The sequence below is a fragment of the Terrimonas alba genome (assembly GCF_042434975.1).
GTDB classification, from domain to species: Bacteria; Bacteroidota; Bacteroidia; order Chitinophagales; family Chitinophagaceae; genus Terrimonas_B; species Terrimonas_B alba.
In genome coordinates this window covers 57,672-288,357 of the sequence record NZ_JBHMQM010000002.1, presented here as the reverse complement: position 1 = coordinate 288,357, position 230,686 = coordinate 57,672, and the positions used below count along the sequence as shown (strand labels likewise).

The window sequence follows — 230,686 nt, the reverse complement described above, 5'->3', positions numbered from 1 at the left end:
CGCAGGTGTAGCGGCACCTGAAGCAAACCGTGCCATTGCATATTGTGGCATCGCATTGTATGAAGCAGTGCAACCAGGCATGCCTGCTTACCAAACATTATCAGGTCAATTGAATGCATTGCCATCCATTCCTGCAACAGATCTTGGTTTTACCTATCATTGGGCGGCTAGTGCCAATGCTGCATTAGCATATATGAATCGTCATTTGTTTCCACTTGCTTCTGCAGAAAATAAAACTGCAATGGACAACCTGGAAAATGAATTGCAAAATTCTTTTGCTTCGGAAACTGATGCAGCTACACTACAACGTTCAATTGATTTTGGTCGTGCCGTTGCTGAAATAGTTTTTAACTGGTCGCAAACTGATGGCACATCCACATTACCATCACCTGCCACCTATGTATTACCAGTAGGACCAGGTCTTTGGGAAAAAACGCCACCAAATTTTGCCGGGCCGGTAAATCCCTTTGCAAGTCAAAGAAGATTATTAGTAAACGGAAGCACAGATGGAACTGACCTTGCTGCACCACCATCCTATTCCACCGATCCTTCATCTGATTTTTATGCAATGGTAAAAGACGTTTATGACAGATCGCTTGTACTTACTCCTGAGCAAACAGCTATGGCACTTTATCATAGAGATGCGCCAGGTTATCCGGGAGGAGGTTCACTTGTTGCTATGCTTGCGCAAGCTCTCCAACAATCCAATTGCAAACTTGATGTAGCAGCATTGGCTTATGCAAAAGTTGGTCTTGGTACTTATGATGCCATTATGATAGGATTTGTAAAAAAATACCAGGTCAATCTTGTAAGACCGATAACCTACATAAGAAATGTACTTGGACATACAACATGGAATGCACTTTTCGCCACACCTGGTCATCCTGAATTTCCAGCGGCACATGCAGTCAATGGCGGTGTTGTCTCAGTAATGCTTACCGATGCACTAGGAGAAAATTTTGATCTGACACTTGATCATTATAGTTATCTGAGCCCATCCCTCCCTGCACGACATTATAATTCTTTTGATGAACTGAGCCAGGAAATGGGTAATTCAAGAGTGTTTGGCGGAATACATTACCAGGCATCTGTTGATAAAGGTTTTTGGTTGGGCAAGAAGGTTTCGAATAATATCTTAAGTAAGGTTAAATTTTTGAAAGAGTAACTGAAATTATAAAATGTCAGCCTTCTCACTATTTAAAAAAAACACACTTATTCTTCAGGGTAAATCCTGTTAAAAAAAGCCAAAACAGGTTTCCTTTTTACTCCCTTATTTCGACCAATTACCACCGGCAACCGTTAACTACTCTCTCTCCCTATCCTTCAGTTTGCCGGCAACCTATTTTTGGTTCATGATTAAACAAACCAATTTTTAAAACGTTAAACCTTCAACAATGAAACACCAATTCTTTAACCTAATCGGCAGTGGTCTGTTCACCATAGTTTCAATATGTAGTTCATTTTCCCAGGAAGGAACTATTAAAGAATTACCAGCCATTACCATCACTGCCAGTTCTTCAAGCGCAGTTGTCAGTGCTAAAATCAACAAGGCATTTAGCCAGTTTTTTGCCGGGGCTACCAACCTCAGATGGTATGAAATTGACAAGAAATTCCTCGTAAAATTTATCATGAACGACCAGGAAAACCGGGCACTCTTTACAAAAAACGGCCAGCTTGTTTATCACATTACTTATGGAACCGAAGGTTTTCTGCCTAAGGATGTAAGGCATCTTGTAAAGACCAAATACTATGATCAAAAAATCACAAGGGTGCTTAAAGTGAACCAGGACGACAGGAATATTTGGGTGATCCGTATGGAAGACGCAAAAGACATAATCATGGCAAGAGTAGAAGATATGGAATTAGAAGAAACGCAACGCATGACAAAAACGAAATAAGAGTCTCGAGCAGAACATAAGTATTCGTTCTCCGGCCTCCCTTTCCAGGGAGGCCTTTATTTGACATGTCGCCTGATTGTTATACCATTTGGACATTAATCTCGTCGGTATTAGTTTCAAACTGCATCTTCCCGCTTGAAAATGTTCCCGGCGATTATTGTTACACCCCGTTATGAAAGGAAGTTAACCGGTAATATGAGAAAATATACCGCAGGTAAATTAGTTCTGTTTATCGTCGCTAATCTTGTAGCTTTACATAACGGATTTCCTACTTGGGTACTACATTACGAAAGGAGCAATTTTTCAGCTAACTAAATATCCGCAAATTTGAAAATTACATGATGATCAAACCAACTGTCCGACAATAACCCTTTATCCTTTCCCCACTTTCCTGGAATAAAACACATCACCCTGCTCCGTCACTTTGATTAAATGCCGGCACACCGCACTGATGAAGATGCCATTGACCTTACGGGTTAAGGTCATATTAGTTCTGACAATCAACAGCATTTTTTCCATCAAAAGTTACAGTTATGAAAAATTATCTCCTCCCCTGTCTTGCAGGTATCATGCTCTCCTGTATAAACAGTACCAGCCATACACAAAGCACTACCGGTTTCGTAAAACTTAATGCGCAAACTTCGCTTGAAAAACTTATCCCTCCATCTAAGCAATTCAATTCATCCGGCAGTGCGGGTTTCATTTTTCGCAATGATATCTGTGTTAAAGCGGTGCGAAATTTCGTTAGAAGATTTAGAGATATATCTGATGTTACCTGGCGCCAGTCGCAGAGCGGAGCTGCCGCTTATTTCACTATGAATGATATCAGGATAAGTGTCTACTTTCATAAAAACGGGGATTATAGATGCATGATTCGATATTATAGGGAAGACAAGCTACCTCAATCTATTCGCCACCTGGTCCGAAGCCGTTATTACGACTACAACATTTTTTCGGTAACAGAGCTGAATGAAAATGGCAAGACGGTTTATGATGTGAAAATAGAAGATAAACTCTCTTATAAAACAATCAGGATAATCGACGGTGAAATGGAAGTAAGGGAGGAGTTCTTTAAGGCCTGATTAATTCAACATCAAAACACAAGACTTCATTTCCGTACACCACCTGCTATAGCACTTTAACGCATTTCAGCAAAATGCTTATTCATCGTATATTTGCCAGCTAATTTTGAAAGTATGAGCCGTAAAGGAAAAGTGCTGGTGGCAATGAGCGGGGGTATTGACAGTACCGTTACCGCCCTGATGCTCAATGATGAAGGCTATGAAGTGGTAGGTATTACCATGAAAACCTGGGACTATGCCGCCAGCGGTGGTAGCAAGAAAGAAACAGGCTGCTGCAATGTGGACAGCTTTAATGATGCAAGACAGGCCGCCGTGGAGCATGGTTTCGCCCATTATATACTCGACATCCGTGAAGAATTTGGCGGCTTTGTGATTGAAAATTTTGTAGACGAATATCTCGCCGGCCGCACCCCCAATCCCTGCGTACTTTGCAACACACATATAAAATGGCGGGCTCTGTTGAAAAGAGCGGATGCTCTGGGTTGTGATTATATCGCAACTGGTCATTATGCGAAGATTCGCCAACATGAAAACGGAAGATATGTTGTCAGTAAGGCGATCGACGATACCAAGGATCAGAGTTATGTGTTATGGGGATTGCAACAAGACCTGCTCAGCAGAACCTTATTACCCTTAGCACCCTATAAGAAAACAGAGATCAGGCAAATGGCCCTTGATTATGGCTACCCTGAGCTGGCCAAAAAAAGTGAGAGCTATGAAATTTGTTTTGTTCCCGACAATGATTATCGTGGCTTTTTAAAACGCCGTGTTGATGGCCTTGAAGAACGGGTAACCGGGGGGAATTTTGTAGACAAGAATGGAAAGATTTTAGGCCAGCATAAAGGCTATCCCTTTTATACGATTGGCCAGCGAAAAGGTCTTGATATTGCTTTTGGAAAACCAGTGTTTGTTACCCGCATAGATCCTGACACCAACACTGTAGTTTTAGGCGATGAAAGTGACCTGGAACAAAATGAGATGACAGTTGCCAAATTAAACCTGATTAAATATGACACAATAACACCGGGTATGGAAGCCGTCACCAAAATAAGATATAAGGACAAAGGCGCCTTGTCTAATATATATCCTCTTGAAACGGGTAATGCTGTTTCGGTACGATTTTATGAAAATGTAAAAGGTATTGCCCCGGGCCAAAGTGCTGTTTTTTATGAGGGTGATGATGTGATCGGCGGTGGCATCATTCAGCGGGGAAATCTCACTCATTTTCCTGATTTATAAGGCAATAATACAATTTCAAATACGTTTAAAAGCAGTGCAAAAAGCGCTGCTTTTAGTTTCTAAGAACAAATATTTCCATTTAAGTTTTTGAAAATTATTGCATTAGCTCATTGCCGTGTTCCCTATTTAACAGCAACCCACTTATGAGACATCGATTAGGCCTTGTAGTTTTTGTTTTAGTCTGCCTTTTCTCCTGTTCCGAAAAAGAAGAGCTTCCTCTTGAGCCATTGTCAGACTACCTTCCGTTGGCACCGGGGAAATATATCACCTACCGGATCGATTCTTTGGTATTTACCGACTTCCAGCGCAATATTGAAATCCATAGTTACCAGGTAAGGCACCAGGTTGATACGCTGATTGCAGATAATTTGGGCAGACCGACCTACCGTGTATATCGCTTTTTAAGAAATGCAGATGGCACCGGCGAATGGACCAATAACGGGTCTTATTTTGTAACACCATTGCAAGATCGCATCGAAGTAATAGAAGATAATCTTCGTTTTATCAAATTGCATGCTCCGTTAAGAGAGGGATACAACTGGAAAGGAAATAGTTATCTGCATTTAGACCCTTACGAGTCGTTCAGTTTTACCTTGTTTGGATACATGAAAAACTGGGACTATAATTATGACTCCTTCGAATCTTCTTTCACCTATGATGGTCAAGAGTACACTGATGTGTGGACGGTAGAAGAAGAAAATTCAGGGGAAAATTTTCCTGTTACAGCTCCTGCACGTCCTGGCGGTAGAATAAGAGCTGTTGAAAAATATGCAAAAAACATTGGACTCGTCTACCGTGAGTACATGATTGCCGAATATGAACCGAATACATCCGGTCCTGATCCTTATTATCGCGGCTTTGGTATAACCATGTGGATGATCGATCACAATTAATTTTTTGATGGCTTACATTTGAAAAGACAAAGCCATTTACATGAAGGGATTTCTCTTTTTTTTATTAATTCTTTTCCTGGCTAAGTCGGAAGCACAACCTACCCGCTATCTTGTACGGTTAAAGGATAAAGCAACTACAAACTTTTCATTAAGCAATCCTTCCGCTTATTTATCGCAAAGAGCTATTGATCGAAGAGCCCGTTATAATATTCCCATTGATAGTTCAGACCTGCCAGTCCCTTCTTCCTATATTACACAAATAAAGAATATCGCCAGAGTTGAAATAATCAATATTTCAAAATGGTTAAACGCTGTCGTAATCAGAACGACAGATGCAAATGCCACTGCGGCAATTAACTCGTTAAGCTTTGTCGAAAACGTATCTTCCGTCGCCGCCCGGCCAATTAATAACATAGAAAATAAATTCAGGGAAACTATTTCGTTATTAGCTCCCACGGCTCCCCGCTCAAGACAAACCGCATCGGATTACTATGATTATGGCGCTAATTCTTATAACGAAATACATTTACATAAAGGTGAATTCCTCCACAATATCGGTTTGCATGGCGAAGGCTTGCAAATAGCTATACTGGACGGAGGGTTTTTCCAATATACCTCGCTAAAGGCCTTTGACAGTGTCAATGCCAATGCCCAAATATTGAGCACCTGGGACTTTGTGACAGGCAATGCCAATGTTGTTGAAGACAATGCGCATGGCATGCAATGTTTTTCCACTATTGCTGCCAACATTCCGGGACAGTTTATTGGCAAAGCCCCTAAGGCTAATTTTCATTTATTCAGAACAGAAGATGTAAGTTCAGAGTACCCACTTGAAGAATTCAATTGGGCATGCGGCGCGGAGAGAGCCGATAGCATCGGCGCTGACATTATTTCTTCCTCTTTAGGTTATGGTTATGGTTTTAATGATCCGTTTCCAGATTATCCCTATACTGATTTGAATGGTGATAAAACTCTATCAGCAAGGGCTGCGGATTGGGCTGCAAAAAAGGGATTGATGGTGTTTACTGCTGCCGGTAACTCAGGTAATGATTACTGGCGAATGATCACGACTCCAGCAGATGGTGACAGCATTGTGGCCGTTGGATCGGTTAATGCCTCGGGTGTTGTTGCAGCAAGTTCAAGCTATGGTCCTTCCGCCGATGGAAGAATAAAGCCAGATCTGGCATCAGTGGGTTTGGGTGCGATGATACAATTGGCAAATAATACTATCGGCACCGGTAGTGGAACTTCCTTTGCATGCCCAAATATGGCAGGCTTGGCGACATGCATGTGGCAAGCGTTCCCTGAATTTAATAATATGCGGATCATTCGTGCTTTAAAAGAAGCTGGCAGTATTTACACCAACCCTGATAACAGAATTGGATACGGTATTCCGGACATGAAAAAAGCTTTTTCTTCATTGCTCTCTGAATATGCTACCTCTTCAGTCACGATTAATAGCAACTGCTCTGCCATCATCAGTTGGAACAGTAAAGATGTAGCAGGCATGAAGTATATTATCGAAAGAAAACTGCCCGCTAATACCGATTTTTCGAAACTCGCTGAAATAAATGCCGGAGGCAGTAATAGCCTGTTGTCAAATCAGTATCAGTATAGCACACCGGTAAATATTTTTGCTGGCACTATCTATTTTCGGATCCGCCAGGTGATCGATACAAGTGCAGCAGGCTTTGCAGATGTTATTATTGACACTACATCACTGGTAGTTAATTCGTCCTGCGAAACAAACAACTCCGGTCCGTTAATCATAGCCCCTAATCCGGCCATAGGAAATACTACCCTGGTGATTGAAACAAACGACGCTATTCAAAACATACGGATTTCAATCCATGACATGAAAGGAAGCCTTGTTACGCAACTTTTCACATCCAAAGGAAGTGGGAGAAAATCTATTGATTTGCCGGTACAAAGACTACCGGCAGGAAAATACCTTGTAAAAGTCAGCAGGAACAATGAAGAAATAGGTATCGTGAGCCTGTTAAAATTATAACGACTTCTTTAATAGGGCCGCAAACATCGAATCCGCTTTAATGTTGTATCCCCCTAAGACTTTTGATTCGACTAACTCAAGCGAAAAATTGTTTTTTATGAACTCAACCACCTCTTCGTTTTCTTGTTTAAATACGGAACAGGTGATATAAAGAAAATAGCCGCCGGGCATTAATTGCCTTATTGCATTTGATACAATCCTTTTCTGCAATCCTGAATAGTAGCTGATCTTTTCTTTTTCGAAATAATATAGCTGCTCTGGTGTCCTGCTCCAGGTACCGCTGCCACTGCAAGGAGCATCGCAGATGATTAAATCAAAACCCTCCCCGCTTCCTAAAGGGAGGGCTTTAGCGTCCTTATTGGCAAGATCTGCCTTGAAACTTTTGTACTGATGAATGCCTGCTTCAATAAATCTCTTTTTCAGATTATGAATGATCGACTCCCTGATATCAGAAACAGTAAGATCAACATTGCCCAATATATCTTTTGCCATGATGGATTTACCACCACTGGCCGCACAGCAATCCCATACACTTGCCGGTCCTGTCCTGTTTAGATTTTTGAACTGAGTCAACAAGTCTCCTACCCTTTGCGAATTATAATCCTGCACCACGGCCTCTTTGTTTAATTCTATTACATCATCAAGCTTTGATGAGTTGGATAAAACGAGGGAGATGTCATTTACTTGCTTAAAACTAATCCCTGCTCTCTCCAGTTTTTCCATTACCCTTTTTTCCCGGCCGGGCCTCAGTCGTAAGAACAGATCTGGTTGTTTGAAAAATGACTCACAAAATTCTTCATAGACAATGCCCGTACTTAACTCTTCACTCCACGGGAAAACGTCAGTTATTGAAAACTGTTCGTCAGGTTCATAGGCGTTTAGCCATGCAATCTTCTCTTTTATATCTAAACTAACTTGTTCATTCCAGCCGGGTTTTAGTTGTTGCAAAAGTTCATTGGGGACATCCGAACAAAGAAAAAAGGCCGTCAATATTCTTTCCTCCATTGAAAGCCCTGTTCCTGCTTTTCCCAATCGAAAATAGCAATAGCAAAGATGGCCGATTTGCTTGCGGTCCTTTGATCCATACTTCTTATTCAATGAAAAATATTTTTTGAGAAAAGAAGAAAACGGTTCATCACCCTGGTAATGGCTTATAATTTTTACAACGCTATTCAGATAAGAGAAATACCGGTTCATAAAGGATCAAATTTCGGCTTAATAGTTTTTAAAACATAAACTTTCGACACGAGCCATCCCAGGCAACCACAAAAAATCACATGGAAATTGAATTTCATATATGCTTTATTTTGTAATTTAAAGTATGACTGTAGATAGCACTGCCAAACTCCGGTTGTTCATTTCCTATTCTCACGAAGATGAAAAAATGAAGAATGATCTGGACAAGCACCTGGTAATGTTAAAACGATCAGGGAAAATTGAGGTTTGGAATGACCGCAAACTTATAGCCGGAGAAGAATGGGACAGTGGAATAAAAAAAGAAATGCAAAGCGCTGATATAATTTTATTACTCATCAGCGCTGACTTTAATAACTCAGAATATATCTGGAAAGAAGAATTGGCGCATGCGATGCAAAGGCATGAACAGGGTACTGCAAGAGTAGTGCCTGTGATTCTGAGAAAATGCGAATGGAAAGACATGCCTTATGCAAAACTCCAGGCACTTCCAAGGGGAGCCCGGCCCGTCACCGATTTTACTGATAAGGACGATGCATTTACTGATATCGCTTCGGGTATCCGGGTGTTGATCGATTCATTGATACTTAAGAAATAATTGAAACAAGCTCCTGATTGTAGTATATCAATGGCCCTATTTTTTAAAACTTAAAAAGGGTTTATCATGTCTACCATTCTTGAACTGCTCAATCAAAAGTATACTGTATTTGTAGGCAGCGATGCTGAAAACGATGTAGTATTCACTGATCCGGGTGTATCCCCGCGACACTGCCAGGTATCGAAAGTGGGAGATAACAATTTCTTAGTCGCCGATCTTGGATCTGCAACCGGCACCTTTGTCAATAATAAAAAAATTGACAAAGAATTTATCAGCGAATCGGATTTTATTACAGTCGGCGAAAATATCTTTCAACTTACCAAAAAAATCTCTCCGCCAACAGCAGCCGCTTCAGCAAGCCAGCAACAGCCGAAACCCCACCCTGCAGAACCTGCAAAGGAACCTTTGACCCCTCAACCAGAGCCACAACCCATAAAAGAGGAAAGGTCAACATCTCAACGTAAAAGCCATATTGACGTATATTTTTTATCTGCGCCTGAAGACGAGAATATCTGCCGGGCTATTGATAAGCATCTTTCGACCATTCGTTTCAATACCGCTATCCCAATAGCAATAAAAGGCGACTTTAAAATAGGCGCCGGAGAAAATATTCATGAATACAAGGAACAACTATTTAGCTCTGACATCGTATTGGTATTTGTAAGCGTCGATCTATTGAACAATGATGAATGTTACGAACGGCTAAAAAAAGTAATTGCCAATCACAACAGCCGAAAGACAACGCTGCTGCCCATACTCGCCAGGAATTGCATGTGGAAGGCAACACCATTCGCCAACCTGCCCCTGTTACCCAAAAATCAGCATCCGCTAAATGACAAACAATTTTGGAACAGTGAAGATGATGCGCTGACATCGGTTGTTGATGATATTTACAAAGCAATCAACGAACTTAACCTCGGTCAATCACCTGGAGAAGTCAAACCACAGGCGCAAACTGCTTCGATCAAGTCAAGTCTTGAAATCGATTGGAGAAAAAATTATTTATGGAAGGTATTTTGGAAACGGGTAGCTGCCTCACTACTCGACGTATTGATAATTGGAATACCATTGTATATTCTTTTTTACCTATTGGTTTTTAACAGTGCAATGGCGCAGTCGGCGGATTACTACTATGATACGGGCTATGGTGCCCAACAGGATAAACTGATGGAAATTGTTTTCTATTACATCCTGATTGCTGTTGCCCAGATAGTTATTTGCGCATTTATGGAGTCTTCACAATGGAGAGGAACACCCGGCAAGAAAATTATGAAACTCCAGATCACTGATAATGCGGGCAATCCCTTAAGTTTTGGAAAAGCCTTTGTCCGAAATATCATCAAATGGCTCATCAGTGCCTTTACAAGTTTTGGCAATGGCATTTTACTGATTCTTTATATCATCGCCCAGGTCATCGCCTATTCTTATTCAAAAAAATTCTTTCACGATCAACTATCTAATACTGCTATCGGGGAAAGACTTTCGTAAACTAGCCATCAAAATAAAAACAACCGGCTTCAGCCAGTAATCCAACAGCGGCTCAGCTTTAGAACGGCTCCGTATTTATTAGAATAAAAAAGACCGTCCATAATGAGACGATCTTTGATACAGGAAAATTTACTTTTATTGATAAAAGAAAGTATAGTTGGTGGTTTGTGTCGGTTGACCTGTTGTAGCAGACACAGCAGTTGCCGACACCGGCTTATTACCTGCACCATTAACATAACTGCTTGTGATCACTACATTCATCGGTGGCGTGGTTGCGTTTGAAACCATTTCCATTTTGGTAATGATATTAGTGGTGATAGTTGGTAAACTGTTCAATGCAAAATTCTGAGCGCTGTTAGCCGTCATATAGGTGTTGTTGACGGATGTGTTGGCATAAGTATAAGTGTAATCAGCAATCAGATCCATTGTACCACCCGGATCAGCAATATCGCTATATGTTTTCATTCCCGTTACATTACCTGATCCGTCGTAAGAAAAATCAGTTTTGTTTTCCGACATAATTTCACCGGGAAGCATTGAAGAAGACATGTATGAATGAAAGGACATCATCTTATCGGCGTTATAAGTATAAACGGCACTGTCGATTGTGCTCATGGAAAATCCGCCGCCCATATTCATTGTTATAACGAATATCCTATAATCATAGTTCATGGTTGTCTCGTTAGGATAATGATAAATGGTGACGGATGTGTCGGTAGTGGCACCTGGCATATCAGCGACTTTTTGCAGCACCTTCACGATTCGGCCAGCCCCATCCCGGATATATTTATGATAGCTGTCGACAGGTATTCCTCCGGTTGTTCCCTTAATGCTCATTGTCTCCAGTCTCTTTTGGGAGTCGTAAGTGTAGATGGTGGTTTGTGTTTCGGCACCCGTTACGGCGACGGCTTTTACAAGAAGTCCCGAAGTGTTGCCGTTTCCATTTCCACCGTTGTTACCGCTGCTTCCTGATTGAAAGCTAACTTCCTTCTGACAGGAAGCCAATAGAATAGCAGCTAAAAAAGCAGTTAAAAGTATTTTCATAAAGTGTTTTGAGGAACCAATATAACTATAATTCCAACAAAATTTTAACCGGATCTTTCCTAATCAAAAGTTGTTCGGGACTCTCCGGCGATTCTTTCACTCTTACCAGGAAGCTTACCGACTTCTATCTTTTACCAAGGCTTTTTGTGACGGCTAAAATATATTTGAGATAATTTGGAAACGGTGCGCCTGCGGCGCACCGTTTCCAAATTATTTAACACGACCGTTGTGTAGAAGGTTATTTAAAGGCTTTAGCTTCATTCAGGGTATCATATATATCCCTGAATCGAATAATCCTGTTATCGTCATCAAATTCATATATCATGCACCAAAGGGATTCTGTTGTCTTTCCTGTTTTCAATACCCTTCCTTTAGCATTGCCGGTAACCACTACAATGTCATTTCCATCGGATGATTTTTCAAAGAAATGATCGGGCTCCATTTCAGAAAATTCAATATGTTTGGCCATTTCAGAAAAAAAACGCCGCACTTCATTGGTTCCTTTGTAATCACCTGCATACGGGATGTCTGGAGCCCCCATCACTTTAAAATCCACTTTGGGGTGCATTTCCGCAATAATGGCTTCAATATCGCCGCGGTTAAAGGCTTCATACATTTCTCTAACCTTAAGGTCGTTATGCACTAATAGTTCCATAATAAATAATTTTTTAGTGAATAAACAATTACTCATTCTCACAAAGTAGGTTAACCAACCAATTGTCTTTTAAGGAAACGGCAGAACTAAAAGATAAATCCCGATAAGCTGAGGAATAGATTGTGCGATTTCAAATACTGCCTGTATGTAGTCGTAATCAGCTGAAAATTTCCGATTTTTTTCTTAGATGCAGAAATCTTTCTACGCACATATTCAGCGCAAACAGTTTGCCAATTACACTAAAAAAGCGATTGTGGTGTTACCGCAATCGCTTCTGTATTTATTTGGGGCGACGACTGTTATACTTCCAGCAAAGTCTTCACCGGATCTTTCCCGATTAGTAACTGTTCGGGATTTTCGAGCAATTCTTTTACCCTTACCAGGAAACTTACTGATTCACGACCATCGATAATACGGTGATCATAACTTAATGCGAGATACATCATTGGTTTGATAACAACCTGGCCGTTAATAGCCATCGGTCTTTCCTGGATTTTGTGCATACCCAGGATAGCACTTTGCGGAATATTAATGATAGGCGTACTCATTAATGATCCGAACACACCGCCATTCGTAATAGTGAAAGTTCCTCCGGTCAATTCTTCCGCTGTCAATTTGCTATCTCTTGCTTTACCGGCGAGCTCAATTACTTTCTTTTCTACGTCAGCCATGCTCATGCTTTCAACATTTCGCATTACCGGCACCGTCAACCCTCTCGGTGTACTCACAGCAATACTGATATCAGCATAGTCATGATAAATTAACTGGTCGCCATCAATATAAGCATTCACGGAAGGCCATTCAGCCAAAGCCACCGCACAGGCCTTTGCAAAGAAGCTCATAAAGCCAAGACCAACGCCATGTATCTCTTTAAACTTGTCTTTGTGTTTAGTACGAATCTCCATGATACGGCTCATGTCCACCTCATTGAAGGTGGTAAGCATGGCCGTTGTATTTTTTGCTTCTACCAATCTCCTTGAAATGGTCTTACGGAGATTGCTCATTTTTTCTGTACGTACATTCCGGCTATATAATTCAGTACCTGCAAATGCTTTCTTACCGGGGCTACTCAAGGCAGCTAATACATCTTCCTTCAGGATTTTTCCCTGGAAGCCAGAAGGAGTAACAGTTTTTGGATCTACTTTTTTATCGGCAATAATAGCGGAAGCAACTGGCGTAGCTTTTATATCGTTCGGAACTGCAGTAACAAGAGCCGTGCTGGCCTGTTTAGCCGTTTCTTTCACTTCCTGCTTAGTCTCCTGTTTTACTTCTTTCTTTTCAGCAGCCGGGGCAACAGGCGAACCGTTGCTGGCAGGCTTAGTAGCGGTCTCATCAATACTCGCCAGCAGATCGCCAATTTTTAACGTATCACCTTCCTGTGCCGCAGTTTTCAACACACCGGCTTTTTCTGCATTTACTTCAAATGTAGCTTTCTCACTTTCGAGCTCTGCAATCACTTCATCCCTGTCAACATAATCCCCGTCTTTTTTGGTCCATTTTAATAAGGTGACCTCACTGATAGACTCTCCTACTGTTGGTACTTTTATATCGATCATATTATTTGTTTCTATTTTGTCGTTCGGGGTTTGGTTGGGTTCTAGTGATGATCAAACATCTTTCGATATTCATATTATATAGAAAATGCCGTTTCAATTATTTCTTCCTGCTCCTGCTTGTGCACCTTGGCGTATCCTGTCGCCGTTGATGCACTTGGCTGACGGCTGATCACACCATAGTTGATCGTCTTCAGGTTCATTTGCAGGAATGAAGCCGCTCCCATATTCAGTGGTTCTTCCTGTACCCAGAACCAGGTAGCCCGGTTGTATTTTTTATATAACTCTTCTAATTGTTTTACCGGCAACGGATACAATTGTTCCACCCTGATGATGGCAACGTCTTTTTTATTTTCTTTTTGTTGCCGTTCTGCCAGGTCAAAATAAATTTTACCAGAACAGAATAATACTTTCTTTACTGCATTACTATCAGCAAAAGGATCATCAAGCACTTCTTTAAAACTACCGCTTAAAAATTCTTCTTTAGCAGAGTAACTACCGGGATGGCGAAGATTAGCCTTAGGTGAGAAATTAATCAATGGCTTACGGAAAGGCCAGGCCTGTTGTCTTCTTAAGGCATGGAAAAAGTTAGCCGCAGTCGTGATATTGGTGATCACCATATTCAATTCTGCACAAGCTTGTAAAAATCTTTCCAACCTGGCACTGCTATGCTCCGGCCCCTGTCCTTCATAACCGTGCGGCAACAACATTGTGAGGCCATTCATCCGGTTCCATTTTTGCTCACCTGCAGAGATAAATTGGTCAATCATAGTTTGAGCGCCATTTACAAAATCACCAAACTGGGCCTCCCAAATAACCAATGCATTTGGATTAGCAAGGCTATAGCCATATTCAAAACCCAGTACACCATATTCACTCAACAGTGAATTGAATATCCGGTACTTTCCTTTCGCCCCCTCTATCCTGTCCAACCTGTTATAAGCCTCATCTGTATTTTCATCACGAAGCACCGCATGACGATGTGAAAAAGTACCCCGGCGTATATCCTGGCCACTCATTCTCACATCTTTTTCATCTACCAATAAACTTCCATATGCCAACAATTCACCGGTAGCCCAATCCAGTTTCCCTTCTGTTTCAAATAGCTTTACTTTATCCTGTATAATTTTTTCTACTTTTCGTAATGGCTTAAATGTATCAGGCCATTTCATCATGGCATCAAATACTTTATCAAAAACCGCTGAACTGATAGCGGTCACGGGCGATTTATCAAAATCCTGTTCCGTTGCTTTTCGCAAATTTCTCCACCATATCTCCGGCTGTTGATAATGATAAGGCAACGGCTTTTGCTTCACCTCATCCAAACGTTCCTGCAAATCATCCCAGAATTTTTTCTCCATTTGTTTCGCCAATTCTCGGGCATCTGCCTCACCATGATCCAATAAGTATTTTACATACACTTCTCTTGGATTAGCATGCTTATCAATCAGGGCGTATAAATGTGGTTGTGTAAATTTAGGATCATCACCCTCGTTGTGACCATGGCGACGATAACACACCATATCAATGAAGACATCACTATTGAACTCCTGGCGATAACGTGTCGCAATTTCAGCACATTTTAATACAGCTTCGGGATCATCACCGTTCACATGAAATACGGGAGCCTGTATAGCTGCCGCCAATGAAGTACAATAATCAGAGCTTCTTGCTTCATCAAAATCTGTGGTAAACCCGATCTGGTTATTAATTACAAAATGAATCGTACCTCCCACATAATAACCTCCAAGGTTGCTCATTTGTGTCACTTCATATACAATTCCCTGGCCGGCTACGGATGCATCACCGTGGATGAGGATAGGAAGTATTTTATCATAATTACTTTCATATAATACATCAGCCTTAGCCCTTGCAAAACCAATCACTACCGGGTCAACAGCTTCCAGGTGTGACGGATTCGGCATCAGTTTCAGGTGGATCGTTTTGTCATTTACTGTTTTTACTTCACTACCAAAACCCATGTGATACTTTACATCACCGCTTCCCATGGTTTGATCAACCTTAGCCGTGCCTTCAAACTCGCTAAAGATTTGCTCATAGGTTTTCCCCATGATGTTTGCCAGTATATTCAATCTTCCGCGGTGTGCCATTCCAATCACTACTTCCTGCACATCATGATCCCCTGCCGTATTGATTATGGCATCCAAAGCAGCAATTGTAGTCTCTCCCCCTTCCAATGAAAATCTTTTTTGCCCCACATATTTGGTATGCAAAAACTTTTCAAACATCACACCCTGATTCAGCTTTTCCAGGATACGTTTTTTCTTTTCCAGCGGAACAGGTTCAGAAAACTTTCGCTCCATTTCCTCAGCCAGCCAATTCACTTTTTTCTGGTTGCTGATATATTTAAATTCGATACCGACATGCCCGGCATATACTTTTTCTAAATGATCCCAGATATTCTTTAGCGTAGTGGCGCCTAATCCGACTCTTTCTCCTACCTGGAAAGTCTTGTCCAAATCAGCTTCTTCCAAGCCAAAAAAGGCAAGGGTTAGATTGGCATCACGGTCTTTGCGGGCCCGGATGGGATTTGTCTTGGCTATCAGGTGACCTTTATTCCGGTAACCCAGGATCATTCGGTAGGCTCCTAGCTCTTTTCTCCAACCATTGCTGCTGGTCAATCCTTCTGCTGGCGCCACCGTAGATTTAGCGGCAGTGCCATTACCGTTGGTTTTCAACGCACCACTATCCACTGCAAAGTCAAATCCCTCAAAAAATTTCTTCATTTCAGGATCGACACTATTGGGGTCCTTTACAAACTCCAAATACATATTTTCGATAAATGCAGGGGATGAATTAGTTATATAAGAAAAATCCTTCATCTAAGGCAGATTTGATAGTGAATTTTAAGGGCTGACAAATATCGTTTAAAAAACTGATAATCCGTTTGCAATGCCCCCACTTTCAGCGTCATGATACAAACAACTGTTTGCCATAATTAGGGTCCGTATATCGCCATCCTGCTTTTTAAGAATAAACCTTATAATATTTGGCTAATAAAAGTCTCAGCCTTACCTTTGCCCTCCTTAAAATTGATAGGAATGGCTAATCACAAAGCAACAAAGAAAGATGTACGTCAGGCTGCTAAACGCCGCGAAAGAAATAAATATTACGGAAAAACAACCCGTAATGCTATCCGCGATCTGAAAGCTGCCAGTGGGAAAGAAGCAGGAGAACAATTTCCTTCTGTTGCCAGTATGATTGATAAATTGGCAAAACGTGGTGTAATCCATAAGAAAAAAGCGGCTAACCTTAAAAGCAAATTGGCTAAAAAAGTAGCTGCAGAAAAATTGGCTAAGTAATAATAACTTATCCCAAAATAGATTGAAAGGCATTCGCTGTTGCGGATGCCTTTTTGTTTTTGTAGCAGCAGAAGAAGCGGCGGTATAGAATGCTTTATATTTATCGCTTTAAATTGAATTATGCGAAAAATATTACTGCTGGCATCTATATTCCGTGTATTTGTGATGCACTCTCAAGATATCACTACAAAGTTTGAACTGTCCGGTGGTAAAGAAACTCCCCTCTATAACGAAATCATCAATTGGTGGAAAAAGCTGGACGAGAGATCGGGAAAAGTAAAAATGTTTACCATGGGAATGACGGACGCCGGTTTTCCACTCCACCTTATTGTTGTTTCCAATAATGGTGATAACAACTTCTCCAACATCCGGAAAAATAATAAGCCAATCATCCTTATCAACAATGGCATTCACCCGGGTGAACCGGATGGCATAGATGCAAGTATGCTCATGGTGAAGGATATAGTGACTAGTAAATATAAAATTCCGGACAATATTGTTTTAGCTATTATCCCCGTTTACAACATTGGCGGTTGTCTTAACCGCAGCGTTAATTATCGGATTGATCAAAATGGCCCGGTTGAAAAAGGATTCAGAGGCAACTCCCGGAACCTGGATCTCAACCGCGATTTTATCAAATGCGATTCAAAGGATGCGAGGGCTTTCACCGAAATATTTCATTTGACTGATCCGGATGTTTTTGTGGACAACCATGTAAGCAATGGCGCCGATTACCAGCATATAATGACTTTACTTACATCGCAACATAGTAAGTTAGGCGGCGTAATGGGCGAATTTATCAATAAGCGATTTGAACCTGCCCTTTATTCTTTGATGAAAGAAAAGAATTATGACCTGGTCCCTTATGTAAATGTATGGGGCGAAACACCGGATAAAGGCTGGTCGCAGTTTTGGGATAGCCCACGCTACGGAAGCGGCTATGGCTCGCTATGGCACAGTTTTTCTTTTGTACCCGAAACACATATGCTCAAACCATACGATCAACGGGTAAAAGCTACCTATGCTTTAATGCAATGTTTTATTGATTTTACCAGCAAGAACAGCGTTATCATCAAACAAACAAGAGAGCAGGCAAAACAAGCGGTAAAAACGCAGGCACAATTTCCCTTGAATTGGAAACTTGATAAGTCAAAATTTACAACCATTGGCTACAGGGGATATACGGCAGGATACAAACCAAGTGAAGTTTCCGGTCACCCACGTTTATATTATGACCGCGGCAAACCCTATGAGATGCAGGTTCCTTTTTATAATTATTATGAGCAGAAAGAATTTATTCAGAAACCAAAAGCCTACATCATTCCGCAGGGTTGGTGGAAGGTCATCGACCTCCTAAAATTGAACGAAGTTGAGATGCTGCAATTGAAAAAGGATACAACGATTGAAGTAGAAGTGTATCGTATTGAGGATTATAAAACCGCCGCTCTTCAATATGAAATGCATCATCCGAATAGTGATGTGAAGATCAGCAGCCAGATGCAAAAAATGAATTTTCGCAAGGGTGATTATTATATCCCTATGAACCAGGAAGCGAACCGGTTTTTAATTGAAACACTGGAGCCGCAAATGGAAGACTCTTATTTCGCGTGGAATTATTTTGATGCGATACTTGGACAAAAAGAAGGCTACTCGGCTTATGCATTTGAAGATATTGCTGCCGAATATTTAAAAACAAATCCCGAACTGAAGACAAAGCTGGAACAAAAAAGATCGGCTGATACAAGTTTTGCGAAAAATGGTGCAGCTCAATTAAATTTCGTTTATCAAAACTCTTCTTATTTTGAACCGGTGCATATGCGCTATCCTGTGTACCGGATGAAATGACCAGTAAGTCAATTATAAACTACTCACTCCTTTTACTTTTTCGATCCGAAAATTGTTGGCTTTGGCAAATTTTTGCTGGGCCTCCTGTAATTCCTTTGTCACCTGGTCTTTTTGACCCACCATGCGGGCCAGCCTCTGACGTTCATTTTCCTTTTCCGTTTCGTTCGAGGCCATTGTAAATTTTTTAAACGAAGAATAAACGGCCTTCAGGTAAACGAAATACTGAACAGCAGCTTTTTTAAAATTTTCTCCTTCCTCTACATTAGGAGCCTCCAGCTTTTGAATTTCTTTCAGCTTGTTATCGGCCAACTCCTCCATATGCTGACTTACCAGGATGGCACTGTCAGTCTCGTTATTGTCCAAAAATGCCCCCGCCTTTTCATCAGCAATGGCAATGGCGGATGAAAGTTCAGTTTCCATTTGAACAATTCGCTGGCTATAATCGAACGCTGATTTGGATTGGCAACCAAAAAAAGTGGCAGTAAGTAGTAATAGTAGAAGTATATTTCTCATAGCAATTGGACTTGTTGATGAATAACGTACATCAAAACAAAAAATTTAGTTGCATACCCAAAAAAGCAGCAGCAATAGGACTTTTACCTGTCGATTATACTATCTGGCTGGACGACTGCATCCTTTTTATCCATACCGGAGAAGAGATAACGTCCCAATAACAGGCTTGCGAGCAGTACCAGTATACTCAAATAACCCAGCCATTCGTAATGTTGTATTTTTCCCGCTTTATCTTTTAATACAATAAATCCTGCAACTACCGATGCGATGCTGGTCCCCAATTGCTGAACACTTCCATTAAAACTCATAAAACTACCCCGCTGCTCAGGCTTCACCACTTCACTGATCATCGCCTGTGCCGTCACCGCCCGACCTGTCGCTACCACAAACCAAATAGCAAAAAATATCAAAACAACTGTAAAAGGAACTGTTGGCATTCGGGTAATTATTATTACCATAAACAAAGAAAAGAAGACCGAAATGCTAAAGACAGGCAGCTTACCCCTTTTATCGGAAATACGTCCCAAATATATAGCGGCAATCAAAGAAGCAATACCTCCTACCAAATAAATCATAGGAGTAAGGTCTTTTGAAAATCCTTTGTTGAATTCAAGATAAGGATTGATAAAAGGAATGATCAGGAAATGCCCCATCATCAGCAGGCAGGAGAAGAGCAATGCGGAACGTTGAGCAGGAGTTTGCAAAACTGTTCCCAATAACATCAGTGGTTGTTCCTTCTTTTCTGACTGCAGAATATGACCCTTCATTGGTGGAATAAACTTTATGAGTAGCGGAGCCAATGCGATACCAACACCGCCTACCAGCAAAAAAGGAATATGCCAATCATCATGAAAAAGATTAGTGAGATACAATGAAAAAGGCACTCCCAGAATGGAAGCAATGGCAAATGCGCTCATCACTGATCCCATGGCAGCACCTCTTCTTTCATACGTAAAAAGATCTGCAATGATTGAGAACACCTGGGCGCCGATGACACCTCCAAAAATTCCCGCTAGTATCCGTGATGCAAATAAAAAATTATAGGTTGGAGAAAAGCCGCAGGCCAGTGTTCCAAGGAGAAAGCCAATATAGGATAATACGAGGATTTTCTTCCTGTCAAACTGGTCCACGATAAAAGCAGCAGCAAATCCCGATACAGCGGCACTTATAGAATATGCACTAACTAAAAAACTAAACTGCTTTGGGTTAATATCAAAATATGGCATCAGGTAGTTACCCAATGGCATCATGATCATAAAGTCCAGGATATGCGTAAAATTAAGCCCTGCTAAAATGAATACAATTATTCTTTCTGTTCTGGTCATTGACTGAAGATGGACAAATGTCGGGAATCCCTGGCTAACTCAAACAAAATATAATCAGGCCATTAATGATCGATAAAGAATACAACTTTTTTTAGGGAGTCAAAAGACGTCGAAATCGTTTGCTCATGGTATCCGCAACTTTGCCGTCTTTTGTTCTATAAATGAAATGAGCAGCCAGGTCTTTTTTCTTGTCAACAAAAGCTAATGCTTTTTCAAGTCCCATTACCATCAACGCATTATCATATGCATCGGCAGTCATAGCATCCTTTGCAAATACAGTAACACTGATCAATTCATTTTGCAGTGTGTAGCCAGTCTTCGGATTCAACAAGTGGGTTATCTTCCTACCATTACTTTCATGATACCGCCTGTAATTGCCGGAAGTAGTAATGGCACCTTGATCGGGGTATACGACTCTTTCAATCATAGAAAAATTAGCATCCTCACCAGGCGCCTCAATGCCAATGGACATTTTTTCATTGCCCGGCTTTCGGCCACTTACTCTTATTTCGCCACCTAACTCAATAATATAGTTTCTGACTCCCAGCTCATCAAAAAAATCAGCAAGGACATCTACGCTGTATCCCTGTGCAATACCATTGGGATCTAACTGAACACAAGGTTTTCTTTTTGCAATCTTATTCCGTTTCGTATAAACCAACCGCGAGTTTATGCAAGGCATAATTTCTTTGATAGCGGCTGAATCGGGTAAAGAGTTTTTCCTTTCCGGTCCAAAGCCCCATGCATCTGTCAAAGGAAACACGGTAATATCAAATAGTCCTTTTGTTTTTCTAAATACCGCAAGAGCTTTTGTTACCACCCTCATTAAATGTTGATCAGCCGTTATGCCGCTGGTAGATTGATTAAATTGATTAACGAGTGAGTAAGGCTTATATAAGGATAGGGAGCTATCAATTTTATTCAAAACACTGTCTATTTGCCTTTTTATAATCAAACTATCCTGCGCATAGTAAGTGATATGATAGGTAGTTCCCTGCGCCGCTCCGTTGATCTGAATCTTTTTTATCTCTGGATATCCGGCAAAAGACAAATTGAAGAAGCACAAAACTATAAGACATAAACTTTTCATACGGCAAATCTATTTCAGAACGAGGCATCTTATAAAACAAAAAAGCCTCTCAGAAATAAATCTGAAAGGCTTTTTTAATAAATATGGCAGCTACCTACTCTCCCGCATTGTTGTGCAGTACCATGGGCCATGAGGGACTTAACTTCTCTGTTCGGTATGGGAAGAGGTGAACACCCTCGGCAAAACCACCATAAAAATATGAGCGATGAGATGAACTCAAAGCTGTAATAAATTACATATTGGGAGTGTTAGAAAAGTATTTAAAAAAAATTAAAGCGTACGGGCAATTAGTACTACTCGGCTTTGATGTTACCACCTTTACACCTGTAGCCTATCAACGTCATAGTCTTTGACGGCCCTTAAAAGTAAACTCATCTTAAGGAAGGTTTCACGCTTAGATGCTTTCAGCGTTTATCCTGTCCGTACATAGCTACTCAGCATTGCACCTGGCGGCACAACTGATACACCAGCGGTACGTACGACCCGGTCCTCTCGTACTAAGGTCATGTCCTCTCAATTTACTTGCGCCCACCACAGATAGGGACCGAACTGTCTTGCGACGTTCTGAACCCAGTTCACGTGCCACTTTAATCGGCGAACAGCCGAACCCTTGGGACCTTCTCCAGCCCCAGGATGTGACGAACCGACATCGAGGTGCCAAACCTCCCCGTCGATATGAGCTCTTGGGGGAGATCAGCCTGTTATCCCCGGAGTACCTTTTATCCTTTGAGCGACGGCCCTTCCATACAGAACCGCCGGATCACTTTAGCCGACTTTCGTCCCTGCTCGGCTTGTGTGCCTCACAGTCAAGCACCCTTATACTAATGCGCTCTTCGTACGATTACCAACCGTACTGAGGGTACCTTTGCAAGCCTCCGTTACTCTTTAGGAGGCGACCACCCCAGTCAAACTACCCACCATGCACTGTTTCCCGCAAGGGATTAGACTCTAAATCAAAGAAGGTTGGTATTTCAACGACCGCTCCACAATGGCTAGCGCCACTGCTTCAAAGCGTCCCAACTATTCTACACATCCGTAATTCAAAATCAATGCAAAGTTGTAGTGAAGGTTCACGGGGTCTTTCCGTCCCGTGGCGGGTAACCGGCATCTTCACCGATACTACAATTTCACCGGGCTCGTGGAGGAGACAGCGTTCAACTCATTAGACCATTCGTGCAGGTCGGAACTTACCCGACAAGGAATTTCGCTACCTTAGGACCGTTATAGTTACGGCCGCCGTTTACTGGGGCTTCAGTCAGGAGCTTTGACTTGCGTCGAACACCCTTCCTTAACCTTCCAGCACCGGGCAGGTATCAGGCTCTATACGTCATCTTTCGATTTTGCAGGGCCCTGTGTTTTTGTTAAACAGTTGGTTGAACCATTTTACTGAGACCATCCGAAGATGGTACGCTTTATCCCGAAGTTACAGCGTCAATTTGCCTAGTTCCTTCTCCACGGCTCACCCGAGCGCCTTAGAATACTCATCCCGTCTACCTGTGTCGGTTTGCGGTACTGGCTGCTATACTCGCTTTTCTTGGAAGAACTTTTATCGCTTCGCTTTGTCCGAAGACTCCACTCAGACGTACATATCCGTCAGTACGTAGCGACCACGGCTCTCCGTCACTTTCATTGTACAGCAGGTGCTGGAATATTAACCAGCTTTCCATCATCTACCCCTTTCGGGTTTGACTAAGGACCAGACTAACCCTGATCCGATTAACGTTGATCAGGAACCCTTAGACTTTCGGCGAAGGAGTTTTTCACTCCTTTTATCGTTACTTATGCCTACATTTTCTTTTCAAACCGCTCCAGCAACCGTCGCCGGTCACCTTCGATGCAGTTTGAATGCTCCCCTACCGATCATCCGCTTAGCGGCGATCATAGAGCTTCGGTTCATAGTTTGATGCCCGATTATTTTCCGTGCAAGACCTCTCGACCAGTGAGCTGTTACGCACTCTTTAAATGAATTGCTGCTTCCAAGCAAACATCCTGGCTGTTATAGAAGTCTCACCTCGTTTGATCAACTTAACTATGTATTAGGGACCTTAGCTGCTATTCTGGGTTATTTCCCTCTCGGCCACGGATCTTAGCACCCGTAGCCTCACTCCCGGAGAATATCTGTTAGCATTCGGAGTTTGTCAGGGTTTGGTAGGCGGTGAAGCCCCCTAGCCCAATCAGTAGCTCTACCTCTAACAGACTTCATAATCCGAGGCTGTTCCTAAAAACATTTCGGGGAGAACGAGCTATCTCTCAGTTTGATTGGCCTTTCACCCCTATCCACAGGTCATCCCAAGACTTTTCAACGTCAACGGGTTCGGTCCTCCAGTTAGTTTTACCTAACCTTCAACCTGCCCATGGATAGATCACAAAGTTTCGCGTCTGCCCCCACTGACTAGTCGCCCTATTTGGACTCGCTTTCGCTACGGCTCCGTTAATAAAGAACTTAACCTCGCCAGTGAGGAGCAACTCGTAGGCTCATTATGCAAAAGGCACGCCGTCATCCGCCGAGGCGGACTCCGACCGCTTGTAGGCACACGGTTTCAGGTACTATTTCACTCCCTTGTTTAGGGTGCTTTTCACCTTTCCCTTACGGTACTGGTTCACTATCGGTGTCTGAGGAGTATTTAGCCTTACCAGATGGTGCTGGCAGATTCAAGCAGGATTTCTCCGGTCCCGCCCTACTCAGGATACTGCTCGTCCTTGTCAATTTGTGCTTACGGGGCTATCACCGTCTATGGCTCAACTTTCCAGAAGATTCAACTTGATGACAATTTCTAAATGCAGTCCTACAACCCTTCGACGGCACGCCGCCAAAGTTTAGGCTCTTCCCTTTTCGCTCGCCACTACTCGGGGAATCATTATTATTTTCTTTTCCTCTCCCTACTTAGATGTTTCAGTTCAGGAGGTTGGCTTCCGCCTTTCGGCGGATACTATACCTTCAGTATAGTGGGTTGTCCCATTCGGAGATCCAGGGATATAATGCTTGTGTGCAGCTTTCCCTGGCTTATCGCAGCTTACCACGTCCTTCATCGCCTCTCAGACCCAAGGCATCCACCATGTGCCCTTAATTGCTTTAAAAAAATTAAAACTAGAATTTCTCAATTCTTGAAGTGGTGTTACTTATAATTAAATAAGAAACATTATTAAATACATATTCTAACAACTTTTCCCAATATGTCAAAGAGCTTATTCCGATAAATCAGAATGTGTCGATGTGTTGGACTCGAACCAAACGATTCGCCTGAACGAATCACATCAAATAAAGAACTTTTAGTGGAGGATATCGGAGTCGAACCGATGACCCTCTGCGTGCAAGGCAGATGCTCTAGCCAACTGAGCTAACCCCCCAATTTTTTTGGGCTGATAGCTATCAGCTAATAGCTATTAGCTTATTAGTAGACCCGAGCAGATTTGAACTGCTGACCCCTACATTATCAGTGTAGTGCTCTAACCAGGCTGAGCTACGGATCTATTTTGTAGCCCCCGAGTTATCGGGTTACTTTTTAAAAGAACTAGACATAAAAAATTGAAAGTTGTGGGAAACAATAGCAAGTAAGTACTTGCTCTAAAAAGGAGGTATTCCAGCCGCACCTTCCGATACGGCTACCTTGTTACGACTTAGCCCCAGTCACCAGTTTTACCCTAGGCGGCTCCTTACGGTTACCGACTTTAGGTACACCCGGCTTCCATGGCTTGACGGGCGGTGTGTGCAAGGTCCGGGAACGTATTCACCGTATCATTGCTGATATACGATTACTAGCGATTCCAGCTTCATGGAGTCGAGTTGCAGACTCCAATCTGAACTGAGAAGAGGTTTTTGGGATTAGCTTCATATCACTATGTTGCAGCCCTTTGTCCTCCCCATTGTAGCACGTGTGTAGCCCTGGGCATAAAGGCCATGATGACTTGACATCATCCCCTCCTTCCTCACGTCTTACGACGGCAGTTTCACTAGAGTTCCCAGCGTTACCTGATGGCAACTAGTGATGGGGGTTGCGCTCGTTGCGGGACTTAACCCAACACCTCACGGCACGAGCTGACGACAGCCATGCAGCACCTTACTGGCAGTGTATTGCTACAAAGTGAGCTTTCACCCACGGTCTCCCAGCATTCTAGCCCAGGTAAGGTTCCTCGCGTATCATCGAATTAAACCACATGCTCCACCGCTTGTGCGGACCCCCGCCAATTCCTTTGAGTTTCAATCTTGCGATCGTACTTCCCAGGTGGGATACTTAATGCTTTCGCTCAGACACCAACAGTGTATCGCTGATGTCGAGTATCCATAGTTTAGGGCGTGGACTACCAGGGTATCTAATCCTGTTTGATCCCCACGCTTTCGTGCCTCAGTGTCAATATTCGTGTAGCCAGCTGCCTTCGCAATTGGTGTTCTATGTCATATCTAAGCATTTCACCGCTACATGACATATTCCGCTAACCTCCACGATATTCAAGATTAATAGTATCAATGGCAGTTCCCAAGTTAAGCTCGGGGATTTCACCACTGACTTACCAACCCACCTACGCACCCTTTAAACCCAGTGAATCCGGATAACGCTTGCACCCTCCGTATTACCGCGGCTGCTGGCACGGAGTTAGCCGGTGCTTATTCATATGGTACCGTCAGACGACTTAGAAAAGCCTTTTTTCGTCCCATATAAAAGAAGTTTACAATCCAGAGGACCTTCATCCTCCACGCGGCATGGCTGGTTCAGACTTTCGTCCATTGACCAATATTCCTTACTGCTGCCTCCCGTAGGAGTCGGGCCCGTGTCTCAGTGCCCGTGTGACTGGTCGTGCTCTCACACCAGTTACTGATCGTAGGCTTGGTGGGCCGTTACCCCGCCAACTACCTAATCAGCCGCACACCCATCTTTAAGTGATAAATCTTTAATAATAGTTAGATGCCTAACCAATATACTATGGGGTATTAATCCAAATTTCTCTGGGCTATTCCCCGCTTAAAGGAAGGTTGTGTACGTGTTCCGCACCCGTTTGCCGGTCGCCATCAGTGTATTGCTACACCATGCTGCCCCTCGACTTGCATGTATTAAGCCTGCCGCTAGCGTTCATCCTGAGCCAGGATCAAACTCTCCATTGTAAATGATGTTTGATACTGACAGTAGAATTCTCAATAGAAAATTAAACGTGTCAAATCTAAATTGTGTTTAGCTTGACTTACCTATTGTTTTTGACGTTCCGAAGAACTGTCAAAGTGCTATTGTTTCCCAACTTTCAAAGATCTTTTGGCTTTGCTTTGCCATCCCTTTTGTTACTCAGACTAGCTCAGTATTTTTGGGAGTGCAAAGGTAGGAGCCTTTTTATTTCTACCAAATTTTTCTTCATTTTTTTTGAAAAAATTTCAGAAGCATTGGTTTGATAATCAATTCGTTTTGTGAAGAACTTTCCGTTTTTTATAGACGGACTGCAAAGGTAAGCGTTCCATGTTTACCGGCAAATTTTTTTGTGAACTTTTGTTCACATTTGCCCAGCAGCGTTTTTCACAATCTCAGAGAACTAATCCGTTTTTAATCGGGGTGCAAAAGTAAGGATTTGAGTATTACTACCAAACTTTATTGCCTAAATTTTTGCTTGTAGTTTCCTTAGAATCAAATGATAATTTTCAGAGAACTAAACCCGTTTTGAAGCGGGGTGCAAAAGTAAGGGTTTGAGTATTACTACCAAATTTTATTGCCTAAATTTTTGCTTGTAGTTTTCTTAAAATCAAGTGATAACTATTCAGAGAACTAACCCTTTTTTTCAATCGGGGGTGCAAAGATAGGAGTGAAATTATTCTCACCAAATCTTTTTTAAAAACTAACCTAAATCTGGTCTACGATATACACCCATAAAGGCTTGCAGGAATAAAAAAATTAAGCTCCGATGACTGGAAATTTGACCGCCACCAGGAATAAGCCATGAGGAGGCACCGCAAAACTTGCTCTTGTACAATCTTTTGCCTCGATTATCCGCCTGAATTCGGCCAGATCGATTTTGCCTCTTCCGACCTGTAACATTGTGGCTGTCAAAGCTCTTACCATTCCTCTAAGGAACCGATTGGCTTCGACATGGTAAATCAAACAACCGTTTTCCCAAAACCACTCACTCCGGCTAACCTGGCATTGAAAGGTTTTAACTTGCGTATTTCTCTTTGAAAAAGAAGTGAAATCATGGTATTCCTGCACCAAGGAAGCGGCTTCCCGCAATTTATTGAAATCGAGCTTGTAGGGAAAATAATAAGCTCTGTCCATCAAGAATGGATCTTTTTGCCGGTAAATAAAATATTTGTATTCGCGGCTTAATGCATCAAACCTGCAGTGAGCCCCTGATGAAACCTGGGAAACAGACCTTACCACAATTTGAGGCGGCAATATCGCATTGATCTTATAAACAAACTGTGGATTTAATGGCTGCTGAAAGTCGAAGTGAAAGAAATTTTGCAATGCATGAACTCCGGCATCGGTTCTTGATGATCCGGTCATTGCTACCTCTTCCCTTTGTAATATTTTAAATGCTTTTTCAATTTCTGCCTGGATAGTATTGGCATTTTCCTGGGATTGAAAACCACTGTACTGAGAGCCATTGTACGATACTTCGAGAAAATAGCGGGGCATGAGTTAGCAACGATTGACTAGAAAGGCCTTTAGATCAAGAGGCTTATTTAATCATGTTTTTAAACCGATGAATAAAATAGGGATCTTTAAATTCGTTTTGCAATGCCATGAAACTAGCCGGATCGCTGCTATAAGGATAGGCGGCTTCATAAAATTGAAACTTACCAGGCTCATTCAAAAACAGGACACCCAGGTTTTTTACCTGTTCGCTGGAAAAACATCTGACCTTAAACTCCTTTTTAGCTTCAGTTAACATTGCCTCATCATCTTTTTGACCGGCCATTTTCTTTCTTAGTCTGAGAAAATCGTTTTGAGAAGCGACAGTCCTGCAATTAGTTTTATTTGCAGCAAGGGATGACATATTTTCTTTCAAATCATCAATATTCAAAAACTTCTTTTCAGTAACAGGTGGTGTATTTTCAGCTCCGAAAAGCGGAGTGGTACTGGGGATTAATATACTGATTGTATCAATCTCACCTCCCGGATACTGATCTATAAACACCAACCCCAATCCTTCTAAACTAGAACTTTCTGATTTTTTTAGTACAACTGATCTTCTATAAGCTGTTTGCGGTTGAGTATTTTCTTTCTGTGATGCAGGTGATTCCTCTAATGCAACTGTTTTGTTAGCCGTGTCGGCTTTAGTTTCTTCTACAGCAACTATTTTGTTGGCCGTTTCAGCGTTAGTATCCTCTACATTTTTTACCATCAAAGATGCGTTGATGGAATCTTTCTTTTCTGACTGCTTTTCCTTTACCACTATTTGTGGCTGTACACCTTCTTGCGGCAATTTCGAAAACTCTTCTTTTTGGGATACTATTTTTGGTGTTTCTGCTTTGGGTTCGTCGTCGGCCACAATTCCAGTTGTTCTGCTACTATCAATGGTTGCAGCCGGCTTGTCTTCTTGCCTCGGTTGAAGTTCTTTTTCTTTAACAGGAGCATCTTGCTGCCTGGCAACCACATCCTGGCTGATTGATTTCTCTTCCTTCACCACAGCGAATACAGGCTTTTCCCGCAGGGAAGGATCATTGGCCGCTTTGGATAAAACTTCAGTAAATAAAGAAACTGCCTGGAGTTCCGTTTTGATCTTCGTCCTCTCCTTCTTCTCCGCCATTACAACATTCAGTGTTTGCAAATCAAATAGCCCCCACCCTTTTTCATTAAAATTTTTTAATAAAAAACCATGGTCGTTAGATTTCATGGCAATTGAAAAATCCTGCTCAGGCCATTTATTTTGCGGAAATCCTATCTTGAAATTATAAGTACTGTCCTTCAGTTGTGACAAAATAACATAGCCGGATGGGGATGAGCTTATATTTTTATCATTCACCTTCACAAAAAAAGATTGCTCCGCTTCAGACTGTATGTAAACGAAAAAAGTCTTTTGAGAAAAACTTATGCCACTCAATACCAGAAAAGAAATGCTACAAATAAGCCGGTTCATTCAGAAGATGCTTTGCTCAAAATTAATTCAATTAAGTCTATAAACAGTTGCGCGATGGATGACTTATAATTTTATTATATATCAGTTTGAGATGTTTGAAAGGAAGCCGTGAGCAGATACTGTCATCTGCTGACACGCAGGCAATTTATCAATAAGCGCCAATTATTTTATTACTTTTTACCAACTTCCACTTGCTCCGCCTCCGCCGCCACTTCCTCCACCGAATCCACCAAAGCCGCCGCCGGACCAACCTCCTCCCCCTCCACTACCAGACCAGCCACCGCCACCACCTCCGGTCCAGCCACCAGTTGGCAACCACCATCCCCTGTACCCGCGACGGGAAACATATCCGCCGCCACGTCCGCCACCGGCACCACTGAAGAGAATAACAAGAATAATAATGATAAAAATAATGGTGCCCAAACCCGGCCCTTTATTATTCTTTCTCTTTGCATAACCTTCCGGGGCCCTGTATTCCCCGGCAGCAGCCTTGAATATTGCATTGGTTCCTTCATCTAGGCCGCGATAGTAATTATTTTCACGGAAATTGGGAACAATTTCATGGTCGATGATTGAAGCGGCAATCATATCAGGGATAGCGCCTTCTAAACCATAGCCAACTTCTATCCGAACCTTGCGATCATCTTTTGCAACCAATACAACAATTCCGTTGTTTGTAGTTTTACCACCCACACCCCAGCGCCTCAAAATTTGCAAGGCCACATCTTCTATTGGATAATCACCCGTGGTTGGAATAATAACCACGGCAACCTGGCTGGACGTACTGTCATCGTAGGCGACAAGTTTACTTTCCAGAGCTTGTATTTGTTCCGGCGTAAGCGATTGTGTAAAATCATTCACCAGTTTTGGTGGGGACGGTCGCTGCGGAACATATTTACCTATTTGAGCATAGGCACAAACAGAAGAAAGAAAAAATAGGAAAAGAAAAAGTTTCTTCATGAATATTAGTTGCCAAACACAATATCGTCTGGTAATTCATTTTTATCTGAATCGTTATCAAATGGGAAATGGGTATGCAGGGCTTCACCGACATCAATCACGCATTGACGAATTCCTTCTGCATAGTTATCCCTGTTAAAGGAGCTGATCATTTGTTGCACTTCCCGATCCCAGTATTGCTGACCCACTTTATTGTGAATGCCGGCATCGCCATAAATCGCCAATTGATGATCTTTCAACGCAGCATATATGATCACAGCGTTACGATCCGCTGTTTTTTGCATTTGCAGTTTTAAGAAAATCTGTTCAGCCCTATCGATGGCATCCATGTAAGGGCAACGGCTTTCGATAAATACACGTACTTCTCCGCTTGTTCGCCTTTCTGCATTGCGCACTGCTTCAACAATAAGTTGTTTTTCTTCAGGGGTGAAGAACTCGTTCTTTCTCTGCCAGGGAAAAATTTTCAACCACATTATTTTATCGGGTAATCAGAATTTTACTTCGGGAGCTTTCTGTGCACCTTCATCAGCTTTAAAGCCTTCTCTAACTTTAAAGCCAAACATTCCTGCAAAAAAGTTCATGGGGAATGAACGAACCTTGGTATTGTAAGTGTTTACATTACCATTAAAATCATTGCGGGCAACATTGATGCGATTTTCTGTACCCGCCAACTCTGCTTGTAAAGCACGGAAACCTTCATTTGCCTTTAAATTCGGATAGTTTTCAACTACTACCATCAAACGGCTTAAAGCGCTGCTCAACTCACCCTGTGCGGCCTGGAATTTCGCGATGTTTTCATCGGTGAGATTAGCCGGATCCACTTTTACGCTATTCAGATTTTTATATCTCGCCTCGATTGTTTGAATCAAAGTCTGCTGTTCAAAATTGGCCTCACCTTTTACCGTATTCACCAGGTTAGGAATAAGATCAGCCCTTCGTTGATAAGAACTTTGTACATTGTTCCAGGAATTCTTTACTGTCTCATCCTGTTTCACCAGCCCGTTATAACCATTACAACCCATTACACCGACAATAAGAACGATTGCAAGAATAATTATCAAGGTGAGGTTTTTTGTCCCTTTCATGGTAGATAGTTTTTGTGTGGCACTAAAATTAGTGCTTTTAGTATTTCAACAAGATAAATTTTCCCTTCATCAAGATTTATACAGGAGTTGACATATTGTAACGAACTATGGGCATGATTTTGGTCATTATCTTTATACAACTGGCAGGTATGAATTTTTTAAAAAATTCTTTTCTCCTCTTTGTCATTTTAACACTGCATGCAGTGCAGTGCAAAAAAGAAAATAAGAACATTGAACCACCCGGAGCAGTAGAGATAAAGGACACTGCAATTGTCAGCAGCCTGCGTTTACCCTGGGAAATTTTGTGGGGCCCTGATGACCACATCTGGATGACTGAAAGAAACGGAAAGATAAGCCGTGTAAATCCATCCACAGGTGCAGTAACAACTATTTTAATAATTGATGAGGTAGTATCAATGGGAGAAGGCGGGTTGTTAGGTATGGCGCTGCATCCCAATTTTGCTGCAACGCCACATGTTTTTGTAGTTTATAATTATAATAGCGGTTTGGGTTACACTGAAAAAGTAATTCGTTATACATACAATGGAGATCTCTTAACCGAGCCAAAAATCATCATCGATAACATTGAAGCCGCCAATATCCATAATGGCAGTCGCTTGTTAATCACCGGTGATAAACTATTTATTTCAACCGGCGATGCTTCCAATCAATCTTTGGCGCAAAATAAATCATCGTTCAACGGGAAAATCCTGAGATTGAACCTGGATGGCAGTGTTCCTGCGGATAATCCTGTCGCCGGAAATCCTTATTGGTCTTTTGGTCATCGCAACCCGCAAGGCCTTGTATTTGCCAACAACAAACTCTATAGTTCAGAACACGGCCCCAGCGATAATGACGAAATTAACATTATTGAAAAAGGCAGAAACTATGGCTGGCCCGATGTACATGGACTATGCAATACTCAGAACGAACAAGACTTTTGTTCAGCTAACAATGTCGTAGAGCCTATCCAGGCGTGGACGCCGACTATTGCGACCTGCGGTCTTGATTATTACAATAATGATTTGATACCACAATGGAAAAATTCTTTATTACTGGTGACGCTCAAAAACTCAAGACTGTATCAAATGAAACTGGATGATACATTTTCTAAAATAACCAGCACCAACGAATATTTTACCAATAAATACGGGCGGATGCGGGATCTATGCATTTCACCCCAGGGAAAAGTTTATATCTGCACCAGTAATGGAAGTAATGATAAATTGATAGAGATTAGCAAAAAATAAGCTCCTACTTTTTCAATCTTATTACTTGAGTTGCATCAACTATCACCTGGGCATTGTATCCATTTATTATTTGGACCGTATTGTATTTAATAGGAGATGTTAATACAAGAACATCGTTCTCCCAGCTAATTTTAAAGTCTTGTGGTATTGTCTGGTTCGGAGCACCTCCACCGCCAGCTGCAGGGTCAAAAGCAACAAGGCCACTTTCGAGGTGAATTGAATCTGTACCGACTGTTTTATAAGTAGTGGATGCACTTGACGCAGGCATATCACCTTCAAAAGGTGAGTCATCTGAAAAGTCGAGAACACCTCCTACATAAAACTGTGTTTTGAGGTTCGTTTTAAAAGAGTAGCTTAACCCACTGGTTTTAATATTTTTAGAATCGATGGTAACGGTCCCTTTGGGGTTTTGCGCAACAATTGGGTAGGATGTTATCATTTTTTCCTGATCAACTCCGGTGCCGGCAGTTATTGAACTTTTCACGGAAGCCGTCATACCTATGAAATTCCAGGTACCAAATAATTTGTCATTCGTATTTTCCTGGGGTGGATCGGAATCTTTTTGACAGGAAGTTAAGAACAATCCCAAGGTAAGGATTACCAGCAGTGCTTTAGTTGTTTTCATTTTATGGTGGTGTTTTAATAGGCGGCCAAAATAATATAAAAATTCAACACCCCATAGCCGCCTATTGCTGTACCGCCGCTATTCCCGGCAAAACTTTTCCCTCAAAATATTCCAGCATCGCACCACCACCCGTAGAAACATAACTTACCTTGTCAGCATAGCCAAACTGGTTGACTGCAGCGACAGAATCACCACCGCCAACAAGAGAAAAAGCGCTTTTTTGCGTAGCTTCTGCTACTGCCGTTGCAATGGCTTTCGTTCCATGCTGAAAATTTTCCATTTCAAACACACCCATCGGGCCGTTCCATAAAATGGTTTTGGAGCGATGGATCACATTTACAAATTGCTTAATGGCATTTGGACCAATATCGAGTCCCATCCATCCTTCGGGAATATTATTGCTTGGTGCATTGGAGGTTTCAGCGTCTGCAGCAAACTTATCAGCGATAATAGAATCGGACGGCAAATGAATACATACACCCTTTTGCTTTGCTTTTTCCAATAATTCTTTTGCCGTGTCGAGCCTATCGTCCTCACACAAAGATTTACCAATCTTTCCTCCTTCTGCTTTCATAAAAGTATAAGCCATGCCACCACCAATAATGATATCGGTAGCTCTTTCAAGCAGGTTTTCAATGATTAAAATCTTGTCAGACACTTTCGCACCGCCAATGATGGCCAGAAAAGGTTTTTCGGCTCCATGCAAAACTTTTTCGGCACTGCTCACCTCTCCTTCCATCAATAACCCAAACATTCTTTTATCCGCAGGGAAAAACTTTGCGATAACTGCAGTCGATGCATGTGCCCTGTGCGCCGTTCCGAAAGCATCATTTACCCAAACATCCCCGAGTTTCGATAATTTTTCGGCAAATTTTTCATCGCCCTTTTCTTCTTCTTTATAAAACCGCAGGTTTTCCAAAAGAAGTACTTCACCCGGCTTCATCATGCTGGCGGTCGAAAATGCCTGCTCACCAATGCAGTCATCAGCAAATAAAACTTTAGCGCCGCCGAGCAACTCACTTAAACGCTTAACCAGGTGTTTTAATGAATACTTTTCTTCTGGCCCGCCTTTAGGGCGACCGAAATGCGACATTAATATCGCAATGCCACCATCACCCGTAATTTTTTTAATAGTAGGGACAGCGGCTTTCATCCTCGTATCGTCGGTAATCTCGAATTTATCATTCAATGGAACATTGAAGTCAACTCTAACTAATGCCTTTTGGCCTGCAAAATTGTGATCCGAAAATTTTGACATAAAAAGTCATTTTTAAATTTTATAATCCCTTCGCACTATTCGTTTCTTTAAATAATAAGTATCCGCCAATCACATCCATCACTTCATCGGTAACATCTTTTCCTCCTTTTAAATTAGTACGTATAGCGCTGCAGGTATATTTTGGTCCCCAGGGAATACCCCACCACCCAAAAAAGAAGGAAATGGCAGTAAATAAAAAACTTCTTTTGATGGTACGCTCACCTGACCTGACCAGGTAAACACCAGAAACATCCCTGAACGTAACAACAACTAAAGATAGGGTATATGCAAAATAAACAAACCTTCCGCCCTCCTTCACCTGCTGCTGAAGATCAGTAGCAGAGAGGCCATCAATGTTTTCTATCTTCATAAACCGTTCTGGCGGGAATGAAAACCGCAATGTTAACAACAAAAATATTCTGTTGTATTCATTGCGGTTCCTAAAACTATTTCCTTATTTACTGATCAGCTTTGCAAAATAATGCACCGTGCGAACCAACTGGCTTACATAGCTCATCTCATTATCATACCAGCTCACCGTTCTTACCAGTTGTGTATCACCAACTGTCTGTACTCTCGTTTGTGTGGCATCAAACAGTGACCCATAAGCAATGCCGATAATGTCACTGCTCACAATTTCATCTTCGGTATAACCAAAGCTTTCATTAGCCGCTGCTTTCATTGCTGCATTAACCTCTTCTGTAGTAGTTTTTTTGTTAAGGATAGCTGTTACCTCTGTTAATGACCCGGTCAAAGTAGGAACCCGTTGGGCACTTCCATCTAATTTTCCTTTCAGGTTGGGCAATACAAGACCAATAGCTTTTGCAGCGCCAGTACTATTAGGCACAATGTTGTGTGCCGCTGCTCTTGCCCGACGAAGATCACCTTTGGGGTGAGGTGCGTCTTGTGTATTCTGATCGTTGGTGTAGGCGTGGATGGTTGTCATCAATCCGTTAACAATGCCAAACTTTTCATCCAGTACCTGCGCCATCGGGGCCAAACAGTTTGTAGTACAGGAAGCGCAACTGATGATTGTTTCACTACCATCCAAAATATTATGATTAACGTTAAATACAATTGTTTTGAGGTCACCGGTGGCCGGGGCTGATATCACCACTCTTTTTGCGCCAGCCGTTAAGTGTGCAGCGGCTTTATCCTTATCAGTAAAGAAGCCGGTACATTCCAGCACCACATCTACATCGTGGCTTTTCCATGCTATTTCTGCCGGATTTTTTTGCGCATATATTTTTACCTCATCTCCATTTACGATAATCGAGTTTTCAGTAGCCTTCACATCCGCATCAAAACGGCCCTGAGCAGTATCGTATTTCAGCAGGTGTGCCAGTGCTTTGGGACTTGTAAGGTCATTGATTGCAACGACATCAATTCCATCCATTTTATAGATTTGGCGATAAACGAGGCGGCCAATTCTTCCAAAACCATTGATGGCTACTTTAACTGTACTCATAGTTGTAAAAAAATTTTAGTTTTTTAAATTGCCGGGCGAAGTTAAGAAACCGTTTTTGGTTTCTGATTTTCTGTGTAATTGTTTTTATTACAGGATTTCGCCGTTCTATTGAACGTTTGTTGCAAGAATAGTGGGCCATTAACGCCGATTTCAAAAAAGTCATTTTTTTTTGGCTGTAAACTGTTGCACTCCTATCTTTGCCGTCCCTTAAAACGGCCCGTTCGTCTAAGGGCTAGGACACCACCCTTTCACGGTGGTGATACGGGTTCGAATCCCGTACGGGCTACAAGAATAGATTCAGTACATCCCGGTACGACACGAAATCCCCGCAAAGTCAATACTAGCGGGGATTTTTAGTTTCACTATCCCCCGCTTAAAAACAGTTTCCGTCAAATTTTGGTTCACCAGTTTTTCACCAAAACAAACAATTTCACCAAAAAGTAAAAAACATGAAGGCAACTGTCACCTTTTTTCCAAACACGACCAAAAAAAGCAAGAAGAACGGTAAGATTCCAATGTATATGAGAATCTCTTACAAAGGCCTAAAAACTGAGAATAGGCTGAATGTCGAACTAACCCAGGATGAAATACGCAAGTGGGATCCATATACTATGAGATTTGCTGAAAGAAATTTCCCTGCTAACCACGTTTTGAATAGGCTGGATCAAAAATTCACCGATTTTCTTATTCTGAATTCAACCGACCTATCAAAGTTTAACCCCGTAGAAATTAAAAATTATATCCTCGGAAACGAAACCAAATCTAGTTCGACAGCATTACTAGACTTCATTGACGATTATTTCAAAAACGAAGTTATAGCTAACATCAACAAAACACCTGGCACTGTCAAAACGTATCGTCGAGCCATTAATCACATGCATGGATTCCTGTCATCCAGAAATCAAAAGGCTTTGACAGTTCAACAACTGACGTTCGACATAGCAAACGATTTCAAAAACTACCTCACTAACTCCAACCCGCAATTAAACCGAACAGGCATGACCGAGGTGTCCGCTGCCGGTGTTATCAAGAAATTCAGGACCATGTTTACACAAGCTGTTGACAGAGGATTGTTGCCTTCCAATCATTTTAAGACGGTCAAAATCAAAACAAAGTCCCCAAGGAGGGAAAGACTGACAAGTTTTCAAATAAGTGAACTTTATAACATCACGAACCAATTGCTACCTCACCAGTACTTGTACAGGGATATTTTTTTATTTTCGGTATATACAGGATTGGCTTATCATGATGCCATGTCGTTGACCAAAAAAGATATTGAGAAGCGGCCTGATGGTAGCCAAAAGCTTTTAATTAATAGAAAAAAAACAGGAGTAATCACCGAATGTTTTTTACCCGAGGAAGCAATTCAGATTGTCGATAAATATGGCGCCTTTTCAGAATGTATAATTACAGGCAAAATATTACCGTATAGATCAAACAAGGAAGTCAATGCACAGTTAAAAATCATTGCCAATTATGCAGGAATTAAAATTCCATTGTCAACCCATATCGCCAGACACAGTTTCCGACAGCTTCTGTCTGAAGCTGGCATTACTGACTATGGTGTGATAAAAAGGTTGATGGGGCAAACCAGAAGTGGCGATGTTGATGAAGTTTATTATTCGATTACCGAAAAAAGCCTATGGTTAGCCAAAAAAAAGATTGATTTACATTTAAAAGAATTTATATGCACACCGATTTAAACGGCTACGTAACACAAATTGAAGAAGAGTATCTGAAAGCGATTGAAGAAATAAAGCATAGAGGCCAAACCAGAAAAATTGATTTTTTTACGGCCGATTTGAAACTTGCTAAAGAAGCGGCTTATCGAAGAAGAAGACCTGATCCAACCTTTTTTTTAACTATTAGTCGCTATTATTATGATTTGTGTTTTGAGGCAGATAAGGCAGTTAAAGACCGTTTTATCTTTTGGGGGATTCCCGAAACGGCATTGAAATGGATGATACCACTCGACGACATTTTAAAAACTATAAAGGCAATTGAAATTGACAATAATGCAATATTTTTCAAAAACCTGGCTCTTAAAATTATTCAGTGCCATCTAGAAATTAAAGCAAAATTTGAAATTTTTTCCTGGGCTAACACGGCTACCAGAAAAAAGCAAAGAGAATTATCGCTACATAAAAACTTCCATAATTTTTTCAGAAGATTTGATGAGGGTCATGGAAAGTTTAAAAGAAAAAGCAACAAATTTGAGATGATAATGGAATCACTCCTACAAGAAATTGCCAAAATTTCGAAGAATAAAAAAGAAAGGCGAAAAATATTTCTTGATCAGCTTAAGGGCGATAGCAGGATGTATTTGGAAATTCTTCCAGGACTATTTTTTAGTGATCCAGAATTATCTGAAAGAAAAAGGTTATTGGCCTTATTTGATTTGTTGAAATTGATATGCAAAGACAAACATTGGCAAACTGAGGTTGAATATAAAAAAAGATATGAAAGGCTTAAGAGTAAGGCAGAAGAAAGGCTTAAGAGTAAGGCAGAAGAAAGGCTTAAGAGTAAGCGAGATAGTTATTTTGATGGACATTATGATCTTTTTTTGATAAACTCCATAGGAAAATATCTTTATAAAATTTAGACAATCAACATATTATAGACTTTTCGTAAGAATTTTAGTTCACCATCCAAAAGTTTCTTGATACATCTTGTGCCCATAAATCAAGAAACAAATGGATTCGAATGAAATCATCATCACCATCTGCGAGGAACTAATAGAAGTCAAAAAAACCCTTCTTTCACTATCACTCGCAAATCCCGTTTCCGACAAATGGGTGCCACGTGCGACACTCATGAAATTCCTTCAGTACGGCAATACCCAAATTGCTGCATTAATTCAAAATGAGAGTTTAATCACAACGAAAGTCGGAAAGAGAATTTTTATTCTGCGGGAGTCAATTGAAACAATGCTTGACCGGAACTCTTCGCAAGGGTCAACCGCCATCATTGCCAATGAAGTCCAACCCAGCACCAGTAATAGATTAAAAAAACTATTGTAAGGTAAATATCGTGATGCCACCATTAGCTTTAGATATAACCCCTTTCTCCTACCCCAAGGACGTCCGTGTGCTCATAGGGGCACCAGAGCTTTTAGTAGCGAGACGGAATACGTACGGTGCAGGTAGTAAATACCAAACAAATCGGCAAATCAAATATTGGTCAACCTGGTTTCTTCTAAAATCGTTAACCACCTCATCCTTCATACAGCACTGGACAAGTCAAAAAAAATTTATCCTGGCATGGGTACAAATGGGTGAGCGGACATTTCGTCAACATTTAAAATGGTTAGCGAAGGAAAACCTTCTAATCCACGACAGTTCCAATCCCAACAGCATTCGCCTGGTTAATTTTGAAGATGCAGCCAAAAAATTAGGAATTGAATATACCGGCACATTCCGGGTTTCTTATGATTATAAAAAGAACAAATATGCCAAACAAACCTTTCAATACCTCATAAGAACAGAGGAATTTGAGTATCACAAGCAACGGCAGGCTAAAGCCATCATGCGTAAGCTGGAACAAAATCCCGCATTAAAAAAGAACATTATCTATTGCATTGGACAAATGGGTGCTGATTATGAACGGCTCATGAGCGACCCGGCCTACTTTATTGGTCGTCTTTTGTTATTACAAGTAAAAATGTTCAAAGAGGGGTCTGAGTTTCTGAACTACATAATGGATTTACGTGCCGATGTAAACCGTGGTGTGATTTTAATAAAACGCCACCATGGATATCGTAGTAGTCAGTCTGTTTCTTACATGAAAAGAAAGATGAAAGAGTTTGGTTATGCAGTTATCCGACCAAGGGCCGTCGAAAGTGACGTGAGAAGTCGCTTTTCTGTTCCGGTTACTGAGGGAACACCAGATCAGGATGTTTTGAAAGACGGTCGTCGAAACGGCTATATCTGGATTCCGACAAAAAAAGTAACAGTCTGGCGTCTTTGTGATCAGGTCAAGCGAAATTATGATCACCAGGACAATAAACTTCATTCGAAAACCAATCTCTATGCTGCTTGATTTTCTTCATTTCAGTTGGAAAAAATTGTTAAGTACGCAAGAGGCTTTTAAATACTTTAAAAGTTTTCCAGTATTGCTAGTTACTGTCTTACGGTATTCTTACCAGTAATACTAGTTTCAAATTTCGAAAAACCACGTTGATAAATTGAATTCATTGATTTGAAAACTAAACCGTTTGTAACTCGTAAACTATTTCTTGACTCCTAAAAAAAGAATAATGCTATCCCATCACGACAAAGCGTCAATCACCGGCAACATCAAATATATCCTGATCCCCTATTTTTCGTTTAAACTTTACATTAAGTTTAAGTCCAATCAAGAACATGGAATCTCGACTGGTGGTCGATACTTTTATGGTAACGAACATAGCTGTACCTACAAACAGTGCATGGCTGGAAAGGTCACTGAAATATTGCTGGATAAGCAAAAAGGTTATAATGATCTTATTTCTCTTTTGGAAAGAGGATCATTTAAAAACAAGTATATAATTGCTAAAATATACGGTAAAATACCTGATACTGATAATTTCGAAGTCCTACATCGAACATACTATCATGGTAAATTGACAAAAAAAGACACTAATGACCCGGTATTTACAACAGAAAATAGAATACTTAAGCTTTATAGTAAACCAGAAAATGGCCGCTTAGTTATAAGTCGTTTTCAATAAAATAAGAATGATTTGATTACCGTGGATTTTTGACTGTCTGTTTGTCTTCAAATCAACGCAGGCAAAGAACGATATAGCGTTGTTTCCTTAGGGAAGAAGTCCGCGACTCCTTCTTTCAATACCCATTTTAAATTTCTTTTAGAATCTTTTCTTAAAACGACGATACCATAATTCAAAACTTGTCCATGTCTGATATGAATAATTTTGCATTTTGCGGTTGAAAAAAATCGCTTACCGCTAATTCCCACGGCATACCATGTATGGTTCTCGTCATTTTTTCTAACATTAAATGAGCCATCTAATTCATCGCCAGAGCAAGTCAGTTTTAAATCAAGGTAATGAGTAGCTTCTTCCCCTCCAATATTTCCTTCATTGCTCCAGTTACCAGAAAAGAAACGAGATTTCTTTTCTACATATGATTTATGCCATTTTTTTATAAATAGATATGCTGCAACCAGTCCCCCAATAATACCAAATATCTTAAGTACAAGTTCAAGTATGTCCGAAGTTTCTTTTACCATAGATTTGATTTTACCAAAAATACCTCTGCAACAACCCCTGAAACAAATTTTCCAACTGTCTCGCATCCTCCCTTTGCTTTTGCCGCAACTACTCCGCCTGATGCAATTCCTTAGTTTGTTTTGCAACATCTCCTCGCCGGGCAGTTGATTGCAATGGCTCCATTTCAGTTTCTCTTCCAGCTTATCATTTTTTTAGTTCGGCAGGCGGGTTGGCAGCACCTTCTTTTCGCCTCCACGTCATGTATCGTTCATACACGGTGCTGTAGTTTCCCTTTTTTCTTGTAGCCTATAGTACCCCTGCATTCCCCAGGTCTTCCAGCCGTTTCAGAAAAATAAGATAACTCATCTGCTCAATAGCCGTAAGCGGATTAGTAATGCCTCCACTCCAAAAGCGACTCCATAGTGGATCAATCTGAGATTTAAATTTGCCATCGGTAAGCATTTAACTTGTTGGTTTTTTTGGGTAGTCGACAAAAGTAAATTCAGCTTTATTTCTCATCCGTCAACTGCTTCAAGGTATCAGGAATATCCAAACTATTTCTATATGCCATCACCGCACTATGATTAAATCTGTCAGAAAATAGTTTGATAAAAAAGCCGCTGTAATACAGACTTACAAGGGTTATCATTGATGAAACAATGACATTACCGGTATATTTTTGAATAAATTCTTTGGTAAGGTTTAAATCGCCATTATTCAAATTCATAACATACCACAATACTAATGCAAGAACAACCGGACCGATTAATACAAGCAAAAATGCTTTTGTCCGCCACCAAAAAACTTTCCTTCGAATATATTTTTCTCTTAGTGGTTTACGGATTTGATTTTGTAAATTAATGTTTTCGGCCTTCATCTTCTTTGACTGCTCAGCTAGCTCAGAGTTAATACCAATGACTTCTTGATATTTTTCCTTTTCTTCCCTTATTATTCTTTCATGATCTTCTCTTTCCTTATCAATCTTCGAAGTCTTGACTTCTAAGATTTGTGTTTTCTTCGTTACATCTTCAACCAATTTATTCAGCAGTTTGGTAATATCTTCCTCCTTTTTTTTCTGTTGATTGGCTATGCCCTGCAAAGTTTCTACAAATTTCTTATCATCCGATTCCGCCAATTTATTTAATTCTTCAAGGTTTGATATAGTACGTTCTGCAATACCTTTAGCAACTCGAACAACGTCCTCGTCAGTAATATTATCCTTTGCATATTTCTGAATGTTACCATCTAAGCTTCTTATAGTTGATGCATTAGGTAAAGAATCGTCAAGAGTTGTAGAAACCAAGCGAGATAATCCAATGGAACTAAAATCAAAAGTTGAAAGGCTTCCTTTAACCATGGGGGAAGTTAGCCACAGTAGATTCAACAAGTCCTCAGCTTTTATTGAATATGGTTGAACTGCGGTGGCATAGGTTGCCCGTCTTGAACTAGAGTTGTTTAGAAACCAACAATTGACCTTATCAAACTGGTAAATCAATTTTCCTCTTTTTTCCTTTACATAATCTATGCATGTCGCATCATGCAATGCAGCAAAAGTTGTGTTTCTTTTCTCTTTAAGCTTCTCATATTCTGTACTATTCTTAGCTCTGCTCTCAAATTTTGCCGTATTCGGTATAATAGTGATATTTAGCTTTTCAAGATCACTTTGAACATTACTGCGAATTCTATCCAAGTCAGTCTTAGTTAACCCTCTTCTTTCGCAAGCATTATAAATGTCTTCGGGGTCAACAAGCTTCGACAAAAAAGCGATATCGAAATAATCAACTCTCGTTCTAAGTAGTTGGTCTATTTCTTTAATAGTAATTGCTAAAACTGTGAACTTGTATCCCAGTTTTCCTGCAATTTCCAGAAGGCGATTGCAGTTGTCTTTAGAGCTGGGAGTATTCAAATCGAGAAGGCTTATTATAAAATTGGTGTCTAAAACAAGTTCAACATTTTTTTTAATTTCTGATGGCTGGTATTCCAAGTAAGTAGAGATAATTGATCCTACATAAACCGATTGTAGTACATTATATACCTTCTCGATTGGCTTTATAAAGTTTATGAATCGAGCTTCTATGGTATTGTCTTTGTGGTCTTGTGGATACTTTTTATTAATATATTTCCCAAGAGACGCCTTGCTTTCCTCAACAAAATCAAATATCGATCTATTTCCCGTTGCTTGACCTTCTGCCTTCAAAAACTGCTGATAAAATTCCTGTAGTTTATCTAATTGTTCACTTCTTTTTTCAATTTCTTCTTCAAACTCGTCGAAAACATACTCTTTAATAATAAAAGAACCGCCTGAAAAAAACTGCACAACAGTTTTTTCAAGAGTATTTATTTCGGATGCGATTTTGGCTAGGATTTTTTTTAACACTGGTATCGGCATATTCAATCCATATAAATCATCTATATGTTTTTTTATATCATTTATATCGTCGCCCTTAAATTGCCCAGTAGAGCACATTTTCGACAAGCCTCTTTTAACTAGAGGAGTAAAGATTGCGTCGTAACTAGCATCCTTACTACTTTGATTATTTATGTATGCCAGTAAACTATAAGCAATGATCCGTTTATCCATATTGATATTTTTAAGCAATCAATCTTTTTGTCAACTGTTGTTTCTACATGTATCCTTTAACACCATTCAAATTGCAATTTTTTAAAATCGCTCCCTCTAATAATGCTCCAGCCAAATTTGCATCGGCAAGATTTGCACTCGATAAATTTGAATTTCTTAAATCTGCACTAGTTAAATCTGCTCCGGATAAATCGGCCTCACTTAAATCAGCGTTTTTAAGATTTGCCTTTATCAAAATTGAGCGACTCAAAAATGCCAAAGAAAGTTTTGCATTTTCAAAATTCGCCTCGCGAAGATTTGCCTCTCTCAGGTCTGTCGCTTCCATATCGGCGTTGGTTAATTTTGCAAAACTGAGATTAGCTACTCTCAAATCTGCGCAAGAAATGTTTGCTCCTGTGAAATCAACACCGTTTAGATTTGCTTTTGGAAGAAATGCTTTTTGCAGATTAGCAAACCTGAACTGAAGTGAAACATTAAGAAGCTCTCTTACTTTAAGATATTTTTCCAGTTTTTCATAATCAGTTAAAGATTTCGAATCTCGAAACTGATTTGTTAACCAGGGAAAAGCGATAAATAGACATGAAAAAGCTCCTATAAAAATAACTAGTGAGAACCAGGAATTTTGTAACGTAGGTAATTTTAGAAACTCACCAAACCCTTTAAAGATGCTGAAGAGAATTGACGTCGCTCCAATCAGAAGAAATATTACATATAAAAAAAATATTGCTTTGTATAGTAAGGTTTCATTAACTATTTGAGCTTCTAAAAAATTTGAGGTTTTATTTAAGACAGATTTTCGACCTAATCTAGACTGTTCAAATCGTTTAAAAACTTTTGTCAGATATGTAAAGGATCGCAACGCTAAAACAAAAATTAGCAGTTGCAATAAAAATACCCAATCAATGTTTTGTAAAAACTCTCTCATACTTGCTTATATTTTGTTAAGCAATTAGTCTTTTTGTCAATTCCATTACCAATATCGCTTTACGTTTTTTTCTTGTTTCTAAATGTTCCCCGATTCTTCGTATCGCTTCCACCTGGTAAGAGCGGTTGACGATGCTTTCTTTGATCCTCACGGAAGAAAGCGGTTGCCGGTTTTGTTTCAGGAATAGCAGGCGTTCCAGATCTCTCCTTGTAAAAAATCCGGCCACAGGCCGGTCAGGATAATCCGGGGAATCCCAAAACCAGATATCATCACCATTGGTCAGAAATCCAAATGGACGAAAGGATTGCTTCTTCTCAATTTTTGTGATGTATTGATATAATTGCTCCTTGCCTACACGGGCATCCCGTTTTGTACGTTTAGCCTCGATCACAGCCAGTACTTCGCCGTTATCACGGAATAAACAGTAATCGGTAATACCATTTATGGGAGCAGCGTCATAGCCATCAACGGGAATTTTAAAACCAACAGACCGGCGGTCGGCAATATCCCAGCCGGCTTTCTTTACAAGTGGATCGATGACATTGTACCGGGTTTCTGATTCGTTGAATTGGTTTTGGTTGATCATGCAGGTTTAATGGCTGTAATCCAATAAAAATAATAAAAAAAAGAAGAATAGAAGCCTGCCTGAAGTATTAAGCACCTGCACAAATATTTGTTATGCTAAATCATTACGGGATTTATGACAGTTAGTTCCTTTATGAGGGTGCCCGTTAAAGAACGGCGTTCTCCCATTGCTGCATTCTAATTTTAGATCCAAAACTTCTTAATAGAGTCTTGTTCTCATTCCATCGACATTAAATTGATCAAATCGGGGGAATCAACGGAAACCGAATCGATATTTCGCAGACTTTATCCCGTTAAAAGACCGGCATTGTCCGTTGTTACAGGCGGATATCTTTCGAATAAAACAGGCTTCGAATAGATTGCTGGTTTCATCATCATTTCCAGGATACCGGATACAACAGCTGAAATCAGCAGCAATCGACAGGCCCAACCGCAGCACTGCCCGTAAAAAAACGGGGATTTATCGTTATTGCATTTTGTCCGTCCAGAACAGTAGACATTCTCAGTAACATTAGTTCTCACTCCATCGAACGGAAATTAATTACATATCGAACAATCGGGAAGTTGCCAATGCTCACTGAAGCTTAGTCATTTAAAAAACAGGAAGCTTGCGTTGTTTAATTTAATCAGTGTGCAACTGAAAAATTCCCACCAGGAATCAGTTCCCATTCTATTGAAAAAAAATTAATCGTATCGGGCAAAACCATCGGGAAGTAGCCAGATGTTGACCAGATCATTGCCCGGTAAAGAACGGGAATCCCACGTTGTCGCAATATTAATCCTGGAACGGGAACTTTCTTAAAAGTCCCCTTTTATTGATAGAAATTTTATAAGAACAACGAACTCATAAATGTCGTGGTATTAGAAGAAACGGGCATCTACCGTTGTTGCACTCCAATCTCCCTCAAATAAAAAAATCTTTGAATACATTGCCGAAAAGAAATTGATCATATTGAACGGAATTATCGGGAGGTAGCCAATATTGACCTAAGCATTGTTCGTTAAATAACGGAAATCTTCCGTTCCTGGCACTACATATACCTATCACCGGAAACTCCCCAATATCACGTTCTGACTGCATTGGCAAATCGAGAAGAATGATCCGATGCTGATCAGGTTTCCTCCCGGTTAAAAAATAAGAATGTCTTGTTCTTACATTAAATAAATCTGATACGCCAAACTTTCCAATGAGCGGCTATTCCACTCGGTCAATGGAAGGCTGATCATCTTTCCAAATGAACGGGGACGATCCGATATTGACTTAGGTTTGGCCCGTTAAAAAATGGGAATCTCCCGTTATTGCATTCAACCCTTCCAAAACGGCAAACTTCCCGATGACCACCTGTTCTCTCCCATCAATCGGAATCTGATCCCAGAATTTTTTTCAAAGTCTCCATATTACGGAAAACAACGTAAAATATCTGTATGGGAAACGGGAAGTACTAATTCAGCTAAAAATCCATAAGATCGGATACCCTTACTTCCAGTGCTTCCGCCAATTGCAGGATAGTGTTGAAGGTTATATTTATTTTTCCTTTCTCAATTTTCGAAATCTTGCTATTGTCCACGTTACAGGCATAGGACAGCTCACGCAAACTCATTTTCTTTTGTTTGCGCAAATGACTCAAATGTTCGCCGAATTTTCTCAGTGCTTTCTTATCACCTGATCTGCCCATATGAAGGCAGGAAATTCAAAGAAAAAAATTGGATAAGTGCGGTCTAAAAAGGCCGCATTTCCAAAATTTTTTTATTTTGTGATGGCTAAATCGGAGCAAATACAAATAGAACCCAACAATATAACCATGCTGGAGAATAATTATATCAAACAAATTGTTTTAATTGCCAGGCAGCGTCTTAAACAGACGCAGCGGCCGCTTTCCGATAAGGAACTTTGTAGAAATATTGTTTCTGTATTGAAGAAAAAACTGGGAAAAGAAGATAAACGACATTCTTCCAAAGTAAGATTCTCAAAAGAGATTTTTCCGCTTGTATTAAATCATCCAACCTGGCAGAACGCCATTGCTAAAACAGAACATAAAAAATTCGACCTGGTATTAAAAATACAAAATCATCAGGCAGCCGGCAACAAATTTGAACTTAATGGACATTTGACTTTGGATATGGCAATTACGGAACTCAATACTATGCTCAAAAAAGTAGATCCTCTGAAACTGGAAGAACTTGTAGGATTACTGATAGAAAGAAAATTCGGGTACAAAGCCACACTAACTCGAAAATCGAATGACGGCGGGATAGACATTATTGCCACTAAAAAAGATGAGACGTCCTATTCCGGAAAATCAAAGAAGATGTTCATTTTTGCCCAGGTAAAGCGATATGATAAAACTGTGGGTAGAGAATACGGTGATAAGTTCATCGGGGCATTACAAAAGTTCATAATTAAAAAAGACTGGTCGAAATTTGATTGCTTTTTTATCACAACCTCCACTCTACCGCCATCATTTGAAAAAAATTTCAGGGATTCAGAACCCGAAGGTGTAACCTTTTCCTGTTGGGATGGACGTAGACTATCACGATACCTTATAGAATCAGGTATAGGTGTAAACTTTCATCTTGATACAGAGTTCTGGAAAAAACATCAATAGAATTAATGTCTTTATTTAAATGCTGGAGCTATTCTTTCGAACACATCAAAAAACACTACCAAATCGAAGATAATTGCCAGGCCTTAAAACTGACTAATTGCGTTTTGCCTTCTTCGGAAAACACCTGTATGCCAGTTTGATTGGGGGAAGGATAGGTCACTGTGCTTAACACAATTTTGCCCTGGTTGGTGAACACTTCAACAGAAGATTGATCTACCAGGATATGTAATTTTATCAAGTTGCCTTCCGGTTCGACCGGGGCGAACATTTTAGTCGCAAATTTTTTGGTAAAATCCATATTCGAAATAAAATCCGTGCAGTTGGTCCTGTCAATACAAAAGATAGAAAGTTTGGGATCATAACTTAGCCTGAGCTTTCGGCCTTCTCCTATCAATAAGTCAAATCCAAAAACGAATGATTGATCCGCTTTAAATATAGCCTCGATTTCGTACATATTCCTGGCAGGCTTGAATTCGGGAATGCTCATGACGCCGCTGATCGTACGGTTGGTAAAATGCACAGGCTCACTTCGCAACCCTTTCAAGGCATCAATTGGTTGCTGAATCAGTCGTATTCCTTCCGGAAATTTTTTCAAAGCGATATACCTTGGCACTGATTGAAATCCGGTTCCCCAGGAAGTAGGTGAAGTCCTTGCGTATCGCCAATTGCCCAGCCAACTTATCATGATTACCGAATCACCCAAATCTTTATTTGAATCATAATTCCTCCATGTCTTTGTAGCATAAAAATCTTCGCCATAGTCTAACCATAACGCATGCTCTGCCTGTAAGTTTAGCAGATTATCTGCAAACATTATATGATCAACTGCAATTGAGCCATTTTTACTTTCAGCATCTTTATCTGTCAGTTCAAAATAAGCCTCCTTTTCTTTTAAATCACGAACATCCCATCCGAACCATTTAAAGACCGGAGAATTATTTCCGGTAGCAGAGCGCACCGTCTTTCCACCTACTACCAGCCGAAAAGAAAGTGAATCTGAATTTTGTCCTCCGCCAATTAAAAAATTAATAGCATTTTGTTTTATTCTGAAGGACCGGGACCTGATACTTCCAATCTTATTATCACCAGATAAACTCCCGGCATAGGACTTACCCAGGTAATCTTTGCCATCTGCCGTATTTTTTCGGATAGCAAATGCGTCTCCTTCGACCTGCCACTTTGTGAATGATTCGGACTCAAAATCGTCATAGACCATACCCTTCAATCCCTTTCCATCTTTTAAATAATTTTCCATTTGAGAATCGGGAATAAACGTTTTGCCATCAAATTCACCAATAAAATACTGAACCTTATTAGGACCTCGTCCAATAATCATAACCCATTTTTTTTCATTTCTGCTACCAATAACGGGCATCTCAAAAAGGTCCGGACATTCCCAAAATGAATTCTTCGCTCCCAGGTCGCCGAAACTGCTGCAGAATTTCCATTCTTTCAGATCAGCTGATTCATAAATTGGTATCTGGTGCTGATCCGGGAGAGCGACGACCATTTTCCACTTACCGCTGGGCTTATGCCAAAACACCTGCGGATCCCTGAAGTATTTCTTATTAATATCCAGAACAGGATTGCGGTCATAATAGTTGAATTCTTTTCCGCCATCAGTACTAACTGAAATTGCCTGCGATTCGGGTAACGAGTCGCCTTGAAAATGCCTGGTATAAACCGCGATCATGCTGTTTTCTCCAAATCCGCTGGTGTTATTCGTGTCCACAGCGACTGATCCGGTAAAATAAGAGAATGAACGAGGGGCTCCTTTCATAGGCTTCGGTAACTCCCGCCAGTGTATGAGGTCATTTGATACCGCATGTTCCCATTGACCATACCAGAAAAGATGATAAGTGCCATCAAAAATAAAGAGCCCTTTCGGATCAGCCATTGAACTGCTTTTTGACGAAAGATGAAATTGGGGCCGGTACTTTTCATCGTATTGCGCGGCGACATTCATAGTAGTGGAAAGAATCAACGAAGATAGAAGCCATCTAACAGCCATTCCCTGTTTCATATACCAAGTTTAAAATGCTTAAAAGAAAGTTGACGTGTAATTATGAGATCAATTCTTCGATCGCCCCTGCCAACATGTTCACATGATTTTTTGTACAGCTTTCGCCCATGATTCCTATACGCCATATTTTTCCCGCAAAGGCACCTAAGCCGCCTCCCACTTCAATATTGTACTTGCTGAGCAGTTCATTTCTTACCTTTAATTCGTCAACACCATCAGGAAGAAATACGGCGTTTAAATTTGGCAGCCGGTAACGTTCTTCTACCAAATAGCGAAACCCCAGATTTTCTAGCTTCAGTTTTAAGTATTGATGTACTTCCTGATGTCTTACCCAACGATTTTCCAAACCTTCTTCCAACACCAAATTCAATGCTTCATGCAATGCAAAAACAGAAGAAACCGGGGCTGTATGATGATAGGCCCGTTTGGCGCCAGCCCAATAATTTTTCACCATGCTTAAATCCAAAAACCAGCTTTGTACTTTAGTGCGGCGGTTTTCCAATACTTTTACCGCGGCCTCAGAAAAACTAACCGGTGACAAACCCGGAGGGGCACTCAGGCATTTTTGTGATCCGGTATAAATCGCATCAATTTTCCATTCATCTACTTTCAATGGTATACCGGCAAAAGAAGTAACGGCATCAACTACCAGTAAAGCTCCGGCATCATGTACCAGGTCGCTGATTTCCTTTAGCGGCTGTAAAACACCCGTAGAGGTTTCTGCATGAACCAATGCTACCAGTTTCGGTTTAGGACATTGATCCAGCACTTTTTTGATTTGCTCAGGTTCGGTTACCCTTCCCCACGCTGTATCGATTTTATACACCGTCGCTCCGCATCTTTCCGCAATATCTGTCATCCGGCCACCAAAGACTCCATTTACACAAATGATGCATTCATCTCCTGGTTCCAATAAATTCACCAGGCAGGTTTCCATACCGGCACTACCAGGTGCAGATACAACGAATGTGAGATGATTTTTTGTTATAAATATTTCCTGCACCATGCTTTTGACTTCATCCATCATTTGTATAAACTCCGGATCAAGATGTCCCATCAGAGGACTTGACATAGCTTTTAATACCCTTGGATGTGCATCTGAGGGACCGGGCCCCATCAATATCCGTTTTGTTGGATTGAAATTATAATTCATTCTTTTATTCGTATTAAGATTTATTCTGCTACTTCATCCAGCAATTTCAAAATGGACTCATAGTTCTTTCCAACTGCTTCTGACAGGGCCATTTCACAGGTGGCAGAAGAAGAATAGTACCCATCATAACTGGTTTGCTTTACTTCATCCGATTCGATCCTGGTTGCCGATGCTGTTAATTGAGGATAATAAAATCCCTTGTCGCCGGCCATCCCGCAGCACCTGGTGAAAGCGGGAATATCCGCCTGTTTTGCACAGGCTTTACCAATCACTTGAAGCTTTGGCAGTAACCCTATTTTATAAACGGAACAAACAGGATGAAAAACAATTTTATCTTTTGGTCTGGTGATTGTCAATTGCGGCAACAATTTTTCCGCGGCAAAATCAATCACATCTATAATATTCATTTTATCAAAGCGGTTCTTATTCTCATTCGTCAGATAACTCCGGCATGATCGTATGGTTTGCGTACAACTGGTGACATCCAGGATTATTGGAATTTTGCCGTTCAATGAGCTTACCCACAGTTTTTCTATAGTTCGATTAGTCATTAAACGATAAGCATCAACATATCCTTTTGACGAAAAGACCTGCCCACAGCAAGTACCTTTTATATCTGGAGGGACTATGACTTTAATATTGGCTTTTTGACAGACGGATAAAAACACATTCCCGGCTTCACCACCCATCATACGGGAAACACAACTTGAAAAATAAATAACCTGCTGACTTTCGTTTCCCGATTCCGGGTTGACGATTTTTTTTCCGGGCATCCTTAACTGATTTGACCATACCGGCACGACCGGCAATATTCTTTTTGTAGTTGCTGTAATTTTTTTCATGAAATTTTTACCAGCAACACGATTCAGCAAAAAGCCTGTCCTTAATGCCAGTCTCGCAGCCCCTTCAAAGAAATTAAAATGCTTCGCGCCCCATAATGCAAGTTTCTTTTGAAAGGAAGAATGATTTTCACGCCTCAAACGTTTTACAAGGTCACCTGTATTTATATCAACGGGACAATTGGTAGCACACATGCCATCGACGGCACAGGTCGCGATACCATCATAATCATAGTCCTTTAATAAAGCTCGCCTTGTGGTATTATCCCCTGCCAATTCCAAACGTTTTATAGCACGACGTACACCAATTCTGCGCCTGGGTGTTAGTGTCAGGTCGCGGCTGGGGCAGATATGTTCGCAAAAACCACATTCAATACATTTGTCTACTTCTTCCTCCACTACCGGCATCACTTTTAAATTATGAATATGGGTAAACTTATCCTCCGTTATGATGATACCAGGGTTAAGCAGGTTAGCAGGATCAATAATCTTCTTTAGCCGTTTCATAATATGCCAGGCGTCAGTTCCCCATTCCTTTTCAATAAATGCTGATACGGCTCTTCCGGAACTATGTTCCGCTTTCAATGCCCCATCATATTTATTTAAAATCAGGTCAAAGAGTTCATCATTAAATTTTTCATAATGATCTATATCTTCTTTTGAAAAAAAACTTTGTGATATAACAAAATGCAGGTTGCCATCTTTGGCATGACCGAAGATGATCCCGTTTTCATAATGATATTTTTCAAATAAGCGCTGTACATCTACAACGGCTTCGCCCAGTCGCTCAACAGGAAATGTAAAATCCTCCATCAATGCAGAAGTGCCTCTGACTCTCATACCGGCTACGGAAGGATACATCCCCTTCCTGATCTTCCACATCACTGCCTGCTCTTGAGTATCCTGTGTAAAGTTGGGTTCAGTTAGTAAGGGCAATGTCGCAAAAACCGGTTTGGCTTTTTCATATTTTTCTAAAAGTTTCGCCTGGGTGGTTTCCTGGAATTCACATAATATAGCGGACGCCCGGGAGGGCAATTCTTTTAATAGGGCCGGAACGCCGGGCATATCCTCTACTGAACGCAAGGACGCCCTGTCCATAAACTCCAGTGCTTCTGCTCCTGTACTTTTTAAATCATAAATAGCACTACAGGCTATTTCAGGATTTTCAAAATACAACATGGCAGTCATTTTATAAGGCAAATCAGGAACAGTATTCAATACAGCTTCTGCAATAAACGCCAGCGTTCCTTCACCCCCAATTATTACATGTGTCAGAATATCCAGCGGATGTTCATAATCGATAAAAGCATTCATACAATAACCTACTGTATTTTTCTGCTTATATTTTTTACGGATACGTTCAACAAGTGGTGGATTGTTCAAAATTTCGTTTCGTAATGCCCGAAGTTCTTCGGCTATATCGTTCGCTTCGCTTTCAAACCTTATGTAGTCCTCAGGCAACTCAGAATTAAAAACCATACCATTGGGCAACACGAAAGTCATAGACCTTAATGTGTGGTATGAGTTTTGAATTACCCCGCAACACATACCGCTTGAATTATTGGATAAAATGCCGCCCATCATCGCAGCATTGATTGAAGCGGGATCGGGTCCTATTTTCCGTCCAAAGCGTTTTAGCGCATGATTCACATTTGCTCCAATTACCGACGGTTCAACGCGTACTGTTTCACCATTATTTTCCGGCGCAACTTTTCTCCAATAATTACTCAGATCCACTAAGATGCCATCCGTAACTCCCTGTCCTGAAAGGCTTGTACCACCGGCACGAAAAGTGATATGTATGTTTTCACGATGAGAAAATTCAAATATTTTTTTTACTTCTTCAATTGAGATAGGTTGCACAACCGCTTTGGGTAAAAGATAAAAGTGGCTTGCATCGCTGGCATAGGCATAGCGATCAATTAGCCTGGCCTTGACCCGTTGCTTTGGCAAAATCGTATGCAATCGTGTTTCCAAACTGTCCATTCTGTATTATTATTGAAAGGACCTTAAAATAAGTTCATTATTTTTTACCGCCAGTAAATTGCCTAACTCAAATGCTGTTCTCTTTAAATTGGACGAGGTGCATTGAATCGCCGTTGCTATATCCAATGGCTCATGGCTTATGGGCATCAATACATCAAAATATTGATGCAACGTTTCATGGATTTCTAACGGCAATCTGCCAGCCAGGCCGATCACGGGCAATCCCATTTGTTTTGCATGCAATGCAACTCCGAATGGAGCTTTTCCCTGCAATGTTTGTTCATCAATACTCCCCTCACCGGTAATAACAAGGTCGTTGTTTTCTAATGATTTTTCAAAATCCGTAAGCCTGAGAAAATAATCAATGCCATTCACCAGTTTTGCATTCAGTATAGCATACAACCCTGCTGCCGCACCGCCTGCGGTTCCTCCATATTTAACTTCAGCCATGTCCCGGCCGGTCTGGTGAAACGCAACAATTGAAAACTTTGCAAGGCCTCCTTCGAGCTGCTGCACCGCCTGTGCCGAAGCCCCTTTTTGCGGCCCGAATATTTTCGCGGCCCCATGTGTCCCTAACAGTTTATTATCTACATCACAAAGAACAATTATCTCGCTTTCTGCTATTCTCGGATCAAGCCCTGCCAGTTCAATTGAATGCAGTTCTTTAAAACTTCCGGGTAGTTTGTCGATATCTTTTCCCCGTGCATTTAAGAACCTGGCCCCAAGAGCTTTCAAAATTCCATAGCCCCCATCCACAGTTGCTGAGCCACCCATTCCAATAATGATTTTTTTTGCTCCATTGTCAAATGCTAACCGGATCTGCTCTCCTGTGCCATAGGAAGTGGCGAAAAGCGGATTTAGTTCACCAGGCCTCAACAATTTCAACCCGGAAGCATTCGCCATTTCTATAACAGCCGTATCGCCTTTATCAATTAAACCAAAGGAAGCTTTTATTTTTCTTCCCAACGGATCATTGACTTCCGTCGAAACCAGCGTACCCGCCAATTTTGAAATGATCAGGTCCCCTGTTCCATCGCCGCCATCACCAACAGGAAAACATTCACACTCACACTTCAATTTACTTTGCTGCAAGCCTTCTTTAATAGCTAATGCGGCAGCTCCAGCGTCAATACTATTTTTAAATGCGTTTGGTGAAATAAGAATATGCATTACTATTTATTTTTTCGATTGCGCTTGTTCCCGACAGTCGCTTATAAATCTTTTATCCGCTTAAATGTTTAATATAAATTTTATAAAAACCTGATCATCCTATTTTACCGCGTTATAAACCAGCCTTCCAGATAGATGACAACTCCCATGCCTTAAAATTTAGCAATTCCGCCTGTCCCTTTTCGGAAAACAATTGAATGCCGGTTTGCGATTCCGAGGGATAAGTTAAAACGCTTAGCACAATTTTACCGTCATTTGTAAAAACCTCTACGGATGATTGATCCACTAAAATGCGCAGCTTTACCCTATTGTTTTCTTGTTCCACAGGTGCAAACATTTTGGTAGCAAATTTTTCAGTGAAATCCGGGTTGGAAATAAAATCAGTACAATTAGATCGGTCTATGCAAAGACTGGAACTTTTAGGATCGTATTTTATTACGAGTTTTCTGCCATCTCCAACTAATAAATTCACTCCAAATGCCGCCTGTAAATTTGTATTAAATATTGCTTCAATTTCATAGGTATTTTTTAACGGTTTAAATTCCAACAGGTCAACATTACCTTTTATTAGCCGGTTGCTAAACTCGACTGAATTTCCACGCAGTTTTTTCAATGCATCAACAGGAGCCTGAATCAAACGAACACCTTCGGGAAAAGTTTTTAAAGCAATCTCTCTTGGTACTGATTCAAAGCCTTTACCCCATTGGGAAGGAACATTTCGGGCATACTGCCAATTCCCCAGCCATCCCAAAAAAACAGGGGCTATACCTTTATTATCGATATCCCGCCATGACCTCGTCGCATAAAAATCCGTCCCGTAGTCCAACCATAGCGCATGTTGTAATTTTTGTTGCTGAGCGATATTGGAAAAAACGATATGATCAATATCGATATGCCCCCAATCCTCTCCACCATAATTATCTACTATTTGAATGGTGGCTTTTTGTCCAATAAATTCACTTACATCCCAGCCTTCCCATTTCATAATTGAGCTGTTGCCGCCTGTAGCCGTTCTTACTATACTATTACTTACAACGAGATTTATACAAGTTCGACCGGGGTGATCTCCTCCGGCTACCAGGAAATTAATAGCATTCTTATTTATTATAAATGGCGCAGAAGTCAGTGTTCCCCTTGCCCGATCAGATTCCCGTGATGAGCTTGCGTTACCTTCACCTAACCTGACTATTGTATCGGAACGATTTGGCCCTGTGCCAAAAGCCGTGCCCGCTATTTTCCAACCGGTATACTGAGCATCATTGAAATCTTCAAATACCGTTCCCTGCATTCCTTTGCCTTCGTTCAGGTATGAAATGGTCGCTTCATCCGGTATAAATTTTTTACCATTAAAGCTGCCCATAAAATATTGAACCCTGTTAGGCCCCTGCCCAATCATAAGCACCCATTTTTTTTGACCGGCCTTTCCGTCTACGTCGAGTTCGAAAAGATCAGGGCATTCCCAAAAAGCACTGCGTGCACCTAAATCGCCAAACTCGCTTAAGTAAATCCAATCTTTTAAATTACCCGAAGAATAGAAATGTATTCTATGCTGATCAGGAACAGTAACGACCATAATCCACTTATTGGTTGGAGCATACCAAAAAATCTGCGGATCCCTGAAAAAAATCTTCTTTACATCTAATACCGGATTGCTTTTATAAAAATGAAAATTGACCTGGTCATTACTTACTGATAAACCCTGTGTTTCAGGAAGACTGTCTCCTCTTTTATGCATCGTGTAAACAGCAATCATGCTGTTGGTCCCAAAGCCCGAAGTATTTTCTTTATCTACAACTACTGAGCCTGAGAAATAAGAAAATGAACCATCTCCCCCTTGCATGGGATAGGGTAATTCTTTCCAATGAACCAAATCTTCCGACACTGCGTGTCCCCACCAAAAAAGGTGGTATTTTCCTTCAGAATAAACCAAACCATCTGGGTCTCCTATCCATCCGGATCTGGGACTAAAATGAAATTGCGGCCGGTATTTTTCATCGTACTGGGCAAAGGGCTTCCGGGGAAATAAAAATAACAGGGACATCATCACCCATAAACCAAAATAGCTCTTCAGTTGCATTCTTTTTACATTGAAGTAATCTTAAAAAATTTATACGATCTGTCTGGAGGTAAAGCCGTCTGGATTATCTAAAGCTTTTCAATGAAATACCGGCGTAATAATTAATACCCGGGGCGGCATTATAGTATCGCCCGCCGGCGGCGTTAATATCATAACCCATACTATATTGTACATCAAAAAGATTATTCACTCCTGTAAACACCTCCAGGGTGATCTTTTTGCGTACCGTCGCTCTCCAGCCAGTTCGTGCTTCCAGCAAATTATAAGGGAAAGAATATGAAATATTGCCATCATTCACCGCTACCGGATCGCTATAGTAATAGGTAATATTGGTATAAAAACCAGGCCTGGTTACTACATCTAATCCTGCTGCCAACGTGTGGGGAGCGACACCCGGAAGTTGTTTTCCTGCGTAATCATTATTCACTTGCTTAAAATTACGGTACTTAAAATCATTCCACGTATGGCTAATTCTTGTACTTACATGATTGATAAAACCGTTGCGATGCTGAAGCAACTGGTACGATGCCTGGGTTTCAATACCCCGCTGACGGGTAGATCCTGCATTGATAAAATAATCTCCTCCGGAATTGTCACGTCTTTGCACAATTGTATTCTTCAACTGAAAATAAAAAGCATTTATTTCTACATATAATCTCTGGTTTAGCCAATTGCTTTTGAAGCCAGCTTCATAATTTATACCATGTTCCGCCTCAAGATCAGTGCTGATTACGCTCGTAGACGGGAGTACTTCCTGCGCTGTAGGCGGGGAAAATCCTTTCGATATGCTCGCATAGATCATCAAACCTGGAATTATCTTTTTGGCCACTGCCACTCTCGGTGCCCACTCACTACTATAAATTCTTTTCTTTGGAGACGAAGAAGGGATAGAAAGCCGGGTGATTTCAATGGAAGACCTGTTGATACTTAAACCTGCCATCACAATCCAACCATGTGATAAGCGGAGATCACCCTGTGCAAATACAGAATAGATCCAATTATTAATATCATCATCGGTTAGTAAAGTATCGGTGTTACCCCTTTTATTTTTAAATGTTTTGGTATTGAAGAAACCCCGTTGCGCTTCACCGCCAAAAAGAACCTGCAGGGATGAATTCATTAGCTGACGATCCCATTTAAAAACCGTTCTTCCGCCAAAATGCGGTTCCATTCTCTTTTCATAATTACGGAAAGTAGGATTCTTTATTTGTGAGAAAGCTCCATAAAGAACAAAAGTATTTTGAAAATGATCATTGAATTGATACGCATTGGTGATACTCGCCAGAAAAGTTTTTTGATAAATGGCAGCCTTTGCTGTTTCAGCGTCGGGAAATGGTCCTGCGGCAGGTCGCGCCGCTTTTGGATCGGAATTGTATTCTTCCAATTTTAGTGCACCGGGTGTTTGGTAATATAGATCGCCGTATAAAACAGAAGCACGCAGTTTTTGTTTACTTCCAATACTGGCCTCCGTCTGCCAGGTAGCGATATCACGCCGCATGCTTGTATGATAGCGGTAACCGTCACTATATTGATGCGTGTAATTAAAACTATTTCTCCTGTCATCACTGCCCAATCTTGCCTGTACGTTCATACTATTGAGATTAAAACTGCCATATCCGTAATTAAGCATTACTCCGGGATCCCAGCTTTCTGGTTCACTTTGTATAAGTATGGTTCCGCCCGTTCCTGCCCCATACAAACTGCTGCCCGGACCTTTGATAACTTCGATACTGTGTAAATTATAATAGCCAAACTGGTTCAGGTAAGTGTTGCCACCCGGATCAGTAAAAGGAATTCCATCCCAGTAGATTTTTATATTGCGGACACCAAAAGGTGAACGTAAAGTACTGCCGCGGATATTCATCCGATAACTTCCCGGAGAACGTTCTTCCATCCTCACTCCGGGTGTTGCGTTAAGGGCAGGCAAAATACTGGTGTTGCTGAAGCGATCAAATTGTGATTTATCGATATAATTGATGGCTGCAGGCACCTGTATTAATTTTTCTTTCTGCTCATACGCCTTCACCACAACTTCAGCAAGATTTTGGGAAAGGATGGTGTCTTCGCCAGGAAATTCTTTTTCTTTCTGAGCCAAAGAAGCCAAAGACACTGTTAATGAAAATATGAATATCGCTATCCGGTTCATCAAATACTATTTTAGATTATTAGATTAATTGCAGAATCCTATATTTTTTGTTTCCAATTGTTGCTGATAAATCTTTTACCGCCACCTCTATCTATCATTCACCTATCAATCACTTTTGTTCTATATGCCCTTTTTCCTTCCGTATCCTTACTTCCTTTCAACCCCGGCCCTCCTGCAGCAACATAACCATAGCTTGCGCCCAATTTATCATGCGTGACCCAAAAAGAATAGAGACTCCCTTTTTTAAGATAAAATTTAAACCTTACTTTTTTTCCTTTCAATGATGCTAGATCGCTTCTTTTATTCCAGCTTACCTGCTGAATAGTACTATTGGAATTAATCGTTTCACACTCACTTCTTGTATAAGGCAAAATGACCTTATAATTTTCATCCAATACTTCTACCAGCAGACTCCCTTCTTTATTGTCAACATTGACGAACATATACTTGCCGTTAAAAATTACAGGTCGGGTAATAATGTATCCTTCCTCTTCACCGGCATTTAAAGAAACAAAACCATCTCTTCGCAAAACCGCCAGCCCCATACTGCCTCCTGCATATATATCAGCTTTTAAATTGGGCGACCATCCCGACCAGGCGCTGTAATAAAAATAAAGGCTGTCCCGAACAACAAGACAACCACCGCCCACTGCATGAATATAACCCCTGTCCCAGTCACCTGTTTTATTGGTAGATCCAATGAAAGGCTTTCTATCCGGGCGTTCAAAATGAAATCCATCGCGACTATATCCAAGATTCATGTCCGTTATTTTAGGGAACCCGCCAAACTTGGCAATCTTGTTATTAGGGCCGCGATGAATAGTGAATAATCCCAATAGGATACTTTCATAAGCCACTGCATCCGCATCATAAAACTGAGTGGAATCATTAATCATGCTATTAGGTTCATCAAGCCAATCGGCTTTGAGCCAGTATACAGGCGATTTCGGGGAAGTGGTATCGCTTTCCCATTGCGAAGCGTCAAGAAAATTATCTGCCTCATAGTAACTGCGTACCCGTTGATGTTGCCAGTACGACCTGATACTGAACACCCATTTTTTTCGAAAGGGGTTGTAAAAAAAACTACTGTTATCACCAAGGGCGGAAGTCGTACGTAAAAAATTCCAGTGTATTCCATCCCATGATTCATATAATTCTCCTCCCTCCCCTCCACGGTACCTGTTATACAAAAACATTTTATAACGGCTTCGGCTATCCACTGCTTCCTCATCCATCCAAATAGTGGCGCCGTCCCTTCGATAGCCATCACGGATTTTTAAGACCAGGTTTGTTCCCGGAACGATATCCAATTCAGGACGTATCCAACGAACTCCGTCAATACTGGTTGCATAAGCTGTTCCACTAAACCAACCGGCATGATACCACATTTTATAAAGTTTGTCCTTATGGTCATACCATATTCCGTCATTAAATGGCGCCGCAACAGGAATATTTCCTCCATTCAATTCAATCTCCGTTTCAGGTTTGAATAATGGATTCGCATTTATTTTTTCAGCGCTGTGGTAAATCTTTTTCAACGTCATTTGCTCAATGAGAAAATCGTCTACAAATAACTGCCTGCCTACATCAATTAAAACAGCATCCGGCTTATTCAGCAAATAGGGCACTTCAATTGGTTTTCTAGACCTGTCAATATTCCGTGGTGGCCAGGTATCCGGCAATTGTAATCCGTTATACAAAACCTCACCCCGTTTATGTGTATTCAGTGCTTCCTTTGATCCGCTAAATAAATAATCTTCCTGGCAATAGGTATTATTGTGCCATACTATAACGATCAATAAACAAAAAACAGGCGCCGCTCCTTTCATGAGTGGTACCAATTAGTGTCACTACATAGAAAATAATTGTCATGACCAGGCACAACAATATCCGCAACAGAAGCAATCTTTTTGTATGTACGCAATGATTCTTCTATATCCAGTGCTTTGAAATACATGCGACCCTCATCCCAAAAATCTTTTGTCGCCACTGAGTCTCCTGCAACGAATACGGATAAGCCCTTGTAATCAAAACGAAGACCACTGGTGCCAGGTGTATGACCCGGAGCAGCAACAACATCAATCACATCAAATATGTGGCTACCAGCAGGCTCCACTTTTTTTCCATAACTTTCTTTCTCATTAATAGCTGCTGCGGCCAATGGACTGGCTAACCATTTTGCGTTGGGAAAATTAGGCATGCCCACATGATGATCACCATGTTCATGTGTAACAAAAACCACATCAATATTATTAGGAGTAAGTCCCGTACGCCTTTTTAATTCATCTGCCATTGCTTTGCCATCTTTAAGGGAAGGATCCACAATGACATGAAAATTCTTTCCCGTAATTACCGTGGTCGTACAAATAACGGAATGAAGAGATTTCTCTTCGCTTTCACCCCAATACCTGTTGCGGGAAAGATTGCCAATCGTAATAATGTCCCAATGCGTAATGGCAGAGTCCTTTTTCCCCTTTAATAAAATGGAATTTCCTGTTGCAGGCTGTTTATGACCTGACATTGCCTTATGGCTTGCACAACCGGCGCTGAGCAGTACAGACAGACCTACCGAAGTGCTGATAAATTTTCTTCGCTCCATACTTATAATTTTTTAGAACTATATACCTCACAATTGCAAAAATCTTTTTACGGCATCAAGATCTTTTTTCATGGCTTCCAAAACATTTTTTCCGGGGATGGTCAATGAAGTAGCTCCGTTTTCAGCGCCTCCCAGTTCATAATCGCACATGATGCAAATGGGCCCCTTGATCCCATACTGTTTTACCAAACCAAAATATTTTTTAAGATCTACCATTCCCTCTCCGATTGGAACCGGTTTTATTTCCCATAAGTCTTTATTTTTTTCCCATCTGAAATCCCTGATGACCATCGTTTGAACATATGGATGAATAAGCTTAAAGCATACGGGCCATGAATAAGCTCCGGCAATAGTTGAATGCTTTATATCGTATTGGCTGCCGATGTAATGGGGATCAAGATCTTTTATTGTCAACCATAGATCCCAGATAGAAGATCCAAATCCTTCACCCGAATGATTCAGGTAACTGCTGTAAAGCCCATACTCTTTGTTGAGCGCCGCTAGACCTGAAAATTTTTTCTTTATTGCTTCAAGGGTTGCAGGAATATCAATGTCTTTTTGATAATTAAGCCCTGAAGTTCTGTAATAATGTATTTTTTGTGCTACGGCTGTTTTTAATATTCTTTTGGTTAAAGGTTCATCGGCATCCCGTATGTCTGTACTGATCATCAATACTTTTATGCCCGCTTTTTCAGCGGCTTCAACCGCCCTGGGTAAATCGGTCTCTACTTTTTCAGGCAATACATGTCCATTGGCACGAACAGTTAAATCAATTCCATCATACCCCATGTCTGCTACGGCTTTTGCCAGGTCGTGGTAGTTCAGCCACTGAAGTTGTTTTGAAAAAATACAAACCTTCGCTTTTTCACCTGTTGGTATTCTTTTCAAATCAAGGGGACTTGTATTTGCCAGACTATTATGTGTATCAGCCAATGCCAATGTTGGCAATGCCAGGCCGGCGGTAGTTAATAATGATGAAGAGATAAAATCCTTTCGTTTCATGTGTTACTTTTAAAAAAATATTATCGGATGATTCATTAATGATCTCTTATTTTTTATCGGGCAAACTGAACGCTACAAAACTGTCACCCGATTTTGTTTTTAATTTTCCGCCGCCGCATGCAATTACCACAAACTGCTTTCCACCTATTTCATAGATAGACGGTGTAGCAAAGCCTGCGGCAGGCAAATCAGTTTCCCACAATAGCTCTCCCGTTCTTTTATTAAATGCCCGGAATTTTTCGTCTTTTGTTGCAGCAATAAATAATACCCCTCCGGCAGTAACAACCGGTCCGCCAAAGTTTTCCGTTCCACTGTGTATCCCTTTTGCTTTTAATTCAGGATAATCGCCAAGCGGTTGTTTCCAGACAAATTCACCTGTGTTAAGATTGATCGCAGTCAGCGTTCCCCAGGGAGGCGACACAGCCGGGTATCCTTCTTTTGTTTCGAATTTAGAAGGCCGCCCTGAAGTGGAAGAAAAAGGAATTTGATGATACTCATCCTTCGCCTTTTCAGCAGCGACGAACTTATTATCCTGTATTGATTTTTGATCAAGAATAAAAGATGCAATGGCCGTTTTTTCACTTTGACCGAGATGATTAAAACCGGGCATCCTGTTTTTTCCCGTAGATAATAAACTTAAGAATGCTGCCAGATCATATTTCTTTCCTGCATCAATCAACGAAGGGAAATCACCATTTCCTTTTCTATCGGGTCCATGACAAGCTGCACAATTATTCGCAAACAAAATTTTACCCGCTTCCAGGTTGGTTTGATTGGATGTAACTTTTTCTTCTTTTGCATCACCGATTGTAAGCAGCCTTGGAATTTCATTCGCATTGATGTACATGATACCTGTAGCAGGATCAAATGCAGGGCCACCCCATTCCGCGCCTCCTGTCATCCCGGGAAAAATCAGCGTAGGAGTTTTGGAAGGAGGATTAAACAAATGACCTGTTTTATACGTTGCCAGTTTCGCCTTGATGTCCTGGTAAGAGGAATCCGGAATATTGGTATTAAGATCCGCTTCTGTTAATGTCTGGCGAACAAAAGGTTTAAAAAAAGTTGGGTAAGGTTGAGTTGGTGAAAGTCTGTCACCTGTAAGATCAGTTGTTGTTGGCACCGGCCTTTCTTCAACCGGGTAAAGTGGTTTGCCTGTTTCCCTGTCTAACAAAAAAATGAATCCTGTTTTTGTTACCTGCAAAACAGCATCTGTTTTTTTCCCATCTTTCATCACCGTAACTAAAACAGGTGCAGCGGGCAGATCCCTGTCCCAAACATCATGGTGAATAGTTTGATAGCTCCATTTTAATTTCCCGGTAGCGGCATCCAAAGCAACAACTGAATTTGAATACAATCCATTTCCAAGCCGCTTACCTCCATACCAATCATCGGCTGCTGAACCGGTGGGCGCAAATACAATACCTCTTCTTTCATCCAAGCTAAAACCCGCCCATACATTAGCCCCGCCAATATGTTTATACGCTTCTTTATCATCCCAGGTTTCATACCCCGCTTCACCCGGATAGGGTATAGTATGAAATATCCATCGCATTTTTCCCGTATGCACATCGTATGCTCTTATATGCCCCGGTGCTGCATTAGCATCTTCAGATGTGGCGATTCCAATTATAATTACATCTTTATAAATTATTCCTGGTGATGTGGATGTCACGTAAGACTGGGAAACATCCCGGCCCAGATCATCATGCAAATCAATGCTACCCTTATTGCCAAAAGATGGAGAAGGCTTTCCGGAAAAAATATCGATACAGTATAAAGATGAGCCAACCGTATAAAAAATGAACTTGTCTTTTTCTTTGCCATCAAAATAAGCGACACCCCGGCAAATATTCACGCCACGCTTTTTTTTGCCGGATGTACTGGTATCCTTGTCGACAAAAGGATCAAAGATCCATTTTTCCTTACCGGTTTTCGGATCAACCGCAAACAGCTTTAAATGAGGTGACACGCCGTACAACACTCCGTCCACCACAATAGGATTAACCTGGAGCTGGCTCGACGCTTCGGCATCATTGGTGCGATAGGTCCAGGCTACCTGCAGATCTTTTACATTGTTGGTATCAATTTCAGTTAAAGAAGAGTATAGTATTTTATCATTCGTACCGTTATAAGTTTTCCAGTTGTTATAAACTTCATGCGCTTCCGAAGAAGTGCATGATTCTCCGAAAATCACTACTACTAAAAGGACAAAACAAGCCAAACTATAATAATATTTTACCTGCATCATATTTTTCCTGTTTCAAAACCTTACTAATTTTTATTTTAACTGCATGTTTATAATTTCTTTATCGTCAGCAACATCATTGATGTTACCGGTTATCGTTTCTCTGCTACTTGTTCACCACATTAACCGGTCTCCCATCAATAAAAGATGACAGGTTGGCAACTGCTATTTCCATAAGCCTCTCCCTTGCTTCCCTGGTTGCCCATGCGATGTGAGGTGTAATGATGCAATTTTTTGCTTTGAATAATGGGTTATCAACCGGGGGCGGTTCAACCGAAAGCACATCCAAAGCAGCTCCGGCAATAACATGGTTATTTAATGCATCGGCCAAATCCTCATCTACTATTATTGGTCCCCGTGATGTATTTAAAAGGAAAGCTGAGCTTTTCATTTTCCTTAAACTATCCTTATTGATCAATCCCTCTGTTTCAGGAAAGAGAGGGCAGTGGATACTTACTACGTCACTTTGTTCCAGGAGTTCTGGCACTTCCGCCCATTTAAATTTGTTGCGATGCGATTGATCCGTTTTTGTTCTGCTTGATCCGATGACGCTCATTCCAAACGCTGTCGCAATATCCGCCACCCGCTGGCCAATTCGTCCAAAGCCTATAATCCCCATTGTCTTGCCTGAAAGCTCAACCAAAGGAGAATCCCAGAAACACCAATCAAGCGCATGCGACCACTCACCATCCATTACAGCATCACTATGGCGCTGCACATGATGACAGAGTTCAAGCAATAAAGCAAATGTGAACTGAACCACAGAAGCGGTTCCATAACCAGGAATGTTTGTTACCGCAATTCCATTTTTTTGGGCGACATCGACATCTACAACATTGTAACCGGTAGCAAGAACCCCGATATATTTTAAAGAAGGTAATTGACTTAACACTTCTGCCTTAACCGGGGTTTTATTGGTGAAAACAATTTCCGCCTCTTTGCATCGTTCCAAGATTTTTTCTTCAGGAGTTCTGTCATATATTTCAACATTGCCCAGCTGATTCAACCCTTCCCACGATAGGTCTCCGGGATTCAACGTATAGCCATCCAATACAACGATTTTCATCTGTAATTTTTTTTTATTTGATTTTAGCCAGATGGAACTTACCATGATAAAATTTTCATTGACTGTGTGAGAAAAATGAAAATTTTATCATGGTCGTTTCATAATTTCTTTCTGTTTACACTTTTTAGGGATTGCATCTGCATTCATATTATTTTGTAGTCTGTAAGTTCATGGCTTCTGACCCGTTATTTCTTTTTCTGGCCATCAGCAAGACCGAAGAAACAAATACAGACAGAAGGCCGGTCAGAATACTCAGGTATAAATAGCCCTTAGAGAACTCAGGAATTAAAATGGCTGATGCCGCGCCTAAAACATGATAAGAAGGAATAACTCCTGTAAATAAGTAGGCTTGCACTATTACGATAACACAAATAAAAAGAAGCATAAAAAAACTATGCTTAACAGTAAACCTGAAAAGATCAGATTCCTTGCCTACCAATCCACCGGCTGCTGCTGCAATGGCAATAGATTGCGGAGATATCATTTTTCCGACTACGCCACCGGAAACATTCGCAGCTACAGTCACTACCGGGTCTACACCGATTGAAGCTGCAGTGGAAGCCTGAAGTTTACCAAACAAGGCATTGGCGGAAGTATCAGATCCTGTAATAAACACGCCAAGCCATCCAAGCATAGGTGCAAAAAAAGGAAACAGGAAACCCGTTTTTGCCAATGCTTCCGCCATGGTTATCGTAATACCGGAATCATTCACGATATAAGCAAATCCCAAAACGGAGGCTACAGTAATGATTGGAAATTTCAATTGCTTTAGTGTTTGCAGGAAAATCTTGGCCCCTGTTTTATAATCCAGACCTATCACCGGTATTGTGATCAATGCAGAAATGAGTATCGCCGTCCCCGATGCAGATAAATAATTGAACTTAAAAATATGTGGTATTAAATTCCCTTTATTATCACTGATGGCATGATGAAGACCCGGTATTTTGAATTCGATAAGCCCGATAGCGTTGAGAACCTGCTTGACTGGCTGTAGTCCCCAGGTTATGATCAGTATTGTCAGTAATATAAAGGGAGACCAGGCCCTGACTAACTGGATACCTGAAAAATCAGCTTCTGTATCCAGTGTTGGAGTCGGTTCATCCGGAAAGCGCCATAACTTTTTTGGCTTCCAGAATTTCAAAAAAATAACCAGGGAAATAATTGACCCTACGCCGGCAATAACGTCCGGAAGTGCCGGGCCCAAAAAATTGGAGGAAAGAAATTGCAGCACCGCAAAAGAAAAACCCGATACTAAAATGGCCGGCAGAATTTCCATTGACTTTTTGATTCCGCACATTAGAAACACTAAGTAAAAAGGAAGCATGATTGACAGGATCGGTAATGTCCTTCCTACCATTTTTGAAATAGCCATTTCAGGAATAGCAGTAACCTGTGATGCTACAGTGATAGGAATACCAATGGCGCCAAAAGCAACCGGGGCTGTGTTAGCAATGAGGCATATCCCCGCTGCATACAACGGATTGAATCCAAGGCCAACCAGCATAGCCGCCGTAATGGCCACCGGTGCGCCAAAACCTGCAGTGCCTTCCAGGAAGGAACCAAAAGAAAAGGCAATCAATAGTGCCTGCAATCTCCGGTCGGAGGTAATAGACCCCATAAAATGTTTGATGATCCCGAACTGGCCGCTATGCACCGTGATATTGAACAGAAAAACGGCTGTAATTACAATCCAGCAGATGGGAAACAAACCATATAAAGCCCCATTGAACGTTGAAAGTAAAGCAAGCTTTACCGGCATCCCGTATATGATTACAGCAATCACAATAGCAATCGCGGTGGCACATAAGCTGGCCTTATAGCCCTTCATTTTTTTTACTATCAGTGCCCAGAAAATAAACAGTACCGGGATAACTGCTACAAGTGCAGATAAACCAATATTATTAAACGGGTCAACAAGTTGTTTCCAATCCATAGTTGTTAATTCTTATAGCAAATTCCTGTTGCTAATCAATATTCGCCTACTTATTCTCTAACCTTTGATATTACTTTATCATCTCCTTCCGTTTCCCAAACTCAAATCATTATAAGCTGTGTTTTCATCAATTGAGTTTAACCTTACTCACCATAAATTCTCTGCTCATTTATACAATGCCGCTATTTCAAAATCCCCGATTGATGGTATGATGAATTCGACGATGTTGCCATTTTGCCTGATGGATAGAGGCTTACCTGATCGCAGTAATTGGGCTCTTGAAATTTTAACACCATTGGGTAGTTGCATTCTCACTCTTTGCTCGCCTATTGGATAAACCTTCCTGATCGAAGCGCGGGTCATATTGGGGTTATTGTAATTTAAAATATGCAGTGCAAATCCTGGTTCTGTTTCCCAGGCAAAAACTTCTACATAACCTTCCCCTTCTACCGAAATATTAATTTTATCCTTCATCATCCATCTTACAGAATTTTGAATGATCCTGCTAAGGTCTGTACTTCCCCGTGTCCATACATTTTTGTCTATATCAGTTGGGAAGTAAACAAGCCGGCTATTCCCTTTTTCCCTTACTACAATGGCCGGGTTATCTGTTTCCTGGCCGGAACTATCAATCTCTTTACGAGGATAGGGATAAACCATTTCAGGAATACCATTGGGGAATGGTGGCACAATATCCAATACGTGCCTGCCGGATGCTTTTATCGGAACATAAAATTCTCCACCCGGAAGTTGCTCAAGCATTTCAAACTCCCTGAAGATTTCATGCTTATCATTAATTTTTGTGTAGAATACCTGTCCCCGTGGTCCTTTGTAATCACTTTTCAAATGAACATCGAAAATATCCGATAAAGCAAAATCATTACGTGGCTTACCCCACTCATCATACATTCCCGTTTCAAATGTTGCCAATAATGAACCACCCCTGTTGACAAAACTTTTCAGGTTATTGGCCTGCTCATTGCTGAGTAATGCAATATTGGGCAAGATAAGCGCATTATAATTTTTAAGACCTTCAGGCGTCAGGTCATTTACATGAATAAAATCAAAGACAAACCTTCCTTCCAGGAGCGCATAATAAATTCCCTGGAGGTAATCAGTGGAGTTTCCCCTTTCGTTAGGATTGACGGGATCGCCCCAATAACCGCCGGGAACCCTTCCCGGTGCTTTGTATAATTCATTTACTTTATTAGAAAAAACAACACCAAGGCGGGCCATCGGTTTTTTATTGAAAAAATGTTTTTCATTTTTTTCAAGCCATTGATAATACTTGCGCCCTATTTCCTGCCAGCGATTATCAGGCAGGTCACTGCCCAACCATACCAGCCAGGGAATCATTCCGCTTGAAGTTGTTTGGGCCAACCATAAATTTGTTTCTGCTTCTGAATTGCTGCTATGGCGCCAAGGACCGGTTTTTGTACCGACAACATTGGTTACCGGCCGTCCTTTCATTACCGCATAAGCCACTTTGCCTTGTTGGGCACAATCCCAAATAGGTGTGCCACCACCTCTGCCCTGGTGATCGGTAGTGATCCAGTCCGCAAGATTACCCACCTGTTGCAAATCCTGGATCGCTCCGATACCTCCGGCTATATTGACGTTATAAACAATTTTCTGTCCTTTCTTTCTTACTGTCGAATTCAGCAGGTTTATGGTTTCAAGCGTTCGTGTCATTGCTATTTCCGATACCTCTTTTGTTGATAGATTTCCAAGCCGTTTACAACTCTCACAATGACATACATGTGGAGGAAGTTCTACCTGTGGCCAGCTATTGGTAAAGAAGCCATCCACATCATAGTTTGCCATGATCTCATTCATGATCTTTGGCACCTGTTCATTTCGATAATTGGAAAAAAGACAGGTACGATAGATCCACGGAGTTTCCGAGTGTTCACGGGGACTCCCATCTTCATTCTTTTCTACCCACTCCGGTCTTTGCGCATAAATATCCTTGTGAAGAAAATTGGTTTCAATACGTGCAATTACCTTAATACCTTTTTTCTTTAATGCTTTTAGATAATCACCGAACACATCCCGGTTGCCGAGGAACTGGCTTTTGTAATGATGCGGAAGTTTTGTAGGGTACATGGCTATGAATCCGCCCGCTGTAATAATTATTGCATTCAATTTAAGACTTGCCCAATAGTCTACCCACTTATCTATATCTAAGTTTTTGGGATCATATTCATTCAGGTTGTGCTGTGCTACCCGTCGCATTTTTAAATACCATTTTTCTCCCGGATCAGTTATTGCATGAAAAGCGGATGCGGTGTTAGACAATAATAAACCAGCCGAAGCCAATGCTGAACTTGTAATAAAATCACGTCTTGTTTGTGCCATATTTTACTCTTAAATTATTAGTTGAAAAAGGAAATAAATTAACCGCTGCCGGTATTATAAGTTGCTGACCGCTTTTTAGTTCTTATACAATGCTGCTATTTCAAAATCTTCGATAGAAGAAATAGTAAATTCAATGAGATTTCCTGTTTGTTTAAACTTCAATGGTGTTTCGGAGCGAATCAGTTCTCCTTTTGTAATAGTTACACCACCAGGCAATTTCATTTTTACTTTTTGTTCACCGATAGGATAAAATTTTCTGATTGAAGCCCTTGCCATATTGGGGTTATTATAATTCAGAATATGAATGGCAAATCCTGGCTCTGTTTCCCAAACAAAAATTTCTATGTTACCTTCTCCCTGCACACTTACAACCGACTCCCCTTTCAACATCCAGCTGACCGATTGTTGAATCAGTTTGCTCAAATCAGCGCTTGATCTGGTCCAAGTGTTTTTATCAATATCAGAAGGAAAATAAACGAGCCGGCTCTTACCTTTCTCACGGATCACCATTGCCGGCTCATTACTTTTTTGCCCAGGATAATCCAATTCTTTTCGCTGATGTGCATATACCATTTCCGGAATTCCGTTAGGATAGGGAGGAATAATAGTCAGTACATGCTGACCTGGTGCAGTGACAGGAACGTAGTATTCGCCACCGGGAAGTATAGTGGTATCGCCAAAGCCATTTACTATAGCATGTTCGGCATTGATCGTTGCATAAAAAATTTGTCCCTTTGGTTTTTTATACCCGGGCATCAGCCGAATATCAAAAACATCAGCCAATGCAAAATCATTACGCAGGCTACCCCATTCATCATAAATACCAGTTTCAAAAGTTGCCAATAAAGAGCCTCCATTTTTTACAAAGGTTTTTATATTTCCGGCTTGTTCGTCACTAAGCAACGCAATGTTGGGCATTATTAGCGCATCATAGTTTTTAAGGGTCTCTGGACTGAGATCATCTTCATGTATCAAATCGAATGGAAACCTTCCTTCAAGCAATGCATAGTAAATACCCTGCAAATAGTCTATTGGATTGCCTTTGGCATTCGGATCAACGGGACGCCCACCATATCCTCCTGGTACATTACCGGGTGCATCGTATAATTCATTTAATTTCTGAGAAAAGACAACCCCCAAACGAGACATTGACCGTTTATTAAAAAAATGCTTTTGATGTTTGGCCAGCCATTGATAATATTTACGCCCTATTTCCATCCACCGTTTATCTTGTACCTCACTTCCAAGATATACCCACCAAGGTATCATTCCGCTGGAAGTTGTTTGTGCTAACCATAAAATAGTTTCAGCTTCTGCGTTAGTGCTATGCCTCCATGCCCCGGTTTTAATTCCAACAACATTTGTTACAGGTTTTCCTTTCATTACCGAATAAGCAACTCTGCCCTGTTGCGCACAATCCCATACCGGTGTATTGCCTCCTCTGCCCTGGTGATCACAGGTGATCCACTTCGCCCTGTCCCCGATTTTTTTAATATTTTGAATGGCCCCGATACCACCTGCGATATTCACATTATAAATTATGCCTGACCTTTTTTCGTTGACTACGTTAGTTATTTTATTGATTGTTTCCAGTGTTCGTTTCATGTGTTCTTCGGATATCTCCTTCCGTGACAATTTGCCCAGGCTTTTGCAACTATCGCAATGGCATATACGCGGCATGCCACCAACCTGGGGCCAGCTATTCGTAAAAAATCCATCAACATCATAAAGGGACATTATCTCCTTCATGATTTTTGGAACCTGTTCATTTCTATAATTGGAAAAAAGACAGGTGCGATATATCCAGGGCGTTTCGGCATGCTCCCGTGGAGACCCGTCTGCGTTTCTTTCAAACCATTGTGGATACTCACTGAATATATCCTTATGCAAATAGTTGGTTTCAATTCTTGCTATTACCCTGATGCCTTTTTTCTTTAATGCTTTGAGATAATCTCCGAATAGATCCCTGCCGCCAAGGAACTGACTTTTATAATGACCCGCTATCTTTGTCGGATACATCGCCATCAATCCCCCACCCGTTAAAATGATTGCATCTAGTTTCAACTCATCCCAATAATTAACCCAGTAATCAATATCCAGGTTTCGTGGATCATATTCATTTAAGTTGTGCTGTGCAACTCTTCGCATCCTTAAATGCCAGTCATCCCCTGGATTTCCCATCGGTTGAAAAGCGAACAATGGGTCAGCAAACAAGGAGGTGGCAGTTATTATTGAAGTTGAAGCCAGGAACTTGCGGCGGGAAATATCCATAACTAATTATTTAGACTTGATAGAAAAAGCATTTTGTTTAAAGCACTACCATCAGTTATACCCAGGGTTTTGAGGGAAAACAGAATTGTCATTTATCAATTGCACCTGGCTAAGCGGCACCGGGAAAAACGTCATATGCTGCAACATTCCGTAAGGTTGCATTATGCTGAAAGCTCGTCCTGTTCTTACCAGGTCAAACCATCGGTGTCCTTCAAAAGCAAGTTCGAGTCGCCTTTCTGTATAAATTTTTTCTCTTGTATCATCTTTCGATAAACCTGTGTAAGCCGACAGGGCTACCCGTTGACGAACCTGGTTGAGGAATTCTAAAGCCTGGTCAGTCTTTCCATTTTCATTCAGCGCCTCAGCATACATTAACAGTACATCAGCATACCTGATCACTTTCCAGTTTACTTTACTGTCACCGCCACTTGCTACGGATGTTATATATTTTTTCGTATACGATTGGGAGGTGTTCGGCAACAATGGAATGAAGTTTCCGTTTTGATCAGTAAACCCTCCTTTGGCTACAGAAATATTCTTCCTGGGATCATTACCCTGCAGATCAAACTCATCAAAGATGGATTTAGTGGGTGAGTTTCTTTCGCCCAATGCTCCTTTAATTCCATAGTAGTTTGCCATAGGGACCGAAATAGGCAAAAAGTCATTGGTATAATTGCTGCCCAGGCTTATTCCTTCTTCAAATTCTATGTCAAAAATATATTCGTTATGATGTTCATTTTTTGTATAATCGAACAGGTCGTTGAACTTCGGCAACAGGGAATAACCCATCGTCGTAACTTCCTGCAGTTTGATTTCCGCTTTGGAAAAATCTTTAATGGTCAGGTATACCTTTCCTAAAAGTGATTTGGCCGCACCTTTGGTAATTCGTCCAACATCCTGGCCCGTATATTTTGCCGGCAAATTATTCTCCGCATCAGTTAAATCCGGAATAATCACCTGGCTGTATATATTGTCAACCGTTTCCCTCCCGGCGTTATAGGCTTCTTCGAGAGAAATAACTGTGGTGATCTTGGGAACAGCCCCGAAAATTCTTACTAAGTCAAAATAGGCAAGGGCTCTTAAAAATTTTGCTTCTCCTATGTGACGCTTTTTGTTTGTTACAATAGCCGTATCTGTTTTTTCGATCTGGTCTAAAATATTATTGGCCCTGTTAATCAGAATATAATAATTCCTCCAGGTATCCCTGATCAGAGAAGCATCACTGGCCAATGTAAAATTGTCGACGGTGAGCAGGGATATATTGCTGAATATTTCCTGTTGTGAGTCGTCACTGCGCAGATCTCCAAACACCCAGAAGTTTCTATATTGGATTTGCAATTCCCTGTAACAGCCGATAACAGCATCCTGGAAATCTTTATCAGTTTTATATAGTACATCAATGGTAACAGACGATTCTGGCCTTGCTTCGATAAAATCTTTTTTACAGGAAAATATAAGAACAGGTGTCAGTCCAAGCAAGAAGAGTAATTTTTTCATACCTGTAATTTTTTAGTTTTTTGAATAAGCTTAAAATGAAATATTCAAACCGATGATAAGGCTTTTAGCCAACGGATAGTCGTTAGACTCATTGCCCGGTCTTAAAGGATCGCTGCTAAAACTAACATCGGGATTAAAAGCTGTATTTTTTGTAATAAGGAAAGGGTTGGTTGCATTTACATAAACCCTGGCTGCATTTAACTTCAGCTTTGAAAGGAATTGACGGGGCAATGAATAGCTTACTATGATGTTATTGAACCTGAGATAGGTTCCGTTATCCAGGTAACGTTGACTTGGAAGTCTCACCCCTCCTGTAGGAGCGTCATTAGGCCTTGGTGTTTTACCGTCTCCGGGCTCCTGTTCAGATTTCCAGTAATTGTTATTGAAAGCATATACTCTCACCCTTGCTCTTGTACTATTTCCGGCACTTCTCGACAGATCATAAATCTTATTTCCATGTGAGCCCTGCAGGCTGATCGTCAGGCTAAAATTTTTGTATGAAAAATTATTGGTCATTCCATAATAGAAATCCGGGTATGGAGTTCCCATGATGGTATTATCAAAACTATTGATGATGCCATCCGGTTTTCCATTCGGTCCGCTTACGTCTTTAAACCTTACGTCGCCGACCCTTGAGTGGTCACTGGCCCCCGGGTTATAAATTGGCCCCTTGTTCAGCTCTGCCTGGTTTTTAAAAATACCATCCACGATTAAACCATAGAACATACCGATGGGTTGTCCCAGCATCGTGACATTGTTATCCGTAAAAATCGGGTCGCCTTCCGGTCCAAGTTTTACAACTTTGTTACGATAGGTGGATAAATTAAAATCGGTAGTCCATATCAATTTCTTATCAAGGTTGACTGATCGCACAACAAATTCCCAACCGGTGTTTTGAACCTCACCAATATTTTTCAGCGCATTGGTAAATCCGGTAATAGCCGGGATATTGACATTCAATAAAAGATCTTTATTTTTTGACCTGAAATAATCTACTGTAAGAGACAATCGTCTTTCCAGGAAACTGGCATCTATTCCTATGTTGACTGACTGCTGCTTTTCCCATGTCAAAGAAGGATTGGAAAGTCTTTGGGGTGCAAATCCCCCTACCGCAACGCCACCTAAATCATAAGTGAGGTAATTGATAGTGGCGTATTGTTCATAGTTTCCAATATTATTATTCCCGGTTTCTCCATAACTGGTTCGCAACTTCAATTCATTTACAAACTCAATGCTTTTAAAAAAATCTTCATCCGAAATTCTCCAGGCTACTGCTGCCGAAGGAAAAACCCCATACTTTTTATTGGCGCCAAACCGGGAAGATCCATCGGTACGTATGGAAGCTGTCAGGTAATATTTATTATTGAAATTATAATTCAATCTCGCCAGGTAAGACAATATTGACCAGGTGTATTTTTCGGAGGTCCCGTTAGTGATCTGCCCGCCAACAGCGCTTAGCGTTTGTATTAAATTATTAGGATACCGGTTGCTTTCCAAAAAATTTGAATACCCGCTTTCTTTTTGCGCGGTATAACCAACAAGCCCGGCCAGGTTATGTTTATTTAACTTTTTACTATAATTCAATGTGGCTTCCGTTATCCAGTTTATACTTGAAAATGAATTATCAGTTCCGGTTGGCGGATTATTAAAAAAAACCGGGAGGCTTGGTTTAAATGTCATCCTTTTTGTATTCAAAAAACTTGCACCGGCTAATACACTCAGCTTTAGGTCTTCGATTATTTTATAATCGACATTTACATTGCTGAGCAGCCTGAAGGATTTTTGATTGGCCTTATATTCATTTGCCACTGCCAAAGGATTTGAAAAATTTGCCTGTGCCGCCAGTCCGCCAAAAAAGAAATATTCACCATTTTCATCCAGCAAAGGATAAAAATTGTGAGTTGCCATAGCGCTTCCTAATATTCCTTCGCCCTGATTACCTGTTGTTGGCAGTGCATTTTTATCGGTATAGGAGGGGTTGAGATTGATCCGGGCGGAAAGCCTGTTTGATAATTTGGCATCAATATTTGCTCTTAGTGAATACCTGTCAAAATTGCTATTCAGTATGATCCCTTTTTGTGTCAGGTACTCACCGCTCAGAGCATACTTTACATTTTCATTCCCACCAGTAGCGGTCAATTGATATTGACTTTGTGGAGCAGTATGCAGTACCACATCTAATGCATCAACATCATGCATATTTCTGCCTTCAAGTACATCAAGAATCACCGGCGGTACAATCCTGAACCAGGTTTCAGGCGGACCGGTAACAGGACGGCCTTCATCAATATTCCTGTTTTTAATCCCATCATAAAAGTATTGAGCCATCTCCTTTGCATTCATCATCTCCGGCTTTTTGGCAACTTTTTGCCAGCCGGTGTACGTATCAAAAGTTATCATTGGCTTACCGGCCCGACCTCTCTTCGTATTGATAATGATAACTCCATTAGCTCCCCGTGATCCATAAATGGCAGTGGCGGATGCGTCTTTTAAAATATCTATGCTTTCAATATCGTTTGGATTTAATGTCTCAATACTTCCGACAGGATATCCATCCACAACATATAACGGGTCCGGGCCGGCCGAAATACTTCCAATTCCTCTTATACTGATTTGTGGTGCCACACCCGGCTCCCCGGAAACCGGTTTTACCTGGACACCCGCTACTTTTCCGAGCAACGCCTGGTCAATACGAGTTGAAGCAAGATCTTTAAATTCCTTACTGCTTACTGATGCAATAGATCCGGTCAGGTCCTTTCTTTTTTGTGTGCCATAGCCTATCACAATCACCTGGTCCATTGAGATCACTGACTCTTTCATAGTAATGACAAGAGACAGGTCGCTGCTTTCTTTAACACTATAGCCTGATAAAGTTTGGGATTCAAATCCTGCAGCAGAGAAACTAAAGCTGTAAGGTCCGCCGGAAGGGATTTTTGAAAAGGAAAAAATTCCGCTGCTATCCGTGGTGGTGCCGGACGTAAAATTATTCTTTGTATTCCTGATAATAACATTCACGTTGGGAATGGGTCCGTTGTTATCGGTCACTACGACCCCTTTGATGTTACTGTTCTTTTGTTGCCCTATACATTCGCTCGATTGACTAAAGAAAAAAAAGAAAATAAGCGCAACCAAACATAACCTGTTTGTAACTTGATTTGGATTCATATGCAAGCAGTGTTGTTTAGATTAAAAATCACCGGTCAATCGAAACTACCGGCACATCAGTTTTTCTTTTGAATCAGAAATCCATTGTTTTCCTGGCTCACTTTTAAACCATTTAGTGTTGCTATTCGCTCTAATATATTTTTCAGTTCTTCTGATTTTTCGAATTTGCCAATAAAATACATTCTCTTTACCTCTTTCTTCCGGTAGACAATTTTCACCTGGAACATATTGGCTAATTGATCAAACACCTCATCCAGGGCTTGATTATTAAACATAAACCATGAGCCTCCACTATCACCGGGCAAAGAAGGGTTATCTTCTACCACCTTTTTATTGCTTTTTATTATTTTCCCGGAAACCGTTGCTGTCCTGAATGACCTGACTCTTGCATTTACTTTTACCTTGTCATACACCAACTCAGTGCCTGGTAGTAGTATATATTCCCGGTCGAGTTTTTTTGGTGTTTCAAGAGATGATTTTACAACAACCTTACCCTCGTACAACCTGATTGCGATTTTATCGCTCTCCGGGTATGAGGTGACTGTAAACTCAGTACCTAATGCTGTAGTGGAGACATCACCTGTCAACACCGTAAATGGTCTTGTGCGATCTTTTGCAACGGAGAACTCAGCCTTCCCGGTCAACCCGATATTCCTACGATTATGCTCAAACTTTTCTTTGTAGCTTACCTCACTATTTTTGTATAACACAATCTCAGATCCGTCTTCCAACCGGATTTTTTTAGGTATGACTGAGGTATTAATTTCTTTCCTGATAACAACGCTATAGCTATTATCAATCTTATCATTTGTTTTTATCGCTAACTGCTTTTCCCCCGGAATATTCATGAAAATATTTCTTCCCATCCAAACGATTAATAGTACCGAGGCCGCTACAGCGCTCGCCAGTACTATTTTTTTATTGATTGTTCTTTTTCTGAAAGCAATGCCGTTAAAATCCGCTTTCTCCGACTCACTGGCATGTTCATCCCCTACAACTTTTAGATGACCGGCCGATCTTTTTTTCCTGAAATATTCCCATTCACTATCAATATTTATCTTTTCCATACTGTGATCAACATCAATAAGTTCCCATGATCTCTTTACTTTTTCAAAATAATCCGCATTTTGACCGCTATCATTAATCCAGTTCCGTACGAGTATTTTTTCCTCCTCACTCAACTCATTTGACAGATATTTTATTAATAGATCGTCCATCGGGTTGTCATTGTGCGTGCAGCAGTAAAACGATTTGGAATGAAAACACCCTTACAGGAAAGAAAAAAAATTGAAGGATAATACCGGGTGGTAAAACAATATTTCTCGGAGTAAGGTAATGGGATAACTCTTGCCTCAATTATGAACGCCCTGTTCTTCTGCGCTTTACCGCTTTTTATTGAATATTCATTTGGTCTGCCACTTCAGCAGTTTCCATTTGTTTCTACCGGCAGCGTTCTATATTTTTTCTATTTCAATAGCAATTCAGCTACAGCTGCCTAGATATACTCATTTACTTAATCTCAATATTTTCAAACTCGTTCCTGAATTTATGCTGACGTGTTTGAACAAGATTTTGCAGAATTTTCTTTTTGGATCTGCCGGGTTTAAGAACATCCGGGCTATTAGATTTTAAATGATCACTTAAATTCACTTCTATCGCTTATAACCTAATTCCTGCTCCCGCTTTAACCATATTGATTCCAATCTATACAGCTCAAGATTCAGCACCTGGCATTCGCCTTCTGAAGCCGATAGACCAAGGTTCATATTCGATGCGTCGGGGTAAAACAACCTGGTAAAGGTTACTTCGCCTTCGTTTGCATATATTTCGATTGAATTTCTGTCGACGATAAATCTTAATTTGACCTGATTATTTGCCGGGGTTATTTTTTCCTTCGCCCCCATGAAAGAAAGCTCCTGCAGCGATGAATTGTAAATGATCTTTTCTCCCCTGATATCAAATACGATTTCTTTTGATTTGCCCAGGTCAATTGTCGCAATGATCTCGAACACATCTCCCTTTATCTCCTCCATCAATTTTATTCCAGGCTTTATAGCTAAATTTTGCCAGGCATGCGGATCATATCGTAATTGTTTTATTCCATCAATTGGATTCCTGCATAACACTATTCTGCCATTGATAGTTTTTAACGAAAGCTCCACGGGAAAAATCATTTGCTGGCTCCATATCCTGTCATGAAACGGTGGCTCATTAATCATCATGAAAGCCAATTGATAAAAAGGACCATCCCCTTCATAAGATTGTTTCCATGTTTGTGTGGCATAAATATCCTTTGTATAATAATTTGTCCGTCCGCCCGATGTATTCAATACAGTCTCTTCCCCCAAAGAATGTTTTTCACCGATGGGTTTAAACCGTATCCCATCGAACTCACCAACATAGTAAGAGCCGTTACCGTCAATTAAAACCCATTTCTTATTTTGTTTATTTCCATCTAAAGGCATTTCAATCATGTCAGGACATTCAAAAAAGCCATCCAGCTTACTAAGAAATTGCCAGTCCAGCAAATTATCAGACTTGTAAAAAGAAAAGCCTGGAAAATCATATATGACCATTCGCCACGACTGATCTGGTTTGAACCAAAAAACATTGGGGTCACGCCTGTTTTCTTTAGCCGGAATAACGGGGTTCTTTTTATGCCGTACCCATGTCTTTCCTGCATCAGTGCTGAAAGCAAGGCAAACGCCCCTGCCATAATCGGTATAAAAAACAGCCATTGTTTTATCGGCGCCGGTTCGAAGACCCAATGTATTATTCCAGTCAATGATGCCGCTACCGCTTCCCGGCCTGTTGTCAATAATTGTATTGGTAATTGGCGGCAGCTGCTCCCAATAAATACAGTCGTCACTGATAGCGTGGCCCCAGTTTTTATTATCCCTTCTTCTTTTTGACCATTCATCATACATATAAAACAGGTGATACTTTCCTTTATACCTTATTAATCCGGTCGGGTCCGCTATTTGGCCGGTGATAGGAGTGTAATGGACCTGGGGCCGAAGGACCTGGTTGTAATGCATGTTCTCATACACATCAGCATAGTTTAACCGATAAGGGTCGGTAGCCTCTGTTCCTTTTTTTGGAACCGAAGAAATCTCTTTTTTTGCGTTTACGGCTTCCTCAGTTATTTGCTGGGCGCCAACTTCATAGTATACCAGAAGCATTAATAGTATAATCATGCATTGATATTTCATGAAAATATCCTTGTGGTGTTAAATTTTAATAGCCGGTATTTTGAACATACAATCCTTTGGTAAAATCAATCTCCTTTTGGGGTATCGGGAAATATTCATTTTTACCTTTTGTAAAGAATGCTTTCTTTAAATAATCCCTTTTTATTTTTTCAACAGCTAAATAAGCATTCAATGTTTCCGCCGCGATACCCCATCGAACAAGATCAAAGAAACGCGGGCTTTCCATCGCAAACTCCAGGCGCCTTTCCCACTGAAGAGCCATTCTTGCATTCGCCTGCGTCCAGGTCAGATTGATACCGTCATATTCCGCGATCCGGTAATTTGAAGGACTCGAACCGTCTAAAAACTTTGTTCTTCCGGTACTGTTCTTTGCCCTGGCCCTGATTTGATTGATCAATGGCCTGGCCTCCTCTTGTCGACCTAATTCAATAAGCGCTTCCGCTTTCCATAAAAGCAAGTCGGCAAAGCGGATCACATCTACATTCTTGGAAGAACCGATATAGGGGCCCACTTTTTTAAAACAAGGACAATCGGCAGCTTGTTGTTCTTTCATATTCCCAAACGATCCATAGATCTGGGGGATTCTTTCCCAGCTATGCGAATAAAGAATTTTAGGATTATATTTAAATGGATGTCCCTGGATTCCTATGGTATGATCGATACGCGGATCAACAGTTGCTCCTGCCGATACAAGATCAGCATCTTTCAGGTCCGCGTCGTTAAATGTGTTAAACATCGGAAGGCCCTCCTGACCCGTTTTAAAAGCATTCACCATATTTTGGGATGGAATGTGAAACCAACAGCAGCCGTATTGAGGAGCATTACTATAGTTAAGGCTGGTAGACATACTCAATCTCCCATTGATAGTACCATCATTAATAGAATATTGAATGGCGAATATCGACTCGGGGCCATTATCATAATCCCATAAAAAATTCTCGGCAAAATCAGTCGACAATTTATATTTACCGGAATTGATGACATCACTTGTCAATGCAACTACTTCCTCAAGCTTGCTTTTATTGATATTAATCACCCCATGATTTTCATTTTGCTCATAGGCCTGGTAAAGTCTGACTTTTGCGAGATAGGCTTCTGCTGATAAGCGGTTGACCCTCCCCGGCTGAGACTGGCTAACGGGAAGGTTGGCGACCGCAAATTGGAAATCATCTGCAATTTTGTTCCATAACTCGTCATTAGAAAAGGTGCGATTGGAAATTTTTAAAATATCATTATCAGAAGACTCCTCATCGATATAAGGAAAGTATTTAAATAATATTTTCAAAAGAAAGTTAAGGTGCCCTCTCAGAAAACGGGCTTCACCCTGGCGGGTCTTTTTTTGAGGAAAATCTGTTTCCGAAACAGAATTGAGTTTCTTTAATGCAAAATTAGCCCTTGAGATTGCGCGATAGAGATTTGTCCAGGTAGCGGGAAAACCTGCGTTATTCGGAATTTGTGCCGCTTCTATCGTATAATATTGTTCTAACGCATCGTATTCTGTACGGTTGTTTACCGCACCTCCACCTTTATAAGCGTCATCGGAGTGCACACTTCCATAGGCCCACATGCTACTGATAGGATCTTCGCGGTCGTCATTACCTATTGCTGCATAGGCTGCAGTTACAAGGCCATCAATTGCCTCGGGAGTATTTAAATCACTTTCTGTAAGTGTACCCTTAGGTTTGGATTCTAAAAATTTCTGACAGCCAACGAAAGAAAGAATCGTTAGCAGCATTATTAATGTAATGAAGTTGTATTTCATAATAATTTGTGTTTGGAATTAAAGTGTAATGCTTAAACCTGCTGTAATAGTTGTTGGAAGCGGCCAAAAATCCAGTGAGCCTATTCTTTCAGGATCTTTACTTGTGTACTCCTTTGATTTAAGTACAAAAAGATTCTGCCCGATTAAATAAAACCTAAGACTATTTATTGAAACCTTACGAATGTTGAATGTTGGCAAACTATAGCCTAGTTGAACATTTCTGAGCCGGAAGTACGACCCATTTACAGTAAAAAAATCAGAAGGTCTTGTTTCATTATTATTGTTTACCAGGGAAAGCATTGGAACTCTCGAATTGGGATTCTGCGGTGTCCATGCATGTAAAACACCTTTTCCATTATTTGATCCTACAGCAGCAAAACTATTCAGGGACTTCATGGGATCCGTGCCATTCTTGCCGGCGACCCCGGACCCAAAGATGGAAAGATCAAAATTTTTATACCCTAAATCAATGCGCAAACCGAATTCCAAATCCGGAAGCGTGGTACCCAGCCAATCCTGGTCCAATGCATCAATTTTCCCGTCTTTATTCAGGTCCTTATACCTGATTCTGCCTATACCTTTGCCTGTTTGTGTAGCATGCGCATCCACTTCCGCCTGTGTTTGAAAAATCCCATCTGTTTTGTATCCAAAGATGGAAGCCTGTGAATGACCTAAAATAGTTTTCTCTACATTACCAGGGTAAGCTGTTCGTACTTCCTCGGGGAGACTGGTTATTTTGTCACTGAAATGAGCTGCGTTTGCACTTATAGTATAGGTAAACGCACCTGCTGTATTCGTATAATTCAACAAAAATTCCCAACCTCTATTACTTTTACTTGCACCATTCAGCCATTTTAGCTTTCCCTCACCTATAGCGCTTGCTATCGGCGGCTGAATAAGAATGTCGTAAGTTTTTCTGATGAAGTAATCAAATGTTCCACTGATCTTGTTATTTAAAAATCCAAAGTCCACACCGAGGTTCATTTCATCAGTGCTTTCCCATTTTAAATTTGAATTCCCTCCCTGAACCGAAACAAACCCCGAAGGTAATGCGCCACCATCATTTTGATTAAGGTCATATGCTGTTCCAATATTATGATATAGACCCTGGAGGGTACCATATCTTGGCTCAAAAAGTGCAAAGCTTGCCGCATCTCCTATCTCCTGGTTACCCACGCGTCCTATCCCTGCTCTCAGCTTAAGATCACTAACTGCTGAAATATTTGAAAAAAAGGTTTCATTATTTATTCTCCACCCAATGCTGAAAGCCGGAAATAAGCCGTATCTATTTTCGGAGCCAAACCGTGATGAGCCGTCTCTGCGCAACGTGGCAGCCGCTAAATACCTATTAGAAAAAGAATAGTTTATTTTCCCAAAATAAGAGAACAACCGGTTCCCTGTCCCTGAACCACTATTGGTACTTCTTCCGGACCCGGCATTAAAATATATATAATCATCCGTTTGAACGGCAAATCCTTCCCTGTATGCTCCAAACTGATCAAAATTTTGCAGGATTGCTTCTGAACCACCCAACAGGTTGAACTGCGACTGCCCCCAGTCAAATTGATAATTAATGGTATTGGACCAGGTTAAACCCGAACGGTAAGTTTGCACTTTTGACAAACTATTTACTGTTCTTGCAAGAAACCCTTCTTTAAAAGCTATATCGATATTTTTATTAAGTGTACTTGAATAATCAACTCCGAAATTCGTTTTCAGGAACAAATTTTTAACCGGTTCGAGTTGTGCATATACATTACCGAATAAAAGCAGTTCATTATTCTTGTCCCACCTGTTGATGTATTGCATATGCACTGGGTTATTTCGGTCGGGATAGCCTGCACCCAGCGCACCCGCATACTTCCCATCTGTAGTGTACACAGGAATCGTAGGAGACAAGGTTATCGCCAGGTTGGGAACAGAAGCACCTCCCAAATCATTGGTGGAGAGAACTTCTGACGACCGGGACAATTCAAAGTTCTCTCCAATTTTAAGTTTATCATTAAATAAAGTCGTGCTGGAGTTTATTCGTATGCTATACCGGTTAAAATTAGTGTACACAATCATCCCCGTGTTTTTATAATAGCCGAGGTTGATTAATAAACTCGTCTTTCTTGTACCGGCGGTTATAGTGAGATCCTGGGAATTAATAATAGCGGTTTTGTATGTTTCTTTTTGCCAATCGGTATTTCCGACGGGTTCAGTAAGGTCCCCACCTACATAGGGTACGATATTTACTTTATTCAACACCGGGTTATTATAGTCTCCATTCCAGTCATATGTATAAATGGCTTTATGCACCGTTGGATTTGTCTTATCATTAACGGCTGCCCTCCATAATGCCCTTCCTCTTTCTTCTGCATTTAATACATCTTCTCTCCAGGGCTTTTCCGTCTGAGCTGATATACTGGAGTTAAACTGGATGCTAATTTTCTCCTGTGCTCCCTTTACCAATCCTTCTTTTGTAGTTACAATAATTACTCCATTAGAGGCCCTGGATCCATAGATGGACGATGCGGAAGCATCTTTCAAAACCTGGATAGAAGCAATTGAATTGGGGTTAAGACTGGAAAAAACCTGCGCTCTTTTTGTTGGCACACCATCTATAACATACAGAGGGCTTGCATCTCCCAATGTATTTAAACCTCTGATAAGAACTCTGCGGTTGGAGCCATTAGGTACTCCGCTTGTTTCAATATATAGTCCCGGCACCCTGCCTTGCAAAGCCTGCATGGGGTTTGCTGTCGGGATATCTTTTACCTGTGCGATGTTCACCACTGAAACAGCACCGGTCAAATCCACTTTTTTTTGAGTCTGATAACCTGTTACAACAACCTGTTCAAGTTCCTTTCTTTCTTCCTCCAGTTCTATTGCAAAATCTTTCAGATTGTTACCTGCACGGACACTTGCTGCTTTCATTCCAACATAACTAAATGAAACAGTTTCACCCATGGAAACCAGGATCGAAAATTTTCCATTGGCGTCTGTAATAGTGGTTCTGTTCTTTGTTTGAACAGTTACACCCTGCATGGGGTCTTTGCTTGTTTTATTAATAACAGTTCCGGATAGTTCTTTTTCCTGGCAAAAAACAGTTATTGCATAAAACAGGAATGTAATTAAAAAGGCAAATTTTTGCATAATCGTTAGTTTAAGTTGCTATTATTGGTATGTTTTCAAGAGTACCGCATAACTCAACCTATAAAAATTCAATTGAGAAATTTTGCTCTTTTGCACGGACAGGACAAACGATTGCTGATTGAAATACTATTTTGTTCCTATTGAACTGACACAGGCTTACCGCCCTGTGTCTTTGGTTGGCAGGAAAGGTTTCAACAATATAAAATGGAGCAGTGACGGAGAAGATTCTAACACCTGGATCACAGATAAACCCGGACGGGGATACATAAAAATTAAAAGTACACTTAACTGAATCTTCGCTCCCCAGTGTTGCGACTAAGGGCCAGGAAGTAAATTTATCTTTTTCCATCTGGCAATTATTTTCAATCGTCAGGCTCCTGACTTAGAACAACAAATACCCGGATCTTTGATTTCTTGTACGAATTGTTTGCAATTTTGTTTTCGTTACACAAAAACAATAATCAGCTTGCTTGTTATAGCTTAAAAAAAATTCAGGTGTCTTGATCTGCTGTTTTACTATCAGATCTTCTATCGGGTTGTCATTGTCCGTACGCAGTAAAACGACTTGGAATGAAAACACCCTTACAGGAAAGAAAAATAATTATGGAATAAATACCGGGCAAAAAAGACCTCACTGGGCAAGGTAATAGGATAGCTTTTGTCTCAATTTTACCGACGCCCTGCCCATTTGCGTTTCAACGGTCTTTACCGAAATATTCATTTGGTCCGCTACTTCAGCATATTTCAATCCTTCATAACGGCACAGTTTAAATATTTTTTGCATTTGCAATGGCAACTCAGCTATGGCTGCCTGGATATCTGCATTCATTTGTTTAAACTCAATATTTTCAAACTCGCTCCTGAATTTGCCTACCGATGCGCTTTGAATAAGATGTTTTTCATACCTTCTTTTGACTTTATCGTGTTTAAGAACATCCAGGCTGCTATTATTTATTACCCGGTATAAATAAGCCAAAACAGGTAATTGCGGCGGAAGAGTAAGACGACTCTCCCACAGTTTTATAAATGCGGTATGTGCAATATCCTTGGCTGCCTCCATGCTAAACCCGAATTTGAGCTGGCAAAAGCCACACAGGGATACGAAATGCTTTCTGAAAAAAAGTTCGAAAGCATTATTATCAGAAAACAATTCTTCAAGTAATTGTTCTTTATTGACAATATTTACGTTTTGATGCTGACTCATTTGAACCGGGACATACTTCCAATATTATTTTATAAATGTCTGCATGGCAGTGTCTGAATACCTATTCAACGTTTTTATTTCTTTTTTACCGGCACCAGTCTGAATATAGCCCCGGGAGATTCAACCGATACATATATATATCCGTCCGGCCCCATCCTCACATCCCTTAATCGGCCGATATTCTTCAGCAGCATTTCTTCGCTGGTTATTTTATTGTTTTTTATTTTACACCTGTTCAAATACTTAAACCGGAGTGACCCTACCAGTATATCTCCCTTCCAGTTTTTATACCGGTCGCCGGTTACAAACGTCATCCCGCTTGGCGCAATGGAGGGCACCCAGTATAACTCCGGTTGTTCCATACCCTCCTTCTTTGTTAAATTAGTAATCGGCACACCATTATAATTAATGCCGTAGGTAATAACGGGCCATCCATAGTTTTTCCCCTTCCCTATGATATTGATCTCATCGCCACCCCTTGGCCCATGTTCATTGATCCATATCTCACCGGTTGCTGGATTTAATGTCATCCCTTGTGGATTACGATGCCCGTAGGAGTATATCGATGGAACAGCGTTCTCTTGGTTTACAAAAGGATTATCAGCAGGAATACTGCCATCGTCCCTGATGCGGTGAATCTTACCCAATGAATTATTGATGTTTTGAGGATTTCCTTTTTCATTGCCACGTTCGCCTACTGAAATGTATAGCATGCCATCTTTTCCAAATTGCAATCTCGAACCAAAGTGATGCCTTGTTCTTGAGAATGGCAGCGCCACAAATACGTTTTTTTGCTCCGTTAATTTGTTGCCATCAAGCCTGGCCCGCATAACTGCTGTGGTAGCCAATGTAAGGCTGTCGGTCTTTTTTGGAAGCGAATAGGAAAAATAGATCAGGTGATTCGTTGAAAATTCCGGGTGCAATGCAATATCCAATAGTCCACCCTGTCCTTCTGCCAATACTTCCGGAACACCTTCAATATTTTGTAAATCTCTACTGCGCGTAAGCCGGTACAATTTGCCCGACCGTTCTGTGACCAGCATTTCACCATCAGGAAGGAACGCCATACCCCACGGCACTTTCAGTCCTGCCACTACCGTGTCTAAACGAATATCCTGTGATGCTGATGTAAAAAGGCTGGACTGCAGGGAGACATCTTTAAAATCATATTTTTTTACATTATTAATACCATTGAGTATATAATCGGTCAGCTCATTGATTTCATCATCATTGAATGTAGTATCGAAACCGGGCATGCCCTCATCCGGCCATCCCGATTTGATTGAATAAAACAAATTCTCCTTCAGGTTTCCATGTTTCCATTTTCGGTCAACAAACATGTCCATCTGTTCACCGTGACAGCCTGAACAATAATTTTTATAATTATTTTCTGGACTTCTCTCTTTCCCTCCTTTTTCTTTCGAAACAGATGAATTTATTTTCTGCTCCAGGCAGCCTGTATGCACCAAATAAAATAGGAGCATAAAAAAAATCATCATCAAACCGGAAACTTTATACATCTTAAACTGCTTCAACCACATATCTTTTATTTTGTTTTTTTACCAACCGTATCTTACTATTCATTCACCTACCCTTACCAAATTCTTTTTAATGCTGAATATTTCAGCCGGCTTATTACAAAAGACTGATCCGACCTGAAATTGATCTTATCATATGTTTTTTGTGGGAAAAAAATCGCTGTTAAAACCGTTAGCCCGTCATCCGCAAATACCTCGATTGATGACTCATCCATTACCAGCTTTAATTCCATGGCGGCCTTATTGGATATCCTTGGCGCCACCATTCTTTTGGCGAAATTCTTTTCAAAATCTATTCTGCCGGACATTGTTCTATCTACATAATATTGATTTGTATTTTTATCGAAGCCTGCAACAAGCTTTTCTCCAAGAGCGTTTGAAAATTGTATAGTAAAACTTTGAAGCTGCGCTGAAGTGATGCTTAGCTGATACCGTCCATTCTGAATTTTCAGCTTTTTCCTTAAATCAATTTCCATATCGACCGAAATATTTTTGAACGAAACTTCATCGGGTTTAAGTTTGCCCAGTTCATCAACGGGGTTTGAAACGAGGTAATAATTATTATTTTCTTTGCGCAACTCCATCTCTCTCGGCAAAGTCATTGCACTTCTCCACGATTGTGTAGGAACTTTATTTGCATACTGCCAGTTGCTCATCCACCCCATGAATATTTTTCTGTCCCCGGTATTGAAGAATGTGACGCCGGCATAATTGTCTGTTCCGTAATCCACCCACCTAGTAGAATTATCAAAAGGAGTAAACCTCTTACCATCAAAATCGCCAACGAAATATTGGGTTGCCGATCCACCATTGGGGCCACCGGGATTTATACTTACCAATAGCACCCACAGTTTTTTCCCATTCATGTCAAATGATAAAAGATCCGGGCACTCCCAAACACCACCATGCGCCCCGAGTTCCTGGCCAAATTCACTTTCCTTTTCCCACTCCTTCAAATCAGTTGATGAATAAAAAGTCACCCGGTCCTTTGTTGCCAATGTCATGATCCATTTGCTCCCGGGTTTATACCAGCTAACCTTTGGATCCCTGAAATCTTTGATACCGGGATTTTTCAAAACCGGATTGCCTTCATATTTTATCCAGGTATACCCCTTATCCAGACTATAAGCAAGGCTCTGGTATTGATAAGTATTTTTTCCCTCTTTTCTTATGACCGGGTTACTATGCGTAAATATGGCAACAAGCGGTGCTTTGCCATTTTTCCCGAAGCCGGAAGTATTGGCTGAATCAACAACAATGCTTCCTGAATAGATATATCCTAAGCTATCAGGATATAAAGCAATGGGCAGTTGCTGCCAATGTACCAGGTCTTTACTGATGGCATGTCCCCAATGCATCGGCCCCCATATTGTGCTATCAGGGTAATGCTGGAAGAACAGATGATACGTATTATCATAGTACACCAATCCGTTGGGATCGTTCATCCATTTTTCTTTTGGAGAAAAATGAATTTGTGGCCTGTATTGCTCATTATAAGCCGGATCAACATATAATTGTGCAAACACAGATGATTGGATAAAAAGAAAAATGATTAGAGAACCAGTAGCTATTTTTTTCATAGTTATTATTATTCAATATTTTTTAAGGCTGTGGTTATTTATATATGTTTTTCAAGTGCCACGCATCAAGTGAAATAAGTTCGCTGGACTGACCTTGCGAACGAACAGACAGACCAATACTATCATCACGTCCTGGGTATACTCTTGCCGCTACACATTGTTTGTTATTCACAAATACTTCAACAATACTCTTGTCAATAAATATTCGTAGCCTAAGTTTCTCACCCGGGTTGATCATTACGGGTGCTGTTTCAGGCGCCCGTGAAAGCACATCCGGCAATATGGATGAATTGGATGTCTCAAGAGAGATAATGCTGTTATTACTATATCTCCAGTCTTTCGGCCTGGGCACTTCATAAGGCCTTCCCTGGTGAAATCCGCGATTTTTAAAAAATGTAATACGTGTATATTCTTCTTTCTTCGGAGAACGTAATACATTCAATTCTACCATGGGTGCATCCTTTGGATCTATTTCAGCTATTATCTCCATGGCATTGCCCTGTATGTCTTTAAAAACGATTTCCTTATTGGCAGGCAAATTGGTAGCGTTTACATGATGATGATTGAATCGTAAGGATTCAATATCACCTGCGGGTTCCATCATTATTGTATCCTTGCCGGCTAATGTTAACCTCCTTGGCAAAGTCATCACCTGGTTCCAGCCCGCAGTCGGCTTTCCCGGGTTCATGTTAAATAAGATAATTACTCCTCCTTTTCCATCGGGTGTGGCTGAAGGCGCATGAACACCTGCAGGTATGGCTGCTCCAAAATTGAACTTCCCGTGAGCTGTAGCGTTGAATTTATCCTGTATCGTGTCATAATCTCCCAGCAGATATTGACCGCCGCTCATATGGCTGAAAAAATTCAGGATATAACGATTACCTATAGGCCAGAAATAAGGACAGGCTCCGTCATCGCCTGCTAACGTGAAGCGATCACCTTCTACAAATTCTTTCAGGTAATCCCAGTGTATAAGATCAGTGGAACGAAAAAGATAATCAGCCCGCCATGATTTGCCATTAATACCGTTTGCTGACCTTCCTGCGGAAAGTGAATAGTATACTCCATCTTTTTTCCAGATGCAGGGATCAAAAACAGAATAAGGAAGACCGACCGGATTGTTCAAAGGGATAACTGCATTTCCTGAAACCTTTTCCCAATTTAACAAAAGAGAGTCTTCAGAAATCGCCACCATATTTCCAACACGGGTTCCATGATACATGGCAATTACACGATTCTCTTCAACAAGCGTTGCTCCGGAAAAACACTGGTATTCCGGGTTAGGGTATATAGCATAAGGAAGATCACGCCAATGAATAAGATCTTTGCTCACGGCATGTCCCCAATGCTGCCGTGTATCTTCCGGCGGATAAGCCTGGTAAAAAAGATGCCAGTTGCCTTTCCAATAACAAAGGCCATTCGGATCATTCAGGTTGCCTTCAGGATTTATAAAATGATAGATGGGGCGATACTTATCCCCTTCCATTTTTTTTCTTGCTGTTGCAAACCGTAATAGCAATGGATTTGATTTTAGCTCCAGTTCCTGGCTATCCGGCAAATTTGAAAAGCTGTACTTTGGAACCTTTGATGTATAATCAGGATTTTCGGATTGAGGGTAGATCTTTTGCATTACCACACACCCGAGGATCACTAAAAAAATTGTGCGAAAAAATTTCATTTATTTAAAAGTTTAAAGGATCATTTTAGATTCATCGCTGCGATAACTTTTACCAGCCGTTATTTTGTTTATACAATCCTTCCGTCAGGTTGATCTGGTCCTGTGGTATGGGTAAATATTCATCCCGCCCTTTTGTAAAAAAGGCATTGTTTAAATAGGAATGTCTTGTTTTTTCAATGGCCAGGTATCCATTAAGCGTCTCTGCAGCTATTCCCCAACGAACAAGGTCAAAGAAACGGGGGCTCTCCATCGCAAACTCCAGTCTTCTTTCCCATTGTAAGGCTTTACGTGCAAAATCCTGTGTCCATGTACAGTTCACTCCATCCACGTAAGTTTCTATTCTGTAGTTGGAAGGATCTGTGCCATCTGACTTTTTCAATCTTCCTGTGCTGTTGCGTGCTCTTACCCTCAATTGATTGATCAACGGCAATGCTTCATTCTGCCTTCCCAACTCTATCAATGCTTCTGCTTTCCAGAGAAGAACATCGGCATACCTGATAATGTCTGAGTTCTTGGCCGTGCCGAAAAAAGGTCCTACTTTTCTTAATCCCGGATCATCGGGTCTTAGCATTTCTTTCATCGTGGAATAAGGGCCATAGATCGTTGGAGTTCGTGCCCAGCTTGCACTATAAACAAAAGTGCTTTTATACTTATAAGGATGTCCGGATATCCCAACTGTATGATCAAGCCGGGGATCTACACCATTCACAAGGAAGTCCGCAGGGTTTTTCATTTCAGAAATATTAAAAGTATCGAACATTGGAAGACCAGCTAAGTCCGTTTTAAATGCATTGACTAAATTCTGGCTTGGCTGGCTCCAGCCACAACAACCATAGCCTGGCGCAAGACTATAATTATGACTACTTCCCATGTTTAACCTCCCTATTTCCGTTCCATCATCCAATGAGAATTGAATAGCAAATATTGATTCCTTCCCGTTCTCATATTCTAGCATGAAATTTTTAGCAAAATCATCGGACAAAGCATATTTTCCCGAATTGATCACATTATCAATTAAGCTTACAACATCATTTAGTTTCGCTTGGTTAATACTTATAACCTTGTTTTGATCATTCTGCTCATAGGCCTGGTACAAACGAACTTTTGCCAGGTAAGCATAAGCGGCAAGCTTACTGGCCCTGCCAATCTCCGCTTGTGGTTCCGGCAGATTATCTACTGCATATTGAAATTCATTTGCAATTTTTTCCCAACCCTGATCATTTGAATATTGACGGTTAGATACATACTTTAGACTATCGTCAGAGAATGATTCATCTGCGAGAGGAACATATTTAAATAATGTTTTGAGCAAAAACCAATAATGTCCTCTTACAAATCTCATTTCTGCCACCCGTTCCTTCTTTTTGGAATATTCCGCTTCGTCAAATTTTTCAATTTGCCTTAATGCAGTATTGACTCTTGCTATGCCGCTATAAATGAGTGTCCATACATCATTAATGCGGGCCATATCGGTTGTGACCAAGTTATATTGCTCCAGGGCGTTCAACTGACCGCCGCCACCATCCGCAATACTACCGCCACCCTTGTATGCATCATCAGAGCGGACTGCTCCATAAAGCCACATATTGGATATGGGCATTGTTCCACCAAAATCATTTCCCAAAGAGGCATAGGCGGCGATGACCAGCTTATCGGCCTGCTCGGGAGTGTTAAGAATATCAAGGGTCACAACTCCCTTGGGTGAATAATCCAAAAACTTTTTACAACCCGCATGCAGGATTATCATTAGCGCTGATACGATGTATATTATATTATTACGTTTCATGAAAGAAAGTTGAAGGGTTAAAACATTAAATTCAATCCGATGGTATAGGTGGTTGGTCTTGGATAAAGATTGGCCGGGTTCTCCGGATCAGGACCTGTATATTGACTATCGCCTTTCGTTTTTTTAACAGTCAGAAGATTTTGACATAGAACATATACACGCAAATCATTTATCCCGATTTTACGGACGTAATCATGCAGATCATAGGCGATTTGTAAATTCCGCAATTTCAGATACGAGCCGTTTTCAATAAAATAGTTCGATGTTCTTGATTCGTTATTAGCATTTACCAATGATAAGGCTGGTATGGTGGACGCTGTATTCTGTGGAGTCCACGCCTGCAAAACACGGGCTCCATAGTTCATTCCTGAGTTGGAACCTCCTATAAGATCAGTAGAAGCTTTTATACCATTAAACACATAGATACCGTGAACGCCCTGGAGAAATGCGGACAGGCTGATTTTTTTATACGATAATGCGAGGTTCAGGCCATAAACAAAATCTGGTAATTGATTTCCGAGCCAATCCTGGTCTAAGGGATCTATCTTTCCATCTTTATTGAGATCAACATACCTTAATCTTCCAATACCCTTACCTGTTTGGGCGGCATGCGCATCTACCTCAGCCTGGTTTTGAAAAAGCCCATCCGTTACATAACCAAATATTGCAGTTTGTGAATGACTAAGTATCGTTTTCTCTACATTGCCGGGATACGATTTAACTACCGATGCCGGCAGAAAAGTAATTTTATCTTTAAATGAACTGACATTTCCGCTGACACTATAGGAAAAAGCGCCAATTTTGTTCTGATAGTTTACTAATAATTCAAAACCTCGATTATCTTTTGTGGCGCCATTTACCCATTGGCTTTTGCCTTCACCTAAAATAGCAGCGTAAGGCGGCCTGATCAAAATATCCTTTGTCTCTCTTTTAAAGAAGTCTACCGATCCGGTTAATGTCTCATTGAAAAATCCAAAGTCCAGCCCAATATTTGTTTCCTGTGTAGATTCCCATTTTAAGTTATTGTTTTCAGCCTGCAACGATACGTACCCCGATGGTAATGCGCCGCTGTTCTGACCGGCTATAGGATACGCAGTACCTGTACTCCTGTTTCCGGAAGCGCCTCCGTAATTGGTTTCATATAGTCCAAACCTTGCATTGTCACCAATGTCCTGGTTACCAACCAAACCAACGCCACCTCTCAGTTTAAGGTTTGAAATAAATTTTATATTATCACTTACAAACTTTTCATCGCTGATCTTCCATCCGACACTGGCAGCAGGAAATAATCCAAAGCGGTTATTTTCACCAAACCTGGAAGAGCCGTCGTTACGTACTGTAACCGAAGCCAGGTATTTATTATCCCAACTATAATTGAGCTTTCCAAAATATGAAAGCAGTTGATTACCTGTTTCATTTCCACTATTTGTCGTACGACCGGTACCTGCATCCAAATTGAAATAATCAACATCCTGCAGGGCAAATCCTTCTTTGTATATCCCTGTTTGAAGAAATCTTTCTTTCACCATTTCAGTACCAACGAGGATATTCACCCTGTTTCTTCTGATGGTAAGATCATAGTTTGCCGTATTTGAAAAAGTTAGGTTTAATCTATGGCTCTGATTTATGCTCAGGCTGTTTACAGTGCGACTTAGAAAACCTTCTTTAAATGACCGTTCTATATTTTTATTATACCCACTGGCATAATCAAGCCCGAAATTTGATCGCAGAGTAAGATTTTTAACCAGGCGAAGCTCTGCATACATGTTCCCGAAAACATTGAGCAAATGATTTTTATCATCTCTGTTAATGTATAACATGTGAAGCGGATTATTTCTGTCTGAAAAACCCGCACCTATCGGTGGACCAGCAAAAGCTCCGGAAGTAGTGTATACAGGAATGATAGGCTGTAAAAACTTCGCCAATGAAATAACAGATGCCCCCCCAAGATCATTCGGAACAGGGGTCTCAACCGATTTGGACAACTGAAGGTTTTCTCCAATTTTTAATTTCCCTTTTAAAAACTTAGTAGATGTATTGATGCGTGCATTATAACGCTTGTAATCGCTATACCTGACGAGGCCCTTGTTATAAAAGTATCCTACATTTAACAACATGCTACTTTTGTCCGAGCCAGTTGCTAATGTCAATTCATTGGAATTAATTATACCGTCACGAAAAGTTACTTTTTGCCAATCTGTATTTGCCGAATGTACTCCCAACGCCGGATCACCTATCCAGTCAACAACATTTACTTTATCTAAGACAGGTATTCCCTGCGGGTCTGTATGCCAATCGAAAGTATAAAGCGCTTTATGGATATTCGGATCAGTTTTATCATTAATGGAGGCCCTCCACAGTGCAGCGCCACGCTGCTCTGTATTCAGTACATCTAAAGAGCTCCTGTATTTTTCCTGTGTTACGCTTGAGTTAAACTGAATTTGCAATTTTTCTTTTCCCTTTGCTTCCTTAGTTGTAACAATCACAACTCCGTTTGACGCCCTTGCGCCATAAATGGAAGCAGCCGAAGCGTCCTTTAAAATCTGGATTGATTCAATCGCTTCTGGATTTAGATTTTGAAATACTTCAGGTCTTTTGGTAGGTACGCCATCAATAACATATAAAGGATCTGTATTGCCCAGCGTGTTGAGCCCCCTGATCAATATCCTTCTATTGTTGCCGTTGGGTCTTCCATCTGACTCAATATATAAACCCGGTACCCGTCCCTGCAAGGCCTGCATTGGATTGCCCGACGGGATATCTTTTATTTCTTTTACATTCACTACAGCAACAGAACCAGTCAGGTCTTTCTTCCGTTCAGTTTTATATCCTATCACTACTACTTCATCCATATTATTAACATCATCTTCCATTTCAATTGATATACCTTTCGTGCTATGATCAACCCGTATGCTTAAGGTTTTCATTCCCACATAGCTAAATGAAATAGTTTCACCCGCAACCGCGGCGATAGTAAATTTTCCATTGATATCAGTTAGTACTGTTTTGTTCCGGGTTTGAGCCGATACCCCTTGCAAAGGCTCCCGGGTCGACTTACTACGGACTGTTCCGGTCAGTTCCTTCTCCTGGCAGAAAGCGGCGGTCATCAATAAAAGGAACCCGGATAAAAAGAGAAATTTTGGCATAATCGTTAGATTTTAGTGGTTGTTATTGCTTGTGTATAACCGGTTGCTGTTTCCTCTCAATGCATCACCAGGTAATTTGAAGAGATACACCTTCAGCATACCAGGAACAGTATTGAACTCAGACAGGTCCATTGGCCCGTTTCTTTGGTTGGCGGAAAGGGTTTCAGCAATATAAAATGGAGCAGTGGCGGAGAAAACTCCAACACCCGGATCATAGCTAAATCCGGACCCGGATACGGAAAAATTAAAAGTAGAGTGGATTGAACCCTGGCCCTTGAGCGCTGCGGCGGTGGAGCAGGAAACGAATTTATCTTTTTCCATCTGGCAGTTATTTTCCATCGTCAGGCTACTAACTTAGATCAACAAACACCCGAGGCTTTGATTTTTTGTACTTATTGTTTGCAATTTTGTTTTTTGTCCTGATCAAACAATAATCAGCTTACTTACAATAATTTAAAAAAGAATCTCAGGCTCGGGGAGCGTTAGATTTAGTAATTCTGTTTTACATTTTTATACGATCGTATCATGACTGAAGAGTTGCCTCTTAGCAGACGAGTTAAAACAGGTCCAAAACTTGATTATTTACCGACTGTATTTATTTGTTGCGAAAACCTGAACAAGTTTTGTTCATTATCATCATAAAGGATTAGTTCCTTCTTCGCTGAATAAAGGAAAAGCGAAGGATATTTTCTTGGTCTGAACTTGCGTATGAATTCACTCTGCGTATCCCGCAGCATGATTACATCTTTTTTATCTTTTAAATTGTTTCCATACTTACCCATAAAACGGGCAATTTTTTCCTGGCTATCCAAAGTAACCAGGTGGATGGCCGCCTTTTTAAACTCATGATAGTGCTGGTTAAGATACTGTATGGCGTGCTGACAATGATCACAGTCCGAATCAAAGAAAATAAAAAATGTCATTTTCCCGGGTGCAAGGTCTTTATTGGTGAATGACCCCTTTTTCAGCTTATAAAATTTAAATTCCGGAATTGTCTCTACCGGCCCTTGTGCAAAAACGTTTGCCCAAACCAACATTAATAATGTCAGTATATTGATCCTGTATTTCATGATATATTATTTTAATTGCTACAAACATTTTAGTGTTTAATCGCAGAAATTATTTCTTATAAGCAAACTGCCGCAAAAAGTTAACGTTGAAAGGAAGGAGGAGGCTGAAGCCTCCTCCAAGTCACAAACGACTGCTTATCTATGACTGCTTATGAGAAACTCCTTGTTCTTAGTATTTGGGGTTTTGCTTATACAAACCTTTTGTAAAATCTATTTCCCGTTGGGGAATCGGTAGATACTCATCCCTGCCTTTTGTAAATTTGGCGTTTGCAAGATATGCCCGCCGCGTTTTTTCTTTATCGAGATAGGCATTCAACGTTTCTGCCGCAATGCCCCAGCGAACGAGGTCAAAAAACCGGGGGCTTTCCATAGCAAATTCCAGCCTTCTTTCCCATTGCAATGCGATCCGGGCATTCGCTTGTGTCCAGTTAATGTTGGCTCCATCTACATACTCATTTATGTTGTAATTGGAAGGAGCGGTACCATTTGCAAACTTCGTTCTGCCTGTACTTTGTTTTGCCCTCGCCCTTATTTGATTGATAAGCGGAAGCGCCTCTGCATGTCTGCCTGTTTCAATAAGTGCTTCCGCTCTCCAAAGCAGCACATCAGCATAGCGGATAATATCGATATTCTTTGAACTTCCGTAGAAAGGTCCTACCTTTTTGAAACAGGGACAATCCGCTGCCTGCTGTTCTTTCATATTTCCAAACCCTCCATATAAAGCAGGAACTCTTTCCCAGCTATGATTATAAAGGATATTGGTCTGGTATTTAAACGGATGTCCGTTGATAGCAACCGTGTGATCAATACGTGGATCAACGCTAGCGCCACCGGGAGTAAGTTCAGTTTCTGTCAGCACAACATCATTAAAGGTGCTGAATTTGGGAAGACCATTAGCATCTGTCCCGAAAGCATTCACCATGTTTTGACTCGGAATATGAAACCAGCAGCAACCGTATTGCGGGGCCAGACTATAATTCAGGCTGGTTGACATGCTCAGTCTCCCGATGTTTGTACCATCGTTGATGGAATACTGAATTGCAAAAACAGATTCAGGCCCGTTATCATATCCATTCAGAAAGTTTTCAGCAAAATCAGGTTGCAATTTGTATTTACCGGAATTAATAACATCATTTGTCAGTGTCAATACTTCATTCAGCTTCGCAGCATTGATGCCTGTTACATTGTGATTGTCGTCCTGGGTATATGCCTGGTAGAGCCGGACTTTTGCCAGGTATGCTTTAGCGGAAAGCTGATTAGCCCTCCCGACTTCCGGTTGTAGTTCCGGCAGGTTAGCAATAGCAAATTGAAAATCCGCTGCTATTTTTTCCCACATCTGATCATTGGTCAGTTGATCATTTGGTACTTTTATTATTTCATCATCAGCCATCGTTTCATCGATATAAGGAACCCTGTTGAATAATACCTTTAACACAAAATACATATGCCCCCGAAGAAACCGCATTTCGCCCTGGCGCACTGCTTTTTTGGGAAATGCGGCATCAGTAATTTTTTCCAATGATCTTAATGCAAAGTTTGCCCTGGAAATAGCTGCATAGGCTCTTTCCCATGTATTATTAAAAAGACCGGGAGTAGTAGGTTGGGTAAGGTTATATTGTTCGTAAGCATTTATCTCACCTACATCATCTACGCTTCCACCGCCTTTATAAGCATCATCCGAACGGATACTTCCGTATGCCCACATACTTGTAATAGGCCCACTCCAAAAATCATTTCCAATAGCTGCATAAGCTGCGGTTACCAATCCATCCACACTTTGAACGGTGGTGACGTCTGCCTCAGTGAGAGCCCCTTTCGGATTTATATCAAGATACTTTTTACAAGATGTCAGCAACAATAAATTTGCCGCAATTACTATGAGATATTTCATAATTTATTTTTTTAAACATTATTTTAAATAATGCAGATTAGTTAATGTTGAATCAGTTGAATGTTATATTCACACCAAGTGTGTAGGATGTAGGTACTGGTATGAGATTGAAGTTTGGTAACTCAGGATCGGATATCTGGTACTCCTTATTCTTAAACCAAAACACATTTTCACTCATCAGGTATAACCGCAGCTGGCTCATGTGCAATGGCCTTATAAGCGACTGTGAAAAATTATAGCCGAGCTGAATATTCCGCATCTTAAAATAGGATGTGTTTTTAAACAGGTAATCAGATGCTCTTGTCTCGTTATTACGATCCACTAATGTCAGCGCCGGAGTTTTGGAACCGGTATTTTGCGGAGTCCATGCATTCAGAACGCCGGGAGCCCTGTTTTCTCTTGTATTCAAAAAATTATTCAGGAAAACATAATCTACATAGTTATGCCGGCCGGCAATCCCGGAACCAAACATCGACAGATCGAAATTCTTATAGGATAAATCTATTCGTAAACCATATTCAAACTTCGGCAAAAGCGTTCCAAGCCAATCCCGGTCATCTGCATTTACAATACCGTCTTTATTTTGGTCGACATATCTTATCCTTCCAATGCCCTTACCGATTTGTGTTGCATGGGCATCCACTTCTGCCTGGTTTTGGAAAAGTCCATCAGTCTTGTACCCGAAGATGGACAATTCAGAATGTCCTAAAATTGATTTTTGAGCATTGCCCGGATAAGCAGTGCGAACCTCTGCAGGTAATTCAGTTATTTTATCACGGAAGCTGCTTAGATTTCCATTGATGTTATAAGATATCCCATGCTTTGTTTGATTACGATAGCCTAGTACGAGTTCAAATCCTTTATTTTCTTTTGTAGCACCATTGATCCACTTACGTCTTCCTTCACCTACTGCAGAGGCTACAGGAGGCAGAATTAATATATCAGAAGTTGTCCTGAAAAAATAATCGAATGATCCATAAACCTTCTCCGCCAGTAAGCCAAAATCCACACCGAGATTTAATTCTTTTGTTGACTCCCATTTCAACTGGGGGTTGCCAGCTTGAACCGAAACATAACCAGAAGGCAAAGTACCCTGGTTTGCACCGCTAAGGTCATAGGCTGTTCCTGTATTCAACCACTGCCCGGGAAACCCAACGCCGTTGTTAAAGAGAGTTCCATAATTGGTTTGAAATAAACTAACCCTGGTAAAGTCTCCAATATCCTGGTTACCTACTTCGCCATAACCTGCTCTCAACTTCAGGTTGGAAACCTGTTGCAAGCCTGTCATGAATTTCTCGTTGTTGATTCTCCACCCGATATTCGCCGCAGGAAAAAAACCATATTTATTATTCTCACCAAAACGGGATGAGCCATCACGGCGCAGCGTTACAGAAGCCAAATACCTATCCGCATAGGAATAACCCAATTTGCCGAACTGGGATAGCAATCTATTTCCGGTTGCCTGCCCAAAATTGGTGCTTCTGCCTGTGCCGGCATTTAATGTAAAGTAGTCTTTTGTTTGTTGAGCAAACCCTTCCCTGAATGCACCGAACTCTTCAAAATTCTGCCTGATGGCTTCTACACCGGCAAGCACATTGATTTTATTTTTACCAAAGTCGTAATGATAGTTGGCGGTATTGGACCAGGTAAGGCTGAGAAAGCGATTCGTATTGCGGGCTAAACTATTCACCTGCCGGCCTAAGAAACCTTCCTGAAAAGCTAACTGTATATCTTTAAATAAACTGGTTGAATAATCAACACCAAGGTTTGTTCTTAAAGTTAAATTTTTAATAAGTTCCAATTCCATATAAGCATTGCCAAATACAAATGTTCTGTTTGTGTTGTCCCACCTGTTGAGCCATTGCATATCCACCGGGTTATTACGGTCCGAATAGCCCCCGCCAAATGGGCCTGCAAATCTTCCATCTTTTGTATATACGGGAATAGTAGGCGCAAGATTAATCGCCAGCGATGGAGTGCTGGCTCCTCCCAGATCAGTTGTAGCAAGGGTCTGGTTGGAAGTGGCAAACTCTGAATTCATTCCGAATTTTAATCGTCCATCAAATAGCTGTGATGCTGCATTGATCCGGCCGCTGTATCGTTCATAACCGGTATATTTCATAATACCTGAATTATTGATATACCCTAAATTCATAAGCAACGAACTACTTTTCGTTCCCCCGGAAATAGTCAAATCCGTTGATGTAACAATTCCTCTATCGTATACTGCATCTTGCCAATCAGTGTTCCCGACGGGAACTGAACTGTCGCCGCCCACAAAAGGCTGGATATTTACTTTATTCAAAACAGGCTTGTCGAAGTCGCCATTCCAATCGTACTTATATATCAACGGTGCTACTTTGTTCGGGTCAGTTTTATCATTTACTGCGCCGCGCCAAAGCGCTTTCCCTCTTCCTTCCCCATCAAGCATTTTTAGTTTTTGAGGTTTCATTGATTGAAAGGTTAAGCCGGAATTGAGTTGAATGTTGACTTTTCCGCTGCCATTCTTTGTTGTTACAATAATGACACCATTGGATGCCCGCGAACCATAAATGGATGCAGCGGAAGCATCTTTCAAAATCTGAACGGATTCAATAGAGCCGGGATTCAGGCTTTGAAATATCTGTGGATTTTTTGTAGGCGCCCCATCAATAATATACAGCGGATCAGTATTGCCGAGTGTATTCAGTCCCCGTATAAGTATCCGGCTGTTTTCCCCGTTAGGGTTCCCGTTTTTTTCAATGTATAAACCGGCCACCCGTCCCTGCAGGGCCTGCATAGGATTACCTGAAGAATTGTTTTTTACAGGTTTTAGATCCACTACTGCAACGGAGCCAATCAAATCAACTTTTCTTTGAGAAGTATAACCTGTAATTACTACTAAATCCTCTTCCTTTATCCCTTCTTCCAACTCGACAGCTAAAACTTGACTGGCACTTGTAATTTTAATAGTAGCGGCCTTCATTCCTATATAAGAAAGAACCAGGTTGTCACCTACCGATCCTTCAATAGAAAATTTCCCGTTAGCGTCTGTAACCACCGTCTGGTTTTTTGTTTGAACAGAGACACCCGAAAGCGGAGTTTTATCCAACTTACCGGTAACGGTTCCGGTAATAGTTTTTTGCTGTGCAAAAGAGAGAATTGTCAGCAATAATAGCAGCAATAAAAAACACGATTTTCTCATAATGGCAATTTTTAAATTTTAAAGATTAGTCTTGGTTTTATTCATTGTTAAAAACAGTTGCAGGTTGAACAGTATCATGTTTAAAGAGGGTTATTACTTCTTTTGTTTGGTATTGGAGTGAGCCGATTATAAACTGCGATCAAATTATCCAATGCTGAAGCGGTGCATCACCGGGAGTATTATCATCTGTTAACTTCGAAAATAATGGCTCTGAAAAAGTCAAATGGTTTTAATGTGAAGTCAGCCGATTCCCTATTTGCTCCAATGAGCTTCCTTTGGTTTCCGGCATAAACCGCCAGACAAAAACCAATTGAATACACATCATCACAGAAAAGAAAAGAAAGATATTTCCACCTCCCGCATTCTCCGCCAGGTAAGGAAATATGAATGCGATCAATGCGGCCATTATCCAATGTGTAGTACTTCCAAGCGTCTGTCCTTTAGCCCTTACCTGGTTGGGAAAAATTTCAGAAATGAATACCCATATCACAGCCCCCTGCGAAAAAGCAAAAAATCCAATATAGATGAATAAGTAGACGGGTACGGACCAGCTATCAAACTGACTTTTATAAAATGAAAATGAAACAAGACTTAATGTTATTATCAGACCAAATGACCCAATCATCATGAGAGTTCTTCGGCCGACACGGTCAATAAACTTCATCGCCAATAAGGTGAACAGAAAGTTTATAATTCCAATGCCAACTGTTGAAAGCAGGGATGAGCCGGTTCCCAATCCGGTCATTTCAAAAATTCTCGGGGAATAGTAGATAATGGCATTGATACCGGATACCTGGTTAAAAAAGGCGAATAAAATTGCCAATAGAACCGGCGTTCTGTGCAGCATTGAAAATAAAACGGCGGCATTCCTGGTTTTTCCCTCATTTGCCGCATTTTGATAAATTGCTTTTACATCTTCCCGAAAAGTAAGCGGGTTGATAAGTTCAAGAATTTTTCCAGCTTGTTCCAAATCACCCTTTTTAACAATCAGCCAACGTGGACTTTCAGGGACAAACCGCAGCATTATTAAAAACAGTAGGGATGGTATCGCCTGCACACCGAGCATAATGCGCCAGGATATTTCTCCAAGCTGCCCCAACAGGTAATTAGAGAAATACGATAGTAAGATGCCAAAAACAATGTTGAACTGAAAAAGGGCTACCAGCCTCCCCCGTTTCTCAGCGGGGGAGATTTCGGAAATATAAATAGGAGCAGTAACAGATGATGCCCCGACACCTAAGCCCCCGATAAACCTGAATATAAGAAAAGCATACCAGTTATCGGTTAACGCGGTCCCCAATGATGAAAAAAGATATAATGCCCCGATAATATAGAGAGTGGTTTTTCGACCTAATTTATCTGACGGAATTCCTCCCAGCAAAGAGCCAATAACAGTTCCAATCAGTGCAATAGAAATTGTAAAACCATGCTGAATGGAATTTAACTCCCAGTATTTTTGAATCGCCTTTTCAGCGCCTGATATTACAGCCGTATCAAATCCGAAGAGAAAGCCCCCTAGTGCCACCACTATGGACCAGAAAATAAATTTGTCCTTTTTCATCTGGCAGTTATTTGCAATTGTTGAGATGCTAACTTAGAGCGGCAACTGTCAGAAGCTTTGAATTTTTGTACTAATTGTTTGCAAATTTGTTTTTGAATCAATCTAATTATAAACACCTTGTTTACAACATCTTAAAAAATATCCTCCCTGCAACTTTTGTCATTTTATAAATTTTGTTTCAGTCTTTTGTACAATCATTTCCCGTCAGAAGCGTCAGGGTGAATGGTTAACCGGTTTTTGATAATAATACCGAAGAAAGATTTTACTATATAAGGAAGGTGCACAGTAAAATAAAATGCACCCACGTCAATTGTTTCAACAAAAAAATCCAGATTTGTAAGTATGAAGAGATATAGTTTTATCATCGGCGGGCTGTTACTCCTACTTACTTTTTCTTTCAGCAGGTGTATTTCAGATAAAAATAAAAAAGCGATTGTCATTGGATTTTCGCAGAATAGCGGAACCGCGGCCTGGAGAAAAATAATGCTCGATTGGATGAACCGGGAGCTAACCTTCTATCCTGAAGCTGAACTTATTTACAAGGAGGCAAAAGGCAACAGTGAACTGCAGGTTAAACAAATCAGGGAATTACTGTCGCAAGGCATCGATATCTTGCTGGTATCTCCAAACGAGCCGTATCCTTTAACCCCTGTCATTGAAGAATGTTACAAAAAAGGTATTCCAGTCATAATTATTGAAAGAAAAACTGCTTCCACCCTTTATTCAAGCTATGTCGGGGCTGACAATTATGAAATCGGCGTATTGGCGGGAAATTACATAAGAAATATCCTTAATGGGCATGGAAACGTAGTGGAAATAACCGGTGTACCCAAGACAACACCTGCCATTGAAAGACATAAAGGTTTAATGGATGGAATTAAACCTGCTCCCGGTATTAAAATAATAGCACAGGTTTCAGGTAACTGGGAAAAAGATTCTGCAGCCCGGGAAATATCTAAAATAGCAAATAAACTTCAGGAAGCAGACTTGGTTTTCGCCCAGAACGATGTTATGGCTTTAGGAGCCCGGGAGGTTTATAAGGATTTGAAGATTGCCAGGAAAATAAAGTTTATTGGGATTGATGGATTACCGGGCCCCAACGGAGGAATTCAACTTGTTTCAGACAAAACTCTTGATGCCACACTCCTCTATCCTACAGGCGGCACTGAAGCTATTCAAACCGCTTTCAAAATACTTAACAAAGAACCATATAGTAGAGAAAATAAGCTTCAGACACTGGTTATCGATTCATCCAACGTCCGGCTAATAAGCCTGCAATTGGATAAGCTAAACAGCCAGCAATCGGATATTGAAAGACGGCAAAAACTAATTGACAAACAAATCGCTATTACCGAAAATCAAAGAATTATAATTTATATCACCTCCATAACACTTGCATTCGCCTTGATTCTTGGCTCAATCGCCTTTTATTTCCTGAATGAAAACAAAAAAATAAATAAACGACTGGAAAAACAAAACGAGGAGATATTGGCTCAGCGAAATCAATTAATTGATCAGAAAAATCAATTAATTGAAATGACTGCAAAAGCCAAAGAAGCGACTGAAGCTAAATTCAATTTTTTCACCAACATTTCCCATGAATTCAGAACTCCTTTAACGTTGCTTCTTGGACCACTTGAGCACTTGTTAAATTCAGGCAAAATTCATTTTTCCCAGAAGGGCTATCTTGAAATGGCTCAAAAAAACACCTTTCGGCTGCTTAAACTGGTGAACCAATTAATTGATTATAGAAAACTGGAGCAGGGGAAAATGAAACTCATGGCTTCAGAAAATGATCTCGTAGGATTTATATATGAATTAGCCGATTCATTCCAGGAACTGGCCCGCAAACAAAATATAACCCTGCAAGTCAGGTCGAAAGAAAGAAAACTAAATGTGTGGTTTGATGCAAACATGCTTGATAAGGTCATTTTCAATTTGCTATCCAATGCTTTCAAATTCACCCCGGAAAATGGAACTATAATAATTTCAATCAGCAAATCTGAAAACGACCAGTGTGCGATAATAAATGTAGAGGACTCCGGTATCGGTATGACTCCTGAAACAATAGAGCATGCTTTTGATCCTTTTTTCCAGGGAAATCAGAGTAATTACAGGGGCTCAGGCCTTGGATTAAGCCTGTCAAATGAACTAATAAAACTCCACCATGGTTCAATTGCAGTAAAAAGTGAATTAAACAAAGGAAGCATTTTAGAAGTTCGCTTGCCTTTAGGCGAATATCATTTAACAACTGAAGAAAAAATCCATAGTCAGCAAAAAGATATGACTCCCGCCTATGAAGACTTGAAGATATATACAACGGAATTGAGCAAAATAGAAATACCCAATACAGAGCTTTCTCCAACAGACAAGGAAAATACTTTACTAATCATAGAGGACAATAACGACTTGAGGAATCTGCTGAAAGCAAGGCTTGAACAGGAATATGAAATACTGGAATCAGCTAGGGGTGATGATGGCCTGAAGCTGGCTTACGAATCAGTCCCGGACCTCATTTTATGTGACATCATACTACCGGGTAAAGAAGGTATGCAAATAATAAATACGTTGAAAAACGACGTCCGCACTTCTCACATACCCATTATCCTTGTCACAGCAAAAGGGAGCATTGAAGAGCAGATCAGGGGTATGAAGCAAAAAGCTGATGCATTTATTGTAAAACCCTTCAACCTGCAGTATCTCGAGGAAACCATAAAAAGCCTGTTGAAAAACAGGGAAATTCTTAAAGATCATTATACAAGTGAACTACCTATAGAGAGCAGATCCGAAACTCCTAAAAAAATTGACAGGAAATTTGTCAATGAATTTGTGTCCATTGTTGAAAGCAACTTATCAAATGAAAATTTTGGAGTAGATGATATTAGCAAAAATATTGGTATTTCCAGGGTTCAACTATATCGCAAGGTTAAAGCTCTATTGGGGTATAATGTAAATGATTACATTATGAGTGTGCGCCTGCAAAAATCAAAATATCTTTTAGCTAAGGAAGAAAGCCTATCTATTGCGGAAATAGCTTACCAGGTTGGTTTTTCTTCGCAGGCTTATTTTGCCAGGCTTTTCAAGTCTAAATTTGGGAGTACTCCCACAGAATACAGAGCCAAAAAATTCAGCGATAAACGAAATGAGTGATCAAGGTTAGGGGAAGTATTGAGTAAATCGTTATATTCATCCAGGAATTCAAGTGAGCTTAAATGAGGCGAATTGAAGCTGTTTCACTAATATTTCACCAAACTTTTAGCGTTGTGGTAAAATATTGAAAATGAATTAAAAGATTGCGAGGTTCGAATCCCGTACGGGCTACAGGCTTCATCATCCTTGGTGAAGCTTTTTTGTATGTATACCATTTACGCTCTTATCAGTAAAAACAGAAATTGGATCTATGTTGACTTTAGCGCCGATATAGACGATCGCATTCGAAGGCATCAGCAAGGCTATGAAAAAACAACCTCCCCTTATAGACCCTTCATGATCGTACAACTTGCCTGCGCCTTAAATAGACCTGAGGCCAGAAGACTCGAAAAGTGGTACAAAACTGCCTATGGCAAGAATTCTATAAGAACTTTACTAAATGAGACCTTTTCCGATGGTGATACGGGCCTGTCTGCCGACAGGTAGATTCGAATCCCGTACGGGCTACAAGAATAGAACAAATCCCTGCAAATAAAGTTTTGTGGGGATTTTTTATTATCCACCTTCATCAAACCACAGTTTTAAACTCATTTGTTACCTCAAAGCGTCCGGCAATTTTGCAGGTGACTGGCAGCCCGGAAAACTAAATTGTACTTTCCCTTATGATTAGTATTCCGTAGCATACAAATCGCTTACAGGCAGGATACGAATTGTATTATCTTTAATAAAGGTTTGTCAGCCGAATACAGAAGATAGAACCTGATTACAGCACCCACAACCAATCTTTGTTATGAAGAAGATTTTTATGCATTTTCCGACGGGCATAAAGATTGTTCTTATTGCTGGCATCTATTTTATAATAGCTGTTTCAGGTCTTCAGTACTCATTTCAATCTTCTAATGCTACTCCCCTTTGGCCGGCTTCCGGCTTCGCCTTTGCTGCAGTTTTGTTGGGAGGAGTGTCACTTAGCCCGGGAATCTTTATTGGCGCATTTGCCGCCAATTTTTACGTATTCCTTTTAAATAATACCTGCACTCCTTTAACTGCAAGCTGGGTTTCCACTATTATCGGGTTGGGAAATACGGCTGAGGCATTGACCGGCTATTACCTGCTCAGGAAAATTGGTCCGGCTTTTCCTATACAAGCCCTTTTCAAAAAAGTACATTTCGTTTTCAGGTTTTTACTTATCAGCCTGCTTATGTGCCTTACCAGTAGCATTATTGGGGCAACAAGCTTGCTATTGGCCGGCATAATTCCTTCCACTGCTTATCATTTTGCATGGTTCACCTGGTGGACAGGCGATGTAACAGGTGTTATTTTGGTTACACCGTTTATTTTAATGCTTGCCAATAACCTGTTTTTCAAAAAAGAACAAAATCCTGCCGGCTTGGGGGAGACTATTGTTGTTATAGGAGCAACTATTGTAATATCAGGAATCGTATTCCTGGACTGGTTTAAGCCCAGCTTTTTGTTTACAAGGGCTTTTATCATTATTCCATTTCTAATATGGTCTGCTATCCGACTGGCAGCTCCGCTTGTTACAGGTCTTCTATTAGTTTCTGCGATAAGTGCTTTGGGGGGAACATTACAAGGGATTGGTCCCTTTGTAGCACCAACAGTCAATGAATCGTTGTTGACAGCGGCTTTATTTATTTCGATCAATTCGATTATGGCGCTGATTATAAAGGCAGCCATGACAGAGCGATGGGATGCCCATCTGCGCTTACGTTCATCCCGGGATCGTCTAGAACAGATGGTAGGCGAACGAACAAAGGAATTAGAAACAAAAAATAAGGAGCTGGAAAGAAGAAACCAGGAGCTGGCTTCATTCAACCATGCGGTCAGTCACGACCTGCAGGAACCGTTGAGGAAAATTCTCACATTTGGCGACTCTCTTTTGCGAAATAGCAGAAATGAACTGCCGGAAAGCGATCGAACTTTATTGATAAAGATCCAGTCTGCCAGTACACGAATGAAGAAATTGCTTGAAAACCTTCTTTCTTACCTGCGTCTTGACAACAAAGAAAGAGTTTTCGATACAGTCGATCTGAACGAAGTGCTAAACAGCGTTCAAAATGATCTGGCAGAAAACATTTCGAAAGAAAATGCAATTATTGATTCATCCTTATTACCTATTGTAAAAGGGATTTCTTTTCAGTTTGAGCAATTGTTTACCAACCTGCTTAGCAATGCACTTAAATTCAGAAAAAAGGAAATGGCACCTCACATAACCATAAAGTCGCAACCTGTAGAAGGTATGTCGATAGAAAAACACATCAACACACCCGGTAAATATTACCATCACCTCACGTTTACTGACAATGGCATCGGTTTTCGGGAAGAATACGCTGATAAGATTTTTGAAATCTTCCAGCGTTTGCACGCCCAAAGTGAATTTGCCGGAACTGGCATGGGATTAGCCATTTGTAAAAAAATAGTTGAGAACCACAATGGTTACATTTATGCTACCAGTGTGCCGGGAGAAAGAACAACAATTCACATTTATTTACCGATGGAAAATCCCTATCCTGAGAATAACCATGCAATTGAAAAAACAATTTCAACCGGAATGCTGTCATGAGAAACCAATAAATCATCCGCAGAACTTCATTAGTTAAGGACAAATGAAAAAACTTTCTTTTCCATTCTCATTTCATTTTACACAATCATTTTTACACAATTTTTCTTTGGAATCAAACAGGTGTCTGACTTTATCACTAATGAATATCTATTGCATGATCAGCAGCCACATTTTGGCCGCTCCAGACTTTTACGGCTGTCCATGGTTCGGTAGGCGATGACCAAAATTCATCGGTCTCCGGTAAACCTAAGGGCAAAAAAATATTGGCGCAGATATATAAACTGCCGGTAGTAATATAAAAATCAGCAAGATCCTGTTGGGCGCCATATAACCCTATCGAGAGAAAACCATCCTTATTATATGTACCGGGAGCATTCATCGTCTTTTTAATTACTGCTGTAAGCGCTGAACGAACCTGTGCAGGTTTCAACGACGCCGGCAATTGTTTTCTAAGAGCGATATCAGCGAGGTGATGAAATACGCCGCCACGGTAAACAATGGATCGCCCCACAATGGGATAGGAACCATCAGCATTAATATTTCTTTCCTGTATCTCTGCATAACGCTTGTTGATCTTATCAAGGTTGTGAGCATACCATTGATAAGTTTTATTTTTTGAATTGCTTATACCGACAATATTTGCCAGGTATGGATGAATAACGATACTATTGTAATAATCCATGTGAAAATTCATTCCATCGGAAAACAAACCGTCACCCACATACCAATGACTGGCAAATCCCCTTACGGCAAATTCGATCCGCACAGGATCATAATCCAATCCATACTTACAAAAGAAGGCTTCAATCATCCCTGTAAATAAAATCCAGTTGGAATAAACAGGTACCGTGCTGCGTGTAGTTTTAAAAACAGCTATCACCTGCTGCTTTATTGTGGTATCCAGATTTTGCCACAACCACGGACAACGCACCAATCCCAGAGCAAAAAAAGAAGCATCCACTAATGGCTGGCCTCCATTCCATTTCAAATGATCTTTAGCAGCAGGATTAACGGCATTGGCAATTGCTTTCAACGACCATTGCCGATATTGATTGCGAAGATTTATTTCTTCTTTTGAACCACCATCCAAATTCAGCCAGGGAGCAATGCCGCTTAATGTTCTGCCAAATGCCTCAAGATAAGAAACGGCAGCTCTGTTGGCAGCATTATCGATATTTTTTGCCAACTCCACCGGCATCTTTTCTTTCAGCTTATTTTCTGCAAGGTTGGATAGAATAGGTCTTGCCATTTTATCCATCTCCTTTAACCAAATTTGCCTGTCAGTCGGATTTGTTTGCGCCTGTATTTCGATTACAACAAAAAAGAGACCGACAACGGCAATTACTTTTTTCATCATAGCTAAAGACAATTCAGTTAGTAATATTATTTCCTGGAATTGATTCTTATTACCGTCACGATTATGCGGGAACAGCTTGCTCAAATGATTTACTCACCGTAATATCGCTTGTTACCAGAACCAGCGCCGTAGGTTGCTCAACACTTTAATTAGCAGCTTATAGTTGCTGCACATTTTTCCCAGTCCTTCCCATCAATATTCAAATCAATCTCGCCGTAACATAATATCTTTCCAGCTGCGTATAGAAACATTAAGAGGCAACGGTTGCTGTGATATTCTTTATGTTTTAATTTGCCAATCCTGCTCCCTTGTGTGTTGGGATTATTTGTTTGATACTTCCATCCGTGTTGAACTCCAGTTTATCAATACATACTTCCCGGTTGTAACCGGCGGCTTCCCCCATGTTGATGCCATTAGGATAATTGAACCGATGATAAACAATATACCACTCATCCTTGCCCGGCACCTGGATGACGGAATGATGACCCGTAGCATAAATACCCGAAGCCACATCCTTTGCAATCACCAGGTTATTAGCAGGGACATTTATTTTTCCTGTTGGCGAAGCTGTAGTACCATATCGCACCCGGTAATTTTCACTTCGGGTGTCATCCTCCGACCACATAAAATAATAAATGCCGTTTCGGTATAAAACATGAGTTCCTTCCCTAAACGTGGAATCCGGTGTGATCACTCTGGTAGTACCCGGTTTTAAAGACACCATATCATCGTTTAATTCTGCGACCGCCATATAGCCATTACCCCAATACAAATAATTTTTTCCGGTGGCAGGATCAGTAAAAACATCCGGATCAATTTGCTGCCCGCTTCTAACGCCTTCCGGGAATTGATCGATTAATGGTTTCCCCGAATCAACGAATGGACCTGCAGGATCATCCGCCACTGCTACACCTATCTTTTGCGCCGCGGTGAAATAAAAAAAGTATTTGTATTGATCGTTTATCTTCTTTTCAATGATGCAGGGCGCCCACGCATTTCTCTTCGCCCAGCTTACATCTTTTTCAAGATCAAGAATAGTTCCCTCATCTTTCCAGTTGACAAGATCCGCTGATGAAAAAGTTTTGAAATATGTCCCCGCCCAATTGGTAAATCCATCACTGGTCGGATAGATATAATACTTTTTTGTTTTCTCGGAATACAGAATATCAGGATCGGCGTAGTACCCATCTAATACAGGATTATTACTAATACCTGCATGCATCCGCCAGGTTTCCGGTTCTCGTCCTTTTATGGAAACCTTGTAACTCACCGGTCCTTTTGAAAAATCCTGCGCCATAGTTGGATAGATAGTTACACCGGGCAATGTAATAAAGGAAGGACTAAAGGACGTCAAATTAGTCCCGGGTTTTACCGATAGGTAAATTGACTTCTTCACCGTATCAATTTTCGTGTTTATTTTCTTAATAGCATTTGAAGACGCCGAGCTCATGATACCTTCAATAGTTCCCCATTTACTTATTAATCTTTCTGCTTCCTGCGACGTAATGGGTATCACCGTTCCATGCCTTGGATGAAAGTTCATTTTTACTTCATGATCGATCACTGAAAAGGTTTTCAAATCCCTGCTTTTTGTAAACTGGTATCTGCCTTTTGTGTACACATCATACATTAGTATATAACCCTCTCCATTATTAAGTTTGAAAACGCCTGCGCCTTCCACGGGATCTTTTGTTTGTTGAACGTACCGGTCCTGCAAAACATAGCCACTGGTGAGTTTATTGGAAACAGCTATTTTGATACCGGCACCCTCACCTTCGGTCTTAAAAAACAAATGATACTTACCATCTTTAAAAACAATATCACCATCAATACAAGCTCCATTGGTCGGACTAAAAAAAAGTTGTTTCGGCTCAGTCGCCAGGTCGGTAAAATCTTTATTCGCATAGGCGTAATAAATTTTATCAGGATCTTTTCCATGCTTCATGGAAAAATAGATCATGTACCGCCCTGTATTCGCATCATAAATTGTTTGCGGCGCCCATACCCGGAGCAGACTATCCTGGCCGGGATATTTTTTTTGAATGTTAATAATAGAAGAGGTCCAGTTAATAAGATCGGTAGATTTCAGCAGCACCATGGCCCGGTTAGAATCCCAGCCATTGGCGGAAGCCATGTCGGTTACCACCATGTAAAATGTTTTTCCATCATGACCCCGTAAAATATGCGGGTCACGGACGCCACCGGTTTCGCTGATTTTTTCAGAACTGATTACCGGCTTATTATTATTTAAAGCCCTGAAATTATATCCGTCTTTACTCAAGGCAAACCGAATCTGCTCGTCTTCCTTTGCATTACCGGTAAAATAGGTAAACAAATAGGCGTCATACTTTTCTTTTTTATCCACATATTTTTTTTGGGCCGGTGATGCGGAAGAAATAATGATACAGGTAAATAGCCATGCTGCATTTGGTACAAATAATTTAAGTACGCCAAAAGAAAATTTCATTTATAGCAATTATTTAAGTTGATACACTCTAACAAAATCAACTTCAAACTTACGGGGGAATTTTGTTTTTTCGGGATTACCACCGTTCGTTCCGCCAATAGCCAGGTTCAACAACATATGGTGCGGTTGTTTGAAGGGATTGAAACCACTGCTATCTTTATTGACCAGTGAATCAACCGGCACCTTGTTGAGCAATACATCATCTACATATAATGCGATAAAATCTTCTGTCCAATCCATTCGCCATACATGAAACTTTGACGACCAGTTGGTACCACCCATCGAATCAACCCGGAAGGTATTGCTGTGCCATTCAGGCTTTCCACCTTTTCCAAGGCAGGCAATATTCGCCAGCAATTTTCCGCGGTAATATTCCATGATATCTATCTCTCCATTGGCGGGCCATCCTTTTTCAATGCCTAATGTCCACCAGGCGGGCCAGATTCCATCGCTGATATCAATCCGGCCCCGCATTTCAAATCGTCCGTATTTCCAGGCCTTTTTGCCAGCAGTAATTAAACACGATGAAGTGTAATTGATTTCAGATCTGTTTTTCCGCCAGCTTTTACTCCCGGCCTCGTAATTTGGATTTGGCTTGCGTTCCTTTTTTGCTTCAATGACGAGGATTCCTTTATCACAGTTTGCATTGGAAGGCTGATACCATTGCAACTCTTCGTTGCGTACAAAACCATATTCATAATTCCAGTTTGCCGTGTCAGGCATTCCCTGCTTATTAAACTCATCTGCCCACACCAACTTATATTCATTGTTCTTTTCCTGTGCGGGCAAACGAAAAATACAAGCGGCAAAAATTCCTAAGAAAAATAATTTACGCATGCTCGTCAATTAAGTTTTTTTCGAATGAAACTAAAAATATTTAAGTCTGTATTTGCTACTTCTTATCAAGGTAGCGATACATTTCACAGGCAGCTAATAGAAAGGCGCCAACTCCAAAATTAGAAGTTGAATTTTTATCAACTACCTGCCCGGGTATAGCCCTTTCACCAATGGGTTGCACATAACCTATCTTTCCATCCGGTTGCAATGCCACCTTAACCAGGTAATCCCAACTCTTTTTTACTACTGGCAAATATTCCTTTTCTTTTAAATAGGCATTATTAATGCCCCATAGTAATCCATATGTAAAAAAAGCCGTTCCACTTGTCTCAGGACCTGGTGCATGAGCAGAGTCCAATATGCTTCTTGTCCAATACCCCACCTGCTGCTGCGATTTTTTTATTGTTTCAGCCATCCCTTTAAACTTCGTAATATACTCGTCCCTGTGCAGATCATCTTTGGGTAAATCTTTTAACACTTTTGCCAAACCAGCAAACACCCAACCATTCCCCCTTGCCCAGAAGTCTTTTTTACCATTAGCACTTTTATGTTTTGGATAAACATATTTCGCATCACGATAATATAGCTTCTCTACGCTATCATACATGATGCTATTAGCGTAACTAAAGTATTCATTCAATTTATCAAGGAATAATCTATTACCGGTGACGTTATACAATTTTGTCATTATGGGCATCACCATATACAGCCCATCGGCCCACCACCAATAATCATTTTTGGAAGTGCTCATTTCATACTCCATTACTTCCTTTGCCCTTGCAATTTTTCTTTCATCTTTTTCTATTGTATAGAGATCAATATAGGTTTGAAAACAAATTTGCCAGTCACCAAAGAGCACATGATCATCCGTTTCACCATAATTATATTTCCAGGCAGTTTTGTCATTTGATTTAGCACCCATCCACTGATTATGTTCGGCCCAGGCTGCCGAATATTTCTTATAGCTTTCATTCTTTGTCAAAAAATAAGCTTCCATATTACCGGTGTGATACGCAGCATCGTTCCAAAAGGCCCAACCATGTTGTGGATTTTGTGCTTGCCAATAACCATTTACCTGGCGAATGATATCCAATACATCCTGTTTAGAATTAACTCCAACCGTTTTACCCCTCTTCTGCGCAGTACAACTGGTAAAAACAATAGCGATGGTTGTAATATTTATAATGAGCTTTTTAATTTTCATAATTCGGTTTTCATTTTATTAAAACGGTGACCATTCCAACACCTTTACCATCTCCGGTGGAGTGTCAATTACACCTTCTGCATCTGCCTGTTTCACATGTTGTACAAACAGATTTATTTTTTGCGCCTGTCTCCATAACCCGGTATCATAAGTAGGCTCCCAGGCGCCTGTATTCTCATCGGCCAGATCAAACACCTTCCACTCATTCCTTTTATGAATAGAAGTATTGATTGCCACTGATGGCTTATTATTTCTTGCCGCATCCCTGAAGATAAGTGCAGCCGCAACATGTCGTCTTTTTTTCCAGCTAATTACCTGCGGACGTGATATTGGAATTTGTTTGGTACCGGTTCCACTCAAACTAAAATTTTGTGTTCGAAACCCAAGGTTTTGCATTTGCCATTGCCTATTTTTTTTATAAACAATATGATATTGCGGAACACTTTGCTCATCCTTTTTCCAATAGCTGGCAATAATAGGATTGCCGCTTTTATCAGCGGACATAGATGTCTGATTGATCAATTCACTATTCTGCGGAATGTGCCAGGCGTATTCAGCGGTTGTAGCGTTGATCGGCAGTTGATATTTCTTGCCCCGGGAATTCTCCCATGTCACTCCGCCGTCTTTTGATCTTGCATAGCAGAGGTCATGGTTACTGGCCACATCAGGACTTTCCCGCCATACCCATGAAATGTGAATGATATTTTTATCATCAACACAGGCCTGCCAATATGCATTTCTTTTTCCTTCACCATCAATTAAATTATCAGATAATTGTATCCACTGTTTAGTGGCGATACTGTATTTGTTAATGACTAAATTTCCTCTGCCCGATCCACCATCACGATACAAAAAGAGCAGATCACCACCCGACATTTTATAAAATTCAGGATAGCTGACACTGTTCTCATTTTTACCCGTCATGATCCTTTTCTCTCCCATCTCCAGCGACAAGGGTCGTTCGCTAATGCTATAGTTTAGCTTGTTATTATGATGATCCCACGCAAGGTGCAAATAACCTTCACCATCAATCATCATGCTGATACTGTTATGGGCATCTTTGATATTACCGGTAAAAGCAGTTTCCTTCAATTGCCATTCACTTGTTCCTGTTTTTCTTTTGCCAAGAACCACATTTCCGTCCTTATTGTAAAAACTGATGAATTGCCAATCGCCATGAGTAACCAGTGAATTCTTTCTAAACACAACTGCATTCACAGAATTTCCAGCCCAGCCACTGTCAACCTTTGTGATAGCTACACTACCCATTAATTGTGCTGTTGCTATAAGAGCATTTAACAGAAAAAAAACAATCGTTAATGTTCGACAAGCCATCTTTGAAATTTTCATTTGACTGCAAAATAAAATGGCCGGAACAAAAAACCATCCGGCCATTACTTGCTGCTATGTATGAAACTAACTGCCTCCGTGAATTAATACCCGGTATTCTGTTCCAGCGTTGCGTCTTTATTCAAATTAATTTCCGATTGTGGAATGGGCATCAACAAATGTTTATCCTCGATGCCGTTAAGTTGGTTCACCGGGCTCACTGCATTCAGGCGTTTGGCTCTTTCAACCAACGTTTTTGTCCGCATCAATGTCATCCGCCTGTTTTCTTCACCAACGAGTTCCCGGGCTCTTTCATCCAGGATATAATCCAATGTGACATCTCCAGGCACCACAGGTGTTGCGTTAGCCCTGCCCCTGATCACATTCAGGGTAGTGGCCGCTTCTGCTAATTTACCTTGTTTAAACTGCGCTTCAGCCAACAACAAATATGTTTCGCCCAAACGCATTAAAATAATATCCTTGATCATTGCAAAACCAAACTCATCCTTGGGATCAAACTGGTACCATTTGGTAGTATGCGGTGGTATCCGGAATACCGTGTCAAATCCGGTGTAGGGAACAGGCAGACCATAAGTAGCGGGTTTGCCTGGATCATTGTAAGTATATCTTCTCCTGAAATTGTAAGGAGAATTGCGCATGTCATTGTCCTCGTACAAGCCATAAATAACCCAGTCGTTCAGGCGTAAACGGGCCAGGCCGCGACCACCCAGTGAATCGGTAATTTTCATCCCGCTGATCTGGTAGTACGCAGCATTCCAAACGCGGCGTTGTTGTGGGTTGTTGGTGATACCACCGATAACAGCAGCCGGGTGCTCCATCTCCATTGTCCAGATCACTTCTTTATTCTGCTGTGATCTTCTTTGGTTACCATAAATAAACATATCTGCAAATGGATCGCCGGCCTGGTTAGCACGGGTACCAAAACGTGTTGTGGTCAACGTGAAAAAACCACTATTAATCACTTCCTGTGCCTGTTGTTCGGCTTTATCATTTTTATCCATGCGCAGGTAAGCCTCTGCCAGCAGGTGCTTAGCCATATACTTATTTGCACGGGCAGCTGGTTTACCGCCCGCATTGGTTGTAGAACCAGGATTTCCGGGATCAGGTAAATTGGTGCCAGCAAAAAGCAAGTCTTCCTCAATCAATGCATTCACTTCATCTAACGGCGCCCTGACAAAATCTGTCTTCGGTGCGGTCAGCGGTTCTTTTACTACCGGTACTTTACCGAAACAAGTAGCGAGAATATTATAAGCATAGGCTCTGAAAAACCGTGCTTCACCATTCACAGCATTTTTTTGAACATCAGTCATGCTGGTCAAAGCAGGGTCTTCCACATTTTTAATAATGATATTGGCGTTATTAATCATTCTGTAAGCCCAGCTCCATGTAAAGGAGGCGGCAGCATCGGTGGAAACCAGCGAAGGATAATTATAGTAAGGCACTTCAATACCCTCCTGTTGGCCGGCATAAGCGATATCAGTTCCGACCTGCCAAACATTTAACCAACCCTGACGGTCACTGGTTGTATAAAACTGGCTGAGATGATTGTACAAACCGGCCAGTGATGCCTCAAAACCTAAAGGATCTTTGAGTGTTTCCGGAGCATACGATGAATAAACAGTTTCGTCTAAAAAACTCTTCTTGCAGGAAGAAAAAACCATCATCATGGCAAAGGCAGGAAGAAGTATATATGATAACTTTTTCATTTGATTATTTTTTATCGTTTTTTAGCCAAATGGAATTCGCCAAATAATCAACCGTAGTTGTGATCCGCGGCGGCGAGTCATGGCTCATTTCATTTGATTCTTTTTTTGAATTAACGAAGTGTGATATTGGCGCCAAAAACAAAAGAACGCACAGGCGGATAGTTATTCACCCAGTCGCCGGAACCTCTAAAGGTGAAATCCTGCTCAGGATCCCAGCCCTGCCAATCTGTAAAGGTGTGCAGGTTTCTTCCACTGGCATAGATGGTTAATCCCGCCAGTTTTATTTTATCCAGCAATGTTTGCGGCATGGTATAACTTAAGGTTACATCTTTGATACGGGTATAGCTGGCATCTTTGGGATAACCATACCCTCTATTGCCTGTAAGGGCCAGTGCACTCAAGGAAGGACGTGTGTTAACCGGGTTGGCAGCGGTCCAATATTCAATTTCTGCCGGAATGTTCATTCTGCCAGCTTCATCCGCAAATGTCAGGTTCACATTATTGCGCATAGCGCCTTGTGAAGTTTGGATGAAGATATTCAGGTGGAAATTTTTATAATGAAAAGTATTGGTTAAACCACCAGTCCATTTAGGTAAGCGGGAACCCAAAATGCTCCTGTCATTCGCATCAATTTTTTTGTCACCATTGATATCCTTGAATTTTAAATGGCCGGGTTTTGCGGTCTTATCAACATTGGATGGATCCTCTCCCTCTTGCCAAACACCTTCCATCGTGTAATCATATATTACACGTAACGGCTCACCGATAAACCAGCCATTCCCAATATCACTGATCTCCTTGCCCGTAGAATCGAAGTTGCCATAGAGACTAACAACCTTATTTTTATAAGAAGCAAAATTTAATGAGGTTTCCCATTTGAAATCACCGCTTGAAATGTTTACGGTATTCAACGTAACCTCGATACCGGTGTTTTTTGTTTTACCGAGATTATCCAGGATGTTGGCATACCCGGTTATAATCGGGATGTTACGTCTCAACAGGATATCGCTTGTTTTAGTGTTGAAGGCATCAATCGTACCACTGATCCTGTTTTTCAAAACAGAAAAATCGACACCTACGTTTAAGCCTTTGGTTTCTTCCCAATGAAGATTGGCATTACCAAGATTGCTGGCTAATACACCAATTGTACTTACACCGCTAAAGGGGAATCGGTTCGTACCGGCTGTGGTGACTGTTCCATTGATGTTAATAGCTTCATTACCTGTTTTACCATAAGAAGCTCTTAACTTCAGGCTATTCACCAATCCTACATTTGACATGAATTTTTCATTGTGAATGTTCCAACCCACAGCCATGGAAGGAAACACGCCATACTTACTGGTGTTGGCGCCAAACACTGATGAACCATCTCTTCTTGCTGTAAGTGTCAGCAAATACCTGCTGTCATAAGAATAATTGAAACGTCCCATTTGCGATGCATTGGCCTTACCATCCTGGAAGGAGCCTGCTGTTTGAGTAGCACCGGCGCCAAGGTTGTAAAAGGACAATTGGTCGTTGATAAATCCTGTTGCAGAAGAACTATTCTGGTAATAGATTTTTTCCTGTGCACTGTAAAGCGCTGTCAGGTCAAAATGATGTTTTTGGATATCCTTTGTATAAGAAAGAATATTTTCAATGATCCAATATTTAGACTCTGAGTTGAAAGTATTAGCAGTGCCCAATTGGTTATTTACACTTCTACCTTCATAACCACCGGTGCGGGCTCTTACAAATGAGTAAGCAGCGTTTAACCTGTATTTCAAACCTTTAACAAAAGTTGGCTTCAGTTCTGCATAGGCATTACCGGTAAGGTTATTACTTCTGTCGATCCGTTGAGTTGTCAATCCCAAAAGCGGATTAAGATATAACAATTCAGGACTCATCGGGTAGATAGTGTATTGTCCATTGGCATCACGTACTTGTCCATAAGGGCTCATGCTGGAAGCGAGATAAAAATTGACCCTGCCCCCATCGGAGTTATTGTTGTTAAAGAAGAAAGAAGTACCAGCGGAAAGCCATTCCGTGATATTTACATCCACATTGGATCGGAGGTTGATCCGTTTATATTGATATCCCAAAACGGCGCCCTTTTGTTTCAGGTATTCCGCAGAGATATAGTACTTCGCATCTTTAGTACCTCCTGATACGCTCAGGTTATGATCGGTGAGTGTTCCCGTCTGGGTGGCCTCGTCAACCCAATCAACTGGTTTGAAATTCGGATTGTAATAATTATTCCGTTCAAAAAGATTGGGCAAGACAGTCGTATCGTTCAAGCCGTTTTGGGCTTTATAGTCGGCCCATTTCTGTACATATCTTTCAGGACTACTTGGGTGCAGTGAGTTAATAATATTTTCAACGCCTGTATATACATTATAGCGGATAACTGGTTTACCCGTAGCACCTCTTTTAGTAGTGATAAGAATGACACCATTTGAACCTCTTACTCCATAAATAGCTACGGCCGATGCATCCTTTAGTATTTCCATGGAGGCGATATCGTTCGCATTGATATCATTGGTCGTAGCATCCGGCGCCAGGGGAATACCATCCAAAACGATCAGGGGAGAATTGTTGGCGGTAATCGAATTAATACCCCTGACCTGCACACTGGCTGTTCGGCCAGGCACCTGCGACGGGGTCGATACATTAACACCAGCCACCGCACCCTGTATGGCCTGCATCACATTAGTAACAGGCAGCTGTGAAAAACGGTTTTTAGGAACAGAGGCTACTGAACCCGTAATGTCGGACCTTTTTTGTGTTCCATAACCTACCACGATCACTTCGCCGAGCTGGCGATCGGTAGCGATTAATTTAATGCCCATCGTACCGCTGGAACCGGCATTCATCTCAATTGGTTTGAATCCTACATTACTGATTTGGAGCACATCTCCGTCGGCAGCTTCGATCACAAAGTTTCCCTGGCCATCGGTAATAGTGCTGGTGGCCTTGCCTTTAATAACAACCGTTGCACCAACCAGGGGTTGCCCATTTTCGGAATCGGTTACCGTGCCAGTCACTTTTTTTACCTGGGCATAGGCGGTTTGAAAACAGATTAGGGAAAATAAAAAGTAAAAAGCCATTAAGCGGGCCAGCTTTCTCGTCGAGGTGGCTTTTACAGACATGCGCCGGGCCTCAAGTGATTTGCAGTTAGACATCATACGACAGCGTTTTGTTTTTGAGAAGCATTGAAGAGGGTTCGCCTCGTCAACGAATTACCCAATAAATTTCACTGCGAAATCAACTTTAGCACGGGGGACAAATGATAAATAAAGGGGGACAAGTTTAAATCTTCCCCCTTTATTTCCCGCTGAAAATGACGGAATATTACCTTGGAGTCGCCTTTATGGCAATTAAAATAAAAATCATCGGCATGGTTGTCTGAAAATTGACTAAGTGCCGTTGGGGCTATTCAGCGGGTTTTGTTCCCAACACACGACGATACCTTTTTACATACTCGGAGGGATTCATTTCGAAAAGCTTGTTGAACTGCTCCCTGAAATATTTTACATCATTAAAACCGGTAATATAAGTAACCTCTACGATTGTCTTGTCTGTATTGATCAACAACTCGGCGGCCTTCCGGAGGCGAAGGTACCGGACAAAAACATTGACGGTAAGACCCGAAACGGCCTTTACTTTTTTGTATAGGCTGGGATGGCTCATGCCAATCTCCTTGCAAAATATTTTAATATTAAAATCAGGATTTTGAAGATGCTTATCTACGATCGCAATACAATCCTCGATAAATTTTTTATGCTCCCCGGCGATATTGATAGTGGGCCGGAGGGTGACGGCATTAAAAAAATATTGCTGGAGCCGGTTCCTTCCTTTTAATATATTGCCGATTCTGGCGATAATGATTTCCTTATCGAAGGGCTTGGTGATATAATCATCGGCGCCGCCGGCAAATCCTTTTAGTTTTAATTCGTCCGATGAACTGGCAGTAAGCAAAATGACCGGGATATGAGCAATCGCCGGATCCTCCTTTATCTTCCGGCAAAGTTCTAATCCGCCTAGCCTTCTCATCATCACATCACTGATGACAATATCAGGGATTTCTTTTTTCACGAGGTCATAACCATTCCCGCCGTCGTCTGCTTCATATATATTAAAGGAGCCGGAGAAGATTTCTTTAATATAAGAGCGGATATCCTCGTTGTCATCCACAATGACCATGGTCGGCAGGTCGGAACGCAATTTATCAATGACCTTTGTTTTGGCAGGAGCCGTGATCGTTTCCGAAGCAGCCGACTTTTCGGTGAGCGGTTCTTCCACCAACTCATGCAAAATGGTTTGACCACCTTTAAAGTCTCTGATCAAGTGGCCGGCAAAATGCTCCTTGCCTTTTAATAAATCAAGGATGAATTGGGTGCCCTGCCCGGGGTCGCTGGTATAGGAAAGTCTTCCATGGTGTGCTTCGGCTAATTTATAAGAAACATAAAGCCCAACGCCAAACCCTGTTTGAGATGCGCTGTCCTTACTATCCGCCCGGTAAAAAGATTCGAAAAGCTTATTGCCGATCCCGGCAGCAATACCAGACCCGGTATCTTTTACTAAAATCTCTATCTTATCTGCGGTCTCAATAATCCTGAGATCGACGGTGCCTCCGGGGCCAGTATATTTAAATGCATTCGACACCAGGTTGAAAAGAATTATTTCAATTTTTTCTTTGTCACCATAAATGGAAATAGGATGTTCGTTCCGGTCGAAGGAAAAATTTATATTTTTTGCGCTAGCATGCTGGCTAAAACTCAGGTAAACTTCCTGGCAGACCTCCACGATGTCAAAACATTCCACCCGCATTTGCTGATCGACCGATTCTACCTTGCGAAATAAAAGCAACTGATCGACGAGACTTAATAACCGCCGGGCATTGCGGTATACCATCGAGATCTTTTTTTGCGAGTCATCACTTTCTTTGGTTTTAAACAGTTCTTTCAGCGGATTAATAATCAATGTGAGGGGTGTTCTGAACTCATGGGAAATATGCGTAAAAAATGCGATCCGCTTTTCCGTTAATTCTTTTTCCTGCTCCTTGGCGAGATGAGCCAGTTTGATCTCGTAGCGAAGTCTCTCCTGCTTTTTATTATAGGCGATATAAAGATAGATGGCTCCCACCAGCAGCAATCCATATATCAGGTAAGCCCACCAGGTACGATACCAGGGTGGCAGCACCTTTATTTTTAATAATACAGTTTCTTCACCCCATTGGCCATCTGTATTAGTTGCTTTTACTTTAAACGTGTAATTACCTTCTTGTAGCCGGGAGTAATTAGCGGTACGGATATTATTGACATAATTCCAGTCTTTATCCCAGCCGTCTAACAGGTAAGCGTATTTTATTTTTTCTGTACCTGTGTACTCGAGTGCCAGGTAGTCAAGCGACAGGACTGCCTGATCGTACGAGACCGTTACCAGGTTTGGTTTATCATTTTCCCCGCGGGTTATATAAGCGTCATCCTGTTCACTGGAAACATTATTGACTTTTATCCCGGTTAAAAACACAGGTAGCTTAGCCTGCTTTGCATATACACTATCAGGATAAAAAATATTAAAGCCCCTGATGCCGCCAAAAAGAAACTCCCCGTTACTTAATTGTAAGCCCGCATTAAAACTAAACTGGTTGCTTTGCAAGCCATCTGATTGCAGAAAGTTCCGGCAGCTTTTAGTATTGATCTCAAATTTGCAAAGCCCGTTATAGGTGCTAAACCAAAGAAATCCTTTACTATCTTCAAGAATCCGAAGAATTGAATTATTAGGCAATCCTTCCGCAGTTGTGTACCGGGTATAAGATCCATCAGTTCTATCAAACAACAGGAGTCCCCCTCCTTCTGTACCGATCCAAAAATTTCCGTTCTTGTCTTCATGGATAGATCGAACAGGGAAGCCAATATTAAATACCCGGTGTTTTTTTGCAGCGACATCAACCGCTATAAGCGACATGTATGTACCTGCCCACAACTGTCCCTTCTTATCTTCTGCCAGGCTTTGTACATTCACAATGGAGTTGTCAAAAAGATCAAATTGATTTGAGCTTCGATTAAAAGTATATAAAGTACCATTGTTGACAGTGCTGACCCATAGTCTTTGTTGCCTGTCTTCATAAATCACCCATACATTATTTTCTTCGAGATTAGTACGGGGATTTAAACAAGTGAAGCGATCAAAAGATTGAGTCGTTTTATTCAGCCGGTTGATTCCTCCAAAGTAGGTTGCTATCCATACATCATTATTAAAATCCGTAGTGATATAGGTAATAAAATTGCTGCTGATCGATTTTTTGTCAGAAGAATTATTAATATACCGGGAAAAAGTGTTCTTCTCTCTATTCCAATATCGTAACCCGGCGCCGGATGTTCCTATCCATACATTGCTCTTTTCATCCTCGCAAAAGGAATTGATATAATTATCAATGTTATTGTTTTGACCAGGGACTGAATACGTAATCAGTCTGAAGGGACTGGTTTTTGAATCAATGATATTTACCCCACCCCGCAACGTGCCGATCCATTTTCTTCCATCTTTGTCCTCGAAAATATCAGCGATGGCTGAACTATTTAAGAAACTTACTCCCGATGATGATTCATATGGAACTGCCTGCCCGGTTTGCTTTGAAAACAGCCATAAGCCGCTGCCATCAGTTGCAACCCATAAAATTCCTTGTTTATCTTCTAAGATGCGTGTGACCTTCTTCTTTGACGACATCAGGTTTTCAGAAAAGGTCATTGTATTATGATCAAACCGATAAAGTCCATTATCGTTGCCAAGCAGCAGGTGTCCTTTTCTATCGGTTTTTAAACAAATGGCTTGTTTAATGGAGGTCGAGATGACCTGGAGAGTTCTTTTCTTCAAATCATATTTGCATAATCCCACCTGGTCGACAAATATCCACGCTGATTGGCTGGCAGAATCAATATCAATAGCTGAGACAGTATAATTAGTTTTATTTTCTGAAAGAAACTGCAACGGAATCCGAATGCCGGTTTGAATATTGTTTTCAAAAACCAATAATCCCTTCGATGAGCCGGCAAGAATAGTTGTTTTGAATGAACGGATAATAAAAACAACTTCGTGTATTTCTTTCACTTCCGGCTCATCCCATTCGCGGTACTTCGGAGCAGAAAATTCTGATCTTACCGGGTTGTAGATACTTATTCCCTTTAAGCCACCGATCCAGATGTTTTGGCTGGCATCACCATCCATGGTGTAAATATGATTATCGCGAAGGGAACGATTGTCGCCGATGATATTACGAAAAACACGGAAGGAATAACCATCATACTTATTCAAACCATCATAGGTGCCAATCCACATAAAGCCATGATGATCCTGGAAAATAGACGTGACAGTATTATTGGATAATCCCTTTTCAATGCCGAGATATTCCACCCGGGGATCATCAGATGCATGAATACATGAGAAAAATAAAAGTGAGAAAACAAGCAGCCAACTTTTACACATAACAGGTACCAAATTATAACTCCGCACAATCGTAACACAAATATCCCAAATTGGCAACTAAATGAACAGATTGATGCTTCGCCTTTAATCTATCAGTTCACTAACGTTGGTGGTGATTTCAGCAAGCTTTACGGGACGACCTTCTTCCATCGATAATTTGGCTGCCACTGCTATACGTGTAGCTTCCAGCGCATCTTCGCCACCCACCGGCATTGGCTTATTGTTTGCCAGCGCATCAACAAATAATTCTATCTCATTTAAATAGGATGCGGCATACCTATCCATAAAAAAGTCCAATGGCAATGCCTGGTGAATACCATTCGCATCATATATCACATTTCGGTTATGCAAATTATTTTCCACCTGGATCATTCCTTTATCACCAAATAATTCCAGCCGCTGATCATAACCATACACCGCTTTGCGGCTATTATCGATGACGGCATAAGTACCATCTTCAAAAGTAAGCGTTGTAAGAGCAGTATCAATATCGTTGGCTGTGCTCACGGCCTCATCGATCAATACAAGACCTTTGGCAAACACTTCAGTCACTTTTTTATCCATCATGTAACGGGCCATATCAAAATCATGAATAGCCATGTCCATGAATAAACCGCCTGAATTTCGCAGGTAGTCAATGGGTGGCAGGCCGGGATCACGGCTGGTGATCTTAACAATTTGAATGGAACCAATCTTTCCTTCCCTGCTGTTTTTGCGGGCCTGCATAAAATCAGGATCAAATCGCCGGTTGAAACCCAGCATTAACTTAACGCCAGATTTTTTTACGAGGTCTGCTAAAGCCGCACTTCTTTCCAATGACAGATCCATGGGTTTCTCACAAAAAATATGTTTACCTGCATTCGCAGCTAGTGTCAGCAAATCAGCATGCGAAGAAGTAGGTGTGCAGATAAGAACAGCATCTACATCAGGCCGCTGAATTACATCTTCAGCCCTCTGACTGAAAAAAACATTTCCAAACTCTTTTCTAAAAGCCTGCTCGTTGTACTGCGGATCTGCTACCGCTACTACTGCTGCATTCGGCATATATTGACTGATGTTGCGGAAATGTATCTTACCGATACGACCCATTCCCAACAATGCAATTCTTAGCTCTTTCATCTGTTTATTTTTTATGGTTTTTAGTCAGATGGAATTGGCCCTAAAAATTTTCTTCGCGACTGAGATAAGCTGCTCGAAAATTTTTAGGGTTCATTTCATTTTTTTATTTTCAATGGATGAAAAATCATAACCCGATTGACTGCAAGTAAAGCCGGTTGTTCCTGGCGCATTCTTTTGGATTGCCCATACCTGGTAACACGTCTTGCTCAACTACTATCCAGCCATCATAGTTTTTAGTTTCCAAAAACTCCTTTACTTTTTTAAAATCGACAGCTCCTTTTCCGAGTTCACAGAAAACGCCATTCTTTACAGACTCGAAATAGTCCCAATTATTTTCTTCAGACTGCTTAGCTACCTCTGGCGAAAAATCTTTGAAATGTACATGCCAAATGCGATCCCAATATTTATTCAATATATCCAGCGGATCCTTTCCGCCACCAAACAGGTAATGACCGGTATCAAAACATAAGCCCAGCAATTCCGGATTAGTGGCATCCAATAGTCTATTTATCTCCGCTGGCGTTTCAATAAACCCGGCACAATGGTGATGAAACACCGTTTTCATGCCGAATTTTTCTTTAACCGCCTTCGCTACTTTTTCTGCGCCTTTCGCAAATAGTTTCATTTGCTCATCAGACAAACTTCCCTGACCGTTTATCCGCCCCGCATTTTTGGTTCGATAGTCTACGGTGCCATTTTCATCGGCCAACACAATAAAGGCATTTTCGTAACCGGCTGCATGCATAAGCCCGGCCACTTTCAAGGCCTTGTTAATGCCTTCATCATGTGTAGATTCATTGGCGAGTGCTACCGGTACAAATGCGCCGAGCAATTGAAGATTGCGTTTTGAAATTTCTTTCCTCAACTCTGTTGGGTCTGTCGGCATAAAACCCCAATCGCCCAACTCTGTTCCGATGTAGCCTGTTTCTTTTATTTCATCCAATACCTGTTCATAACCCAACGCTTTCCCTTCTAACTCAAATTCCAGGGCACCCCAGGAACAGGGAGCATTGGCGATTTTTATTTTGGCATTTGTGCTCATACTATCGTTATTGTGTTGCTGTATTAAAATTTTCTGGACCATTCTTTTGGCCAACGCTCTACCACCACTTTTGTTTGGGTAAAAAATTCAATGGCATGTTTTCCCTGGCCGTGCAGATCGCCAAAAAAACTTTCCTTCCATCCGCTGAACGGGAACTGAGCCATTGGAGCCGCTATGCCGATATTCAATCCGATATTTCCGGCCATTGCTTCATTGCGAAATTTTCTTGCATTGGCGCCACTGCTTGTAAACAGACAAGCCATATTACCGTACATGCCGCGATTGATAAAGGCAATCGCTTCATCAATTGTTTTCATATGCACCAGGCTCATCACTGGTCCAAAGATTTCCGTTTTTATCAGTTCACCATCCAATGAAATATTTTCAAGAATAGTTGGCTGTATAAAATTCCCCTGCTCATAATCTTTTATCAGTGCGTTCCTTCCATCGAGCAAAACAGAACCACCTTCCTTCACTCCCAGGTCAATCAATTGCTCTACTCTCGTTTTACTTTCCTTCGTGATGACAGGCCCCATATCCACTCCTTTTTCCAAACCATAACCTGTCGATCTTGCTTTTGCTGATTCATATAACGATTCGCGAATCTTATCCGAATCATCAATAGTGATTACCACCGATGCGGCAAGGCAACGTTGGCCGGCACATCCGAATACACTATCAGTAATAATTTGTGAAGTCATTTCAACATCAGCATCCGGCAACACTACCACCGGGTTCTTAGCTCCACCCTGTGCCTGTACTCTTTTTCCATTAGCCGTGCCACGGGAATAAATATATTTCGCCACGGGTGTGCTACCCACAAAACTGATCGACTTCACGAAAGGATGATCGAGTATCGCATCGACCGTATGCTTACCGCCGTGCACCAAACTCACTAACCCTTTTGGAAGGTCCAGCTGATCGATCAGCTCGAAGATCTTCATCATGGTGAGCGGCACCTTTTCGGATGGTTTAATGATCATACTGTTGCCACAGGCAATAGCATAGGGTAAAAACCAAAAAGAGATCATCGCGGGAAAGTTGAATGGGGCAATACAAGCGGTAACACCCAATGGCTGACGAATCATATATTCATCTATACCCGTAGCCACATTTTCTAAAAATTCACTTTGCATCAGCATCGGCGCACTGGTAGCCACTTCGATGTTTTCAATAGCCCGTTGCAGTTCACCATTCGACTCGGCTAGTGTTTTACCACATTCCATGGTGATCAGTTTTGCAATCTCGTTCCTGTTTTCCTCCAGCAATTGCTTTAATTTAAAAAGTGGCTGTATTCTTCTTAAAACAGGCACATCTTTCCATTGCGAGTATGCATCATGTGCATAAATGGCGGCATTCGCCACGTCGTTCGCGGTTGCTGTTCCAAAGGGCACCTGCGCCAATACTTCACCCGTAGCCGGATTTAGCACATTCACTGACTCTTTTGATTCACTGTGAATCCATGCTCCGTTAATATAATTTTTCAGTAATTCCATTTGGTTTCTTTTAGGTTTTTTAGCTTAATAATATATATACCACTATTGTTATAATCACCAATGCCAGCCCGGCAGGCCTCGCATATTTCCAGGGTGTAATATTTACTTCGCCGGTATGGGTAGGTGTATAAGGATTTTTGTTTTTATAAATAGCCGATACGATCAGCATCACCAATATGTTCAATACAAATTCGATTCCCCATACATGCACAAAATGTATATCGACCTGGAACACAAAGGAAGTCAGGATATAAAATAAAAGGCCAGTGAATATGGCCACTTTTGCGCCGGTTGCCGAAATACTCCTGATAAAAAATCCTCCAATAAGAATCGAGGCGATAGGAATGAAAAAGATTCCGTTTAATTGTTGAAGCAACTGGTATAAACCTTCCGGCGCTTTTCCTACCAAAGGCGCAGCGACCATCGCAAAGATGGCTATCAATATACTTGTCCACTTGCCAACCTGCACTACTTTTTTCTCACTGGCATTAGGATTGATCTGGCGTTTGTAAACGCCAAGACTGAATAAGGTGGCGGCACTATTTAAGACCGCATTCAGCGTACTCAACACTGTACCTAATACCACTGCTGCAAAAAAACCAACCAGCGAAACAGGTAAAACTTTTTTTACAAGATTGGGATATATCGTGTCCTGTTCACTATATAAACTGTCTTTAAAATAAAAATAGCCGATCACACCGGGTAATACAATGATAATGGGCATGAGTATTTTGAAAATACCCATTAATAAAAATCCTTTCTGCGCTTCCTTTAGACTGGAGGCACCCAAAGCCCTTTGAACAATCACCTGGTTCATGCACCAGAAATAAATTTGATTGATCACAAGGCCGGTAAATAATGTTCCGAAGGGAAGAACGGAATCCTTGTCGCCGATAGAATTAAATTTTTCCGGCGCCGCATCGTACACTTTTGTAAGACCGTTGATGATATTGCTGTCGCCAATATTCCATAATGCAATTATTGGAATGAGTAGACCACCAACAAATAAACCTATTCCGTAGATGGCGTCTGAATAAGCAATAGCCTTCAACCCACCGAAAATTGCATACACTGACCCCAGAACACCAATAGCAATGATCAGCCAGATCAATGATTGATCCCTGGAAATATTCAGCTTGTCTGAAACATCAAACAAAGTCTCCATATTTAAAGCTCCCGTATATAGCACCACCGGAAGCAGTGTTATTACAAATGAAACAAGCAACAACAGGTTAACAATTGTATGCGTTGATTTATCGAAGCGCAACTCCAGGTACTGCGGGATCGTCGTCAACCCCATTTTTAAATAACGCGGAACAAAATATAATGCCCCGATGACCAAGGCAATGGCTGAGGTCACCTCCCATGCCATCACTATAAAGCCGTTTTTATAAGAAGATCCGTTCATGCCGACCAGGTGCTCGGTAGAAATATTCGTGAGCAACATGGATATAGCTATCAAACCGGCGCCCAGTGTTCTTCCTCCAAGAAAATAACCGGAAGCCGTTTCAAACTTAGAGTTCCTGAGTTTATACCAGGTATAAACACCAACCAGTAAGGTAAAGGCAATAAAACTTAAAAGGGATATATTCATTTGCAGGGCTTTGGCTTTTAAAGATGGTAGCGTTGTTTTTTCTTATTTTCTTTTAATCGTTCTAAACTTTCTTTCACCGAAGCCACCGTTGATGTTTCCGCAAGCGGCACTTCCCACCATGCATAGCCATCCACCCTTTGTTCCCGGTCCGTTTCAATATAGACCACGGTTGTACGATCTGTTTGCTTTGCTTTTGCCAGGGCGGTTTTAAACTCATCAATAGTTTGAGTACGCAACACGATAGCGCCCAGACTTTCGGCGTTCGTTGCCAGGTCAACGGGAAGAAAACTTCCATCGAGTTGGTTTGTTTTCTTGTTCCTGAATTTATATTCCGTTCCAAAACCCTTTGTTCCTAGAGAACCGGATAAGCCACCGATGCTTGCATAGCCATTATTATTCAACAGGACAATTGTCAGTTTATAACCTTCTTGTATGGAAGTAGTAATTTCCTGCGCCATCATCAGGTAGCTACCATCACCAACCATGACATAAATTTCACGGGATGGGTCCGCCATCTTTGCACCAAGTCCTCCTGCTATTTCATAACCCATGCAGGAATAGCCATATTCCAAATGAAAGCCCTTACTGTCTTGTGTACGCCAGAGCTTGTGCAAATCACCAGGTAAACTTCCCGCTGCACAAATGAGAATATCTTTCGGCGCTGAAAAATTATTGACAGCACCCACCACTTCTCCCTGGCTCACAGGCACCCCATGATGCAGGGAATAAATTTTATCTACTGTCTTATTCCATTCTGCATTGTATTTCCTTACAGCTGTTGAATATTTCTCACTAACCTTATAAGTGCCTAATAACTTATCCAGTTCTTTTATTGTTTCCCTGGCATCCGCCACAACAGCAATGGCCCCTTGTTTAAAAGAGTCGAATTCAGAAACATTGATATTGATAAACTGAACGGAAGGATTTTGAAAAGCCGATTGTGATATAGAAGTGAAGTCACTGTAACGTGTGCCGATACCAATCACCACGTCTGCTTTTTCACAAATGGCAATAGCACCCGGAGTTCCGGTTACACCTGCTGCTCCCAGGTTTTGCGGTTCATCATAACGCAAAGAACCTTTGCCGGCATAAGTTTCTACAACAGGTATCCCGGTTCTGTTGACCATCTTTTTTAACGCTGCACAGGCATCACTGTAAATGACACCGCCGCCTGCAACAATTACGGGGTTTTTAGCTGCAGAAATAATGGCCGCTGCTTTTTGTAAAACAAAACGATCAGCTCTTGTCCGTTGAATGTGCCATACTTTTTTGCGGAATAAATCAACCGGAAAGTCAAACGCTTCGGCCTGCACATCCTGTGGCATCGCTAAAGTGACGGCTCCTGTTTCAGAAGGCGAAGTCAGAATACGCATCGCTTTGGGCAATGCAGCAATCAATTGTTCCGGCCGGTTGATCCGATCCCAATATTTTGACACCGGTTTGAAGCAGTCATTGACCGACACATCATTGCTATATTGATACTCCAGTTGTTGCAGCACCGGATCAACACGACGGGTAGCAAAAATATCACCCGGTAATAATAAAACAGGTATGCGATTAATAGTGGCCGTTGCAGCACCCGTTATCATATTGGTAGCACCCGGGCCAATGGATGAAGTACATACAAATGCGCCCAACCTGTTTTTCACCCGTGCATAAGCTATCGCTGTGTGCACCATTGCCTGTTCATTGCGCGACTGGTAATATTTAAATGATGGATTTTGAAACAGTGCCTGACCAATACCACCAACATTACCGTGGCCGAATATGCCAAAACAGCCGGCAAAGAATTGTTGCTCCACACCATCTCTTTCTACAAATTGGTTTTGTAAAAATTCGATGGTGGCTTGTGCTACCGTTAATCTTTTTGTTTTGTTTGCCATTCTTTGCAGTTAAATAGTATTTGAGTTTTTCATTTCTTCTGTTTCCAATCCACCCCTCGAATCAACAAATTGCATGAGCTCATCATAATAAGGCATATCATTGGCACATCCTGGTTTTTGCACTACCCAGGCACCGCATGCATTTCCCAACCGGCAGGCTTTATATAAACTCCAGCCTTGCAGGTGGCCATAAATAAATCCACTTGCAAAGGCATCACCTGCGCCAAGTACATTTAATATTTCTACAGGGAAACCAGGGACATCCTGTTGCAGGCCATCTTTGGTAAAAATAGTGGCGCCTTTAGCCCCTCTTTTCACAATCAACACTTCAGGGCCTGATTTTAAAATTTTCTGAATCGCTAAGTTTATATCACCCGTTATTTCCGGTGCGGAAATCTGCTGATGTTTTATCCTGACCTGGTCGGCGCTTTGCAATGTAGCGGCCAATATTTCCTCCTCTGTGCCAATGGCAATTTTTACTTTTGGCAACAATGCTCTTACCATCAATCCAAATGAGCGGATATCTTTCCATTGATCGGCTCTGAAATCAATATCGAGCACCACTTCAACATTATTTTCGTTCGCTACTTCAGCAGCGTAGAATACAGCGCTGCGGCTCGGTTCAATGTTTAAAGCTGTTCCGGATATCTCAAGAATTTTATACTTGCTAATATCCGCCGCCACCACATGATCAATCGTTACCTGGCTATCGGCCGCATTATCCCGGTAATAAACAAGTGGAAACCTATCCGGTGGTTCGATACCTAACACCACTGCACTTGTCCGGGCATTTGCGATCCTTGGGATCGACTCAGTATTTACTTTTTCTTTTTGTAAAAAATTTAAAATGAAATCGCCAATCTTATCCACGCCCAATGCAGTGAGCAAAGTGGCTTTAGCTCCCAGCCTGCTGGCGCCAACAGCTATATTCAATGGCGATCCGCCTACAAAAGCATCGAATCCTTTTATATCAATAAAGTCGGCCCCGATATTTTGTGAATACAGGTCGATGGATGAACGGCCAAAAGTGATCAGGTCAAATTGTTTCTCTTGCATGTTATTCATTATTCATTGCTGCTGTTACCATAGGTATTCTTGGATCTTTTCCTTTCCAGGAATGAAAGATCCATTCATGGTCAGGATCCGGCGTATTAGCCAATGACTGATCACTGCCCGCCAAAAAATTCAGGTAATAACAATTATAACCATGAGCGGCTGCCACGGGGTGATAACCCTTCGGCACCATCACGATATCATTTGTTCTTACCTGCATCAGTTCGTTCAGGCTGTTATCCGATGTATAAACCTGCTGGATAGCGTAACCTGTTTCTTTATCTATCTTATAGAAATAAAATTCTTCCAGGCAGGCTTCTGTTAAATTCCCTTCAGCATCTGTTTTTCTTTCATCATGCTTATGTGCAGGAAAAGAACTCCAGTTGCCAGAAGGTGTATATACTTCAACGGCCACCAGTTGGCTGCTGCCAAAGCCGGGCTCTATCAAACTATTTATCTGCCGCGTAGCATTGTCTCCACCACGGATCTCAATAGCCGCTTCTTCGGGTGTTTTAAACCGGGGCGGAAAATCTTTTGTTGCCTTACACCAACCTGCGGCAATATCCAATATATCGGATTCGGCTCTTAAGGAAAATGAAGTGTGAGCCGGCAAATACAAGCTGTGTGCAATACCTTCAAAAACACTTTTCCTGCCATTGGTGGTTTGCCATGAACCTTTATTGGTCGTAATGGAATAATCGCCACTAAGCAAAATAATCCCATACTCATTTTCCCCGGTATCTCCCTCCCAAACCACATGCTTTTGCATCAGCCTGGCTTCAAAATTCAGGTGTGTCCAACCCGCATCTTCAGCCGTGACTTTTTGATACACGCCAAAGCCTTTTGCGGGATGACTGACCAGTTTATATTTTTCGCTTTTATGCATTAATTCAAATTGATTGATGATGCTTTCCCTTTTGATCCTAAAATTTCAAAACGTTCTATCATGAATTCTTTATACGCCTTCATGTATTCCCTGCCGGGTATAACGGGGTCAAACGCTTCCGGCTGTTCATAGAAAAATTTCCGATGCACCTTGGCCCAAAGCAGCCGCAGGTCAGTGGCAATATTTACTTTACAAATCCCATAAGCAATTGCCTTTTGCAATTCATCATCAGGAACGCCACTTGCATTGACTGAGAGACGACCGCCGTATTGATTGATGGCAGCGATATCGTCTATGTTCACTTTAGAACTTCCATGCAATACCAGGGGATATGCAGGCAACTGCTCCTGTATTTTTTGAAGCACATTAAATTGAAGACCTTGTCCGCCGCTGAATTTATAAGCCCCATGGCTGGTGCCTACTGCTATCGCCAGGCTATCGCAGCCTGTAACTGTTACAAACTCCTTTGCCTGCGCCGGGTCAGTATACTTCGCCTTATTCTCATCAATGCTCAAATCATCTTCTACCCCACTCAGCACACCCAGTTCTGCTTCTACCACAATATTTTTTGAATGAGCTTTTTCTACAACAGCCCTTGTCCGTTTGATATTGGTAGTAAAATCATCATGCGAAGCATCGATCATGACGGAAGTGTATTGATCATTTATCGCATCATCAATATGCTCTTCTATGCCATGATCTAAATGAACCGCAAAAACTGTTTGAGGATAAATTTTAGCAGCGGCCCCTATCATCGCCATCAGCATTTGGGGATGAGCATAGTTTCGGGCTGCAGGTGTTATTTGAACAATGATGGGTGTTGATGTTGCCTGTGCTGCAGAAAAAAGTCCATGCACCTGCTCCATGGTAAACACATTTACCGCTGCAATGGCGTATTTACCATAGCAATGATTATACAATATGGAAGGCGAAATGGGATTCATTGGCAAGCTGCTTAAGGGGAGAATTTATTCCCGTTAAAAATTTAGAAACCTATTTTTACTTTTAATCGTTCTTTTTATTCAAGAAATCACTCAACTCATTTACCTTATCCGTTCCGATAAAATCCGCTTTCAATTTCATCTGCCAGCTCCACGATAGCTCAGTATCCGGTGCGGCCCAAAATCGAATAGGCTTACCGGCCTGGTGTACGTTATCGATAACAGTTTTCACCGACTTTTCATCTTTCTTAGCCAGGTCATCATTTCCTTTCCAAGCTGAAATTTTGTTGAAAGGCAGACTTACCAAAGCCACTCTTCGCCACTGTTCCGGTGTATGCTTACTTTTTAAATCGCTGTCAAAAAAAATAAAAGCCGGATGCTCCTTATAATCAGCCGGAAGCGGCCTCTCCCCGCTGATGATAATCGTAATATAGTTTTCCTGTTCCGGCGTTGACAAATAAGCATTCAGTGGCTCCAGTTCTTTGATCAATAATGAAAGACATATTTTATGATCTTCTTTTATGTCAATCAGCAAATTCAATTTTCTCATCTTCTGAGCACCAGCCTCTTTTTGCAAAGGCTGCAGGTATAGGCGCTGCAACGTTCTTTGTGTATCAATTTCATGTTTACTATGTGCGACACATAAAGTACCATTTACAGGAAACACATCAGCCTCAATAGATCCAAAACCTTTTTCAAACGCCATATAAAAAGGTGATTGTCCCAAATAATCGTTATGTGAATGAGCATTGGATACAGTATAAATAGTGATCTGTGAAATCGCCACATTACTAAAACAAGACCATGCAATAATAAATGCGATCCTATTCCAATTTTTCATACTGTACCGAATAATTTATTTTATCTGTTCTGTTCTGATCATTCCCGGCAAAAATTTACTATGTGCATGCAGGCAGTATTATCGCCTGCATGCATATATTTTTTAACTTCCCATGAAATAGCTTTAATATCCCTCGTTTTGCACTAAATACCCCGGCAAGTTTGATGCCCCGTCGATCGCAGTTTGAGGAATGGGGAAAATTCTTTTTTTCGGATCACTATTATTTTTTTCGGTCCATGTGCCTTCATATTTTCCAAAACGGATCATATCAGTACGGCGCTGATGCTCCCAATAAAATTCAAACCCCCTCTCACGAAACAAAATGTCCAGTGACATGTCAGCTAACGGCGGTGCAATGATCCTGGCTGTACGTGCCGCTCTTACAATATTTACATCCGCTAAAGCTCCTGCAACATCATTTGATTTGCGAAGCTTTGCTTCAGCTCTCATCAGGTAAGCATCTGCCAGGCGAAGAATAATAATATCATGTTCGCCAAAATTTCTTCCGCTAACTGAACCTCTGCTGAATTCATATTTTTCTACACGGTAACCCGTGTTGTAATTGCTACCGGGAACGGTAAAATCAATAAACTCGGTAAAATTAACGGGCAAATCAGGCCTTGAGCGGGTAGCATTGTACAGTTTGCTTACTTTCATTTTTCCATCCGGGCATTTTTTAAAAGAGCCATCAGGGTTTTTTGTAAGGCCATATTGCTGTCCTCTCAGTATGCCGCGGTTGATATGAAAATTAGCAGCATCCACACAGGAGTCTGCGGGATTGGAATAGACAGTAAGATTTTCTTTATAAAAACGGGGATCGGCAGCGGCTGGATCTAATGGAGCATTGGCCGCTACCCATGTTTGATAAAAATCCGGCGTGATAGCAGGACCATCTGTTCCGTTTGCTCCTGTATATGCAGGCAATGGAAACTGATCGCCTGACAGAGAGAAATAAGCCATACGGTTGTGCCCATTCAAATCGGCCCGCTGATCAACAGCAAAGATCAGTTCCTTGTTTGTATGATTGTTGTCATTGAAAATAGAAAAGTATTCAGATGCTAATTCAAACTGTCCCGAGTTGATGATCTTATCGCAATACTCAATCACTTTATCCATATCCTCTGCTTTGAAAGCTGGATTGGTTGAATAACGATCTCTGTATATTGCTGCATTCAGGTGCAATCTTGCCAACAAGCCCCATGCGCCTGCTTTTGATAAACGCCCGGGACCACTGGTTGTTTCCAGTTGCGGTTCTGCTGCTAATAATTCCGATTTTATGTATTCAATAGCTTCTTCCCCACGGAGTACCGTTGATGTTTCTTTCGGATCCTCTTTTTGAAAGGCAATACCAAAAAGATCAAGTGTCATCAAATTATAATAGGCTCTCATTGCTCTTGCTTCCGCAAGAAATATTTTGGCGTTTGGATCAGTATTGGTAGCCAGCGTAGAAATAGCTGTAACCGATCTTGATAATCCCAATACAATATTATTCCAAACATTTCTTACGTTAGGATCGCCACTGGTGGTTTCATGCTTGTGTAATGAAATATAGATACCATTATCGCCCCAGTCTGTTCCTCCACGGTAAGGAAGAATAGCTTCATCCGTTGAAATTTCCTGTAAGGCAAAATACTGGGTATGCTGAAATAGCGAGGGAAGCACACTGTACACCGGTGCTATCGTACCCTCGGCAAGTTGTTTATCGGTAAGTCCTGCAACTGACGCTTCATCCAATATTTCTTCGTTTAGTTTTGTACAGCTTTCGACAGCGGCAATGCCTGAAATAAAGAAGAGTGTATATAAAAATTTCTTTTTCATTTTTTTTGTTTTTAGAATGACACATTAACGCCAAAGATGAAAGATCTCGCTTTGGGATAACTTAGATAGTCAATACCATAAGAAAGAGCGCCACTGATATTCCTGTCGATGTTGACTTCGGGATCGTAACCGTCATAATCTGTTATTACAAATAGATTTTGACCTGTAACAGACAAACGAATAGAAGAGGCCCATCTACTAATTCCCAACGCTTTTGTATTGAAGTTGTAACCCAGTGAAAGATTATTTAGTCGCAGGTAACTTCCGTTTTTCAGATACCTGGTACTGATAGAAGCAGGATTATTGTTGGATTCATTTAAATTCAGACTAGCCTCGCTGGTAGTATTGGTGCTCTTTGCCAGTTTAGCTTTATAAAAAAGAGAATTGGCGGTGTTATCATAGATCTTATTACCAGCAACTCCATTGAAATTAATAGCCAGGTCAAAGCCTTTAAAATTCAAATTCCCATAAAAACTATAAATTTTGTCAGGCAGCGCAGTACCTGCCGCAACCCTGTCTTTATCATTTGAGATTGATCCGTTTTTATCCGCATCAAGATAAGCACTCAGGCTATCAGGCCCTATACCGGTATACTGCAGCAAAAAGAATGTACCGATGGGCTGACCATTTATATATCCATTCAGCGTAGCGGAAGTCAGGCCAGAACCTTGTGCGGAACCGGAAGGAATGATGGTGTAAGGCGAATTTTTTATGTCATTATTAATGAATGTAATATTTCCACCTATGCCAAAACTCAAGTCTTTATTGATTTTTTTACGATAATTCAGGTCTACTTCTACCCCCTGGTTGGTAATAACCATATCTTTTACATTGGTCCAAACTTCTGATGACGGCTGAACTGGATCTGCTGGCGTAACCAGTAAAAGAATATTGGTAGATTTTTTATTAAAATAATCTATTGTACCTGTAAGCTCACCCTTCAATAAACCAAAATCCAACCCGATATCCGTTTGTTTGGATACCTCCCATTGTATATCGGGATTTGCCAATCTTCTATAGATATAACTCACCGGATATGTACCTGAAGGATAAAGTGGGTAACTTCCGCTAGTTGATATAAACAAAGGCTGCGTAATTTTTGATTCTATTTCCTGGTTACCTGTTTTACCCCATCCTCCTCTTAATTTCAAATTGCTGAAAATGGAAGAGTTCTTCATGAAGTCTTCATCAGAAATCTTCCAGCCCAGCGAGAAGGAAGGGAAATAACCATATTTGTTATTTTCACCAAACTTGGAAGAACCATCAGCTCTAAAATTAACAGTAGCCAGGTATTTATTGTTATACTGATAAGTTACCCTGCCGAAATACGACTGTTGCTCGTTAACAGTCGCATAACCACCAGGCCTGTTATTGGCCAGGGTCAGCTCCGTTCCCACCCCTGGGTTATAGATCGGTTCCACTCCACCAACAGGAATTTTGCTTATACTAAAGTTTCTTCCCTGTATATTAAATTTCTGAAAGGAATGACCTGCCAGCGCAGATACATTATGTTGAGCTTTGACCCAATTGTATGTCAGGTAATTTTCGATCAGTGTGTTCCTGTTATAGTTCTGGTAAGTATCCAATCTCCCGTCACGGGGAGGGGTTGCACTTCCCAGCGCCTGGATATCCCGAATACCATTTGAATTATCAATACCGAAATTGAGTTTGTAGACTAACCCTTTTATTATTTTGAAAGAAGGAGAAATACTACCAATAAACCTGTTAATTGTACCGACATCTTTATCCAGGTCAAAATAGATCAATGGATTATTTAACACATTCTGGTATATTGCCGGGTTACCATTGGCATCGTAGGCAGGGTAAGTTGGATTGTTACCCAGCGCTTCACCGATTATACTGGTAATTGGCGGTCTCACATTTTTGGTATGTCCTACACTCAGGTTAGCTTCAACAACCAATCTATCATCCAAAAATTTCTGTGTCGCATTAAAACGTCCCGTATACCTATCCAACGAATTATTCCTTATGATACCTTCCTGGCGTTGAGCACCGAAGGATGCGTAGTAAACCAACTTTTCAGCACCGCCACTAAGCGTTACATTATAGTTTTGTGTAAGCGCTGTTCTTGTTACCAGGTCCTGCCAATCGGTAGAACCTCCTTTATCATCCAACTGCCCTCCTACTCTCACCACTTCCCTGCGAAACTCATCCGCTGAAAAAACAGGTATTTTGTTGGCGAGATTGGAAACGCCAACATTTGCAGATAAAGTAAGTAAAGACGTCCCTGCTTTTCCTTTTTTAGTTGTGATAATGACTACACCGTTTGCTCCCCGTGATCCGTAGATAGCCGTGGCTGACGCATCCTTTAAAACATCAAACGATTCGATATCTTCAGGATTAATAAAGTTCAAAGGGTCACCGCCTCCTGTACTGGCATTATCAAGCGGCAAACCGTCCACCACAAACAATGGTGTACTACCACTACGTACACTGCCGGGTCCCCTGATCGTAATGCTCAATGCACCACCTGGCTCGCCGGTTGCTGATGTAACATTTACACCGGCTACTTTTCCCTGCAATAATTGCTGCGGTGAGTTTATGATACCTTTATTAAACTCTCCACTTTTTAATGTCTTGACAGAACCGGTCACATCCTTTTTACTTTGCGTGCCATAACCAACCACTACAACTTCCCCAAGGTCGGAAGCACCCGGTTGCAGGGACACATCTATGGTGCTGTTGTTTCCAACCAGCACTTCCTGGCTAACATAGCCAACATAACTAACTACCAGTACCGAATTTGCATCGGGAACTGTAATAGAAAAAGCGCCATTCAGATCCGTTAGTGAAACCGTATTGGTTCCCTTAAGTGTAATGCTGGCGCCTGCCAATGACTTGCCATTGACAGCATCTTTGACTGTACCGCGAACGGTGAGGTCGGGATCATTTTTTTTTCGATGGATTTCTCCTGCATAGACAGGACCTGAATCCAAAAAACAAAGGCAGCTTAGCAGTGTGACAAAAAATAATGTGAAAGATCGTTGAGCAGTCTGAGTTTTACACATTGGAAATAGTTTAGTCTTGGTTATGAATAATATGGCAAGGATAACCAAACCCTTTTACCAGAATGTTAAATGCTCCGACAAATTGCTTTTTTTTGAGAAATTTTTTCCATATTGTCTTAGCTTTATTTACGAAACCGTTTTCGCCAGAAAAGGTTTTTGACTGCTTAACTAACTGCTGACTGCTAGCCCATGAAGAATATTAATATTAAAGAACTTGCGAGTGAATTGAAGCTTTCTGTCTCAACTATCTCAAAAGCGCTGCACGATAGCTACGAAATTAGCGAGGAGACCAAACAACGGGTACTCGAAACGGCTTCCCGGCTTAATTATGTTCCTAATCCTTATGCCAGCAGCCTGCGTGGCAGAAGGAGCAAGAATATCGCTCTTGTAATTCCCGAAGTAGCCGATAGTTTTTTCTCCTTAGCCATTAATGGCATAGAGTCTATTGCGAAAGAAAAGGGCTACCATGTGCTGATTTGCCTGACACATGAAGATTTTGAAAACGAAAAAATGATTTTAAAGGAATTTCAGTACGGCCGGGTAGATGGGGTGCTGATGTCCGTGTCGAGAGAAACAATTCAAAGCGATCATATTAATGACCTGATCTCAAAAGGCGTTCCGCTGATCTTTTTTGACAGGGTGTGTGAAGATGTAGCAACGGCCAGGATCACTACCGATGATTTTGAAAGTGGGTTTAAAGCAACTGAACATTTAATCAACCAAGGCTGTCGAAAAATTGCATTCATGGGAATTTCAAGAAGCCTGTCAATCAGCAATGCAAGATTGAAGGGCTACCTGCATGCACTTGAAAAAAACAACCTGCCCGCCGATGAGAAACACATCCTTCTTTGCAGCAATGATACCCGGGCCAATTACGAATCGACAAAACAATTATTGAAAAAGAAAAGCCGGCCCGACGGTCTTGTGGCTTCGGTAGAAAAACTGACAACACCGGTGTACCAGGTTTGCAGCGAATTAAAAATTGCTATCCCAAAAGAGCTGAAAGTAATATGCTTTTCCAACCTTGAAACAGCTGCCATTTTAAATCCATCATTGACCACCATTACACAACCGGCTTTTGAGATGGGAAGACAAGCCGCATCGCTGTTATTTAAATCACTGGAGAAATCCAATTTCAATTTAAAGCAGGAAAATATCGTAATACCATCTGTACTGGTGGTAAGAGATTCAACAAAAAATTGATTGGGGAAAAGTAAGGCTATTATTTTTCAGCCATAGCAACATTGCTTTCAAGCAGGATGGAGCTTAGAATCTTCGTGGACTCTTCTTCAGTATTTACCAGGTCATAGAGTGTCACCTTTTCAAGTAATTTATCCACGGTAAACTGTATCATCTGCCAAAGGGAACGGGAGGAACAGTCAACTGAATTTGTACAGAGTTTGACTGTGCCGGCATGCAAGCCACAAAAATCTTTATCGAAAAGGGAACCACTCAGGGCTTTTATCACCTCCTTAATATTTATTTCTTTCGCTGCTTTAGCTAAAATATAGCCGCCCTTATAACCAGGCGTACTGTTAATAAAACCCTGCAGACGAAGAATCCTGGTCAGCTTGGCAATATAATGACTGCTCAGGCCCTCAGCTTCGCTTAACTGGGGAATGCTCATCCCTTCTTTAGTGGGACATTTGGCAATCCTCACTAAAATGCGCAAACCATATTCTTCCTGTGCGGTGATCTTCATAATTTTTTACTCCTATTACATCCAGCCCAACTCCAGTTGAGCGGCTTCTGACATCATCGTTTTATTCCATGGCGGATCCCAGGTAACTACTACATGTACATCATTGACTCCTTCGATTTGTCTTACTTTCTGATCCACTTCTACCGGCAAGGATTGTGCGGCCGGACAACCTGGTGCTGTCAGCGTCATGGTAACCTGTACATTGTTGATCGGCAAAATATCTATGCGATAGATCAGGCCCAGTTCGTAAATACTGACAGGTATTTCGGGATCGTAAATTGTTTGCAAACACGCAACCACCTGGTCTCTCAATGTTTCTTCGTTCATCATCCCGCATTTTTTAGTTTATAAGCCAATGCGTAGTTCTTAATCTGCTTCACCATGGCCAGCAAACCATTTGACCGGGTTTGTGCGAGGTGTGACATCATGCCTATCTCATTAATAAAATCCAATCTCGCATTCACAATATCATCGGGTGTTTGACCCGATAGTACACGGATCAATAAACTGATCAACCCTTTCACAATAACAGCGTCACTTTCCGCCTTATAAAACATTTTTCCATCCCTGTAATCTGCTACCAGCCACACCGTGGATTGGCAACCTCTTACTTTGTTCTCGTCTTTTTTATATTGATCCTCAAGCGGCGGTAATCTTTTTCCGAGATCAATGATATACTCATACTTGTCATCCCAGTTGTCAAACAGGAAAAACTCTTCCACGATCTCCTTTTCTATTTCTTCTATCGTTTGATGCTCAATCATTATCAGGATAACATTTTGATAGCCTTATTAAGACCAGTTATCAACTCATCAATTTCTTCCTTTGTGTTGTACATCGCAAAAGAAGCTCTGGTTGTGCCGGGAATACAGAAATGATCCATCAAAGGCTGCGCGCAATGATGACCTGTGCGAACGGCAACGCCCCGGTTATCTAACAAAATTCCAAGGTCTTGCGGATGCACTTTGTCTACCACAAAAGATATAACACTGATCTTTTGTTTTGCCTGGCCTATGATTTTTACTCCCGGTATTTCTTCTAACTGCGCCGTTGCATAAGCCAGCAATTCATTCTCGTGCTGGCGGATCTTTTCTTTACCTGCCTGCTTCGTAAAATCCAGTGCGGCTTTGAACGCCACGGTATCAGCTATGTTTGGCGTGCCCGCTTCATATTTATAAGGCAGGTCATTGTACGTGATCCTGTCAAAATAAACTTCCTTGATCATTTCACCCCCGCCCTGGTAAACCGGCATAGATTCCAGCAAATGTTTTTTGCCATACAATACGCCAACACCTGTCGGCCCATATACTTTGTGGGAGGAAAAAGCAAAGAAATCACAATCCATTTCCTGCACATCAATATCCAAATGCACACTGGATTGTGCGCCATCTATCATCACCACAGCGCCGGCCTGGTGTGCTTTATCAATGATCGTTTTTACAGGATTGATTGTTCCCAGCGCATTCGATACATGCACAATGGAAACCAATTTCGTTTTTTCACTCAATAGCTTTTCAAACTCCTCTAGTATCAACTCACCATTCTCATTGATAGGAATGACTTTTAATACAGCTCCTTTTTCCTGGCAGAGAACATACCACGGAACAATGTTGGAGTGATGCTCCATATTTGATACTATGATCTCATCACCCTGCTTAATATTTTGCCTACCCCATGCTTGCGCCACGAGGTTGATACCTTCCGTGGTTCCCCCTGTGAAAATGATCTCCTCACGGGACGGAGCATTGATAAATTCTTTTACCGTATCTCTGGTAGCTTCAAAAGCTGCGGTAGCTTCCTCGGCTAAGGTGTGAATGCCACGATGAATATTGGCGTTGTAGCTGCTATAATAGTCAACCAATGCATCAATAACAGCCTGCGGCTTTTGGGTTGTGGCCGCATTATCAAAATATACCAATGGCTTACCTTTCACCTTCCGGCTTAATGCTGGAAAATGGCGGCGAATAGCCTGTACATCGAGGGTATCTTGTATGGTTATAGTTTCAATCATGCTAAATCAAAATCAAATTCAAGTCTATCAGAGATAAGCTGATCAACATAATCCCGGATCGGTTCCAGTTTGATGTGTTCGAGTATGTCGATGGCAAATGCATGTACCAATAATGATTTCGCAGCCTTCTCGCTTATGCCTCTTGAACGGAGATAAAACAAACCTTCTTCGTCAAGCTGGCCAATCGTACAGCCGTGTGAACATTTTACATCATCAGCAAAGATCTCCAGCTGTGGCTTGGTGTTGACCGAAGCGGAATCCGATAACAAAATATTTTTATTGGATTGAAAGGCATTTGTTTTCTGCGCCAAAGGCTCTACAAAAATCTTTCCATTAAAAACAGCCGTAGCGCTGTCGTCGATGATGCCTTTGTATAATTCATTGCTCAGGCAATGGGGTTGTATATTATCAACCACCGTGTGATTGTCTACATGCGTTTTACCTTTCAGAAAATACAAACCATACAAATGCGCCTCATTGTACTCTGCTTCAAGCGATACATTCATATTGTTACGAACAATACCGCCATTCAATGAAATAGTCACCGCATTCACTACGCTTTTTCCAACCTGCCTGAAATGAGTAGTGCTGACCTGGCTGCTGTTTACGCCATCGTTTTGTATCTTATAATATTCAACAATGGCATTTTTCTCTACCACCAATTCCATTACCTGGTTGGTGAAACTTTCAGATTGACCGATTGTCGAATAGCTTTCTACAAATTTCACCTGTGCATTTTCGCTGATATAAACAAGGCTCCTGGGTTGTGCCAATGTATTAACTGAACGTGCATCTGAGATATTATAGATATAAACCGGATGTTCAATAATCACAGACTTTTTTACAAAAAGAAAAACACCTTCCTGTAAAAAAGCTGTATTCAATGCATGAATACCATCTTTCAGGTATTTATTGCTTTTACCGAGGTTCCGTACAACAATGTCCTTATAGTCGTTCGCCTCTGCAGCCTCTTTCAAAGGTAACACTACCAAACCGGCCGACCGTATTACTGAAAGCGATGCGGAAAAAAGTCCATTTACAAATACTAACTCATTTGCTTCTTCATGACCCGGTAAACGAATGCCAGCCATTTCTTCTTTAGAGAAGGTAACCGGCGCCTGCACCAGTGCATAATCTTTATTGAATAAACTGCTGATGCGGGTATACTTCCACTCTTCGTGTTTAGCAGTAGGCACACCCAACTTAGTGAACGTATCGAAAGCATTTTGCTCTATGCTTGTCAATACGCTGTTGCCATTTTTTGCCTGCAACTGCTGATATTGTTCTTTTATAGTGTCAATCATTTTCTTACTTGTTTAAGCCTCAGGCCTCCTGTTTTTCGTTCACCTCATTTTTAATGAAATCATATCCTCTTTCTTCCAGTTCCAATGCCAATTCTTTTGTTCCTGATTTTACGATGCGACCGTTATACAATACATGCACAAAATCGGGAACGATATAATCCAGCAAACGCTGGTAGTGAGTAACCACCAACACCGCATTATCTTTACTTTTTAACTTATTTACACCATTAGCTACTATACGAATCGCATCAATATCCAAACCTGAATCCGTCTCGTCAAGGATCGCCAGTTTCGGTTGTAACATGGCCATTTGGAAAATTTCATTTCTTTTTTTCTCGCCACCTGAAAAACCTTCGTTCAGTGAGCGGCTCAGCAATGACTGGCCGATTTCCATCAGGGCCATTTTCTCTTTCATCATTTTCAAAAACTGCACAGCATCCAATGGCTCTTCACCACGGTATTTGCGCACTTCATTCACAGCCGTCTTTATAAAGTTGGTGGTAGTCAAACCTGGAATTTCAACCGGATACTGGAAAGCGAGGAAAATGCCTTCACCTGCTCTTTCTTCCGGCGAAAGATCCAGCAAATTTTTTCCTAAAAACTCAACCGAGCCTTTTGTTACTTCGTAATCTTCACGTCCTGCTAATACAGAGGCTAAAGTGCTTTTACCCGAGCCATTAGGTCCCATGATCGCATGCACTTCACCGGGGTTTATGGTTAAATTGATACCTTTTAAAATTTCCCGCTCCTCGATCCCTGCATGTAAATTCTGAATAGTCAGCATTATCTTACTTATTTGATGATTGATTATGATTATAGTTATCCAACACTTCCTTCCAGGCTAATTGCTAAAAGCTTTTGCGCTTCTATTGCAAATTCCATTGGCAGGTGATTCATTACTTCTTTTGCAAAACCATTAACGATCAGGGCTACCGCAGTTTCGGTATCAATGCCCCGCTGGTTGCAATAAAATATCTGGTCTTCCCCGATCTTGGAGGTAGTGGCTTCATGCTCTACTACTGACGTTTTATTTTTTACCTCGATATAGGGAAAGGTATGTGCACCACATTTATCACCGAGAAGTAAGGAGTCGCATTGTGAAAAGTTCCTGGCATTGCTGGCATTTTTGCTCACATGTACCAAGCCACGATAACTATTATTACTAACACCGGCAGAGATACCTTTTGATACGATACGGCTCTTGGTATTCTTCCCAAGGTGCTGCATTTTGGTGCCGGTATCAGCCTGTTGATGATTATTGGTAACGGCTACTGAATAAAATTCGCCGATTGAATTGTCGCCTTTTAAGATCACACTGGGATATTTCCAGGTAATGGCCGACCCGGTCTCTACCTGTGTCCAGGAGATTTTAGAATTTTTACCCTGGCAAATACCTCTTTTAGTTACAAAGTTGTAAATACCACCCTTGCCTTCCTTATCACCGGGATACCAGTTTTGCACCGTTGAGTATTTGATCTCGGCATTATCCATCGCTATCAACTCCACTACGGCGGCATGCAACTGGTTTTCGTCCCTCATCGGGGCCGTACAACCTTCCAGGTAGCTAACATAACTTCCTTCTTCGGCCACGATCAATGTTCTCTCGAATTGTCCTGTGTTTTCAGCATTGATCCGGAAATAGGTCGACAATTCCATCGGGCAACGTACACCCTTGGGTATATAACAAAACGAGCCATCACTAAAGACGGCGGAGTTCAGGGCTGAAAAATAATTATCTGTAATAGGAACTACGGAACTCAAATATTTCTTTACCAATTCCGGGTGTTCCTGGATGGCCTCGCTGATAGAACAAAAGATAATTCCTAATTCGCCCAACTGCTCTTTAAAGGAGGTACCTATTGAAACACTGTCAATTACAGCATCAACCGCCACCCCAGAAAGTCTTTTTTGCTCGTCCAGGGAAATTCCTAGTTTTTCAAAAGTTCGCCTCAGCTCAGGGTCGATCTCATCGAGACTGTTCGGGCTTATCTTTTGTTTGGGAGCCGAATAATAAATAATGTCCTGGTAATCGATGGGCTCATACTTGATGTTGGCCCACTTGGGTTCCTCCATCTTCAACCACTGGCGGTAAGCTTTTAACCGCCAGTCCAGCATCCATTGTGGTTCATTTTTTTTGGCAGAAATAAAACGAACGATGTCCTCGCTAAGTCCCTTTGGCGCTTCATCTGCTTCTAAATCAGATACAAAGCCATACTTGTAATCGCTTAAAACGGTCCTTTCGATCGTGGTCCGGTCATCGTCCATCACACTCACCTCTTTTAGTTGATCTATTTCGGGTTTCATATTTTGCAAAGATACCGAATGCATTTATACAAAAAGGTATAAATAATGTTAGTTAGTTGTCATTCAATAGTCATAAACATCTTTCAATTATTCCAACGAATTGGTAACAAGTTTTGTACTTGAAGGTTTGACCGCAGGCAGGCAAAAGAATATTTCCGGAAATAGTAAATAATCATCATCTCACGGCAACTCTGCTTAAATAAAGAATCACCCTTAGAACAGCGATAACTGCTGAATGACCGGCTGACTACTATTTTGGTAGGAATAGCAGGCTTCATTGCCAGCTTCGATACAAAAAACGGGTGTTTCTTCGTAGCGGGAAGCCACTACAATTTTGGTAGTGCCAGCTATTGGGCTGAATAGTCGTTCCACTAACTCTGGTGTATTATTATTCTTTGAAAGATGGGACAAAATCAGGTGACTTAACTGGCTGCTGCGATGCCGGGTAAAAAGCTCCAGGGCCTGCTTGTTGGAAAGATGGCCGTTATCACCGCTGATTCGCTTCTTTAAAACATAAGGATAATTGCCATTCATTAGCATATCCTCGCAATAATTGGATTCCAGGAAAGCGGCATGGCATTGCCTGAAATGATTAATAACCTGCTCACAACAATTGCCAATATCGGTAAACACCCCAATATTGACCCCACCGGCAGTGATCATAAAACTATGCGGATCGGCTGCGTCATGTGATTTTTGAAAGGCCCTTATTAAAAGTTGACCAATTGTAATTTCCTGTCCCGCTGTAAAACTCCTGATCAATTCTTTTTCCAAAATTCTGCCAGCCGACCGCAACGTGCCGGGCGTGATATAAACGGGTAGCTTGTATTTTTTTGACAACACCCGAATACCCGTGACATGATCCGCATGTTCGTGTGAAACAAAAATTGCTTTAACGAGTGCCATGGACAATCCAAGCCTGCTCATTCTGCGTTCCGTTTCCCTGCAGGAGATACCAGCGTCTATCAATACGGCTTCCGTTTTGTTACCGATATAATAACAATTGCCGTTGCTGCCAGAATTAAGTGATGAAATGAAAAGCGACATCCGGCGGTAAAAATAAATTAAGGCCTTAGAACTGGCCCGGGATATTTATTCACAACATAAAAAATGGTATGGCAGGTAATTTGTTTTAATTGAATTCAAAATAAATTCCGCATTGGACAACGAGTTACTACATAAAAGTATTACCGACAAAATAGGGGAAGCTCTTATTAGCTCGAAGCAAACAATTGCTGTAGCTGAAAGTGTTACAGCCGGACATCTACAAACCTGCCTGTCGCTGGCTGACAAGGCACTGGAATTTTTCCAGGGAGGTATAACCGCTTATAATATCGGTCAAAAAACAAAACATTTAGGTGTTAACCCTATACATGCTTTGGCAACCAACTGTGTTTCTGAAAAAATTGCCGGTGAAATGGCAAAAAACGTCGCTATTGCCTTCAACAGTGATTGGGGAATTGGAATTACGGGATATGCATCACCGGTACCTGAAAAAAATATTGAGGAATTATTTGCCTGTTTCGCCGTTACCCGGCATCAACAAATCATCATATTGGAAACAGTCAATGCCATAAAACAATCGGCTTTAAACGTTAGGTTGTTCTATTCCAAAGTTGTTTTAGAAAAACTTTTGGCAGCTCTTCAACAATAGTAAAAGCTGAACGGCCATGGCAGGAAAATTGAGGTCACGATTTAAACTCACTATTTTTTAATTCTAAAAATACCAGGTATGCATTCAGCTTATCAAACTTGTATAGATGCCTGCCTTCGTTGTGCGGCAGCTTGTGATCATTGTGTGGCGTCCTGCCTTCATGAAGAAGATGTTGAAATGATGGCCCTCTGTATTCAGCTCGATATTGAATGCAGTACAATTTGTAAAGCAGCCGTTCAATTAATGCAGTTGCAAAGTAATCATGCCAATGCGATCTGTCAGCTTTGTGCCGACGTCTGCAATGCCTGTGCTGAGGAGTGCAATAAACACAATAATCAGCATTGCAGGGATTGTGCTGCAGCCTGTCATGAATGTGCTGCAGAATGCATGAGCATGGCAGCTGTTTGAGGAGCTCAACAGGTTAAAAAAGTCAACCTGGCCTTCTGAAATTTCTTAAACACCTTAAACTTTTTAAATCTTTTAAACTTTTTTTATGGCAAAGTATTCCAAAAAAGCACAGGACAAAGTAGAGAAAGCCATGCATGAACGAAAAGCCGGTACCTTGCGAAGCGGACGCAGTGGGAAAAAAGTAACCAGCCGCAAGCAGGCTATTGCAATAGGCTTATCAGAAGCGAGAGAAGCCGGGGCTAAAGTGCCAAACCCGCCTGCCGGACGGGCAAGGAAAAAAACCGCAGCTAAGAAAACGGCAACTAAAAAGAAAGCGGCAAAAAAAACTGCCAGGAAAAAAAGCAGCAGCTAATTTTAAGACTCATGGGTTTGCTTCAAATATTTTTTTAACCAAAGCGCATTTTTAATGGCGGCAATGGTAGCGGTGTTATTGAAGTAGACATAAACTTCTTTAACCAGTTTTTCTTTGCTCAAAGAATCAGCGACTGACTTCAATGCTTTGGTGGGATATGAGGAATAATAGAGTTTTGGTTTGCCATGAAACCGGTAGTAGGCAACTTTATGATTGGCGATAACATCTTCCGGCAATGAAGGATAGCTAATGCCGGCAAAAATGATTTTTTCTTTTTTTAAGTTGGCAAACACCTCTTTATTCCACCAGCTTGCATGCCGGAACTCTATTACATTTTGAAATCCTTTTTGCATGCTTTTTATTAATACATCGAACCGCTCAGGACTATAGCTAAACGAAGGTGGGAGCTGAAACAAAACCGCACCCAACTTTTCCTTTAATCCATTCATTGTTGTTTCATAAAAATCTGTCAACAGTCTATCGCAATCATTAAACTGCTTATAGTGTGTTATTAGTCTTGGAACTTTTACTGAAAACCGGAAATCACGAGGACTGACTGCATACCAGTTTTCTAAAAACTTCAGCTGGGGGAACCGATAAAAAGTGACGTTCAGCTCAAGCGTATCAAAATATGAACTATAATACTCAAACCACTTTCTTTGTGGCAAACCTATTGGGTAAAATATTTCCTTCCAGTCTTTATAATGATAACCCGAACAGCCGATATACCATTTCATTGATCCCGCTTTATTTACAGATAACAAAAACTCATCCAATAAAAGCTTATCAATTTAGCAACGTCCATAGCAACATTTCCATTAGGAAAAAGATTTACAGCACTAACTAATTTTGCAATTATGAGTGGTCTTTTTCTTTTTGAATCAATTCGTCAAAGTTTGAATTTGGGATAAAATCCTTCTCGGAACGGGCTGCTATTTTATGCAATTTTTTTATTGCTTCAGATTTGTCGAAAAACGGTATTTGGAAATGCAAAACCACCTTAAGTAAAAAAATCAACGCAGTTACGTTTATTTTAAATTCTTCCAACCAAAAAGTAAGCCCCGGAACTTTACTGTCCGGGGCTAGTTCTTCCAACCGTCCCTGATCTAAAAATTAGTTTTTCGCAATATCGAATTTCCTGAAAATGGCTTTTACACTATTCTGGATTTCTTTTGTGGTCATGTGTCTGCTACCGACTTCGTCTGTAGCCCAACCCTGCCAAACTGTTTTTTCAGTATTGGCATCGATCATAGATATTGTTACGGTTCCTTCACGGGTATTCACATCATAATTATCGTACCCAACGAAACGGGAAGGATAATAGACCCTATAGAATCGACGTGAATAAGGGTTGTAGAATGTACGGATAAAGGGATTCGAATAAACCGGCTCAGATTCCTGCCTGACCGCTCTTTCAACCAGCACGTCATAACTCAGCAATACATCAGGATCCTTTTTTGATTCTCTCCAACCCGCTGTTTTTTCTAATTCCTTATTGACTGCATCCCTGATTTTTTGTTCTGCCAGGTCATTTTTCTGATCCTTTTTCACTCCTTCCTTTTCTACCCAGGCATATGTTTTATACTTTGTAAAATCTGTATTGTCGTCTTTTTCAATATGAGCTGTGGAAGCACAACTTGCAAGCAAGAAGACGATACCGGAAACTCCGCTCCACAGTTTCAAATTCCTCATCATGGCTTTACTCCTTTTTATTAGTGATTTATTTTCTTGTTATCACTTAATAAACGATAAAATCTATGCCGGGATTATTAATGAGATGTGAAAGTTAAACGTGTAACTATATAGAAAAAGTGTTGCATTATGCGCTGCAACAACTGAATTAACAAACCAGTAACGTATAGCTGTCAAAACGACCTACCCGAGACCTATTTCATAGTGACGCTGCGGGATTTCTATGTCGGGAAAGCCTTTTCGAACAAGCCTGTCCTTAAAGGCCTGCTGCACATCATATTCCCCATGAACGAGAAATAATTTCTCCACTTCCCTCGGGTTTTGACAGGCGAGCCACTGACTCAGGTCTTCATAATCACCATGCGCACTCATACTGCGGATAGCTCCAACCTCCGCATGCACTTCGTGACGAACGCCAAATATGGAGACTTCTTTGGCTCCTGCTATTAAACGGCCGCCAAGCGAATTGGGTTCGCAATAGCCGGTGAGCAAAATGGTGTTGCGGCTATTTTCAATATTATTACTGATATGATGTTTTACCCGGCCCGCCTCTGCCATTCCACTCGCAGAAATAATGACACAAGGCTCGTTTCTGAAATTGAGCATCTTGGATTGTTCCACTGTTTTGATAAATTTCAACCCGCTAAAAGAAAAAGGATCCGCATCTGATTTTAAAATTTGCTGGATATATCGATTAAAATATTGTGGGTATCGCTTCACCAATTCAGTAGCCTCCTGGCTCAAAGGACTGTCTAAAAAATAATCTAGTTTGGGTAACCTGTTTTCGTTTTCCAGTTGATTCAATGCAAACAAAATTTCCTGGGTTCTGCCTACACTGAAAGCAGGCATGATCAGCTTGCCCTGTTTTTGCAAACAGGTTTTGTTGATCCATTCCAGCAAATGGTCGGGTGTAGTCACTATTTCCTCGTGTAGGCTATTGCCATAAGTTGACTCTAAAAGAATAAAATCAGCTTGGGGAAAAATTTCCGGTGATTTTAAGATGACATCGCGATAACGACCTACATCACCACTAAAGGTGAGCTGCCGCTGTCTTCCATTTTCCTTTATTCTTAAATGTACACAAGCACTTCCAATAATATGTCCCGCATCCGTGAATAATACTTCTACATCTTCAATCACCGGGAACCATTCATTATACTTCACTTCTATAAAACGGTCGAACGTATTTTTTGCATCCTCAATGGTATAAAGTGGTTGCAACAAAGGCTCGCCTTCTACCAGTCTTCTTTTATTGGAATATTTGACATCACTTTCCTGTATCTCGCCTGAATCTTCCAACAAAATTTTTGTCAGTTCCCTGGTAGCGGATGTGCAGTATATTTTTCCTGCAAAACCATCTTTGACCAATTTGGGTATTAAACCGCTATGATCGATATGGGCATGTGAAAGGATCATCACATCAATTGAAGATGGCTCAAACCCGAAATCCCTGTTAAATGCGTCTGTTTCTGCTCCCATTCCCTGGAACATGCCGCAGTCGAGTAAAACTCTTTTACCATTTTTTAAAGCCAGTAAATGCTTGGAACCTGTAACAGTTCTTGCTGCGCCGTGAAATGCTATTTTCATACCCTTATCCCTAAAGGAGAATTTTGTTTAGTAACTTAATATAATTTGATATCCCTTTACTCCCCTTTAGGGGCTGGGGGTTTCGCCTTAAACGACCATGTAATATAAAACTCTGCAACAATTTCACCGGCTGCATTTTTACCCACCGATTTTGCCCTGAATATTTTCCCTTCGCCAGTTGAAATGCTTTCCTCAATTGTTCGACGTAATGCATCCCCGTCTTCACAAGTAAATGTTGTTTTACCAACTGCTTTTTTAAAGTATTCGGACTCTACTTTTACTACCAGCATGGAGATTGGCGGATTACGTTTGTATGCATGCGCCATGGCCAATACACCCGTGCTCATTTCCGCCGCCATCGACAGGCAGGCGAAATAAGTGGAGCGAAATGGATTTTGTGAAAACCATTTATAGGGCACTGTCACCAGGCAATTTTTTTCATCCATTGCACGAACCCGGACACCGCAAAAAAAAGCACTGGGTAGCCGAAATAATAAAAACATCCTGAACTTGAGTGGATGATTGATGAGCCTGATAAAGGATGGAGTGCCGGGATTCATTAATTCATTATTGCTCCTTATACTGTTTTGGATCCAATGCTTTGGGTGACCAGTCATTAAAAAAACCGATCACCGTTTTTGTGTTATAACCTTTGCCTTCCTCGAGGTAACCGGAATTTTGAGTATGTATCAGCTCACCTTTTCCATTTAAGATAAGAAATACGGGAAAGCCGAAACGCTGCGGAAAATTATATTTTGCCAACAGTTTTTCATTCTTATTTTCCTTGCTATAATTAAGATGATATACAACGTAGTTGGTTTTAATGACGGAATCGATCGACTTATCTGTGGTAGCAATGTCATTAAATCGTGCACACCAGATACACCAGTTACCACCGATCTGAACAAATACATTTTTACCCTCTGCTTTGGCCTGTTTTACCGCCTCAGCAATTTTTTTCTCCGCATTTTCTTCCGGCTTGTACAGTTTGAAGGATTTCATGTCCTGGGAAAAGGAAACACCTGTAAAGAAAACAGCGATCCAAAGAATAATGATTTTTTTCATACTGTACCGAGAATATTAAAAGAATTAAACATTTTATTCGTCATTGTTCGGCGTCTGAATACAAATCTAAGCTTCACAGGTGGCAAATTAACTTCTGCGCCGATCAATGCAGGATGGACTTTAATTTATTTTATCAAACGCTACAACTGTTGCTATCCGCCCCGAAAGCCCAGGCAACCCTGGCAATAAAGAGAAAAGACCCCCACCGCCCCCTCCAATGTTCTGAAAATTTGGCCGGTTACCGACCCCACCCGGCCGCATTAAAATCATCCTGGTTTTGATCTTGCGGATTGTCGGTCATCCCGATAGGCAGAAACAGCTAATTTTAGTATTTAAATGTAATAAGTTCATTTGATATACGAATCGCCATCACAATTACCTAATTTTTTGACAAGCCCACCATTTTCAAATAAGTTTCGTCACTTTTGATAAATGAGATATTACCGGATGGAAAAGGTTTTCTTGTATCTATTCCTGCTTGTATCAGGTACTGTTACCTACGCACAAAGCGTGAAGGGTAAGTTACAATTCATAGAAGGGCAAAAGCTCACGATTCAAATAGATTTAAAAACTGTCGTTACCCAACAAGCGATGGGTAACGCCATCGATTTCTCTAGTGAAGGCTCCGCTGTACATTCATATAAAGTTTCAGCTGTCAGTGACAACAGCACTACTCTGCTTCATGAAAATGAAAAATTGAATTTTGATTTTGAAGGTATGGGTCAGAAGCATTCTTTCAACTCAGAAAACCCGGATGATACAGCCAGCCAGTTTGGCGGGTATGTAAAAAATATCCTGGGCATGAAATATGAATTGACCATAGATGGAACTGGTAAAGTATTACAGGCAAAACCTGTAAAAATAGAAGTTGTTAACCCCGATGAAAAAACTACCATGGTAGCAGGTATGATTAAGGATATTACCGCCATGGCTTATCCTCCACGAAAAGGTGATCCCAGTTTTTTTAAAGTTTTACCAGCAAAAGAAATAAACCGTGGTGAGTCATGGACCGATTCGATAAAAACTGAAACCGGCAATTTAAAAACAACTTATACATTGTCTGATATTACCGACTCCACCATTGTTGTAACATTCACCAGCACGGGGTCTGGCACCTCCAAAACAATGATGATGGGTAGAGAAGCTGTTACCACCATGAATAACAACAGCTCCGGGAACATCGTTATAGAAGGGACAACAGGAATTCTTATCCGCAAGACAATCACTACCGAATCAAACGGCACGATGGAGGCAATGGGCGGAACCATGCCTGTGACATCCAGAAACTCCATCACTATTCACGTAAAATCCGAGTAGTGGATATCTCTATCATACTTATAATCGTTGTACTGGGCGTTTACCTGGTATGGAAACTAATGGGCAGTGGGCCAAAGAAGAAGCCACAAGATCGGCGGTTTAATATTCGCAAACATCGGCAAGACAGAAACAAGAACGATGATGCCGACGATTAGGTCCGGGTAAAAAAGCCTTCCGAGAAGACACTCCTACAGGAAACTCAGTAATTTTTATTTAGCAAGGAAAATATTGCTGCCGATAAATTTTATGTGAAGCTTTTTATTCAACGAAAACCTGGTTGCGTAAAAGATCAACAAACTCATCCCGCTTCCTGATCAATGATGCCTTTCCATCTTTCACCAATACTTCAGCAGGTTTATATCTTGAATTAAAATTAGAAGACATTTCAAAGCCATAAGCACCGGCATTATAAAAAACGAGATAATCGCCTTCTCTCACTTCATTCAATTGCCTATCCCAGGCAAAAGTGTCGGTTTCGCAAATATTACCGACTACGGAGTATTTTCTTTCTGACCCAGACGGATTGCTGATATTTTCAATACGATGATAGGAGTCGTAAAACATTGGTCTTATCAAATGATTAAAACCGCTGTTGATACTTACAAACGTAGTAGCCGCAGTTTCTTTCAATACGTTGACCTGCGCTACGAAATAGCCACATTCACTTACTAAAAATTTACCGGGTTCAAACCATATTTGCAGATTCTTTGCTTGTGGATGACTATCGAAGGCTTCCTTTACTTTTTGCGCCAGCAATTCAATGTCCGTCTCCGCATCACCTGATTTATAAGGCACTTTAAAACCTCCGCCCAAATCAATTGACCGCAGCTCTTTAAAATGTGGAATAATGTCAAACAGCACTTCAATACCTTTCACAAAAACGTCCACATCCTTTATTTCACTTCCGGTATGAATATGCAGGTTGTTGATATAAATATTTTGTTGCTGAATGATCTCAAGCAACTGATCCAACTGTTCTACCGGGATGCCAAATTTGCTTTTATCATGACCGGTTGAGATTTTTAAATTACCTCCGGCCATGATATTGGGACGCAGCCGAATACCCACCGGGTAAGTATGCCCATAGGCTTTACCAAATTTTTCAAGGTTGGATAAGCTATCTATATTAATATTTACGCCCAACTCTTTAGCCTCCGCGATTTCATCAAATCCAATTCCGTTGGAGGTGTATAAAACATTCTTTGGAGCAAAGCCAGCATGCAATGCTAACTTCACCTCGTTCACCGAACTGCAATCAATACTGGCGCCGAGCGAACGAATATGTTTAAGAACACTGATATTGGTTAGCGCCTTACAGGCATAAAAAAATACGGTATTGCTGCCGTTAAAAGCATGAGTCAGCTTTTTATATTGATCTGAAATCTTTTCAGCATGGTAAACATAAACCGGCGTTCCAAAATCCCGGGCAATTTGTATTAACTCTTTCGGTGTTAGTTGTTCGGACATAGTTGGCGAAGATACGGTTCGGTAAAGCCCCTTCCAAAGGGACGGCCACCTAAACACAATTCAGGTTTTTGAAATATTTTATTATTGGCCTTGTGACAAGATAGTTTGCTTGTTGTGCCGGGTATTCGGTTATCGGGGCTGTGTGTTGCAGGTCCTCCCGATATATCGGGAGAATTTCGGGGGCTTTATTCCTCGTTCTCCGATTTATCGACTAGCTCACCCTCTTCTGTTACGGAAAGCATCACATCTTCCTCACTACCGTCTCTTTCTGAAGGTTTTGTTTCTTCATCGGTAATTTCAGCATCCTTTATAATGGTTGGCTCTACTATTTGATCGGCCAGCACCTCTTTGATCTTTGGCAGATCATCTGCCGAATTAATACCAAAATAATCCATGAAGTTCTTCGAGGTAGAATATACTAATGGATGGCCGGGCAATTTTTCATTTCGTCCACTGATGATGATCAGCTCTTTTTCCAATAACTTCTGAACAGCATAGTCGGAGCTTACACCACGAATAGCTTCTATTTCACCCTTTGTTACCGGTTGCTTATAGGCAATGATCGATAAAGTTTCCAATGCTGCAGACGACAACCGCTTTAAAAACTTCTCCCCATTCAGCTGGGCGATGGTTTTATGATAGTCTTTTTTTGTCAGAAATTGCCATCCACCACCACTTTGACGCATTTCGAAAGGATAAAACTCCGAACTATATTTTTCTGTGATTCCTTCTACGGCAGCTTCCACCTGGTCCAATGAAATTTTATCTTCCATAAAACCAAAAGCATTATTCAAAAGCTCTGTTACTTCCAGGCTGGTCAACGGCTTATCGCTGGCAAAGATCAATGCTTCAATATGCGGTATCAGATTTGTTATTTCCATAAACCCCAATCCTAACAGGATTTGTTTGAAAAGCTATCACACCCGTAATAGCAAATTGATGATAATTAAATTCTCAATAATAATACCAAGGCGACGAAAATACACTCATGCATTTGCAGGTGAAAACCCAGTTATCAACATTTCTGAACGAGGAGCCCATAAATGGGGAAAACCTCAGGAATTACTTCGCTATACTATCATTAATTATCCCTGGAGTGCCGCCGCACCACTTACAATTTCTGTAAGCTCTGTCGTAATGGCTGCCTGCCTTGCCCTGTTATAGGAAATCTTGAGACTCCGTAACATTTCATTGGCATTTTCGCTGGCCTTATCCATTGCCGTCATACGGGCACCATGTTCAGATGCATTGGAGTCAAGAACGGCTTTGTATAATTGGGTATTAAGAATCTTCGGCATCAACTCAGCCAACAGCTCTTCCTTTGAAGGATCATAAATGAAATCAGCTTTCTTATCTCCTTCTTTTTTCTGCACTTTAGGTATTGGCAGAAAGCGCTCCACCTCAAATCGCTGTGTAGCGGCATTTTTAAACTGGCTGTAAACAATTTCTACTACATCATATTTTCCTTCTTCAAACGCCTTCATGGCTGACCGTGATGCTTTTTGAACATTTTCAAAAGTGAGATGAAGAAAAATATCCTTATGAGTAGCATCTGTTTTATAGTTGTTCTTGGTAAAATGCTCATAGCCTTTTTTTCCAATGTTCCAAATGGTCACATTACCTTTTTGAAACTGGCTGGAATATTTTTCAGTAATGGTTGCTTTTGTCAGCTTGATCAGGTTGGCATTAAAAGCACCGGCCAAACCGCGGTCACTGGTAATAACAATCAGCAGCACTTTTTCGACCGGTCGTTCTGTCGCCAGCTTCATTCCTACTTCACCTTCGCTATTGCTGACGATGTTACTTAATAACCCCTGCAGTTTTTGTGCATAAGGCCGCATTTGAATGATAGCATCCTGTGCCCGGCGCAATTTTGCGGCACTTACCATTTTCATGGCTTTGGTGATTTGCTGGGTACTTTGAACTGATTTGATGCGGTTACGAACCTCTTTTAACTGACCGGCCATTCTATGTATTTTGAAGTTTTACGACCCTGCCTACCGGCGGGCAGGCGCAAAGGTATGGGCTGATTACTGATTTTCCATATTCCAACTGAAAATCGGGACACCTGTGGATAAAGCCGGAAAACAAGCTATTTGCTTTCTAAATTGGCGCTGTCTTTCAGTTCAAAAGCCCTTTTCACCACATAAGTAAGGGTAAAACGGCCCCCTGCCGACTTCGTTTCTTTCAACGGCCACCCCTCTTCTTTGTAAAATTCCAGGTAAACCGGCCCGTTTCTCAAATTTTTCAAAGCAGCCCGGCTAATGGTGACCAAACCGTCGCGAACTGTATCCACCCGGTCGATTCCCCGGCCATAAAAAGAAGTATCGGTAAATATTGTTCGCACAAAATCGAGTGTGTCCAGGCCAGCCAATTCAAAATTGAGGTCTTTCCGGGTTATTATTTTTGGAAGCTCCGTCTTCAATGAGATCACCGGAAACTCAAATCTCTCTTTGTATTTCCGGTCCTCTATATCGGTACATACTATCTCGTGAGGTCCGGCAAAATCCTGCACCGGGATATTAACCTCGTAATAAACGCCATTCATTTTTGAACTGTCAGGCTCCATCCGGTAACCATCCAGGGTCACATTAGCCGGCGGCACTAAGCTCACCGGCATGCCTTCAATGCCACCAAGGCGATATTGCAAGTTCAGCGTAATCATGCCTGACTCTTCATCACCCCAGATTTTGTAATCAAAATAAAGAGATTTGGGATTGGCAACCCTGCCGACAGGCATCTTTCCATCATTATTGCAGGCCGCAATACAAGCAAGTAAGGAAACAAATCCTATCAAACCGCAGACTTTCCCAAAAATCTTCCGATTATTCATTATAGTTTCTTGTAATAGCTCGTTAAAACCTGGTTTTATATCCCGTCGGTTATCGTTCAAGTCCGGCAGCAACAAAAAGGCACTGCAAAATAAGTACTTATGAAAAATATTGGTCTTAAGTTTCCATGACCGGTCATGTCATTTCTCTCTTCGTCCCTCCCTCATTTCCATTATCTTTGCTCCCCTCCGAACATCGGAGCGAGCTCTGTCAAATTGGCTTATAGAAAATAGTAGCATTCTTTTTGACCGGTAATATTTCTCAAATAGTTGAAATTCTACAATACTCAATAACACATCATTATGATTGGTTTTCTCTCAAAGCTGTTTGGTGGTAACAAATCAGATAAGGACGTAAAAAAAATCCTTCCTGTTGTTCAGCAAATCAACCAGCATTTTGCAAGCTACACTTCATTAAATAATGACCAGCTTCGACATAAAACACAAGAGTTTCGTCAACGCATACAATCACATTTGTCATCCATCGACGAAACTATTGCAACAAAAAATAAACAGGCTGAAGAACTTCCCTTTAGTGACTTGCTGGGAAAGGATGCCATTTACCAGGAAGTAGATAAATTAAAAAAAGACCGGGATAAAAAGATTGAAGAAGCACTGGAAGAAATTCTTCCCGAAGCCTTTGCCGTTATCAAGGAAACAGCCCGCCGCTTTAAAGAAAACACCGAAGTAATTGCAACAGCTACACAATTGGACCGTGACCTGAGTGTAAAAAAAGATTATATCACTATCGATGGCGACAAGGCTATTTATAAAAATACCTGGACCGCGGGTGGTGGACAAGTTACCTGGAACATGTTGCACTACGATGTGCAATTGATTGGTGGCGCAGTATTGCATTCCGGAAAAATTGCCGAGATGGCCACCGGTGAGGGTAAGACCCTTGTATCTACTTTACCGGCTTATCTGAATGCCTTGCCCGGCGAAGGGGTTCATATCGTTACGGTGAATGACTACCTGGCCCGTCGTGACCAGGAGTGGAACGGTACTATATTTGAATGGCTTGGACTAAAAGTTGATTGCATTGACAAGCACCAACCTAATACCGAAGAAAGAAGACAAGCCTATCTCGCTGACATTACCTATGGCACCAACAACGAATTTGGTTTTGACTATTTGCGGGATAATATGGTGCATACACCGGAAGAAATGGTACAACGCAAACACCATTTTGCCATGGTGGATGAGGTTGACTCGGTGTTGATTGACGACGCCAGAACACCCCTGATCATTTCAGGTCCGGTGGCCCGTGGTGAGGACCAACAATATCACGTTCACAAACCAAGAATACAACAAATAGTTCAGGAGCAGGAACGTATTGTTCGTAACGCCTTGAATGAAGCCAAAAAATTGATCGAAAAAGGAGAAGATGATCCTAAAACGGGAGGCCTTCATTTATTCAGGGCATTTCGGGGTTTGCCTAAATATGGCCCATTGATTAAATATCTAAGCGAACCTGGTAATAAAGTAAAACTGCAAAAGGCAGAAAATTATTACCTGCAGGACCAGATGCGTAATATGCATATCGTAGATGCAGAACTGCTTTTCCATATCGATGAAAAAAATAATTCAGTTGACTTGACCGATAAAGGATTAAACCTGATCACTAAAGCAGGCGAAGATCCTGAGTTTTTCATTTTACCTGATATCGGGGTAAAACTGGCGGAAGTAGAAAAGAGTGAAGCAGTGGCTGAAGAAAAATTACAACAGAAAGAATCTTTATTGAATGATTACGCTCAAAAAGCAGATCGTATTCACACCGTTCAGCAATTGCTGAAAGCCTATACTTTATTTGAAAAAGATGTTGAATATGTCATCATTGACGGTGCTATTAAAATTGTAGACGAACAAACAGGCCGTATCATGGAAGGCCGTCGTTATAGTGACGGCTTGCACCAGGCGCTGGAAGCAAAGGAGAACGTAAAGATCGAAGCAGCTACGCAAACCTATGCTACCATCACTTTACAGAATTATTTCAGGATGTACCACAAGCTGGCAGGTATGACCGGAACAGCTGAAACCGAAGCGGCTGAGTTGTGGAGCATTTATAAATTGGATGTGGTAAGCATTCCTACCAATCTTAAAATGGTCAGGGATGACAAGCAGGATCTTGTTTATAAAACCAAGCGGGAAAAATATAAAGCCGTTATCGACGAAATTGAAAACCTGCGCAATGGCGGTCGTCCCGTGCTGGTTGGTACTACTTCCGTTGAAATCAGTGAACTGCTTAGCCGGATGCTGCAACAGAAAAAGATTCCGCATAATGTATTAAATGCAAAACAACACCTGAAAGAAGCACAGGTAGTGGCTGAAGCAGGTTTCGCCGGAGCAGTAACGATCGCTACTAACATGGCCGGTCGTGGTACCGATATCAAACTCGGGCCGGGCGTGAAAGAAGCTGGGGGGTTAGCCATTATTGGTACGGAAAGACATGAAAGCCGTCGTGTAGACAGGCAGCTGCGTGGTCGTGCGGGTCGCCAGGGCGATCCCGGTAGTTCACAATTTTATGTATCACTGGAAGATGACCTGATGCGAATGTTTGGCAGTGAACGTATCGCTTCTATGATGGACAAACTCGGCTATAAGGAAGGTGATGTGATCCAGCACAGCATGATCAGCAATAGCATTCAACGGGCACAGAAAAAAGTAGAGGAAAACAACTTCGGCATCCGTAAGCGTTTGCTGGAGTATGATGATGTAATGAACAAACAACGGAATGTGATCTATGGCAAACGCCAGCACGCCTTGTTTGGTGAACGGTTAGCACTGGATATTGATAATGCCTTTTCAGTAGTTGCCGAAGGTTTGATCAGTGGCTTCCGGGAGCAGGAAGATTTTGAGGGCTTCAAAATGGCCTGTATCGTCAACTTTGGACTAGATACAAAGATCACAGAAGATGAATTCAAAAAAGGCGACCTGAATACCGTGATTGATCAATTGTATACTGAAGCCACAGACAATTATACCAGGCACAAAGAGGCGCTGAAACATCAGGCTATTCCTGTTTTCAAAAATATCAGGCTTACACAAGGCAGCCATATCGAAAACGTGGTTGTTCCTTTCTCGGATGGCCGCAAAGGTTTGAATGTGCTGGCATCGCTTGATAAGACACTTAGCACGAATGGAGAAGAGCTGGCTGGTTCTCTGGAAAAAACAATCACTTTGGCTGTAATCGATGAAGCCTGGAAAGAGCACCTGCGTGCCATGGACGATTTGAAGCAAAGCGTACAGACTGCTTATTTGGAGCAAAAAGATCCGTTGGTTATCTATAAGGTGGAAGCCTTCCAGCAATTTAAGAATATGGATGCCGAGGTCAATAAAGATATTGTTTCGTTCCTGAGCCATGCAGCTATACCAGTGCAACAGGAACATGCTCCGCTAAAAGAAGGACGTCCTGAAAAAACGGATTACAGTAAGATGAGAGCTAATAAAGAGGAAGTGGATACAGCCGGTGAAGATTATGCAGCCAATGAAAGAGACCGTTTTGAACCCGGTGGCGCCGGACCTGCGGTGAAACAGGAGCCTGTGAAAGTAGGACCTAAAATAGGAAGAAACGATCCTTGTCCTTGTGGTAGCGGGAAGAAGTACAAGAACTGTCACGGTAAGGATGCTTAACAATTTTTCGTTTAAAAAAAATCCCGGGCAATGCCCGGGATTTTTTTTATTAGCAGCAATGGTCGATGCTTGGATTCATCTTAACCTTCCATTACTTTTCATAATGAAATCTACACTGTAAAATGTGAACCTTCTTATCTCTAACTGCATACACCAGGTGGTGCTCGTCAGTAATCCTCCTGCTCCAGCAACCGGAATAAGGCCCCTTTAATGGTTCTGGCTTACCAATGCCTTTAAATGGGTTGCGCAAAGCATCTTTTATCAAATCATTGATCCGCTCCAACACTTTTTTATCGGTTTGCTGCCAGTACAAATAATCTTCCCAGGCAGGGTTTGCCAGACTAACTCCATCTCACCGGTTAATAAGTTTGTTTTTCAGGTATTTTCCGGCATTCATTTCGGTAATAGCCTCATCGATTCTTTTGGCATTGGCTTTGCTGCTGCCCAGATGCAAGGTTTCCTGGATGGCGTTATATTCTTCGAGCGACATTACTAATACATTCTTCCCTTTGCTCCTCGATACAATCATGATTTCGCCATCCTCATTAACCAGGTTGAGGTTTTCCGCCAGCTTGCTTTTAAACTCAGTATAGTTTACCACTTTCATAATTCGCACTTAATTAAGTACGGATTACGGCATTTATATTTGACAGTTCCGCTTATCCACCAATTATTAACTTTCCTCAATTAAGGTATTTTTACTATTGTCTAATCGTAAACCCGACATTAGATTTGTGCCAGATTACGAGAAGAGAATAGGACATCAGATGGGAAATCTACGAAACAGAAGATCAGCGAATCAATAATATTCAACAATGGACGGTTGGAAAAAGAACGGCCCTGGGTTTCCGGGGCTGTTCTTATTTAAAGCATTCTCAAAACCCTTCGAATATTTCATTAAGTGCCGGCTGCACTGATGAATTATGCGTTTCGCCACTGTATACTCTAATGGAATAGCTAATGCCGGGGTATTTTCTGGCCTTTAAAGTATCTTCCATCTTTTTCACAGCGTTTCTTATTTTATTTAGCGTTTCTGCACTTCCGCAACTGATCCATATATCCTTGCTGATATTCATCAATTTGCTCTTCTGCAAATTTTCATAGTCCAGAATGTGATAATCATCAATCCACAATGACGGGCTTAAGGCATACAGGTTACTGAACAGCGAATCATTATTTGTCAGAAGATAAGTCGCAAACAAACCGCCTAAACTATGGCCTATAAAACTCCGTTTGACCGGGTGTCCGGAAAATTTCTCCTCGGCTTTTGGTGCGATTTTATTTTTCAGCAAATGATAAAAGGTATCTGCCTGTCCATAATTACCATTTCTCCCTTTAAAACCTTTTTCTGTTTTCAGAGAAGGTGATATAAAATCTCTTCTCCTTTTAGATCTGAAATAACCAAAATGGGCAATGCCTACAAAGACATATCTCTTTTGACCCAAGGCCAGCTTGTATTTTCCTATCATTTGTTCCATTTGCTTACCACTCTTTAGTGATGCATCTACATAATACACAAAATGAATGGTATCCTGTGCCCGAACATTCGTCGTTAAATCAGTTACCCTTACTAAAAAAGAGTCGTTTGCATAAGGATAGTGAATAATAAAATCTCCCGGCAGTTGCTTTGTTCTGACCTTACACCCGCAGGCGATCACAACAAATGCAAAAAGAAACTTTGTGTAAAAAAACTGAAACTTCAACAAGCGATCAATTGATATTAAAATGGCTTTTTCAAATTATACTTTTGGTTGTAGCGTTCATTCAGCAATTTCTGTTTATCGGTCAAATCAATTTTGCGGCCCTGTATAAAGGCATCCGTCACCACACTTGTCCGCATATCGAGAACATCACCTTCGCTTACAATAATATTCGCATCTTTTCCTGGCTCAATGCTGCCCGTTTTATCTGCAACACCCAAAATTTTAGCGGCATTTAACGTGATAGCCTGCAAAGCTTCTTCTTTTGTCAAGCCATAAGCAGCTGCTGTTCCTGCGTTAAAAGCGAGGTTACGGCCACGGGTTTGCCCGTCATCATCAGTTATTGAAAAAAGCACTCCGGCCTTTTGCAGCATCGCTGCTGTTTTATACGGCTGATCAACATCGTCATCATCCAGTGTCGGCAGACTATGCGGTGGCGTTAAGATAACAGAGACATTATTCTGTTTCAGCAAATCGGCAATTTGCCAGCTATCACTAGCTCCTACAATTACAAGATCTAAGGAAAATTCCTTCGCCAGATCCAATGCTACCAGCATTTGCTTGGTAGTATTGGCATGAACATATAGTTTTTGCTTTTTATTGAACAACCCTTTCACTGCTTCAAACTTTAAATTGGTTTCCTCTTTTGCCGGGGAAGCCAGGTAAGCTTTTGCTTCCTTAAAAAAAGTTTTTATCCGGTCCATTTTTTCCAGCCCTTCTTTCACAGGATCGGTTTCCGGTTGCTGTGGCCGGCCGCCTCCAGATCCGCCAAAACGGGGACGAGGCATCAGCGACGGCATATAAAGATGCATGCCCTCATCAGTTGCATAAGCTGCATCCTGCCATGTCCATGCATCCAGCTGAACTACAGAAGATGAACCAGCAATAAGGCTCCCTTGTGGTACGATATTCGCCAACAATATTCCATTGGAACGAAGTGTGTTGATCACTTTTGAGTCCGTATTATAAGCCACAATACTGCGAACACCTGGATTCATATCCCCTATTTCCCTAACATCATTACTGGCCCGAACAGCAGAAATTTCAATCAAGCCGAGACTGCTGGCAGGCAATATAAGTCCGGGATAAACATGTTTGCCTTTGGCATCTACAACAGACACATCGCCGGCGGGGATTGCAATGTTGGTTCCTACTTCTTCAATTTTACCATTACTTATTTTAATGGTTCCGTTTTCGATTACTTTTCCATTGCCTGTATGAATGGTCGCATTTTTTATAAATGTCAGGCCTTTATTCTCTTTGGCAGGATACACTGTCTCCTGTGCATTGGCTGCAAAAAAAAGACAGGTTGTTATAGCTAAAAATATTTTTCGCATTTCAGAAGGTTTAGTCGTTAGTAATGTCCTCCGCATCGACAGTTAATAAACCATGGCTATGCTGGTGATCACTGCAGGTGTGCATGATCCTGTAAGTCGGCTGAGCAGGCTGAACCGGACTACCGCTTTTCTTTTCACTATTCATTTTGCGAATAATGCGGTCTCTTTCTACGTCTACTGTCTTTTGCATTTGCTCATCTTTTTGCCTGTCAAAATAAATGGTGCCATCGACAATGGTATATAATGATTTGGCGTAAATGCTCAGGGGATTATCACTCCACACCACTACGTCGCCATCTTTGCCATTCTTCAGGCTACCCACTTTATCATCTACATGCAACATCTTCGCAGGATTTAGCGTAACCATTTTGAGTGCCTCCTCTTCTGATACACCGCCGTATTTCACAATTTTGGCGGCCTCCTGGTTTAACCGGCGGGCCATCTCAGCATCATCGGAATTGATCGCGACATTCAACCCCACGTTTTGCATGATGGCTGCGTTATAAGGAATAGCATCTTCCACTTCAACTTTGTAGGCCCACCAATCAGAAAAAGTTGATGCATTGGAACCGTGTTCTTTCATTTTATCGGCCACTTTATAACCTTCGAGGATATGCGTAAATGTATTGTACTTATATCCCATCCGGTTGGCGATCTCTATTGAACTGGTTATTTCGCTTTGCACATAGGAATGGCAGGTGATAAAACGTTTGTTTTCTAAAATTTCCACGAGAGCATCCAATTCGAGATCACGTCTTGGAGCAACTGCTGTTGATCCTTTTTTACCAGCCTTGCCGGCAGACAGGTTTTTATTGGCTTCATATTCTTTCCATGCTTTTTGATAATCTTTCGCTCTTGTAAATGCATCCACCAGTACCTGCTCCACTCCCATTCTTGTATCAGGATAACGATTGTTGCCTCCAGTCATACTAAAGTTGGATCGCTTTACATTTTCACCCAAGGCAAACTTGATCTGACCGGTCCATCCCTGGAATTTTAATTCTTCGGCATTAGCACCCCAACGCAATTTGATCAATTGGGTTTGCCCGCCAATTACATTAGCCGAGCCATGCAAAATATGTGAGCTTGTAACGCCCCCGCTTAACTGGCGATAAATATCAATTTCATCCGGATTGAGATTATCTCCAATACGAACTTCGGACGTTACACTTTGTCCGCCTTCGTTGATTGAAGCAGCCGCTATATGTGAATGCTCATCAATAATTCCCGGCGTAACATGTTTGCCAGTACCATCAATCACTCTTATTGGATCTGCTAAAATTCCAGTTCTGCCTTGCAAAATTTGTTTCCCGACAGCAGCAATCTTTCCATTTTTAATCAACACATCTGCATTTTGCAACACACCTTCCTTCTCATTGGTCCATACAGTTGCATTCCTGATCAAAATAGTTTCCTGTTTGGGAGATTGTCCTTCTTCCCAGCCGAATGGCTCAAAAGGATAAGTAACTTTTCCTATAGGGCTTAGTTTTCTGGGGCGGGCACTATCAGGCATAGCAGCACCTGCTTTATCAAAGCTGGCGGTCCAGGTAATATTATTGCCGGCAGTGTCAACACCATAACCTCTCCAGCCATCGGTGCTTACAAAACCGCTTAACAGGTAATCTTTGCCTTTTCTCTCGGGTGAAAAATTTAATTTTACCTGTGTCCCGTCGAAGAAAAATTTTGTGTTTATCGTGTCTTTGGCAAGAATACTTGCACTATTGTTGGATTTAAAATCGAGTGTATAATTAACCGGCCCGCTGGATGTGTTCAATACCAGTTTGTAGATACCTTTTGAATCATCCCAGGCATCATCCTTTACTGTGTACTTAATTCCCTGTACCCAGTTTTGCCAAATGATTGTTTTCTCATTAAAGACAGGTCCGGAAGTGATCAGGAAGTTTGCCCATTTACCGGCGTCAAGACTACCCACCTGATCGTAAATTCCTAATGTAGTAGCTGGTGTTTTTGTCAACGCAGTCAAAGCCGCTGCTTCTGATAATCCATAATTAAATGCTGTTCTTAGATTTGTCAAAAATGTTTTTACCTCCCGCAAATCGGCGGTTGTCAAACAAAAAGGTATGGCTGTTTTTTCAAATGCGGCGGCATTAGTCGGCGCCATTTCCCAATGCTTCAAGGCAGATAAGGAAACGAATCTTGCATCGGTGGGATCCTCCACATCTTGTGCCTCCGGATAATTGAGCGGAATAATAAATGTAGCATTGGAGGCTTTCATTTCTTTGATACGCTGATATTCGTTGCCACCGCCTTTAATAATATACTGCACACCAAATTCATCGCCGATCTTATCGGCACGAAGGTCATTCCATTTATCATTAGCTTCAAACACCTGCGGCAAATCCTGCGTTTCGTTCCATGATTTTAAACTCAGGTTAAACCCTTCAGATGCTGGTTTGGTTTTATACCATTGTGCATCGAGATATGTCTGACGCAATAAAGCAATCATACCCATCATAGAGCCGGGATAACTTTGGGTTGAAGTTCCTTTATTGAAGGAATAATGTGCGGAAGCTCTTTCTTTGATGATCACCAGGTTTTCTTTTTCATTGGCCAGGGTTACCACGGCGCCTGTTCCGCGGGCAATACCATCCTTCACATGCGAAAGAACGGTGCCGAAGCCGGCATCCCGCAAAGTCTTTGCTTTGGCCTCATCAACAGCAAACATTTTGTAGGCGTCAACATCGCTTTTAATAGCCTGGTTCCATCCATAAGGACCTTTTACGGCAGTAGCTAATTGTGGTTGTTGGCCCGGTGTGAATCCAGCAGTTGCTCGCTGGGGAACAGGCGTGCCATAATCAGCGTAGATGTCAATAAAAGAAGGATAGATGTACTTGCCTTTACAATCTACCTCAACGGCACCCTGCGGCACTTTGAGGTTAGCACCTACGGCTACAATTTTTCCATCTTTAATAATCAGTGTAGCGTTTGATAAGGTAGTAGAAGCATCCTTTACGATACTGGCATTGATGAAAGCGTAATGTCCGTGTCGTGTATCGGCAACGCCATTTTCCGGAAACGTTGACTGGGCCCAGAGATTGGCTGTCGCCAAAAAAAAGGCTACTGCAAAGCCGAGCTTACAGCATAGCTTAGTTTTTCTCATTACAGTAAAATTTTTCAATTAGATGATTTTTCTCTGTGATTCTTGCGAAAAGGGAATTTCGAATATAATGGAAATATTGAAACGGCGAAGCCAGATAGTTTACCCGTCCCTGAATTGATGCAAAAAAATATTGCTTTTCGTAAATCTTACTTTGACTAAGCCGGTAATATCGATAGTCATCGTGTGCTTTAAGGGTTTATCTTTAACTACCTTTGCCTTCTTAAACTTTATGTATGGCGATTGCCAAAACGCTACAAACAATTCCGGATTTTACCCTGTCACCACGTATCGACCAGGTAGGCGCAGAAGAACGGGCAGCCCGCTTCACCACGAGAAGCATTAAAAAAGAAACGAAGATGAACGGGTTGAAGCTTGTACTGAATATGATCGACCTGACAACACTGGAAGGAAAAGATACAGAAGGCAAAGTGAAACAACTTTGTTACAAAGCTATTCACCCGCATGACGCAGTTCGGGGCTTGCCAACAGTTGCGGCTATTTGTGTGTATCCATCCATGGTTAAAACAGCTAAGAAAGCATTGGAAGGTTCAGGTGTAAAAGTGGCGTCTGTCGCAACAGCATTTCCCAGTGGCCAGGCCCCACGTGATGTAAAAATCCGCGATACCAAATATGCAGTGAATGAGGGAGCTGATGAAGTGGATATGGTGATCAGCCGTGGTAAATTTCATGCAGGAGAATACAATTTTGTATTTGATGAAATAGCCGCTATTAAAGAAGCCTGTGGTGACGCCCGGTTAAAAGTAATATTGGAAACGGGTGAATTGGGAACATTTGATAAAGTAAGACGGGCCAGTGATATTGCCATGTACGCCGGTGCTGATTTTATAAAAACATCAACCGGTAAGATTCAACCAGCCGCTACCATGCCGGTAACATTGGTGATGCTGGAAGCTATCCGTGATTTTTATTACAGAACAGGGACCATGGTTGGAATGAAACCTGCCGGCGGTATTTCTAAATCTAAATTAGCCTTACATTATTTAGTAATGGTAAAAGAAGTATTGGGTGAAGCCTGGATGAACAATGAATGGTTTCGTTTTGGCGCCAGCAGTTTAGCCAATGATGTATTGATGCAAATTGTGAAAGAAGAGACAGGTTTGTATCAGAGTGGGAATTATTTTAGTGTGGATTAGGTCGGCCCCATCCCGACCTTCCCCCATAGGGAAGGCCACCAACAGACAGCCCTTGCTTTTCGAAGAGATTAATGGCAATTGTAACCTTCGAAAATGATGAATAGAGACATAAAGCTGATGTGGTGGTTATAAAGTTTGGATTTGCAATGTAGCACCGCTTCCTCTCCTTGGGAGAGGAAGAAGGAGGGTGAGGCCAAATAGCAAACAGAACGATGAAGTGTGCGACGCAACGGACGATGATCCGTGTTGGTGTCGCTGGTAACATAAAAAATAAATTATGCCAGTTGCAAAAAAATCATCTCGTACAAAAGCGGGAAATGCGAACGGGAAAACGAATACACTCAAACTAAAGTTTGATACAAGCTGGACTTATGCACCGGCTCCGGAAAGCAAAAGTGCGGCTACTATCAATAAGCAATACGACCTTTTCATAAATGGTGAATGGCAAAAACCTTCATCGAAAAAATATTTTGACAGCATCAACCCGGCCAATGAAGAAAAGCTGAGTGAAGTGGCTGAGTCCAACGCAGCCGATGTTGATAAAGCAGTAACGGCTGCCAGGAATGCTTATGATAAGGTTTGGAAAAAAATACCGGCCAAAGAAAGAGCAAAATATATCTTTCGTATTGCAAGAATGATACAGGAGAAAGCAAGGGAACTGGCCATCATTGAATCATTGGATGGTGGTAAACCTATTCGTGAGAGCCGCGATTTTGATGTGCCTACGGCTGCTAATCATTTCTTTTATTATGCCGGTTGGGCAGACAAATTGGAATATGCGTTCCCCAATCGTCGTACCGAATCATTGGGTGTGGCGGGACAAATTATTCCCTGGAATTTTCCGCTCCTGATGGCCGCATGGAAGATTGCTCCGGCGCTGGCAACCGGCAATACAGTAGTGTTGAAACCAGCAGAGACAACTTCGCTGACTGCATTGAAACTAGCTGAGATCATACAGGAATCAGATCTGCCGCCGGGAGTAGTAAACATTATAACAGGAGCCGGCGAAACCGGGGCTGCTATCGTCAATCATCCTGACATTAATAAAATTGCTTTCACCGGGTCTACTGAAGTGGGAAAGGTTATTCAACGGGCCATTGCCGGCACAGATAAGAAAGTCACTTTAGAGCTGGGTGGCAAAGCAGCGAATATCATTTTCGAAGATGCGCCCATCGACCAGGCGGTGGAAGGTGTAATCAACGGCATTTATTTTAACCAGGGACATGTTTGTTGCGCCGGTTCAAGGTTATATGTGCAGGAATCAATAGCAAAAGAAGTCATTCGAAAATTAAGAGACCGTATTGAATCACTGATTGTAGGTGACCCGCTTGACAAGAATACGGATATCGGCGCTATCAATTCCAAACAGCAATTACAGACGATCCAAAAATATATTGGCATTGGCAAAAAAGAAGGTGCTGAAATGTATGAAAGCAGTTGCGCTTTACCGGGCAAAGGATTTTGGTGCAGGCCTACGATGTTTACCAATGTGGCGCAAAGTAACCGCATCGCACAGGAAGAAATTTTCGGACCCGTTTTATCTATTCTTACTTTCCGCACCGATGATGAAGTGATTGAGAAAGCCAACAACTCTCCTTATGGACTAAGCGCCGGTGTATGGACCGATAAGGGTTCTAAAATATTTAATATGACCAAACGGATGAGAGCCGGTGTGATATGGGCTAACACCTTCAATAAATTTGATCCATCTTCTCCGTTCGGTGGCTATAAAGAAAGTGGTTTTGGAAGAGAAGGTGGGTTGCATGGACTGCTGCCTTATTTGAACTTAAACCCCTAGTCTCCGCCGCGGCGGAGAACTTAGGTCGCAGAGCCTGATAAATTATTTACAGGCCTATGTTTTATAAGTTTAATCAGTGTCCATCAGTGTTAATCTGTGGCTAAAAAAATAATTATGAGCAAAGCACTAATAAAAAAATCTTCACTCACCATCAGTGAAAATGGTTTAGAAAAAACGGCTTCGTCAAAAAGATTGGAAGTTTTAAAAACCTATAAAATTTATATCGGCGGGCAATTCCCCCGCACTGAATCGGGTCGTTATTATATTCCAATGAATGCCGCGGGAAAAAAATTGGCTAATGTATGCCTGAGCTCGAGAAAAGATTTTCGTAACGCCGTCGTAGCTGCAAGAGGAGCTGTTAGCGGATGGAGTGGACGTGCAGCTTTCAATCGCGGACAGATACTTTACCGGATGGCTGAAATGCTGGAAGGAAGAAAAGCACAGTTTATCGAAGAGTTGATATTGCAGGATAGCACCCGGGCCAAAGCAGAAAAAGAGGTGAACTTCGCTATCGACAGACTAATCTGGTATGCCGGCTGGTGTGATAAATTTCAGCAGGTGTTTAGTGCCGTCAACCCGGTGGCCTCATCGCATTTCAATTTTTCGGTTCCCGAACCTACCGGTGTTGTTTCCATCATTGCACCACAAACAGATTCGTTGCTGGGACTCGTATCGGTAATAGCTCCCGTCATTGCAGGTGGTAATACCTGTGTTGTACTTGCCTCGGAATCAAAACCACTTTGCGCAGTTACTTTTTCAGAAGTTTTAAACTCCTCTGATCTTCCGGGTGGAGTAGTTAATATCCTGACCGGTAAGGTGAGTGAACTGGCAAGTTGGTTTGCCGATCATATGGACGTAAATGCAACCATTTACTGCGAAAAAGATTCTACCATACAGAAAATGATGCGTGAAAAATCGGCATTGAATGTAAAGCGTATTGTTTTTTATGATAAAGTAAACTGGATGAGTGATGAAGGACAATCGCCGTATTTTATCATGGATACACAGGAGATAAAAACTACCTGGCACCCGGTGGAAAATATTGCGGGAGCCGGCGGCGGGTATTAGGTTCCAAAAGTTCAGGGAGTTTAAAGGGTTAAGAGGTTGTAGTAACTTATTGAACTTTTTAAACCTCTTAAACTTATTAAATTTTTTTTGGTAAGAAATTTGAATACGATATTTCATGAAAAAACTTTTATTTCTCTGTAGCTTGTTTCTTTCGTTGAACTTGTTTGCCCAAAATGAACAAAGCACCAATGATACTAACAAGGTGGTGATACATAAGGACCCCCGTATTGATCTGTTGATTAACAAACAAGCACAGATCAACGAAGAAACCACCCGTGAATCACGCCGCACTGTAAAAGGTTATCGCCTAATGATCATTAGCACCAGCAACCGTGATGAAGCGATTGCCGCTAAAACCACCGTTTATACTTATTTCCCTGAATTAAAGGCTTATCTCTGGCACCAGTCACCTTATTACAAAGTAAAAGCCGGTGATTTCAAAGAAAGAAAAGAAGCAGAAGAATACCAGAAACGTCTGAATGTTTATTTCAGCAAAGGCGTTTATATCATGAATGACGTAGTAGAACTGAAACCTGAAAAAAACCGCGAAGAGCAACTATAAGTTTTCCCCGACTGTTTGTTCGCATTTTACAAAACATTCTTCATTCAAAATTTATCTTTTCTGCGAAACGCTATTTTTGCGTTATGATAGAAAAGATCAAGTCGTTAGCGAAACAGTATGCCCCTGAGTTTATTGAAGTGCGTCATCACCTGCATGCACATCCGGAACTGAGTTACCAGGAGTTTGAGACATCAAAGTTTGTGCAGAAAAAACTGGACGAATTGGGTATTCCTTTTGAAATAAAAGCTACTACTGGTGTGGTTGGATTGATAAAAGGTCAAAATTCGGAAAAGCGCATTACTGCTCTCCGTGCCGATATGGATGCATTACCCATCAAAGAAGAGAATAACATTTCCTATAAATCAAAAAATGAAGGAGTGATGCATGCCTGCGGGCATGACGTACACACGACCTGCCTGCTGGGTGCTGCAAAAATTTTAAACGAAACAAAAGATAAATGGGAAGGAACGGTAAAATTGATTTTCCAACCCGGTGAAGAGAAAAATCCGGGTGGCGCCAGTCTCCTGATCAAAGAAGGTGTATTAGAAAATCCAAGGCCCTCTTCCATTTTTGGCTTGCATGTTCATCCCGGACTTGCAGTCGGTAAAATGAGTTTCAGAGGCGGTAAAGTAATGGCCAGCGCTGATGAATTATATATCACCATCAAAGGAAAAGGTGGTCACGCCGCCTCGCCACATTTTTGCATTGATCCTATTTTAATTGCCTCGCACCTTATCATCAGCCTGCAACAGATCGTAAGCCGTAATAATAATCCGCATAACCCAACTGTACTTTCTATTACTTCTGTGCAGGGCGGTTCAACCACCAATGTAATCCCCAATGAAGTGAAACTAAAAGGCACGTTCCGGGCTATGGACGAGGTTTGGCGGTTTAAAGCTCATGACCTGATCAAAAAAATGGCGACTGATTTAGTGCATAGCATGGGAGCCGAAATTGATTTGCTGATCGATGTCGGTTACCCGTCTGTATATAACAATGAAGCATTAAATGAAGTGACAAGAAAAAAAGCAGAGGACTATATCGGCAAAGCAAATGTGGAAGAAACAGAGGCCAGGATGGGAGCTGAAGATTTTGGTTATTACACGCAACAAATACCTGGTTGTTTTTACCGGCTTGGTGTGATGAATACCGAAAAAGGAATTGTATCAGGCGTACATACCCCTACATTCAACATTGATGAATCAGCCATTGAAACGGGCATGGGAATGATGGCCTGGCTGGGCGCTTCGGCGGAATAATATTTTGGCGCGACTACAACATTGTTGCTGCACCCGGAACAATGTTCTCCCGTTTAGCCTTCATAAAGACGACGCCTTTTTTTGGCAATTAAAAGGATGATAATTAAAACAACGAGGGAATAATTGCCCGGAACTTTGCCTGTAATGATAGTTAACAGATCACACAGATGAAATAAAAGCCGGGCAACGCTTTCAAAAAAAGTCACCGTTTGCTCAAGCAGATAAGAAAGCATACTATTCTTTTTTTGATATTGCCAAATGTATTTAACCCCGCTCCTTCCTGAATCGCATATCCAAAAATGCAAGGAGGGTAAAGAAGATAAAATAACCTACCGAATTCAGTTCGTGATTTTGCAACAGAGGCCCGCCGGTATCCCGAACTCCTTCCATAGTAAGTACGGGCAGTGCGTAAGGCACTTTGTAAACATGTTCCCATCTGAACTGATAAATGATCAGAGCAGTAACCAGTAATCCGAGTCCGATACCAATGGGAACAATGAAATTTCGAAAACGTAAACTCACCCAATATTGTATCGAAATAATTCCCAGTAAGGACACGAATGTTTTAAAATTAAGCCGGGCCAATTCAACCCAATCAATTGTCGTACTTAGGAAATTAAACTTGCTGAAAAATAAGTTGGGAACAACGCCGGATAATAGTAGAAAAATATTGAAGAGCAGGAAAAGGAACAAGATCATAATCAATATAGTGAGCCACTTCGAAAAGAAAATGCCTCCTATTGATTGTGGCGAAGCAAATACTTGTTTCCAGGTATTGTTTTTATATTCGATTTGCGGGAGAAGACTGCATATGAGTATAACAAACATGGGCAATAAGAATGCATTGAAGGCCTGCCATCCCTGGATGAGGTGTCTGTCCCAGCCTTGTGCGTAACTTTTCTCCGGCTTTATAACATAGGCCAGGAAAAATATTAAAGGGATAACCGCGGCTCCTGTAACGCTTAACCAAAACGAAGCACTGCGCTTTGTTTTTATTAATTCCGCTTTTGTTGATATTAGTAGACTCATGAGTTGGTAGATGTAATGTCAAGAAATAATTGTTCAAGGTCGTTTTGTTGTGGGTGCAGTGCATAAACATCAAGTCCGCCCTGTACCAGCAGTTTATTAATGACGGCAGTTTGCTCTTTGTTTTCAAACGGTAAAACCAGCTTGCCATTTACACTCGTTATCGTAAATGATTCAAGCAACCGGACCGCCGCTTCGTTGTTATTCGTTTCAACTTCCAGCGAAGTTTGTCTTGTTTTCATTTGTTGCAATTCTGTCAAGGGCCCCTGGAAAAGCATTTTACCTTTATGAATGATCCCAACATGACTCGCCATTCTTTCTACTTCGTTCAGGATATGACTGGAAACGATGACCGTGGTGCCATGTTCTTTATTCAGTTTTTTGATCAGCTCTCTTGTTTCAATGATGCCATTTGGATCCAACCCGTTTGTTGGCTCATCCAGTATCAATAACTCGGGCTGATGGAGCAATGCAATGGCGATTGACAAACGTTGCTTCATGCCCAATGAAAATTGCTTTGTTTTCTTTTTACCGGTGTGATCGAGCCCAACAATTTTCAATACTTCATCAATTCGGGTTTTGCTGACATTATACACCATGCGATATATCTCCAAATTTTCTTTAGCTGTCAGGTGCAGGTACAGCGATGGTTGCTCGATCAATGAACCAAGTCTTTTCAAAATTTCGATCCGGTGAGAAGCGAACTCCTTTCCAAAGATCTCCAGCTTACCCTGCTGATTTTTTAAAAGCCCCAGTAGCAAACGCAGCGTGGTTGTTTTACCTGCACCGTTAGGACCAAGAAATCCATAGACACTCCCCTGCGGTACCTGGAGATTGATATTATCGAGGGTTTTATTACCGTTCCTGAATGAGTAGGTCAGGCCGGTCGTTTGAATAACGGCGGAACTCATATGATAAACTTTAATGGTTAAGTTTTTAAGTCTGTAAACTATGGCTGGTTAAGCCCTGTTAATTGTTTTAGGTATTTCCAGTTGGCTTTTACAGATGAGCTGTCAGAAAGAGAACCCGCAACTTCACTAACAGCAGCACCATCGCTGATCGTGATATCAGATGGCCCGTCTGCTTGTAACTTCAATTTCGTTATGCTTACATTCTTGCCAATAAATAACTTTGATCGACCCGTTTTAACTGTTAGCTGGTCAATTTTTATAGCCGACTTTGGATTATTCGGATAGTTTTCCTCTGACCGCCCAATCCTCAACAAACCTTTTTCTTTTAACTCAACACCTACAGTTTGAATTACCGAAGAGTCGGAGGAATTAATAAATGCATCGGCGTTCTCAACAATGATATTCTCCAATGATGGCAATGACAAATCGATATATAAGTCATTATGAAAATAATCATCCTGGTTTTTCTTTGCCCGGCTCACTGATTGAATGAAGACAGTATCAGCCGAATAATAAATTTTCACACTGTCGCTGTCTTCCACTGAATATTTATAATGGGCGGTATTGGCTACACTTAAATTCACTTTCAGGTTATTATCATTTGCACCCACCAGCTTTATCACCTTGAACGATGCCAGGTCACCTTTACGTGAGTTAATACTTTCGAACGAATCATTTCTTACCAACGTATATTGTCCCTTTTTGATCTTGCTCTTGAATGACATGAACATGGCGAGGGGCACAAGGAATACGATGATAAAGAAACCTGTCAATATTTTACTGCTTGTCTTCATGTTAGTTGATTTTATCAGGCGGCGTAATTTTTTTTGAATTTTTCAAACCTTGTTTTAAGATCGTCCATTTCAATACCCAGCATGTGCATAATGCGGAACACGGCCGGCATTTCTTTTTCAGTAAATTCATGTTTGCGATAATCCATGGCGTTTTTTGGACCATTTGCAGAAATGAAATACCCAATACCACGTTTATCGTAAATGATATCCTGTTGTTTTAAAAATTCGTAGGTGCGGGCCACGGTATTGGGATTTACCTCCAATTGCACTGCCAATTCCCTTACACTGGGAATTTTATCTTCTGCCAACCACTCTTTCAGCAACACCTTCTCACACACATAGTCAGCTATCTGCAGATATATTGCCTGGCCACTATTATTAAATTGCATAAAGCATTTTTTTCTGTTCAATAATTTAGAGAAACGACACAACCACTTTTTTTTTATAATTGTTTTTCTTTTAACCGGAACCATGTTACAAGCCAAAACACCGGTGCCCAAACAAATTTTACGGCGAATCCAAGCAAGCCGGTTGCAAAAGGTGACAGCCCGAATAGTTTGTAGGTAACAGAACCTTCCTCGTACTTTCGCATATGATCACCATTGAATGAATAGCCATGGAAAGAATCCTGCAACAACTCCATGGTGAACCAGATAAAGAAAAAGATTAAAACCGATCCAACGATGGTAGTGATTACAAAAGAGTATCTCGCAAAAAAGCTGGAACCCATCAGGTAGAAAGATTGTACCGCAAAAAATCCATAAAGAAAATATGGCATCACATTCAAAAACGTGCGGTCGCTGTTCCAAAACGATCTGCGGAAAGTATATACACCGGGATTATCAGCAACAATAGCATTGATATAACTTACACCCACTGATTTAACCAGGAAAAAACATAAGGTGTACACTATGGAAAAAGCAATTACATTATAAAAGATCATACACAACAACTTCTCCAGGTGACTGGCAGGGAAAGCTAACCAATAGGTACCCCGCTCCTTATTACCAAGCATGGAAAAGGACATACTGGCGAAGACTGCGCCTGCTATGTATAACCCAAAAAGATAAATGATATAAAGCGAATCTTCGCTGTAGTGAGGCCCGGATGAGATAACCCAAAAAACGATGATCAATCCCAACAGTCCCAATAGAGCTAATATGGAATAGATGTAAAGCCGGGAGTTTTCAACCCATTGCTTGCGGATCAGCTGCAAGAGGCGTGAAAAACTAAATGTAGTTGTCATGTGATAAAAAAGTTTATGCAGTGTGGTTATTGAAATACAGAACGGATAGCGTCACCATTAGTAACAATACTCCTGTATTGCGACTCGCTGTCAGGCTGACTACGGCTTACATCACCAGCCGCTTCGCTTGCTTCAAACTGTTTGCTGGTATAATACCCTTCATCCCGGGGTTTCCAAAACGTGAAAACAGCCAGCAACAACAGGACTAAAAAAAGCAATGAGTATAATTTTGCATTTTCATCCCAGCTTTTTTTAATAACCGGCAGGCATTGGGATAAACTAAAATTGGCTGTCATAATAAATTAAATTAAAGAAGTTGGATAAGGTTAATGGTTAATGATTGCTTATTTGAACGTCGAACGGATCGCTTCACCGTTTGTGACGATTGCTTTGTACAACATTTCCAGGTCGAGTTTCCCCTCTTCATCATCATTGTTAGCAGTAATGATTGCACTGCCCTTTAAAGATTCTTCACGGTATAAAGCCTCTTTTACTTCCGCACTGTCAAATGATATTTTAAAGCTTAGCCTGGATGTTATCTGATCAACAGTTTGGTCAAAAAGAATTTTTCCTTCATCAATGATCGTTATCCGATCTATCAGGCTCTCCATGTCTTTTACCTGGTGAGTACAAATGATGATACATTTACTATCATCAATCGCTCCCGCAATTACTTTCCGAAACTGGCTTTTACTCATGATGTCAAGTCCATTGGTGGGCTCATCCATTAACAACAAAGAAGTATTACAGGCAAGACCAAAACTGATCAGCGCTTTTTTCTTTTGACCATAACTCATCTGTTGCAGCTTGTTGTCGACGGGTATTTCAAATTCCTTCAGGTAATTGTTGAATTGCTGCTGATTGAAACGCGGATAAAATGGCGCATTGCAATCAACAAACTTTTTGATGGTAACGTTTGGCAGGTAAAACTCTTCGGGTACCATAAAAAGCTCCTGCAGAAAATCGGGCTGACGCAACCCCGGCGTATGGTTTAAAACCTTAACCGTTCCCTGGTCCGGAAATAAGAGGCCGGCAATATTTCGAAGCAAGGTTGATTTACCCGTACCATTTTTTCCCAACAGACCATAGATATGGCCGGCTTGCAGCGAAAGGTTGAGGCCAGTGAAGACCTTTTTCTTTTTATAAGCGAAGTGAAGGTTTTGGATATCTATCATTTCTTATCGTTTTAGTGTACTATTGTAGTAGTACAGTACAAATGTAGGCCACTTTTCCATATTGCCAAATATTTTTGATACCGTTCATCCAACTTTTTCTATCACCTAGTTTGGCAATCAATATAAATAATTGATTTGCAATAATTTAAAATGGCCGGCACCGATAAGGTGGATCGAAGTTTAATTTTGTACCTTGCAGCCCCATTATCAATGAGTTGTGCTTTAGGAATTTAAATCACCAATAAACAAGTATGAACAAAACCGAATTGCGTCGCCAACAGGCATTAGAATATCACTCAAAAGGAAGACCGGGGAAGATTGAAGTTGTCCCCACTAAAGATGCAAAAACTCAAAGGGATCTTTCCCTCGCTTATTCTCCCGGTGTTGCCGAACCTTGCAAAGAAATAGCTGCAAATAAAGAAAACGTATACAAGTATACAGCAAAAGGAAACCTGGTAGCCGTTATCAGCAACGGAACAGCTGTATTGGGTCTCGGTGATATTGGACCAGAGGCAGGTAAACCCGTGATGGAAGGAAAAGGTGTGTTGTTTAAAATATTTGCAGACATCGACGTATTTGATATCGAGATCAATGAAAAAGATCCCGAGAAATTTGTACAGATCGTAAAGGCGTTGGAACCTACATTCGGTGGCATCAACCTGGAAGATATAAAAGCTCCTGAATGCTTCTACATAGAAAAGAAGCTGAAGGAGACTATGAGCATTCCTGTGATGCACGACGACCAGCACGGTACCGCCATCATCAGTGCTGCAGCATTGTTAAACGCACTGGAAATACAAAAGAAAAAAATCGACAAAGTGAAATATGTGGTCAATGGCGCCGGTGCGGCTGCGATGGCCTGTGTACAATTATATGTGGCATTGGGAGCAAAATTTGAAAACTTTCTCATGTTCGATCGCAAAGGCGTCATTCATAAAGGCAGAACCGATCTTGATGAATTGAAAGCAAAATTTGCCAATGCCAAAAATGAAATGACCTTAGAACAAGCGATGAAGGACGCCGATGTATTTATCGGATTAAGTGCCGGCAACGTAGTCTCGCAGGACATGATCAAGGTAATGGCTAAAAATCCAATTGTTTTTGCAATGGCCAATCCGGATCCGGAGATCAGCTGGGAAGATGCTACTGCAGCAAGAAAAGATGTGATCATGGCAACCGGCCGCAGTGATTATCCCAACCAGGTAAATAACGTGTTGGGATTTCCTTATATCTTTCGTGGTGCACTCGATGTCCGGGCCACGCAAATCAATGAAGCCATGAAAATGGCCGCGGTAAAGGCATTGGCCGAGTTGGCTAAAACCCCCGTTCCGGATATTGTGAACCTGGCTTATAATGAGAAGACAATTTCATTCGGGCCAAATTATATCATTCCCAAACCCGTTGACCCGCGTTTGCTGTCAACTGTTTCGCCGGCTGTAGCTAAAGCTGCTATGGAAAGTGGAGTGGCGCAGCATCCAATCACCGATTGGGATAGTTATATCTTGCATTTGGATACCCGGCTCGGTATTGATAACCAGGTAATGCGGGCTATTGGTAATAAAGCCCGCCGTGATCCCAAGCGAATCGTATTTGCAGAAGCTGATAATGCAAAAATTTTGAAAGCGGCAGCCGTTGCATTTGATGAAGGTATCGCCTACCCGATTTTATTGGGTGATGAAACAAAGATCAGAAGCTTAGCTGCACAAAATGCTATTGAGCTGGATGGAGTGCCTATATATGACCCCCGAAGCGACAGTACCGAAGAAAAAAGAAATCAATACTCAGAGATCTTCTTTGCAAAAAGAAACCGCAGGGGCTTTAATGCATATGAGTCTAAAAAAGTTATGCGTGACCGAAATTATTTCGGCTGTATGATGGTAGAATGTGGAGATGCGGATGCCATGATCTCGGGACTTACAAAAAACTATCCTGATACTATTCGTCCTGCCCTGCAAATTATCGGAACCGAAGACAATGTCAATAAAATAGCGGGCATGTACCTGATGATGACAAAACGAGGCCCGCTGTTTCTTGCTGATACGACAGTTAACTTTAATCCCACGGCGGAAGAGTTAGCTGAAATTACCTTGCTGGTGGCAAAAGAGGTTCGTCATTTTAATATTATCCCCCGAATTGCCATGTTGAGCTATTCAAATTTTGGCAGCAGCAATTCACCGGAAGCAAGGCTGGTAGCTGAAGCAAGAAAAATGGTGAAAGAAAAAATGCCTTCGCTGATCGTGGACGGAGAAATGCAGGCCAATGTTGCCTTCAATAAACAAATGCTGAAAGAAAACTATCCGTTTTCTGAACTGGTTGATAAAGATGTAAACACATTGGTGTTCCCCAATCTTGCAGCTGGCAACATCACATATAATATTTTAAAAGAGTTAGGCGGCGCCGACGCCATTGGTCCGGTACTTTTGGGTTTAAAAAAACCTGTGCACATTTTACAATTGGGTAGTTCGGTAAGAAGCATTGTGAATATGGCGCTGGTTGCTGTGGTGGACGCACAGATCAAATGCAAAAATTCTTCAACCGAAGATATTGTCAATAAATCTCCCTGGTGGAAGCGGTTTAAAAAAGTAAGCAGGGATATGTAAAGTTTAAGAAGTTTAAAAAGTTCCAGAGGTTTAAGGGTTTCCGGACTTTTTAAACTTGTCGAACCTCTTAAACCTTTTAAACTTTTCACCGTATTTTACAGTATAAATCTTTGGATGAAAATTATAAAGGACATAGGCCGTTTCCTATTGATGCTAAAGGGTATGTTTACCAGGCCCGAGAATGGGAAGATGTATTGGAAGGAGTTTATGCATCAATGCAATGATATTGGCATTGGTTCGCTGGGTATCGTAACTATTATTTCGGTTTTTATAGGCGCAGTATCTACTTTACAAACAGCTTACCAGCTTGTATCTCCGTTATTACCCAACACTATCATCGCACAGATAGTAAGAGACACCGTCATACTGGAGTTTGCTCCCACCCTCACTTGTATTGTACTTGCCGGAGTAGTAGGCAGCAAGATAGCCAGTGAATTGGGCAATATGCGGGTAAGCGAACAAATCGATGCTCTCGAAATAATGGGTATTAATACAAAGTCCTATTTAATTCTGCCCAAGATATTGGCAGGACTGCTGATGATTCCCTTGTTAATTTGTATTGCGATGGCGTTGGGAATCTGGGGTGGCCGGCTGGCGGGTAGTCTTACGGGCATTGTCCCTGCTGAAGCATTTGACAAAGGGTTACATGAATCCTTCATTGCATACAATGTTTTTTTTGCCCTGGCCAAGTCCTACACTTTTGCTTTCATTATTTGTAGTATCTCTTCTTTCTACGGCTATTATGTGGAGGGAGGCGCACTGGAAATCGGAAGAGCCAGTACCAAAGCGGTAGTGGTGAGTTGTATACTGTTGTTGTTTGCAGATTATGTGCTGTCGGCGTTGCTACTATAAAGTAGTAGCCATGAGCCTTGAGTTACAAGACTGACAACTTATATAACCAATTTATCGTAAAAAATGCTCATAGTTCACAGCAAATAGCTCAAAGCTTTATTATGATCGAAGTAAAAAATATCAGAAAGAGTTTTAGTGATAAAGTAGTTATTAACGATGTAAGTGCTACCATGAAAGCCGGGCAGTGTAACCTCATCATCGGCTCAAGCGGTAGCGGGAAAACGGTTTTAATGAAATGCATGGTTGGACTGTTTGCGCCTGATAGCGGTGAGATACTCTACGGCGGAAAGGATTTCACCGCCATGAACAACGAAGAGAAAACAGAGGTAAGGAAAGAGATCGGCATGTTGTTCCAGGGCTCAGCTTTATTTGATAGTCAGACAGTGGAACAAAATGTAATGTTCCCGCTCGATATGTTTACCAGGGACAACTATAGAACAAAACTCAAAAGGGTCAACGAAGTATTGGCCAGGGTGAATTTGGTGGATGCCAATAAAAAATTCCCTTCCGAAGTAAGTGGCGGGATGAAAAAACGGGTGGCCCTGGCGAGAGCCATAGTATTGAATCCTAAATATCTTTTTTGTGATGAACCCAACTCGGGTCTCGATCCACAAACCTCATTGGTAATTGATCAGCTCATCAAAGAGATCACCCAGGAATACAATATCACTACCGTTGTCAATACCCACGACATGAACAGTGTAATGGAAATAGGAAATTATATTTTGTACATGTACCAGGGCAATAAAGAATGGGAAGGAACCAACAAAGAAATTATTTTCAGCAAAAACCAACGCCTCAATGAATTCATCTTTGCTTCAGAATTCCTGAAGGACGCCAAAGAGATGCGTATGCTCGAAGAAACCGGTAAAATGCCCAACAACCGGGATATGGATGACATGATAAAATAAGGCGCCGATGAAGTTTACTTAATAGGTTTAGTTTGCTCACTGTAAGGCATAAGGGCTAATAAAAAAACAGCTCAAAAATCTACACGTCACCAATCCGCAATCTGATCATTAACCCTTACTTTTGCCCCACTTTAATTTTTAGACTTATGAGCATCCTCGTCAATAAGAATTCGAAAATATTAGTGCAGGGTTTTACCGGTACGGAAGGCACTTTTCACGCTACGCAAATGATCGAATATGGAACTAACGTAGTTGGCGGTGTTACCCCCGGCAAAGGAGGAAATACACATCTTGACAAACCAGTATTCAACACCGTAGCAGATTGTGTCAAGGCTACAGGTGCTGATGTAAGTATCATTTTTGTTCCGCCCGCCTTTGCTGCAGATGCCATTATGGAAGCTGCTGAAGCAGGAATCAGGTTAGTAGTTTGTATCACCGAGGGTATTCCGGTACAAGACATGGTAAAAGTCAAAAACTATTTACAGGGTAAAGAGACCCGGCTCATCGGGCCGAACTGCCCCGGCATTATTACCGCTGGTGAATGTAAAGTAGGCATCATGCCTGGTTTTGTATTCAAACAAGGTCGTATCGGTATTGTTTCAAAATCCGGAACATTGACCTACGAAGCGGCAGACCAGGTGGCAAAAGCCGGCTTGGGTATTTCAACAGCGATCGGTATTGGAGGTGATCCTATCATTGGTACTCCTACCAAAGAAGCAGTTGAACTATTTATGAACGATCCTGAGACAGATGCCATAGTGATGATTGGTGAAATTGGTGGTGGCATGGAAGCAGAAGCGGCAAAATGGATTAAAGAAAATGGAAATAAAAAACCGGTTGTAGGATTTATTGCTGGTCAAACGGCACCTCCCGGTCGCCGCATGGGACACGCCGGTGCTATTGTAGGTGGCGCCGATGATACAGCTGCTGCTAAAATGAAAATCATGGCTGAATGCGGTATCCATGTAGTAAACAGCCCGGCTGATATTGGTAAAAAAATGGCTGAAGTGATGAAGAAGTAAAAAGTCAAAAATATCGAATAAAAATGGCCTCCGGTTGGGAGGCCATTTTTAATTGCGGTCTTTCATTCATTAATATCTGTCATAACCCCTGATAAATCTTTCCAGTTCGGCTTTGCTGCTATTGTAGCTGAATACGTCCATCAGCATATCATAATTTTGTTTATCCACTGTATTGGCGTAAGCTTCTTTGGCCAATTGCAATTTATTGTTTTCAAAATTGAACAGTAAAAGCATTTGCTCCACCTGTGCTGCTGTTAGGTTGTTTGTTTTCACTACCTGCGAAGCAGACTTCATTTTATTCGTTTCAAGCCATTCTTTTTTGATGGCGGCAATTACATTTCTAAATTCGCCATCGTTCATACCGCGGGCATAACCGTAGTTGTTGTCATAGTCCCCATAACCACCGCGATGGTTTCCATTCTCATAATCGTATACCTTATCATCACGATCGTATTTTTTGTAACCACGATCATTGTCCCAATCACGGTCCTGCCTGTCCCAGTCCCTCCGCAGTTTATTTTCCTGCATACTGATACGACCATTTCTTTCGATGGTCACAAAAAGATGGGTTCTTCTTTTGATATGAATGGCAGAGTTATACACCATTTCGTAACCACGGCCAGACATATTGAAGAAACCACCTCTTCTTTGCCTGAACACTTTTATACTGTGATAACCGTCATCAATGCCCCGTATCATCATTGAGTTATCGTTGGGATCAAACCTTTTGCCGTCCAGTACGACCTTGATATCCGCATTGTCCGCTGATTTGATAGTGAGTATGCTTTGTGGTCTTGCAGCAGCAAAAACAGCGATACTCAGGAATAAGGAAGTTAAGAGTGTAAAAAATGTTTTCATACTACTTGCTTTTTGTTGTTTATTCAAAATTGAATTCACTGTATAGAAGTGAAACAAAATCTATCGTTTAAAAAGACTTTGGGAAGAAAAAGTTAAAAGCTGTATCACTGAGCATAGCAAGATTATCGTACCACACTCCAAAAACTGGCCCGGCCTGGCTTTGAGCAAATCCGGATAAACCATTCAGTTACGTATGAAATTCGAAACATTTCTGCATCTTATCCCTTGCAAAGGATTCTTTAACTTGTCATTGATTTTAACTACCAGATATGAAACTTATAAAAAAGATTTGCTTTTTTTCAATCTTACTCAGTTTATTGACCATGAATGCCGAAAGCCAAAACAACATAAAAAAATACGACGTCGCCTGGAAGAAGGTGGAAGAGTTTTCCAAAAAAAATCTTCCCAAATCAGCGCTGGCGGAAGTAAAAAAAATATATGAGCTGGCCAAAAAAGATGCTTCGGCAGGCTCGCCCCAGGATGCTCAATTGATAAAATCCCTGGTGTATATGATCGGGCTGCAAGCTGAGAACCGGGAGGATAATGAAGTATTTTCGATTGCAGAAATTGAAAAAGAAATTGTCGTATCCAAAGAACCTGTTAGTGCGATTTTGAAAAGCCTCCTGGCTGAAATGTACTGGAACTATTATCAGCAAATCCGTTGGGATTTATATAACCGTACCGTGACAACCAACTTTAATAAAAAAGATATTGCCACCTGGAGTGCTGATGATTTTCATAAAAAGATTGGTGAATTATACCTGCAATCGCTAAAGCCTGAAAAACTACTGCAACAAACCAAATTGGAATCTTTTGATGCCATTATTATAAAAGGAAATGTTCGTCATCTTCGTCCTACCCTATTTGATTTGCTGGCTCACCGGGCATTAGGCTATTTTGAAGGCGACGAAAGAGATATTGCAAAACCAGCTTATGCTTTCGAAATTGATCAGGCAGCGGCTTTTGATCCCGCTACGGATTTTATTCACCGGAAATTTTCAACAAAGGATTCTCTCTCCTTACAGTACCATGCATTATTGATCTACCAAAGGTTAATCGCCTTTCACAGCAAAGACACAAAACATGACGCTTTGATTGATGCGGACATTAAACGTATTGAATTTGTAAGAAGCAAATCGGTGCATCCTGACAAAGAGCAACTTTATTTTAACGCCATCAATCACCTGGCCCATCAATATGAAAGTGCTCCAGCTGCATCCCAGGCCTGGTATTTATTAGCGGCCTGGTACAATCAACAGGCCGATGAGTACAAGCCACACGGGGATACAACACATCGTTATGCAAGAGTAAAAGCAAAAGAAATCTGCGAAAAAATATTACAACAAAAAGATTCTTCTGACGGAAAATTCAACTGTTATAACCTGTTTAACCAGATCAACAGCCAGTCCTTACAATTTAATATTGAAAAGGTGAATGTCCCTGGCCATCCCTTCAGAGCCTTTGTAGTGTACAGGAACTTCAACCAGCTTTTTTTACGCCTGATCAAAGCAGATGAAACATTGAAAAAACAATTGGAAGATCAATATGGTGATAAATATTGGACATCCATCCTGGCTGCTCAACCCATTCGAAACTGGCAGCAGCAACTTCCGGCCACCAATGACCTGCAGCAACACAGCGTTGAAATAAAGATTGATGCGTTGCCTTCCGGGGATTATATATTGGTGGCGGGCACGGCCAAAGAATTCAATAACAAAAAAACTTTACTCGGAGCCAGGTTATTTTATGTATCCAACATCAGCTATATCAACAATGGTAATGATTTTTTTGTGCTGAACCGTGACAATGGTCAGCCACTGGCCAATGCCGCAGTACAGGTTTGGGAACAGAAATATGATTATAAACAATCTAAATACACTAAAGAAAAAGCCAGGCTTTATAAAACAGATGAAAATGGTTTTTTCAAAAAAGAACAAACGAGCCAGGAAGCCGGTAAACGCTATAGCAATTATTCATACCTGCTCGACATTACGCATAATAATGACCGGCTATTTATGAATGACCTGGTGTATGACTATTACTATTATCGTGATAATATCCCTAAGGAACCCAAAACAAGCAGCACTGTTTTTCTTTTTACCGATCGCAGTCTTTATCGACCGGGGCAAACGGTATATTTTAAAGGCATTGTACTAAACAGATCGGTGGCAGAGAAAAAGGCATGGGTCAATGATCAATATCAAACGACAATCTTTTTGCGTGATGCGAACTACCAGGATATCGATACAATCATTGTCAAAACCAATGAATACGGTTCGTTCTCGGGCAAATTTCAATTGCCCCAAACCGGCCTGAATGGTGATTTCAGTATTTACACCAAAAAAGATAATGGCAATGCCGGCTTTAAAGTGGAAGAGTACAAACGTCCCAAATTTTATGTGGATTATGAACCGTTGAAAGGCGCTTATGAAGTAAATGATACAATAAAAGTGACGGGTGTTGCAAAAGCCTATGCAGGAAACAATATAGATGGGGCCATGGTCAAATACCGGGTAGTTCGCCAGCCACGATTTATTTATCCGTGGCTATTTTGGCGTGGTTGGTTTCCGCCTACTGCACCGATGGAAATTGCACATGGTGAGGCTACAACAGATAAAGACGGCAAATTTATTGTCGAATTTACTGCCGTACCTGATTTGAAAATTGAAAAGAAACTGGAGCCTGTATTTGACTACACGGTATATGCAGATATTACCGACATCAACGGAGAGACAAGAAGCGGTGAACAAAAGATTTCTGTTGGTTATAAATCACTACTATTAAAAACAAATATCCCCCCAACAATTTCTCTTGACAGCTTAAAAACATTATCCATTCGTACGGAGAATATGAATGGACTGTTTGAACCTGCGAATATAAAAGTGACGATTGCCAAATTAAAAACGGAAACCCGTTTGATCCGTAGCCGTTATTGGGAAAGACCTGATCAGTTTGTAATGACCAAAGAAGAATATATTAAGAGCTTCCCTTATGATGAGTATGATAACGAAAACGACCCCAGAACCTGGGAGAAGGGAGAGATGGTTTTTGAAAAGAGTGATTCAGTGAAGGTGAGTGGTGAGTGGCGAGTGGCGAGTGGGAAGTTCGCAACAGGTTTTTATGTGATTGAAATTTCTACAAAAGATAAGAATGGAGAAGAGGTAAAAGATGTAAAATATGTTGAGCTATATGATGAAAAAAGCAAACAATTAGGCGCACCCCAATATTTGTGGTCAAAGGGCGCTAAACCTATTGAACCCGGAGAAAAAACAACGGTCAAGCTGGGAACATCGGCCGATAATTTATTTGTAGTGCAACAATTGGATAAAGAAACCGGCAACCAGCAACCGGGAACCGGCAACTATTCGTTCCAGAAATTAAATAATGAAAAACGTTCTTTCGATTTCACAGCATCCGAAGATGACCGTGGTGGATATGGCGTGAGTTGGCTATTTGTAAAACATAACAGGGCCTATCAATACAACCAAACCATCATGATTCCCTGGACTAATAAAGACTTAAGTATCGAGTATGCTACTTATCGGGACAAAACATTGCCGGGCAGCGAAGAAAAATGGAAATTAAAAATCACTGGCTATAAAAATGAGAAGCTTGCTGCTGAAATGCTGGCCAGTATGTACGACGCATCACTCGACCAGTTTTATCCGCATCAATGGAATGAACCTTCTATCTGGCCAACATATAGTTCCCGCAGATTCTGGAATAGCAGAGACAATTTTGTGAAGGTTGAATCGAATGTTAAGCCGGGAGTTTATCCTGAGTCAAAATATTTCTATAAACAATATGATCAGTTTTTATCTCCTTTCTTTGGTGAGGTTGTGGTAGTCGGCTATGGAAAACAAAGGAGGGCCCTCGCAGGCAGGGCACCGGGAATTGAAATGGCTGATATGAATGTTGCAGCTGCTCCTAAAGTTGAAGAAGAGGGATTAGTCGCAAGCAAAAATGGAATTGATGATGGGGCTGAACTCACTCTTGATTCCACCATAGTTACACAATCGATAAAGCGGTCTACTGATAATTCCGGCATTCAAATCCGCAAAAACTTCAATGAAACAGCTTTCTTCTTTCCCGATTTAAAAACAGACGAGACCGGTGGTATTGAATTTTCTTTCACGCTGCCGGAAGCATTGACCAAATGGAAATTCCAGGCGTTGGCGCATACAAAAGAAGGCGCATTAGGCTATAGCAGCAGAGAAATCATCACCCAAAAGCAATTGATGGTGCAACCGAATGCACCAAGATTTTTACGGGAAGGCGATAAAATGGAATTCAGCGTCAAGATTGTCAACCTCGCTGATAAAGAACTGACAGGACAGGCAGAACTACAATTAATTGACGCTACCACTAATCAACCGATCAATGGCTGGTTCAGCAATATGGCGCCAGTACAGTTTTTTACGGTCGCCGCCAGTCAAAGTGAAGCCGTGCAATTTCCGATAGTCGTTCCCTATCAATTCAACAAAGCATTAGTGTGGCGGATCGTTGCAAAAGCCTCTCCGCCGGATGGCGGAGGAGGTTTGGAGGGGGCCGCGTTTAGCGACGGTGAAGAAAATGCCATGGCTGTTCTAACGAATCGGATGTTGGTTACGGAAACACTGCCATTGCCGATGAGAGGCACAAGCACAAAAAATTTTTCCTTTGAAAAATTATTAAACGCTGCAAATTCGGAAACTCTTCAGCACTATTCGCTCACCGCAGAATACACTTCTAACCCGGCATGGTATGCCGTACAGGCATTACCTTACCTGATGGAGTATCCTTATGATTGTGCAGAGCAAACCTGGAACCGTTATTATGCTAATTCACTGGCAACATTTATCGCCAATTCGTCACCACGCATCAGGCAAATTTTCGAGCAATGGAAAACAAAAGATACTGCTGCACTGCTTTCCAACCTGCAAAAGAATGAAGAACTGAAGGCCATCCTGCTGGAAGAAACTCCCTGGGTATTGCAGGCAAAAAGCGAAACAGAACAAAAAAAGAACATTGCTTTATTGTTTGACATGATCCGCATGAGCCAGGAAATCAATAGCTCTTACGACAAGCTGAAGCAAATGCAAAGCAGCAATGGTGGATTCGTATGGTTCAAAGGTGGACCGGATGATCGTTACATGACACAATATATTATAACAGGCATCGGTCATCTGAAAAAATTAAATGGTTATGCTGAAGGACAAAAACCAAAGCTGGATGAAATTTTAGTGCTGGCAATCCCTTACCTCGATAAAAAAATAAAAGAAGATTATGACAACCTGGTCAAATACAAAACAGACCTCACAAAATACACACCCGATTACAGTATTATACAATACCTGTATATGCGAAGCTTTTTCCCTGAATATAAAATAGCGAACGCTTCACAAAAGGCCTATGACTATTTCAGGACCAGAACCCAGTTAACCTGGTCAAAACAAAACAAATACATGCAGGGCATGACCGTACTTGCTTTAGGCAGAACAGGTGACGCAAAAACGCCGGCAGAAATATTGAAGTCGTTAAAAGAAACTGCGATTATCAATGAAGAACTGGGCATGTATTGGAAAGATGCGAGACGCGGCTGGTTCTGGCATGAAGCGCCAATCGAAGGACAGGCATTACTGATAGAAGCGTTCCAGGAAATTGGTAAGGATATGAAAACAGTAAGCGATCTAAAAACATGGTTATTGAAAAACAAGCAGACCAATCGCTGGGAGTCAACCAAAGCAACAGCTGAAGCCTGCTATGCTTTGCTGCTGCAGGGCACCCAATGGTTAACAAATGAGCCATCGGTTCAAATTAAACTCGGCGACCTCCTACTAATCCCGAATAATCGGGAAGGAACTGAACCTGCAGAAGCAGGCACGGGTTATTTCAAAAAAACAATAGATGGTAAAGACATAAAACCAACCATGGGAAACATTTCCGTAACAGTAGGTTCTTCCCAAGTCTCACCCGTGGGGGGAGATTTAGAGGGGGCCACATTCGGTGCTGTTTACTGGCAATATTTTGAAGACCTGGATAAGATCACGACTGCCTCAACTCCACTTCAACTGGTGAAGAAATTGTTTGCAGAAAAGAACACTGATCGTGGTCCTGTGTTGACGCCAGTAAATGATGGCGACATTTTAAAAGTAGGTGATAAGATAAAAGTGCGGATAGAACTGCGGGTTGACAGGGAAATGGAATATGTTCATATGAAAGACATGCGGGCATCTGCTATGGAACCGGTAAATGTATTGAGCAGCTATAAATGGCAGGGCGGTTTAGGTTATTATGAAACTACCAAAGACGCCAGCACCAATTTCTTTTTCAGTAACCTGAGCAAAGGAACTTATGTTTTCGAATATCCTTTGTTTATCACACATGCAGGTAATTTCAGTAACGGCATTACTACTATTCAATGCATGTATGCCCCGGAATTTAGTTCGCATAGTGAAGGTATCCGAATCAATGTAGAGTAAGTAACCGCACGGCACGGAATGCTCAATGTGCAATATTCAATGTTCAATTATCAATTATAAGCCGGTTGAACATTGAATATTGAGCGTTGGCTATTGAGGATTTATATTTGCCTATGCAAACAGAGTATCTGATCATTGGACAGGGCATCAGTGGAACTTTTCTTTCCTATTATTTGCAAAAAGAAAATAAAAGTTTTTTAGTCATTGATAACAACTATGAAAATGCCCCCTCAAAAATCGCAGCTGGCATCATCAATCCGGTTACCGGAAGAAGATTAGTAACGGTGTGGATGGTGGATGAAGTGTTACCCCATGCATGGAAAGCCTACCAGGAGTTGGGTCATGACCTGGAAATAACCGCCATTTCTCAAAAAACAATCATTGATTTTTTTCCCAACCCTTTCATGCGGGAAAGTTTTTTACAAAAGATTGAAAGTGGCGATAAATATGTACACGCCTACCCGGAACAAAATCATTTCAATAACTGGTTTAACTATGAATTTGGCTGTGGTGAAATACGACCTGCCTATACGGCGCACCTCGAAACATTATTACCTGCCTGGCGAAAAACACTGGTTGCAGGCAACAATTTACTGGAAGAAATTTTTGAGCTGGAACATTTAAAGGTTGAAGCCGATAAAATTGAGTATAAAGATATTGTCGCCGATAAAATTATATTCTGCGATGGCACATCCAGTTTTGAAAATCCTTTTTTCAAACAACTCCCGTTTGCACCCAATAAAGGAGAAGCATTGGTAGTTTCGATTCCGGGTTTACCCGACACGCATATTTATAAGAAATCAATGATGATTGTTCCGCTGGCGGAGAAAGATCTGTTTTGGGTTGGCGCCAGCTATGTTTGGGATTTCGAAAATGCCGGGCCATCAATGGCCTTTAAGCAAAGTACAGAGCAAGTTTTAACGCAATGGTTAAAAATTCCTTTTACAATTGTTGAACATCGATCGGGGTTGCGGCCTGCAACATTGGAACGACGGCCCTTTGTGGGACTCCATCCCTTACATCCATCGGTCGGGATATTGAATGGCATGGGTACAAAAGGATGTTCCTTAGCGCCTTTTTTTGCAAGACAGTTGGTTGACCATCTTTTATATGAAGAGCCGATTGCGAAAGATGCTGATGTTTCCCGCTTTAGAAAAATTCTTTCGAAGTAGCTACAGCTGTTGCTAATCGTCTTTTTTTATAGTTCCTGATAAAAAGACGGAGACGGTAGAGCAGAAATAAAGTAATCATGGTTCGATTATGAGCAATTTAGTTTTCGTTACAGGGTCCTGGTTGAGTACATGGCTTAATGCTTCGTAGAGATCAGGCATATTCCTTCGCAAGCCTTCCGGGTTTTCAAAAAATGCTTCGACACTCACTGCCCAGAACTCATGCATATTACTGAAGGCATAGCTCCTTAAATAACTGCGACGCCTTGCGATAACGTCTGCCAGTATGGGGCCGGTCTTGGTGGAAAACCGTTCATAGTTCAATCGAAAATTCGGATCCATACCATACTGAGCAAAAAAGTTATTATAGAGTAAAGCATGAGCCATCTCGTGCACAGCTACATTGATGTTGTCGTTTTTATAAGAATACCCGTACAAAAAATGTTTCCATGACAAATAGATTCCATCAGGAGCAACATGACCGATATACAGCTCATCATCATTATCCATGCGATAAGCATCGGCCAGGATATAAATGTCTTTGAAGTAAGATAGCTGGTAGTTTTTTAAACCGAATGTTACCTGCACAGCCGATGAACTTACCAGGATAGCTGTGGCTTCGTTTTTTTCCATCCCGATGAAATGAAATCGTTTCTGATTACGAAACTGGTGTGCTCTTTTTACAAATTTCCATTTAGAATAAATCGGGAGATCATTGAAATAAGAAAACACACTTCCGATCACATAAGAATAATCATTGAAAATGGCGGCATCAATACTTTCTTCTTCAGGTAGTGGGGTTATGGCCGAACGGGAAGTTCGGGAAAACAGGCCACTCAGTCTTTGAAGAATTGATTGCATAGTGCACGGTTCGGTGTTTAAATATAGACAACGAATGAACAACTTGCAAACATATACTGGTTATTTTCCGCTAGTAAATCTACGTATAATTCATCAATGAACTAGCAGCCAACAGGGTGAAAAGCTATTCGGCAGTTCAATATATTTAATCCTGCTTCAGCAACAATTGGACGTCATAACACATTACGCCTCCCGGAAGATTTATTACAACACTGCTTTAGAATCCTGGCCAATTTATAGTTGAATTGGCCAATACTGTCTCGCTTACTATCTTTGCCGCCCATAAAGAAGCGTAAACCGTTGGCTGTAAAGCCTTCCAGCTGATTTGTTGGACTCTTTAACGCATAATTTTAGAATTTCCATGTATAGAACTCATACCTGTGGCCAATTAAGAATAACAGACGTTTCAAAAGAAGTAACCCTGGCCGGCTGGGTACAGACTGTCCGGAAATTTGGCGCCATTACTTTCGTAGACCTTCGTGACCGATATGGCATCACCCAATTATTATTTGGTGAAGAACTGAATAAACAGCTTGATGAAAATCCGTTGGGCCGGGAGTTTGTATTGCAAGCCACAGGAAAAGTAAGCGAAAGAAGCAACAAGAACAGTAACATACCCACAGGCGAGATTGAAATAAATATCTCGTCTTTCTCCATTCTCAATAAATCGGCCGTTCCTCCTTTTACTATTGAAGACAAAACTGACGGTGGCGACGACCTTCGCATGAAGTATCGCTATCTCGATCTGAGAAGAAATGCTGTGAAGAAAAACCTGGAACTGCGATATGCAGTAAACCGGGCTGCACGAAATTATTTGCATTCGAATGGCTTTATGGATATTGAAACGCCATTCCTGATCAAATCCACGCCAGAGGGAGCCAGGGATTTTGTGGTGCCCTCCAGGATGAACCCCGGTCAATTTTATGCATTGCCCCAATCGCCGCAAACTTTCAAACAGTTGCTGATGGTAAGCGGATATGATCGTTATTACCAGGTGGTAAAATGCTTCCGCGACGAAGATCTTAGAGCCGATCGTCAACCCGAGTTTACCCAGATCGACTGTGAAATGGCTTTCGTGGAGCAAGAAGATATTTTAGAAATGTTTGAAGGTTTGATCAAATCTATTTTCAAAGAAGTTAAAGGGATAGATTATAATGAAACCGTTCAGCGGATGACCTGGGAAGATGCTATGTGGCAATACGGTAATGACAAGCCCGACATCCGGTTTGGAATGCAACTGTTGAACCTGAAAAAACCTTCTTCTGTTTATTCAACAAAAAAAGACAACCGTGATTTAATTGATGGTGCCGGCTTCAGAGTATTTGATGAGGTGGAAACCGTGTTGGCTATTGCCGTTCCCGGTTGCAGCGAATACAGCCGGAAGCAAACAGATGAGTTGACCGAATGGGTAAAACGTCCGCAGATCGGTATGAAAGGTCTTGCTTTTATAAAATGCAATCCAGACGGCAGTTATAAAAGCAGTATCGATAAGTTTTATACTGAAGAAAAATTAAAAGCTATTGCTGACGCAACACAGGCAAAAGCCGGTGACCTTGTTTTGATATTGGCCGGAGCCGAGGAAAGAACAAGAAAAGCCGTTAGCGAGTTGCGGCTTGAAATGGGCAAACGCCTGGGTTTTAGAAAAGATGATGAATTCAAATTGTTGTGGGTACTGGATTTCCCGCTGTTTGAATATGACGAAGAAGGCAATCGATGGGTAGCCCGTCACCATCCGTTTACTTCGCCGAAGCCGCAGCAGATAGAAACGATGATCAACAACAACCCGGTTATCGAAATTGCAGCAGAATACCTGAATCATCCTTATGCCAATATCAAAGCCAATGCTTATGACATGGTATTAAACGGAAATGAGATTGGCGGTGGCTCCATCCGTATTTTCCAAAGAGAGTTACAGGAAAAAATGTTTGCGGCATTGGGAATGGATAAAGCCGAACAGCAACATAAATTTGGCTTCCTGCTGGGTGCGTTTGAATACGGCGCACCACCACATGGCGGTATTGCTTTTGGTTTTGACCGCCTGTGCGCAATACTCGGAGGCAGCGAGAGCATCCGTGATTTTATAGCTTTCCCTAAAAACAATAGCGGAAGAGATGTGATGTTGGATGCACCTGCCACCATTGATGACAAACAGTTTGATGAACTACAGATAAAATTGGATCTGAAATCCTGATGCCACTCCGCTGGAAACTGTTTAGACTGCTCTGTATCCTGCAGATGATAGCTGCCGGGTTCAAGGCCATGGAGGCATTGCTAACTTTCCTTCAGCATATTTCGTTTGGAAGCATTGTGGGTGTGTTGCTATTTAGTTCAATATTTATGTTGACAATACTGGCAATAAACCTGGTTAATAACAATTATCCCGATAATCCGGTCGAGGGCAGGCAGAAAAAAGTATTCAACAGGCTTTTTCTGTTGAATTTTGTTTTCCTGACTTTTTTGTTTGGGTTTATCATTATCGAAGTCAGGGAGATCAAACAACTTGCCATGGTATCGGGCAAGAACTTTTTTGACTTTTCGTTCAGCATATTTGTCTTGCTGATACTTTACATTGTCATGCTTATCCTGCAACTGGTGATTCTTTTTGGCTTATATAAACTGCGTCTTGAGTTGTATGAAAATTTTATGAACCGGAAATTTGAATTTGAAAAAAATTAATTTAAAATAGTTTTGTTACGATTGGCTTTCCATTTCCAACGGGAATAAATCAACAATCCTCCAATAATAAATCCGAGAGCAACAAGCCGAAAAACTGACCTTCGTTGTATAGTATCCCGGTCCTCCCCTGTGCTCATCTTTTTGGAAGACATTTCAATGTAATAACTGAGTTGCGGATACTCTTCATTGATCTTTCTCACACCTGAAAAGCGTTTTAATGCCTTAGTATAATACCCTGAATAAAAAAAACTCAATGCCCTGTTAAATGCCAGTGCAGCCTGGCTCATTTTAGTATCAACCTTTGCCGAATCGAGAAAGCTCCTGATAATAGAAACCGGGATGGCGAAATTAAACCCTGAGGCAAGACTTCCTGTTTTCTGCTCAAGGCTGCCGAAGGTAGCAAGACCTATCACTTCTCCCCTGTTATTGCAAACAGGGCTGCCACTGCTGCCATGAGTAATAACGGCATCCATTTGAATAACCGGCCATCCACCTACTGATCTTTTCACAGCGCTTACGATACCCGAGGTCAGGGTAGGCTCAATATTCGTTTCTCTTGCCAGGAACGTATTCGACGTCACTGGCTCAGGATATCCGTATACTAATACCTGTTCGCCAATTCTTGTGCTTGTTTCTCTGCTGAGGGGTAAGGTTGGAAGTTGGAATACGCTGTCAATCTTTAACAAGGCTACATCTTTCCCCGGCATGGGTGTTCCTTTGATAATAACCCGGGCAGGCAATCGCTTTGTCTTTAATTTATCATCGCCGTCATCCGTTCTAAACTGCACATAGATTTCCCGCTGCAGATCAAACAGGATCATAGATGACACCTGGGAATAAATGGCGCTGTAGGCATTATTTAAAAGGTTTCTTTGTTCGTCATTTAATACCATTGCCCATGATTCCTGCAAAGCTTTAATATTAGCTTCCGTCACTTCCTGGAAGGTCGACAAAGTAAACTTACGCCTGATAAAGGAACTGTCTCTGTCGATGATATGGGCATTTGTAATGAGATAGCCATCCCCGGTTATAAAAAAACCTGTTCCGGAAGATAGGATGCGATGCCGCTGGCGAAAATATTGCGGCGTAGCGGAAAAGAACCGAAATGGCCTATTGTATAAAGCTTTTACAACAATATCCAACTTTTCTTCTGCTGAAAACATGGTGCCGGTCGTGTCAAGTCGTTGCACAGAATCCACAAGCTGGTTAAACCTGCGTTGATTCATTTCTACTTTATTAACATACACGTTTGCCGAAAAAACCGTTTGCACCATTGCCACGGCCGGAGAATTTGCCGCATAACTTTGCTCAGTCGAAATAACCTGTGCATGACCGGCATTATGACTTAAAAGTCCAATAAACAAAAAAAAGGCTGTATAATTTCTTCTTACCATTAGCTTTCCAAACATTCGTTCAAAGTAATAAAACAATCCGATTGCCGGCATTAAACAAAAAAATAAATAATCTATCTTAAACGACCTAAATCTCCCGATATTCTTCATACCCACTCTGTTTTTTAAACTCAATGTTTTAAAGAGTGCAAATATTTGAGGAATTCATTATATTCGACAAAACGGTTGCTAAACAGATGTCATACCTGTGAAGCAACCTTTTTATTTTACAAAAATAACTGCTATGACTGGTCATCAACTTTTTGAGCAATACAAAACTTATCCGGGCACCTGGGATGAAATGTGCCACGAAAGTAATATCCGATCGCAATATGGACAGGTCTATAAAGATTTTGCCAATTTCCCACTGGATGCGTTACTCCAAAAAGACAAGCTGGCTGGTGAACTTTTCATGAACCAGGGCATCACTTTCACCGTGTACAGTGATGATGCAGGTATAGAAAAAATTTTCCCTTTTGACATTATACCCCGTATTCTAACCGGTTCCGAATGGAATCATATCGAGCAGGGAATAAAGCAACGGCTGAGAGCTTTAAATCTTTTTTTAAAAGACATTTATTCTGAACAGCAAATATTAAAAGATAAGATCATCCCTGCTGATCTTATTGCTTCCTGTCCTCATTATACAAGAGAAGTTTTTGGCATTCGTGTACCACACGATCTGTATGTTCATATTTCAGGAATTGATTTGATACGCAGCCAGGATGGCACGTTTTATATTTTAGAAGACAATTTGCGGACCCCTTCTGGTGTTTCCTATATGTTGGAAAACCGGGAAGTAATCAAGAAAATTTTCCCGGGAATGTTGTCGAATAGCAGGGCCAGGATGATCAATAATTATCCACTATTGCTTCATAATATTCTCGTGAGTCTCACACCGCAACAAATCTCCAATCCTACTGTAGCATTACTGACCCCAGGTGTATATAACTCCGCTTACTTCGAGCACACTTTCCTGGCCAGGCAAATGGGTGTACAATTAGTAGAAGGTCGTGACCTGCTTGTAGACAACCATAAGGTATATATGAAAACGACCTCGGGCTTACAACAAGTGCATGTCATCTATCGCAGAATTGATGATGATTTCCTCGATCCCCTGGTATTTCGCTCTGATAGTGCTTTGGGCGTTCCTGGTTTGATGAGTGCCTATCGCAAAGGAAATGTAGCTATTGTTAACGCTGTAGGCAATGGAGTAGCCGATGATAAAGCAGTGTATGCCTACGTTCCTGCCATGATCAAATATTATTTGAATGAAGAAATCATTTTACCCAACGTCCCCACTTATGGATTGGAGGATGACGAGTTACGAAAATATGTTTTTGATAATATTGAAAAAATGGTGATCAAACGGACCAATCAGTCCGGTGGATATGGCATGGTGATGGGAAATTCCGCAAGCGAGAAGGAACTGAACGGCGCAAAAAAAGCCATATTGGAAACTCCCCGGGAATTTATTGCGCAACCGATCATCAGGCTATCCACGGTACCATGTTTTATTGACGGCAAATTGCAGCCCCGTCATGTTGACCTGCGACCCTATGCGCTGTGTGGACCGGAAGGAATAAAAGTAGTTCCCGGCGGCCTGACAAGAGTGGCGTTGCGTGAAGGATCCCTGGTTGTAAATTCTTCGCAGGGAGGTGGCAGTAAGGATACATGGGTAGTAGATCTGTAACAATCGCTAATGAACTTTAAACCCTTAAACTTTTAAACTTAAATCCCTTCATGCTTAGTAGAATTGCAGATTCATTGTTTTGGCTAAACCGATACATGGAAAGAAACGATTGCCTGGTAAGAGTAATTCGCACTAATTATATTTTATCTTTTGATACCGATCAACAGACTGATTTTTCCCTGAAAGATGTCATCATTTTGTTCTCTTACAATCATGAAGTGGCTTCGCAGTATGGTGAAAACCCCGATGCTGCCCTAAAATACCTGGTGACGGATACAAAAAATCTTAATTCAAGTAAGGTATTATTGACTAAAGCCCGGGAAAATGCCCGCGGTGTACAAGATTATATCACCAAAGAAGTTTGGGAACTGGTCAATCAAAGTTATCATATTGTAAATAAGCCGGGGATAGAACAACGTGTCACCGGCTCTCAGTCGCTGGAGGTGATAGATATGCTGGATCAGAATAGTGTTTTATTCTATGGTGTCATTGATAGTACAATGCCGAGAGGCCAGGGCTGGCAATTTTTAAACCTGGGTAAATTTATCGAACGATGCCTCCTTACTATCGATAACGTACTGGCTCATTCCCAGAAAATAGAACACCGGCTTGATATCCCAAAAGATATTCTGTTCTGGCGAAACCTTTTACTTTCGCTTTCCGGTTATGAGCTATACCTGAAAACCTATCCCCGGGGCCAATACAACCAGAACGTAATTGAACATGTCATTTTCAATCAGAATTTTCCCCGCTCACTTATTTACTCGCTGCAACGGGTCAAACGTTACTTCAAAGAAATAGCAGAACAATGTCATGTCGACGGTAGTGTTTCTTTGGAAAAACAAATTGGCCGGATCTGCAGCAAAGTGGAATTTGCCGATATGAATACTATAAAACAGGAAGGATTACCTCATTTCTTATATTCGCTTCGCAATGATCTTACCGATTTTTCAAAACAGCTTACGCAGATCTATTTTTCATACGCCTAACCAGGAACGAAATGCCCGTTTTTAATATACATCACATTACCAAATACGAATATGATCGACCGGTAAAAGAGAGTGTGAACGAAATAAGAATTTATCCATTCTCCGGTTCAGGACAGGAAACCCTGCATCATGAATTGCACATTTCTGGTCAGCCCGAAATTTATCTGATACAAGACTATTGGGGCAATCGAATTGGCATGTTCAACCTGATGCCATCGCACAAGGAACTTGTTATTGAAAGCAAACTTATCGTGAGAACACTTGGACAGCCAGATATTTTTCTTAATAACCAGGCTGGTTTAACTATTCTGAAAAAAGAAATTGCCGATAATCTTTCCTTACTTGAACTATCAAAAATCAGTGAAATAGAATTGAAGGAAAAGATACACGAAGCTGTGAGTGAATTTTACCAGGAAGATATGCCGGTTGCCACGATCATTGAAAAATGCGGCAATTTTATTTTCAATCAATTTAAATACATTAAAGGCATCACCAATATTGAAACAACGGTTGCTGAAATACTGGATCACCGCTCAGGTGTTTGCCAGGATTTTGCCCATGTAATGCTGGAGATGTTACGAAGCCTGGGAATACCCAGCCGTTACGTCAGCGGTTATATCTGCCCCAACAAAAATGGCATGCGTGGTGAAGGCGCCACTCATGCCTGGGTAGAGGCCTGGGTTCCCGGAATTGGCTGGATCGGCAATGATCCTACTAACAATGCCTGGGTCACCAGTCATCATGTAAAGTTGGCCGTAGGGCGCAACTTTAATGACTGCTCCCCGATTAAAGGAACTTTTAAAGGGCCTGCCAGGCAATCTCTTTCTGTGTATGTCTCCGTGGGCTATGAAGATGGTCACCATTTTGAAGAAATAAATAAAGTAAAACTGGAGTCTATGCCAGGCAATGATGACCTTCCTGAATATATAGAAAGTTTTGCCGGACAACAGCAGCAATAGATGTGACAGGTAATCGGTAATTTGCAGGTCTTTGGCTAATTATTGATCATCGCTTACCTGTTACAATTATGATCCCTCTCGCAGAACGCATTCGTCCCCATACATTAGATGAGCTGGCTGGTCAAAAGCACCTGACAGGAAAGGGGAGTATATTAAGAACTGCGATAGAAAATGGCCGGATTCCCTCGATGATACTGTGGGGCCCTCCGGGTACAGGAAAAACAACTATTGCGAACATTATCGCCAATACGTTGAACGCCCCGTTCTTTACATTGAGTGCTATCAGCGCCGGTGTAAAAGATGTAAGAGAAGTTATAGAGCAAGCGAAGACAAAACCCGGCTCTATCCTGTTCATTGACGAAATTCATCGTTTCAACAAGGGGCAGCAGGATGCTCTATTGGGTGCTGTTGAAAAAGGAACGATCACGTTGATCGGCGCTACAACTGAAAACCCCTCTTTCGAAGTCAACAGTGCCCTGCTCAGCCGGTGCCAGGTATATGTCTTAAAAGCGCTGGATGAAGAAGATCTTAGGCTCCTGGTACGGACAGCTCTGGAAAAAGATGAGTTGTTAAAAAAGAAAACAATTGAATTAAAGGAAACTTCAGCCTTAATCAATATTTCCGGAGGCGATGCAAGAAAATTATTAAACCTGCTCGAGCTTGTGACCTCCTCAAACCCCTCCGGGGGTGGGGCTTTAGAAATTACTGACAAATTGGTAATGGATGTTGCCCAGAAGAAAATTGCTCTATATGATAAAAGTGGAGAGCAACATTATGATATTATTTCAGCATTCATAAAATCCATCCGTGGAAGCGATCCTAACGCAGCCGTGTACTGGCTGGCCCGGATGATAGAGGGCGGGGAGGATGTAAAATTTATTGCAAGAAGATTACTCATTCTGGCCAGCGAAGATATAGGGAACGCCAATCCTACCGCATTGGTAATGGCCAATGCAACATTTGAAGCAGTTAACAAAATAGGATATCCGGAGTCAAGCCTGATCTTATCCCAGTGTGCTATTTATCTTGCTTCAAGTGCAAAAAGTAATTCCGCTACTGTTGCCATCGGGGCCGCTATGAACGCTGTTAACACAAAAGGAGATTTATCAGTGCCTTTGCATATACGCAATGCCCCAACCAAGTTGATGAAGAATTTAGGCTACGGCAAGAATTATGAATATTCTCACAGCTATGAAAATAACTTTTCGCCACAGGAATATTTACCAAAAGAATTATCCGGCACAAAATTTTACGACCCCGGGAAAAATGCACGGGAAGAGGAACTAAGAAAATTTCTAAGGACCCTGTGGAAAGACAAATACAATTACTGATGGACATTCAATCAAGAAAAGATATTGAACTACTAATGACTGCCTTCTACGAAAAAGTAAAAAATGATGATACCATCGGTTTTATTTTCAATGATATTGCCCGGGTAAACTGGGAGCATCATATTCCCATTATCTGCGATTTCTGGGAAACCCTTTTATTAGATGCGGCTTCCTACAGAAAAAACGCCATGGAAGTTCATTATATTCTCAACAGGAAAATGCCATTCCAGGAAAAACATTTTGAACAGTGGTTAAAACTTTTTTTCGAAACGGTCGATCAACTTTTTTCAGGCAAAATAGCCACCATGGCAAAAACAAAAGCAAAATCCATTGCTGCTTTGATGCAGTTTAAAATGAAACAAGAAAACGAAGGTTTCAAATAGTTTTAAGAATTCCTGACGAGGAAATATTATCAGCCTATATCTGCCCGTTCCTTACTGTTTAGTTAACTGTCCTCTTATCTCTCCGCCTCCATTATCTGCAGTGTGGATATTTACATACCATAAATTATTCATCAGGTCCGCCTCCATAGATGCGTCCAATGCTCCCGATGACCATGTAAAAGGGGAAGGCCCCATTGTACCATAGTTCAACCCGGCCACCGGCAAGCCGCTGACACCTGCGGCAGCTTTATGCACATGCCACACGGTGATGGCACTTGACAGGCCGGAATAAGTCACATTAATCGTCAGTATTTTCGAGGTCTTGTCATAGGTGCCTGTCACATTTCCTGTGGCAGTCGTTGTAACGGGAGGAACTTCGTTTGCTCCACTCATTGCTCCTGAAAACTGAACAATATTGTTATTGTCATCGTCATCATCATCCTTATCGCAGGAAGATATTGCGGCCAGGCACAATACTATGCCTAGCCCAACCAGGGTTCTACGTAGCATAAATTGTAGTTTAATAGTTTAAGTTGAGTCTTTCTATTTTCGTATCGCTGAAAAAAGAGATAAAGTTGCCCAAAGCATAAAACCTAATTTTAACACCCTTAATAATCTGAATTTCTATGCTCAACTGGACGTTAAAAAAATTCGAAGACCTAAGTCCTGATGAACTATATGCCATTTTACGGTTACGCAGCGAAGTATTCGTGGTGGAACAAAACTGCATTTTCCTGGATATGGATAATAAAGACCAACAATGCTATCACCTGCTGGGCTGGCAAAGTGATCTTTTAGCTGCCTATACAAGGCTGGCACCTCCAGGTATTTCGTACGAGCAACCATCCATCGGCCGGGTTGTTACTTCTCCTGCAGCACGAGGAAGTGGAATTGGAAAGCTATTGATGGAAAAAAGTATTGATGAAACAATTAAGTTGTTCGGAAAAAGTCCAATCAAGATAGGAGCACAATTATACCTCAAAAGATTTTATGAATCATTAGGCTTTGTGCAGGTCGGTGATATTTATGATGAAGATGGCATAGATCATATCAAAATGATACGTCAATAATGCTATCTCGTAAATACACTAAGTAGAAAGACTTTTTATTAAACGAAGATTTAAAAAACTTTCTCCAAGATTCTTTTCTTACATTTTTCTTTTTCTATTTTGGGCCATAATCCAATAGTAGAAAAAACCAGAAATCTGAATCTATGAGAAACAAAGTAGTCTCCGCAGCATGTACGCTTATGCTGTGCTTAGCTCTCAATTTATTATCCTTTCGATCTTTCTCACAATCAATTACCACCGGCAATGGAAAGTTTGAAATAGGACTGGGTCTCGGACCGATGTTCTTTTTAGGTGACCTTGGTGGTAGCGCTGGTATCGGTCGTGATTTTCTAAAAGATGTTGACTTCCCGATGACCAAGCTCTCAAAGATGGTATATGTAAATTATTACCCGGCAGAGTGGCTTGGGTTTCGTTTGGCTTTAAATCATGGCGTGTTAGAAGCTGCTGATGCTGAAGCGCCAGATAAGGGAGGCAGAGAGATTTCCCGTATCAAGAGAAATCTTAGTTTTAAATCATCGGTATTGGAAGGTTACCTGGCCGCTGAAATATACCCCACTGTATTTTTAGAACAATATGATGGACTTCAGGGAAAACTTCGTCCATACGGACTTATTGGCATAGGCGCCTATAAGTTCAAGCCAAAAACACAACTTAATGGTCAATGGGTGGAACTGCAGCCCCTTCATACAGAGGGCCAGGGGCTGATAGATGGAAAAAAAGATTATAAGCTTACGCAAATGGAAATTCCCATGGGCTTTGGATTCAAATATTTTATCAAAGAAAACATGTATGTAGGTGCGGAAATTTTACACAGGCAATTGTTTACGGATTATGTGGATGATGTGAGCACAACCTATGTCGATCCTGTAATTTTCAATGCTTTACCAGCTTCCGATCGCAGCAAAGCTGTGCAGCTTTATTATCGCGGTGATGAATTACCTGGTTCAGGTTCAAGCCGTCAAACACCACGTGTAAACGAGCAAAGAGGCGATCCAACTGACAATGATGCCTTTTTCTCCACAATATTGAGATTTGGCTTTAGAATTGGTAATGATCCTAACAGCAATGCAAGAAAACAAATGCGTTGCCCGGTGTTTTATTAAAGTTCCCCGTTAGTTCCTTTAATAAATCCGATAACCCTATGACTAAAAAAATTACACATTCCATTGCCCCTATTGTTTGCTTTAGTATTTTGGCCATGCAGCCTGCCACAGCAAAAGCAATGACATCAAAAAGGATAGATGAGGAAAAGAATCCAAGTGCAAAGACAAGATCTTCCTCGTCATTAAACAATCATGCTATAAAAATATATCCTGATGCCATCAGCAGGGCCATGCACGTGATTGCAAAGGAAAATGAAGGAAAACAAATTGATTTTTTCATCTTTGATCTTCAGGGTGAATTAATGAAGCATTATAAATTAGATGAAGGTGATCATAAAAAAATAACAGGCCTCCAGCGGGGAAAATATATTTATCATGTTTTTTGTGGCGACGAAGAAACTGCTACCGGAAAGCTTGATATTCGCTAATGTTCTTTTACAAGTGCTATACCTCTGTTTCCAATAAGCAGCAGGGAGCTTAATAGAATCTGATACCCTGGTTGACAAACCTAATCCGTTCTCTATTGGTACTCTCATTAGTATAAATTTTATTAAACACTCTCTGCACTTGCTTATTGGATTTTGTTTGAGTTCTTTCAATTATCATAACTAAGACCCGTAAAGCAGGGAAATTGCCAAAATCCATTATCCTGAAAACACCACATTGCTGGCCTGGAAAAGATTTTTTCAATCACTCCCTGCTTTATCTACGGGAAACATAAACTCCTCATTACATATCTATTCTACTCGTATACACCTAACTGTGCATTATTGTTTTAGTAAATACTGGCCAGATACATTATATTAGTTTACTAAAACCAACGTTTATGGATTTAATTGAACGGGTAAAAAACATTATCACTTCTCCAGCAAAAGAATGGGATGTTATTGCTACCGAACAACCTGACACCGGCAAGATTATTACCAGCTACGTTCTACCACTTGCTGGTGCAGCTGCTCTTGCTGCTTTTATTGGATATGGACTAATTGGAGTTAGTTATTTTGGTGTCAGGTATTCAGGAATTAACTACGGTATCTCCCAGGCTGTTTCGGTACTGGTAGGCGCATTAGTGGGCGTTTTTATCAGTGCGTTTGTGATTGATGCCCTGGCTCCAGGTTTTGAATCGGAAAAAAATATGAGCCGATCTGTGCAACTTGTTGCTTACTCTTATACCCCCGCATGGATAGGAGGATTATTGGCCATATTACCTATGATCAGATGGCTGGGAGCTTTGGTTGCTTTATATGGTTTATATCTTTTATATATTGGTTTACCAAAGCTCAAGAGAACACCGGCTGAAAAGCATGTAGGATATTTTGTTGTATCCCTATTGGTAATAATTGTGGTTTATATTGTTATAGGAATGATTATGGTGGCCATACTACCCGGAATGCGCCGACCTTACGACGGCGGTTCAATTAATGTTCGTTACTGATTGAAATAATTTGGCGTGAAAAACGGTTTCAATGATTGAAACCGTTTTTTATTTTTTGTCACTTATCATCACCCCCATCGAAGTCACCCGGATCGTGAAAATTGCCCAAATTTATCGCTCCGTAATTTAGTTTAGCTCGGTCTTCAGAAATCTGGCAGTATGACTCTCTTTATTCTTTATTAATTCTTCCGGTGTGCCTTCAAATAAAATCATACCGCCGCCGTCACCACCTTCCGGACCCACGTCAATAATATGATCGGCTACTTTGATTACATCCATATTATGCTCTATCACAAGAACCGTATTCCCCCGATCCACCAGTTTATTTAACACATTCAGCAGGTGTTTAATATCTTCAAAATGCAAACCGGTAGTTGGCTCGTCCAGGATATAAAACGTTTTACCAGTATCCCTTTTTGAAAGTTCAGTTGATAGTTTTACCCGTTGTGCCTCTCCCCCGCTCAATGTTACGGCCGATTGACCCAGTGTTATATAGCCCAATCCGACTTCCTCCAGCACTTTGATCTTTCTATAGATATAGGGAACAGCCTGGAAAAACTCAACGGCTTCCTCCACCGTCATTTCCAACACATCAGCTATTGATTTTCCCTTGTATCGTATTTCCAGTGTCTCCCGGTTGTAACGTTTACCATTACATTTTTCACAATGCACATACACATCCGGTAAGAAGTTCATTTCTATCACCCGCATACCACCACCCTCGCAAACTTCGCAGCGACCGCTTTTTACATTAAAAGAAAAACGACCGGCATTATAACCCCTGATCTTTGCTTCAGGTATTGAGGCGAACAAGGTTCTTATCTCGGTAAAAAAACCACAATAGGTAGCGGGATTGCTTCGCGGTGTACGACCAATAGGTGATTGATCAATCTCCACTACTTTATCAATATTCTCCAATCCTTTTATCGATTTATATTCTAATGGTGTTCCTTTCGATCCATACGCATGATGCGAAAGAATGGGATATAATGTTTCATTGATCAATGTCGACTTGCCACTACCGCTTACACCAGATACCACGATAAATTTACCCAATGGAAATTTTACATTTACATTGTTCAGGTTATTTCCTTTTGCCCCTTTTAATTCTAAAAATTTACCATTGCCTTTTCTTCGTTCAGCCGGAACTTCAATTTTCAGATGACCATTCAAATAACCTGACGTCAGCGTATTCAATTTCAATAAGAGTTTAGGATCACCCTGGGCTACCACTTTTCCGCCATGAAAACCTGCCTTTGGCCCGATGTCTATTAAATGGTCGGCCGCCAGCATAATGTCTTTATCATGTTCTACCACCAATATACTGTTCCCGATATCACGAAGATTTTTCAACGCATCGATCAGGCGATGATTGTCACGTTGATGCAAACCGATGGACGGTTCATCCAATACATAGGTGATACCCTGCAGCTGAGAACCGATCTGGGTCGCCAATCTTATCCGTTGCGATTCACCCCCACTCAAGGTTTTGGAACTCCTGTTTAGCGTGAGATAGGTTAATCCTACATCGAGCAAAAATTGTAACCTCTCTCTTATCTCCTTTAATACATCCTTACCAATAATGTTTTGTTTATTGGAAATACGAAGTTCAATACCATCAAGCCATGCAGCCAGATTATCGAGGTTCATATTGCTCAGCTCTGCGATATTTCTCCCGGCCACTTTAAACCACAGGCTTTCCTTTTTTAATCGGGCCCCGCCACAACTTTCACAGGGTTTTAATTGCATATATTCTTCAGCCCAGTTTCGCAATTCTTCCTTATGCCCGTTATTGAACCAGCGGTTGAGCATATTTACAATGCCTTCATAGGTGCCATTCGAATCTTCCCTGATGTTTTCAAAATCTAGTTCATTTTCCACTCCTTCCTCGTTACCGTACAACAAAATATTCAGTGCTTTTTGAGGAATATCTTTTATCGGTTTGGTCAATGATATCTTATTCTTCTTAGCAACTTCCTGGGCCTGTTTGTAAACATACGCTTCTCTTTCCCCTCCCAATGGAGCAATACCACCCTCACTGATGCTTATGCTATTATCCGGAATAACAGCTTCCATATTTATATGAAATGTTGTCCCCAATCCTTTACAAACAGGGCAGGCACCGTAAGGAGAATTGAAAGAAAATGCATTAGGGGAAGGCTCTTCATAACTAATCCCTGTGTCCTCGCACATCAATAATTTTGAATACTGTGTTACGGCCCCCTCCCGATCCCGACGTGAAGTCGGGACCACCAACTCACTGTCCTTACTTTTTGAAGAAGTCTTAGTTTTATTCTCTTTATCTGTATTCACTAATAAAAACATCAGGTCCTTGCCCAGCTTCAATGTCTGCTGAACGCTTTGACTCAATCTTGCTTTTAATTCATTTGTCACCTGTAACCGGTCTACCACCAGTTCAATATCATGAATTTTATACCGGTCCACCTGCATTTTAGGAACAATGTCCTTTACTTCGCCATCGACTCTTACTTTCAAAAAACCTTTTTTCCTGACATCTTCAAACAATTCACGATAATGTCCTTTTCTTCCTCTTACTAATGGCGCCAGCAGACTTATTTTTTCACCATGATATTTTGCAAAAATATTTTCAACGATTTCCTCCTCGCTCCATTTTACCATCTTCTTACCGGTGTTATAGGAATATGCTTCACCAATTCTTGCAAACAATAACCGAAGGAAATCATATACCTCTGTGATGGTCCCTACAGTGGATCGGGGGTTTTTATTGGTGGTTTTTTGTTCAATAGAAATTACGGGTGACAGCCCGGTAATTTTATCGACGTCTGGTCGCTCCATATCACCAATGAATTGTCGGGCATAGGCGCCGAAAGTTTCCATGTAACGACGCTGGCCCTCGGAATAAATGGTATCAAAGGCCAATGATGACTTACCGCTTCCGCTGATCCCTGTAATGACAACTAATTTGTTTTTGGGGATTGAGATATCAATATTCTTCAGATTATGCTCCCTTGCGCCAAAAACATCAATCGCATCTGCCCTGGTATTCTCCATATTTTTAAACAGGCTCCTTTTTCAGTGTTAAATAGAGGCCAACGAAGATAAAACAAGCGTTAAAGCAAAAAGTTAGAAAAATTCGAACCCAACTTTATCGTTTGAAAACGAGGGTTTCAGGAAAGGGTTATTTCGCAAAAAACAACTTTTTTTATCGATTTTCCGTGAAAAATGAATTTCTGGCACAATATTTAAATAAGATGTGTCGAAACCAGATATTAATTCATTCAAAACTTGAAAATACCATGAAAAAAATCGCAATCATTACCAGCGCAGCGTTTTTATTTGCTACGGCTGCCGTAAATGCCCAGACGGACACCGTTCCCAAACAGCCCACTGAACAACCAGCAGCTCAACAACCTGTAGCTACTGAACAGACACAACAGCCTACCGCTAAAGTATATAATGATAAATACAACAACTGGAGTGCTGATACTTACAAAATGCAGCCAATGCCAGAGGCATTAACTATCGAAAAAATATTTCCTGTATTAGGTAAATACCAGCTCACTGATAAAGATGGAGCAGCATCTACTGTAACAATTGCAATGGATGAATCTAATAAAGGTATTGTTTGGATTGATGGTTTACCACAAGGGAAAATAAAAGCTACGCTCAGAAAATCTCCTGCTACTTACAAAATTCCCGTTCAAAAATTAGAAGAAGAAACTGCTGTAGTAGCTGAAGAAACAACAACAGATGCCAAGAAAGCAAAAACCGCAAAAGCTAAACCCGCTAAAGAATTGGCTGAAGGTGTTTTAATCTATGACAAAGATGCTAACGTTTTAAATGTATGCATTGGTTGCAAATACGATAATGAAAACCCTGCAGTTGCCTTCACTCCGGCTGCTGAAGAGCCCGCAGCTACTGAAGAAGCTCCTAAAAAAGCTAAGACGGCGAAAAAGCCAGCAGCTAAAGTTGCTAAAGTAAAACCTGTTCATTACACTGGTAGCAAGATAATCGAAACTCCTGCTGCTACAGAACAGCCCGCAACTGAACAGCCAGCTGTACAACAATAAGGAATAGTCAATTTGTATCCAATGAAAAATATTTGGAGGTTGCCCGTAAGCAACCTCTTTTTTTATTTCAGTAATTGCTTATTACTTTTTCACTAACAACTGTTGACGATTTTTAACAGCAAAAAAATTTGGCCATCTGAATATTGCGCCATTATCTTTGCACCAGTTCTTTATAGTTCACTTATCAAGAAAGGCAGAGGGTAATGGCCCGATGAAGCCTTGACAACCTATTCCGAGATCCGCCACAGCGGACGGAAAAAGGTGCCAATTCCACCCCGACGGGAATGTCGGGACAGATAAGTCAGATTCAAAGCTTCAAAATATCTAATCACAATATTCAAAAGCTCATCTGATTTGTCGGATGAGCTTTTTTGTTGTCCGGTCAAACCGGCAACCAATACTCTCCGGTAAGCATTATCCCCGTTCTTGCTTAGTGTTCGCAAAGAGATGTCTAATCAATTTTTAATCGGCTCCCCGGCTAAAAGGGAGCAACAAAATGTCTAAACAAAATGAGTAACGCAACACAATTAATCCACAGCATTCCGGTGGATCCGCTCACGGGGTCTATCTCCGTTCCAATTTATCAAACCAGCACTTTTGTACAAGAAGCTCCTGGGATAAACAAAGGTTATGATTATGCCCGAACCGGCAATCCAACCCGTACCGTATTAGAAACGTTAATTGCAACGCTTGAAAATGGAAGCACAGGTATCGCCTTTGGGAGCGGATTGGCTGCTATTGATGCGGTAGTGAAGCTTTTGAAAAGCGGTGACGAAATAGTAGCAGTTGATGATATTTATGGCGGAGCCTTTCGCTTGTTTACACATGTTTATGAGAAGTTCGGTATCACTGTTAACTATGTAGACACAACAAACATCGCGAATGTTTTCAACGCAGTCACGACCAGGACAAAATTGATCTGGATAGAAACACCAACCAATCCAACATTAAAAGTATCAGACATTGAGGCAATAGCAAAAATTGCAAAGGCCAACCGATGTTTACTTTGCGTGGATAATACTTTTGCTTCACCCGCCTTACAGCAACCTCTCTCGTTGGGAGCTGATATTGTAGTGCACTCCGCCACTAAATATCTCGGCGGCCATAGTGATTTGATTGCCGGGCTGGTTGTAACAAAAGAGAAGGAGATCGGTGAGAAAATTAAATTCATTCAAAATGCAAGCGGTGCAATCCTGTCCCCGTTTGACAGTTGGCTGGTCATACGTGGTATCGAAACTTTAGGATTGCGGGTAAAACAGCATAGCGCCAATGCGTTGGCTATAGCTGAATTTTTAGAAGGACATCCCGATGTCGACAAAGTATTTTACCCTGGTTTAAAATCACATCCTAACCATATTGTGGCTGCCCGGCAGTCAAAAGCTTTCGGAGGCGTAGTTTCATTTACCCTTAAAGACGACACAATTGAAGCCGCTACAGCTTTTGTAAAGTCAACTCGCTATTTCAAACTGGCCGAAAGCCTGGGAGGCGTGAAAAGCCTGCTATGCCACCCGTCGCAAATGACGCACAAATCAATACCTGAAATAAAGAGGAAAGCAGCCGGTGTAGCTGACAGCCTGATACGGCTTTCTGTAGGATTAGAAGAATCCGACGATTTAATAAAAGACCTGGAACAAGCATTTTTTAACCTTAAAACAAACATCCGTTCACAAGAAGCATTAACAGTTAATTAAAAAAGGTCCGGGGAAAAATTTGTTTGAACAAAATTAGTCTACTAAATTCGTAGGATAATTAAACTGATGGTGACACTACAACAAAATATCATTGTTAATACTCGCGGGGGTATTTGTTGTACCACCCGTTGTATGTGTTGATTACGCATACAAATTCCTCCCTCTGACTTGTAGCCCTTGCTTCCTGAACCGCTTGTTTCAAACTTTTAAAAAATAAATTATGAGTAACAAACTCCATTTTGAGACCCTCCAGCTTCATGCTGGCCAACAAATTGACCCTACAACCAAATCCAGGGCAGTCCCCATTTATCAAACCACCTCCTATGGTTTCGACAGTACTGATCATGCTGCTAATCTTTTTGGCTTGCGTGAATTTGGAAATATCTACACCCGTATCATGAATCCTACTACGGATGTTTTTGAACAACGCATTGCCGCTTTGGAAGGTGGTGTTGCTGCATTGGCTACTTCTTCAGGACAGGCCGCACAATTTCTTGCATTAAATAATATTCTGCAAGCAGGAGACAATTTTGTATCAACTCCATACCTGTATGGTGGTACTTATAATCAGTTTAAAGTTGCTTTTAAACGTCTCGGTATTGAAGCACGGTTTGCAACAGCCGATGATGTAGAAAGCTTTGTGCCGCTGATTGATAAAAACACCAAAGCAATTTATCTTGAAACCATTGGCAACCCAAGATTGAACATTCCTGACTTTGAAAAATTTGCAGCCCTGGCTAAAGAGTATGACCTGCCATTGGTAGTTGATAACACATTTGCAGCAGGTGGCTATTTATTTCGTCCATTGGAACATGGAGCCAACGTTGTGGTTGAATCAGCAACCAAATGGATCGGCGGACATGGCACCAGCATTGGCGGCGTAATTGTAGATGGCGGAAATTACAACTGGGGCAATGGCAAATTTCCGCAGTTTACAGAGCCGTCTGAAGGCTATCATGGCTTGAAATTCTGGGATGTATTTGGAGAAGGAAACCCGCTCGGCTTACCCAATATTGCCTTTGCAATTCGTACCAGGGTAGAAGGCCTTCGTGATTTCGGCCCTTCATTAAGTCCTTTCAATTCATTCCTGCTTTTACAAGGATTGGAAACTCTATCACTCCGTGTTCAGCGACATGTAGACAATGCACTGGCATTAGCTGAATGGCTTGAGCAACACCCGCAAGTGGAATATGTATGGTATCCCGGTTTGAAAAGCAGCCCTTATAATGCGCTTGCTAAAAAATACCTGAAACGTGGCTTTGGCGGCATCCTGAATTTTGGTATCAAGGGCGGTCTTGAAAACGGGAAAAAGTTTATCGACTCGTTACAGCTGATCAGCCATTTAGCCAATGTAGGTGATTCCAAATCCCTGGCTATTCATCCGGCCTCTACCACACATGAACAGTTAAGTGAAGCTGAACAAAAAGAAGCCGGCGTATTGCCAAATTTAATTCGTATCAGCACAGGTACAGAGCATATTGATGATATCAAAGCAGATTTTGAACAGGCATTTCAAAAAGTATTTGCTAAAGAACTAGTAGCATAAAATGACGTCGATTTTTAAATACGATAATTCATTCACGTTAGAGTCAGGGGTAACTCTTCCGGGTTACCACCTGGCTTATACTACCCATGGAAAACTGAATGCTGATAAAAGTAATGTGGTATGGATATTTCATGCGTTAACGGCTAACAGCAACCCTTTGGAATGGTGGCCCGGTCTTGTTGGTGATGGCAGGTTTTTCGACCCGGCAAAATATTTTATTATTTGCGTCAACAAGCCGGGCAGCCCTTATGGCAGCATTTCACCATTAAGCATCAACCCCCAAACTAATCAGCCTTACTATCACGACTTTCCGCTTTTTACCATTCGTGATATGGTAAGAACCTACCAGCATTTAAAAGATCATTTAGGTATCAATAAAATTTTTATTGCCCTTGGTGGCAGCACGGGAGGAATGCAACTGCTGGAGTGGGCCATTGAAGAGCCTGTATTGTTTGAACATATTGTACCGATTGCCACCAATGCGGCTTTATCACCATGGGGTATCGCCTTCAATGCCTCCCAACGCATGGCTATTGAAGCTGATAGTTCCTGGCAGGAAAGAAGACCTGATGCCGGTCAAAAAGGATTGGCAGCAGCAAGGTCTATTGCTTTACTGTCATACCGGCACTACAATGGGTATGATATAACGCAGGCAAGGGATAAGGCCTTTGTTGCTCTGCATAACGAAGTAGCTTTTGCCTCGGACAATTACCAGCGGTACCAGGGTCTGAAACTCGTAAATCGTTTTAATGCGCTTTGTTATTATCGCCTTAGTCAAAGCATGGATAGTCATGATGTAGGAAGAAAAAGAGGAGGTGTTGAAGCCGCCTTGCAGAAAATAACCGCAAAAACCCTGGTAATAGGCATCAAGTCAGATGTTCTTTATCCAATTGCTGAACAGGAGTATTTGCAGAAAACTATTCGTGGCGCAGAACTGTTAAACATTGCAAGCGATTTTGGACATGACGGCTTTCTTTTGGAATATGAAAAGATTGAACCAGCCCTAAGAAAGTTTATTGAAGACAAACAATCACATCATTTAAAAGTAGTGAACGAATAAAGCTCAATAGCTCGGAAGTTCCCAGGTTCAAAACGACCTCAACTTGCGAACAAATGAACTTGTGAACTGAAAAACTTAAAATATGGAAACACATAAGCAATTAACGATCGGTTTATTTGGATTCGGCGTAGTGGGTGAAGGGCTTTACAAAGTATTACAACAAACACCATCCCTTAAAGCTACCCTCAAAAAAGTATGTATCAAGAACCCCGAAAAGAAAAGAAACGCCCCGGCATCGCTATTTACAACTGACAAAGAGGTGTTGCTGAATGACCCGGAGATAAATGTAATAGTGGAAGTGATCGATGATGCCGATGCGGCTTACCAGATCGTATCAACGGCACTAAAAAATGGAAAGGATGTGGTGAGTGCCAGTAAAAAAATGATCGCCGAACATCTGCCAGCTTTATTGGATATACAACAACAAACTGGTCAATCTCTCCTGTACGAGTCTGCTGCCTGTGCTTCTATCCCTGTCATCAGAAATCTTGAAGAGTATTATGATAATGATCTGCTACATTCCATCAAGGCCATCGTTAACGGATCAACCAATTTCATTCTTACTAAAATGTTTGAAGAAGGCCTTGACTTTAAACAGGCGTTGATATTAGCGCAGCAACTTGGTTTTGCTGAAAGCAATCCGAAACTGGATATAGAGGGTTTTGATGCGGTGAATAAATGGACCTTCCTGCTGACACATGCTTATGGTATCATCGAGTCTCCTGAAAATATTTTGTTTAATGGTATCCAGAACATCCAGGCCGGCGATGCAAGAGTGGCAAAAGAAAAGAATCACCAGATCAAGCTGGTAGCTCAGGCTAAAAAATTACAAAACGGAAAAGTAGCGGCATTTGTATTACCTCAATTTGTAAAACCGGACGACCACCTCGCTTTTGTAAAAAATGAATACAATGGTGTAGTAATTGAAAGTGGATTTGCCGACAAGCAATTTTTCTATGGCAAAGGAGCTGGAAGTTTTCCAACCGCTTCGGCTGTATTGAGTGATATTTCTGCTTTGCGCTATCAATATAAATACGAGTATAAAAAATTATATCATCACCAGCCGCATGAGCTAAGCCAGGATGTGTTCCTGCGGGTTTATGTGAGCTTTGATGACATTCAATATATACCAAGGGATCGCTTTGAATGGCTGGAAGAATGGCACGCACAGGAGGAAAGAAAATACCTGGTAGGTGTGATCTCCTTCCAGCAGCTGATTGGCAATGACTGGTGGAAAGAAAATAACACGTCGCTGATTCTTACCCCTGACCCGGTAATTGAAGATGTTGAACTTAGAAAATTAAAAAAGAAAAGCCTCGAATTAGCCGGGCTTCTATAGTTTTTCTTATTAGTTGTGTAGTTATACAAGAGGTCTCTGTCAAAGAGGCCTTTTGCATTCTATTTAGCTGGTAAAACTTTTCATGGTATTCCTTCTAACCATTGCATCCATGATATTTTCACAGCCTATTAAAAAAGGAAAGTCCTGCCTTTCGGCAGGACTTTGTCGGGAAGACAGGATTCGAACCTGCGACCCCCTGGTCCCAAACCAGGTGCGCTACCGGCCTGCGCTACTTCCCGAACTTATTTACTTGTTGCCGATATTTTCAATCAAGGTTGGTCTATCATTTCTGCGACCCTCCCGATCTCAATCGGGATGCGCTACCGGCCTGCGCTACTTCCCGAACTTATTTACTTGTTGCCGATATTTTCAATCAAGATTGGTCTATCATCTCTGCGACCCTCCCGATCTCAATCGGATGCGCTACCGGCCTGCGCTACTTCCCGAACTTATTTACTTGTTGCCGATATTCTCAATCAAGATTGGTCTATCATTTCTGCGACCCTCCCGATCCCAATCGGGATGCGCTACCGGCCTGCGCTACTTCCCGAACTTATTTACTTGTTGCCGATATTCTCAATCAAGATTGGTCTATCATTTCTGCGACCCTCCCGATCCCAATCGGGATGCGCTACCGGCCTGCGCTACTTCCCGAACTTATTTACTTGTTGCCGATATTCTCAATCAAGATTGGTCTATCATTTCTGCGACCCTCCCGATCCCAATCGGGATGCGCTACCGGCCTGCGCTACTTCCCGAATTTTCCAACTTCCTCGCTTAACTAAAACAATCTGCGGTGAGGGCGGGATTCGAACCCGCGGTACAGTTTAACCCGTACGGCAGTTTAGCAAACTACTGATTTCAGCCACTCATCCACCTCACCGTCGGCTGCCCTTTTATAAGGGGTGGCAAAAATAAGATAACTGACCAGAAAACCCAAAACAAATACAAAAAACAAATCCCAAATTCCAACATGATCGGAACCTGGGATTTATAGTATCTAAACTTAAACTTTTACATGGCTGCTAGCTGCACTTTTTGTTGCAACTCCAACACATTTTCCCTGAATACCGTATCGGTATCCATCAGGTCTTTAACTGTCTGGCAAGAGTGAATAACGGTAGTATGGTCCCTGCCGCCAAAATGCTCCCCGATGGTCTTTAATGAATTTTTGGTGAAGGCCTTGGCCAGGTACATGGTAATCTGCCTCGCCTGCACGATCTCTCTTTTACGGGTCTTTTGAAGCAGCTTATCGTAAGACACATCGAAGTACTCACATACCATACGCTGAATGGTATCGATAGTGATTTCTTTGCTGGATGATTTTATAAAATTACGTAACACTTTTTTCGCTAAATCTAGGTCAATCTCTCTCCTGTTAAGCGAAGATTGTGCCAACAGTGATATCAGTGCACCTTCCAGTTCCCTGATATTGCTGTTGATATTGTAGGCTATATATTTTACTACTTCCTTAGGCATTTCCAACCCATCATTCTTCATCTTCTTTTCCAGTATCTCGATGCGGGTATCATAATCAGGGATTTGCATATCTGCACTAAGCCCCCATCTGAAGCGGCTCAACAACCTTTCCTGTACGCCATCCAGGTCTTTGGGAGACTTATCAGAAGTTAAGATCAGTTGTTTATGTGACTGGTGCAAATGATTGAAGATGGCAAAGAAAGCATCCTGTGACTTTTCAGCTTTATTAAAAAACTGAACATCATCAATGATCAATACATCTATTAATTGGTAAAAATGAATAAAGTCATTAATTGCATTATTCCGCCCATGATCCATGAACTGGTTGATAAACTTTTCAGAACTTACATACAACACCACTTTGTTGGGGTGTAATTTTTTTACCTCATTGCCGATCGCCTGGGCAAGATGCGTTTTACCTAAGCCCACGCCGCCATAAATAACCAAAGGATTAAAAGAATTAGCACCGGGCTTTTCAGCTACCGTTTTACCGGCACGACGGGCTACCCGGTTGCAATCACCCTCAATAAATGAATCGAAAGTATAAATATGATTTAGCTGGGGGTCTATCTGCATTTTTTTCAGACCCGGAATAACGAATGGATTTTTAACGGGGTTATTTATGACAAGAGGAAAATCCATTTCATTGTTTGAAAAAGTTTTAAATCCCTGGCCGGTTACATCCATCGTCAATGGTTTGTTTTTACTATTCCCACTATCAACCATGATACGATATTCCAGGTGAGCATCTTTTCCCAATTCTCTCTTCAAAGTCTTTGCCAATAAATTTACATAATGCTCTTCAAGGTATTCAAAAAAGAACTGACTGGGAACCTGGATAACCAGAACATTATTTTTTAACGATACAGGATGGATGGGTTCGAACCAGGTTTTGTAATGCTGCCATTCAACAATGTCTTTGATGATCTTTAAACAATTAGCCCATACTTTTTCCGCATTTTTCTCCATCAGTAACGTAACAGTTTATATCGGTTTAATTATAGTCTTGTGAAAATTTGTCCAAAAAAATTCTCCACACATGTCAATAAAAAAAGTTGGACGGGACGGCGAATATCAACATTTATTGGATAAAAAAAAATTTTTATTCCCCTGCTTTTTTGACTAACTAAACAATGATAATTTTTTTCTTTTTCTTTGAAAAAAATTTGGTTGTCTCAGCAAAAAAACTCTAAAGCAGTTACCGTCATTTCAACAAAAAAAATTGACACTTTAACTGAACACAACTTGCTTCCAAAAAGTAATCGGGTAAAAATTTGTTACTGTATACTATTGCTCTTTCCTAATAAAAAATACAGACTGGCACAACAAAAAAGTATAACAGAACTTTGATTTTTCAATAACGTTCAAAGTAGTTGAAGGTAGAAATAATTCCTTATAGCTACAAGAAAAACACAACAGATTGCTACTTTTTTTTCTGGCTATGCCTAACCTGTTTTATTACAACACTGTTTACGCATTTAATAGCAAATAAAACAAACACCCAATAGCTTTATTGAGTCGTATTTTTGCGATGCTCAAAAAATTTGTTTCAGGATAAAAACCTGGCCACATGCAAAAAAAAATTTCTCTCCGGTTGCTTCCGGCTGAAGCTGCCAGCGATCATTCAATCAGGCAATACATAGCCCGTTCAGAAGCAGTCAACATGGCTGACATAACAGGCTTTACAATTATTAAACAATCGATAGATGCAAGAGCAAAACAGGCATGGATAAATTTAACACTGTTGGCCTACATAAACGAACCCTATCTTCAAAGGGAGCTGATGGCATTTAATTTTCAAAATGTAGCTGTAGCAGAAAAAAGAGTGATCATTGTTGGTGCCGGACCTGCGGGGTTATTTGCGGCATTAAAACTTATTGAAGCGGGTGTCAAGCCAATCCTCCTTGAACGCGGTAAAGATGTCAGGGCCAGGAGGCGGGACCTTGCGGCATTGAATAAAGAAGGTGAAGTCAATCCTGAAAGTAATTACTGCTTTGGCGAGGGGGGAGCCGGCACTTATAGCGACGGCAAATTATACACCCGCAGTTCAAAACGAGGTGACATTGACAGGATACTAAATCTGTTTGTCCATTTTGGCGCCGAAGAAAAAGTATTGTACGAGGCCCACCCCCATATTGGCACTAATAAGCTGCCACAGATCATCACTGCCATGCGTAAGCAAATACTTAACTGCGGTGGTGACTTCTTGTTTGAAAAAAAAGTGGTTGACCTTGTATTGTCAAATGATATAATAAAGGGCGTTAAGACCGCTGATGGTCTGATATTTGAAGCTGATGCGGTAATTCTGGCAACTGGTCATTCAGCCAGGGATATTTTTCAATTGCTCCAGGCAAAAAAAATACTGATTGAAGCCAAGCCTTTTGCACTGGGAGTAAGAGCTGAACATCCCCAGGCCGTAATAGACAGTATTCAGTACCATTCACCGGAAAGAGACGAATTTCTTCCTCCTGCCTCTTATAGCCTGGTGCAACAAGTGAACGGAAATGGCGTCTTTTCTTTCTGCATGTGTCCTGGCGGTATTATCGCACCTGCCGCCTCGTCACCCGGCGAATTGGTAGTGAATGGCTGGAGTCCCTCTAAAAGAAACAACCCATACGCCAATAGCGGGATAGTGGTAACAGTACAGAACCACGATTTAAAGGATTATAAGAAATACAGCGATTTTGAGGAGATCACCAACCAACCAGCAAAAATGTTAAGCTCAAATCTGGGCATGATGTATTTTCAGCAGTATGTAGAGCGAAAGGCTTTTAAAGCAGGTGGTGGAAAGTTTGTCGCGCCTGCTCAACGGATGGTTGATTTTGTTGAAAGAAAAATATCAGCCTCCTTACCTGATTGCTCTTATCTACCCGGGCTTCGCTCATCCGCGTTAAAAGATGTACTGCCCCATTTTATATACACCAGTTTGCAGCAAGCCTTTAAAGAATTCGGAAAAAAGATGAGAGGCTATTACACCAATGAAGCAGTGGTAGTAGCGACGGAATCCAGGACATCCTCTCCTGTCCGCATACCACGCAATGAAACTTCGTTACAACATCCACAAGTGAAAAACCTATATCCTTGTGCGGAAGGAGCTGGTTATGCTGGCGGCATCATGAGCGCAGCTATGGATGGAGAAAGAGTTGTCATGCATATCCTTGCTACACTTTAACGCAATTGGCGCCCTGGTTTAGATAGTTTAAGAGCTCAGGGATGCCTTTTATCGAAATTTTATCGCTTATATAGAGTAACGGTTATTTTTGCCAGACAATTTTAACGTCATGCCAATACTGGAATTAAACCGCCTACGAAAATATTTTGCCACGCAAAAAGCTGTTGATGATATCAGCTTTACCATCGAAAGAGGACAAATATTCGGCCTGCTGGGCCCTAACGGTGCCGGAAAGACAACCCTGATTCGCATGATAACAGGCATTTTTTACCCTGACGAAGGCGAGATTACCTTCGACGGCAAAAAATTTGATCCCATTAATGACATTGCCCATATTGGCTACATGCCTGAAGAACGTGGCTTATACAAAAAAATGAAGATTGGAGAACAAGCCATGTACCTCGCCCAACTCAAAGGGCTTAGCAAAAGTGAAGCCCAATCCAAAATCAAGAACTGGTTTACCAAACTGGATATGGAAACATGGTGGAACAAAAAGGTAGAGGATCTTTCAAAAGGAATGAGTCAAAAATTACAGTTCGTTACTACTGTTTTGCATGAGCCGAAATTGATTATTCTTGATGAACCTTTTAGCGGCCTTGACCCTGTCAATGCTAATTTAATAAAGGATGAGATCTATAACCTGGCTCAAAAAGGAGCTACCATTATTTTCAGCACACACCGCATGGAACAGGTTGAAGAAATATGTGATCATATCGTATTGATAAATAAAGGAGAAAAAATATTAGACGGTACAGTAAAGAAAATAAAACACGACTTTAAAGAGAACCTTTTTAAAGTGAGCTTTACGAATAAGGTGTTAGCGGAGCATTTGGCCATTCATCTTTTTGAAGTAAAAGAAAAAGGCGATCACGAATTGGTCATGAAGCTTGACCCGGGTTATACTAATAATGATGTTTTACAATATTTCATTCATAAAGGATTGAATATTGAATCCTTTAATGAAATTCTTCCTTCGCTGAATGAAATATTTATACGACTGGTGGAAGGAACACCTACTGCACGCCAGTTTCAAAACATAATGGCGTAAGAAATCGGCATAACCCATAAGATTGAGCGAAAGAGATCTTACAAACTAACTACACACTATGAACAAGACACTACTCATCATACAGCGGGAATACCTGACAAGGGTACGCAAAAAAACATTCATTATCAGTACCATTTTATTTCCGGTCTTATACCTCGGATTGATCTTTGGAATGGGCTACCTGGGAGTAAAATCAAAGTCAAGATTAAAAGTAGCGGTTGTCGACTCTTCTGGATACTTTGATAAAGGAAGAATTGAACGGGAAAACCAAAAAGACAGCTCCTCTACTTTAACCGTTTTGACAACCATGGTAGATAGCCTGAAAAAGAATTTTTCTGAGTGGGGTTATGATGGCTATGTTGTAATTCCGCAGCAACAAAATTGGGAATCAGGTATAAAAGACCTGTTACTGCACACGAGCAGAACAATGGGTGAGGACGCATCAGGCAGGGTTGAAAACAAACTAAACAATATCTGGAACGAAATCAAAAATGAAAAGCTGGGGATAGATGAGGAAAAAAAAGCGATCATTAAAAACAGTACGGTCAGCGTCAGATCGGTAAATGTGAATGATGAAAAAGCCAATTCGTCGGTTGCCAGTACAATTGGTTATGTGGCAGGTTTCCTAATCTACTTTATTTTACTGGTATATGGATCACAAGTAATGATGGGTGTAATGGAAGAAAAGACAAACCGCATCGCAGAGGTTATTGTTTCTTCGGTAAGACCGTTTCAGCTAATGCTGGGTAAAATAATTGGTATTGGTCTCGTAGCACTGACACAGTTTTTTCTTTGGGTTGCTTTTATTTTCATCATTTATAATATTACATCGGCATCAGGCAGCAGCATGTCATCCATGAGCATGGTAGTAGGCGGCATTCAAAAGGCATTTGGAAGTATAAATGTTCCCATGATCCTATTCGGATTCGTTTTCTATTTTCTCGGCGGCTTCTTCTTCTATTCGTCTTTATATGCAGCCATAGGAAGTGCGGTTAATGAAGATATGCGTGAAGCACAGTCACTAAGTTTTCCTATTACCTTGCTGGTCATCTTTTCCATTGCTATGATGTCAGTAGCCATCAATGACCCGACCGGGCCCGTTGCCATTTGGGGAAGCATCATTCCTTTTAGTTCTCCCATTATTATGATGGCCAGAATTCCATTTGGCGTTCCCGGAACTGTTCCCTGGTGGCAGCTAGCCCTTTCCATGACGTTACTTATTGCCGGTTTTATATTTTCCGTATGGCTCAGCGGAAAGATCTACAGAACCGGTATATTGATGTATGGGAAAAAACCCAGTTGGAAGGAGATGATTAAATGGGCATTTAAAAAAAGCTAACTGACCTTCCCAAAAATGTATGTAAAAGACCTTGGCTGAGCTGAGGTCTTTTTTGTTAAAATTCTGTTTAGTTGACAAGTGGTGTAACTAAATACGAAATCAGTCGTATATTTGGTACGAAGCTTTTCGTTAAACTATTATTACCAATAAAAAATTAAACCAATGAAACCAGGATCAATTAAAATGTTGCGCCTTTTAGCAGCAGTAGTCATTATTGCAACAACCCTCACTCTCATATCATGGGACCGTAAACAACAGCAGGAAGGTTTTTATCAGAAACAAACTAACCACGACACCATCCCTCAAAAAAGAGATAAGAAAATAAGAGACCTCGATGAAGCCATTGCTGAATTGGAAGGAATTGACCTCAAAGAACACCTGGACAAGGCAATGTTGCAGGTGCAGGAGTCCTTGAAGCAATTAGATGCTAAAAAAATGCAGCTCGAAATCGAGCGGTCCATGAAGGAAGTTGATGTTGAAAAGATAAAAGCCCAGGTAGACAAGGCAATGAAAGAAGTTGATTTTGCTAAAATCGAAAAGGAAGTGAAAGAGTCTATGGCTAAAATAGATTGGGATAAAATGAAAGCAGAGTTGGATGAAGTCAAAAAAATTGATTTCTCAAAAATGAACGCTGAAATGGAAAAGGCTAAAAAAGAAATGGAGAAAATTGGGCCTGAAATAGAAAAGGAATTGAAAAAAGCAAAAGTGGAAATTGAAAAAGCAAAAGCTGAAATGAAAGAGTATAAATCTTTTGTTGACGGATTGGATAGTGATGGAATGATCAACAAAAAAGAAGGGTATTCTCTTAAACATGAAGACGGCCGGCTAATGATCAACGGTAAAGAAGCCCCGGCCAGTACTTATGAAAAATACCGCAGCTTCCTGAAAAAACATCCAAAATTCAATATTGAAAAAAACAAGGATGACTTCAATATAAACATGGATTAAAGATTAAAATGCTTATCATAACATCCATGAAAAGTAGCCCCGGATTTCCGGGGTTACTTTTTTATATTAAAGTAGTGAAGATTATTTACCCAAATTGTTTACAACGGCCTTGCGTCAAATCCGCAATCCTTGCGCTAAACCGGGCAAAAAAAAAATCTTAAGTGAATTTGGGCACAAAAAAGCCGGTCATCGACCGGCTAAATACTTTATCTGGCAAAGAGCAATTTAAAAATCAGCAAAGAGTAATGGCGAAGGAACAAGATCAAAGTCTTTATTCTCGATCATTTCGATATTTAACTGAAAAGCTTCATCGGTTTTTACCACCACTTTTTCTTTAGTGACTCTTTTATAACCTGATTTTTCAAAAACAAACTTATAGGTGCCTGGCTTTAGCTCTTCAAAACCATAATTGCCCGTTTCATCGGTTGATACAGCTTTCTCTTTTTTTGAAACAAGGTAAGCCGTTACAACTACGTCTTTGATAGGCTTTTTGCTTTGTCCATGAATGATAACTCCCGCCAGATCATTTTTCTTTCCACCTTTAGTACATGTAGAAGAGTTAGGGTCGGGGTCTGCATTTGCCTTAGCAAAGGTGAATCCCAAAAGCCCCAAAGCAAGCATTAAAAATTTTGGTTTCATACGACCTTTATTAATGGTAACAGGAATTGATCTGAAACAACTTTATAAAATTAAAGTAATAAGATGGGATTTTTTAAACCTTCCATAAATTCCAGCCAAACTTTTTTTACGATATCAGCAGCCGGTAAAATACGATCCAGCAAAGAGCTCACCTGTCCTATTTCTAACTCTCCTTCGTCCAAATTACCTTCAAACATTCCCTTCTTGGCCCTTCCCCTGCCCAGCAGTTCTTTTAGTTCTTCAATACTGGCTCCCCGCTGCTCAGCCGCCTGTACCTGCTGGTAAAACTTATTCCGGATAAGGCGAACAGGGGTCAACTGCTTCATGGTAAGAGCCGTATCTCCCTCACTGGAATTGATGACAGCATTTTTAAAAGAACTATGGGAAGAGGCTTCTTCGCTGGCTACAAAACGGGTTCCCATCTGCACACCCCCTGCCCCCAGTATCATTGCCGCCAGCATTTGCCTGCCCGTCGCTATTCCTCCTGCTGCTATTACGGGAATCTTTACGGCGTCGGCAACAGCGGGTGTCAGCACCATAGTGGTGGTCTCTTCCCGTCCGTTGTGACCACCTGCTTCAAAACCTTCGGCAACAACAGCATCACAACCTGCATCCTCTGCTTTTAAGGCAAACTTGCTGCTACTAACCACATGAACCACTGTAATTCCTTTTTCCTTCAATACCGCGGTCCATGTCTTAGGGTTGCCGGCAGAGGTAAAAACGATTTTAACTTTCTCCTGTATTATGATACCAATATGCTTATCGATATCCGGGTAAAGCAAAGGAACATTTACTCCAAATGGCCTATCCGTTGCGCCCTTGCATTTCCTGATATGTTCCAATAAGACATCCGGATACATACTTCCGCTGCCTATCATTCCCAAACCACCTGCATTACTCACTGCACTGGCCAGTTTCCAGCCGCTGGCCCAGATCATACCCGCCTGTATAACGGGATAGTCGATCTGAAACAACTCTGTAACCCGATTTTTGAAAGGAGTCTTTTGCCCGGATTCGTTAGTCATAAAGCATATTGTTGCCGGTTACCGGTAGCCAGCACCTGGTAACCGGCAACGCTGTCTATCCTAAATCAATATTTGTATTATCGCCGATGTTTAATGTCCTGGTTTCTCCCCGCAGACCGGTATCGCTACCAATGATAGAAGCCTCCAGGACGATATCGAAAAGATTAGAATAAGCTCCGATGATGGAATTCCGGACGATAGAATAATTTATTTTGGTATTCTCGCCAATACTGACATTCGGACCAATGATGGAATTTTTGATATCGCAACCTTCCCCAATACTCACTGGCTGAATAATAACCGTGTTTTCAAAATGCTGTGGTGCTTCTGTCTTTTTGCCAAATTTTTTCAGCAGTGTCGCATTCGACTCCAGGAGAGTCTCCTTTCGACCGCAGTCAAACCAACTTTCGACTTTAAAGGGCTTGAATTTTATTCCCATTTGGAGCATGCAGTCCAAAGCATCGGTCAGGCTGTACTCGCCATGAGTCCGCAAGCCCTGCAGGTAATTGCTCTCAAGGCATTTAAAAAGCTGATCGCTTTCTTTGATCTTATAAATACCAACCAATGCCATATTCGACTTTGGTATCTGTGGTTTTTCAACTACATGATGAATAAATCCATCTTCGGCTATTTCAGCCACACCAAACTCAC

172 protein-coding genes, 5 tRNA genes, 3 rRNA genes and 1 riboswitch (2 of these 181 only partly in view) are annotated in these 230,686 nt (G+C 41.2%); of the genes, 59 read left to right on the top strand and 121 right to left on the bottom strand.

Translation table 11 applies throughout. The features are described 5' to 3' along the window. Both ACFEL9_RS05890 and ACFEL9_RS05885 read left to right on the top strand, forming a co-directional pair. Positions 1 to 1,165, top strand: partial view of a vanadium-dependent haloperoxidase gene (locus ACFEL9_RS05890; protein ID WP_385887044.1) — the 3' portion only. It extends 212 nt beyond the left edge of the window; only the last 1,165 of its 1,377 coding nucleotides appear in the window; its start codon lies off the left edge, out of view; its stop codon occupies positions 1,163 to 1,165. 229 nt (positions 1,166 to 1,394) lie between these two features. After that, complete coding sequence (locus ACFEL9_RS05885; RefSeq protein ID WP_385887041.1) at positions 1,395 to 1,898, top strand: hypothetical protein; 504 nt, start codon at positions 1,395 to 1,397, stop codon at positions 1,896 to 1,898. Between the two features lie 372 nt (positions 1,899 to 2,270). On the opposite strand, the gene ACFEL9_RS05880 is transcribed toward ACFEL9_RS05885, so the two are convergent. Continuing rightward, a complete protein-coding gene (locus ACFEL9_RS05880) occupies positions 2,271 to 2,417 on the bottom strand; it encodes a hypothetical protein (RefSeq protein ID WP_385887038.1) in 147 nt (48 codons plus the stop codon). Positions 2,418 to 2,431: 14 nt separating this feature from the next. Between ACFEL9_RS05880 and ACFEL9_RS05875 the strand changes: the two genes are divergently transcribed. From ACFEL9_RS05875 to ACFEL9_RS05860, 4 genes are all read left to right on the top strand, one after another. Further along, positions 2,432 to 2,980 carry a hypothetical protein gene (locus ACFEL9_RS05875; protein WP_385887036.1) on the top strand — a complete coding sequence of 183 codons (549 nt, stop codon included), beginning with the start codon at positions 2,432 to 2,434 and terminating at the stop codon, positions 2,978 to 2,980. Between the two features lie 114 nt (positions 2,981 to 3,094). Continuing rightward, entirely contained in the window at positions 3,095 to 4,219 is a 1,125-nt protein-coding gene (gene mnmA / locus ACFEL9_RS05870) for a tRNA 2-thiouridine(34) synthase MnmA (protein ID WP_385887033.1), read from the top strand. Between the two features lie 143 nt (positions 4,220 to 4,362). Next, complete coding sequence (locus tag ACFEL9_RS05865) at positions 4,363 to 5,112, top strand: hypothetical protein (protein WP_385887030.1); 750 nt, start codon at positions 4,363 to 4,365, stop codon at positions 5,110 to 5,112. A 40-nt stretch (positions 5,113 to 5,152) separates the two neighbouring features. Next, complete coding sequence (locus ACFEL9_RS05860) at positions 5,153 to 7,123, top strand: S8 family serine peptidase (protein WP_385887027.1); 1,971 nt, start codon at positions 5,153 to 5,155, stop codon at positions 7,121 to 7,123. Here the strand turns inward: ACFEL9_RS05860 and ACFEL9_RS05855 are convergent. Continuing rightward, positions 7,118 to 8,320 carry an RsmB/NOP family class I SAM-dependent RNA methyltransferase gene (locus ACFEL9_RS05855; protein ID WP_385887024.1) on the bottom strand — a complete coding sequence of 401 codons (1,203 nt, stop codon included), beginning with the start codon at positions 8,318 to 8,320 and terminating at the stop codon, positions 7,118 to 7,120. The genes ACFEL9_RS05860 and ACFEL9_RS05855 overlap by 6 nt on opposite strands. Before the next feature lie 124 nt (positions 8,321 to 8,444). On the opposite strand from ACFEL9_RS05855, the gene ACFEL9_RS05850 reads away from it, so the two are divergent. Beyond that, the gene (locus ACFEL9_RS05850; protein WP_276501235.1) at positions 8,445 to 8,915 is read left to right on the top strand and encodes a toll/interleukin-1 receptor domain-containing protein; all 471 of its coding nucleotides are present in this window, start codon (positions 8,445 to 8,447) and stop codon (positions 8,913 to 8,915) included. 66 nt (positions 8,916 to 8,981) lie between these two features. Beyond that, a complete protein-coding gene (locus tag ACFEL9_RS05845) occupies positions 8,982 to 10,403 on the top strand; it encodes an RDD family protein (RefSeq protein WP_385887021.1) in 1,422 nt (473 codons plus the stop codon). Positions 10,404 to 10,538: 135 nt separating this feature from the next. Here ACFEL9_RS05845 and ACFEL9_RS05840 read toward each other — a convergent pair whose 3' ends face one another. From ACFEL9_RS05840 to ACFEL9_RS05825, 4 genes are all read right to left on the bottom strand, one after another. Then, on the bottom strand, positions 10,539 to 11,447 hold the full coding sequence (locus ACFEL9_RS05840) for a hypothetical protein (protein WP_385887018.1): 909 nt from the start codon (positions 11,445 to 11,447) through the stop codon (positions 10,539 to 10,541). A 238-nt stretch (positions 11,448 to 11,685) separates the two neighbouring features. Then, positions 11,686 to 12,102, bottom strand: coding sequence for a nuclear transport factor 2 family protein (locus tag ACFEL9_RS05835; protein WP_385887016.1), 417 nt, complete (start codon positions 12,100 to 12,102; stop codon positions 11,686 to 11,688). Positions 12,103 to 12,401: 299 nt separating this feature from the next. After that, positions 12,402 to 13,658 carry a 2-oxoglutarate dehydrogenase complex dihydrolipoyllysine-residue succinyltransferase gene (gene odhB, locus ACFEL9_RS05830; RefSeq protein ID WP_385887013.1) on the bottom strand — a complete coding sequence of 419 codons (1,257 nt, stop codon included), beginning with the start codon at positions 13,656 to 13,658 and terminating at the stop codon, positions 12,402 to 12,404. A gap of 74 nt (positions 13,659 to 13,732) precedes the next feature. Further along, a complete protein-coding gene (locus ACFEL9_RS05825; RefSeq protein ID WP_385887010.1) occupies positions 13,733 to 16,498 on the bottom strand; it encodes a 2-oxoglutarate dehydrogenase E1 component in 2,766 nt (921 codons plus the stop codon). Positions 16,499 to 16,717: 219 nt separating this feature from the next. Here ACFEL9_RS05825 and rpsT point away from each other — a divergent pair, with 219 nt between their 5' ends. After that, positions 16,718 to 16,978, top strand: coding sequence for a 30S ribosomal protein S20 (gene rpsT / locus ACFEL9_RS05820; protein WP_276501228.1), 261 nt, complete (start codon positions 16,718 to 16,720; stop codon positions 16,976 to 16,978). Between the two features lie 120 nt (positions 16,979 to 17,098). Next, positions 17,099 to 18,823: a M14 family metallopeptidase gene (locus ACFEL9_RS05815; protein WP_385887007.1), complete on the top strand. Its 1,725-nt coding sequence runs from the start codon at positions 17,099 to 17,101 to the stop codon at positions 18,821 to 18,823. A 12-nt stretch (positions 18,824 to 18,835) separates the two neighbouring features. On the opposite strand, the gene ACFEL9_RS05810 is transcribed toward ACFEL9_RS05815, so the two are convergent. The 13 genes from ACFEL9_RS05810 to ACFEL9_RS05750 form a co-directional block, all read right to left on the bottom strand. Beyond that, positions 18,836 to 19,336: a hypothetical protein gene (locus ACFEL9_RS05810; RefSeq protein WP_385887004.1), complete on the bottom strand. Its 501-nt coding sequence runs from the start codon at positions 19,334 to 19,336 to the stop codon at positions 18,836 to 18,838. Between the two features lie 83 nt (positions 19,337 to 19,419). After that, positions 19,420 to 20,661, bottom strand: coding sequence for an MFS transporter (locus tag ACFEL9_RS05805; RefSeq protein ID WP_385887002.1), 1,242 nt, complete (start codon positions 20,659 to 20,661; stop codon positions 19,420 to 19,422). A gap of 91 nt (positions 20,662 to 20,752) precedes the next feature. Next, positions 20,753 to 21,751 carry an FAD:protein FMN transferase gene (locus tag ACFEL9_RS05800; RefSeq protein WP_385887000.1) on the bottom strand — a complete coding sequence of 333 codons (999 nt, stop codon included), beginning with the start codon at positions 21,749 to 21,751 and terminating at the stop codon, positions 20,753 to 20,755. An 81-nt stretch (positions 21,752 to 21,832) separates the two neighbouring features. Continuing rightward, positions 21,833 to 21,944, bottom strand: a 5S ribosomal RNA gene (rrf, locus tag ACFEL9_RS05795). A gap of 74 nt (positions 21,945 to 22,018) precedes the next feature. Next, positions 22,019 to 24,829, bottom strand: a 23S ribosomal RNA gene (locus tag ACFEL9_RS05790). Between the two features lie 196 nt (positions 24,830 to 25,025). Continuing rightward, positions 25,026 to 25,099 (bottom strand) — tRNA-Ala (locus ACFEL9_RS05785). Positions 25,100 to 25,147: 48 nt separating this feature from the next. Further along, positions 25,148 to 25,222: transfer RNA gene (locus ACFEL9_RS05780), tRNA-Ile, on the bottom strand. Between the two features lie 98 nt (positions 25,223 to 25,320). Continuing rightward, positions 25,321 to 26,849: ribosomal RNA gene (locus ACFEL9_RS05775) — 16S ribosomal RNA — on the bottom strand. The 16S, 23S and 5S rRNA genes sit together here with 2 tRNA genes alongside, the layout of an rRNA operon. Positions 26,850 to 27,621: 772 nt before the next feature. After that, positions 27,622 to 28,362 (bottom strand): tRNA pseudouridine(38-40) synthase TruA, encoded by a 741-nt coding sequence (truA, locus tag ACFEL9_RS05770; protein ID WP_385886999.1) that lies wholly within the window; start codon positions 28,360 to 28,362, stop codon positions 27,622 to 27,624. Between the two features lie 43 nt (positions 28,363 to 28,405). After that, entirely contained in the window at positions 28,406 to 29,806 is a 1,401-nt protein-coding gene (locus ACFEL9_RS05765) for a hypothetical protein (protein WP_385886996.1), read from the bottom strand. Between the two features lie 177 nt (positions 29,807 to 29,983). Then, entirely contained in the window at positions 29,984 to 30,766 is a 783-nt protein-coding gene (locus tag ACFEL9_RS05760) for a TPM domain-containing protein (protein ID WP_385886994.1), read from the bottom strand. Positions 30,767 to 30,771: 5 nt separating this feature from the next. Beyond that, on the bottom strand, positions 30,772 to 31,239 hold the full coding sequence (locus tag ACFEL9_RS05755) for a TPM domain-containing protein (RefSeq protein ID WP_385886992.1): 468 nt from the start codon (positions 31,237 to 31,239) through the stop codon (positions 30,772 to 30,774). A 15-nt stretch (positions 31,240 to 31,254) separates the two neighbouring features. Further along, positions 31,255 to 31,851: a LemA family protein gene (locus ACFEL9_RS05750; RefSeq protein WP_385886989.1), complete on the bottom strand. Its 597-nt coding sequence runs from the start codon at positions 31,849 to 31,851 to the stop codon at positions 31,255 to 31,257. 149 nt (positions 31,852 to 32,000) lie between these two features. Here ACFEL9_RS05750 and ACFEL9_RS05745 point away from each other — a divergent pair, with 149 nt between their 5' ends. Continuing rightward, on the top strand, positions 32,001 to 33,101 hold the full coding sequence (locus ACFEL9_RS05745; protein WP_385886988.1) for a PQQ-dependent sugar dehydrogenase: 1,101 nt from the start codon (positions 32,001 to 32,003) through the stop codon (positions 33,099 to 33,101). 4 nt (positions 33,102 to 33,105) lie between these two features. Here the strand turns inward: ACFEL9_RS05745 and ACFEL9_RS05740 are convergent, their stop codons facing one another. The 4 genes from ACFEL9_RS05740 to gap form a co-directional block, all read right to left on the bottom strand. Beyond that, the gene (locus ACFEL9_RS05740; protein WP_385886985.1) at positions 33,106 to 33,726 is read right to left on the bottom strand and encodes a hypothetical protein; all 621 of its coding nucleotides are present in this window, start codon (positions 33,724 to 33,726) and stop codon (positions 33,106 to 33,108) included. 61 nt (positions 33,727 to 33,787) lie between these two features. Then, positions 33,788 to 34,984, bottom strand: a complete 1,197-nt coding sequence (locus ACFEL9_RS05735) for a phosphoglycerate kinase (RefSeq protein ID WP_385886983.1) — start codon at positions 34,982 to 34,984, stop codon at positions 33,788 to 33,790. 19 nt (positions 34,985 to 35,003) lie between these two features. Continuing rightward, positions 35,004 to 35,354, bottom strand: a complete 351-nt coding sequence (locus tag ACFEL9_RS05730; protein ID WP_385886981.1) for a hypothetical protein — start codon at positions 35,352 to 35,354, stop codon at positions 35,004 to 35,006. A gap of 84 nt (positions 35,355 to 35,438) precedes the next feature. Further along, positions 35,439 to 36,452, bottom strand: coding sequence for a type I glyceraldehyde-3-phosphate dehydrogenase (gene gap, locus ACFEL9_RS05725; protein WP_385886978.1), 1,014 nt, complete (start codon positions 36,450 to 36,452; stop codon positions 35,439 to 35,441). 214 nt (positions 36,453 to 36,666) lie between these two features. Here gap and ACFEL9_RS05720 point away from each other — a divergent pair. The 6 genes from ACFEL9_RS05720 (at position 36,667) to ACFEL9_RS05695 (ending at position 41,160) form a co-directional block, all read left to right on the top strand. Next, positions 36,667 to 36,738, top strand: a tRNA-Glu gene (locus ACFEL9_RS05720). A 163-nt stretch (positions 36,739 to 36,901) separates the two neighbouring features. Continuing rightward, the gene (locus tag ACFEL9_RS05715) at positions 36,902 to 38,155 is read left to right on the top strand and encodes a tyrosine-type recombinase/integrase (RefSeq protein ID WP_385886975.1); all 1,254 of its coding nucleotides are present in this window, start codon (positions 36,902 to 36,904) and stop codon (positions 38,153 to 38,155) included. Continuing rightward, complete coding sequence (locus ACFEL9_RS05710) at positions 38,140 to 39,054, top strand: hypothetical protein (RefSeq protein ID WP_385886972.1); 915 nt, start codon at positions 38,140 to 38,142, stop codon at positions 39,052 to 39,054. Before ACFEL9_RS05715 ends, ACFEL9_RS05710 begins: the two co-directional genes overlap by 16 nt. A gap of 91 nt (positions 39,055 to 39,145) precedes the next feature. Next, complete coding sequence (locus tag ACFEL9_RS05705) at positions 39,146 to 39,472, top strand: hypothetical protein (protein WP_385886969.1); 327 nt, start codon at positions 39,146 to 39,148, stop codon at positions 39,470 to 39,472. A gap of 13 nt (positions 39,473 to 39,485) precedes the next feature. After that, complete coding sequence (locus ACFEL9_RS05700; RefSeq protein WP_385886968.1) at positions 39,486 to 40,490, top strand: hypothetical protein; 1,005 nt, start codon at positions 39,486 to 39,488, stop codon at positions 40,488 to 40,490. A 388-nt stretch (positions 40,491 to 40,878) separates the two neighbouring features. Continuing rightward, positions 40,879 to 41,160 (top strand): hypothetical protein, encoded by a 282-nt coding sequence (locus ACFEL9_RS05695; RefSeq protein ID WP_385886966.1) that lies wholly within the window; start codon positions 40,879 to 40,881, stop codon positions 41,158 to 41,160. A 47-nt stretch (positions 41,161 to 41,207) separates the two neighbouring features. Here the strand turns inward: ACFEL9_RS05695 and ACFEL9_RS05690 are convergent, their stop codons facing one another. The 6 genes from ACFEL9_RS05690 to ACFEL9_RS05665 form a co-directional block, all read right to left on the bottom strand. After that, positions 41,208 to 41,681 carry a hypothetical protein gene (locus ACFEL9_RS05690; protein WP_385886964.1) on the bottom strand — a complete coding sequence of 158 codons (474 nt, stop codon included), beginning with the start codon at positions 41,679 to 41,681 and terminating at the stop codon, positions 41,208 to 41,210. A 286-nt stretch (positions 41,682 to 41,967) separates the two neighbouring features. Then, positions 41,968 to 42,123 carry a type I restriction-modification system subunit M N-terminal domain-containing protein gene (locus tag ACFEL9_RS05685; RefSeq protein ID WP_385886961.1) on the bottom strand — a complete coding sequence of 52 codons (156 nt, stop codon included), beginning with the start codon at positions 42,121 to 42,123 and terminating at the stop codon, positions 41,968 to 41,970. 46 nt (positions 42,124 to 42,169) lie between these two features. After that, the gene (locus ACFEL9_RS05680) at positions 42,170 to 44,242 is read right to left on the bottom strand and encodes a hypothetical protein (protein ID WP_385886958.1); all 2,073 of its coding nucleotides are present in this window, start codon (positions 44,240 to 44,242) and stop codon (positions 42,170 to 42,172) included. A 43-nt stretch (positions 44,243 to 44,285) separates the two neighbouring features. Beyond that, on the bottom strand, positions 44,286 to 45,167 hold the full coding sequence (locus tag ACFEL9_RS05675) for a pentapeptide repeat-containing protein (RefSeq protein ID WP_385886956.1): 882 nt from the start codon (positions 45,165 to 45,167) through the stop codon (positions 44,286 to 44,288). A gap of 16 nt (positions 45,168 to 45,183) precedes the next feature. Beyond that, entirely contained in the window at positions 45,184 to 45,753 is a 570-nt protein-coding gene (locus ACFEL9_RS05670) for a type I restriction endonuclease (protein ID WP_385886954.1), read from the bottom strand. A 1,450-nt stretch (positions 45,754 to 47,203) separates the two neighbouring features. After that, positions 47,204 to 47,428, bottom strand: a complete 225-nt coding sequence (locus ACFEL9_RS05665) for a helix-turn-helix domain-containing protein (RefSeq protein ID WP_385886951.1) — start codon at positions 47,426 to 47,428, stop codon at positions 47,204 to 47,206. A gap of 36 nt (positions 47,429 to 47,464) precedes the next feature. Here ACFEL9_RS05665 and ACFEL9_RS05660 point away from each other — a divergent pair, with 36 nt between their 5' ends. After that, positions 47,465 to 48,358, top strand: a complete 894-nt coding sequence (locus tag ACFEL9_RS05660) for a restriction endonuclease (RefSeq protein WP_385886949.1) — start codon at positions 47,465 to 47,467, stop codon at positions 48,356 to 48,358. Positions 48,359 to 48,413: 55 nt separating this feature from the next. On the opposite strand, the gene ACFEL9_RS05655 is transcribed toward ACFEL9_RS05660, so the two are convergent. The 32 genes from ACFEL9_RS05655 to ACFEL9_RS05500 all read right to left on the bottom strand — a co-directional run bounded on the left by ACFEL9_RS05655 (position 48,414) and on the right by ACFEL9_RS05500 (position 104,638). Beyond that, positions 48,414 to 50,381, bottom strand: a complete 1,968-nt coding sequence (locus ACFEL9_RS05655) for a glycoside hydrolase family 32 protein (protein WP_385886946.1) — start codon at positions 50,379 to 50,381, stop codon at positions 48,414 to 48,416. Between the two features lie 40 nt (positions 50,382 to 50,421). Then, entirely contained in the window at positions 50,422 to 51,534 is a 1,113-nt protein-coding gene (locus tag ACFEL9_RS05650) for a pyridoxal-phosphate-dependent aminotransferase family protein (RefSeq protein ID WP_385886943.1), read from the bottom strand. Positions 51,535 to 51,554: 20 nt separating this feature from the next. Next, positions 51,555 to 54,359, bottom strand: coding sequence for an FAD-binding and (Fe-S)-binding domain-containing protein (locus ACFEL9_RS05645; RefSeq protein WP_385886941.1), 2,805 nt, complete (start codon positions 54,357 to 54,359; stop codon positions 51,555 to 51,557). Positions 54,360 to 54,368: 9 nt separating this feature from the next. Continuing rightward, positions 54,369 to 55,529: a glycerate kinase gene (locus tag ACFEL9_RS05640; RefSeq protein WP_385886938.1), complete on the bottom strand. Its 1,161-nt coding sequence runs from the start codon at positions 55,527 to 55,529 to the stop codon at positions 54,369 to 54,371. Positions 55,530 to 55,641: 112 nt separating this feature from the next. Then, positions 55,642 to 57,606: a glycoside hydrolase family 32 protein gene (locus ACFEL9_RS05635; protein ID WP_385886935.1), complete on the bottom strand. Its 1,965-nt coding sequence runs from the start codon at positions 57,604 to 57,606 to the stop codon at positions 55,642 to 55,644. A 64-nt stretch (positions 57,607 to 57,670) separates the two neighbouring features. After that, positions 57,671 to 59,752: a TonB-dependent receptor gene (locus tag ACFEL9_RS05630; RefSeq protein ID WP_385886932.1), complete on the bottom strand. Its 2,082-nt coding sequence runs from the start codon at positions 59,750 to 59,752 to the stop codon at positions 57,671 to 57,673. A 98-nt stretch (positions 59,753 to 59,850) separates the two neighbouring features. Then, positions 59,851 to 61,581 carry a hypothetical protein gene (locus ACFEL9_RS05625; protein WP_385886930.1) on the bottom strand — a complete coding sequence of 577 codons (1,731 nt, stop codon included), beginning with the start codon at positions 61,579 to 61,581 and terminating at the stop codon, positions 59,851 to 59,853. Then, positions 61,578 to 62,351, bottom strand: a complete 774-nt coding sequence (locus ACFEL9_RS05620; protein WP_385886928.1) for an MBL fold metallo-hydrolase — start codon at positions 62,349 to 62,351, stop codon at positions 61,578 to 61,580. The genes ACFEL9_RS05625 and ACFEL9_RS05620 overlap by 4 nt, the downstream gene beginning before the upstream one ends. Before the next feature lie 27 nt (positions 62,352 to 62,378). Then, positions 62,379 to 63,353: a sugar phosphate isomerase/epimerase family protein gene (locus ACFEL9_RS05615; protein ID WP_385886925.1), complete on the bottom strand. Its 975-nt coding sequence runs from the start codon at positions 63,351 to 63,353 to the stop codon at positions 62,379 to 62,381. Positions 63,354 to 63,399: 46 nt separating this feature from the next. Then, a complete protein-coding gene (locus ACFEL9_RS05610; RefSeq protein WP_385886922.1) occupies positions 63,400 to 65,601 on the bottom strand; it encodes an outer membrane protein assembly factor BamB family protein in 2,202 nt (733 codons plus the stop codon). A gap of 103 nt (positions 65,602 to 65,704) precedes the next feature. Beyond that, positions 65,705 to 66,664 (bottom strand): D-2-hydroxyacid dehydrogenase, encoded by a 960-nt coding sequence (locus ACFEL9_RS05605; protein WP_385886920.1) that lies wholly within the window; start codon positions 66,662 to 66,664, stop codon positions 65,705 to 65,707. 148 nt (positions 66,665 to 66,812) lie between these two features. Then, positions 66,813 to 68,597, bottom strand: a complete 1,785-nt coding sequence (locus tag ACFEL9_RS05600; RefSeq protein WP_385886917.1) for an L-lactate permease — start codon at positions 68,595 to 68,597, stop codon at positions 66,813 to 66,815. Positions 68,598 to 68,762: 165 nt separating this feature from the next. After that, positions 68,763 to 70,955, bottom strand: coding sequence for an alpha-amylase family protein (locus tag ACFEL9_RS05595; RefSeq protein ID WP_385886915.1), 2,193 nt, complete (start codon positions 70,953 to 70,955; stop codon positions 68,763 to 68,765). Between the two features lie 75 nt (positions 70,956 to 71,030). Then, on the bottom strand, positions 71,031 to 73,226 hold the full coding sequence (locus ACFEL9_RS05590) for a beta-galactosidase trimerization domain-containing protein (RefSeq protein ID WP_385886913.1): 2,196 nt from the start codon (positions 73,224 to 73,226) through the stop codon (positions 71,031 to 71,033). A 51-nt stretch (positions 73,227 to 73,277) separates the two neighbouring features. Beyond that, the gene (locus ACFEL9_RS05585) at positions 73,278 to 74,723 is read right to left on the bottom strand and encodes a RagB/SusD family nutrient uptake outer membrane protein (protein ID WP_385886910.1); all 1,446 of its coding nucleotides are present in this window, start codon (positions 74,721 to 74,723) and stop codon (positions 73,278 to 73,280) included. 30 nt (positions 74,724 to 74,753) lie between these two features. Then, the gene (locus ACFEL9_RS05580; RefSeq protein ID WP_385886907.1) at positions 74,754 to 77,888 is read right to left on the bottom strand and encodes a SusC/RagA family TonB-linked outer membrane protein; all 3,135 of its coding nucleotides are present in this window, start codon (positions 77,886 to 77,888) and stop codon (positions 74,754 to 74,756) included. Between the two features lie 56 nt (positions 77,889 to 77,944). Then, the gene (locus ACFEL9_RS05575; RefSeq protein WP_385886904.1) at positions 77,945 to 79,105 is read right to left on the bottom strand and encodes a FecR family protein; all 1,161 of its coding nucleotides are present in this window, start codon (positions 79,103 to 79,105) and stop codon (positions 77,945 to 77,947) included. Positions 79,106 to 79,540: 435 nt separating this feature from the next. Further along, positions 79,541 to 81,085 (bottom strand): glycoside hydrolase family 32 protein, encoded by a 1,545-nt coding sequence (locus tag ACFEL9_RS05570; RefSeq protein ID WP_385886902.1) that lies wholly within the window; start codon positions 81,083 to 81,085, stop codon positions 79,541 to 79,543. Between the two features lie 40 nt (positions 81,086 to 81,125). Beyond that, entirely contained in the window at positions 81,126 to 82,862 is a 1,737-nt protein-coding gene (locus tag ACFEL9_RS05565; RefSeq protein ID WP_385886899.1) for a RagB/SusD family nutrient uptake outer membrane protein, read from the bottom strand. Positions 82,863 to 82,880: 18 nt separating this feature from the next. After that, on the bottom strand, positions 82,881 to 86,000 hold the full coding sequence (locus ACFEL9_RS05560; RefSeq protein ID WP_385886896.1) for a SusC/RagA family TonB-linked outer membrane protein: 3,120 nt from the start codon (positions 85,998 to 86,000) through the stop codon (positions 82,881 to 82,883). Positions 86,001 to 86,058: 58 nt separating this feature from the next. Then, complete coding sequence (locus ACFEL9_RS05555) at positions 86,059 to 86,349, bottom strand: hypothetical protein (protein ID WP_385886893.1); 291 nt, start codon at positions 86,347 to 86,349, stop codon at positions 86,059 to 86,061. A gap of 282 nt (positions 86,350 to 86,631) precedes the next feature. After that, positions 86,632 to 87,204 carry an RNA polymerase sigma-70 factor gene (locus tag ACFEL9_RS05550; RefSeq protein WP_385886890.1) on the bottom strand — a complete coding sequence of 191 codons (573 nt, stop codon included), beginning with the start codon at positions 87,202 to 87,204 and terminating at the stop codon, positions 86,632 to 86,634. Between the two features lie 74 nt (positions 87,205 to 87,278). Beyond that, positions 87,279 to 88,745: a PQQ-dependent sugar dehydrogenase gene (locus tag ACFEL9_RS05545; RefSeq protein WP_385886887.1), complete on the bottom strand. Its 1,467-nt coding sequence runs from the start codon at positions 88,743 to 88,745 to the stop codon at positions 87,279 to 87,281. Positions 88,746 to 88,798: 53 nt separating this feature from the next. After that, positions 88,799 to 90,322 carry a glycoside hydrolase family 32 protein gene (locus tag ACFEL9_RS05540; protein ID WP_385886884.1) on the bottom strand — a complete coding sequence of 508 codons (1,524 nt, stop codon included), beginning with the start codon at positions 90,320 to 90,322 and terminating at the stop codon, positions 88,799 to 88,801. Positions 90,323 to 90,356: 34 nt separating this feature from the next. Further along, complete coding sequence (locus ACFEL9_RS05535; protein ID WP_385886881.1) at positions 90,357 to 92,000, bottom strand: glycoside hydrolase family 32 protein; 1,644 nt, start codon at positions 91,998 to 92,000, stop codon at positions 90,357 to 90,359. Positions 92,001 to 92,049: 49 nt separating this feature from the next. Further along, entirely contained in the window at positions 92,050 to 93,786 is a 1,737-nt protein-coding gene (locus tag ACFEL9_RS05530; protein WP_385886879.1) for a RagB/SusD family nutrient uptake outer membrane protein, read from the bottom strand. Between the two features lie 17 nt (positions 93,787 to 93,803). Continuing rightward, positions 93,804 to 96,932: a SusC/RagA family TonB-linked outer membrane protein gene (locus ACFEL9_RS05525; RefSeq protein ID WP_385886876.1), complete on the bottom strand. Its 3,129-nt coding sequence runs from the start codon at positions 96,930 to 96,932 to the stop codon at positions 93,804 to 93,806. A gap of 12 nt (positions 96,933 to 96,944) precedes the next feature. Next, on the bottom strand, positions 96,945 to 97,253 hold the full coding sequence (locus tag ACFEL9_RS05520) for a hypothetical protein (protein WP_385886873.1): 309 nt from the start codon (positions 97,251 to 97,253) through the stop codon (positions 96,945 to 96,947). A 257-nt stretch (positions 97,254 to 97,510) separates the two neighbouring features. Continuing rightward, positions 97,511 to 98,002: a TlpA family protein disulfide reductase gene (locus ACFEL9_RS05515; RefSeq protein ID WP_385886871.1), complete on the bottom strand. Its 492-nt coding sequence runs from the start codon at positions 98,000 to 98,002 to the stop codon at positions 97,511 to 97,513. Positions 98,003 to 98,171: 169 nt separating this feature from the next. After that, complete coding sequence (locus tag ACFEL9_RS05510) at positions 98,172 to 99,893, bottom strand: RagB/SusD family nutrient uptake outer membrane protein (protein WP_385886868.1); 1,722 nt, start codon at positions 99,891 to 99,893, stop codon at positions 98,172 to 98,174. A 52-nt stretch (positions 99,894 to 99,945) separates the two neighbouring features. After that, on the bottom strand, positions 99,946 to 103,077 hold the full coding sequence (locus ACFEL9_RS05505) for a SusC/RagA family TonB-linked outer membrane protein (protein WP_385886866.1): 3,132 nt from the start codon (positions 103,075 to 103,077) through the stop codon (positions 99,946 to 99,948). 229 nt (positions 103,078 to 103,306) lie between these two features. Then, positions 103,307 to 104,638, bottom strand: a complete 1,332-nt coding sequence (locus ACFEL9_RS05500; protein ID WP_385886862.1) for a sugar porter family MFS transporter — start codon at positions 104,636 to 104,638, stop codon at positions 103,307 to 103,309. A gap of 342 nt (positions 104,639 to 104,980) precedes the next feature. Here ACFEL9_RS05500 and ACFEL9_RS05495 point away from each other — a divergent pair, with 342 nt between their 5' ends. From ACFEL9_RS05495 to ACFEL9_RS05485, 3 genes are all read left to right on the top strand, one after another. Beyond that, positions 104,981 to 107,788, top strand: a complete 2,808-nt coding sequence (locus ACFEL9_RS05495; protein WP_385886860.1) for a hybrid sensor histidine kinase/response regulator transcription factor — start codon at positions 104,981 to 104,983, stop codon at positions 107,786 to 107,788. 204 nt (positions 107,789 to 107,992) lie between these two features. Further along, complete coding sequence (locus ACFEL9_RS05490; RefSeq protein WP_385886857.1) at positions 107,993 to 108,274, top strand: GIY-YIG nuclease family protein; 282 nt, start codon at positions 107,993 to 107,995, stop codon at positions 108,272 to 108,274. Between the two features lie 304 nt (positions 108,275 to 108,578). Continuing rightward, on the top strand, positions 108,579 to 110,369 hold the full coding sequence (locus ACFEL9_RS05485; RefSeq protein ID WP_385886855.1) for a sensor histidine kinase: 1,791 nt from the start codon (positions 108,579 to 108,581) through the stop codon (positions 110,367 to 110,369). Between the two features lie 136 nt (positions 110,370 to 110,505). Here ACFEL9_RS05485 and ACFEL9_RS05480 read toward each other — a convergent pair whose 3' ends face one another. The 19 genes from ACFEL9_RS05480 to ACFEL9_RS05390 form a co-directional block, all read right to left on the bottom strand. After that, complete coding sequence (locus ACFEL9_RS05480) at positions 110,506 to 111,810, bottom strand: DUF2264 domain-containing protein (protein WP_385886852.1); 1,305 nt, start codon at positions 111,808 to 111,810, stop codon at positions 110,506 to 110,508. Between the two features lie 202 nt (positions 111,811 to 112,012). After that, on the bottom strand, positions 112,013 to 114,193 hold the full coding sequence (locus ACFEL9_RS05475; protein WP_385886850.1) for a glycoside hydrolase family 43 protein: 2,181 nt from the start codon (positions 114,191 to 114,193) through the stop codon (positions 112,013 to 112,015). Positions 114,194 to 114,202: 9 nt separating this feature from the next. Next, complete coding sequence (locus ACFEL9_RS05470; protein WP_385886848.1) at positions 114,203 to 115,030, bottom strand: glycoside hydrolase family 16 protein; 828 nt, start codon at positions 115,028 to 115,030, stop codon at positions 114,203 to 114,205. Between the two features lie 55 nt (positions 115,031 to 115,085). After that, positions 115,086 to 116,234: a glycoside hydrolase family 88/105 protein gene (locus tag ACFEL9_RS05465; protein WP_385886845.1), complete on the bottom strand. Its 1,149-nt coding sequence runs from the start codon at positions 116,232 to 116,234 to the stop codon at positions 115,086 to 115,088. 18 nt (positions 116,235 to 116,252) lie between these two features. After that, positions 116,253 to 117,569, bottom strand: coding sequence for a BNR repeat-containing protein (locus tag ACFEL9_RS05460; protein WP_385886842.1), 1,317 nt, complete (start codon positions 117,567 to 117,569; stop codon positions 116,253 to 116,255). 98 nt (positions 117,570 to 117,667) lie between these two features. After that, positions 117,668 to 119,290 (bottom strand): RagB/SusD family nutrient uptake outer membrane protein, encoded by a 1,623-nt coding sequence (locus tag ACFEL9_RS05455; protein ID WP_385886839.1) that lies wholly within the window; start codon positions 119,288 to 119,290, stop codon positions 117,668 to 117,670. 110 nt (positions 119,291 to 119,400) lie between these two features. Further along, entirely contained in the window at positions 119,401 to 122,451 is a 3,051-nt protein-coding gene (locus ACFEL9_RS05450; RefSeq protein ID WP_385886836.1) for a SusC/RagA family TonB-linked outer membrane protein, read from the bottom strand. A 247-nt stretch (positions 122,452 to 122,698) separates the two neighbouring features. Next, positions 122,699 to 126,754 (bottom strand): hybrid sensor histidine kinase/response regulator, encoded by a 4,056-nt coding sequence (locus ACFEL9_RS05445; RefSeq protein ID WP_385886834.1) that lies wholly within the window; start codon positions 126,752 to 126,754, stop codon positions 122,699 to 122,701. 84 nt (positions 126,755 to 126,838) lie between these two features. Continuing rightward, on the bottom strand, positions 126,839 to 127,873 hold the full coding sequence (gene iolG / locus ACFEL9_RS05440; protein WP_385886831.1) for an inositol 2-dehydrogenase: 1,035 nt from the start codon (positions 127,871 to 127,873) through the stop codon (positions 126,839 to 126,841). A gap of 124 nt (positions 127,874 to 127,997) precedes the next feature. Next, on the bottom strand, positions 127,998 to 128,915 hold the full coding sequence (locus ACFEL9_RS05435; RefSeq protein WP_385886828.1) for a TIM barrel protein: 918 nt from the start codon (positions 128,913 to 128,915) through the stop codon (positions 127,998 to 128,000). A 23-nt stretch (positions 128,916 to 128,938) separates the two neighbouring features. Beyond that, positions 128,939 to 130,411: a CoA-acylating methylmalonate-semialdehyde dehydrogenase gene (locus ACFEL9_RS05430; RefSeq protein WP_385886827.1), complete on the bottom strand. Its 1,473-nt coding sequence runs from the start codon at positions 130,409 to 130,411 to the stop codon at positions 128,939 to 128,941. Positions 130,412 to 130,430: 19 nt separating this feature from the next. Beyond that, positions 130,431 to 132,005: a solute:sodium symporter family transporter gene (locus tag ACFEL9_RS05425; protein ID WP_385886825.1), complete on the bottom strand. Its 1,575-nt coding sequence runs from the start codon at positions 132,003 to 132,005 to the stop codon at positions 130,431 to 130,433. A gap of 17 nt (positions 132,006 to 132,022) precedes the next feature. Continuing rightward, entirely contained in the window at positions 132,023 to 133,888 is a 1,866-nt protein-coding gene (gene iolD / locus ACFEL9_RS05420; RefSeq protein WP_385886823.1) for a 3D-(3,5/4)-trihydroxycyclohexane-1,2-dione acylhydrolase (decyclizing), read from the bottom strand. A gap of 9 nt (positions 133,889 to 133,897) precedes the next feature. After that, complete coding sequence (gene iolC, locus ACFEL9_RS05415) at positions 133,898 to 134,944, bottom strand: 5-dehydro-2-deoxygluconokinase (RefSeq protein ID WP_385886821.1); 1,047 nt, start codon at positions 134,942 to 134,944, stop codon at positions 133,898 to 133,900. 1 nt (position 134,945) lies between these two features. Then, positions 134,946 to 135,827, bottom strand: a complete 882-nt coding sequence (gene iolB, locus ACFEL9_RS05410) for a 5-deoxy-glucuronate isomerase (RefSeq protein WP_385886819.1) — start codon at positions 135,825 to 135,827, stop codon at positions 134,946 to 134,948. Then, the gene (locus ACFEL9_RS05405; RefSeq protein WP_385886817.1) at positions 135,827 to 136,771 is read right to left on the bottom strand and encodes a class II fructose-bisphosphate aldolase; all 945 of its coding nucleotides are present in this window, start codon (positions 136,769 to 136,771) and stop codon (positions 135,827 to 135,829) included. Before ACFEL9_RS05405 ends, iolB begins: the two co-directional genes overlap by 1 nt. Positions 136,772 to 136,832: 61 nt before the next feature. After that, positions 136,833 to 137,609 carry a PI-PLC domain-containing protein gene (locus ACFEL9_RS05400; RefSeq protein ID WP_385886815.1) on the bottom strand — a complete coding sequence of 259 codons (777 nt, stop codon included), beginning with the start codon at positions 137,607 to 137,609 and terminating at the stop codon, positions 136,833 to 136,835. Between the two features lie 123 nt (positions 137,610 to 137,732). Then, positions 137,733 to 139,427: a RagB/SusD family nutrient uptake outer membrane protein gene (locus ACFEL9_RS05395; RefSeq protein ID WP_385886814.1), complete on the bottom strand. Its 1,695-nt coding sequence runs from the start codon at positions 139,425 to 139,427 to the stop codon at positions 137,733 to 137,735. Between the two features lie 11 nt (positions 139,428 to 139,438). After that, the gene (locus tag ACFEL9_RS05390) at positions 139,439 to 142,456 is read right to left on the bottom strand and encodes a SusC/RagA family TonB-linked outer membrane protein (protein WP_385886812.1); all 3,018 of its coding nucleotides are present in this window, start codon (positions 142,454 to 142,456) and stop codon (positions 139,439 to 139,441) included. Between the two features lie 189 nt (positions 142,457 to 142,645). On the opposite strand from ACFEL9_RS05390, the gene ACFEL9_RS05385 reads away from it, so the two are divergent. After that, positions 142,646 to 143,659: a LacI family DNA-binding transcriptional regulator gene (locus ACFEL9_RS05385; protein ID WP_385886810.1), complete on the top strand. Its 1,014-nt coding sequence runs from the start codon at positions 142,646 to 142,648 to the stop codon at positions 143,657 to 143,659. Between the two features lie 19 nt (positions 143,660 to 143,678). Here the strand turns inward: ACFEL9_RS05385 and ACFEL9_RS05380 are convergent, their stop codons facing one another. The 8 genes from ACFEL9_RS05380 to ACFEL9_RS05345 form a co-directional block, all read right to left on the bottom strand. After that, positions 143,679 to 144,158: an RrF2 family transcriptional regulator gene (locus ACFEL9_RS05380; protein ID WP_385886809.1), complete on the bottom strand. Its 480-nt coding sequence runs from the start codon at positions 144,156 to 144,158 to the stop codon at positions 143,679 to 143,681. 15 nt (positions 144,159 to 144,173) lie between these two features. Continuing rightward, positions 144,174 to 144,488, bottom strand: a complete 315-nt coding sequence (locus ACFEL9_RS05375) for a DUF59 domain-containing protein (RefSeq protein WP_385886807.1) — start codon at positions 144,486 to 144,488, stop codon at positions 144,174 to 144,176. Then, on the bottom strand, positions 144,485 to 144,922 hold the full coding sequence (locus ACFEL9_RS05370) for a SufE family protein (RefSeq protein WP_385886805.1): 438 nt from the start codon (positions 144,920 to 144,922) through the stop codon (positions 144,485 to 144,487). Before ACFEL9_RS05370 ends, ACFEL9_RS05375 begins: the two co-directional genes overlap by 4 nt. Positions 144,923 to 144,924: 2 nt before the next feature. After that, complete coding sequence (locus tag ACFEL9_RS05365) at positions 144,925 to 146,169, bottom strand: SufS family cysteine desulfurase (RefSeq protein ID WP_385886803.1); 1,245 nt, start codon at positions 146,167 to 146,169, stop codon at positions 144,925 to 144,927. After that, on the bottom strand, positions 146,166 to 147,473 hold the full coding sequence (gene sufD, locus ACFEL9_RS05360) for a Fe-S cluster assembly protein SufD (protein ID WP_385886802.1): 1,308 nt from the start codon (positions 147,471 to 147,473) through the stop codon (positions 146,166 to 146,168). Before sufD ends, ACFEL9_RS05365 begins: the two co-directional genes overlap by 4 nt. 19 nt (positions 147,474 to 147,492) lie before the next feature. Further along, entirely contained in the window at positions 147,493 to 148,257 is a 765-nt protein-coding gene (gene sufC, locus ACFEL9_RS05355; RefSeq protein ID WP_385886800.1) for a Fe-S cluster assembly ATPase SufC, read from the bottom strand. A 35-nt stretch (positions 148,258 to 148,292) separates the two neighbouring features. Continuing rightward, a complete protein-coding gene (sufB, locus tag ACFEL9_RS05350) occupies positions 148,293 to 149,777 on the bottom strand; it encodes a Fe-S cluster assembly protein SufB (RefSeq protein ID WP_446753361.1) in 1,485 nt (494 codons plus the stop codon). A 213-nt stretch (positions 149,778 to 149,990) separates the two neighbouring features. Next, complete coding sequence (locus ACFEL9_RS05345; protein ID WP_385886799.1) at positions 149,991 to 150,824, bottom strand: MBL fold metallo-hydrolase; 834 nt, start codon at positions 150,822 to 150,824, stop codon at positions 149,991 to 149,993. A gap of 112 nt (positions 150,825 to 150,936) precedes the next feature. On the opposite strand from ACFEL9_RS05345, the gene ACFEL9_RS05340 reads away from it, so the two are divergent. From ACFEL9_RS05340 to ACFEL9_RS05330, 3 genes are all read left to right on the top strand, one after another. Then, the gene (locus ACFEL9_RS05340; protein WP_385886798.1) at positions 150,937 to 151,431 is read left to right on the top strand and encodes a CinA family protein; all 495 of its coding nucleotides are present in this window, start codon (positions 150,937 to 150,939) and stop codon (positions 151,429 to 151,431) included. A gap of 78 nt (positions 151,432 to 151,509) precedes the next feature. Continuing rightward, entirely contained in the window at positions 151,510 to 151,839 is a 330-nt protein-coding gene (locus tag ACFEL9_RS05335) for a four-helix bundle copper-binding protein (protein WP_385886797.1), read from the top strand. 85 nt (positions 151,840 to 151,924) lie between these two features. Next, the gene (locus ACFEL9_RS05330) at positions 151,925 to 152,191 is read left to right on the top strand and encodes a DUF6496 domain-containing protein (protein ID WP_385886795.1); all 267 of its coding nucleotides are present in this window, start codon (positions 151,925 to 151,927) and stop codon (positions 152,189 to 152,191) included. 2 nt (positions 152,192 to 152,193) lie between these two features. On the opposite strand, the gene ACFEL9_RS05325 is transcribed toward ACFEL9_RS05330, so the two are convergent. The 5 genes from ACFEL9_RS05325 to ACFEL9_RS05305 all read right to left on the bottom strand — a co-directional run bounded on the left by ACFEL9_RS05325 (position 152,194) and on the right by ACFEL9_RS05305 (position 156,535). Continuing rightward, positions 152,194 to 152,928 carry a DUF72 domain-containing protein gene (locus ACFEL9_RS05325; protein ID WP_385886794.1) on the bottom strand — a complete coding sequence of 245 codons (735 nt, stop codon included), beginning with the start codon at positions 152,926 to 152,928 and terminating at the stop codon, positions 152,194 to 152,196. A 376-nt stretch (positions 152,929 to 153,304) separates the two neighbouring features. Continuing rightward, complete coding sequence (locus tag ACFEL9_RS05320; RefSeq protein WP_385886792.1) at positions 153,305 to 153,886, bottom strand: DUF4136 domain-containing protein; 582 nt, start codon at positions 153,884 to 153,886, stop codon at positions 153,305 to 153,307. A gap of 180 nt (positions 153,887 to 154,066) precedes the next feature. After that, entirely contained in the window at positions 154,067 to 155,470 is a 1,404-nt protein-coding gene (locus ACFEL9_RS05315; protein ID WP_385886790.1) for an MBL fold metallo-hydrolase RNA specificity domain-containing protein, read from the bottom strand. A 56-nt stretch (positions 155,471 to 155,526) separates the two neighbouring features. Beyond that, positions 155,527 to 156,030, bottom strand: coding sequence for a DUF4442 domain-containing protein (locus ACFEL9_RS05310; protein ID WP_385886789.1), 504 nt, complete (start codon positions 156,028 to 156,030; stop codon positions 155,527 to 155,529). 7 nt (positions 156,031 to 156,037) lie between these two features. Continuing rightward, positions 156,038 to 156,535 carry a thioredoxin family protein gene (locus ACFEL9_RS05305; protein ID WP_385886788.1) on the bottom strand — a complete coding sequence of 166 codons (498 nt, stop codon included), beginning with the start codon at positions 156,533 to 156,535 and terminating at the stop codon, positions 156,038 to 156,040. Between the two features lie 447 nt (positions 156,536 to 156,982). On the opposite strand from ACFEL9_RS05305, the gene ACFEL9_RS05300 reads away from it, so the two are divergent. After that, positions 156,983 to 157,852, top strand: a complete 870-nt coding sequence (locus ACFEL9_RS05300; RefSeq protein WP_385886786.1) for a DUF6263 family protein — start codon at positions 156,983 to 156,985, stop codon at positions 157,850 to 157,852. Beyond that, complete coding sequence (locus tag ACFEL9_RS05295; RefSeq protein ID WP_385886785.1) at positions 157,852 to 158,007, top strand: hypothetical protein; 156 nt, start codon at positions 157,852 to 157,854, stop codon at positions 158,005 to 158,007. Before ACFEL9_RS05300 ends, ACFEL9_RS05295 begins: the two co-directional genes overlap by 1 nt. Before the next feature lie 103 nt (positions 158,008 to 158,110). Here the strand turns inward: ACFEL9_RS05295 and lysA are convergent, their stop codons facing one another. From lysA to ACFEL9_RS05275, 4 genes are all read right to left on the bottom strand, one after another. Next, on the bottom strand, positions 158,111 to 159,319 hold the full coding sequence (gene lysA / locus ACFEL9_RS05290; RefSeq protein WP_385886783.1) for a diaminopimelate decarboxylase: 1,209 nt from the start codon (positions 159,317 to 159,319) through the stop codon (positions 158,111 to 158,113). A gap of 185 nt (positions 159,320 to 159,504) precedes the next feature. After that, positions 159,505 to 160,200, bottom strand: coding sequence for an SMC-Scp complex subunit ScpB (gene scpB, locus ACFEL9_RS05285; RefSeq protein WP_385886781.1), 696 nt, complete (start codon positions 160,198 to 160,200; stop codon positions 159,505 to 159,507). A 204-nt stretch (positions 160,201 to 160,404) separates the two neighbouring features. Continuing rightward, positions 160,405 to 161,286: an ATP synthase F1 subunit gamma gene (gene atpG / locus ACFEL9_RS05280; RefSeq protein ID WP_385886780.1), complete on the bottom strand. Its 882-nt coding sequence runs from the start codon at positions 161,284 to 161,286 to the stop codon at positions 160,405 to 160,407. Between the two features lie 125 nt (positions 161,287 to 161,411). Continuing rightward, positions 161,412 to 162,152 (bottom strand): hypothetical protein, encoded by a 741-nt coding sequence (locus ACFEL9_RS05275; protein ID WP_385886778.1) that lies wholly within the window; start codon positions 162,150 to 162,152, stop codon positions 161,412 to 161,414. A 300-nt stretch (positions 162,153 to 162,452) separates the two neighbouring features. Here ACFEL9_RS05275 and secA point away from each other — a divergent pair, with 300 nt between their 5' ends. Then, positions 162,453 to 165,782, top strand: a complete 3,330-nt coding sequence (gene secA / locus ACFEL9_RS05270) for a preprotein translocase subunit SecA (RefSeq protein WP_385886776.1) — start codon at positions 162,453 to 162,455, stop codon at positions 165,780 to 165,782. 91 nt (positions 165,783 to 165,873) lie between these two features. Here the strand turns inward: secA and ACFEL9_RS05265 are convergent, their stop codons facing one another. The 5 genes from ACFEL9_RS05265 to ACFEL9_RS05245 all read right to left on the bottom strand — a co-directional run bounded on the left by ACFEL9_RS05265 (position 165,874) and on the right by ACFEL9_RS05245 (position 171,940). Next, the gene (locus ACFEL9_RS05265; protein WP_385888608.1) at positions 165,874 to 166,122 is read right to left on the bottom strand and encodes a Txe/YoeB family addiction module toxin; all 249 of its coding nucleotides are present in this window, start codon (positions 166,120 to 166,122) and stop codon (positions 165,874 to 165,876) included. 12 nt (positions 166,123 to 166,134) lie between these two features. After that, positions 166,135 to 166,389: a type II toxin-antitoxin system Phd/YefM family antitoxin gene (locus ACFEL9_RS05260; RefSeq protein ID WP_385886774.1), complete on the bottom strand. Its 255-nt coding sequence runs from the start codon at positions 166,387 to 166,389 to the stop codon at positions 166,135 to 166,137. A gap of 268 nt (positions 166,390 to 166,657) precedes the next feature. Beyond that, positions 166,658 to 167,488, bottom strand: coding sequence for an alpha/beta hydrolase (locus ACFEL9_RS05255; RefSeq protein WP_385886772.1), 831 nt, complete (start codon positions 167,486 to 167,488; stop codon positions 166,658 to 166,660). A gap of 14 nt (positions 167,489 to 167,502) precedes the next feature. Continuing rightward, the gene (locus ACFEL9_RS05250) at positions 167,503 to 168,819 is read right to left on the bottom strand and encodes an amidohydrolase family protein (protein WP_385886770.1); all 1,317 of its coding nucleotides are present in this window, start codon (positions 168,817 to 168,819) and stop codon (positions 167,503 to 167,505) included. Positions 168,820 to 168,829: 10 nt separating this feature from the next. Beyond that, complete coding sequence (locus ACFEL9_RS05245) at positions 168,830 to 171,940, bottom strand: amidohydrolase family protein (protein WP_385886768.1); 3,111 nt, start codon at positions 171,938 to 171,940, stop codon at positions 168,830 to 168,832. A gap of 233 nt (positions 171,941 to 172,173) precedes the next feature. On the opposite strand from ACFEL9_RS05245, the gene deoC reads away from it, so the two are divergent. The 5 genes from deoC (at position 172,174) to ACFEL9_RS05220 (ending at position 177,781) form a co-directional block, all read left to right on the top strand. After that, on the top strand, positions 172,174 to 173,094 hold the full coding sequence (gene deoC, locus ACFEL9_RS05240) for a deoxyribose-phosphate aldolase (protein ID WP_385886766.1): 921 nt from the start codon (positions 172,174 to 172,176) through the stop codon (positions 173,092 to 173,094). A gap of 277 nt (positions 173,095 to 173,371) precedes the next feature. Further along, the gene (locus ACFEL9_RS05235; RefSeq protein WP_385886765.1) at positions 173,372 to 174,892 is read left to right on the top strand and encodes an aldehyde dehydrogenase family protein; all 1,521 of its coding nucleotides are present in this window, start codon (positions 173,372 to 173,374) and stop codon (positions 174,890 to 174,892) included. 114 nt (positions 174,893 to 175,006) lie between these two features. Next, positions 175,007 to 175,960, top strand: coding sequence for an aldehyde dehydrogenase family protein (locus ACFEL9_RS05230; protein WP_385886763.1), 954 nt, complete (start codon positions 175,007 to 175,009; stop codon positions 175,958 to 175,960). A gap of 115 nt (positions 175,961 to 176,075) precedes the next feature. Further along, a complete protein-coding gene (locus tag ACFEL9_RS05225; protein WP_385886761.1) occupies positions 176,076 to 176,522 on the top strand; it encodes an SPOR domain-containing protein in 447 nt (148 codons plus the stop codon). A gap of 83 nt (positions 176,523 to 176,605) precedes the next feature. Then, complete coding sequence (locus ACFEL9_RS05220; protein ID WP_385886760.1) at positions 176,606 to 177,781, top strand: M20 metallopeptidase family protein; 1,176 nt, start codon at positions 176,606 to 176,608, stop codon at positions 177,779 to 177,781. Positions 177,782 to 177,834: 53 nt separating this feature from the next. On the opposite strand, the gene ACFEL9_RS05215 is transcribed toward ACFEL9_RS05220, so the two are convergent. The 8 genes from ACFEL9_RS05215 to ACFEL9_RS05180 are packed head-to-tail and all read right to left on the bottom strand — an operon-like array spanning position 177,835 to position 182,933. Beyond that, the gene (locus ACFEL9_RS05215) at positions 177,835 to 178,014 is read right to left on the bottom strand and encodes a hypothetical protein (RefSeq protein WP_385886758.1); all 180 of its coding nucleotides are present in this window, start codon (positions 178,012 to 178,014) and stop codon (positions 177,835 to 177,837) included. A 31-nt stretch (positions 178,015 to 178,045) separates the two neighbouring features. Further along, positions 178,046 to 178,810, bottom strand: coding sequence for an ABC transporter permease (locus ACFEL9_RS05210; protein WP_385886756.1), 765 nt, complete (start codon positions 178,808 to 178,810; stop codon positions 178,046 to 178,048). Beyond that, complete coding sequence (locus ACFEL9_RS05205; RefSeq protein ID WP_385886755.1) at positions 178,807 to 179,718, bottom strand: ABC transporter ATP-binding protein; 912 nt, start codon at positions 179,716 to 179,718, stop codon at positions 178,807 to 178,809. Before ACFEL9_RS05205 ends, ACFEL9_RS05210 begins: the two co-directional genes overlap by 4 nt. A 38-nt stretch (positions 179,719 to 179,756) precedes the next feature. Continuing rightward, a complete protein-coding gene (locus tag ACFEL9_RS05200) occupies positions 179,757 to 180,512 on the bottom strand; it encodes a hypothetical protein (RefSeq protein ID WP_385886753.1) in 756 nt (251 codons plus the stop codon). 14 nt (positions 180,513 to 180,526) lie between these two features. Further along, a complete protein-coding gene (locus tag ACFEL9_RS05195) occupies positions 180,527 to 180,901 on the bottom strand; it encodes a GntR family transcriptional regulator (RefSeq protein WP_385886751.1) in 375 nt (124 codons plus the stop codon). A gap of 53 nt (positions 180,902 to 180,954) precedes the next feature. Continuing rightward, positions 180,955 to 181,758 (bottom strand): hypothetical protein, encoded by an 804-nt coding sequence (locus tag ACFEL9_RS05190; RefSeq protein WP_385886749.1) that lies wholly within the window; start codon positions 181,756 to 181,758, stop codon positions 180,955 to 180,957. Between the two features lie 26 nt (positions 181,759 to 181,784). Further along, positions 181,785 to 182,054, bottom strand: a complete 270-nt coding sequence (locus ACFEL9_RS05185; protein ID WP_385886747.1) for a hypothetical protein — start codon at positions 182,052 to 182,054, stop codon at positions 181,785 to 181,787. 48 nt (positions 182,055 to 182,102) lie between these two features. Then, the gene (locus ACFEL9_RS05180) at positions 182,103 to 182,933 is read right to left on the bottom strand and encodes an ABC transporter ATP-binding protein (RefSeq protein ID WP_385886745.1); all 831 of its coding nucleotides are present in this window, start codon (positions 182,931 to 182,933) and stop codon (positions 182,103 to 182,105) included. A 251-nt stretch (positions 182,934 to 183,184) separates the two neighbouring features. Between ACFEL9_RS05180 and ACFEL9_RS05175 the strand changes: the two genes are divergently transcribed. From ACFEL9_RS05175 to sucD, 4 genes are all read left to right on the top strand, one after another. Continuing rightward, the gene (locus ACFEL9_RS05175) at positions 183,185 to 185,533 is read left to right on the top strand and encodes an NADP-dependent malic enzyme (RefSeq protein ID WP_385886744.1); all 2,349 of its coding nucleotides are present in this window, start codon (positions 183,185 to 183,187) and stop codon (positions 185,531 to 185,533) included. Between the two features lie 114 nt (positions 185,534 to 185,647). Then, positions 185,648 to 186,385 carry an MlaE family ABC transporter permease gene (locus ACFEL9_RS05170; RefSeq protein ID WP_385886742.1) on the top strand — a complete coding sequence of 246 codons (738 nt, stop codon included), beginning with the start codon at positions 185,648 to 185,650 and terminating at the stop codon, positions 186,383 to 186,385. Positions 186,386 to 186,486: 101 nt separating this feature from the next. After that, positions 186,487 to 187,296, top strand: a complete 810-nt coding sequence (locus ACFEL9_RS05165) for an ABC transporter ATP-binding protein (protein WP_385886740.1) — start codon at positions 186,487 to 186,489, stop codon at positions 187,294 to 187,296. A 146-nt stretch (positions 187,297 to 187,442) separates the two neighbouring features. After that, positions 187,443 to 188,318 (top strand): succinate--CoA ligase subunit alpha, encoded by an 876-nt coding sequence (gene sucD, locus ACFEL9_RS05160; protein ID WP_385886738.1) that lies wholly within the window; start codon positions 187,443 to 187,445, stop codon positions 188,316 to 188,318. A 69-nt stretch (positions 188,319 to 188,387) separates the two neighbouring features. Here the strand turns inward: sucD and ACFEL9_RS05155 are convergent, their stop codons facing one another. Beyond that, complete coding sequence (locus tag ACFEL9_RS05155) at positions 188,388 to 189,176, bottom strand: proline and serine-rich protein 1 family protein (protein WP_385886736.1); 789 nt, start codon at positions 189,174 to 189,176, stop codon at positions 188,388 to 188,390. A 269-nt stretch (positions 189,177 to 189,445) separates the two neighbouring features. Here ACFEL9_RS05155 and ACFEL9_RS05150 point away from each other — a divergent pair, with 269 nt between their 5' ends. After that, the gene (locus ACFEL9_RS05150; protein WP_385886734.1) at positions 189,446 to 195,637 is read left to right on the top strand and encodes an alpha-2-macroglobulin family protein; all 6,192 of its coding nucleotides are present in this window, start codon (positions 189,446 to 189,448) and stop codon (positions 195,635 to 195,637) included. A gap of 113 nt (positions 195,638 to 195,750) precedes the next feature. After that, positions 195,751 to 196,809: an NAD(P)/FAD-dependent oxidoreductase gene (locus ACFEL9_RS05145; RefSeq protein ID WP_385886732.1), complete on the top strand. Its 1,059-nt coding sequence runs from the start codon at positions 195,751 to 195,753 to the stop codon at positions 196,807 to 196,809. Positions 196,810 to 196,884: 75 nt separating this feature from the next. Here ACFEL9_RS05145 and ACFEL9_RS05140 read toward each other — a convergent pair whose 3' ends face one another. Beyond that, positions 196,885 to 197,667 (bottom strand): zinc-dependent peptidase, encoded by a 783-nt coding sequence (locus ACFEL9_RS05140; RefSeq protein ID WP_385886730.1) that lies wholly within the window; start codon positions 197,665 to 197,667, stop codon positions 196,885 to 196,887. 361 nt (positions 197,668 to 198,028) lie between these two features. Here ACFEL9_RS05140 and aspS point away from each other — a divergent pair, with 361 nt between their 5' ends. Together aspS and ACFEL9_RS05130 are read left to right on the top strand one after the other, a co-directional pair. Further along, positions 198,029 to 199,858, top strand: coding sequence for an aspartate--tRNA ligase (gene aspS, locus ACFEL9_RS05135; RefSeq protein ID WP_385886728.1), 1,830 nt, complete (start codon positions 198,029 to 198,031; stop codon positions 199,856 to 199,858). Then, positions 199,858 to 200,343 (top strand): hypothetical protein, encoded by a 486-nt coding sequence (locus ACFEL9_RS05130; protein ID WP_385886726.1) that lies wholly within the window; start codon positions 199,858 to 199,860, stop codon positions 200,341 to 200,343. The genes aspS and ACFEL9_RS05130 overlap by 1 nt, the downstream gene beginning before the upstream one ends. On the opposite strand, the gene ACFEL9_RS05125 is transcribed toward ACFEL9_RS05130, so the two are convergent. Continuing rightward, positions 200,340 to 201,845: a S1C family serine protease gene (locus ACFEL9_RS05125; RefSeq protein WP_385886724.1), complete on the bottom strand. Its 1,506-nt coding sequence runs from the start codon at positions 201,843 to 201,845 to the stop codon at positions 200,340 to 200,342. The two genes, ACFEL9_RS05130 and ACFEL9_RS05125, sit on opposite strands and share 4 nt — an antisense overlap. 133 nt (positions 201,846 to 201,978) lie before the next feature. Here ACFEL9_RS05125 and ACFEL9_RS05120 point away from each other — a divergent pair, with 133 nt between their 5' ends. The 5 genes from ACFEL9_RS05120 (at position 201,979) to ACFEL9_RS05100 (ending at position 207,089) form a co-directional block, all read left to right on the top strand. Then, positions 201,979 to 203,427: a circularly permuted type 2 ATP-grasp protein gene (locus tag ACFEL9_RS05120; RefSeq protein WP_385886723.1), complete on the top strand. Its 1,449-nt coding sequence runs from the start codon at positions 201,979 to 201,981 to the stop codon at positions 203,425 to 203,427. Between the two features lie 50 nt (positions 203,428 to 203,477). Next, a complete protein-coding gene (locus ACFEL9_RS05115) occupies positions 203,478 to 204,416 on the top strand; it encodes an alpha-E domain-containing protein (RefSeq protein ID WP_385886721.1) in 939 nt (312 codons plus the stop codon). 11 nt (positions 204,417 to 204,427) lie between these two features. Next, on the top strand, positions 204,428 to 205,375 hold the full coding sequence (locus tag ACFEL9_RS05110) for a transglutaminase family protein (protein ID WP_385886720.1): 948 nt from the start codon (positions 204,428 to 204,430) through the stop codon (positions 205,373 to 205,375). Between the two features lie 68 nt (positions 205,376 to 205,443). Further along, on the top strand, positions 205,444 to 206,706 hold the full coding sequence (locus ACFEL9_RS05105; protein ID WP_385886718.1) for a replication-associated recombination protein A: 1,263 nt from the start codon (positions 205,444 to 205,446) through the stop codon (positions 206,704 to 206,706). Continuing rightward, positions 206,682 to 207,089 carry a group III truncated hemoglobin gene (locus ACFEL9_RS05100; protein ID WP_385886716.1) on the top strand — a complete coding sequence of 136 codons (408 nt, stop codon included), beginning with the start codon at positions 206,682 to 206,684 and terminating at the stop codon, positions 207,087 to 207,089. The genes ACFEL9_RS05105 and ACFEL9_RS05100 overlap by 25 nt, the downstream gene beginning before the upstream one ends. A 51-nt stretch (positions 207,090 to 207,140) precedes the next feature. On the opposite strand, the gene ACFEL9_RS05095 is transcribed toward ACFEL9_RS05100, so the two are convergent. After that, positions 207,141 to 207,599 (bottom strand): CHRD domain-containing protein, encoded by a 459-nt coding sequence (locus ACFEL9_RS05095; protein ID WP_385886714.1) that lies wholly within the window; start codon positions 207,597 to 207,599, stop codon positions 207,141 to 207,143. Positions 207,600 to 207,715: 116 nt separating this feature from the next. On the opposite strand from ACFEL9_RS05095, the gene ACFEL9_RS05090 reads away from it, so the two are divergent. The 4 genes from ACFEL9_RS05090 (at position 207,716) to ACFEL9_RS05075 (ending at position 210,697) form a co-directional block, all read left to right on the top strand. Further along, the gene (locus ACFEL9_RS05090) at positions 207,716 to 208,159 is read left to right on the top strand and encodes a GNAT family N-acetyltransferase (protein WP_385886712.1); all 444 of its coding nucleotides are present in this window, start codon (positions 207,716 to 207,718) and stop codon (positions 208,157 to 208,159) included. 143 nt (positions 208,160 to 208,302) lie between these two features. After that, entirely contained in the window at positions 208,303 to 209,262 is a 960-nt protein-coding gene (locus tag ACFEL9_RS05085; protein ID WP_385886711.1) for a hypothetical protein, read from the top strand. Between the two features lie 38 nt (positions 209,263 to 209,300). Continuing rightward, positions 209,301 to 209,690, top strand: coding sequence for a hypothetical protein (locus tag ACFEL9_RS05080; protein ID WP_385886709.1), 390 nt, complete (start codon positions 209,301 to 209,303; stop codon positions 209,688 to 209,690). 398 nt (positions 209,691 to 210,088) lie between these two features. Continuing rightward, positions 210,089 to 210,697 carry a Yip1 family protein gene (locus ACFEL9_RS05075; protein ID WP_385886707.1) on the top strand — a complete coding sequence of 203 codons (609 nt, stop codon included), beginning with the start codon at positions 210,089 to 210,091 and terminating at the stop codon, positions 210,695 to 210,697. A gap of 126 nt (positions 210,698 to 210,823) precedes the next feature. Here the strand turns inward: ACFEL9_RS05075 and uvrA are convergent, their stop codons facing one another. Then, a complete protein-coding gene (gene uvrA, locus ACFEL9_RS05070) occupies positions 210,824 to 213,730 on the bottom strand; it encodes an excinuclease ABC subunit UvrA (RefSeq protein WP_385886705.1) in 2,907 nt (968 codons plus the stop codon). 101 nt (positions 213,731 to 213,831) lie between these two features. Here uvrA and ACFEL9_RS05065 point away from each other — a divergent pair, with 101 nt between their 5' ends. The 5 genes from ACFEL9_RS05065 (at position 213,832) to ACFEL9_RS05045 (ending at position 220,385) form a co-directional block, all read left to right on the top strand. Beyond that, positions 213,832 to 214,749 (top strand): hypothetical protein, encoded by a 918-nt coding sequence (locus ACFEL9_RS05065; RefSeq protein ID WP_385886703.1) that lies wholly within the window; start codon positions 213,832 to 213,834, stop codon positions 214,747 to 214,749. Between the two features lie 178 nt (positions 214,750 to 214,927). Continuing rightward, a riboswitch (SAM riboswitch) is annotated at positions 214,928 to 215,052 on the top strand. Positions 215,053 to 215,258: 206 nt separating this feature from the next. Next, a complete protein-coding gene (locus tag ACFEL9_RS05060; protein ID WP_385886701.1) occupies positions 215,259 to 216,440 on the top strand; it encodes a trans-sulfuration enzyme family protein in 1,182 nt (393 codons plus the stop codon). Between the two features lie 220 nt (positions 216,441 to 216,660). Further along, positions 216,661 to 217,986 (top strand): O-acetylhomoserine aminocarboxypropyltransferase/cysteine synthase family protein, encoded by a 1,326-nt coding sequence (locus ACFEL9_RS05055; protein ID WP_385886700.1) that lies wholly within the window; start codon positions 216,661 to 216,663, stop codon positions 217,984 to 217,986. Position 217,987: 1 nt separating this feature from the next. Next, positions 217,988 to 219,046 (top strand): homoserine O-acetyltransferase family protein, encoded by a 1,059-nt coding sequence (locus ACFEL9_RS05050; RefSeq protein WP_385886699.1) that lies wholly within the window; start codon positions 217,988 to 217,990, stop codon positions 219,044 to 219,046. 82 nt (positions 219,047 to 219,128) lie between these two features. Next, entirely contained in the window at positions 219,129 to 220,385 is a 1,257-nt protein-coding gene (locus ACFEL9_RS05045) for a homoserine dehydrogenase (RefSeq protein ID WP_385886697.1), read from the top strand. Positions 220,386 to 220,550: 165 nt separating this feature from the next. On the opposite strand, the gene ACFEL9_RS05040 is transcribed toward ACFEL9_RS05045, so the two are convergent. The 3 genes from ACFEL9_RS05040 to dnaA form a co-directional block, all read right to left on the bottom strand. Beyond that, positions 220,551 to 220,624, bottom strand: a tRNA-Pro gene (locus ACFEL9_RS05040). A 555-nt stretch (positions 220,625 to 221,179) separates the two neighbouring features. Then, a tRNA-Ser gene (locus ACFEL9_RS05035) sits at positions 221,180 to 221,268 on the bottom strand. A gap of 131 nt (positions 221,269 to 221,399) precedes the next feature. Next, positions 221,400 to 222,833, bottom strand: coding sequence for a chromosomal replication initiator protein DnaA (gene dnaA / locus ACFEL9_RS05030; protein WP_385886695.1), 1,434 nt, complete (start codon positions 222,831 to 222,833; stop codon positions 221,400 to 221,402). Between the two features lie 601 nt (positions 222,834 to 223,434). On the opposite strand from dnaA, the gene ACFEL9_RS05025 reads away from it, so the two are divergent. The 4 genes from ACFEL9_RS05025 to ACFEL9_RS05010 all read left to right on the top strand — a co-directional run bounded on the left by ACFEL9_RS05025 (position 223,435) and on the right by ACFEL9_RS05010 (position 228,371). After that, positions 223,435 to 225,036, top strand: a complete 1,602-nt coding sequence (locus tag ACFEL9_RS05025; protein ID WP_385886693.1) for an NAD(P)/FAD-dependent oxidoreductase — start codon at positions 223,435 to 223,437, stop codon at positions 225,034 to 225,036. Between the two features lie 109 nt (positions 225,037 to 225,145). After that, on the top strand, positions 225,146 to 226,084 hold the full coding sequence (locus tag ACFEL9_RS05020) for an ABC transporter ATP-binding protein (RefSeq protein WP_385886692.1): 939 nt from the start codon (positions 225,146 to 225,148) through the stop codon (positions 226,082 to 226,084). A 58-nt stretch (positions 226,085 to 226,142) separates the two neighbouring features. Beyond that, positions 226,143 to 227,423 (top strand): ABC transporter permease, encoded by a 1,281-nt coding sequence (locus tag ACFEL9_RS05015; protein WP_385886690.1) that lies wholly within the window; start codon positions 226,143 to 226,145, stop codon positions 227,421 to 227,423. A 162-nt stretch (positions 227,424 to 227,585) separates the two neighbouring features. Further along, positions 227,586 to 228,371, top strand: a complete 786-nt coding sequence (locus ACFEL9_RS05010) for a hypothetical protein (RefSeq protein WP_385886688.1) — start codon at positions 227,586 to 227,588, stop codon at positions 228,369 to 228,371. A gap of 225 nt (positions 228,372 to 228,596) precedes the next feature. Here ACFEL9_RS05010 and ACFEL9_RS05005 read toward each other — a convergent pair whose 3' ends face one another. The 3 genes in view from ACFEL9_RS05005 to ACFEL9_RS04995 are tightly spaced (at most 55 nt apart) and all read right to left on the bottom strand, a layout consistent with a single transcriptional unit that may run on beyond the window. Next, a complete protein-coding gene (locus tag ACFEL9_RS05005; protein WP_385886686.1) occupies positions 228,597 to 229,010 on the bottom strand; it encodes a carboxypeptidase-like regulatory domain-containing protein in 414 nt (137 codons plus the stop codon). Between the two features lie 50 nt (positions 229,011 to 229,060). After that, a complete protein-coding gene (locus ACFEL9_RS05000) occupies positions 229,061 to 230,035 on the bottom strand; it encodes an NAD(P)H-dependent flavin oxidoreductase (RefSeq protein WP_385886684.1) in 975 nt (324 codons plus the stop codon). Between the two features lie 55 nt (positions 230,036 to 230,090). Beyond that, on the bottom strand, positions 230,091 to 230,686 hold the 3' portion of the coding sequence (locus ACFEL9_RS04995) for a sugar phosphate nucleotidyltransferase (RefSeq protein ID WP_385886682.1). It continues 397 nt past the right edge of the window; only the last 596 of its 993 coding nucleotides appear in the window; the start codon falls outside the window, past its right edge — the gene reads right to left on this strand; it ends in the stop codon at positions 230,091 to 230,093.

Excerpts from the sequence above, each read along its gene's own strand:
- ACFEL9_RS05865 (WP_385887030.1), top strand. The coding sequence starts at position 4,363 with ATGAGACATCGATTAGGCCTTGTAGTTTTTGTTTTAGTCTGCCTTTTC.
- ACFEL9_RS05550 (WP_385886890.1), bottom strand. The coding sequence starts at position 87,204 with ATGAGTCAGCATCAAAACGTAAATATTGTCAATAAAGAACAATTACTT.
- ACFEL9_RS05585 (WP_385886910.1), bottom strand. The coding sequence starts at position 74,723 with ATGAAAAAATTACTCTTCTTGCTTGGACTGACACCTGTTCTTATATTT.
- ACFEL9_RS05875 (WP_385887036.1), top strand. The coding sequence starts at position 2,432 with ATGAAAAATTATCTCCTCCCCTGTCTTGCAGGTATCATGCTCTCCTGT.
- ACFEL9_RS05080 (WP_385886709.1), top strand. The coding sequence starts at position 209,301 with ATGACTAAAAAAATTACACATTCCATTGCCCCTATTGTTTGCTTTAGT.
- odhB (WP_385887013.1), bottom strand. The coding sequence starts at position 13,658 with ATGATCGATATAAAAGTACCAACAGTAGGAGAGTCTATCAGTGAGGTC.
- ACFEL9_RS05740 (WP_385886985.1), bottom strand. The coding sequence starts at position 33,726 with ATGAAAACAACTAAAGCACTGCTGGTAATCCTTACCTTGGGATTGTTC.
- ACFEL9_RS05105 (WP_385886718.1), top strand. The coding sequence starts at position 205,444 with ATGATCCCTCTCGCAGAACGCATTCGTCCCCATACATTAGATGAGCTG.
- iolB (WP_385886819.1), bottom strand. The coding sequence starts at position 135,827 with ATGCATAAAAGCGAAAAATATAAACTGGTCAGTCATCCCGCAAAAGGC.
- ACFEL9_RS05730 (WP_385886981.1), bottom strand. The coding sequence starts at position 35,354 with ATGAAGATAGAAAACATTGATGGCCTCTCTGCTACTGATCTTCAGCAG.
- ACFEL9_RS05325 (WP_385886794.1), bottom strand. The coding sequence starts at position 152,928 with ATGAAATGGTATATCGGCTGTTCGGGTTATCATTATAAAGACTGGAAG.
- ACFEL9_RS05250 (WP_385886770.1), bottom strand. The coding sequence starts at position 168,819 with ATGCGAAAAATATTTTTAGCTATAACAACCTGTCTTTTTTTTGCAGCC.
- secA (WP_385886776.1), top strand. The coding sequence starts at position 162,453 with ATGATTGGTTTTCTCTCAAAGCTGTTTGGTGGTAACAAATCAGATAAG.
- ACFEL9_RS05715 (WP_385886975.1), top strand. The coding sequence starts at position 36,902 with ATGAAGGCAACTGTCACCTTTTTTCCAAACACGACCAAAAAAAGCAAG.
- iolC (WP_385886821.1), bottom strand. The coding sequence starts at position 134,944 with ATGCAAGAGAAACAATTTGACCTGATCACTTTTGGCCGTTCATCCATC.
- ACFEL9_RS05115 (WP_385886721.1), top strand. The coding sequence starts at position 203,478 with ATGCTTAGTAGAATTGCAGATTCATTGTTTTGGCTAAACCGATACATG.
- ACFEL9_RS05185 (WP_385886747.1), bottom strand. The coding sequence starts at position 182,054 with ATGACAGCCAATTTTAGTTTATCCCAATGCCTGCCGGTTATTAAAAAA.
- ACFEL9_RS05170 (WP_385886742.1), top strand. The coding sequence starts at position 185,648 with ATGAAAATTATAAAGGACATAGGCCGTTTCCTATTGATGCTAAAGGGT.
- ACFEL9_RS05025 (WP_385886693.1), top strand. The coding sequence starts at position 223,435 with ATGCAAAAAAAAATTTCTCTCCGGTTGCTTCCGGCTGAAGCTGCCAGC.
- ACFEL9_RS05430 (WP_385886827.1), bottom strand. The coding sequence starts at position 130,411 with ATGGAATTACTGAAAAATTATATTAACGGAGCATGGATTCACAGTGAA.
- ACFEL9_RS05190 (WP_385886749.1), bottom strand. The coding sequence starts at position 181,758 with ATGACAACTACATTTAGTTTTTCACGCCTCTTGCAGCTGATCCGCAAG.
- ACFEL9_RS05765 (WP_385886996.1), bottom strand. The coding sequence starts at position 29,806 with ATGAACCGGCTTATTTGTAGCATTTCTTTTCTGGTATTGAGTGGCATA.
- ACFEL9_RS05485 (WP_385886855.1), top strand. The coding sequence starts at position 108,579 with ATGAAGAAGATTTTTATGCATTTTCCGACGGGCATAAAGATTGTTCTT.
- ACFEL9_RS05655 (WP_385886946.1), bottom strand. The coding sequence starts at position 50,381 with ATGAAACAGGGAATGGCTGTTAGATGGCTTCTATCTTCGTTGATTCTT.
- ACFEL9_RS05805 (WP_385887002.1), bottom strand. The coding sequence starts at position 20,661 with ATGACCAGAACAGAAAGAATAATTGTATTCATTTTAGCAGGGCTTAAT.
- ACFEL9_RS05855 (WP_385887024.1), bottom strand. The coding sequence starts at position 8,320 with ATGAACCGGTATTTCTCTTATCTGAATAGCGTTGTAAAAATTATAAGC.
- ACFEL9_RS05500 (WP_385886862.1), bottom strand. The coding sequence starts at position 104,638 with ATGAAAAAGGACAAATTTATTTTCTGGTCCATAGTGGTGGCACTAGGG.
- ACFEL9_RS05685 (WP_385886961.1), bottom strand. The coding sequence starts at position 42,123 with ATGCTTACCGATGGCAAATTTAAATCTCAGATTGATCCACTATGGAGT.
- ACFEL9_RS05615 (WP_385886925.1), bottom strand. The coding sequence starts at position 63,353 with ATGAAACGAAAGGATTTTATCTCTTCATCATTATTAACTACCGCCGGC.
- ACFEL9_RS05640 (WP_385886938.1), bottom strand. The coding sequence starts at position 55,529 with ATGCATATTCTTATTTCACCAAACGCATTTAAAAATAGTATTGACGCT.
- aspS (WP_385886728.1), top strand. The coding sequence starts at position 198,029 with ATGTATAGAACTCATACCTGTGGCCAATTAAGAATAACAGACGTTTCA.
- dnaA (WP_385886695.1), bottom strand. The coding sequence starts at position 222,833 with ATGGAGAAAAATGCGGAAAAAGTATGGGCTAATTGTTTAAAGATCATC.
- ACFEL9_RS05450 (WP_385886836.1), bottom strand. The coding sequence starts at position 122,451 with ATGATGTCTAACTGCAAATCACTTGAGGCCCGGCGCATGTCTGTAAAA.
- ACFEL9_RS05810 (WP_385887004.1), bottom strand. The coding sequence starts at position 19,336 with ATGAGAAATATACTTCTACTATTACTACTTACTGCCACTTTTTTTGGT.
- ACFEL9_RS05010 (WP_385886688.1), top strand. The coding sequence starts at position 227,586 with ATGAAACCAGGATCAATTAAAATGTTGCGCCTTTTAGCAGCAGTAGTC.
- ACFEL9_RS05540 (WP_385886884.1), bottom strand. The coding sequence starts at position 90,322 with ATGAAAAAAATAGCTACTGGTTCTCTAATCATTTTTCTTTTTATCCAA.
- sufD (WP_385886802.1), bottom strand. The coding sequence starts at position 147,473 with ATGATTGACACTATAAAAGAACAATATCAGCAGTTGCAGGCAAAAAAT.
- ACFEL9_RS05695 (WP_385886966.1), top strand. The coding sequence starts at position 40,879 with ATGGCTGGAAAGGTCACTGAAATATTGCTGGATAAGCAAAAAGGTTAT.
- ACFEL9_RS05755 (WP_385886992.1), bottom strand. The coding sequence starts at position 31,239 with ATGTGGTTGAAAATTTTTCCCTGGCAGAGAAAGAACGAGTTCTTCACC.
- ACFEL9_RS05315 (WP_385886790.1), bottom strand. The coding sequence starts at position 155,470 with ATGAAAATAGCATTTCACGGCGCAGCAAGAACTGTTACAGGTTCCAAG.
- ACFEL9_RS05215 (WP_385886758.1), bottom strand. The coding sequence starts at position 178,014 with ATGCTTTCTTATCTGCTTGAGCAAACGGTGACTTTTTTTGAAAGCGTT.
- ACFEL9_RS05580 (WP_385886907.1), bottom strand. The coding sequence starts at position 77,888 with ATGAATCCAAATCAAGTTACAAACAGGTTATGTTTGGTTGCGCTTATT.
- ACFEL9_RS05195 (WP_385886751.1), bottom strand. The coding sequence starts at position 180,901 with ATGCAATTTAATAATAGTGGCCAGGCAATATATCTGCAGATAGCTGAC.
- ACFEL9_RS05860 (WP_385887027.1), top strand. The coding sequence starts at position 5,153 with ATGAAGGGATTTCTCTTTTTTTTATTAATTCTTTTCCTGGCTAAGTCG.
- ACFEL9_RS05390 (WP_385886812.1), bottom strand. The coding sequence starts at position 142,456 with ATGTGTAAAACTCAGACTGCTCAACGATCTTTCACATTATTTTTTGTC.
- scpB (WP_385886781.1), bottom strand. The coding sequence starts at position 160,200 with ATGGAAATAACAAATCTGATACCGCATATTGAAGCATTGATCTTTGCC.
- ACFEL9_RS05815 (WP_385887007.1), top strand. The coding sequence starts at position 17,099 with ATGCGAAAAATATTACTGCTGGCATCTATATTCCGTGTATTTGTGATG.
- deoC (WP_385886766.1), top strand. The coding sequence starts at position 172,174 with ATGGCGATTGCCAAAACGCTACAAACAATTCCGGATTTTACCCTGTCA.
- ACFEL9_RS05635 (WP_385886935.1), bottom strand. The coding sequence starts at position 57,606 with ATGCAACTGAAGAGCTATTTTGGTTTATGGGTGATGATGTCCCTGTTA.
- ACFEL9_RS05155 (WP_385886736.1), bottom strand. The coding sequence starts at position 189,176 with ATGAAAACATTTTTTACACTCTTAACTTCCTTATTCCTGAGTATCGCT.
- ACFEL9_RS05205 (WP_385886755.1), bottom strand. The coding sequence starts at position 179,718 with ATGAGTTCCGCCGTTATTCAAACGACCGGCCTGACCTACTCATTCAGG.
- ACFEL9_RS05060 (WP_385886701.1), top strand. The coding sequence starts at position 215,259 with ATGAGTAACGCAACACAATTAATCCACAGCATTCCGGTGGATCCGCTC.
- atpG (WP_385886780.1), bottom strand. The coding sequence starts at position 161,286 with ATGGCCGGTCAGTTAAAAGAGGTTCGTAACCGCATCAAATCAGTTCAA.
- ACFEL9_RS05140 (WP_385886730.1), bottom strand. The coding sequence starts at position 197,667 with ATGCAATCAATTCTTCAAAGACTGAGTGGCCTGTTTTCCCGAACTTCC.
- ACFEL9_RS05460 (WP_385886842.1), bottom strand. The coding sequence starts at position 117,569 with ATGGCTTGTCGAACATTAACGATTGTTTTTTTTCTGTTAAATGCTCTT.
- ACFEL9_RS05850 (WP_276501235.1), top strand. The coding sequence starts at position 8,445 with ATGACTGTAGATAGCACTGCCAAACTCCGGTTGTTCATTTCCTATTCT.
- ACFEL9_RS05530 (WP_385886879.1), bottom strand. The coding sequence starts at position 93,786 with ATGAAACGTAATAATATAATATACATCGTATCAGCGCTAATGATAATC.
- truA (WP_385886999.1), bottom strand. The coding sequence starts at position 28,362 with ATGCCCCGCTATTTTCTCGAAGTATCGTACAATGGCTCTCAGTACAGT.
- ACFEL9_RS05050 (WP_385886699.1), top strand. The coding sequence starts at position 217,988 with ATGACGTCGATTTTTAAATACGATAATTCATTCACGTTAGAGTCAGGG.
- ACFEL9_RS05735 (WP_385886983.1), bottom strand. The coding sequence starts at position 34,984 with ATGTCAAAATTTTCGGATCACAATTTTGCAGGCCAAAAGGCATTAGTT.
- ACFEL9_RS05525 (WP_385886876.1), bottom strand. The coding sequence starts at position 96,932 with ATGCCAAAATTTCTCTTTTTATCCGGGTTCCTTTTATTGATGACCGCC.
- ACFEL9_RS05700 (WP_385886968.1), top strand. The coding sequence starts at position 39,486 with ATGCCACCATTAGCTTTAGATATAACCCCTTTCTCCTACCCCAAGGAC.
- ACFEL9_RS05180 (WP_385886745.1), bottom strand. The coding sequence starts at position 182,933 with ATGATAGATATCCAAAACCTTCACTTCGCTTATAAAAAGAAAAAGGTC.
- ACFEL9_RS05210 (WP_385886756.1), bottom strand. The coding sequence starts at position 178,810 with ATGAGTCTACTAATATCAACAAAAGCGGAATTAATAAAAACAAAGCGC.
- ACFEL9_RS05235 (WP_385886765.1), top strand. The coding sequence starts at position 173,372 with ATGCCAGTTGCAAAAAAATCATCTCGTACAAAAGCGGGAAATGCGAAC.
- ACFEL9_RS05370 (WP_385886805.1), bottom strand. The coding sequence starts at position 144,922 with ATGATTGAGCATCAAACGATAGAAGAAATAGAAAAGGAGATCGTGGAA.
- rpsT (WP_276501228.1), top strand. The coding sequence starts at position 16,718 with ATGGCTAATCACAAAGCAACAAAGAAAGATGTACGTCAGGCTGCTAAA.
- ACFEL9_RS05465 (WP_385886845.1), bottom strand. The coding sequence starts at position 116,234 with ATGAAAATTAAAAAGCTCATTATAAATATTACAACCATCGCTATTGTT.
- ACFEL9_RS05680 (WP_385886958.1), bottom strand. The coding sequence starts at position 44,242 with ATGGATAAACGGATCATTGCTTATAGTTTACTGGCATACATAAATAAT.
- ACFEL9_RS05515 (WP_385886871.1), bottom strand. The coding sequence starts at position 98,002 with ATGAAATACAGGATCAATATACTGACATTATTAATGTTGGTTTGGGCA.
- ACFEL9_RS05710 (WP_385886972.1), top strand. The coding sequence starts at position 38,140 with ATGCACACCGATTTAAACGGCTACGTAACACAAATTGAAGAAGAGTAT.
- ACFEL9_RS05595 (WP_385886915.1), bottom strand. The coding sequence starts at position 70,955 with ATGGCACAAACAAGACGTGATTTTATTACAAGTTCAGCATTGGCTTCG.
- ACFEL9_RS05665 (WP_385886951.1), bottom strand. The coding sequence starts at position 47,428 with ATGGGCAGATCAGGTGATAAGAAAGCACTGAGAAAATTCGGCGAACAT.
- ACFEL9_RS05120 (WP_385886723.1), top strand. The coding sequence starts at position 201,979 with ATGACTGGTCATCAACTTTTTGAGCAATACAAAACTTATCCGGGCACC.
- ACFEL9_RS05000 (WP_385886684.1), bottom strand. The coding sequence starts at position 230,035 with ATGACTAACGAATCCGGGCAAAAGACTCCTTTCAAAAATCGGGTTACA.
- ACFEL9_RS05090 (WP_385886712.1), top strand. The coding sequence starts at position 207,716 with ATGCTCAACTGGACGTTAAAAAAATTCGAAGACCTAAGTCCTGATGAA.
- iolG (WP_385886831.1), bottom strand. The coding sequence starts at position 127,873 with ATGAAAGAGCTAAGAATTGCATTGTTGGGAATGGGTCGTATCGGTAAG.
- ACFEL9_RS05335 (WP_385886797.1), top strand. The coding sequence starts at position 151,510 with ATGCATTCAGCTTATCAAACTTGTATAGATGCCTGCCTTCGTTGTGCG.
- ACFEL9_RS05690 (WP_385886964.1), bottom strand. The coding sequence starts at position 41,681 with ATGGTAAAAGAAACTTCGGACATACTTGAACTTGTACTTAAGATATTT.
- ACFEL9_RS05300 (WP_385886786.1), top strand. The coding sequence starts at position 156,983 with ATGGAAAAGGTTTTCTTGTATCTATTCCTGCTTGTATCAGGTACTGTT.
- ACFEL9_RS05745 (WP_385886988.1), top strand. The coding sequence starts at position 32,001 with ATGAATTTTTTAAAAAATTCTTTTCTCCTCTTTGTCATTTTAACACTG.
- ACFEL9_RS05605 (WP_385886920.1), bottom strand. The coding sequence starts at position 66,664 with ATGAAAATCGTTGTATTGGATGGCTATACGTTGAATCCCGGAGACCTA.
- ACFEL9_RS05495 (WP_385886860.1), top strand. The coding sequence starts at position 104,981 with ATGAAGAGATATAGTTTTATCATCGGCGGGCTGTTACTCCTACTTACT.
- ACFEL9_RS05505 (WP_385886866.1), bottom strand. The coding sequence starts at position 103,077 with ATGAGAAAATCGTGTTTTTTATTGCTGCTATTATTGCTGACAATTCTC.
- ACFEL9_RS05405 (WP_385886817.1), bottom strand. The coding sequence starts at position 136,771 with ATGAATCCCATTTCGCCTTCCATATTGTATAATCATTGCTATGGTAAA.
- ACFEL9_RS05150 (WP_385886734.1), top strand. The coding sequence starts at position 189,446 with ATGAAACTTATAAAAAAGATTTGCTTTTTTTCAATCTTACTCAGTTTA.
- lysA (WP_385886783.1), bottom strand. The coding sequence starts at position 159,319 with ATGTCCGAACAACTAACACCGAAAGAGTTAATACAAATTGCCCGGGAT.
- ACFEL9_RS05840 (WP_385887018.1), bottom strand. The coding sequence starts at position 11,447 with ATGAAAATACTTTTAACTGCTTTTTTAGCTGCTATTCTATTGGCTTCC.
- ACFEL9_RS05520 (WP_385886873.1), bottom strand. The coding sequence starts at position 97,253 with ATGGAAAAAGATAAATTCGTTTCCTGCTCCACCGCCGCAGCGCTCAAG.
- ACFEL9_RS05610 (WP_385886922.1), bottom strand. The coding sequence starts at position 65,601 with ATGATGCAGGTAAAATATTATTATAGTTTGGCTTGTTTTGTCCTTTTA.
- ACFEL9_RS05575 (WP_385886904.1), bottom strand. The coding sequence starts at position 79,105 with ATGGACGATCTATTAATAAAATATCTGTCAAATGAGTTGAGTGAGGAG.
- ACFEL9_RS05310 (WP_385886789.1), bottom strand. The coding sequence starts at position 156,030 with ATGAATCCCGGCACTCCATCCTTTATCAGGCTCATCAATCATCCACTC.
- gap (WP_385886978.1), bottom strand. The coding sequence starts at position 36,452 with ATGAGTACAGTTAAAGTAGCCATCAATGGTTTTGGAAGAATTGGCCGC.
- ACFEL9_RS05800 (WP_385887000.1), bottom strand. The coding sequence starts at position 21,751 with ATGAAAAGTTTATGTCTTATAGTTTTGTGCTTCTTCAATTTGTCTTTT.
- ACFEL9_RS05490 (WP_385886857.1), top strand. The coding sequence starts at position 107,993 with ATGTATACCATTTACGCTCTTATCAGTAAAAACAGAAATTGGATCTAT.
- ACFEL9_RS05535 (WP_385886881.1), bottom strand. The coding sequence starts at position 92,000 with ATGAAATTTTTTCGCACAATTTTTTTAGTGATCCTCGGGTGTGTGGTA.
- ACFEL9_RS05055 (WP_385886700.1), top strand. The coding sequence starts at position 216,661 with ATGAGTAACAAACTCCATTTTGAGACCCTCCAGCTTCATGCTGGCCAA.
- ACFEL9_RS05455 (WP_385886839.1), bottom strand. The coding sequence starts at position 119,290 with ATGAAAAAGTTATCATATATACTTCTTCCTGCCTTTGCCATGATGATG.
- ACFEL9_RS05395 (WP_385886814.1), bottom strand. The coding sequence starts at position 139,427 with ATGAAAAAGAAATTTTTATATACACTCTTCTTTATTTCAGGCATTGCC.
- ACFEL9_RS05645 (WP_385886941.1), bottom strand. The coding sequence starts at position 54,359 with ATGGACAGTTTGGAAACACGATTGCATACGATTTTGCCAAAGCAACGG.
- ACFEL9_RS05330 (WP_385886795.1), top strand. The coding sequence starts at position 151,925 with ATGGCAAAGTATTCCAAAAAAGCACAGGACAAAGTAGAGAAAGCCATG.
- ACFEL9_RS05085 (WP_385886711.1), top strand. The coding sequence starts at position 208,303 with ATGAGAAACAAAGTAGTCTCCGCAGCATGTACGCTTATGCTGTGCTTA.
- ACFEL9_RS05880 (WP_385887038.1), bottom strand. The coding sequence starts at position 2,417 with ATGGAAAAAATGCTGTTGATTGTCAGAACTAATATGACCTTAACCCGT.
- ACFEL9_RS05175 (WP_385886744.1), top strand. The coding sequence starts at position 183,185 with ATGAACAAAACCGAATTGCGTCGCCAACAGGCATTAGAATATCACTCA.
- ACFEL9_RS05835 (WP_385887016.1), bottom strand. The coding sequence starts at position 12,102 with ATGGAACTATTAGTGCATAACGACCTTAAGGTTAGAGAAATGTATGAA.
- ACFEL9_RS05145 (WP_385886732.1), top strand. The coding sequence starts at position 195,751 with ATGCAAACAGAGTATCTGATCATTGGACAGGGCATCAGTGGAACTTTT.
- ACFEL9_RS05245 (WP_385886768.1), bottom strand. The coding sequence starts at position 171,940 with ATGAGAAAAACTAAGCTATGCTGTAAGCTCGGCTTTGCAGTAGCCTTT.
- ACFEL9_RS05225 (WP_385886761.1), top strand. The coding sequence starts at position 176,076 with ATGAAAAAACTTTTATTTCTCTGTAGCTTGTTTCTTTCGTTGAACTTG.
- ACFEL9_RS05165 (WP_385886740.1), top strand. The coding sequence starts at position 186,487 with ATGATCGAAGTAAAAAATATCAGAAAGAGTTTTAGTGATAAAGTAGTT.
- ACFEL9_RS05675 (WP_385886956.1), bottom strand. The coding sequence starts at position 45,167 with ATGAGAGAGTTTTTACAAAACATTGATTGGGTATTTTTATTGCAACTG.
- ACFEL9_RS05095 (WP_385886714.1), bottom strand. The coding sequence starts at position 207,599 with ATGCTACGTAGAACCCTGGTTGGGCTAGGCATAGTATTGTGCCTGGCC.
- ACFEL9_RS05445 (WP_385886834.1), bottom strand. The coding sequence starts at position 126,754 with ATGTGTAAAAGTTGGCTGCTTGTTTTCTCACTTTTATTTTTCTCATGT.
- mnmA (WP_385887033.1), top strand. The coding sequence starts at position 3,095 with ATGAGCCGTAAAGGAAAAGTGCTGGTGGCAATGAGCGGGGGTATTGAC.
- uvrA (WP_385886705.1), bottom strand. The coding sequence starts at position 213,730 with ATGGAGAATACCAGGGCAGATGCGATTGATGTTTTTGGCGCAAGGGAG.
- ACFEL9_RS05260 (WP_385886774.1), bottom strand. The coding sequence starts at position 166,389 with ATGAAAGTGGTAAACTATACTGAGTTTAAAAGCAAGCTGGCGGAAAAC.
- ACFEL9_RS05380 (WP_385886809.1), bottom strand. The coding sequence starts at position 144,158 with ATGAAGATCACCGCACAGGAAGAATATGGTTTGCGCATTTTAGTGAGG.
- ACFEL9_RS05320 (WP_385886792.1), bottom strand. The coding sequence starts at position 153,886 with ATGATGAGGAATTTGAAACTGTGGAGCGGAGTTTCCGGTATCGTCTTC.
- ACFEL9_RS05345 (WP_385886799.1), bottom strand. The coding sequence starts at position 150,824 with ATGTCGCTTTTCATTTCATCACTTAATTCTGGCAGCAACGGCAATTGT.
- ACFEL9_RS05305 (WP_385886788.1), bottom strand. The coding sequence starts at position 156,535 with ATGAAAAAAATCATTATTCTTTGGATCGCTGTTTTCTTTACAGGTGTT.
- ACFEL9_RS05125 (WP_385886724.1), bottom strand. The coding sequence starts at position 201,845 with ATGAAGAATATCGGGAGATTTAGGTCGTTTAAGATAGATTATTTATTT.
- ACFEL9_RS05220 (WP_385886760.1), top strand. The coding sequence starts at position 176,606 with ATGATAGAAAAGATCAAGTCGTTAGCGAAACAGTATGCCCCTGAGTTT.
- ACFEL9_RS05045 (WP_385886697.1), top strand. The coding sequence starts at position 219,129 with ATGGAAACACATAAGCAATTAACGATCGGTTTATTTGGATTCGGCGTA.
- ACFEL9_RS05885 (WP_385887041.1), top strand. The coding sequence starts at position 1,395 with ATGAAACACCAATTCTTTAACCTAATCGGCAGTGGTCTGTTCACCATA.
- ACFEL9_RS05435 (WP_385886828.1), bottom strand. The coding sequence starts at position 128,915 with ATGAGCACAAATGCCAAAATAAAAATCGCCAATGCTCCCTGTTCCTGG.
- iolD (WP_385886823.1), bottom strand. The coding sequence starts at position 133,888 with ATGGCAAACAAAACAAAAAGATTAACGGTAGCACAAGCCACCATCGAA.
- ACFEL9_RS05650 (WP_385886943.1), bottom strand. The coding sequence starts at position 51,534 with ATGAATTATAATTTCAATCCAACAAAACGGATATTGATGGGGCCCGGT.
- ACFEL9_RS05670 (WP_385886954.1), bottom strand. The coding sequence starts at position 45,753 with ATGATCAACCAAAACCAATTCAACGAATCAGAAACCCGGTACAATGTC.
- ACFEL9_RS05400 (WP_385886815.1), bottom strand. The coding sequence starts at position 137,609 with ATGAAAAATTGGAATAGGATCGCATTTATTATTGCATGGTCTTGTTTT.
- ACFEL9_RS05020 (WP_385886692.1), top strand. The coding sequence starts at position 225,146 with ATGCCAATACTGGAATTAAACCGCCTACGAAAATATTTTGCCACGCAA.
- ACFEL9_RS05845 (WP_385887021.1), top strand. The coding sequence starts at position 8,982 with ATGTCTACCATTCTTGAACTGCTCAATCAAAAGTATACTGTATTTGTA.
- ACFEL9_RS05570 (WP_385886902.1), bottom strand. The coding sequence starts at position 81,085 with ATGATTATACTATTAATGCTTCTGGTATACTATGAAGTTGGCGCCCAG.
- ACFEL9_RS05230 (WP_385886763.1), top strand. The coding sequence starts at position 175,007 with ATGAGCAAAGCACTAATAAAAAAATCTTCACTCACCATCAGTGAAAAT.
- ACFEL9_RS05625 (WP_385886930.1), bottom strand. The coding sequence starts at position 61,581 with ATGAAAGGAGCGGCGCCTGTTTTTTGTTTATTGATCGTTATAGTATGG.
- sufC (WP_385886800.1), bottom strand. The coding sequence starts at position 148,257 with ATGCTGACTATTCAGAATTTACATGCAGGGATCGAGGAGCGGGAAATT.
- ACFEL9_RS05375 (WP_385886807.1), bottom strand. The coding sequence starts at position 144,488 with ATGATGAACGAAGAAACATTGAGAGACCAGGTGGTTGCGTGTTTGCAA.
- ACFEL9_RS05110 (WP_385886720.1), top strand. The coding sequence starts at position 204,428 with ATGCCCGTTTTTAATATACATCACATTACCAAATACGAATATGATCGA.
- ACFEL9_RS05760 (WP_385886994.1), bottom strand. The coding sequence starts at position 30,766 with ATGAAGAAACTTTTTCTTTTCCTATTTTTTCTTTCTTCTGTTTGTGCC.
- ACFEL9_RS05510 (WP_385886868.1), bottom strand. The coding sequence starts at position 99,893 with ATGAAATATCTCATAGTAATTGCGGCAAATTTATTGTTGCTGACATCT.
- ACFEL9_RS05130 (WP_385886726.1), top strand. The coding sequence starts at position 199,858 with ATGCCACTCCGCTGGAAACTGTTTAGACTGCTCTGTATCCTGCAGATG.
- ACFEL9_RS05825 (WP_385887010.1), bottom strand. The coding sequence starts at position 16,498 with ATGAAGGATTTTTCTTATATAACTAATTCATCCCCTGCATTTATCGAA.
- ACFEL9_RS05545 (WP_385886887.1), bottom strand. The coding sequence starts at position 88,745 with ATGTGGTTGAAGCAGTTTAAGATGTATAAAGTTTCCGGTTTGATGATG.
- ACFEL9_RS05385 (WP_385886810.1), top strand. The coding sequence starts at position 142,646 with ATGAAGAATATTAATATTAAAGAACTTGCGAGTGAATTGAAGCTTTCT.
- ACFEL9_RS05470 (WP_385886848.1), bottom strand. The coding sequence starts at position 115,030 with ATGCGTAAATTATTTTTCTTAGGAATTTTTGCCGCTTGTATTTTTCGT.
- ACFEL9_RS05005 (WP_385886686.1), bottom strand. The coding sequence starts at position 229,010 with ATGAAACCAAAATTTTTAATGCTTGCTTTGGGGCTTTTGGGATTCACC.
- ACFEL9_RS05560 (WP_385886896.1), bottom strand. The coding sequence starts at position 86,000 with ATGCAAAAATTTGCCTTTTTAATTACATTCCTGTTTTATGCAATAACT.
- ACFEL9_RS05600 (WP_385886917.1), bottom strand. The coding sequence starts at position 68,597 with ATGGATTGGAAACAACTTGTTGACCCGTTTAATAATATTGGTTTATCT.
- ACFEL9_RS05200 (WP_385886753.1), bottom strand. The coding sequence starts at position 180,512 with ATGAAGACAAGCAGTAAAATATTGACAGGTTTCTTTATCATCGTATTC.
- sufB (WP_446753361.1), bottom strand. The coding sequence starts at position 149,777 with ATGAAACCCGAAATAGATCAACTAAAAGAGGTGAGTGTGATGGACGAT.
- ACFEL9_RS05705 (WP_385886969.1), top strand. The coding sequence starts at position 39,146 with ATGGATTCGAATGAAATCATCATCACCATCTGCGAGGAACTAATAGAA.
- ACFEL9_RS05015 (WP_385886690.1), top strand. The coding sequence starts at position 226,143 with ATGAACAAGACACTACTCATCATACAGCGGGAATACCTGACAAGGGTA.
- sucD (WP_385886738.1), top strand. The coding sequence starts at position 187,443 with ATGAGCATCCTCGTCAATAAGAATTCGAAAATATTAGTGCAGGGTTTT.
- ACFEL9_RS05590 (WP_385886913.1), bottom strand. The coding sequence starts at position 73,226 with ATGGATATTTCCCGCCGCAAGTTCCTGGCTTCAACTTCAATAATAACT.
- ACFEL9_RS05425 (WP_385886825.1), bottom strand. The coding sequence starts at position 132,005 with ATGAATATATCCCTTTTAAGTTTTATTGCCTTTACCTTACTGGTTGGT.
- ACFEL9_RS05075 (WP_385886707.1), top strand. The coding sequence starts at position 210,089 with ATGGATTTAATTGAACGGGTAAAAAACATTATCACTTCTCCAGCAAAA.
- ACFEL9_RS05275 (WP_385886778.1), bottom strand. The coding sequence starts at position 162,152 with ATGAATAATCGGAAGATTTTTGGGAAAGTCTGCGGTTTGATAGGATTT.
- ACFEL9_RS05750 (WP_385886989.1), bottom strand. The coding sequence starts at position 31,851 with ATGAAAGGGACAAAAAACCTCACCTTGATAATTATTCTTGCAATCGTT.
- ACFEL9_RS05365 (WP_385886803.1), bottom strand. The coding sequence starts at position 146,169 with ATGATTGAAACTATAACCATACAAGATACCCTCGATGTACAGGCTATT.
- ACFEL9_RS05620 (WP_385886928.1), bottom strand. The coding sequence starts at position 62,351 with ATGGAGCGAAGAAAATTTATCAGCACTTCGGTAGGTCTGTCTGTACTG.
- ACFEL9_RS05630 (WP_385886932.1), bottom strand. The coding sequence starts at position 59,752 with ATGAACCGGATAGCGATATTCATATTTTCATTAACAGTGTCTTTGGCT.
- ACFEL9_RS05555 (WP_385886893.1), bottom strand. The coding sequence starts at position 86,349 with ATGGAAAAAGATAAATTTACTTCCTGGCCCTTAGTCGCAACACTGGGG.
- ACFEL9_RS05475 (WP_385886850.1), bottom strand. The coding sequence starts at position 114,193 with ATGAAATTTTCTTTTGGCGTACTTAAATTATTTGTACCAAATGCAGCA.
- ACFEL9_RS05565 (WP_385886899.1), bottom strand. The coding sequence starts at position 82,862 with ATGAAATACAACTTCATTACATTAATAATGCTGCTAACGATTCTTTCT.